The following is a 230686-nucleotide window of genomic DNA, read 5'->3' as shown; positions in this document are numbered from 1 at the left end:
GCGCTTGGCGCACGTACACACCATTTTGCACCTGGTCAAAATAAGCGGCACGCGGGTCGTCATCCACATCCATGGAAATCTCATTGACGCGCGGCAGCGGATGCAGTACATACAGATTCGGCTTCGCCGCTTTGAGCTTTTCCGCGGTCAAAATGTAGCTGTCCTTCAGGCGGACATAATCCGCCTCGTTGAAGAAGCGCTCCTTCTGCACACGCGTCATATACAAAATATCCAAGCGAGGCAGATTTGCCTCCAGATCCGTTGTTTCCTCATACGGAATTCCGTTTGGCGTGAGCGCTTCCTCCAAAATGTAGCTCGGCACACGCAGCTCTTCCGGAGAAATCAGCACAAACTGAATCCCTGTGTAGCGCGCCAACGACTTAATCAGCGAATGTACGGTACGGCCGAATTTCAGGTCGCCGCACAGACCGATGGTCAGGTGGTCCAAACGCCCGCGCTTGCTGCGGATGGTCATTAAATCCGTGAGTGTCTGCGTGGGGTGCTGGTGGCCTCCGTCCCCGGCGTTGATCACCGGAATCTTAGAGAAATGGGCGGCACGGCGCGGCGCACCCTCCTTCGGATGCCGCATGGCACAGACATCCGCAAAGCAGGACACCACACGGATGGTATCCGCCACGCTTTCTCCCTTGGTTGCGGAAGACGTGCTGGCGGAGTGGAACCCCATCACGCTGCCGCCCATGTTGAGCATGGCTGTTTCAAAGCTCAGGCGTGTGCGGGTACTGGGCTCATAAAAAAGGGTTGCCAGTTTTTTGCCGTCGCAGGCGTGCGCGTATTTCTGCGGATGTGCCGCGATATCATCCGCAAGGTTCAGCATAGCGTCAATCTCTGCAACCGAAAGGTCCAGTGGGTCAATCAAGTGTTTTATCATGGATGCCTCCTGCGTGTTTTCAGCTTGAATGGGCGCGTGCGGTTCTTACTTTTCCAGCGGTGCGCAGGCGTTTTTCAGCCAAGCGCGCTCATCCGCTGTCAGTTCCGGCGCCAACTTGGTGTAAACGTGCTGATGGTAATGATTAAGGTAGGCCATTTCTTCCGGAGACAGCAGTTCCGGCAGAATGGCGGCGCGGTCAATCGGGAACAGCGTTAGCGGACGGAACGCATAGAATTGGCCGTATTCGGTTTTTTCGTCTTCCACAATTTCCAGTGTGTTTTCCGTACGGATGCCGAAGCGACCTTCCATATACAGCCCCGGCTCATCGGTAATGGACATTCCGGGTACCAGCGCAACGGTGTCGCGGAATCCCTGCGGACCCTCATGCACCGCGCCCATATACCCGACGCCGTGGCCGGTACCGCAGCGGTAATCCAAGCCATGCTTCCACACCTGCACGCGTGAAATCGCGTCCAAGTCCTTGCCAGTTGTGCCCTGCGGGAATTTCGCGTCCGCAAGGTCAATATGCGCTTTCAGCACCCAGGTGAAGCACTCCTTTTCCTCCTGTGTCAGCGGCCCCATTGCAAAGGTGCGGGTCACATCCGTCGTACCGGTCAGGTACTGACCGCCGGAGTCCACCAAAAGGAATCCTTTCGGCTGCAGGGAAGCGTGCACTTCCGCGGTAGGGCCGTAGTGCATCATCGCAGCGTTCGGGCCGTAAGCCGCAATGGTTTCAAAACTGTCGCCGCGGTTGTCTGGCATCTGTGTGCGGTACTTATGGGCAATTTCAGAAGCATCCCACTCGGTCAGGGTTTCGCCTGCCGCCATGCGGCGCTCCAGCTCCCTCTTAAAGCGCACCAGCGCCACGCCGTCATATACATGGCAAATCCGCATATTTTCGCATTCGGTCGGGTTTTTGACTGCTTTAAGCGCGGTGATAATATCGGTTCCTTCCAGAATCTCAACTTCTGCATTTTCGGTCAGGCTGGTGTAAAGCGCAAAGCTGACGTCCAACTTGCTAACCAGAATTTTGTGCGCGCCAAACCCGTTTTTCAAATCCTTTTCAAGCTGGCTGTATGGGCGCACCTCAACACCGGACTGCTTCATATAGGCAGCCGCAGGCGCTTCCAAACGCTTTGCGTCCAGATAAAGGTATGCGACAGATGCCGTAACCAGCAAAAACGCAATGGCAAAGGGATTGCAGGCAATGTCGGAAGCGCGCAGGTTTGTTGCCCACGCAACGTCATCCAGTCGGCTGTAAAGCTGTGCATCCGCACCGGTCTCCTGCAATTTGGCGCGCACCTGTGCCAGCTTGTCCGCGCAAGATTTTCCGGCATACCGTTCTTCCAACAGATAGACCGGCGTTTCGGGCAGTGCGGGGCGGTCTGCTGTCCACAGATCCTTGACCAAATCCATGCTGACCAGAGTGGTTCCGGCCCGCTGCAAGGCATTCAGCAGGTTCTCCGCTGCTTTTGCCGCGTAAAGACGTCCGTCCACAGCTACTTTGCCATGTGAAATATGTTCTGCAAGATATGCCTCAATGGTCGGTACGCCCGGCTCGCGCATACGCATCAGCTGAATCGGCGTACCCGCAAGCTGCTGTTCCGCCTGAATGAAAAACCGCCCGTCTGTCCAAAGCAGGCTTTTCTGCTTGGTTACCACCAATGTACCGGCATCTCCGGTAAAGCCGGAAAACCAGCGGCGCGACTCCCAGTGAGCAGGGATGTACTCGCTCATATGTGGGTCGCTGGTCGGCAGGATGACCGCATCCACCCCATACTGAACCATTTTTTTTCGTAACGCTTCGATTTTTTCCGCTACCGTCATAAAAAGTTTCTCCTTCCCCGCTGCAAAAAAGCGCTGCCTGCGCGCAGAGAAAAAGCCCGCCCAGAGAAGAAACCTGCTCCCCGGATGAGCTTGTGTCTGCAAGCGGCGTTTCGAGCCGCGGATATGTGAATTTTTTCGGAATGAATCCTGTGGATTGCTCCTGAAAATCAGGTTTCATTCAGTATACGAGTTTTAAGCTTCCCTGTCAAGCGGCGGGGAGCCCCCGCTGGCGGTGTGCTGAAGCACACGGAGCGCGCCTGCACTTCTTTTTACAATCTGCGTCAACAAAAAGTTGGCACTTCGACAGGTTGCTTTCCGCCGCTTTCTCAGAAAGCGGCTGGTGGGGAGCCCCCGCCGGCGGTGTGCTGAAGCTCACGGAGCGCGCCTGCACTTCTTTTTACAATCTGCATCAACAGGAAGTTGGCATTTCGACAGGTTGCTTTCCGCCAGCTCTTTTTACAATCTGCGTCAGGGGCGCGTCCGTTCTGTCATGGGGATATATGGGCGGTGCGGTGCAACCGTCTTGTATGCCGGACGAATAATCTTGCCCGCGTTGATGCGTTCCTCCAACAAATGCGCGCTCCAGCCCGCAACACGCGCCATGGCAAACACCGGCGTAAACAGTTCAAGCGGCAGCCCCAACATATTGTACACAAAGCCGGAATAAAAATCGATATTGGCACTGACGCCCTTGTACGTTCGGCGCTCCTGCCCAATAATCTTCGGCGCCAGTCGCTCAACTGTGGCATACAGGGCATATTCCTTCTGCATCCCTTTTTCTTCTGACAGGCGCTGCACAAATTTACGGAAAATCATGGCGCGCGGATCGCTGACGCTGTAAACCGCATGGCCGATTCCGTAAATTAAGCCCTTATGGTCAAAAGCTTTGCCGCGCAACAGATTGCTCAGGTAACAGCCGACTTCCTCTTCGTCCTCCCAATTGCGCACGTGTTCCTTCATATCCGAAAACATCTGCACCACTTTGATGTTTGCACCGCCGTGTTTCGGCCCTTTCAGAGAACTTAGTGCTGCCGCAATGACCGAGTACGCATCCGTTCCGGAGGAAGCAACCACATGTGTGGTAAAGGTCGAGTTGTTGCCACCGCCATGCTCTGCGTGCAGAACCAGGGCAAGATCCAGAATCCGCGCTTCCAGCTTGGAGTAGTGATTATCAAGCCGCAGCATGTACAAAATGTTTTCCGCAGTTGAAAGGTCGTTTCGCGGCGTATGAATGAAAAAAGGCTGGCTTGGGTCCACATCGTGCGCATAGGCTTGGTAGCCATACACCGCAAGCTGCGGAAACAGCGCAATCATTTCAATACACTGGCGCAGGGTGTTTTCCAGGCTGGTATCATTTGCTTTTTCATCATAGGCATACAGCGTCAGCACACTGCGCGCAAGCGTATTCATCATGTCACTGCTCGGCGCCTTCATGATGATGTCCCGTACAAAATTCGTCGGCAGCGTGCGGTACTTGCTGAGCAGGCCGCAAAACTCCTGCAGCTGCGGCTGCGTGGGCAGGTCTCCGAACAGCAGCAGATAAGCCGATTCTTCAAACCCGAACCGCTTTTCATTCAAAAAGCCGCGGGTCAGGTCGTTCACAGAAATGCCGCGGTAATAAAGCTCTCCCGGAATGGGTACCTTTTTGCCGCCAATTTCCTTTTTGGCTTTTACCTCACTGATTTCCGACAGGCCGCACAGCACACCTTCTCCGTTTAAATCACGCAGACCCCGCTTTACGTCATATTCCACATAAAGGGAGGGGTCAATGGTGTCTCTGTGTATGCATAGCTGTGTCAGGTTTGTAATTTCAGGTGTAATCTCAAAAAAATCGTCCCGTTCGTTTTTTTTGACCAAATAAATCACTCGCTTTCTTTCGTCAGGTTTTTCAGTAGGATGAACTTTGCTTCAAGGGACTTCCCCGGCACTTCGGCAGACTCAGCTTTGGCGCTCTGCTGCTGTAAAGTTATATTTAGTTTAACATAATTCATTTTTGAAGTCAAACTGCCCCAATTCCGCAAAATGGCCGCCGAATATTTAGGAACAAAGCATAACCGCCCTTGCCCTACCGGCACAAACCGCGCAAAACCGCCCTGCAAAAGCCCGCTGCGCCGACGCACAGTCTTGTTTTCAAGGCCCAATTCTGCTATACTGAATGTAACTTTTTTGACACGGGCAAAGGAGGTGCCATATGCAATATAAAGCCATTCACTGCCCTTACTGCGGGCTGGAACTGCAAGTACCGGTTGGTGTACAGCAGATTGTCTGTATGTACTGCGCAAAACCGATTGATCTGGCCGCTTTGGAAGCACCTGTTTCCACGCAGCCGGACAGCGCCGAGCGCCTGCGGCAGGCGCTCGCCCTGCTGGATGACAGTCTGTTTCAATTCGAAGTAGAAGAGTCTTCCTTTACCCAAAAAGCCTATCCGGCGTGCTTTTCTGCCTATCGGACACGGTTTGACGATGCTGTCAAGGCATTGCACGGAGTTCGGGAGGAGGACTGCAGCGCCTTTGCCGAAGCCCTGCTGAAGCACATTTCCGAAGTCCTGCACAGCAGGCGGGTACGCAGCCCGAAAAGCAGCGCTTTCTTTCGCTACCGCATGATGGTAGAGGTCTATCTGGTGCCGGCTCTGCACGACAATCCAGCAGCAGAAACAGACACAGTGCTGGCTTCCTTCCTGCAGCTTTGGAACACACAGTACCCTGGAGAGCCGCTGAATCCGGTCAGCTACGAAACCATTAACAGCGGCTGGCGCAAAAAGGGCTGCTACATCACCACTGCTGTCTGCCAAAGCCTGCAGAAACCGGACAGCTGCGCGGAACTGCAGACCCTGCGCCGGTTTCGCGACGACTGGATGCGGCAGCAGCCGGGCGGTTCGCTGCTGATTCAGGAATACTACACCTTTGCCCCTTCCATTGTTGCGGCGATTGACACTGCGCCGAACGCCGCGGAGATTTACCGAAAACTCTGGAACGCCTACCTGCTTCCCTGCGTGCGGGACGCCAAACACCGCCGCAGCGCCCGCTGCCTGCGGCGCTACACACAGATGGTACTGCGTCTGGAAAAGCTGTACCTTTCATCCACAACAACAGGAGGTCTGTCATGAATCAGGAACGTCTGGAACAGCAACTCGCTTTCTCCATGGAATGCGATAAGATGAAGTCCATTTATCGCAACACCCTGCTGGCGGATGGCAGCCGCCGTGAAACCGACGCGGAGCACAGCTGGCACATTGCGCTGATGGCATCCCTGCTGTGCGAGTATGCGCCGAAAGGCGCTTCCTGCAGCCGTACCGCGCAGCTGTGCCTGATCCACGACCTCGTGGAAATTTACGCCGGCGATACTTTTGCCTACGACACAGAGGGCTACAAAGACAAGGCAGCGCGCGAAACTGCCGCGGCAGACAAACTCTTTGCCCTGCTGCCGCCCGACCAATGCGCTGCTTACCGCGCACAGTGGGAGGAATTTGAGGCCTGCCAAACGCCGGACGCTGTTTTCGCAAACTGCTGCGACCGCTTTCAGCCGGTGCTGAACAACATGGCAACCGACGGGCACACCTGGAAGCTGCACCACGTCAGCCGCAGCCAGGTGGAAGCGCGGCTCCGTCTGGTTCGAGAGCAGATGCCCGCCCTGTGGCCGCGCTGCACCGCCATGCTGGACACCGCCGTACAAAACGGCTGGCTGACCGCATAACCCTAAAAATGCGCCGAATCCCTGCAATCGCATGGACGGCGCATTTTTGATTTCTATTCGATTATTCAGCGGCACCGCTTGGCTTGGCGGTGGGTATGTACAGCGTGATTTTGTTTTTCGTGCCAAGTTTGGACTGGTAAAGCGCTTCATCTGCGCGGCGCAGAATCTCTTCTGACAGCATCCCTGTGTGCCACTTGGCAAGGCCGATGCTGAGTGTCGGGTGCAGCCCCTTCACATGGTATTTCTCAAAGTCCAGCTGCACACTTTGCAGGGCGGCAAAGGCTTTCTCTTTCCCGGAACTTTGGAACAGGACAACAAACTCGTCACCGCCAAAGCGAATGGGCGCCGCGCCCGGGCAGTCTTGCTTCAGCACAGTACCCAGGTAGCGCAAGACCGCATCCCCTTCGATATGTCCATACAGGTCATTGATGGACTTAAAATTATCCACATCCATCATGGCAAGAAAAGATTCTTCTTCGGAGGCACTGCGCAGACTTTTTAAGGCATTGTCCAGCGCCAGGCGGTTGTATACACCCGTAAGGTTATCCTTCAGCAGTTCCTGCTGCAGGCGGCAGCGCTCCTGCTCGCTGTGCGCAATGATTCGCTGCTTTTCCCGTTCAAAGCGGATGATGACTGTGCAAGCCACAAAAACACCCGCCAGCAAAAACTGCGACAGCATCAGGTCGGCTGTCAGAGCGGCTCCGGTCGGCTTATCGGCATCCCAATGGGTAAAAAGCGCGCTGACCAAGTCCAGCGCCGAGCAAACCAGCGCAATCACGCCGGTCAGATGGATTTTTCCGTAAATGGTCGTCATGATAATTGGAACCAAAAAGACGGCGTAAATGCTGGGAAAAATGCAGTGGACAACCGAAACCACAAACGCCATGCCTGTCATGGTCAAGTTGACCAAAAGGGTTTTCGCTGTTTCAGACAGCGGCAGTTTTACGGCAGCCAGCCAGCTGACAAAGGTCAGAAGCGAATTGCACGCAAGCGGAAACAGCATGTATTTCAGCATATATCCCTGTATGCTTGTTTCAACCAAACCCATGGCATTTAATATTGAATAACCGGCCAGCTCACAAAGGGCAATCAAAATGGTGTAACCCAGCATGGACTGAACCTGAAACTTCCGCCACCGGCGGTCAATCATCCGCAGACTGTTTTGCGCAGAGTCCGCATTTTTCACTTTCTATCACTTCCAAAGATTGTGCATCTGTTTCATTCGGTTCGGCACGGTCTTATATTTACACGAAATAAATAAGAATCACTACTACTTGCATTTTTGTTACATACGAATTTTACCACATAGAAAGAGATTTGTCACGCAAATTATATAAAGAAAAACAGGCGGTTTTTATGCCGCCTGTTCTAACCCAAGAAGGGAATGATTCTTACTTCAGTGCAGCCGTAATGACCGCCATTTTGTAGACCTCTTCCGCATTGCAGCCGCGGGACAAGTCGTTGATGGGGGCGTTGAGTCCAGCCATAATCGGGCCGACGGCCTCAAAGCCGCCCAAGCGCTGAGCAATCTTGTAGCCGATGTTGCCGGCGTTGATGTCCGGGAAAATGAACACATTGGCTTTGCCCGCAACCTTGGAGCCCGGCGCCTTGAGGGACGCGACTGCCGGTGCGACCGCAGAGTCAAACTGCAGCTCGCCGTCGACGTCGTAATCCGGATGCTGCGCAATCAGCTTTTCTGCCGCGCTGCGCATTTTGTCAACGCTGTCGCCCTTGCCGGAGCCTTTGGTGCTGTAGGAAAGGAACGCCACCTTTGGCTCCATGCCAAAGGTACGCGCGGTTTCCGCGGTGCCCTGCGCCACTTCGACCAGCTCGTCCTCATTCGGGTCAATGTTGATGGCGCAGTCGCCCATGGCGTACATCTCGGAGCCGCCCTTGCCGTCCGGACGGTGCAGCAGGAAGCAGCTGGTGACAATCTTGTGGCCGGGCTTGCACTTGACCAGCTGCAGCGCCGGACGCACGGTGTCGGCTGTGGAGTACGTTGCGCCGCCCAGCAGGGCGTCCGCGTAACCCATCTTCACGTACATGGTGCCGAAGTAATTGGACTTCTGCAGGCTTGCGCGGCAGGCAGCCTCGTCCATCTTGCCGTGGCGCAGCTCGACCATGGTTGCGACCATCTTTTCAAAGTCGGGGAATGCAGCAATATCGACAATTTCAATGCCGGTAATGTCCTGTCCTGCCTTTGCCGCAGCGGCTTTGACCGCATCCTGCGCGCCGATAAGCACCGGCGTGAGGAAGCCCTCTTTTTTCAGGCGGGCAGCCGCCTCCAGAATACGGGGGTCTGTGCCCTCCGGAAATACAATTTTACGGGGATTCTTTTTGAGAATCTCGATCATTTTTTCAAGCATGGATCTTTACGTCCTTCCCTATGTGAAATTCTGCCTGCCCGCACGGCGCGGACCGGCAGGAGCTTTGCTCTTTTATTATACACCCGATTTCAAAGAAAACAAACGGAAAAGACACCGAACTTTGCAAAAATCCGGCATGATTTTCTATGGAGAAGCAAAGAATGCTGTTAAAAATGTATCACTCGACAAAAAACGCCCGCGCCGCAGAAAAAATAAAAATTTGTAAAAAGGCATTGACAAATCGAGTCGTCTGTGATAACATTATATTCGCACTTGTGAGTTATCATTTGCCTCTGGAGAGGTGTCCGAGTGGTTTATGGAGCTGGTCTTGAAAACCAGTGATCCCGCAAGGGACCAAGAGTTCGAATCTCTTCCTCTCCGCCACTGCATACAACATATACATTTTATATTTCAGATATTTTTTACCCGTGGAGAAATACCCAAGTGGTGAAGGGGCTCCCCTGCTAAGGGAGTAGGTCGGGAAACTGGCGCAAGGGTTCAAATCCCTTTTTCTCCGCCAAGATATAAAACCGCATGGTTAAGCCGTTTTGGCTGCCATGCGGTTTTTTTAACGCCCAACTCTTGCCCTGCCTTTGTTTTGCAGGGCATTTTTGCGCACAAAAAGAGCCGCCCTTGCGGGCGGCCCTCTTTTTTGAAACAAGAAACCTTGCGACAGAACGCCAAACTTATTTCAGGAGCTGCAGTACCTGAGACGGAGCCTGGTTTGCCTGTGCCAGCATAGCCTGTGCGGCCTGAGTCAGCACGTTGTTCTGTGTGTAGGACATCATTTCCTTTGCCATGTCTGTATCGCGGATACGGCTGTTCGCAGAGGTCAGGTTCTCACTGGTAGTGTTCAGATTGTTGATGGTGTGATCCAGACGGTTCTGGATAGCACCGAGCTGAGAACGCTGCTTGGAAACCTTGTCGATTGCACTATTGATGACTGAAATTGCCTTGCCAGCACTTGCTTGATCAGAAATGCTGATACTGTTTGCATCAACGCCCAGTGCACTTGCATGCATATCACTAATAGAAACCTTCAGCTTATTGTAAGAATCATTGGTATCACCAATCTGCAAGGACATACCGCCAATATTCTGAGAGGAGGCTGCTAATGCCGCCGTTCCAGCAGTCTTATCACTTGTAGAAACAGTAACCACCGAACCTGAAGCAGCTGAAGCAGTAGAAGCTGCACCAGTGGGCGCACCACCATTCAACGCAGTACTAAATGCTGAAGCGATAGCCTCATCATCTGCATTATCAGCAACTTCAACCTTAGTATTGGTTCCCGTAGCAGTTCCGCCGGTTTTTACAAATTCATAGGTCTTATCGCCTACAGTCACAGTGCCACCAATTGCGTTAGCGCCTGTCAAACCTTTAAAGTCGATTGCAGTAGTTGCAGCATTAGTACCATCAGCCGCCGTTGTAGTAACTGCAGGTCCAGCCTGTGTACCATCCAACAGCTTAATGCCGTTAAAGTTGGTGGAGTCCGCAACACGGTCAATTTCAGACTGCAACTGTGTAACTTCATCGCTGTAGTTGCTGCGCTGGCTGTCAGTGTAAACGCCGTTCGCTGCCTTTGTAGCAAGTTCGGACATACGGTTCAGCATATCATGCACTTCGTTCAGTGCACCCTCAGCGGTCTGTGCAACAGAAATACCGTCGTTGGAGTTGTCTGCTGCTGCATCCAAATCCTTAATCTGCGCCTTCATGTGCTCGCTGATTGCCAGACCTGCGGCGTCGTCGGCTGCGGAGTTGATTTTGTAGCCGGAAGACAGTTTCTGCAGAGAAGATGCCACCTTGTTGTTGTTGATGTTCATCATCCGCTGCGCGTTCATAGCCATTGTGTTGGTTCTTACTACCATGCCCATAATTGTACCTCCATGTTTTGGCGGGGTGCTTCCGTGCACCCGTGTGCCAGTTTTTTAAAATATATATTTCAAACCCAAGCGCCCGCGCGCCAGCCGCTCGGGAATGAAATCGAAAGGAATGCAACCGCGCCGACCACGAAAGAAAATTTATTTTGCAGACGGTTATTTTTGATTGCTAACACTATTATCGGCTTTTTTCGACAAACTGCAATGCATATTCTGCACAAACAATTTGGAATTTTATTGTACAAATTTAAGTGATTTTTTAGAAAGTCCGCCCTGCCGCCGCGCGGAATCGATTGACAGTGCTTCCGTCCGCGCATTATAATGGTACGGAAGAATGTGTGCGGCACAGCCGCCTGAATGGAGGAGAAACAATGGAACAGCCGGAAGACGCTTACGTCAATTCGCCCTGCGAGGTGAAGTCCGAGGAAAACGAACTGCTCGCCACCGGCATTCTGGCGGGCCGGTATGCACAGGAGCTGGTCATCCGCGACCCGCGCGGCGCACTGTCACTGGAGCACTACAACCGCCCGGTGAAAATTTACCTGCACAGCGCCACGTGCGGCGGGCGTGAATACATGGGCAAAGTGTACATTTCCACAAACGCTTTCATGCGCGTGAAGGACATCCGCCTGCTCACCGAGCGTGAGCGGCGGGGCTGCTTTCGCCTGTCAATAAGCCTGCCCGCCGCCGCGTACCGCGCAGCGGAAATCACCCGTGCCGAAAGCGCAAACCGCCTGCGCCGGTTAAGCTATGCGGAACGCCTGCGCGTGGAGCAGCAGCTGGCAGGCGGCACGCTGACCGAAGCGGAGCTGGCGGCGCGCGTGCCGGAACCGGCGCCGATTTTGCCGCGGGGCACGCAGGTTCGCCTGCTCGACCTGAGCGCGGGCGGCGCGCAGTTTCGCGGCAAAGAAGCGTTTCGCGCACAGGAACGGCTGGTGCTGCACCTGACCCTGCAGGACAAGCCCGCAGATCTGACGTGCCTGGTGGTGCGGGACTCTGCCGCGTGCGGTGATGGCAAGGCGTTTTGCACTGGCTGCCGCTTTGTGGAGGTCACCTCCGCGCAGAACAACCTGATTTGCACCTACCTGCTGCGTGAGCAGAGCAAACAAATTCGCAAATCAAAGCGGGTGTAACGCACCTAACATAGAAAAAACCGACTGTGCAAGCTGCACAGCCGGTTTTTTTACGGGACTCAGTTGTTATTGAACAGGGCAGTGGTTTCACGAAGCTGAAACTGCCCGACCATCGTTTTGAGCATCTGCGCCTGCCCGGAAAGCTCCTCGCTGGCGGCGGCGCTCTCCTCGGCGGTGGCGGAGTTGGTCTGCACCACGCTGGAAATCTCTTCGACGCTCTGCGTCACCTGATGCACCGAACTCGACTGTTCGGAAGAAGCGGCGGAAATCCGGCCGATGGTGTCCTCAACGGCTTTCGCGCCCTCCACGGCGGCGCCGAGGGACTTCGCGGTGCTGTTCACCAAGGAGGTGCCGCGCTCCACGGCGCCGATGGCTTCTTCAATCAGTTTGGCAGTGTTCTGCGAAGCCTCCTGGCTCTTGTTTGCCAGATTGCGAACCTCATCCGCAACCACGGCAAAGCCCTTGCCTGCGGTGCCGGCACGTGCCGCTTCTACGGAAGCGTTCAGCGCAAGGATATTGGTCTGGAACGCGATGTCCTGAATGGTTTTGACAATGGTGCTGATTTTGTTGGAAGTTTCGCTGATGTGATTCATTGCCTGAATCATTTCTTCCATCTGCTGGTTGCTTTCCGCCATGCTGTCGCCGACTTCTTTTGCCTGCTGGTTGGCTTCCATGGCATTCTTAGCGTTTTCCTCAATTTTCGCGGAAATCTCGTCAATGGTCGCGGCCAGTTCCTGCACAGAGCTTGCCTGCTGAGTGGAACCTTCGGAAAGCGCCTGCGCGCCGGAAGAAACCTGCCCCGCGCCGGCGGCGACTTCGTCTGCCGCCTGCGTAATCTGGTTCATGGTGTTGCTGATGCCCTGCTTGATGATGCCAAGCTGGCGGCGCACCTGCATAAACTCCCCGACGTAATGCTCGTCTCCAATTTTGGAGTGCACCTTGAAGTTGCCGTTGGACATTTCGTGCAGGTTGTAGGTCAGGTCGGTGATAATCTCCTGCAGGTTTGCGGTGGTTTTGCGCAGCGCTTCGGTCAATTCGCCGATTTCATCGTTGCCCTCGTACTCAACTCTGGTGTCCAGCTTGCCGGCGGCGAGATCCTCCGCAACATCCTTTAAGGAATTGATTGGCGCGGAAATTTTCTTTGCCATGCGGAACGCCAGCACTGCAGAAAGCACTAAGTACACAACAATGAAAATTCCAATTGCAACCATCCATACTTGAATCTGCGTCTGCATTGCATCGTGATCTTTTGCCTGGCTGATGCTGTTCATGCCCGCCATGGAAACAATCAGCATGACAATGCCCAGTATGGTAATAAAGCCGGTGCTGTACAGCAGTTTTCGTGAGATTTTTTGATTCCGATTCATTCTGTAAACCTTCCTTTGACGTATGTAATTCGTAAATATAAGTAACCCAGTCCGCCTCAGTTTAAGAGGTTCTTCCCAGCTCCAAATCAGTGCCGGAGCGGAAAATCAGACAGTTTGTGGCTTCCTTGTTAAAGATGTGAGAAACGCCGTTGATACGCGCCGCGACCGTGGGATACATGGTCACAACGCGAATCTGTGCCATGTCGAGCTTCTCCTCTTTTTCCTCTATCTCATTCATCAGCTTCTTCAGCTTCTCCTGCTTTACCAAAAAAATGGACAGACGGAAATGGATATCCTTAAGCGCCGCCTGAATTTTCGGGTCTTTCTCCCCTTTTTTCAGCACATCGGTCTGCTGCTGTGCGGTTTCAATTTTAGACTGGATTTCCTGAAACTCTTTTGTAACTGATTTCCTCAATTCTAAAAATTCGGGTGTGCACTCCAAGCTGAGCCGCGTGACCTGCCCGCGCTCGTTGCCGACTTCCTTGGCACGGATGCCCTCCATCGCGGTAATGCTGCCGCCGATGATAACACCGTGGCCGGACTCCGCCAGCACAGAACTGCCGCACACCACCGTGGAGTTTGCAATGCTGTCGGCGTAAAGATTGCCCGCGGCATAAACCTTGGCGCTTTCAATGTAACGGCACTTGATTTCGCCGCCGGCACGGAGCGTGCCCTGCTCGTTGCCATTGATGCCGTTGCGCACAAAAATGTTGCCCCCGGCCTCCACGGTTGCCATACCGACGCTTCCGGCGATGTTGATATCGCCAGTGGCACGAACGATAAAGCTGTCGCGCACATTGCCCTGCACAAAGACGTTGCCTTTCACGTTGATGTTGCCGGTAGAAAGGTCGACGTCGCCCTGAATCTGGATGACATCCATGACTTTGTAGCGGTTGTTTTCGTAGAAAATCTGGCCTTCCACCTTTGCCGTGATTTCCGTACCATCTTCAGATAGCTGCGTGTTCGCGCCAATGGGCAAGTCGGGCTTTTTGCCAGGCGTGCAGGAAATTTCTTTTCCCTGCACCGAAAGGCCGGACTTGCCGGGCGTGGGCAAAACCACGCGGCAGATCAGCTGCTTCTCCTCCACGTGCACCAGCCAGTTCAGGTTTTTGTAGTCGATCACATCCTTGTCAGACTGCATATACGGCGTGCCGACAGTGTGCGGAATGACCTCTTCTATGCGGCCGTCTTCCCCATTGACCGGCGGCGTACCGGCAGCTGCCAGAAACAAACGCATATACGCGCGTTCCTGCACAGCCTGCGCGACTGTTTCCTCATCCACACCAGTGGTAACCCCTGCCGCCTTCAGCGCTGCAGAAGCTGCTTCGGCGCTTGCCGGCGTACCGCCGAACAGTGGCGGAAACACAAAAATCCACGCCCGCAGCCCATCTTTGGAAACCGCAACTTCCACGCGACCGTCAATTTTAGGACGAGGTGTCACATTTTCGGTGGATTCAGTAGCTTTAAGGATTCCTTCTGCCTCGGTATCCAGTTTTTTTAGCAAATCTGTTGTTTCATCGTCCCAAGGTGGGGGCAGATTGCCAATATACCTACCACAGCTCGGATCGCGCACAGGGGTGCTGTTTTCCTGCGCCCAAAGACCATAGAACTTCTGCAGAGATAGAAGCGTAACCGTCATCTGACTGGCATCGTAAGTGGGGATTTCCGCCGTCTGCTTTGTTTCGGAATCTGCCGGCGGCTCTCCCAAGTCCGGAGGCTGTGCCCGTTCCTGGGCGGATTGCTCCTCGGGTTGGTCGGTTTCTTCCGTTTTTGCAGAGTCCCTGCGCTTCACAAACTTCTGATACAGGGAAAGCAGCAGGCTCTCGCTTTTTTCTTCCTTGTCCCGTTCTGTTTTTTGCTTCATGATGCTTTTCACCTCCGGCTTGTTTATACAGACTTCAAGCTGTACGTTTCACGTATAAAAAGCATTCAGCTGGATGAATGTTTGTTTTGCATTTCCAACATTAGCTTATTATACATCAGATTTTTTTCTTCGTCTATAGATTATTGTGAAAATCAGTTAAAATTCCGGTAATTGTTTTCATTGAACTTCAAAATTATGCTGGATGCAAAAAGATATTCAGTTTTCCTTAGCAATCTCCTACAAAAATTCAGTTTTTGCTTTGTACGAAAAAACGGCAGCCCCGCCGGAGCGGAAACTGTCGTTTTTGATTGTTTTCCTTTATGCAAGCAAATTCATTGCCACAGCCGTCGTTTGAACCTGCGGCGACACATTGCTTTGAATCTGCAGGTAGCGCTGCATCCCCTTGGAAAGCACATTCTGCTCTTTTTCATTTGCCTGAAGCTGCGCGCTCTGTAACTTTCCCTCAAAGGTTGTGCCACTGTCCGCCTGAACCGCCTGATTCGACGACGTGCCTGTGCTGCGGTTCTGGCGGGCGGCAGTCCGGCGCACCGCAGAAACAGCGGAAACGTCAGTTGGCAGCTCTGTCTGTTCTTTCAGAATCTGCCCCCGGTGCGGAACTGCTCCGGCAAGCGTATCTGCCGAAGCCAGCGCTGTTCCGTACGTTGTCGAGGTAGAGCTGCTCTGCGCAAGCACCTGCTGCGCACGCTGGCTGAACTGCACCTGATCGGCTGTCAGCACAGAGGATGTGCGCGACACGCGGGAAGTTTCCGTAGAGGTTGCCGCCCGCGATACCGACTGCACAGCTTCAACCGGTGTATCCTGTGCATGGCGCGTTTGTGTCTGCAGGCGCGTCTGATAAAGGCGCGCCGCGTAATCATTTCCCAATCCATTGACCTGCAGGCTCATACAAACCCCTCCTTTGGTTCTTTTTCTGCCTTTATCTTACCACTTTTCCCTGCACGATAATGCAATAAACGAAAAATAAAAAATTTCTTTTTTGCGGCGTCTCTGTACCGCACACAGCCCGTCTCCCCTGCACTTCCCTTTGTTCCGTTCCGCACAGAGCGTTGTATCCACAGAAACCGACGCATAGATATGATAAAAGGAAATCAGGGAGGTGCGCATCTTGAGGAAAAAGCGGCGGTCAATTTTCTGGGAATACTTTTTTCTATTTTTGTTTGGCGGCACAGCTTACTGTTTGCTGGAACTGGGCTGGCGTCACTGGACACACTGGTCGATGTTTCTGGCAGGCGGTCTGCTTTTCTGTATTATCGGTCTGGAAAACCAAAAAATCCGCTGGGAGTGGTCCCTGCTCAGTCAGGCACTCGTGGCAGGTTTGACCATTACGGGGCTCGAATTTCTTTTCGGGTGTATCTTTAATTTATGGCTGCGTCTGCAGGTGTGGGATTACAGCAAGCAGCCATACAATCTTCTGGGACAGATCTGCCTGATCTGGGCCTTAGCTTGGTGTGTCGTTGGTTGGGCGGCTGTCATTCTAGATGATTTCCTGCGTTGGAAATTGTTTGGAGATGAGAAGCCACACTATCGATTCCTGTAGTCCCATCGCAAATTAAAAACTACGAAACCTCTGAAAAAGCAAAAACGAAGTATAGGAAGCACGCAGAAGCAGGAACTCCTTGCAAGCCACTTTTTCCCGCTATATTTTGGTTCCTGCATCACCGAACGATATTCGGATTTCATGGAGACTTTACCCTACCATCGCTGGTATATAAAGATTTGCATATGCAAACACGGCATACAGCTTGGTTCTGCTTTCAGAAAAAGGCAGCCTTCACAGGCTGCCTTTTTCATACCAATTTGCCCTCCTGCCGGGCTTAAAATGCAGGAACCGCTTTTCGCAGAGTGACTGCGTGCTTACAAATAAAGTCAATGCGGCGTGGAGTTAGCAAGCAAAAGCATCCCACCACATTTTTCCTCACGAACCGCGGTCCATTACCAATTTAAAACTATTCATACTATTACGAACCGTTTTTCTTAAAAAGTCTATAGATTTTCTGTTTAGTTCTTTTTTTGTGTTTATATTATGCTGTTCGGACTTATCTGGCTGTGATTTGCAAAAGTAAGTATACGATACCTATATCCAGGCACCTTCCTTTGTTGAAAATTCGGGTAGAAATTATCAAAATTGAGTGGTATTCTTAGTTTACTGAGTTAATAGTGCCACAACAGTTTGGAAATCTTTTACATATAATTTCTAATCGTTATGCATTGACTATGTATTAGCAATCTAAGTCATGCCTATACTCTAGATTTCTAAGGCAACACCGCACAGAAAAAAAGCTGCGGTAAGAAGCGAGATATGATAAAATAGGTATATGGATAAGCAGATGAGTATGTCAGCTCTGTGCGATGAACTGGCACAGGTGCGTACGAAGAAAAAAGAATTTCTCGAGCAGATTGAGCGCATCGTTCCATGGGGGAAATGGGTGGCCATGATCAAGCCGTGCTACTACAAAGGAGAGCACGGAAACAAGCCCTATGATTTGGAACTGATGCTGCGGCTGTATCTGCTGCAAAACCTATATAATCTATCCGACGAAGCAACGGTGGCTGAAACGATCGACAGTCGTGCCTTTTCGGATTTCTGCGGCGTGGAATCAAGCAATCAGGTGCCGGACGGGGATACGCTGGGAAGATTTCGTAATATTCTCATACAAAACGGTTTGCAGGAGCAGTTGTTTGCGCAGGTGGCAAATTTGCTGCAACAAAAGGGACTGCTTCTGAAAAAGGGTACCATTGTGGATTCCACCATCATAGCCGCTCCGTCCTCCACGAAAAATCAGGAGAAGCAGCGAGACCCGGATGCACATCAGGTGAAGAAGGGCAATGCGTGGCACTTTGGCTACAAGGCACATGTTGGGGTGGATAAGGATAGCGGGCTTGTTCACACGGTTGAGGTAACGGCCGCCAATGTCCATGATGTCGCCATGACCTCCAAACTGCTGACCGGAGAGGAAAGCGTTGTATACGGAGACAGCGGATATTTGGGAGCGGAAAAGCGCGAGGATGCCATTATAAAGAACAATGCTGGCAAGCGTATCCGTTACAAGTTCAATCGTCGCCCATCGCAAATCAAAAAGGGTTCCAACAGGTCGCAAGCCCAACTCAAGCGCAGAGAGCACGAAAAGTCATCGGTTCGTGCCAAAGTAGAACATGTTTTTGCCGTTGTGAAAGGTCTGTTACGGTACCGAAAGACGCGATACCGAGGTCTGCAAAAGCAGACCGCCAAACTGAATATGATGTTTGCGTTGGCGAATCTGATTCTGGCTGACAGGCCCTGCCTGTCAGTCTGATTGCGTTTGCCTTCGCAGATATAATTGGGAGAGTTCCTCGCTGTTTGCCGCCTTTGGCAGATGGCGTGGATTTTTTATACCATTGTGCGGTGTTGCCCTAATACAGTCAATAGCGTAATATGAGAGATTTCTAAGCTTGCAAATTATGTATAGAACGGGGAATTTATTTTGGATGTAATTGACAAAATCGATCTCTTAATGAAGCAAAAAGGCGTAAGTGCATATCGAGTAGCAAAAGACATTGGCTTTTCTAATGGACTTTTTACCCAATGGAGAAAGCACTTGCAGACCCCATCAGCGGATAAACTGTCTAAGATTGCGAACTATTTTGGTGTCACGGTTGACTATCTAATGGGCAACGAGCACAGCCGCCCTGAATTTGAAGTTGAAACGTTCGATGACTTTTCATACGCAATGCATAATGAGTCTGGTAACCTGTCTGACTCTGACAAGGAAATTCTATTGAATCTTGCCAAGGACATGGCAAAGCACCGTAAAGAAAAAGATAACAATTCCAGAAAGTAAGCTTTCGGAGGGGAAATTACGGAACTTTCAGAAGTTTATGCGGAAGTTGATTCCCGCGACATTGACTTGATGGTAAAAAAATAGACTTCAAAGAAGCCTATACCGGAGCAATCACTTTCAAATTTCCAGATGGAACATATTCAATAGCTATAGACACAACAAAAATTGACCGCGTATCGCAAATCAAATCTGTGCTGGCACACGAACTAGGGCATTGTGCCACAGGTTACACGCATCAGTCAGACAGAGCCCCCTTGACCTTGTGTGCCAGCACGAGTACAAAGCAAACAAGTGGGCTGTGGAACGTTTTCTTCCTTTTTCAGACTCGCAAGCCGCTGTTAAGGACGGTTACACGGAAATATGGGAACTGGCAGAATATTTCAGCGTATCAGAGGAATTTATCCGCTGGGCGCTGTACTATTACATAGAGTGCAAAGGCTGTCGCTTTTAAAAAACCTGCAAATTATTCATTGTTCCATCCTTTCTATCCCCTGTAATTTCAGAAATTGCGTTCAAATTTTTTTGGTTATGCAATGTTCCACGCAAGCATTTAGAAATTTGTTCGTCATAGCAAGTAATACTTTTTGCTCGTACTTTGTCTCCAAGGCTTGTCATGGTTTAATCATTGACCGCTAATTTACTTTTTACCGCTTTTCCAAACGACGTGAGTTTGTGTTGCTTTGATAATGCAGAACATTTGAAAGTTGTACTTCTTGCATTGTGATAATCTCCTTTTTGATGTAAAATATTGGTGAATGATTAAAGAAAGGTGAGAAAGCTATGAAAACCTACTGGCAGAAGATGAAAGAACGCCGTGATGCCGAAGAAGATGGACCAGTAGAAGAATCGAAAAAGCGTCCTCAAAGAGTCGGCTGTTTGTCCATCATTGGAGCAATCGTTGTTGCACTGATTCTGATTCAATTCATCCCCGGATTCGTCATTGGTTTCAAAAATGGATTTGAAAAGGAAACAGCGCCTTCATCTACTTCTTCATCCAGTGAAATAACATACAAAAAATGCCAGAAGCTTCATGAAGGAATGACTTATGAAAAGTGCTGTGAAATTTTGGGAAGTAAAGGAACTGCAACTTTCAATAATAAGTCTGATGGAGTTGAAACCAAAACTTATAACTGGTTTGGAATCGGAAAAAGCGTATATGCTGTTTTTCAAAATAACAAGCTGATTTCATCCGGCCAATATGGACTTGAATAAAAGGAGTGATTTTATTATGGGCGCATACGGTTCACCAGAACATTTGCCGCCAAATAACCAAAACTTTTCTTATACCGCAGGAAACCCACCTCCAAAGAAGCACACCGGGCAAAAGGTCGCCTATGCTGTGTTATTTTTCTTATCAGCTGTATTTACGCTCTGCACGGTTTCACTTCTCTGCGGCGGGTACATCTCCACTGGAATACTCATGGCAGTTGAAACGCTGGGGCTGATGGCTGCTACGCACATGGTTCATACCAACATTGATGCGACAAACGTTGCAAACGGCATACCCACCGGAAGAATTTACAGAAAAGCGCTGAACGGGTATCGTAGCAATGGAGCAGTTGTGAATCATTTGAATCCAGAATCTGCAATTTCATATTTCAGATACCACCCAATCAAGATGAAAAGTTCTGGAAAAATCATAGCAGCTGTCGTTGCCCCCTTCATTGTATGTTTGCTGATTTCAGGGATACTTCCCTATTCCTCTGACACAACGCAGCAGGTTCAGGCTGGCATTCACCTCTACAGCAGTACCTCTCCTGTCAGTAAAACATCCACAGAAGCAGAATACAAGGCTTCTTGCAAGACAATTGCGTTTCAGCAAATTGCTAGAAACCCAAATAAGTACAAAGGACAAAACGTAAAGCTAACTGCAACCGTTCAGCAGATTCAGGACACTGGCGACGGAACGCAAATGCTTTTGTTGGAAGCAGACTCGGACTCTGAACATACGTCTGACAGCTCCTTGTATGCTCTGTACACCCCTGAAAGCGAAAATGAAGACAGGATACTTGAAAACGATAAAATTACCGTATACGGCGTTTTGAATGGTCTGCAAACGTACACCACTGTAATGGGCGATTCCAGAAGCGTTCCTAAAATCAATATACGTTATCGTGACATTCTCGCTTCGTCTGATTCCCTTGATTCTTAATTTTCTCTCTGTGAGGCTCTCCTAATTGAGGGTGAAGGGCTTTTTCGAGTATACGGATTGCTAAATCGTTTGTAATCCAATTGCCAGTTTCACTGGCAACCACACCGCAGCCAAGAATTCCACTGAATTTAGGTGTGCTTGTTTGCATAGCATTCTCCCTTTCTAAAAGATCGTATACTTCATCAGGCAGGGACGTTATAAACTTTCTATACTGCACTGCGGTTCGACTCAAGGGGCAGGAATCTGCTTTGAAAGATTTCACGCACCAAACCGGGCTGCTACGGCAGCGGGAACACGAACAGGTTGTCGCCACAAAGGCGGCTGGTAAAACCGTGTCCTTTGGCCGCAGCCCAGCGCAGAAAGCGGCTTAGAGTGTGCGAAAACGCAGCAGCGGTTTGACGCCGCAATAAGGCGTTGGACAGTCTGTGGGAGAGTGGTACAATCAGAGTAAAAGGAACGCTTGTGAAAGCCCCCGCCATACCAGGTACTTTAACTTTCAGCGGTCATGCATTAGACCGGCTGTCCGAGCGTGGAATGACTTCGCAGGATGTGGAAACATATCATAAAATCACCGAAATTTGCAATCCAGCAGCGCAACGGCACGCAACACGTTTATTATTCAGGAGCCGGCTTCATCGCAATTAAATCAGATGGCACAGTGTCTTCCATCGGGCAGCTGGACGATGGTGGAAAAGCTGTATTGGAGGCGGCAAAGAAATATGGATTTTATCATGAAGCCCAAAAGTGAAGACGAACAGGCTTTCTGCCCTATTTGGAATAAAAAAATTTCCGCAGGACTTTGCTTTGATATCTCCAACATTGGCAATGATAGTTTAAATCTGCCGCAAAAGCTCCGGCCACCTTGTGGATGGCGAACAGCACATGAGATATGCGATACCTGTGAAAACTACAATTAAGCCGCCGGCACAAACCCGGCGGTATTTTTGTACCCGATTTCATACGGCGGCGAATTCTGGTATGGGTTTTGTGCCAGGTTTCTCACCAACGCTTTTGCTTTTGGCAGCAGGCAGGCGGCTTTCAGCTTTTCAAAGTCCTTGACTGCCTGTTTGGTGAAGATCGCTTTATACATTCCAGTTTAGGTCCACCGCGTTGGTGCCCACTTCCAGTGACTCTTTTGCTCCGGCAAGGATGCTGTCCGTCATGCCGGAAATGTTGGAAAGATACAGCGTTCCAGTCTTTTTCGGAAAGCAGAACGACATTGGCAGTTTTGCCGGTGATTTTCACCGGCTCGTGTATTTCCTGTACGCGGTTGATGAGGCGGTACAAGTCTTTTCGTGCGTTTGTCACATTGATGTTTTCCATATCATTCCTCCTTTGCAAGCTGACTATAACGTACGCATTTGCGTATGTCAAGAAGAATTTGCAATTCCGTACGGTATAGTCTATACGCTCCTATCTAAGTGAAGTGTAAGGAGTAAACTCCAAATAATACCATTTGCTGCTTGCGGCACTGCTTGCCTGTAATCATGCATTCGCTCAACGTGCCAAACCAATACATTATGCAGTTGGGAGGGTGGAAAAGCGCTTTGTTTTAAGACGTGTTTACCGATACGCACTCGAAGAAAAGACTGCAGAAGTGAAAAACGATGCGAACGTTCACTTCTCAAAAATAACGGCAAAAACAAATCAGACAACAAATTAGACAACAAATTTAAAACGGCAAAAAAGAAACCGTATAGGGATGTACCCTACACGGTTCAAAAGTTGGTGCGAGGGGAGGGACTTGAACCCTCATGAAATTGCTTTCACATGGACCTGAACCATGCGCGTCTGCCAATTCCGCCACTCTCGCAATTCAATTACCTGCTGTCGTACTGTTTACTGCCGACGACTTATATATAATATCACACTCTTTTTAATCTGTCAACAACTTTCTTTTGCTTTTTTAAAAAAATGTCGAAATGTTTTTCAAGTTTTTTTGTAAAAATGCTTTACAAACACCCGAACGAGTGCTATAGTATGGATAGTATTTTAAAGCACGATTTGATTCACATGGTATTGTAGATCAAAGATCGTTTTTGATTTACGGTCCATGTGTTTTTTTCTTTGCAGTAAAATACAGAGAAGATCATGTTCAATTTTTTCAAGGAGGTACCTAACATGGGTGCAAACACTGGTACGGTAAAATGGTTCAATGAGGCAAAAGGCTACGGCTTCATCTCTAATGATGACGGCAGCGGTGACGTGTTCGTGCATTTCTCCAGCATCCTGGGCGAAGGCTTCAAGACTCTGGCAGAAGGCCAGAAGGTCACCTATGATGTAGAGCCCGATCCGAAGAACAGCAGCAAGTTCCGTGCTGCAAACGTTCAGGGCATCTAAATTATTCCTGAGCTTCTCGGTGGAAAGCTTCGTGCTTTCCACCGTTTTTTTGTGCCTGCAGAAAATCTGCGCTTCTCTCTTCCCTTTTTCTGCAAAATCCAGTATACTAGAGATGTAAAGAATTGAACAGATTTTTTACACGAATTCTCTGAAATTTGCTTAATCACGGAGGGAGCAGCCATGCTTGGCTCCATTCTAGGCGACATTGCCGGTTCTCGATTTGAGTTCAGCCGGCCCACCGGCTTTAATTGGCGAACCGAACCGCTTTTCACCACAGGCTGCCGCTACACCGACGACAGCGTCATGTCCATCGCCAGCAAGTACGCCATCTTGACTGGCCGCAGCTTTGAAAGCGCCTACCGCCTGTTTGGTCGGCGCTACCCACACGCCGGATATGGTGCCATGTTTCAAGACTGGCTCGCCACCGGCAGCCGACCCTACCGCAGCTGCGGCAACGGTTCTGCCATGCGGGCAGGTGTCATTGGAGAATACTTTGACACGCTGGAAGCTGTCGAAGAAAAAGCAGCGGAAAGCGCAGTCTGCACGCACAACCACCCGCAGGGTATTTTAGGCGCGCAGGCCGCCGCCGCCGGAGTATTTCTTGCGCGCAGCGGATTTGACAAAAAGGAAATCCGCAAAACGGTGCAGAAACGCTACGGCTACAATTTACGCCTTCCTTTAGCTCTGCGCAGGCCGCGCAGCCAGATTTCCCTGACCTGTCAGGGCACCATGCCGCTCGCATTCACCTGCTTTTTGGAAAGCACCGATTTTGAAAGCTGCATTCGCAACGTATTCAGCTGTCTATGTGACACCGATACTGTGGGCTGCATCGCGGGCGCCATTGCCGAAGCCTATTACCACAAAACTGGATTTGACAACGATCAAATTCTGCGCCAGTACCTGATAAAGCCCGTTGCAGTCGGGCAGACGGACACATTTTTATACGACTGGGCCACCGCATCTGCAGACAGCATCCAGCCGCTGAAGGAGGAACTCTCTTGATCGTAAAAACCTATCAGTCGCGCGCTGTTTTGGAAATTCTGCAGCAAGGTCAAACTTATCGTGCCCGCCGCAATCTTGGTTTTGACGTTGCCTATCAAGGGCTGATCCGCTTGTTGGGTCTGCACTGTGATGCACCAATTTTTGGGTACTTAAAAGGGCACCGCCGCTGTACCAATGGAAAAATCAGCAGCAGTGTTCTGCTGACGCTGGATGTCCCTGCAGAGTATGTCTATTTGACGGAGTATAGCGTCTGGGCTGACTATATGTACTGCGTGATGCACTACACCCTGCCGACCAATCGGGAAAGTGTGACTGCCAATGAAGAAGTTACGCAGCGGCAGTTTTCGCTCATCATGAACGACTTAAAAACGCAGCGCAGTCCCTCCTACTATGCAGTACCGCAGGCCGTCATGGAAAAGATTAAGCCCGAATGGCTGATTCAAGTTACCGACCACACCCATTCCCCGTTTTACCGCTTTTGGCAGGCACTGCGTGGAAACTAAGCAGTCTTTGCTTCAAATACGCGAAAAAGCATCTCCCCTTAAAAAGGCAAGATGCTTTTTCTTCCTATATCACCTATCCGTCCGTAAGCTGCAGACAGACGATTTTATTTTACCAAACCGGCAATTTCTTCAGCAAAGTTGTCCTGCCGTTTCTCAAGTCCTTCGCCCTTTACAAAACGAACGAAGCCGGTAATCTTGATTTCACCGCCCAAGGCCTTAGCAACCGATGCGACATACTGTGCAACGGACTGCTTGCCTTCTTTGACATACTCCTGATCAACCAAGCAGATTTCCTTCAAGGTTTTTTTCACCTTGCCGGCAACCATTTTTTCAACCACATTAGCCGGTTTACCGGAAGCAGCAGCCTGCTCCTCAGCAATCTTCTTCTCACGCTCAATCACGTCTGCCGGTACATGTGCGTCATCCAGATACTCCGGGTTCATCGCCGCAATCTGCATCCCGATGTTTTTGCCCATTTCGTCAAACTCCGGTTTTGCCGCAATCGCATCTGTCGTGTCAAAATTGACCAACACGCAGATTTTTCCGCCTGCATGAATGTAAGAAGCCACATGACCTTCCACACGCTCAAAACGGCGCACCTTAATGTTTTCGCCAATGGTCAGAATTTTTTCTTTCAGAATGGCGTCAACAGTCTTGTCACTACCTACAGCCTGGCACTGCAGCAATGCTTCCACATCTGCCGGATTCTTCTCCAGAACAGTATCGGCGCAAGCCGTTACAAATTCTTGGAAAGAAGCGTTTTTTGCCACGAAGTCGGTTTCCGCATTTACTTCCACGGCAACGCCGACTTTGCCATCTGCACTGGTTTTTGCAAAGGCAACACCTTCAGCGGCAATACGACCCGCCTTTTTGGTTGCGGCAGCCAAGCCCTTTTCACGCAGGAAATCCAGCGCTTTTTCCATATCTCCGTCGGAAGCGGTAAGTGCCTTTTTGCAGTCCATCATGCCGCAGCCGGTCTTTTCACGCAGTTCCTTCACGTCTTTCGCTGTAAAAGCCATTTGATTCATCCTCCGATTATTCTAATATTCTGACAGCAAACGAAAAATTACGCTTTGGTTTCTTCTTCCGTTTTCTCCGCTTCTTCTGCAGCGCCCTGCTGGCCCTCGTGACCCTCCAGGATTGCGTTCGCCATGGTAGCGGAAATCAGCCGCACTGCGCGGATGGCGTCATCATTGCCCGGAATCACATAATCAATTTCATCCGGGTCGCAGTTGGTATCAACAATTGCGATAATCGGGATATGGAGCTTGCGAGCCTCTGTAACAGCAATATGCTCTTTGCGCGGGTCAACAATAAACAGAGCGCCCGGCAGAGTTTTCATCTCTTTAATACCGCCCAGGAATTTCTCCAGCTTTTCGATTTCGAGGTTCAGCTTGACAACTTCCTTTTTCGGCAGTAGGTCAAACGTACCGTCCTCTTTCATGGTCTGCAGCTGCTTGAGGCGGTCAATACGGCGGCGGATGGTACGGAAGTTGGTGAGCATACCGCCCAACCAGCGGGCATTCACAAAGTAAGCACCTGCGCGCTCCGCTTCCTCACGAATGGAGTCCTGTGCCTGTTTCTTGGTGCCGACAAACAAGACGCTCTTGCCGTCTGCAGAAAGATTGCGCACAAAGTTGTACGCTTCCTCCAGCTTGCGGACGGTCTTCTGCAGGTCGATGATGTAAATCCCGTTGCGTTCCGTGAAGATGTACTGTTTCATCTTCGGGTTCCAGCGGCGGGTCTGATGACCGAAATGGACGCCGGCTTCGAGCAGCTGTTTCATAGATACGACTGACATATTGTTTTCCTCCTTGGTTTTTCCGCCACCGTGCTTTCCGCGCGAAAGATTCGGCAGACGCCGAACACCTTTTCACGCAAGCACCGTGTGTGAAATACAAACAATTTTTGCGTAACAAAACGCAAGTTATATTATAACAGAGCAGTGGACAAAATACAAGTGGAAACTGGATAATTTTCTCCTGAAGCCTGTGGTTGAATGATTGTCAAATTTCCCTTTTACAAATCTATATCTTGAATTTTATTGGTTTTATAGATTTTTGCAGTCAAATGGTGATGATTATTCACAATGTAATGTCATTTAAACGAGTTAACGCTACAATTGATTACAATTATGAGCAATCATGATGAATTTGTATAAAAGTAAATGTTCGATTGCAGATAGGAGTAGTGACGGCATTATGAAAACACCGATTCATCTTGGGCAGCAGCTCCGCACCCTGCGGACCAAAAACGGGTACACCCAGCAGCAAGTTAGTGAACTGCTAAACCTGGACCGCTCTACATATGCCTACTACGAAACCAACCGCACCACCCCACCGCTGAGCACCTTAAAGCAGATTGCGGCAATTTTCAATGTATCGGTTGCCACACTGCTGGAAAACGACGACAATATGCCGCTGGTCTCTGACCCGGAGGGGCTGACTTTCACCGAATTTGACCACAATATGTCCCATATTTACGAGCTGCGCCCGGAGGAGCGACGGCTGGTAGCGCTTTTCCGCCTTTCTGATACCGAAACCAAATCCGAAGTGCTCACGGAGCTTTCCGACCAGGTTCAGGAAAGTATAACGCAGAAGAAACGCTGACAGAATTTTGTATTTTTTCGGTTGCGAAAACACCGCCGCTTGTGCTAAAATGAAGCAAAGGGAGGTGTCTGACGGATATGGCTTACGACGCTTTTACAGCCGGTGTGGAGTTGGGCGGTCTGCGGAACAAGGATGAAATTCGCATTCTGCTGTGCTACCTGCTTTCCAGTGTAAACGCCCCGCTTTCCCGCGATGATATTCTGCAAAGCGTGCAGGGACTGGGACTTGCCAATTATTTTGAGCTGACCGATGCACTGGAGGAACTAACAGAAAACGGCAACCTGCTTTTGCAGGACAACTGCTACACCGCCAGTGCCCAGGCGCGCGCCATTGCACAGCAGCTTGACACAGCGCTGCCGCTCTCCGTACGGGACAAGGCGGTGCGCGCAGCGCTGGGGCTTCTAGCGCAGGCACGCCGAGAGCGTGAAAACGCGGTAGATATTACAAAATGCCCGTGCGGCTACCGGGTGCAGTGTCACATATCCGGTGGCAAGGAGGAAATGATGTCCCTTTCTCTGACCGTACCGGATGTTCTGCAGGCACAGCTGATTAAGCACAACTTTCAGGAATCGCCGCAGCGGGTTTACCAAATGCTGCTTGCACTGCTGACCGATGACCGTGAAATGGCGGAAAGCCTCTTAAAAGAATAAACGCAAAAATTTGAAAAGGCCGGCGCACCCCGCGTCAGCCTTTTCATTTTTTATGCAAAAATCAGATTGAGCAGCAGCAGTACCGTCACCCCCGGAATTCCCAGAAACGCAGAGACACCCATAGAAATCGGACTAATGGGCAGCGAAACACCTGTAAAACTGCTCGTCAGGCTGACGGCAAACAGCGCCGCAAGTCCGGTCACCACGCTCCCGGCGGCAGTGACAAAAGGACGTGGGCTTTTTCCGGCGGCAAGAAGCGCCGCACTGAATAAAAAAGCCCCAAAAAGAATGACAGCAAAAAGGATGTCCCTCACCCCCCTGCTGCCAGTATATGGGCTGTTTCTGAAAATTATAACTTCGCGTTTTCCAGTTCATAGCCGGCAGGTGCAAAGTCAATGCGGCCGCTGGAAACATCCGCCGCTACACTTACCACACGAAGCGTATCGCCAATCGTCAGGCGCTCTCTGGTGCCCTCGTCAACCTGTGAAACCTGCCCGTCAAATTCAAAGTGCTTGTCTGTAAACAGCGCAACCGGAACAAAGCCCTCCACCGTATTTTGCAGCTGCACAAACACGCCGCGCATGGTCACACCGCTGATGATTCCCTCATACGTTTCGCCAAGATGCTGCGCCATATATTCGGCAGCGTAGCAGTCATCGGCACTGCGCTCGGTGTTCATCGCTTTGATTTCCCGCTCACTGGAATGTTTGGCGGATTCCTCCGCAAACTCCGCATACTTGCGGTCAATTTCCGCTTTCGGTTCGCCTGCTAAGAATGCGCCCATAATGCGGTGAATGGATGTGTCCGGATACCGGCGAATTGGTGACGTAAAGTGGCAGTAGTCCTCCAGTGCCAGCCCGAAATGCCCCAGCGGCTTTGTATCGTAACGTGCCTTTGCCATGGTGCGCAGCAGCTGATGGGACACCACCTTTTCTTTCGGGGTTCCGGCGGCCTGCTCCATCACCTGTGCGAAATTCTTCGTAGTCACATCGGCAGTGTGCGCCAGACAGGCGGGGTTCAACCCGATGGCCACCAGCAGTTCCTTCAGCGAATCGACGCGGTCGGGGTCCGGATTCTCATGCACACGGTAGACAAACGGCAATTTCTTCTCTTTGCCCAGTTTCGCCGCCGCCTGGTTTGCCGCAATCATCAGCTGCTCAATCATCTGCTCAGAGGCGCCGGTATGGCGCGGAATCACATCAATACATTTTCCGTTTTCATCCAGTACGAAATCCGACTCAGAACTGTCAATGTCAAAATTGCCAGCTTTGCGCGCGTTCTCTTTCAGAATGCCCGCCAACTCGCGCGCCGCGGCAAGGCTCTCCAGCACCGGCGCATATTTTTGCAGCAGCGTTTCTGAAGCTGTGCCGCCGAAAATCGCATTGACTTCGTCGTAAACGCCGCGCACCTTGCTGCTAATTACCGATTTATGAAATTCATAGTGCGTCATGATACCGGCTTTGTCAAACTCCATGACCGCGGAAAACGTGAGCTTGTCCGTCCCCGCATTCAGCGAACAGACACCGTTGCTGATTTCTTCCGGCAGCATCGGCACCACGCGATCCGGCAGATAAACGGAGGTTGCCCGCCGGCGGGCTTCTTCGTCAAGGGCTGTGCCGGGACGCACATAGTATGAAACGTCCGCGATATGCACGCCAAGGCGATAACCGCTTTCGGTGCGCACCACGCTGATGGCATCATCCAAATCTTTTGCGCTGGCGCTGTCAATGGTACAAATCGGCCAGTCGCGGAAGTCCGCACGGCCGCGCAAGTCCGCTTCCGTAATTGCGCGGGAACCAATGCGCTTAGCTTCCTCTTTCGCTTCTTCCGGAAAAACCGTCCGAATCGCGTTAGAGTCAATGATTGCATCGGCACAGATACGCGCGCAGTCCGACGGACCGTAAGTTTTAATCACCTGCGCGGCAAAGTGCGAGGAGCGCGGCAGGCGGTGCACATTGGTCTGCACTTTGTCGCCGATTTTAGCCCCGCAGTGGGTGAACTCCTCGATGGGAATATTAAAGCGGATGGCGGCGTCCGGGTGCAGCTCTGGGCCGTAGCCCTCATCGACAATGGAACCGTTGATGATGGTACCAGCCTGCTCAGTGATTTCCATCACTTCGCAGGTTGGGCCTTTTAAGCCTTGACGGATGTTTCCCAATAAGACCGAATCCCCCAGAAAGGCACCGTGTAAGTCCGCGCCGCGCAGAAAGAGATCCTCGCCCCCGTCGTCCGGGCGTGCAAATGCGAATGTGCGGGAAAGGGAGATGATAACGGCGGGCACACGCTGGCTGTTGTCCGCATGCAAATGCACCAGATGGCGGCTGTCCACACTCACCTTTTTCTCACTGCGCAGCTGATTCAGCGCAAGGTAAAACGTATTTTTGTATTTTTCCGGGATGTTCAGCTTGCGCATTAGAAACCGTGAGGAAAGATCCTCACCGGCACTCTGCAGTGCCTCCAGTATCCCTTTTTTGATGTCTTCGACCATATAAGACCTCCATCTGTCATTTACGGCAAGTTCGGCCGCACACATAACGTAAAAAAGCCCCGCTGCTTTGCGGGGCTTCCTACCACTGCTTACTTGCTGACTGTGAACATAAAAATATTCGTAGCAATGACTAAAATAAAGAAAGCAATGGCAATAATCTTCGTCCACCGAGCCAGAAACGTGTCAATAGAACGTGCGCTGTTCTGGCTGAGAAATGTATCCGCACCGCCGGTGACGACACCCACATCGCGGTCGTGGCCTTCCTGCAGAAGGACAACCACAATGATGGCCAAGGCAGCAAGGATCAGAACGATTCCAAGAACAATCTCAGGAACTGTCATGAATGGTACCTCCGAAGCAATTACGGGACGCTGCACGGCCTGCCTGCGCAGGAAGCCACGCATCCCTTTATAAACTCTGTTTATTTTAGCACGGAAGTCATAAAAAAGCAAGTTTTTTTTACAGTGCACGGCATAACCGCGCGTTTTCCGTACAGACTAGCTTTTGGAACCTTCCGCGTTTCAGCGTTTGCACGCCGGGGGAACCCACCCCGGCGCAAAAGCTTCGGGGTGTTTTTTTGCTCTACTCCGTCAGTTTCAGCTGCTCGCCCTCCATTTCCTCTGCTGTGGGCAGCGCGCCGATAGCCGGAATCTTCTTGCGATAACGGGAGGGATTTTCCACATCGCCGTCGTGATAAACCGCCGCAGCCTGCAGCACCGCACTGCGCCGCAGCGTCATCACCTGCACGCCCTGTGTGTTCCGCGTGGACTTCGGCGGAATCTCGGCAGTGTTTACCAGCAGTTTGCGACCTTGGCTGGAGGTAAGCACTACCTCGGTGTCCTCTGGAAGCACCAACAGCGACACCAGCGGGCTTTTGTCACAGTAGGCATTGACCAGTTTTTTGCGGTTTGTCTTGGTTTCATAAGCGGCAAGCGGAACTTTGGCTGCCTTGCCGTTTTCAAAGCAAAACAGCAGGAAGCCGCTGTAATCTGCCGTGACGGTCATCTGCAGAATGTTTTCTTCCGCATCCATCTGCAGCTTCGCCGGTACATAATCGCCCAGTACACTGGCTTTGGAATCGTCAAAATCGCAGGCTTTTGCCTTGTAAACCTGGCAGTGCTCCGTAAAAAACAGCAGGTCAGCGGCATTGGTCGCCTCAAGGTGCTCCGTAACCACATCGCCTTCTTTGAGCTTTTGCTCTCCGCTCATGCGCAGCGACTGCGGCGTAATTTTTTTAAAATACCCTTCACGCGTAAAGAAGAGATTGACCGGATAGTCCGGCACCTCATCCAATGCTTCTTCAACTTCTGCTAACTCATCCTGATACAGCAGAATACTGCGGCGCGGTTGCCCGTAGCGCTCCGCGACTTCCTTCAGCTCCTGCACGATGATTTTTTTAATTTTCTTCGGGTCGTCCAGAATGGCATTCAGCTCGGCAATTTCTTTCTGCAGCTGTGTGATATCCTGCGTACGTTTCAAAATATATTCACGGTTCAGGTGGCGCAGCTTAATCTCCGCCACATATTCCGCTTGCGGCTCATCAATGCCAAAACCAACCATCAGGTTCGGCACCACTGCCGTTTCCTCTTCGGTTTTGCGGATGATGGCAATGGCTTTATCCATGTCCAGCAGAATGGCTTCCAACCCCTTGAGCAGGTGCAGCCGGTCCATCTTTTTCTGCAGGTCAAACTCCGTGCGGCGGCGCACACATTCAGTGCGGAACGCCGTCCACTCGTCCAGAATCTCCCCAACCCCCATGACGCGCGGCACGCCGCGCACCAAAATATTAAAGTTGCAGGAAAAGGTATCCTCCAGCGGTGTCAGACGGAACAGCTTGGCCATCAGCTTGTGCGGATCCGCGCCGCGCTTGAGGTCAATGGTAATCTTTAAGCCTGCCAAACCGGTTTCATCACGGATATCGGAAATTTCCCGCACTTTCCCCTGCTTGACCAAGTCAACCACTTTTTCGACAATCGCTTCGACCGTGGTGCTTGGCGGAATCTGCGTAATGTCAATGCAGTTTGCGGAGGCATCATACGCATACCGGCTGCGCACCCGAATACTGCCGCGCCCGGTGCGGTAGATCTGCTCCATCTGTCGGCGGTCATACAGAATCTGCCCGCCGCCCGGAAAGTCCGGTGCCTGCAGTGTGGAAAGCAGGTCGTGGTCGTGGTGCTGAATCCGCGCGGCGGTTGTTTCACAAACTTCTTTTAAATTAAAGGAACAAACGCTGCTGGCCATGCCAACCGCGATACCAGTGTTGGCGTTTACCAGAACGCTGGGAAAAGTCGCCGGCAGAAGTGTCGGCTCTTTCATGGTGCTGTCGTAGTTGTCCACAAAGTCGACGGTGTCTTTATCAATGTCCCGAAACAGTTCGCTGCAGATCGGGTCCAGCTTTGCCTCAGTGTAACGGGAAGCTGCCCACGCCATGTCACGACTGTAAAACTTACCGAAGTTTCCCTTGCTGTCCACATAGGGATGCAACAGTGCCTCATAGCCACGGGATAGACGTACCATGGTATCGTAAATTGCCGCGTCGCCGTGGGGATTCAGACGCATGGTCTGCCCCACGATATTGGCGCTTTTCGTGCGCGCGCCGGTCAGCAGCCCCATTTTGTACATGGTGTACAGCAGCTTTCGGTGACTGGGCTTAAACCCGTCGATTTCCGGAATGGCGCGGCTCATAATCACGCTCATGGCATAAGGCATATAGTTTTTTTCCAGGGTGGAAACAATCGGCTGTGTCACAACCTGTCCGGCGCCTTCGATCACGCCGTGCGCTTTCGGCATTGGTGCCGTATGTTCTGTTTTTCTTCGTTTTGGCATTCCCTTACCTGCCTTTCTTGTACCAAGGAATCAAATCTGCCTGCGGGAAAGGACACATCAGCTGACGTCCAGTTCGTCAACATACTCCCTGCCGTGTTCCGCAATGTAAGCTTTGCGGCCGTTGAGGTTGTCCCCCAGAAGCAGGTCAAAGACATCGCCGGTTGCCGCCGCATCCGAGGGCATCACCTGAATCAGCCTGCGCGTTGCGGGATTCATGGTGGTCAAGTTCATCATATCCGGTTCGTTTTCACCCAGTCCTTTGCTGCGCTGAATGGTGAATTTCTGACCGTTCAGCTGCTTCATAAAGCGCTCTTTCTCCACTTCATCGTAAGCAAAGTAGATTTCGTCCTTGCTGCGGATTTCATACAGCGGCGACTCCGCAATAAAAACCTTACCCTGCTGAATAAGCTCCGGTGTCAGGCGGTACAGCATGGTCAGCAGCAGCGTGCGAATTTGAAAACCGTCCACATCCGCATCGGTACAGAGAATAATCTTGTTCCAGCGCAGGTTTTCTATATCAAAAGAGCTGAGGTCTTTATTTGCCTTGCTTTTCACCTGCACGCCGCAGCCGAGCACCTTAATAAGATCTGTGATAATGTCGCTTTTAAAAATACGGTCATAATCTGCTTTCAGGCAGTTCAGGATTTTGCCGCGAATGGGCATAATTGCTTGGAAGTCGGGATCGCGTGCCTGCTTGCACGCGCCAAGCGCCGAGTCACCTTCCACGATAAAGATTTCGCGCTTGGTGTTGTCTTTGCTGCGGCAGTCCACAAACTTTGCCACGCGGCTGGTAATGTCCATATTGGAAGTCAGCTTTTTTTTGAGATTCAGCCGCGTTTTTTCGGCATCCTCACGGCTGCGCTTGTTAATGAGCACCTGCGCAGCAATTTTATCCGCTTCCATCGGGTTTTCAATGAAGTAAATCTCCAGCTGGTGGCGGAGCATTTCGGTCATGGCCTCCTGAATGCCCTTGTTGGTAATTGCCTTTTTGGTCTGGTTTTCATAAGAGGTTCGGTTACTGAACGAAGAAATAACAAGGATCAGGCAATCTTCTACATCTGCAAAAGTAATGCGGCTTTCGTTTTTGTTGTACTTGCTGTTCTGCTTGAGGTAAGAATCAATCTGATACACAAAAGCGTTGCGCGCAGCCTTGTCCGGTGCGCCACCGTGTTCCAACCAACTGGAATTGTGGTAGTATTCAATCAAGTGCTTTTTGTTGGAAAAAGCCAGCGCCACATTGATTTTTACCTTATATTCCGGTTTGTCCGCCCGGTCGCGCACCTTGCGCTCCGCCTGCCAGAACTGTGCAGTCGTCAGTGCGTCCTCGCCGGCTTCCTCACGCACATGGTCTGAAATGCCGTTTTCGTAAAGGAACTCCTGCGTGTCGAAACTGTTTCCGTTTTGGCTGCGGAATACAAACTTTAAGCCGTCATTGACAATCGCCTGCCGTTGCAGCGTGTCCATATAGTATTCTGCCGGAACCTGAATGTCCGTAAAGACCTGCAAATCCGGCTTCCAGCGGATTTTTGTGCCGCTTTTTGCTGTGCTCGGCTCGCTGTGCAGACCGCCAACGTTCTTTCCATGCTCAAAGTGCAGCGTATACTTAGTTTCGCCTGTGTGGATTTCCACATCCATATATTCCGAAGAATACTGCGTTGCGCAAAGGCCGAGTCCGTTTAAGCCAAGGCTGTACTCATAGCTGCCGTTTTCATCATTGTGGTACTTGCCGCCGGCGTACATTTCACAGAACACCAATTCCCAGTTGTAGCGTTTTTCCTTCGGATTGTAATCCACCGGACAGCCGCGGCCGTGGTCTTCCACCTGTACAGAGCAGTCACTGTACCGTGTAATCGTGATTTCCTTTCCGTAGCCCTCGCGTGCTTCATCGATGGCATTGGAAAGAATCTCAAAAATTGAGTGCTCGCAGCCCTCAATCCCGTCCGAACCGAAAATGACCGCCGGACGCAGCCGGACACGGTCGGCACCTTTCAGCATCGAAATACTTTCATTATCATAACTTTGATTTTTTTTAGGCATATCCGTCTCCTGCAATGTAAACTGTGTTGTTACCCATTCATTATACCAGGTCGTGCAAGTTATGGGAATTTGAGTGGGAGGAACTCCCCCCAAAAGCAAGAAATCAGGGGAACTGCTGCACTCCCCTGATTCCGGCTGACTATTCGGTTAAGCGGGAAACTCAACTACGCTTCCGGCAGCGGCTCTGCAGCGGGCGGCTGCGGCAGCTCCCGCCCCTCGCCGTCCATGCGGTTCTGCATGACTTTCTGGAACTCCTCGCCGCTCATCTTTTCATGCAGGAACAGGTAGCGTGCCACTTCGTGCAGCTTATCCATATGCTCCCGCAGAATGCTCTCTGTGCGGTCATAAGCAGCGGTCATGATATTCTTAATTTCCTTGTCGATTGCCGCGGCGGTTTCCTCGGAGTAATCGCGCACATGACCCATATCGCGGCCAAGGAATGGTTCGCTTTCATCGCGCCCGTACGTAATCGGCCCAAGCGCCGACGACATTCCGTATTTCGTCACCATGGAACGCGCCAATTTGGTGGCACGCTCAATATCATTGCTGGCGCCAGTGGAAATATCGTCCATGGTCAGGGATTCGGACACCCGCCCGCCAAGCATAACAACCAAGTCCTCTTCCATTTCCTTTTTGGATTTGTAAGAGCGATCCTCCGTGGGAATCTGCATGGTAAATCCGCCCGCCATGCCGCGCGGAATAATACTGATTTGGTGCACGGGGTCCTGTGTCGGGCAGAAGTACGTTGCCACGGCGTGACCGCCCTCGTGATAGGCAGTGAGTTTCTTTTCACGGTCGCTCATCACATGGCTCTTTTTTTCTGTGCCGACTACAACCTTGATGGTTGCTTCCTCGATTTCCTGCATGGTAATCGCTTTTTTGCTTCTGCGCGCTGTGAGCAGCGCCGCTTCGTTCAGCAGGTTTTCCAAATCCGCGCCGGTAAAGCCCGCCGTAGAGCCGGCAATCGTTTTCAGGTTCACATCCGGCGCAAGCGGTTTCCCGCGCGCGTGCACGTGCAGGATTGCCTCGCGGCCCTGAATGTCCGGATAGCCCACCATGACCTGGCGGTCAAAACGACCGGGACGCATCAGCGCCGGGTCCAGAATATCCGGCCGGTTAGTCGCAGCAATCATGATGACGCCTTCGTTGGCGCCGAAACCGTCCATCTCAACCAGCAACTGGTTCAGCGTCTGCTCGCGCTCATCATGCCCGCCGCCCAAACCGGCGCCGCGCTGACGGCCCACCGCGTCGATCTCATCAATGAAAACGATGCAGGGACTGTTCTTTTTGGCCTGCTCGAACAGGTCACGCACACGGGAAGCGCCCACACCGACGAACATCTCCACAAAATCCGAACCGGAAATGGAGAAAAACGGTACGCCTGCTTCCCCGGCGACTGCACGCGCCAGCAGGGTTTTACCGGTGCCGGGAGGGCCGACAAGCAGTACGCCCTTGGGAATACGCGCACCCAATTCATTGTATTTTCTGGGGTTCTTTAAAAATTCTACAATTTCCTGCAGTTCTTCCTTTTCTTCGTCCGCGCCGGCCACATCTGCAAAGGTTGTTTTGCGCTTTTCATCTTCCAGATTTTTAACCTTGGCTTTGCCGAAATTCATCTGCTTGCCGGCATCGCCAAGCCCGGTGTTGACCTTGCGCATCATCAGATATGCAATCAGCAGCATAACCGCCAATGTGCCGATAAACGGCAGCATGGAAATCAGCCAGTTGGTTTCGCGCGGCCGCTGCAGTTTCTGAACCATGTGGCTTGAAGAATGGTCTTTGTTGTACTGCGCTACATAAGGATCCAGCCGCTCCTGCATATACTGAGAATTCGGCGCAACAAAGGAAATGGCGTCCGTTTCCCCTTTCAGCTTGATGGTCATTTCCCCGGTACCGAAGTCCAGGGAATATTCCGATACCTGTTCCTGCTCAAAATAATTGATGATATCCGAAAAGTTATAGGATTTTGTGGGTGTTGCCGTACCACCAAACAGTACCGTCAGCAGAATCATCAGGAAAGACGGAATTGCGATGGCTAAAATCAGGTTGCGTATCGATTTTTTGTTATCCAAGCCACTATCACTCCTTAACCGCCGTAAACTTCCGGCTTGAGGACCCCCACAAAGGGCAGGTTGCGGTACTTCTGGGCATAATCCAAGCCGTAGCCGACAATAAAATCATCCGGCACAACCGCGCCGACATAGTCTGCCTTTACATTCACTGTGCGCCGCTCGGGTTTGTCAAACAGCGTGCACAGGCGGATGCTCTTCGGATTGCGTGCCTGCATCATTTCCAGTATGTAGCTTAACGTCAGGCCGCTGTCCAAAATATCTTCCACAACCAAAAGGTCGTATCCCTCTAAGTTGATGTCCAAATCTTTGGTGATTTTGACGATGCCGGAAGTTTTCGTGCCGTTTCCGTAGCTGGAAACAGACATAAAGTCCACTTCGCAGGGAACCTTGATGGCACGCATCAAATCGGCCATAAAAACCACAGAGCCTTTCAGCACGCTGACCAGCAGCAAGTTTTTGCCCTGATAATCCTCACTGATCTGCTCTCCGATGCGCTCCACAATTTCCGCGAGCTGCTCCTCGCTGAACAATACTTTCTCGATATCACCGAGCATCTGGTTCTCCATTTTTTAAGCACTCCTTCATTGTAACCACCGCGATCTGCTGCGCCGCCGGTGTCACTTTTGCCTTTTCGCTGGGGCCGCAGCCCTCAATCCACAAAATTCCGCTGCTGTCTGCCAACATGGCAAGCCGACCCCGCAGGGAAGCAGGAATGTGCTGCTCATTCAGCAGTTTTTTCAACGATTTTGTGCCGTTTCTGCCTGCCGGATGAAAAAAGTCCCCGCTTTTGCGTGTTCTAACAACGGTATCAGAAGTTATTGTACCATAATTCAAACAATTAGAAAAGGATAATTTGCGTTTTTCCTGTTCATAGGCAGTGCGGCTGAGCACCGAAACACACAGCACACGACCGTCTGGCAGTGCCGTCTGGGGCACCTGCAAGGGCAGCCGATACCCCTGCGCTGCCTGCGGAAAAAGCAGAACCCCCTGCTCCACACGGGCGCAGCACGCCCCTGGCAGCGTGCAACCGCCACCGTGCCGCAGAAGCGTGTCCAGTGCGTCCAAATGCTTACAGGAAAGTCTGCCCGCTCCTGCCGCCTCTGCCGCAAGACTGAGCGCGCGCATCCGCACAGCACGAGGCTGCTTTGCGAGCACCTCTGCTCGCCAACCGCCATGGCACGCAGCCTGTTCCAGTGCCTGCCGCGCAAATTCGCGCAGGCACGCCTCGTCTTCCCGCAGGGTTTCTGCGGCACGACCAGCCGCGCGCTCAAAGGCGGGATTTACCTGCCGCAGCTGTGGTACCACCAACGCACGCACCCGATTGCGTGCAAAGGTCAGGTCAGCATTGCTGCTGTCCGTCACAAACGCAAGGCCGTTTTCCCGGCAGTAAGCCTCTGTTTGCGCGCGGCTGACAGCGAGCAGCGGCCGGATGATTTTTCCGCGCACCGGCGGAATCCCTGCAAGCCCCGCCGCCCCCGCGCCACGCGCCAGATTGAGCAGAACCGTTTCCGCACAGTCGGAAAGCGTGTGTGCAGTCGCAATGCACGCATTCGGATATTGTCTGCAAATCTCATAAAAAAATGCGTACCGCAGACGGCGGCCGCACTCTTCGAGTCCTTCTCCCGTTTTCCGCGCTTCGGCACGCACGTCCGCGCGCAGCACCCGCAGCGGAATCTGTCGCTCGGCGCAAAAATGGCGCACAGCCTGCTCGTCACGCACCGCCTCCGCGCCGCGCAGACCGTGGTTAACATGGGCTGCCAGCACCTGCACTTCCAGCTTTTCCGCATGCGCCGCCAACCAGTGCAGCAGCGCGGTTGAGTCCGCGCCGCCGGAAAATCCGGTCACCACAACCATACCCGGCCGCAGCATCCGGTGCTGCGACAGGGTGTGAAAAACCAGGCTGTCCATGCTCTGCTGTTCCATACAGCTCCTCCTTTTTCGCTGTCGGTTACGGCTCCTGCCGCACCAGTTCCTGCGCGGTAAAACGCATGAACTCTCCCTGCCAGTGCAGCGGCACCGTGCGTGTTTCGCCATGACGGTTTTTGGCAACGATACACTCACCGCTGTTTTGATCTTCATCCGGCGCCGGCCCCGCATTGTCACCGGTATTGGCGTAGTACCCTTCGCGGTACAGAAACAGCACGATATCCGCATCCTGTTCAATAGAACCGGAGTCACGCAAGTCGCTCAGCATTGGGCGGTGGGTGTTACGCTTCTCACTTTCACGGGAAAGCTGTGATAGACACAGCACCGGCACATTCAGTTCCTTTGCCATGATTTTCAGGTTTCGTGTAATCGCGGAAATCTCCTGCACACGGTTCTCAATTTTTCCGCCGGACATCAGCTGCAGGTAGTCAATGACGACCAAATCCACATTCCGCAGGCGGCGCAGCTTGGCCTTCATTTCCGGCACCGTAATTGCGGAGTTGTCGTCAAAGTACATATCCGCTTTGCTCAGCACATCGCCTGCCTCAACTAGCCGTTCCCACTCATCGTCCACCAGTTTGCCTGTGCGCAGCTTCACGCCGCCCACCTGTGCTTCTGTGGAAAGCAAACGGGAAGCAAGCTGCTCCCGCGTCATTTCCAAGGAGAAAAAAGCCACTCGTTTGTGGCAGGTGACCGCCGCGTGGCGGGCAATGTTCAGCGCAAAGCTGGTTTTGCCCATGCCAGGACGCGCCGCCAGCAGAACCAGATCCGTTCGGTTCAGGCCAGTGATTGTGTCATCCAGTGCGCGAATGCCCGTTGGAATGCCGCGATACTGCTCGCCTTCTTGGGAAGTAATGTTGTCCAGACGGTCAAAAGTTTCAATCAGCGTCTGGTCAATGCGCTGCAGCCCCTGCATATTCTGCCCGCGGCGGATGTCAAATATTTTCTGCTCCGCAGCATCCAGAAGCACCGGCGCCTCCTGTGCACCTTCCGATGCCGTTTCCAAAATCTCGCGTGCTGTGACAATTAGTGTGCGGATATCGTATTTATCGCGCACAATCCGCGCGTATGTTTCCACGTTCGAAATGGACGGCACAATCTGTGCCAGCTCGACCAAGTAGCTTTTGCCGTCATTTTCATCGAAACCGGGTGTCCGGCGCAAACGGCTGAGCAGTGTGACAAAGTCAATAGGCAGCCCCTCGCTGGACATTTCCAGCATTGCATCATAAATAACCGCGTGGTTGCTTTGATAAAAGTACGCCGAAGCCGGCAAAACTTCCATCACGGTATCTAAACAGGATGCGTCCAGCAGAATAGCCCCTAAAACTGCCTGCTCCGCCTCTAAATCAAACGGCAGGCTGGCGCCGCTGTAAGCGGAAAGCGCATCAGCCACACGAATCCCTCCTTCTTTTTGCCCGCAGGAATTAAAAAGCAACCCTTCCGTGCCGTGTGGCACGGGTTTGGGTTGCCCCTTTCCCGCTGAACCTGCGTGCAGGTTAAGCTTCTGTTACAACAGCTGTTATGTGCGCGGAAATTCCATTGTAAAGCTTGACTTCACAACGGTAAGAACCAAACGCCTTGATTTCTGTATCAAGGACAATCTTGCGTTTATCGACCAAAACACCGAACTGCCGCTGAACGGCGGCCGCAATCTCTTTCGGTGTGACAGAACCGAAAAGCTTGCCGCCCTGACCGGCCTTCGCCGTCATATTCACGCTTTTTCCTTCCAGCTTGGCAGCTGCGGCCTGCGCCGCTTCGGTTTCCATTTTTATCTTATAAGCCTTGGATTCTTCCGCATTTTTCAGTTCATTCATTGCCTGTGCGTTTGCTTCTTTTGCCAGACCGCGCGGCAGCAGGAAGTTGCGGGCGTACCCCTCGCTGACTGTTACCAGTTCCCCTTTTTTGCCGTGCGCCTTTACGTCCTGCAGTAATACGACTTTCATGAAAAATCCTCCTTGCTCCACAAACAGGCTTTCTGTGCCCGCTGTTCTCATTTCTTTTCCGGCTGCCCGACACCGGTGGAAAGCACTTGCATCAGCTTGTCGCGCACCTGCTCCACTGTCATACCGGAAAGCTGTGCCCCTGCCATAGAAAGGTGACCGCCGCCGCCCATTTTCTCCATGACCAGCTGCACATTCATATCCCCCATGCTGCGGGCGGAGATATTTACCATGCCACTGGCGGGGAAAACCACATAGGAAGCCTTAACGCCCTGAATCGACAGCAACTCATCTGCCGCCTGCGCGCAGCTCAACCGGATATCCGGAAATTCTTTTTCCACATAGGTGACGGCGCAGCCGTTGTGAATCTGCGCACTGGAAACAATACGGTACTTTGCTTTGTACGTTTCGATGTTATCGGCAAACAGGCGTTTGACCTCCACCGTGTCCGCACCGCGTCGGCGCAGATAAGCGGCAGCCTCAAATGTGCGCACGCCGGTTTTGAGCACAAAGTTCTTCGTATCCAGCATAATGCCTGCCAGCAGTGCTTCCGCATCCGGCCGGGTCAGCGCGGCATCCCCTATGTATTGTACCAGTTCCGCCACCAACTCCGAAGCGGAACTTGCATAGGGTTCGTGATAAAACACCAGCGCGTTTTCAATGTGCCGCACCATCATGCGGTGGTGGTCGATGACCACCGTGCGCTGCGACTGTGCAAGCAGCTCGCGGCTTTCCACCACATCCGGATTATGCGTATCTACCACCACCAGAAGGGAATGGGAAGTCATCAGTGGCAGCGCCTCTTCCGGAGAAATAAAAATTTCCTTTTCGCCGTTGCGCTCCATATGCTCAATCAACGCGCGCGCCATGCACTGGTCGCGGTTCACGACTACCCGCGCCGGGCGGTGCAGAGCATTTGTGACAGCGCTCCACATTCCCACGGCAGCACCGATGCAATCTAAATCCCCGAATTTGTGCCCCATAATCAGCACGCCGTCGCTCTGACGGATATGGTCGGAAAGTGTGGCGGCAATTACGCGGGTACGCACCTTGTCGTGCTTTTCCACACCTTTGGAAAGACCGCCGAAAAACTCATAGGTTTCATCTTTCTGTTTGAGTGCAACCTGGTCGCCGCCGCGCCCCAGCGCCATGTCCAGCGCCTTGCGCGCCCAATCCTCCGCTTCTTGCAGGGAACCGGCTCCGCGTGCAATGCCCATCGAGAGTGTGGCACTGCGGTTGTCTGCAGTTTTGATCTCCCGCACTTTATCCAACACCTCAAACCGGCGCTCCATCGCTTCGCGCACATGGTGCTCATCTGACATAATCAGATAGCGCCCACCGGAAAGCCGTTTGGAAAATCCATCCATTTGCTGTGCCCATTTGCAGAGCACGTCCTCCACTTCGGAAGCAATGCGGCTGTCTTCGCTGCTGCTTGCGTCGCGGGCAAGCTCCTCCCGGTTATCAAAGAAGGCAAGACACACGACCGGCCGACTTTCTGTGTACTCCCGATTGACTTCCTTATAGTACGTATCATCCACGAAGTACAGGATGGTGCCGCTTTCCACTGCCGCGCCGAACACGGAATACTGGCGGCCGTCCACCGTAATGTCCGTTCCGGCGGCGGCAACAATCTGCTCGATGGTGCGGGGGTAAATCAGCCGCTGCACATTTTCGCCGCGCACTTCATGTTCTGACGAAACCCGCTGTAAAAATGACCGGTTGACCCAGATGATTTCCCCCGAGGCTCCCACCAGGACGACCGGCATGGTAAAGTCCTGCAGCGCTTCCGTATCTTCTGCGGAAAGCACCCTGCTGGCCGCTTTGACCGACACCGCAACGTAACTTTTGAACTGTGCCACCGCAATGGAAACCGTCAGAACAGAAACACCGGTAAGCCCCAGCTCCACAAAAAAGAGAATATGATTGTACTGCCAGGAGAGGCAGGCCATCAGGAGCATGGCTCCCGATAGAATGAAAAACACCGGCGAAGCGGACCAGATTCTTTTTCTCACAGCAGGTTACCTCATTCTTGCCAAACAAAATGTCTGTTCCTTTTGAATTTCAAAAGCACAGAATACAGCCGCCGCAAAACGCTGTGCGAACCGGCTTGGAAAATATTATACACGCTTTTTCGGGTTTCTGCAAATGCCTCCCCTGCTTTTTCCAGAAATTCTATACTTCCATAATAATCGGCAGAATCATCGGGCTGCGGCGTGTGCGGTCATACAGCATCCGGGAAAGGGAGTCTTTGATATTCGTTTTCAAGGTGCCCCAGTCGTGAATGCCATTGTCCGCGCACTGTTCCAGCACTGTAAAGACCAGGTCTTTAGCGTCATCCATCAGGTTCTCGCTTTCGCGCACATACACAAACCCGCGGGAAACCACGTCCGGTCCGGACACCACGTGCCCGCTGTCGCCGGCAATCGTGCAGACCACAACGATCAGGCCGTCTTCCGCCAAATGCTTGCGGTCGCGCAGCACAATGCTGCCCACATCGCCGACACCCAAACCGTCCACCAGCACATTGCCGGCAGGCACCGCGCCGGGCAGGCGCTTCATGTGATCCTCCGAAAGTTCAATCACGTCCCCGATATCCGCAATGCAGACATCCTGCGGGCGCTTGCCCATGGAGTAGGCAAGCCGCGCGTGCTGGTGCAGCATTTTCTGCTCTCCGTGCACCGGAATGAAATACTTCGGCTTGACAATGCCCTGCATCAGCTTCAGCTCTTCCTGGCAGGCATGACCGGAAACGTGCACTTCGTACATGGAGCCGTACTCCACTTCGCAGCCGCGCTTCATCAGCTCGTCAATGACATTGCCGACACTTTTTTCGTTGCCGGGAATCGGGCGGGCGGAAATGATGATAAAATCATCCGGCCCGACTTCCACTTTCCGGTGGTCGGCAAACGCCATGCGGGACAGCGCGCTCATCGGTTCGCCCTGGCTGCCGGTGGTAATCAGTACAATCTGCTCTTTCGGGTACTTTTTAATCAGGTCAATGTCAATCAGCACGCCTTCCGGCACGTGCAGGTAGCCCATTTCCACGCCGATGGACATTACGTTGACCATGCTGCGGCCGGAAAGCGCCACTTTACGTCCGTACTTGACCGCGCAGTCCACAATCTGCTGCACACGGCTGATATTACTTGCAAAGGATGCGACAATGATACGTTTCTTTTCCGCACGGCGGAACATACTTTCAAAGGAATTCTGAATCATCTGCTCCGTTTTGGTGAAACCAGGGCGCTCCGCATTGGTGGAGTCCGCCATCAGCGCAAGCACGCCTTCTTTGCCGAGCTGTGCAAAGCGGCCGAGGTCAATCATTTCGCCCCAAACCGGCGTGCAGTCAATTTTAAAGTCACCGGTATGCACAATCGTACCCGCTGGGGAGTGAATCGCCACGCCGACCGCGTCCGGGATGGAATGGTTCACATGAATCATTTCCACGCTGATACAGCCAAAGCGCACCGTGTCCCCCGGATTGGTCACATACATTTTTACTTTATTCAGTAAACCGTGTTCTTTCAGCTTGCCTTTGACCAGACCGAGTGTCAATGGCGTGCCATACAGCGGCAGGTTCACCTTTTTGAGCAAGTACGGCAGGGCGCCGATGTGATCTTCGTGTCCGTGCGTCAGCACAATGCCCTTGATGCGGTCTGCGTTCTTTTCCACATAGGTAAAGTCCGGCAGCACCAAATCGACACCCAGCATATCGTCATCCGGAAACGCCATGCCGCAGTCCAGCAGGAACATATCGCCCTGGCACTCAAACAGCGTCATGTTTTTGCCGACCTCATTGAGTCCGCCGAGGAACGCGATGTGAATCGGCGGCTTCTGAGAGCCTTCCCGCTTCTGACGCGGACGGCGCGGACGGCGGCGCGGCTGCTCCTGCTGCAAAGCCGGCGCCGCGGCCGCCGTGCTGCTTTGCTCCTGTTTTTGCTCCTGCACAACCGGTTCTTGCTTTGCCGACTGCTGTTCCGCAGCCGCAGACGGATTCTTTGCCGGTGAGCGCCGCGGATGGCGCGGGCGGCGCGGCTGCTGGGAAACCGGCGCTGCTGGAACCACACCGCCGCCGATGACTTGGTCAGCCGGTTTTCTGCGCGGCGGCTGGCTTTCAGAAACCACCGGTTCCGCAGACTGTACGGCTGTACGCTTATTTTCTTCTGTCACGAAAAAACCTCCATTTACAGAGAGACGGCTGCTTTTCGCACACCGCTCCCAATATTTATTTTTCGACATCTCCCGCTGCGAAACGCTGCCGCAGACCGGAATATCAAATTTCTATTATACATACGCACGAATACGCACGAAGCAGGGCTCTGCCTGCCCTTATCCCGATGAAAAAGTGCTGCACCAATTCTCTGTGTTCGACGGTGCAGACCTGCTGAACCGCAAAGCCGCAGGGGCCGCAGTTGCATTAGTTTATCTATTTTTGCTTGATTATCCCGTATTTAGAACGATTTTTGACAAAAGAAGTCATATTCCTCAATATTTTGCATGAAACAATTCCATACAGGCATAAAGAAACACAGGAGTTTGCTCCTGCCATTCTATTTTTTCCGTTCAACTGAAAAAAGCAGACAAAGCGGCCGCCGCCGTCTGCAGCCGCCTTTCGAAAGCAGGCGGTTCCTCTACCTAAAAAGCGCAAATTGCGCTGTCATCCAAAAAATCTCCGTTTCCTGCCCGGCAAGCATCCGAAAAGCGGTTCTTTGCCGCAGCAGGCTCTTCTGCTTTGCTTATTGTAGCGTGAATTTTGCCCTGTGTCAAGAGAGCCGACGTGCCGGCGGGCTTTGCCGCAAAAACAAATTGTGCTATACTGAGCATACAGTACGCAACGCCGTCTTGCAAAACGGCAGTTTACATTCCGCAGAAAGTATTTTGTGCTTCTGACAACGCTTTAATCAGACAGGAAGGGAAACCATGAAACAACTTGCAATCTTTACGGACGGTGCCTGCTCCGGCAACCCCGGCCCAGGCGGCTGGGGCGCGGTGCTGCGCTATGGAAAGGCAGAAAAGGAGCTTGCCGGCGGAGAGGCAGAAACCACCAACAATCGCATGGAACTGACCGCCGTAATTGAATCACTCGTGTGCCTGAAAGAGCCCTGCGCCGTCACGCTGACCACAGACAGCCGCTATGTCTGCGATGCGGTGAACAAAGGCTGGGTGCGTTCGTGGCAGCGCCGCGGCTGGAAAAAGGCAGACGGCAAGCCCGCCCTGAACCGTGACCTTTGGGAGCGCCTGCTGGTACAGCTGGAGCGTCATCAAGTGACCTTCGTTTGGGTCAAAGGCCATGCCGGCCACCCGGAAAACGAACGCTGTGACCAGCTGGCCGTGGCGCAGTGGACACGCCTGAAAAGCAAGAAAAACGAATGAGGAGGACGTGCGTTATGCAAAAACTTGTGTATGCAGACAATGCTGCCACCACCCCGCTTTCCGCGGCGGCGCGAAAGGCTATGCTGCCTTGGCTGGAAAACGCGTTCGGAAATCCGTCTGCGCTTTACGCGCCCGGCCACGCCGCGCGTAAAGCTGTAGAGCAGGCGCGCGACGCCATTGCCGACTGCCTTGGCTGCAGCTCGGAAGAAATCTACTTTACATCCTGCGGCACCGAAAGCGACAACTGGGCAGTCAAGGGAATGGCGCTGCAACAGGCGAAAATCGGCAAAAAGCACCTTGTAACTTCCGCCTTTGAGCACCATGCAGTGCTGCACGCCTGTAAAGCCTTGGAACCTTACGGATTTTCCGTCACCTGCCTGCCGGTCAGCACTACCGGATTCATAACACCCGAAGCACTGGAAGCTGCCCTTACTCCCGACACCGCACTGGTAAGTATCATGACTGCCAACAACGAACTAGGCACCGTTCAGCCGGTATCGGAATTGGCGGCAGTCTGCAGGAAACACGGCGTTCTGTTTCATACCGACGCTGTCCAAGCGGTGGGGCACCTGCCGCTTTCCGTTCACCGACAAGGAATTGACCTGCTCTCCCTTTCTGCACACAAATTCGGTGGGCCGAAAGGCACCGGCGTACTTTATGTGCGCCGCGGGCTGCACCCCGTACCGCTGCTAGACGGCGGTGCACAGGAGCAGGGCAGCCGCGGCGGTACGGAAAACGTCGCCGGCATTGTCGGCATGGCCGCCGCTCTGCAGGAGCGTACCGCTTCCCTGCAAGCTGACGCCGCCCGGATTCGTACCCTGCGCGACCGTTTGGAAGCCGGTCTGTGCAGTGCCATCCCCGACTGCCGCCGCAACGGCGGTGCGGAGCGCCTGCCGGGACACTTGAATCTGCTGTTTAAGGGCATTGAGGGAGAGTCGCTGCTGCTGTTGCTGGACCGCGAGGGCATCTGCGCCTCTTCCGGCTCCGCCTGCACCGCCGGCAGTACAGACCCCAGCCATGTTCTGCTGGCGATTGGACTAACCCGAGAGCAGGCACGCAGTTCTGTGCGCTTTTCGCTCGGTGTGGAAACCACAGATGCAGACGTAGAACGAATGCTGCAGGTCGTTACGGACGCGGTAAAGCGGCTGCGCAATTTTCAGCCGTTCTAATACACAAAAGCACAAAAAACCGGCGCCGTTTTTGAGGCGTCGGTTTTTTAATACTTCCGTGTAAAATTAGTAAATGACGACTTTGGTATTCGTTGGGATATGCTGGTTGATCCATTTTGCGTTTGCAAGCTGCAGCCGCACACAGCCGTGTGACAAAGCAACGCCGACACGGCCGTCCGCAAGCGCTGTCGGTGTAGGGGTCTGTTGATACAGCACAGAGTGGAACAGATAACCGTTATGGAACTGTGTGTAATAGAAGCACCGGACAACCCCGGAATCAAAGTAGTATCCGCGTGCCTGTACAGCAAACTCGCCTTTTACGGTCGGCGTTCCCGCCGCGCCGTCCGCGCACTGCCAGCTGTACAGCTGCTTCCAGTGGCTCTGCCGTCCGGTATAAACCCCGACGCGGTGATCTTTGGTATCCACCAGCAGCAGGTAACCGGTGCGGCTGCTGTAACGCTGCGCCCGCTGCAGCATCAATGACTGCACCGGATAAACAACCGAAACACTGACGTTTTTGCTGGTGGCACCCGCAATTTTCGCTGTGACAGCGGCGGAGCCTTCCCCCGTTGCGGTAACCCGGCACTGATACCCCTGTACGGAAGCGTTCCAGCCAAGATTCTGCACCGCCGCCACATAGCTGTTAGAAGTGCTGAACTGCGGGGCAAGGTTGTAGGAAGTATAGAACGTGACCACCCGACTCTGCCCGACGGCGGTAAAGCTGCAGCTTGCCGGATCCGAACGAATGCTGATGGGCTGAAAGTCCACGGAAGCGTGCATTTTAGCTTCTGTACTGCCCGCACGCACCAGAACATCCGCCTCGCCGTTTGCTTTCGCTGTCAGCACATACAGGTACGTGTCGGCGCCTGCCGAACGCACCTGCAGCGACACCGCCGCCGGATTGGAAACCGTCACGACCGGAACCGCTCCGGCAGAGAACTGCGCTAGCATTTGGTAGGACTGATTCCGGTAATGAAACTGGTAGCTGGAAGTGTCCAGATGCACCGTTTCCGCATTCAGCGTCACGGTCACCGGAACAGTCACCGTTGTGCTGCCCGCCGTAATGGAAACCGTTGCTTTGCCGGCATTTTCAGCTGCCTGCATGGTGCAGAAGTAGCCCTTGCGCTTTGCGTCCCAAACCATGTTGGTAACCTTGACGATTTTTTCATTGGAAGACAGCACCTGTGGGCGTACGTTGGTCGCGGTTGCGACAAACATGGTGTACTGCTGTCCGACCGTGCGGAAAGTATAGGAATATGTATCGCGCGTAATCATGACCGGCTTGTAGGCAACCTGAACCGGAATCGTCTTTACGGTTTTCCCGGCTGTCACCGTGACAGAGGCGCTTCCCTCCCCGCCGGCTGTCAGCTGGCAGAGATAGCCGCCGACACTCGCGTTCCAAACCGGCTCTGCCGCGGTTACCACTGCAGCGTCGCTGACGGCGACTGTGGGTTTGGTCTGCGGTGTCGTACGCAGCAGCAGCGTATACGACTGTCCGGGGGAATAGAATTGGTAGGAGGCGGTGTCTGACCACACCTTCACTGGCGGAATCACCACGGAGGTTTGCAGCACCTTCTTGGTACCACCTGCCTGCACAGTCAGTGCCGCTTCTCCCTCACCGGCAGAAGTCAGCGTACAGAGGTAGCCGTTCTGTGCGGCGCTCCAAACCGGCTGCGAAGCAGTCATCACGGAAGTATCCGTGCTGGCACACTGCGGCACCACATTCGGTGCTGTTTGAATCAGCACCTTGTACTGCTTGCCGATTCCCTGAAACGTGTAGGGAGCAGTTGTATCCAGGGCCACAGAAACCGCATCGCCCACTGCCCTTGTCTGCACAGTAACGGCGATTTCCTGCTTCTCCGCGCCGGACGTGACAGTAAGGACGGTTTGCCCGGCAGCCTTTGCCGTGACCGTGCAGACAAAGCCGCCAATCTGAGCGTCCCACTCTCCCTGCTGCACCTGCGCAACAGAGGAATCCGCAGCAGCAACGGAAACTGCCGTACTCTGCGCAGCTTTTACGATAAAGGTCTCCTGCACGCCGGGCTCACCGAAAAACAGCGTGCTGCGGCTCAGCGTAAACGCAGCGGTTTGGTCCTCCGTAACAGTCGCGGCAGAAGTGCCTTTGCCCGCCGCAGTCTGGCTCTGCATAAGGTAAGTCTGCGGCACAACAGCTGGATTTTCTGCCGCATATGCGGGCAGGGCGGCTGCAGACGCAGCGCCGACTGCTGCCAAGGAAGCAACCAGACAGACTGCGCGGTATCTTTTCTTCTTTTTCGTCATCTTCGATTTCTCCTTTCTGCTCTGAACTGCCCAGAGCAGGCGCGCCGGTTCGGGCACGGTTTGCGCACACCGAACCGATCAACAGGAAGCCCACCTAAACCTTTCGGCAGACCTCCAAAGTATGTTTCCCCCTTTCGGTTTGACACTATATCCTCCGTCACAAAAGAAAACTTGCAGCCTTTCCCACGCCGCTTTATAATAAACTTACCAAACAAACCTTTATGAACAGAAAGGAATCAACAGGTATGCGGTATGCAATTGAGGCAGCCGGGCTGGTGCAGGGCGTCGGCTTTCGATATTATGTAAGCCAGTCCGCAGCGAAACTGGGGCTGACCGGATGGGTCAAAAACGAGTGGGACGGCAGCGTTACGGTACAGGCACAGGGCAGTGCCCGCACGCTCAAACGCTTTTTGCAGGACATCCAAAGCGGAAACCGCTGGGCGCAGGTCGACCGGCTGGAGTACCGGAGCATTCCTGAACGCGCCAATGAGCGCACGTTTGAGATTCTGCACTGAGTGGCATTCATGCTTCCGGATTTTCTGCCGCCCGCTCCTGCAGCGAAGCAAGAAATTCCGTCGGCGTCATATTGGAAGCTTTGATGAATTCAGAAATATTCTGCATGGCCTCCTCATCGCGGGCGCTTTCCAATTCTTTTTTCTGGTGCTTCAAGGCAGACAGCGTTTCCTTGCACTCTGCAATGCGCGTGTCCACCTGCTCGATTCGCTCCTCATAGCTCATATTTTCTACTTTTTTTCTGCGTGGCATTTTTGATAACCGCCTTTCCGTTTTTATATCTTTTTATTTTTTCTAGTATACAAAATTTTCTACTTTTTTACAACAGGAATTTTGTCAAAGGGCGGTGCACCGCACACAAACGATAATCGTAATTGCTGAAAACCCCAAACCGCGCGTATTTTTCTGCCCGACTGCGGAAAGCTGAAAGGGAGCAACAGTTTTCGTTTGGGGGGAAAAAACGTGCTGGGATTTCTCTGCAGTTTGCTGGCAGGCATTGCCATGAGCGTACAGGGCGTTTTAAACACGCGGCTTGGTGACCGAGTGGGACTTTACGAGACCAACATGGTGGTGCAAGGAATCGCCTTTCTGCTTTCGATTCTTGCCGTGCTGTTTCTGGGCAGCGGCAATCTTTCCGCACTGATGAATGTAAAAAAAGTTTACTTGCTGGGCGGTTTTTTCGGCATTCTCATTACCATCACTGTCATGCTGGCCATCAAGGGGCTTGGACCCACCGTTGCGATTTCCGTGATTTTGATTGCACAGCTGGTGGCTGCCGCGCTGATTGACGCATTTGGCTGGTTTGACACAGACAAAGTGCCTTTCTGTTGGGAAAAGTTCCTCGGTGTCGCCCTGATGGTCGGCGGTGTTGTCCTATTTAAATGGAAAGCTTGCTGACCTACCGCCAAGCTTCCACCCGCGCAAGCAGCGCGGCTTTTTCTTTTTCCGGCAGAAACGCCGCTTTGGCAGCGTTACAATTAAAGCGGAGCAGGTCATTTTTCCGGAAGCCGAGTCGCATAATGGTTTCATACTCCCGGTCGAGCGTTGTGCCGGAGCAGGTACGGTCGTCTGTATTGACCGTCACCGGAATACCGTATTCCGCAAAACGGCGAATGGGGTGCTCCTCTAGAGAAGCAACCGCGCCAGTCTGCAGGTTACTGGTCGGACACATCTCCAGGGTAATCTGCTCGCGTTTGAGCAAATCCATCACTGCGGGTGAGCGAATCGCGCTGCACCCATGACCAATCCGCCGCGCGCCAAACTCCACGGCCAGCCGGACATTTTCCGGGCCGCCGGCTTCCCCGGCATGAATGGTGAACGGCAGACCCAGACTCTGCGCAATGCGGAACAAACCGCGAAAGTCCTCCATGGGGCGCGCGGTTTCCGCACCCGCCAAATCCACGCCGGCAATCCCCTCGCTGCGGTATTCCGCAGCAATACGGAACGTCCGTTCATTCTGCCGGTCGACGTCCGGCTGTCCGGTTATAACCATGGCGCACAGCAGCACCCGCGCCAAAATGTCCGTTTCTTTTTCCGCTTTCTTTACCCCGCGCAGAACCGCCTGCACCGCCTGCTCCATAGTAAGGCCGTTTTGGCAGTGCAGCTGCGGCGCAAAACGGATTTCCGCATAAGCGGTTCCTTCTCTGGAAAGCTGCAGAAGCAGGCGGTACGCCGCACGCTCCAGCGCCGGCGCAGTCTGCAGCATGGCATCCGCAAGCGTAAAGCACTGCAGATACGCCGAAAGGCTGCGGCAGTCGGACGGTACCTGCATACGCCGCCGAAAGCTTTCAAACCCGTCTTCCTGTCGCACCAAGCCCTGCTGCAGCGCCATTTGCCAGGCATCCTCCAGAACCAGTGAACCGTCCAGATGCAGATGCAGCTCTACTTTTGGAAACGAAATCGTCATGGTACTCCTCCTTTTCTCCGTTTGCCTATGGATTTCCTGCAGACTGCAGGAGAATTTTCTCTTTTTTCGTGTCATACTCTGGCGAACGTGGGACAAACATCCTACCATTTGATTATATCCTTTCAGCTGGCACCGTGTCAATGAACGGAATTGTAACCAAATGCCCATATTTCCGTCCCCGTGCTGCAGATTTTGTAACTTTTTTGTTCTTTTCGTTGAAAAAAAGAAAAAGGCCCCCTTCCTTCGCGCACACCTGCGCCAAAAAAGAGAGCTTTTCCGCTGTGCGGAACTTTTTAAATCGAACAGGCGGCCGCCGGCTGTGCCGGAAGTGCACGGTAAGATATATGCATCAAGCTGCGCAGATGCCGAATCTTTTCGGATAAATCCGCAGAACCGACAATCTCGCTGACCAGGCAGATACAGCCTGCACCGCGCCGCGCCACCTGTGCCAGATTGGCTTCCTTGATTCCGCCGATTGCGACAAAGGGCAGCGGAATCTCCCGTACAACATACTCCAAATAAGCCAAACCCACTGGCGCACAGACATCCGCCTTGGTATGCGTTTCAAACAGCGGCCCCACGCCGATATAGTCTGCGCCGCGGCGCACAGCATCCTGCGCCTGCCGTGGGGAATGTGTGGAAAGACCGATGATTTTATCGCCAACCATCTGCCGCACCTGTTCAATGGGCAGGTCGTCCTGCCCGATATGCACGCCATCCGCATTGCACGCAAGCGCCAGCGCGGGGTCATCGTCAATGAGGAAGCAGGCGCCCGCCCGCGCGGTCATTTCGCGCAGCACCCGGCACTGTTCATACTTTTCCCTGCCGCTTTTTTTCTTTTCGCGGTACTGGATGACACGGATACCTGCCGCCAGCATTTGCCGCACCACTTCCGGGTTGCTGCGGCCGCCGGAAAGGGCCTCCGCGGTAATACCATACAAACCGGCATTCCGCAGAAACTCCGCTCTGCTTCGCGTTTTATCCTGCATGGGCACTTCCCTCCAGTGTCAGCTGTAAGACTAAGTCCGCTTCCTTTGCAGCCGCAACCATGACGCGCGGTGCCAGCGGCGGGCTGTTTTCAATGCTAGTATAGCCGTCCCCAACGGCAAAAATGCGGGAACCGACTTTTCGCACGCGAATCTGGTCGGTGTTGCCGTAGCCCGCCAGACCGGCGGCGCAGACCACCGGTTTCCCGGTTGCCGCGGCAGCCCGGACGAAAGCCGCCTTGCTTTCCGGTCCGTCAAACGCTTCTGCCAAAATATCACATTTCTCAGCAAGAGCTGCCGTCTCCGCGCCAGTCAACCTGCATGGCAGCAGGCGCAGCTTTAAGTCTGGCTCCAGCCGCAGCAGGTTTTCCGCAAGCGCCTGCGTTTTGGCTTTGCCAAGCTGGTCGGGAAAGAAAAACTGCCGGTTCAGGTTGCTGTTGTCCACCACATCGAAATCAATCAGCGTCAGATTCTGAAAGCCGCTGCGCACCAACATCTGCGCCATGTTGGAGCCAAGGCCGCCGCAGCCCGCAATCAGCACACGGGTTCGGCGGATACGGCCAAGCTGCTCTTCGGTAAAGCAGCGCGACAGTCCCTGCCGCAGGGGGCTAAGCGTCACGGCTGAGCGGCTCCCAATCCTTATAAACCGGCTGGCAGCCGTGTGCGCGGATTGCCGCACTCATTTCCGCGACACCGCGCGAATCGCTGATTTCAAACTGTCCGTCTGTTTTCGGCGGGTGCGCATGACCGCCGACTTCGGTGATGGAACCGGCGGACAGTTTGGTAACGCCCAGCCCCATCAAATGGTCACGGAAATCCGGCGTTTCACGGGTGGACATTGTGATTGCAAGGCGTGGGAAACAGCAGCGGTAAGCTACGACCGCTTGTACAATATCCGCATCCTGCACATCGCAGGCAGGGCGATAGCAGCCCTCCCCCACGCAGGGGCGGATGCGCGGCAGAGAAACCGCGCAATCGGTGCCGGGGTAGCGATTCATTAAGTACAGGGCGTGCATACCCGTCAGAAACGTTTCTTTCCGCCAGTCATCCAAACCCAGCAGCGCGCCAAGGTTCACCGTATGGTAGCCCGCCCTGCAGGCAAGTTCCGGGCTGTCGATGCGGGTGCGGTAATCGTGCTTCGGGCCGGAGGGATGCAGCGTGGGGTAAAGGTCTTCATTGTAGGTTTCTTGAAACATGGTGAAACCGTCCACACCGGCTTCAAACAGCATTTGGTATTCCTCCTGCGTCAAGGAGTACACCTCAATGCAGATAGAGTCTACGTATTTCTTTAAAATCCGAACGCAGTCCGCCATATATGTGGGCGGCGTGGCAGCGCGGCTTTCGCCGGTCAGGATGATGATGTGCCGAATGCCCTCTTCCCGAATGGCGCGGCCCTCTTCCTCCACTTCCGCCAGCGTCAGCTTGCTGCGGTGAATGGTGTTGTGCCGGTTAAAGCCGCAGTAAACGCACGCATTTTCGCAGAAATTGGCAAGGTAAAGCGGCGTAAAAAGGGTAATGGTGCGCCCGAAATTCTGCTCGGTCAGGCGGTGCGCCTGCTGTGCCATGGCTTCCAGCACCTGCGGCTCCTGCGCGGCAGGCGACAGCAGCGTCAGAAAGTCCCGCGGACTTTTGTGCCCTTTCTGCAAGGCTCGCAGAACGTCCGCAGCCGTTGTCTGCTGAAAGAACGTCTGAAACGGAAATGTTTTGTATTTCCGGTACACTTCATAGTAGCTCAATTTGATTTCCTTTCTGCAAAAATGCCGTTACGCCTGCCGCAGGAAACCGGTCAGCGGTGAGGATGCCTGTGCATACTGCCGCACCGCGCCGGGCTGTGCCAAAAACGCACCGCGTCCGGCTTCCACCGCTTTACCAAAAGCTTCTGCCATGCGCACCGGGTCTCCTGCCGTTGCAACCGCTGTGTTCACCAAAACAGCCGCCGCGCCGATTTCCATGCACTCCGCCGCTTCGCTCGGCTTGCCGATACCCGCATCGACAATGACCGGCACATCCAGTTCTTCCACCATAATCTGCACCACTTCGCGGGTACGCAGCCCCTTGTTGGTGCCAATCGGCGCGCCAAACGGCATGACCGCAGCAGCACCGGCGTCACGCATACGGCGCGCGGCATACAGGTCTGGCGTCATGTACGGCAGTACGGTAAAGCCCTCTTTCACAAGGATTTCCGTTGCTTTCAATGTTTCGTCGTTGTCCGGCAGCAAATATTTATTGTCAGACACCACTTCAATTTTAATCCAGTCCCCGCAACCGGCGGCACGCGACAGCCGTGCGATGCGCACCGCCTCCTCCGCAGTTCTGGCGCCGGAAGTGTTGGGCATCAGGATGCAGTCCTTGGGAATGTACTGCATCATGTTTTCCTGCGGTGTGTGAAAATCGATTCGCCGCATCGCCGTGGTGATCACCTGCGCGCCGGAAGCGGCAATGCAGTTCGGAATAAGCGCATCTTCGCCAAACTTTCCGGTACCCAGAAACAGGCGGCTTCTCAGTTCTCTGCCGCCGATTATCAATGCATCATCCATATGAATTCTCCTTATTTTCATATTTTAGGGTACCATGCGCTTAGCCGCCGCCAACAAAGCGCAGCAGCTCCAGCGTATCCCCTTCGTGCAGAACGGTTTCGGCAAAGCATTCCGCCTTGATGATCTGTCCGCTCAACTCTGCCACCACTGCCTGCGGCGGCATCTGCAGCTGCTCCAGCAGGGTAAGCAGCGTTGCGTTCTGCTCACAGGGATACAGCTTTCCATTCAGTAAAATCTGCATACAAAAAACACCTCCTTGCTTGCTGGCTTTGTCCTGTGCGCAAACAAAAAGAGACACAGCTGCGAAACAGACCGCAAAACTGTGCCTCAAATAAAATTCAGTACGATTTGCTTCCTACGACAGCGTTAACTGACAGGTTCAAAGGGTTAAGCGTATGACCGCTCTCTCAGCTCCGAAGAGCACCCCTGCAAAGCCAATAATATGACGGGTTTCCCCGTATTTGTCATCGGAGTGGTTGCCTCCGATTGTTTTTAGTATTGCACACAGCAGACATTTTGTCAAGCCCTTCATGCAGCGGAATGCACTGCCGACCGAAAAATGTGAATCGACGCAAATTTATGCTTGCAAAAAGGGAAGATTTGTAGTAAAATAAATAAGTATTCGCCGGTGTGTTGGAATTGGCAGACGAGACAGACTCAAAATCTGTTGTCCGCAAGGGCGTGTGGGTTCAAATCCCACCACCGGCACCACAAATGCTCCATGTGTCAGGGTTTGAACCTGTGCATGGAGCTTTTTTTGACAACATTTTTATCTTTCATCAGCCGAAAGGAGACTAAGCATGGAACTCAGAAGAGTATTCGACTCCATTCCAGAAAAATTCGATAAGTGGAGACCTCGTTATTGTGATGAGGCTTTTTCGAATATCATCGAATCTTGCAAACTTGATTTTAAAAACCGGCTGCAATTATTTAGCCATAGAACGCTGACTATACCAAAAATAAATTTCAAGCATATGCCAATTTTCATATTGTAAATGATGACTTTGAAACATATAATTTTGGGCATCAAAAATTTGATTTGGTGTATTCCGCCGCAACCATTCAGTAGATTCCTGAAAAAATTGCTTTTTCAAAGGCATTTCAGCTTTTGAACAATGGCGGTACTCTCGCCATGATGCTGACCAAAAGCGACTGCAAAACAGCAAATGAAGCTCTATATTACAAAATTGAAGAAATATATGAAGCGTTCTTTCATCCGGAAACTTCTTATACACAGCATCTGACTTATGAAAATGTTGCAAATTACGGATTTGTTGATTTTGAACGCCGGGAATACTCCAGCCAAAGGGAATTTAACGCAGACGACTATGTTTCTTATCTCGGAACGCACTGTGACCATATCGTGCTAAAAGAGCCGGATAAATCTGCGTTTTTTTCGGGCATCAAAGCTGCTATTTTGGAAGCTGGGAATCACATCACACTGTATGATACCATCGTTCTATACTTAGCCAAAAAGCCATCCTAAAAAAATTCCTTTTTTAACTGTACAATTGCATTTTCATGTGTTCAGTCTTTATGATATGCTTCCCTCACAAAAAAGAAATGGAGGGCGACACAATGACGCCGCAAAAGCCAAAAATCAAGCTGCTGGAATTCATGCTGGACTGCAAAGAGCCGCACCGCCTGGCAGCGTTTTACGCCGCACTGCTCGACTGGGAAATTGTATTTGAAACCGAAGCGTACGCAGGGGTCAGTAAGCCGGGCGCTGTACAGGGAGTCTCCCCTTGTATCGCCTTTCAGCGAAACGCGGCATATCTGCCGCCTGTCTGGCCGGAAGAACCGGACGCGCAGCAGCAAATGGCGCACCTTGACTTTGCCGTGGCAGATTTGCAGGAAGCCGTCCGGCACGCCGTTCATTGCGGCGCGGTTCCTGCAGAAAAGCAATTTTCAGACAGCTGGACGGTCATGCTTGACCCCGCCGGACATCCGTTCTGCCTGTGCCTGGACGATGCTGCTTTTGCTGCAGATGAAACTGCTCCCGACTGAAAACCGGCTGCTCCTTACCTAACAAAAAGAAGGAATCTTATATAGAAGCCAAACGTTCCGCACCTTCTTTAGCAGAATTCGAAAAACTGGAGCGTTACCGAAATCTGCCTGCACTGCACACAAACCATTGACTACGCAATGACCGGCTATCACCAACTGAAGCCCGCTTGGATTCGCGCCACAATCGGCAAGCTTGCCATCCGCAGTTTTTGCGACAGGGGTACATGAGCCGATTTGACTGCCCCTGTTCCGGGCGGCGCGAAAATCGACGCCGGTATGGATGTGGAATCCAGCGTTGACGAATTGCTCGCAGAGATTCAGAAATTCTGCACCTGCTGTTTGGAACCCTCAGCAAGCAAGACTACGATACTTACTTTGCGATGCATATTGAAGACCACCTGCACGAACTTTCGTTTTAAGCAGATGTGCAGAAAGCCGCACAGCATCTAATCAATGCCTGTGCGGCTTTTTTTGCGCATAATCCGCCGTTTACCCTTTTGGCGGCACTGCCTGCTGCTTGGTACCAGTACGCTGCGACAGCGTACTCTGCGTGTAATAACCGGACTCCACCAGCACTTTTTCGTAGTTTTCTTTGGTAACCACCACAGGTGTCAGCAGATATGCGGGAACTGTCTTTTTTCCGTTATAGTAGGATTGCGTGTCATTCAGCGGCGGCTTTTTTCCCCGCAAAACCGCGTCTGCCATTTTTGCCGCCAACTTCGCAAGCTCACGGGTATCCTTAAAAACCGTCATGGCCTGCTCGCCGTTCATAATGGACTTTACGGAAGCGACTTCGGCGTCCTGTCCGGTCACAATGGGCCAGTCCGGCTGGGAGGAACGGTACCCCGCATTGTGCAGAGCAGAAAGGATTCCGATGCTGATGCCGTCGTAAGGGGACAGCACCGCATGAATCTTCTTTTTTTCGTAGTTTTCACTCAGCAGGCTGCCCATGCGGGACTGCGCGGTTGCGCCGTCCCACCGCAGGGTGCAGATCTGGCTCATTTTTGTCTGCCCGCTCCGCACCACCAGCCTGCCGGACTTGATGTACGGATTCAATACAGACATGGAGCCGCTGTAAAACAGATAGGCGTTGTTGTCATCCGGCGAACCGCTGAAAAGTTCGATGTTGAATGGGCCTTTCCCCTGCTTTAAGCCCAGCCGGTCAACCAGATAGTTTCCCTGCAGCACGCCAACCTGATAGTTGTCAAAGGAGGCATAATAGTCCACATAGGGCGTATTCATAATCAGCCGGTCATATGCAAGCACCGGAATCTTCGCTTCATGCGCTTCGTTGAGCACCTCGGTCAGCGCACCGGAGTCAATGGAAGAAATAATCAGGCAGTTCACCTTCTGGGCAACCATGCGCTGAATTTGAGAAATCTGCGTTTTGACATCGTTTTCGGCATACTCCAGATTGGTGCTGTACCCCAGTGCCTGACACTGCTTCACGATGTACCCGCCGTCACTGACCCAGCGCTCGGAAAGTTTGGTGGGCATTAAGATGCCGATGGTCGGTTTGGGCGTTTCCGTTTTGCGGGCAGCGCAGGCGGTGCTGCTGCAGACAAGGAGCAGCGCCAGACACACCGCTAAGATTCGTTTTTGCAGTTGTTTCATGATTTTTCACCCGCATTCATCCTGTTGAAACCGTTTCGCTTCTTTCTCAATTTAGCAGTCTGACACATCTATGTCAACAATTTTCAAAAGCAAAATAAGAAAAAGGCGGCATTCGGTGCAGAAGCAGTCCGAAAGCCAGCCTTTTCCTTTTTATCCTGCAACATTCCGTGAAGTTCGGAACCAGCTTCCGCGGACGGTGTACGCAAAATTATTTAATGACCTGAATGGACTTGCGGTCGCTGAAAATGGCAACCACAATTAGAAAGACAATACCCTCAATCAGTTGCTGCATTTCCGTTGTCAGCCCCAGCATGACCAGGCCGGTTGCCAGAATGTAGTACGTCAGAACGCCGACAATGATGTTCAGAAAGCTCACTTTCGCGCCGCCGGAAATCGGCATCCCGCCCAGCACCAGTGCAATCAGAATCTGGGTTTCCATCATGTTGCCGCCGGTAGATGTGACAGAACCGACTTTAAACACGTTAATCAGCGAGGCAAAGCCGGTGATGGCGCCCGCCGCCACAAACACCAGCATCTTGGTTTTGCCGACTTTCACGCCGGCAAAGCGCGCGCCGGTTTCCCCTGCGCCGATGGCTTTGAGGTTGCTGCCCAGCGGCGTGAAGCGGAACAGTGCAAACCCAACTGCCAGCGCAAGGATGGTCAGTGTCAGCTCCACCTGCGGCGTGTTGTAAAGGTAAATGTCATTGGCCGCATATACCGGAGAATTGGTCGTCAGGTAGGCGCACAATCCCCGAAACAGGAACATGGTGCAGATGGTCACAATAAACGATGCAATCTTCGACTTCACCAGAAAGAAGCCGTTGATGGCACCAATGGCCGCACCGGTCAGAATGCCGCCGACAACGGCAAGCGGCAGGCTGATTTTTGAGAGATAGCAGATGACAATGGACGCAATCGCCATCATTGATCCCTGCGAAAAGTCCAGGCACCCCATGGTCATAATCATAAACACACCGATGGAGGAAATCATCAGCACATAGGTCTGGCTCAGAAGCAGCTGCAAATTAAATGGTTGAATCAGCCGCCCCTGTGTCAAAATGGAGAACAGAGCCACCACAATGACCAACCCCAGTACCGGAAGAATCGTCCGGAAAAACGGTGTGTCTGTAAAACTGCGAAGCGCAGACCGGGCATCCGCGCCCGTGCCGACTTTCGCTGTTTGATCTTTTGTTTCCAATCCCTTTCACCTCTTATACCATCTTCGCAATAAACTGCTGTTCGGTCAGCTCCGGCGAACGCAGGAATTCACCGCTGATTTCTCCGTCTTTCATCACCAGGATGCGGTCGCTCATGCCCAGCAGCTCCAAAATCTCTTCGGAAATCAGAATCATGGACTTCCCCTGCTTTTTCATATCGCTCATCAGCGCATAAATATCTGCTTTGACGCCGATGTCAATGCCGCGTGTGGGGCCATCAAGGACGATGATATCGGAATCTCTGCCAATCCACCGCGCCAAAACCACCTTCTGTTTGTTTCCGCCGGAAAGGCTGGCAACAAACTGGTCGGTATTGACCATCTTGACTCGAATCATATTGGCGAAACGGTCTGCAAACGCAGCCATTTTTTTGCCCGACAACAGCCCGTGAGACTTCAGCCGGGGCATCGACGGCAGGCAGATATTGTCCCGAATGGAGTCGTTGACCACCAGAGATTCGTTATCTCGGTCTTTGGACGCATACGCGATGCTGTGCTGAATCGCGGTGGAAATCGAGTTGACCAGTGTGCCGTCCGCGAGTGTCACATTGCCCTCGCGGTCGTAGGAAGCGCCGAACACCGCCTTTCCGATTTCGTGCATCCCGCATTCACTCAGCCCGCCGAACCCGAGAATTTCACCGCGGTGCAGGTCAAAACTGATGTCCTTGAGCTGCCCCGGCACCGACACATGGCTCACCGAAAGAACCACTTCCTCGGAAACCGCTTCGCCGTAATCCGTGCGGTAGTAGTGATCGCCCAGTTCGCGGCCGACCATCCGTTTTTTAAGGTCATCTTCCGTTGCCTCGCCGGTATTCAGCGTATCAATGTAATTGCCGTCGCGTAAAATCGTAATGCGGTCTGTGTGCTTCAATACTTCGTCCAAATCGTGTGAAATAAAAATCACCGTATTGCCAAGTTCCCGCAGGCGGTTCATCTGTTTGAACAGTTCCTCGCGTCCCTCCCTGCTGAGTGCGGTGGTGGTTTCATCCACCACCAGCACTTTGGGGTCAAAGTAAGTGGACTTGACGATTTCAATCAGCTTGCGGTCCTCAAAATTGTAACGGTCAATCATGGCCGCGGCAGAGATGTGATGAAACCCGTATTGCTCCAGCAGCCGCTGTGCCTCATTGTTCATTGCCTGCGTGTTTTTGATGCCGAACTTTGTAAATCGGTCCTCATTGCCCAGAAAAATATTTTCGGCAACCGTCAGGCCGGACAGCGTGCCCATTTCCTGCACAATGATGGCCACGCCGTGGTTGTTGGCATCCACCTGGTTTTTCACGTGCAGTTCTTCGCCCTGCAGCAGAAAGCGCCCGCTGTCAATCGGATAGATGCCGGTGAGCATGGAGCTCAGCGTTGATTTACCGGAGCCGTTTTCTCCAATCAGCCCGTGAATTTCGCCTTGGTAGAATGTCACGGAAACATCCTTGAGCGCGTGCGTCGGCCCGAAAAACTTATTCAGTTTTTCCGCCTGCAGCATTACTTCCGCCATTGTCAATCCCCTCACTTTACAACTGCGCCTTTAACCGGTTTGGTGGTTGCCATGACAATCAGCAGCAGCGCCGCGCCGGTGACCACATTTTGAATGGTGCTTGGCGCGCCGATTGCCACAAACCCGTTAAAGATCAGTGAAATAATAAACTCGCCCACCACGATGGCCAGCACCGGATGCCCGTACTTTTTAAAGGCCAAGCCGAAGAATGTACCCATCAGCGGGGTAAAATTGCGAACCATTGAGGACATATTGGAAGCCGCCGTCATGGAGGAACCATAGCTGATGGTCAAAACGCTCATGATGCCCACGAAGAAGCCGCACAGCACAAACGCAACCACTTTGTACCGGTTTACGTTTACCCCCATGTTTTTGGCAACAAACTCGTTGCTGCCGATGGCATATGTGTAAGTACCAACCTTGGTATACTGAATGATAAAGCTGCACAGGAAAAACGCCAGCAGCGCCAGAATCAGATTTGCCGGATAAGACCCGAACACCGCGTATTGCGCGTTGAGAATCTGCTCCTGCCCCTGCGTTGCGAAAACGCTCAGGCTTTCGTAAATCAGCGCAAGGCCGACGGTTACAATCATGGAGGGAATGTGCAGCTTCACATAAACGACGCCGTTCAAAAGACCAATCAGCGTTCCGCAGATGACCGGTGCGACAATCAGCCCGATGTAACCGAACTGCGAAGCAAACACGCACGCCAGTATGGAGGAAAGCACCACATTGGCGCCAATACTGAAATCAAAAAGCCCCATCACCACGATATAATACAAGCCGCAGCCGCCAACCGCATAAATCAGGCTGGACTGCAGGTAAGAAACCAGCTGTCCCGGCGCACCGAACTTGTTTGGCACCAGAATCTTAAAAACTCCCCAGCAGAGCAGCACCAGCAGCAACAAAATCAGGATTCCCTCATACTTGACAAAGGTCTTGCTGCGCTTGAGCTTCTGCATGGATGCTACCACCGAATGCATAATCATTATCACCTACTTGATTTCAATAGAGCCAGCGGAAAGCTGCCGCCGGCTCGTTTATTTCCGGGTTCCTTTGCCGCAAAACTCAGTCTTTGTGGCGGGACTTGACGTCCTTCACCGAAATGGCGGCAGCTGTTTTCTGCAGCTCCTCAAACGACTGTTTGCTCATGGCTTTCAATTCTTCTGTATTGTAGGGAAGTTGGTCAACAAAGTACTTGGAGTACTCCTGATATTCCTGTGCGGAAGAAACGTAAATGTACGGATTGATAATCTCATCAAAGCTGTTTGCCGGTTTTTTGTAATTTCCCTGCACCGCGTTGTACACCATCATGAAGGCATACAGGGGGTCGCAGTAGTGCCCGCCGGACTCCGCAGTCATGCCGCCGGTTTCCAGCTGCTTGCCGAGATCCGGCAGAAAGTCAGTGGAAACGACTGAAATTTTTCCGGTTTTGCCCGCGCTCTTGATGGCGCCGATGGAACCCACCAGCGGATCGCCGCCGCCGCCCGCCGGAATGATGGCGTCCATGTTCGGGTCTGCGTTCATAAAGGACTTGGTAACGGATGCGCCGCCCTCTGCCGTTGTACCGGCATACTGCGGATCTGAAAGCTTTACCTTATCATTCGGATGCGCCGTGTTCCATTCGTCCACGGCTTTTTTGTAGCCCTCCCAGCGGTTCAGGAATGTTGCATCACCGGCCACCCAGCCTTCCAGTGCAATATCGCGGCACTTTTTCTTGATTAAAATATTAGCGAGGTTGTAGCCGTTCTCGACTTCGTCCTCATGCACAGTGCCGATGTAGTACGGTGCCGACTGCGCAAGCGAATACACCTGCGGGCTTTTGGTTTTGTTGATAGCGCGGAAAAACTGTGCCAGATAAACATGCGCCTGGTTGCAGGTATTGATGGCAGCAGTCATTTCAGAATCTGCGGAATTGCACACAATGATGCCGCTGCACCCTGCGGAAACCAGCGTGTTGATGCTGTTGGTCACGGCGGCGGACTCATGCCCCTGGTTTACATACACCAGCTGCACGCCGAGTGCGGAGCCGGCAGCGTCCAGCATTTTTTTGCAGGCACTGCCCAAAACGTCGGTGGAACTCCAGATGGAAACCCCGATTTTCATGTTCTTCGTCGCACCGCCGCCGCTGCCGCCCGCTGTTGATGCCGCCGTCTGGCTGGCCGGTGTGCCGCACGCGCCCATGCTCAAAGCCATGGCGCCTGCCAAAACTGCACTGATGATTTTTTTCATTTTTTTCCTGCCTTTCTTTCCTCATTTTGTGGTTTAATACCGTTGTAAGCCGTGCCCGCCTACCGGCAGTCTGCCGTATCTGTGCGGGTGCAAGCTTCTGAACGCTTCTTATCATACCAACCATGAGTGGGAAAGTAAGTAGAGAAATTTACGATTTCGTTCACAAATTTATTGAATTTGCTGTACTCGACTTGTGGAATGCGAAAAAATTATGTATGATATTCTACGGAGCTGCACAAGGTGGATTGCTTGTACCGTTCTAAAAAGAGACTGCAAAGGACATTTTTAAATATGCTGCGTTTTTTTATGAACCGTCCGTTAAAAACAAAAATTCTGATTTTGAGTCTGCTGTCCTCCGTCATCCTCATCACCGTACTTTCCGTTTTCATTTATGTGGTGTATTCCCGCAACGTGGTAGAAGAAGCGCAGGTGTACCAGTCTCAGAACATGACCTTTGTCAAAAAGGGGATCGAGGATATTCAGGACAACATTGTCAACCTCTCTACCAACCTGCTGTACAGCCCCTCGTTTCAGATGCAGATCAGCCCGGAAAAAGACCACCTGACCGTAAAGCAGGCTGCCGACGAAATGAACACCGTCAATTTTCTGACCAACTCCATCATCACTAACAACTACGTCAGCTACCTTTCCATTCACGCGGCAAACGGCTATCAGTTCTACTATGCACGCAACGGACTGACGATGCCCCAGGAATTTTCAAAAACGCAGCGTGACGCTGCCTACATGGATGCCATGAATATGCTCGGCGAACCGAAGTGGATTGCCACGCCGCAGGATGGCGGCAGCTTTCTGGTTGATAACAACACCGGCAAGCTGACCATGCTGCGCGGACTGGTGGACATCGACAACCGAAAAACACAGGGACTGCTGGTGGTCTGTATCGACTGGCACTCCATCTGGTCATCGCTGAGCAAAACCCAGGGATACGGCTACTTCATCGTAGACGGCAAAGGCAGCGTGGTGTCCGGCTCCACCGACCTTGCGGCACTTAAAAAATACGAGCAGGGCGGTCGCCTTGCGCTGCCGGGGCATTCCGACGAAGGCACCATCGTCACCTTGGACAGCAGCCGCTATTTAAGCTGCAGCAGCATGATCTACCAGAGCGGTCTGTACGTGGTCTGCCTGCGGCCCATGTCTGTCATTTTAAAAGATATTGACCATTTCAATATCGTTCTCGCGATTGCAATCGGCGTCAGCCTTCTGCTCTCGCTGCTGCTTGCGGCGCTGCTTTCCACCGCCGTGACCACGCCGCTCAAGCAGTTGGTACGCGCCATTCAGCAGGCCGGCAAGGGGGATTTGAAGCAGCAGGTCAACTTCGTTTATCAGGATGAAATTGGCATTCTCGGCAAGGCATTCAACCAAATGGTGACACAACTCAACACACTGTTTAACCGGGTCATGAAATTGGAAATCAAGAATCGCGAAGCGGAACTGAAGTCCCTGCAGGCACAGATTAACCCGCACTTTCTGTACAACACCCTGGATTCTATTTACTTAAAGGCAATGCGTGCCAAAGATACCGGCGCCGCCGAAATGGTGTATGCCCTCTCCCGCATTTTCCGGCTGACGCTGAACCACGGCAGCTCCATGACCACCGTCAAAAACGAAAAAGAATTCATCGAAAGCTACATTCTGCTGCAGAAAATGCGGCTGAAAGAACGCCTCGCGTTTCAGATTTCCATTGCGGATGCACTGCTGCCGCACACCATGCTGAAGCTCACGCTGCAGCCCTTTGTGGAAAATGCCATTGTTCACGCAGCGGAGCAAAGCACCGGCACAACCTGCATTTCCGTCAGCGGCACGCTTGCGGAAGGTTTTATGGAGTTTACCGTTGCCGACAACGGCTGCGGCATTACGCCGGAGCTTTTGCAGAAGCTCAACAGCAAAACCGGCGGCACCCAGGGATATGCAATCGGCAATATCCGCGAACGCCTGGAACTTTGCTACGGCAGCCGCTGCCGCCTGACCATTCAAAGCACACCCGGAGAGGGCACTGCCGTACACATCCGCATACCCGCCGAACCATGAGAACAGGGAGGAATTTCTATGTACACGCTCATTACAGCAGATGACGAAACGGATAAGTTGGAAGCGCTGCGGGATTTGTTTGACTGGGCAGCTTACGGCATTCAAATTGTCGGGGAAGCATCTGATGGGCAGGAAGCTCTCGATTTGCTGCTCCGCCTGCGCCCGGACCTCTGCATTATCGACATCCGTATGCCAAAGCTCAGCGGTCTGGACGCCATCCGGAATGCCTCGGCGCAGGGGGTCAAGACAAAGTTTATTGTCTTCAGCGGATATGACGACTTTGACTACGCCCGCCAGGCGGTGCAGCTACAAATTGTGGAATATTTGCTAAAGCCCTGCCGCTGTGAAGAGGTTGTGCAGGCGGTGCAGAAAGCGATTACCCTGGTGCGGGAAGAGCAGCAGCAGGAAGCCCTGCAGACACAGTACCAGTTTCTGTGCGCGCAGAATCAGGAACGCGCAAAAGAGCAGTTTCTGCAGGAACTGCTTGCCGGACAAAAAGCAGCGGATACCGCGCAACCCCGATGCCTGCAGACCTTCGGTCTGGAGCCGCTTCTTTCCTGCTACGCTGTGTGCTGTCTGGACTTTGTCGGACAGCAGGCGGAAGACAGCCCGCCCGCACAGGCTTTTTTAGCAGCGGCGAAAAAAGCAGTCTGCAAAATGGCACACAGCGAAGCAGTCCTTTGGAAAGAGCGAGTGGTTCTGCTGCTTTTCCTCGACCCCATTACCGAAAAATTCACGTCGTTTCAAAACTTGCTGTTTCACCTGCTGGAAAGTGCCGGAAGCGACTGCCACACACCCTGTGTCATCGGCGTTTCGGACTTAAAAAGCAGTTCGGGTGCCCTGCACGAGGCATACACCGAAGCCGAAAAGGCGGCAGGACTGGCCGCCTTTGACGAAATCCACGGCATCCGCTACTATGCGGAGCTGCAGAACAGCAACAAAAAAACCGCTGACACCGGCAAGCGGGAGCAGGAGGTCATTGACGCTGTCCTGAACCGCGCCGAAAAGCTTCCCTCCGCTGTGGACCACTTTTTCAGCTGCTGCACCCTGCGCTCGCCGGCATCCAAGCAGGTTGTGCAGGAAACAGCCTCCACGCTTGTCTGCAGTATTTTCAAAACCTGTCTGGAGCATAATATGGTTTTTAATCTCTTTTCCAAAATGCTCAGCGACACCATCGAAACCATATCCGGCGCTTCGACCATGCGGGAAATTAAGGATGCCGTACTCTGCTTTGCCCGCAGTGTTTCACAGTCCTTTACCGGCAACAAACAAATTTCCGCGTTCGCCTCTGCCGCTGTGGCGTACATCCGCAAAAACTACGCTCAAAAAATCACGCTGAAGCAAACAGCCGAAGACCTACATATCTCCCCTGCGTACCTGAGTATGCTGTTTAAACAGCAAACCGGCATGAATTTCATCGAATATCTGAATCGATACCGCATTCAAAAAGCAAAGGAATACCTGCACAACGTTGACAGCAAGATTTATGAAGTCGCTGACAAAATCGGGATTCAGGACGAAAAGTATTTCCACTCCTTGTTTAAGCGCTACACCGGACAGACCGCCACGCAGTACCGCGACAGTCTGCTGTGCAGCCGCACCGGCACGCCTGCCGTACCGGAGGAGTTTTCAGCCCGGCTGTAAAAACACAAAAAGGCGCGGACCCGTTTGCATGAAGCGGTCCGCGCCTTTTAGAGTATAATTTTCTGTTTTTCCTGTTCGGTATTGCGATTATGAAGGATTTTCCACGGTCTGCCCGGCAGCAGTCAGCAGGCTGCTTTCCAACAGATACGCATCCGGCTGGAAACTGTCACTGCCCTCAAAACGCACAGCGCCGCAGGGGAACTGGGCTGCAGTAGGCTCCGCAAGGCAACCGTTGGTGATGAACTCCACCCACTTGCTGTGCATCACGTCCGCCAGCGGTTCGGAGGGAGCTTTCCCCAGCTCCTGCGCCACGCCCGGTGCGTCCAACAGGTGGAAAAAGTACGGGATGTCCTCGCAATGGAAAGAGCCCATCTTCTCAGAGGAAAGCTGCGCAAAGTCATAAAGCCACGTTTTGCCGCCGCATCCTGCCGCGCACCGGCACTGCGCCAGGTGGGCAATGCCAATGCGGAACATATAAACCGTCATCAGCTGCCCCAGCACGCAGTCCTCCCCGACCCGGTAAATATCATCGGCAAACTGCGACACTGCCGCTGCGGGCAGACCGGCTTTTTGCAGGGCGCAAACTGCCGCCTGCAAAGGAAGGCTGTGTTCCGGCGGCGATGAAAACGTAAATTCGTTCCGCGTACTGCCCATCAGCAGCGCGACCTGCGCCCCCTGCCCCGCCAGTACAGCCTGGGGAGTCTGCTGTAGCAGGACTTCGCCGTCGAGCACCGGTGCAAACGCCAGATTAGAAGTGCCGAGAAAGCCCTCTGCCAAAGCAGACAGCAGCTCTTCCGGCTTGGAAAAACCCGCTGGGATTCCCGCAATGCTATTGACCTGCCGCTCGGAATCTAGAATCCGGCTTTCGGGAACTTCCCGCCACGCGGCGGCTTCTGGCTTTACCCCGACCTGCTGCGCCAACGCGCGGCCAACCGTTTCTGCCTGCTGCGCTGTGGGTGCACCGAACGCGCCGGATTCACTGATGGCGCCGTGAAACAGCCCGGCCGCCTTGGGCGACGCAAGCAGCGCCAGCACACAGCCGCCGCCTGCAGACTGTCCCGCAATCGTCACGCGGTGCGGGTCACCGCCAAAAGCTTCAATATTTTCCTGCACCCAAGTCAAGGCCGCTATCTGGTCCAAAAGGCCACGGTTCAGCGGGGCGCCCTCCATCCAGCCAAAGCCGTCAAACCCCAAACGGTAAGAAAGCGTCACCGTCACCACGCCGCGGCTGTTAAATGCGCGCCCGTTGTACCACGGCGATGCAGGCGAACCCGCAAAGTACCCGCCGCCGTGAATCCAGACCAACACCGGCAGATGTGCGCGGTGGTCGCGCGGCGCCGGCGTAAAGACATTGACATTCAGTGTTTCATCCCCCGGAATGCAGGGTTCGGGAACGGTTGTGACCGGCCCAAAAGGGCGGCGCTGCGGTGTCGGTCCATACTCCACGGCAGGGCGCACCCCCTGCCAAGGCGCCGGCCTGACCGGCGCGGCAAAGCGCCTGTCACCTACCGGCGCCGCGGCAAACGGGATGCCCAAATAGGCAGCGGAACAGCCGGTCTGCCACCTGCCGCGTACTTTACCGGAAGTCGTTTGAATCACAGGTGCATCTGCACAGTTATCTAATCGATAGGCAGTCACAATTCTCTATCTCCTTTATGAAATCCTCAGGTTATTTTACAGACTTAATCGGCAGAACAAATGCGGACGAAAGCAGTGCCGCAACCGCGGAATATATAAAAATCGCCGCATAATTGTTGTTAAATGCACCCAGCAGCGCCGCCGCAATGACCGGTGTGAGCGCCTGCGGCACATTGGAGGCGATATTGAGAATACCGAGATCCTTTGCGGCGTCTTCACCTGCCGGCAATACATCGATCATCAGCGCCATGTCAACGGACGAGTAAGCGCCGTAACCAAAACCAACAATGCTTCCGTAAATAATCATGCCAGCCACGGACGGGGCAAGCAGCGGAATCAGAATACCGCCGGCAATCAACAGCGTAGAGGTAAACACAAAGATTTTTCTGCGCCCAATTTTATCGGACAGCCGCCCAAAAACCAGCGTGGAAACCGATGTAGTCACCAAGGAGCAAACGTTCATCAGCCCAATCACGCCGCCCGCCTGCGCAGTGGACAAATGAATATAATCCGTCAAAATGTAAAGCTGATACGCAGAAACCGCCTGATAGCCCAGCACCATGAAGAACCGCCCGCCGAAAGCCCATGCAAAGTCAGGATGCTCCCGTGGATTTACCAGAAATGAACGGAAAAACGCGCCCCAGTCCATCTTCGGCATTTCCACTTCTGTAGAGGGTTTGTCGGGATTCAGCAGAACAAACAGCACGCAGACCACAATGACGAGAATCCCGAAAATATCATAGCCGATACCAATGCGGTTCAGCAGCTGCCCTGCCAGAATCACACCGACCGTTCCGCCGACCGCACCGCCCACACCTGTCAGGGCAGAAGCCGTGCCGCGGTCTGCAGAGTCCACACGGTCCGAAACAATCGCGGAAAGCGGCCCTTGAAAGGCATTCAGCAAGACCTGTGTCAAGACCCACAGCAGTGCAATCCAAAACAGGGAATTGGCAAACTGCATCGCGATGGTGCACAGCGCACCGCCAAGGCCGCCAATTAAAAGCCACGGCGCACGCCGACCCAGCCGGGAACGCGTCCGGTCGGAAATTGCTCCGATAATCGGCTGTACGAAAATGGTTGCCACAGAGGAAATGCTGGTTACCAGCGCCAGGTTCCCTACCTTATGTGCCGCGTCCAAATTGGTCATCTGCTGCGGTAGCAGCACTGCCACAAGACCCGCGTACGTCATAAACAGACCAAGGTACGAAGTCCCCAGGGATGTAAAAAGCAACTTTTTGCGCCGGGCAACCGCCGGATCCTGCGCCGGTTTCACTGCCGCGCGCGTGTTTGAAGAACTGCTCATCATGTTCATCCTTTCCAATCTTCTATTTCAGAAAAGGTTTTTGCGTTCTGCATAAAATTTCTCTATTTTTATCGCCTTTTCCGAGGAATCTTCCATTAGTATAGAATGAAGAAATGTGATTTGCTATCTATATTCTTTCAAACTTATCCTCCGATTTTGTGCAGTTTTTGCTCCTTGCATTTGAAGTCTTTACGAAAGGACAAAAAAGCAGGATAAAAACAGCAAGCTTCTGACATTGTGAAGCATCTGTCAAGTCAGTCTTGTCCTTTTCGCTGTTTTACTCCTGCAGAGTAAGCGTGATTAAACGGATTTCGTACGGCTGCAGCACCTCCTGCAGAGGAAACGACGGGCCTGTCTCCACGGTTTCCATCTGCAGAACCGGATACGACCGGCTTTCGAGAAAACGCCGGACTTCCTCTGTCACACGTTCTGGTGCGCCCATCTCTACCCACGCATCAAAAACGCTGCCGCCGGTACGGCCAACCGCATAGCGCCGCAGAAGATACCGCCCTGGCTGCAGCCCGTTTAGTCCAATTTGAAAGCACTGCGGATTTCGTTTATTGAACACGCCGTACCGCTTGGTCAGCGTCAAATGAGCTGTGTGGCGAAAGCGGTACAGCAAGTCATAGTAAGCAGCATTATATAGAAAAACCTGCACCTCTCCCGGTGAGGATGTGATAAAACAGCCCTCCTGCCGCGCCAGAAGCTTCTCCCCTGCCTTACACAAAAGCTGCAAGGCACGATAGCCGCTTTTGGCAAGCCCGTTTCGCGTAAAAAGTCCAAAACCGCCGTGAAACAAGTCCTGCGACGGGGAAAGCTCCTCCATAAAGTCGCTGACAGTCCAATAACCCATGGCACAGTAGGCATCATAATTTTCCAGAATATTTTTAAAGAGACTCGCTGACTTCGCGCAGGTGTCATTGCAAAGGTCCCGCTGCCAAAAGCTGCTGTTCCATTCATCCAGCATGACCGGTACATCCGCCAGCCCCCGCTTGCGCAGCGTTTTCCGGATGCGCTCCAGCAGATGCTTCAGGTAGTCCTCGTCACCGGTAACCGCCAGCGGGAATGTTTCTTCTGAATTAAGCAGCTGAACCTGCTTGGCGTCCGTTTCGTCCGGTGAAGCTGTAAAGAAAGCGTGCGCTGCAATGCAGTCCGGCACGCAGTTCTCTGCCAAACACCGCTCCAAAAATTCGGGAAAAGAAAGGTCGCCGGGCCCGCAGAGAAGCGCGTGCGGCAGCAAAGCGCGCACCGCGCGGTAACTTTCCCGATAAAAAGAAAAGTATTCCTCCAGATGGTCAGCACGCACATCATAAAAAAACGGGTTAAAACAAGGGGTGAAAATCCACTGCTCCACGCGCCGGACGCCGTAGCGGCACTGGAAATGCCGCAGCAGCACCGTAAGCAGTGCCGTCCACTGCCGCATATCCTTTGGCGTGGAAAGAATGCTCTGTCGCTTAAAAACCGTAAACTGATTTTTCGCAAGCTGTGAGGGCATAGCGCCCAGTTCCAGAAACGGTGTCAACCCGACAGACAGCAGAAAATCAATCGCCTCATCTGCATATGCAAAGTGGCACACCGGCTCCTGCCCGTCTGCCGCCGCATAAAACAACACATCATCATCCAGGATTCCCTTTACGCGCGCGTACCGGAATCCGATTTCCGCCTGCACCTGCCGCACCTGCTTTTGTACCGAGCCGTTGAGCAGGTCATACGCATAGCCGACGTTGATAAGCTGCCTCCAACTATGCCGGAGCGTGCGCAGCGGCATGGAAAGATTTGCTGAAACGGCACATTCATCGCGGACTTCCGCCGGCTTTGACTGCTCTGACGCAGACGGGGTCTGCAGGTACCGGCTCAAAACAGAAAATTTATTTTCTGCGCCCTGCGGTTCTGTATAAAGCTCCCGTTTCAGTCGCTCCCCCAGTTCGCGTTTGTACTGCCCCGGTGTTTTTTGATACGTCTGCTTAAATGCCTGAATAAACGAATTGGTGCTGCGAAAGCCGGCTTTCGAGGCGGTTTCCGTCACACGCTGCCCGCTGCGCAGCAACAGCGCGGCATAATCCAGCCGCACCTGCGTCAGATACTCCGTAAAGGTCAGCCCCAGTGTTCGCTTAAACAGACGGGAAAGGTACGATTCACTCAGGTAAACCCGGTCGGCGGTTTCTTTCAGAGTAATATCCTCGGTGTAATGCTGGTCAATCCAGCCGGCCGCCGCGCGCAAATGGCTGCGGCCTTTGTCAAACGCCGGCGCCGCCTTAGGTGCCGGACAGGAAAAATAGCGGATCAAGTCGTCCAGCAGCAGAATCAGCTTGCTGCGCAGATGCAGGGCGGCATGGTGCGCCTCATTTTGGTAGAAGGTTTGAAACGCAGCAGCAAAATCCGCACGGAGGATATCGTACTTCTTTTGCTCCTCCGCATCGGCCGCATAGGATTTGCAGGCAAAGGCAAGCTGCTGCGCTTCAGGAAAGTAAAAGGAAAGGAACGACGATGAAAGCAGCAGCGACAGGGTCAGTCCGCCGGATTCCATGTGAATCTCATGCATTTCATACCCGCTGACCGTAAATAAATCCGCTTCGTGCAGGGAATACGGCACGGTGCGGTCTTCGCGCCAAAGGGTGCCTCTGCCCCGCAGAACAAATACAAGTTCCAACTCCTGGTGCCAGCCGGGGTGGGAATTTTCCCGGCTGCTGATTTCAAAGGAATAACCCGCGCGATTTTCTGCTGATGCGTTCATAGCTTTCCTCTTTTCCTAAAAAGCAGCCCTGTCTGCAGTGTGCGGACAGTTTCCATACTTTTTTTCATTTCTGTATATTGATTATAGCATTTTTTGTAGAATCAGCAAGCTTTCGGCAAACTGCTTCATAATACAAAAAACCGCCTGCGCCAGTCGGCACAAACGGTTTGGAAGTTTTTATTTTCAGTTTTGCGGTTCCTGCGGCTCACGCGCAGCAGACGTACCCGGCAGGTGCAGCCCCAGAAAGGAGCAGAGAAAGCTGACCAGAAGCAGGCAGGCAAAGATGCCCAGCATGGTTTGACCGCCCAGCATCGTACCGGACCGGTAACCGCCGCTCTGCTGGAACAGGGAAATGACAAACGCCGAAGTGGCCGTACCCATGGCACCGATGAACTGCTGCAGAGTGTTCAGCACCGCGTTGCCGTCAGAAAGCTGTGCCTGTGGCAGCCGCGCTAAACTGCAGGTCATCAGATTGCTGTAGGAAAGCCCCAGCCCTGTCATGAAAATGCAGTGTGCCGCCACCAGAAGCGCCACCTGCGCAGTATGCAGCAGAAGCGCCAGCAGGACCATGCCCCCCGCGGCAACTGCCAAACCGATTAAAATCGGTTTCTTTGCGCCCAGCCGGTCAAGCACCCAGCCAGACACCGGTGCCAGCACAGCGCCCAGCATCGCCCCCGGAAACATAAACAGCCCCGCAGCGGAGGCGTTCAGCCCGCCGGCAATCTGCAAAACGTTTGGCAGCACAAAGGAATTGCCGAGCAGCAGAGCCTGATAAAGCAGGAAGCTGACCATCAGCAATGTAAACGAACGGTTTCGCAGCGGCGCCAGCCCCAGCAGCGAATGCCGCCGATTTGCACGCAGAAACAGCGCGCCTGCCGCAAGCCCAGCCAAAAGCCACACGGCAGTCAGCAGTCCTTTCGCGGTAAAAGCCGTCAGAAAGCAGGTAAAGAAAACTGCCAAGAAAGCAATGGCGGCCCCATGCAGCGGCTCCCGCTTCGGCTGCTCGGTTTTCGGGATGGAATGCAGACCCAGCAGCAGCGACCCCACTAAAATCGGCAGGATAAACACGAAAATTGACCGCCAGTTCAGCAGGTGCGCCAGCATCCCGCCGTAAGTCGGGCCAATGGCCGGCGCAATGGAGGTGGTCAGCGTTCCGAATCCCATCATCCTGCCACGGATTTCGAGCGGTGACTTGGTCAGAATCATGTAAAACATCAGCGGCAGCGCCAGACCGGTGCCCACCCCCTGCAGCACCCGCCCCAACAGCAGCGCGGCAAAGCCGGGCGAAAAACAGTCGAGCACCGCACCTCCCAGAAAGAGCAGATTTGCCGCCAAAAACAGCGCCCGTGCGGAAAAGCTTCGGTTCAGGTAGGATGACAGCGGTGCAATGATAGAAATTGCCAGCAGACAAATCGTTGTCACCCACTGCACCGCTGTGGTGGAAATCCCGAACTCGCCAATCAGCGTCGGGAACGTCACATTCATGGCCGTTTCAATCAGGACACCGGTAAAGGACAGCAGCCCGGTGGCCGCAACCGCTCCGTAAAAATGAAAAGTTTGTTTTTGTTTCATTCAATCACCTCAAGTTGCACAAAAAAAGAAGCCAAAATGATGATTCACAGGGAATCCTCACTTTCGCCTCTGTATCGACACGCAGCCGTGTTATCTGTACGAATTGTTTTTATTGTAACACGCAGTGCAAAACGTGTCAAGTTCCGTCCGGCGGCAGAACAGCTGCATTTGAACGCAAATTTCCGCTTCGGCGCGCATACAATTCTGTGAGGTGAGGCGGGATGGAACCATGCTCTTCAGGTGATGAACTTGTTTTGCTTGCAGCCGCGGCTGCCATTTCAATTTCTAAAAAATTGAGTCTGGATGAGCTCAACATCCTCTCCAGCTTTTTTAATGCGCTGGGCGACAATCTGGGTGTCCTCGCCGCAAAGCAGGCGTCCTGCCAGAAAAGCTGACCCAACCGCGCGCGGCTGTGCTACTTCCATGATTTTCTTTAACAAATTTGCCATAAATATTGCATTGATGTAAGGAATAAAGCGTGTTAGGATAGAGTTGTTCCAAGAGGAACAGGAAAAAGCAAAAGGAGGTTTCTGTGATGACTTGTCAGGAATTGCTCCAACTGCTTGAGCAGCTTCTCAGTAAGAACAGCAGCTCCAGCTGCAATCAGTAAAAAAATTTACATCCTTGTTTTGCGTACAGGCTCCATCCCTTTGGGATGGGGCCGCTTTTTTTACCGGCACAAAAAAATCGCCGAAGGCGTTTTTCCTGCGCCTACAGCGGTTTTCTTTTGGTTTTACCGAACGGTTGCCACCGAAACCTTCACGCCGTTCACATAAATGCCAGCCTTTGCGCCGGACTTGCCGACTGTAAAAATTTTGATGAAGTAGTCACTGCCGCTCTTTTTGACAAGCTGTGTGCGGAACACACCGGCGGTTCCCACGACAAAGTTCGGGTACGCTCCGTTTTTCACGGTAATCCGGAACTGATATGCACTCTTTACCGTAATATCCTTTGTGGTATCGCTGACAAACTGGGAGCTTGCCGGGCCGCCAACCAACTCCAGATTGCCGAAGTGCGAAGTATCCGTATAGCTTTTGCCGGTGGAATCACTCCAAGTGACAACGCCGGTTCTCGCACCGGAAGCATCCGCGTCGTTGACCTGCGCGTCAAAACCAAGCATTGTGCCGTTAGCGGGTGTAATGGAGGTCAGCGGAATCGCCATTTCCACCAGATAGCCGGTATCGGTTTTACTGGTGGCAGAGGTCCATGCATTTAGGTCAGCAGAGGCAGCCCCGCCGCCACTTTTCGCATTTTTGTAACTGACGCGGTACTGACCGTCATCCGACTCGTAAGCCGGCGATTTGTGGTTGTTGACATCTAAAAATGTTTCAATGGAATCCTGCTCCCAAGCATTCGCATTGGAACTGTTCAGCACGGAGTCGGTCACATGGTACAGAACATACAGGTTTTTCTGATCCCACATGGTTTGCACTTTTGCGGTTGCGCCGCTTTTTCCGGTCACCCAGGTTGCGGTGTCAAACGCGGGGGCTTTCTGCCACGCCGCATCTTCCTTGCCGTCGACAACCGGTGTGCCGTACACGGCTTTCGCCAGGTTTGCGGATGCGCTTAACTCCAGTTTGCCGTAATTTGCGGTGCTTTTGCTTTGGGTGTTTTGGAAGTCGCTCCAAGTTGCGATGGAGGTCAATGCATTCTTTGCGTTATAATCCAAAACTTGAACGTCAAACTGCAGCTGGCCGCCGACTGCCGGCTTCAAATTCTGAATCGGAATGGCCGCCGACACGGTATATCCGGTGTCGGTTTTTTGAACCGCGGCTTTCAGCTTGCCGCCGGAATTGCTGAGCGTAATAGGATAAGCCTTTACGCCATTGTTGTTCAGATACAGCGTAATGCCGTCCTTTGCACTGCGTGTGCTGTCGGTAACATCCGCCTGCACATACAGGTTTTTGCTGTCCCACATCGTTTTGACCGCAGCAGTTGCGCCGCCGGTGCCCTTGATAAAGGTATCAGTTGACCATGCGGAAACAGTGGACCACAGGGCGCTGTCCGCCGTAGGATTGCCCTGACAGCTTTTTGCGGAGGTCGGCACAACCGGTGTGCCCGCTGCCTGAACCAGCGCATTAAATGCGGGTTTTGCCTGCAGAGCGGTGTCAAACAGCATCGGGCTGTTGTTTGCGCCCAGCCAGGAACCGTCATCCGCGGAACCCCAGACCGTTACAACTTTGATGTATTTCTTTTCACTTTCAAACAAATCAAACAGTTGCTTATATCTTCTGGCTGCTTTCGCCAAGGTAACCGCGTCTGTTTTCCCGCCGGTGCTGACGTCCAACTCCGTCACCTGTACTTCCAGACCCAGAGAGCCGAACTTTTCAATGGCGTCTTTGATACTGGAGATGGAGGGACTGTCCACATCAATGTGCATCTGCAGACCAATGCCGTCCAACGGAACCCCTGCCTGCAGCAGTTTTTTGGCTTCATTGTAAAGGTCGGTTGTTTTCTGCCCATCGTTCACAATGCCGTAATCGTTGATGAACAGCTTCATGTCCGGATCGGCTTCGTGTGCGTAGCGCAGCGCATAGTCGATGTATTCGGGACCGATGATGGCTTCCCACTTGCTGCCCTCATCCAGACCTTTGATGCCGTTGTTCTGGTGGCTGTTGGAAATCGGTTCGTTGACCACATCCCAGCAGTAAAACGGACTCTTGCTGCCGTACTTCTGCTTAAAATGCTGCAGCACGCTGGTGATGTGCGTTTTCATGGTTTTAAGCAGCTGCTCCTTGGAAACGAAGTATTTCGGATTGTCCGGATCAGACAAGTTGGTGGTAAACCACCAATCCGGCACCTGAGACTGCCAAACCAGATTGTGCCCGCGCAGCTTCATGTTGTTTGCAATGGCAAAGTCAACAAACTTGTCTGCCGTTGTAAAGTCCAGCTCATGCTTGCTATTGTACAGCGAGGACGCCTTCATCTCATTGCCCGCGGTCAGGCTGTCAAAGTGGTGGGTCAGCAGCTGCGCGTGGTCGTCAATCAAGTCCGAATAAACCGCAGCGCAGCCCATGGTGAAGTCATACTTGCTTTTCAGCGGTGTCAGGTTGGTCTGCACGCCGTTGGTCTGTGAAATTTCCTTGATAGAAATATCATCGACATAGTAGTTTTTGGAAGCGTCCTTGCTGCGGAACATCAGCCCCAGCGTTGTGACCTCTTCCTTCTTTTCCGTCAGGGTAAACTGACCGGTCACCTTTGTCCACTCTTTCGCGGAAATGGAAACGTCCTGCGCAATCGACATATCGTACCCCACACCGTTTTTGTCCACACGGTGCACCAGAACCGACTCTGTGGTGGCGGCGCTCTGCGCGCCTTTCAGGTACAGGCTGACCTGATAAGTATGATGGTACTGCACCGGCGTCAGCAGATTGTAAAGCGGTCCCATCCAGGTGGAGCCGATTTTTTCCACCTTTAAAGAACGGCTGCCGCTGTGCGACGCTTCCGTTGTGCTGGAAAGCGTGCTGATTCCATTGTTGTTCCAGCCGGAAAGGTCACTCGACTCAAAACCGCTGTTTGTAACCAGTTCTCCTGTAGTTGCGTTTGATTCGTTTCCGCCTGCCGCATATGCCGGGCCAACGCTTATCAGCGAAAAACCCATTACGGCAGCAAGCAGAAAACCGGCAGCCCGAACACCGGGTCTCCTCTTGTTTCTCATTGCAATTCCTCCCAGAATTTTTTCAGGATATTATCAATGGAAAAGTTCCATGATCCTGCAAACCTGCAGCAAGCCCAAGTGACTTGTTGTGAAAGTTTCACGAAAGTTCTCAATCTAATTGAAATATTTTCACAAAACGTACCATGATTTTACCATAATCTTTAATAAAAAAACAAACCGTAAACTATGAAAGATTTCCGGTCAAACTATGAAATTTATAAAAGTTTCAGTGTGGTAGCTGCAAATACCGGCAAAATGAAACAAAAAATCCGCCGAAGTTTCCTCGGCGGATTTCAAAAGCGAAATTGCATCACCCGGTCTATTATGAAAACAGATTTTCGTAATAGCCAAAGAGATTAAACAGCATTAAAATTCCCATCACAATCAGCAGACAGCCGGAAATGATTTTGATGATGCCTGCGTGCTTTTTCAGGAACGAAACCGTCCCCTCCAATCGGTTCCACAGCAACCCGGTCAGCAAAAACGGGATTCCCAGCCCCATGGAAAACAGGAACAAAAGGAGAACGCCCTCATAAAGTGTGGAGGTACCGGAAGCAAGCAGCAACGCCGAGCCGAGGAACGGCCCCAAACACGGAGTCCACCCCAGAGAAAAAGCCGCACCGAACAGCAGGCTGGAAAAAAATTTGAGCCGGTCTGTGTGTGCGTGCAGTGCGCGGGTGCGGTTGAGCACCGCAAGGTTCAGCACACCGCAATACTGCAGCCCCAAAACGATCAGCACCGCACCGCCCAGACGCATCAGCAGCACACGGTGTGCTTTCAACAGTGCGCCCACACCGGACGCCGTTGCGCCCAACAGCACAAACACGACCGTGAAGCCGGCAATGAAGCCCAGCAGATTCTGCAGCATCCGCCTGCGGGTGGTCTGCTGCTCCCGGCTGCCGCCGAGGTACATCAGGTAAATCGGCAGCATCGGCAAAATACAGGGAGAAAGGAACGCAAGCAGCCCTTCGGAAAAGACAAGGCCGACAAGCGCCAGGGTGAATTCGGGCGCAGCCTGTTGCAGCATTACATGGCCTCCGCAATCATGCTTTTGACTTTCTCATAAGATGTCATGCCGGATACATAGCTGGAAAAGCGCCCCTGCTTGTCGATGACCACCGTGGTCGGGTACCCTGTCACGCCAAAAATATCGCTGCTAACGGTACCGGAGTCGTACAGATTCAGAAAGGAATAGCCGTTGTCTTTCAAAAAGGCGTCCCCCTTCTGCTTGGTTTCTGTCTGTCCATCGGTTTGATCCAGAAGCAGCAGCACCACGTCTTTGGAGTTCTGCAGCTCACGGTTTAGCTTCTGAAAATCCGGCAGTTCTTTTTTGCAATATACGCACCAACTCGCCCAAAAATTCAGTACCACCACTTTGCCGGAATAATCCGAGAGGGAAACTTTTTTTCCGCTGCTGGATTCCAGGGTGAAGTCCGGCACCACCGGCTTGTCCGCACTCTGCGCGGACGCAGGCTGGCTGGCGGCGGAGCTGCTGTCGGCAGACTGGCTGCTCGTCTGACTTGCTGCGGCAGAGGACTGCGGCTGTGCAGGAACAGAAGACGGCGTAGTAGTACCGCCGCATCCAGACAATGCGGTCACCAGTGCCAGTGTCAGTGCCAAAATGGAACCTGTCTTTTTCAAGGGATTTGCTCCTTTCCGTCTTCTCAATCTTCAATCAACTGTTTGATAAAAGGTTTCAGCTTTTCACAATCCACATGATACGTAATCTGTGCACCGCAGCGCTCGCCATTCACAATTCCCGCATTTTTTAAAATCAACAGGTGATGGGAAATGGTGGGCTGTGGAATCTGCAGCTTAGTGCACAGAGCCGTCACATTGGTTTTGTTAACACAAAGCTCCCGCAAAATCCGCAGACGGACTGGGTTTGCAAGTGCCTTGAGAAGCTCCGCGCGCTTTTCGAGTTTTTCCTCTATCGGGTCCATGCGTCTGCTCCTTTATATTCGTATATTCACATATTATAATCTATGAATGGAAATCCGTCAACCACAAACTGCAAACCATAAAAAAGCAGACAGACAGCGCTGTGTCTCCGCCGCTGCCTGTCTGCTTTCGAAAAAGGAAAAACCGCTACTGCTGCAGCTCATAGCGGTAATGGTTGACTTCCCGCAGCAGGTGGTCCGTGTACAGTGCGGTCATAACGCCTTTGAGCGAACAGTCCATGGTGTGCTTGGTGACATCTTCCGCATAGGTCTGGAACTTGCGCGTATATTCCAGCGCCGCTTTCTGGTCCGGTCGCGCCGCCGCCAATTCATCGTAAATATTGGCAAACGAATTGGCGGTATCCATAGACTTTACTTCCACCCAATCCAGCTCGCCGCGTAAAGACTTCGCGTGCTCGGACATTCCCTGATTCCAGAAGGCGATGTAGCTGCCCGGTTTGGTATCCCCACAGGACTGCAGAAAGTTCAATTCTTCCCGATACCGCTTTGCTTCATTCATCAAATGGTTCAGCGCCGACGGATACAGCGAAAAGTACAACCGGCACTGCGCACGCTGCTGCAGCATAGCAGTTTGGTAGGCAATGAATGCATCCAGCTGCGGCTGAATCCGTTTGTTCAGCGCGGCAACCCGCGCCTGCAGTTGCGGATGCAGCACTGTGCCGGAACCCGCAGGCATCAGGTGACACTCCAGAACGGTTAAGGCACTGTTTGTTTCCACACCGATCTGCCGCTGAAAAAGTCGCTCAATCTGCTCGGTGTACGCTGTGCAGAACTGCTCGGATGCCAGCATGGCTTCGGGCACCACCCCGTTGGCAAGAAGGAGGAATTCCCGAAAAAAATTTGTAAACCGGCGGCGGTACATTTCTCCCTGCGCGGCAAGCTGCCTTTCCACCGGCGGCAGCGAGCTGATGATGAAAATCGCGTGTTCCTTCATGATTCGTGTCCAAAACAGAGAGGTTTCCACAGAAGCGCGCACATATTCTTCAGAATTCAAAACAAACCATCGCTCCCTCTTTTATCATTTTGCAAATGCATATGAAAAATAGGCAGCGATTATGAATTTTCACGCGCGGATACGCATAAAAAACCAGCACTTTCTGCTTGCAAAAAACAGAAAATGCTGGTTTTTTATAACGTTGAACAGGAAGGAGAAACTTATAACTGCCTTTCAAAGGGGCTATCTCTGAAAACACAGCGAATCAAAGGAAGCATTGAAGATACAACAATACATACCTTCTCTGAAACGATAGATTTATCTTACCATGCGCTGTTTAAAAATTCGATACTTTGACCGTAATCCGTTAAATTCTGCACTTCACTCCACTGCACTTCTGAACATTTCTAACGCATATAGGCAAAGCCGCCGAATTCAGGGAATTCACATGAAAAAACCCCGGCCAGCGGCTGACCGGAGCTCTTTCATTTCCTGTTAGTCAGCGTCCTTTTCACGCAGGCAGGCCGGAGTTTTCGGCTGGTAACCGAAAGACGCCGAAGTGGCCCCTGCGCCGAACTTTGCGGCTGCTTTGACAAGCTTAGAAATGATGTCAGCTGCTTTTTTCATTCTGTTTTCCTCCTTTCCTCTGCCTGCACCATGCTGCCGCTGTCAAAGCAATGGAAAGCACGGTGGAAACAACAGCGTAGCTGCAGTCCCGCAGATTCCACTGCTCTGCGGCGCACAGCAGGCAGGCGGTGATTATTGCAAACGCTTGAACCAGAATCACACATCTGGCCATTCGCTTGTTGCGAAGATGTTTTTGGCGCGAGAGCGGTTGATTTTCGTTTTGAACCGGAGCCAGCAGAAACACGGCCACGCTGCACAAAAGCAGCAGAACCGCATCCACTGCAGCGGCTGCCCCGCTCGGTATTTTCTGCATCATGGTCCCCAGCAGCAGGGACAGTACAAACAGGCCGTTGCTGAACAGGAAACATCCCCCGTATGTCCTACAGTGAACACCGCCTGCAAACACCCGAACCGGCACAAAGCACAGAATAAACAGAAACGCATACAGCACATGACCAACCGCAGCCGCCATCAAAAAGATGGTGACTGCAATGGCTGCTGTGGAGAGAATCTGCTCAAAGCCGTAACAGTACAGTTCGGTTTGCGTGGCGTCCAGTTCTGCCGCCCGGCCAAGCAGCCGCGCGCATTTTTCAGAGAGTCTGTGCAGCATTTCCGTCCTTTCTGTAAGAAATAATCACCATGGAAATAAACTCGCCGTCCTGATAATTCTGCAGAAGCCTTCCGTTGTACCGCTTAACGGAAGACTGCACGCTCTGCAGACCAAAACCGTGCAGCTGGGAATTTTTTTTCGTCGTTTTCAACTGGCAGTTATGCTGCAGCGGATTTTCTGCCACCGTGTTGGCAATGCGGAGAATCAAAAAATCGTTGCGCGGATGAACGCGAACATCAATTTTCCGCTCTCTTCCTTCCGGCAGCTTTCCGCACGCCTCCAGTGCATTATCCAGCAGATTTGCCAAAATCACGCACATATCCGGCCCCGCAACGCGGTTGCTGGTTTTCAGGGGCAATGAAGCATCAACTGTCATGGTGATTCCGCTGCTCTGCGCCTGTTCCTGTTTTTCATTTAATATAGCATCCACCACCGAAATGCCGGTATAGGTTTTCTCGTAACCTTGCTGCGGCACATTGGTAATATGATGAATGTACTCCCGCGCTTCCTGATACTTTTCCTGCTGAATCAGGCAGTCAATAGCCACGAGATGATTTTTGAAGTCGTGAAAATTCTTGGAATTGATATGGTACCGCTGGTTGAGCTGCTTATACTTTTGCTCAATCAGCTGCGCGTCAAGCTGCAACTTCTGATTTTCCAACTGTTCCTGCCGGTAATTCTGCGCTTTATTGAAATACTGCACCAGTGTAAACAGGCAAATTAAAACAATCACGCCGCAAATGCCTGTAACATATTGATAACTCTGCAGTGCCTTATCGCTGACCGTTTTCACAAAAACAGACATCAGCGCAAGCCCGAGCAAAACGATTAAAAAATAGCTGAACGCCGGTGCCAGCTTGAAGCTGGTCTTTTTCAGTGCCAGTTTGTACAGCAGGAACAGGCAGCACTGAATCAGTTTGTCCAGCACCAAATACACCGAGCGAATATAACCGGTTTGATAAATGAGCGAGGAGATGGTAACGTCATTGAGAAAACTCATGACGGCAATCAGGAACCCCTCCAGCAGTGACAGCGAAACAATATACATGGCGGAAACAAACAGAGCCTTAGGCGGCGTCACACTGCTAATCAAAAAGCCACCCGCTGCAATCAGCAGAATCGCCAGCAGCACCGTTGCCCAGGAAAAAAGCCCCATTTGGTTCATTAGGGTAACCAGTACGGCATAAGCCACAACCGCAGCCCATTTGAATGCGGTCTGTTCCTTATCATAAAAGCGCTTGTCCCCAAGCGTTTCAATGACAGAAATGCCAAGGTACCCTTCGAGCAGCGTTGCCAAAAACTCAACGCCCCAGTAAATTTCACTCATAAATTTGAACTCCAGTACTTGCAGAGCTGCTCCTGAATGACCGGCAGATTCGGTCGGCTGATCTTGATGCGCGTGCCATCACGGCAAACTGCGTTGCCGTTTTCCAGGCGCATGATGTGCAGGATATTTACAATGTACCCGCGGTCAATCAGCAGAAAATCCTCACTGCACAGTTCCTCATAAACATCCTTAAGCGGCTTGCGCTGTGCGTACACTTTCTGCGACAGCAGATGAAAGTAACTGTTCCGGTTGGACTTGTTGATATATACGATTTCCCGATACGGAACGCGGAGAAGCCCATGATTAATTCCTTTAAATATGTAAGACTGGTTCTCCTCAATCTGCAGGATGCGCAGCGCATCCGTCAGTGCCGGCTCCAGGCGCCGGTCCAGCTCACACTTGGGAATATAACGGAAAACAGACAGTTCGTACGCATCAATCGCGTATTCGCTGTGCGACGTTAAAAAAGCGATCAGGCAGTTTGGCAGCTTTTCGTGCACTGCCTTGGCAATGTCCAAACCGCTGTGCCCCGGCATTTCAATATCAAGCAGAACCAAATCATAGCGCTTGCCGTAAGTAACCTCTCGCAAAAGGTCTCTGCTTTGTGAAAAATAAGTATCTTCGATGGCAATCTGCGCCGCTTTAAAAAAGTGACGAATCTTCTGGCAAACAATTTGCAGGAAGGGCTGATCGTCATCGCACACCGCAATTGCTAACACGTCTTTCTCTCTCCCAGGTCATACAATGGTTTACAAAATTACTTGAAAATCATAGATATTTTCTATGTGAATTATAACACATCCGCAGAAAAAAGAAAATATGTGTCCGCGAACTGCAAAAATATGCACGTTAATTGAAAAAGGCACTTGCTTTCTTTCCAAACTAGGGCTATAATATGTAGGAACAGGAATATTTCAACAGGAACGCATTTGTAAGCGCGAGTGGCTCTCGCGGACAAGGCACCTCCGGCTTCCCCGCAAAGGGTTGCCGGAGGTGCCTTGCTATCTTTTCCGTTCGTTTTTGGGAGCTGCCTTGTGCTGCCGAAAAATTCTGCATTCTGCACAAATCATGATGTATTTTTTTGCCGCTCGAAACAAGCGTCTATTCTGCAATGGGGAAAGCAGATAAAATGCGTCTTCCTTCTCAGTGCTTTATATTAGCATTCTACAATATAAATTCCCATTTTATTAAATGTGATGTTATATCACGCCTTTATCTTCATCTATTACCCTTTAGATGGATATTTATTTCTTGACTTTCATTTCAGCATTCGATAGAATAGGCGCATCACTTTTTGAGAATGGAGAAAAAACATGAAAAAACTGGTTAAAAGCATCACTCTGACCGCGCTTGCAGCCGCTCTGATGCTCTCTGTTACGGCCTGCGGAGGCGCCGCATCCCAAACAGACAGTTCCACATCCGCCGTCAGCAGTCAGACCTCCTCTGCTGCTGCAGAAAATTCCTCTGCCGCGACGTCCGCAAAGGACAACGCAGCTGCCGATGATGCAAAAGCGGAATTTGATTCCATTGAAGCGTATGTCAATTCCGATGAGATGCAGAGCCAGATTTCCGAGATGGTCACCAAAATGTCCAAACAGGGGATGGACATTAAAATTACCGGTAAAGACAACAAACTCATTTATACCTACACTTTCCAGAAAGGTCTGGATATCAGCAAAGAAGACCTCGCTCCTGCCATTGACGAACAGAAGTCCACATTCACTTCGGTCGCGGCCGCGCTCAAAATGGCGGTTCATGTAGACAATCCCGTGGTTGTGGTCAGCTACCGAAACGCGGACGGTTCAGAAATCATCAGCCGCGAGTTTCAGGCATCCTAACCGCCCGCATAAGGCAGTATTTCCGCAGGACTTCGTTCCTGCGGTTTTTTATGCCAAATTTACAAATGATAAATTATAATTAACTATCCAGAATGCAAACTGATTTTTGCAGCATTTTGCAGCATTTTGTCATGATTCATCTGCTTATGTTCCATTTTTTTTTGCTTTTTACGTTTTTCAGGCGGAAAAATATTGCTTAAAATTGCACACTCTTGATTTGAAACAGTAAATTCCCACAAATATAGTGTTAACTTTTAATTTAATTTGATATGATAATAATTCGTCAAACTCATTGACTTTATTCGGTCAGAAAGATATAATTATAGAAAATGTATAAATCAATTTGTTAACTTGGGTAAATCAAATGCGGCGTGCGGCAGATATGACAAAACTTCTGCCAAACCACTGCAAATCTGAAAATGATGAAGGGAAAAGTGCTTTATGAAAAAACGGAGCAATATGAGTATTCGCCAACGGCTGATTGCGGGTTTTTCCGCTATGATTGTAATTTCCATAGTTTTAGGTTTTGCGGGTATTTTCGCCGTACAGAAGAGCTCAGAATTGGAAACGGACATGGAGGAGCGCATTAACTCACTACCACAGATTTCGGATGCTATGATGGACACCCGCTCCATCCAGTCCTTAAGTGAAGCTGCGCTGGTTGCGGCATTTGCCAACGATGATGCCAGCCAGCAGATTGCGACCTTAACCAAAACAATTAAAGCAAAAGATGCAGATTACCGCAGCAAGAGTGCTGCAGTGATTGCATCTACGCTGACAAGCGAGTGGAACACCAAACTGACGAATGCACAAAAGCTTTATGAAGATACATATTATCCAAAGTTGCAGGAAGTTCTGGAAGCTGCGCAAACCAAAGGCGGCGCACAGAATGCCTCCAGTATGCTGCAGGAGGTCAATAAAACCGGTAACCAAATTCTAGAGGTTTATGACCAATACATGGCTACTCGCCAAAAGAATGCACAGGTAAGCTATGAAGCCGGTCACCAAGACAGCACCATCGTTTTTTATTCCTTAATCGCAATCATGGCAGTCGGTCTGATTCTCTCCATAATCTTGACGCTTCGGATTACAAAATCCATCAGCAAGCCGATGACCGAACTTTCCCAGTGTGCGGTACAGTTTTCCGAGGGTGACCTGCAGGTTCGGGTACAATACGAATCCAGCGATGAAATCGGCGTGACCGCCACGGCGCTGAACGGTGCGTTTGCTGCTCTGCAGAAGGTAGTCGGTGAAGTGTCACAGGTTCTGACCGATATTGCAAAGGGAAAGTGCGACCATAACGAAATCCGCGCTTATAAAGGGGACTTCCAGCCGATTTCCACCGCGCTGAATATCATTCTCAAAAACCTGAATGACATCTTCTCCTCCATTCACGAAGCGGCAGACCAAGTGGAAAGCGGCTCCAGTGAAGTGGCAAACGGTGCGCAGGCTCTGGCACAGGGCGCAACCGAGCAAGCCAGTTCCGTTGAGGAACTGTCCTCGCAGATTGACGAGGTTTCCGGAAAAATTCAGGAAACCTCTGCAAATATCACAGAGATCAGCAATAAGGTTGGAACCACTGCTGACAACGCCACAACCGGCAACGAACAGATGACCCAGATGCTCACCGCCATGCAGAATATTGCTTCCGCTTCCGAGGAAATCGGAAAAATCATCAAGGTTATCGACGACATTGCCTTCCAGACCAATATCCTCGCGCTGAACGCTTCGGTGGAAGCTGCCCGCGCAGGGGAAGCCGGCAAGGGATTTGCCGTTGTTGCTGAGGAAGTCCGCAACCTTGCAAGCCGTTCCGCAGACGCCGCCAAGCAGACCTCCGGGCTGATTGAAAACTCCGTTTCCAAGGTGCAGGATGGTTTGACACTGGCAGACAGCACCGCAAAGGCTCTGTCTGAAATCACGGAAAACATTGGCAAAATCAACGATAAACTCGGTGAAATTGAAAATGCCTCTACCGCGCAGGCAACCGCCATCTCGCAAATTACCCAAGGCGTGGATCAGGTTTCTGCAGTCGTACAGACCAACTCCGCCACCGCAGAGGAAAGCGCCGCCGCCAGCGAGGAACTCTCCAAACAGGCCGAAAAGCTGAAAGAACAGATTAACTGGATTCAGCTTCGCAAATAAGACTTTGCCAAACAGCCGCCGCAGAATCGACTTTCTGCGACGGCTGTTTTTTCTGCCTTTGCTTGCAAAAACGTATAAGGGAGAGTATGCTGTTAAAGATAGGAATTTGTAATCTTTGCCCGCAAAACTTTACAAAATACAACGGAGGTGCTTTCCTTGAACGACCAGAAAGTAAGAACCCGAGCGGAAATTCCAGCCGAGGACAAGTGGACGATTGAAAACGTGTATCCGGACACGCAGGCGTGGCAGGCAGACTTTGAAAAGCTGCAGAAAGAAGCTGAGGCGCTGCCCACGTTCAGCGGCAAGCTGAATCACGCCGACCAACTTCTCGCATTTTTTAAAGCAGACGAAAAGGTTTCCCGTACGGCAGGCAAACTGGCAGAATACGCCAACCGCCGCGCCGACGAAGATACCACCAACACCGAATTTATTGCACTGCGTGCAAAAATCAACGCCTATCTCTCTGAGTTGGCTGCCAAAGAAGCGTTTTTTGAGCCGGAGATTCTCTCGTATCCGGAGGGAACCGTAGAGAAAGAGCTGCAGGAGCAGCCTGCGCTAGAGGTGTACCGTTTCGTTCTGGAGCAGATTCTGCGCAAAAAGCCGCATACGCTGGACAGCCGCAGCGAGCAGTTGCTGGCGGCAGTTTCCGACTGCCTGGAGGCCCCCTCTACTGCGTATGACTTTTTGACAGACGCAGACCTGACCTTCCCGGAAATTCACAACGAACAGGGAGAGCCTGCGGAACTGACTGAAAGCACCTATCACCGCTTTCTAATTTCCAAAAACCGCGATGTGCGCCGCGAGGCGTTTCTGGCGCTGTTTCAGACCTACGGAAAGTACCAGAACACCTTTGCCTCTCTGCTGACCTCTTCGATAAAAAACTTTGTATTTCTGGCAAAGCAGCATCACTACGCTTCCGCATTGGAGTGCTCCTTAGCGCCAAACAACATTCCAACGAAAGTGTATCACACGGCCATTCAGACCGCCCACACGCATCTGGACTCTCTGCACCGCTACGTCCGCCTGAAAAAGCGGCTGCTGCATCTGCCAGATTTGCATATGTACGATTTGTATGTTCCGGTCATTGACGTACCCGACAAGCACTATACGTTTGAGGAAGCCGTGCAGACAGTTCTGGAGGGACTTTCGCCGCTGGGCAGCGAGTACCTTGACTTGTTCCGTAAGGGCATTGCCAGCGGCTGGGTAGACCGCTATCCCAACAAAGGCAAATGCTCCGGCGCTTACTCTTCCGGGTGCTACGATGTTCCGCCGTATATTCTGCTGAACTTTAACGGCGACTTGAACAGCGTTTCCACGCTGGCGCATGAGATGGGCCATTCGCTGCACACCTATTACTCCACAAAAAATCAGCCGTACATTTACTCGGACTACTCCCTGTTCTGCGCGGAGACCGCCTCGACCACCAATGAAGCGCTGTTAATTCATCACCTGATTGCACAGGAAACCGACCGTGACCGCAAGCTGTATCTCATTAACTCGCAGCTGGAGCAAATCCGCACCACCGTGTTCCGCCAGCTTCTGTTCGCTGAGTTTGAGCTGTACACCCATGAAAAGGCAGAGCAGGGCATTCATCTGACCGCCAAAGACCTGTGCGCTTTCTGGCACGACTTAAACAAGCAGTATTACGGTTCGGACATGACCGTCGATGCGGAAAACGATATGGAATGGGCCAGAATCCCGCACTTTTATCGTGATTTTTACGTGTACCAGTATGCAACCGGCTACGCTGCCGCCAATTCTTTCAGCCGCATGATTCTGCAGGACGGCAAGGACACTGTGGAGCGCTACAAAGGCTTCCTCAAAAGCGGCAGCAGCAACTATCCCATCGAAATCCTGCGCAGAGCCGGTGTGGATATGGAAACGGCAAAGCCGATGGAAGACGTGATTCATACGTTTGACGACTTGCTGGATATGCTTGAAAGTGCCCTGTAAAAGCGGCGAAAGACAAAAACAAAGGGGTATCAGGTTCATGTCAAATTTGCCGAGTGAGCTTCGCTTTTACTACGGTGTAGTCGGTTCTTCCAAAACGGCGAATGCACTGATGACGCAGTACAATTTTCAGGAACGCGGGTACACGGTGCTGCTGATGAAGCCCAGTGTTGACACGCGCGACGGCCTGCACGTGGTCAAGTCACGAATCGGCCTGCAGGCGGAAGCGGTGATTGTTCGCCCTGAGGATTCGCTGCTGGCGTATTTTCAGTCACACCAACTGCCGGATATGATTATCGCGGACGAAGCGCAGTTCTTTTCCAACCGCCAGACGGAAGAATTTAAAGAACTCAGCGTGTCGATTCCCGTGTACTGCTACGGGCTGAAAGTCGACTTTCAATCTCATTTATTTGAGGGCAGCAAACGGCTGCTGGAGCTTGCCGATACGATTATTGAAATCGAGGCGCTGTGCCGCTGCGGCAGAAAAGCCACGGTCAACGCCCGCTTGGACAGCAGCGGCAATATTATCCGCGAAGGCAGCCAAATCTTTCTGGGCGGAAACGACGCTTACCTGCCGATGTGCTACCACTGCTGGAAGCATACGAATAATATCTATGAAAATCCGTAAAAAAACGGACGCACGGCGAGAATACACCGCCTGCGTCCGTTTTCTTTTGTTTCATAAAAATTAGAAACTGCCTGACGCACCGCCGCCGTCAGAGGAACCGCCCCCGCCGCTGAAACCGCCAAAGCTTCCGCCACCGTCACCGCCGCCAAAACCGCCAAAGTTTCCGCCGCCGAAACCGCCGAAAAAGCCGCCTGGCATACCCCCGAAGGGTCCGCGCGGACCACGTCCGCGGCGCGAAAATGCACTGAACAGGCAGACCAGTGCAATCACTACAAAGGCAACCGCTGAGCCCGAGTCAACGCCGGACTCCCTGTCGTCCTCTGCCGCAGACGCCGGTTCCATGCCGTCCGACACCGTCATTCCCAATTCGTTCAGCGCAGCCGAATAAATGGCGCGGATTCCCGCATCAAAGTCATTCTTTTTCAGATATGGCTTTCCGCTTTCCAGCAGGTCATCGGTCTGCACATCTGTAAGATCTCCCTGCAGCCCGTTGCCGACTTCTATCCGGTCCCGGCGATCCTCTTTTGAAACCAACAGCAACAGCCCTTGGTCGGTATCCTTGCTGCCGATTCCCCACTGATTAAAAAGGGCATTGGCATAGTCCTCAATGCTTTCGCCGCTTAAGCTTTGCACCGTAACCACAACAAACTGAATTCCTTTTTCTTTCTCCAGCTGCCGGCTCTCCTCGTTAATCTGCTCTTTAGTGCTGTCAGACAGAATCCCCGCAAAATCATTGGCAAAGTCAGAAGTCGGCTTCGGCACCTGAATTTCCTGCGCAAAAACTGCCGAAGCAGACCATATGGCTGCCACAGCACACAGAAGCAGGCACGCCATCCGCTTCCCAAATTTTTTCATCATAAGCTTCCCTTACTTCGTGGAAGCCGCGCTGCTGGAAAAATCCACAGTCGGCACTTTGGACGCAGACGAATCCGCCTGGAAAAGTTCTGCCTGCTGAAAACCGGTCAGATTGGCAACCAGATTGGACGGAAACCGTTCGATAGCGGCATTGTAATCTCCTGCCGCGGTATTGTATTTTCCCCGCGTCTGCCGAATTCGGTTTTCCGTTCCCTCCAGTTCAACCGTCAGGTCGTGAAACTGGCTGTTTGACTGTACGGTCGGGTACTGCTCCGCGACCACCAGCAGGCGACTGACCGCGCTGTCCAGAGCGGAATTTGCCTCGTCTTTCTCTTTCACAGTGCCGGCCCCTGCCAGTTTGGTGCGTGCATTGGCAATATCGTCATAGATGCTTTTTTCCACATTTGCGGCACCTTTGACCGTGTTTACCAGATTGGGAATCAGGTCGTTACGGCGCTGCAGTTCCGTGTCAACCTGTGCAAGCTGGGTGCGTACCGACTGCCGCTGTGTGACCAGGCTGTTGTACGTACCGATGGATGCAATCACCGCAATGAGCAGCACCACCAGCACCCCAATGCCGATCATGCCGCCCACACCGATTTTCCTGCGCGGGCGTGCGGCATACACCGGCGCACCATTTTGTCCGTTTGAAAAATTCTCCTGCATCATAAATCCCTCCAAATACAAAAAACAAGCGTTGTGAAACCACCTCGCTGCCGCGAAACACACGAATCTTTTTACAGTCTTTTTCCAAGTTCATCATAGCATAAAGCGATTCCGCGGGCAAGGCTGCGCCGTAAAATTTACGGTTTGCTCATATTGTGCGCAGATTGCACCGCACGATTCGCGCCGAAACCGCTAAAAAAGCTGCCACAGAAACAGCGTTCCGCAGCAGCTTTTGACTTCTTTTTATGTATGTGCCAACCTGTTCTGTGCCTTAAACAGTGCCATGCAGACCGGAACAGTAATCAGTACGCCCGCCGCCATTTCAATCAACCCATTCACGGTCAGAATGGAACCGATGAGGAAGGCAAACGCCGAGCGACCCGTGTGCTCCTCCAGAACACTGTGGTACAGCAGTACGAGCGTCAGCAGCGTCAAAAACGTGCTGCACAGCTTGCTGACCGCCGCCGCCAGACCGATGCTAAGCGACTTCCGCTTTCCTTTGAACAGAAAATTGAACAGAAAGAAGAACAGTGCCGCCAACAGCCCCAGCGCCATGCGGGACGGAATGGCAACCAGCGGATTTTGGAACAGGGTGTCAATCCATCCGCCGGGCGCGATGAACGCCTCAATCATACTGAAGACACCCATGACACCGCCGAGAATCAGTCCGGCCTGCCACCCCAGCAGCACCGCGCCGATTAGTACCGGAATGTGCACCAGCGTGATGGAGACCACGCCTGTGCGGATGTAGCCAACTGGCGTCAGACTCATGAGAATTACCAGCGCGCTGAAAAGCCCCAGCATTGCCAGTTGAACTGTTTTCTGCTTTTTCATTTAGAATCCCTCCCTGCTGCCGCTCCGCTTTGGCGGATGCAGCGCATTTGTTTTTATTGGCATGGGAAAGCAGATTCCCCCGTGTCCGAAAAAAACGGGAAGCCACAAAACCGCATCTGTGGTTTCCCATTGATTATACCACAACCCGCCAAAAAGGCAAGCAAAAAGGCTTTTTGCAGTCACGTCAGCCGCACAGGGATCCCGCGCCCCTGCAGGTACGCTTTCAGCTGTGGAACCGTCAGCTCCCCAAAGTGAAACAGTGAAGCCGCCAGCACCGCATCCGCTTTTCCCTGCGTAAAAGCATCGTAAAAATGCTCTGCTTTTCCAGCGCCGCCGGAGGCAATCACCGGCACACCCACACGCTCGCTGACCGCGGCAGTCAGCACAAGGTCATACCCCTGCTTCACGCCATCCTCATCCATGCTGGTCAGCAGAATTTCACCGGCACCGAGGGCAGCGGCTTTCTGCGCCCACTCCAGCGCGTCCAAGCCCGTGTCGGTTCTGCCACCGTGGATATACACGCTCCAGCCGCCCTGCGCACGACGCTTCGCGTCAATCGCACAGACCACGCACTGGCTGCCGAATTTCTGCGCCGCCTCCGTAATCAGCTCCGGATGCTGCACGGCGGCACTGTTGACAGAAACCTTGTCCGCACCCGCGCGCAGCAGCACTTGAAAATCCTCCGCAGTACGGATGCCGCCGCCAACGGTAAACGGAATAAAAATCTTTTCCGCAACGCCGCTGACGTAGTCCAACTGCGTGCCGCGTGCTTCTGCAGAAGCCGTGATGTCCAGCAGCACCAGTTCATCCGCACCCTGCCGGTCGTACTCCGCCGCGCACGCCACCGGATCTCCCGCATCGCGCAGGTGCACAAAGGAAGTGCCCTTCACCACACGGCCGTTTTTCACATCCAAACAGGGAATAATCCGCTTTGCATACATCCGTTACCCCTCCTTGCCGGTCAGCGCCGCAAAATTACGAAGAATCTGCAGACCGACCCTGCCGCTTTTTTCGGGGTGGAACTGCATGGCATACAGGCTGCCGCGGTGCACCGCCGCATCGATTTCCACCCCATACTGCGTCGTTGCAGACACCTCTTTCGGATAAGCCGCTTTTAGATAATAGGAATGCACAAAATAGACATACGGCTGCGGCGGAAGCCCCTGAAACAAACCGGAGGAATCCCGAATCGTCAGGCTGTTCCAGCCCATGTGCGGAATCTTCAGCCCCGGCTGCGCCGGAATCCGGCAGATTTTGCCCCGAAAAATGCCCAGCCCGGGCACACCCGGCGCTTCTTCGCTGCTTTCAAACAGCAGCTGCAGCCCCAGGCAAATACCCAGAAACGGCTTTTCCGACTCCGCCAAGTCATACACCGCATTGACCAGACCGGCCGCTTTCAGGTGCGCCATGGCATCCCCAAACGCCCCCACGCCCGGCAGCACCACGCCATCCGCCGCGCGCAGCACCGCCGGGTCTGCTGTAACCTGCACGCTGCAGCCGATAAATTCCAGCGCCTTCCGAACACTCTGCAGATTTCCCGCACCATAGTCGATGACCGCAATCATGGTAACACCCCGTTCCGCTTTTGTAAGATAGTTTAGCATAGTCCATTGCTAAAGTCAATGATGTCCGAATGAAAATTCTGACCGGCAGGCAGAAACAATACCGCTTCAAAAATTTGACAGTGGCGCTGCCTTGTGCTAGCATATAGAGAATCTGTGTTTCGGAGGAAGGGATTCGAATGGATGGTTTTGCATTGGTCAGCATCGCCGTAGGGCTGAGCATGGACGCTTTTGCGGTCAGTCTGGCAAACGGCGCTGTGACGTGCCGTGTCCGCCCGGCGTTTGCCTTAAAGCTCGCCGCCGTGTTCGGCGGTTTTCAGGCAGCCATGCCCATGCTAGGTTGGCTGATTGGCAAAGCAGGCGCCGGTTTCATCAATGCGGTTGACCACTGGGTCGCGCTGATCCTGCTCTCTTTCATTGGCGTGCAAATGCTGCTGGAGGCCCGCAAGGCTCCCGACTGCGGCTGCCTGCAGGAAGATCTGCCGCTGAAAACGCTGCTGACGCTTGCCGTGGCGACCAGCATTGACGCGCTTGCCACCGGCATCATCCTGCCCAATGCCGTGGGCGCCGCCTCGCTGCAACAAATGCTGCTTTCTGTGGGAATCATCGGTGCGGTCACCTTTGTGCTATGTCTGGGCGGCGTGTTCCTCGGCAAAAAGTGCGGCGACCTTCTGCGTGCAAAGGCGCAGATTGTCGGCGGTCTGGTCTTAATCGCCATCGGCGTGAAAATATTTATCGAGCATATGTGGTTCTCGTAAATTCGGCAGACAGCCTCCCGTTTCGGGCGGCTGTTTTTCGTCTTCGGGCAGGCGGTACACTGCCTCCAGCTCCCACAAGCGACGGCGCATTTCGTCCCGCACATAGGTCGGCGCCATAACCGCCAGGCGCGCGCCGTACTGCAGCAGCCAGCCGTACAGTCCCTCGCTGACGCGCGCACAGACGTGCGCTGTAAACACCTCCCGATCCCACTCCAGAATCTCCATTTCCTCACCGAACCGGTCTGCCAACACATCCATCAGGCTGCAGTCGCAGCGCAGAAGCAGCTGCTCTTCCCTGCCGCCAAACAAAAAAAATGCGTGCCGCAGGTAATCTGCCGTGTCAAACCGCCCAGTGTAAGGCGTGACCTCTGTAAAGGGACGCACCGGCTCCGGCTCCATGCAGACGTCGTACATCCGGTCCAGCCGGTACTTGCTCACCGTATCATATTTTTCGTAATTGCCCGCCAGATAATAATGGTCATCCCGCCAGAACAGCGCGTAAGGGCTTAGAAGAAACAGCCGACCGCCGTCCTGCTGCATTTGCCCGGCACAAAGCGTGCGGTGGTGGTAGGTAAAGGAAATCTTCTGTTTGCGCGCAATGGCCTGCTGAATCACCGAAACCGTATGTACCACTTCATTATTCTCCAGTTTGCGTGCCGGATCATAATAAATCTGTTTCTGCAGGGCCTCCTGCTCCCCGCTGGGCAGCATCCGCTTCAGCTTTTCCGTAAGGCGGATGGTGGCCTCCTCCGTCAAAAACGGCGCCGCGCTGACCGCATCCAGCAGCATACGCACCTCTGCCGTTTCCAGAATCCGCTGCGACAGATAGTATCCGGGATATGGCGTACGCGTAAAAACAATGTTGTATCCCACACGGCGCAGTGCGGCAATGTCGCGCCCGATCGCCCTGCGCTTGGAGTAAATGCCCCGCTTTTCCAAACCCGCCGCAATCTCACACATCTGCAGCGGATGTTCTTTAGATGCCTCCTGATGCAGCATCTGCATCACTGCCAAAACCCGCAGCTTGGATACCTCGCTTTCTGCCATGCCTGCTCACCCTCTTTTGAAAATCTGACAGTATCTTAACATATTTCAGAAGATTTTGCAGAATTTTTTGATAATTTGCAAATGTTTCTGTCCGGCATACTTGTCGCTGAACAGAAAAAATGCTATAATAAGATATTGTTAAGGCATTAACAATATCGACTTTTATGCTTTCAGCATTGAAATATTAGTAGAAAGGCAGCTGTTCTTGAATGGACTACACAAAAGAGTATGCGCAAAAACTGACGACCGCCGAAAAAGCCGTCAGCGTAATCAAATCCGGTGACTGGGTGGATTACGGTTGGAACATGGCAACCGTACATGATCTGGATTCCGCCCTGGCGGCGCGCGTCGAAGACCTGCACGATGTTAAAGTGCGCGGCGGCGTTTTAATGGATGTACCGGAAATTTTCAAGGTGAAAAATCCCGGCGAGCACTTTTCGTTTTATTCCTGGCATTATTCCGGTGTAGAGCGCAAGTTTGCCAAAGAGGGCTTCATCACCTATGTGCCGGTTCGCTACTCCGAAATTCCGCGTTACTGTCGCGAAGACATTCCGCCGATTGATGTTGCCATGCTGCAGGTCGCACCGATGGACAAACACGGCTACTTTAACTTCGGGCCGTCCGGCTCTATGGAAGCCGCCATCTGTGAGCGCGCCAAGCACATCATTGTGGAAGTCAATGACAAAATGCCGCACTGCTTGGGCGGGTTTCAGACAGAGGTGCACATCTCCAAAGTCGATGCCATTGTGGAAATGAAGGAACCCTATGCCCGTTGTATGCCGCCTGCACGCGCGGCAACCGAAGTGGACGAGATTGTGGCCAAAACCATTGTCAACGAAATTCCAAACGGCGCCTGCCTGCAGCTGGGTATCGGCAGTATGCCAAACGCCGTTGGCTCGCTGCTGGCGCAGTCTGACCTGAAAGACCTCGGTGTACATACGGAAATGTACGTGGATGCCTTTGTGGATATGGCGGAAAAAGGCATTATCAACGGCACCAAAAAGCAGCTGAACCCCGGTCGGCAAGTCTACGCCTTTGCCTGCGGCTCGCAGAAGCTGTACGACTATCTGGACGACAACCCGGCGTGCATGGCGGCGCCGGTCAACTACGTGAATGACGTCCGTGTAATCTCCGCGCATGACAACATGATTTCCATCAACAACATCGTCAATATGGATCTGTACGGGCAGGTCAATGCGGAATCCAACGGCTTGCGGCAAATCACCGGCGCAGGCGGTCAGCTGGACTATGTGATGGGCGCATACCTTTCCCGCGGCGGCAAAAGCTTCATCTGCTGCTCCTCAACCTTTACGGACAAATCCGGTGAGCTGCAATCGCGTATTCTGCCGATTCTCCACTCCGGCTCGACTGTGACGGATACCCGCGCCAATATTCAATACGTTGTTACCGAATACGGCATGGTCAATTTGAAGGGTGCTTCCCTCTGGGAGCGCGCAGAAAAGCTCATTAGTATATCCCACCCGAAGTTCCGCGAACAGCTGATTGCCGCGGCGGAACAGCAGGGAATTTGGCATCATAGCAATAAAATCTAACGACGAACATAAAAAAAACAGGACTGCGGTGAAATGCTTTTTTCACAACAGTCCTGTTTTTTATGATTTAAAACGCAGTCATCTTGGTGAATATTACCTGATTTCCATCCGCAATGCCGCCATAAACCAAGTTATCCTGTACTGCAAAATTCAGATAATGTTTAATTACAAATTTTGCAGTAAACGGCATTTCCAATGTATTTAGTTCGGACAGCTTGAACCATTTTGAAATTCCTTCGTTGGATATCAAGGCGGTACTGACACCTTCTTTTAAATCTGAAAAAAATAATAATTCTGTCGGATTTCTTCTTTCGTCCGTCGCAATGTAATATAACGCTTCTGCAGATCTTCAATCTGACTTTCCGTGACAGAAAGTTCTTCGTAAAGTTCTCTCAGAACACAAGCTTTTGCATCATTTAACTCGAAATTTTCAAAATGTCCGCCCGCAGATCCCACCCAGACGTTATTAACTACTCTAGATCCCTGGCGATACAGCAACAACATCTGATTCCCTTTTGTAAGATAAATAGATGCCATGTTGCGCAGTTTACCATCCATAACAAACCTTCCTCGGCTGTAATTTTTCACATTATGCAGGCAAGGTAATGTTAAACCGGTGAATCATGTCCTGCAGACCTTCTTCGATTTCCGAACGGTCAAAGTCCGCTTCGTCCAGTTCCTCGTCGGTTTTATGGTTCAACTTGACGTAAAAGTCAATGGCAAGCTCCAGATACCGGAAGTTCTGCGTTTCCACCTTTTCGTACAGCAGGTCTTCCGCCTCGTTCAGCTGGTTCTTCTGCAAAAGCGAATCCAACTGCGCGTAAAGCTCATTTACCTGCGTGTCCTTTTCGTGCTCCAGCGGCAGGTAATTTGGCGTTTCCTTATTGAAAATAATTTTTGCAAGCATTTTCGCATCCACATCAATTTGCTTTTCCGACCAATCGTTTTTCAGCATCGTTGTTCACCTCTTGACTGCGTGTAAAAGTGATTAAAAATCTATTTAAGTATAACAGCAAAAAAGCCTGGCTGCAAGCTTTCCGCTCACAGTCAGGCTTAAAAAGCAAAAATTTAAACCGCTTCTTTCGCAGCCATCGCTTCTTTCAATTTTGCAGTCAGTTCCGGTACAATCTTCAGCGCATCGCCGATAATTCCGTAATCAGCGACTTCAAAAATCGGCGCGTAAGAATCCTTATTGATTGCTACAATCACGTCGGACTCTTCCATACCTGCAAGGTGCTGAATGGCGCCGGAAATACCACAGGCGATATACAGGTTCGGGCGAACTGTTTTGCCAGTCTGTCCAACCTGAATATCCTTTTCCACCCAGCCCGCGTCAACACAGGCACGGGAAGAGGCGACTTCGCCGCCGAGAACGTCTGCCAGCTCACGCAGCATCTTGAAGTTTTCGCCGTTGCCCATGCCGCGGCCGCCAGCAACCAGAATCTTTGCGTCCTGAATGTCGATTTTGTCGGAAATTTTCTTGATAACTTCTACAACATCGACATTCTTCTGCTCTGCGCCCAGCTGCAGGTCAACGGTTTCCACCGGAACCTTACGGCCAGCCTGCGGCTTTGCTTTCTGCATCACACCGGGGCGCACAGTTGCCATCTGCGGGCGGTGCTCCGGGCAGAGAATGGTTGCCATGATGTTTCCGCCGAATGCCGGGCGGGTCATGCGCAGGCCCTTGGTTTCGGGGTCTACTTCCAGCTTGGTGCAGTCAGCGGTCAAGCCGGTTTTCACACGGGCAGACACACGCGGCGCCAGGTCGCGGCCGATTGCCGTTGCGCCGTACAGAACAGCCGCTGGTTTGTAGGTTTTGATAATATGGTTCATGCAGAACGCATACGGCTCTGTTGTGTAAGGCTCCAGTACCGGATTGTCCACAACCAGAATCTTGTCCGCACCCCACTTTGCCAACTCGTCATACAGATTGGAAACCTTGTAGCCGAGCAGCACGGCGGTTACTTCGGTGCCCATGTCGTTTGCAAGCTCTTTTGCCTTGCCGAGCAGTTCAAAAGAAACGCCGCTGATTTTGTTGTCTACCTGCTGTACGAAAACGTACACGCCTTTGTAATCTTCAAAACTCATATTGCTCACCACTTTCAACTATATAATGAATTTCTCTTTGAGACGGTCGACAATGTACTCCGCTGCGCTTTCCGCGTCGTCCGGAGTCACCACGGTGCCGCTGCCCTTCAGCTGCTTCGGGAAGGACTGCGCAACGCGGGTAGGTGAGCCTTTCAGACCGATTTCCGTATCTTCAACAGTAAGATCTTTACGGGTAATGATCTTAACTTCCTTCTGGTAGGCATCAAAAATGCCACCGGGGGTCATGTAGCGGGGTTTGTTCATATCGCCCAGCGCTGTAATCAGGCAGGGCAGCTTGGCCTTGACAACATGGTAGCGGTCTTCATACTGACGCTTGACCGTTACTGTATCGCCTGCAACCTTAATTTCTTCCGCATAGCTGATGTTGGCAATGCCAAGATGCTCCGCAATCTGCGGGCCGACCTGTGCGGTGTCGCCATCGATTGCCTGGCGCCCAGTGATGATGAGGTCAAACGGAATCTTTTTGAGTGCCGCAGCAATGGTAGTGGAAGTTGCCAGTGTATCTGCGCCGCCGAATGCACGGTCAGTAATCAGGTAAGCGTCGTCCGCTCCCATCGCCATGGCTTCACGCAGAACCGCGTCCGCCTGCGGTGGACCCATGGAAACAACCGTCACGTGCGCGCCGGTGTTGTCCTTTAATTGCAGTGCAGCCTCCAGACCAGCTTTGTCATCCGGGTTCATGATGCTCGGCACGCCCTCACGAATCAAGGTGCCAGTTTTGGGGTCCAGTTTTACTTCATTGGTATTTGGAACTTGCTTTACGCAAACGACAATATTCAACGAATTTCCCTCCTTCGAGTTTTAGCCCAGGGCATATTTGGAAATTACCATCTTCTGTACTTCACTTGTGCCCTCGTAGATTTCCGTGATCTTGGCATCACGCATCATACGCTCAATCGGGTACTCGCGGGTAAAGCCGTAGCCGCCGAACAGCTGCAGGCAGCGGGTAGTAACATCCATTGCCGTGGAGGCGCAGAACAACTTCGCCATGGCAGCTTCTTCCGAGTAACGCTTCTGGGTAGAAGCGGCAACCGCAGCGCGGTACAGCAGCAGCTGTGCTGCCTTGGTCTTCGTAACCATGTCGGCGATTTCAAACTGTGTGTTCTGGAACTTTGCCAGCGGGCGGCCAAACTGCTTTCTTTCATTGACGTACTTCGCAGTTTCATCCAAAGCGCCTTCCGCAATACCCAGTGCCTGGGAAGCGATGCCGATACGGCCGTTGTCCAAAGTCGCCATGGCAATAGAGAAGCCTTTGCCCTCTTTGCCCAGCAGATTTTCCTTCGGCACAATGCAGTTTTCAAAAATCAGCTCGCAGGTAGCGGAACCGCGAATGCCCATCTTCTTCTCTTTCTTACCGACAGAGAAGCCGGGGAACGTCTTCTCAACGATGAAAGCGGAAATACCGTGATTGCCCTTGCTCTTATCGGTCATGGCAAAAACGATGTAAGTGTCCGCATAGCCGGCATTGGTGATAAAAATCTTGCTGCCGTTAAGGACATAATGGTCGCCGTCCAGCACAGCCTTGGTCTGTTGACCGGAAGCGTCTGTGCCGGCGCCCGGCTCTGTCAGGGCAAAAGCACCCAGATACTCGCCGCTGCAAAGCTTCGGCAGGTACTTTGCCTTCTGCTCCGGTGTACCGAACTTGACAATCGGCCAAGTGCCGAGGGAAATATGTGCGGAAAGCATGGTGCCTGTGGTTGCACAGACCTTGCAGATTTCCTCCAGGGCAATTTCGTAAGTCAGCGTATCGCAGCCCGCGCCGCCATACTCTTTCGGGTAAGGAATACCCATCATTTTATATTTGCGGAAAAGCTCCAGCGCCTCTTTCGGGAAGCGCTCCTCTTCATCAATTTCCGCGGCAAGCGGCTTAATTTCGTTTTCCGCCATCTCTCTGAAGAGCGTGCGGGCCATTTCCTGTTCTTTGCTTAACGTGAAGTCCATACTCGTTCCTCCAAATCTGTCATTTACGGACGATTCTTATTTGGAATAATCATAGAAGCCCTTGCCGGTTTTTCTGCCGAGCAGACCGCCGCGCACCATTTTACGCAGCAGCGGAGCAGGGCGGTACTTCGGGTCGCCGGTTTCGCTGTAAAGCACTTCCATAACATCGAGAACAATGTCGTTGCCAATCAGGTCAGACAGAGCCAGCGGCCCCATCGGATGGTTAGCGCCGAGCTTCATGGCGGTGTCGATATCTTCCGCAGCGGCAGTGCCCTCAGAAAGGACCACGACGGCTTCGTTGATCATCGGAACCAGAATCCGATTTACGACAAAACCGGGAGCTTCCTTCACCTGCACCGGCGTTTTGCCGATTTCTGTGGAAATTGCCTTAATCTTTTCGACAACTTCCGCTGGCGTGTTGATACCGGCAATGACTTCAACCAGCTTCATGACAGGCGCCGGATTGAAGAAGTGCATACCAACAACCGGATGCTTTACACCATTCGCAATTTCCGTAATGGACAGAGAGGATGTGTTGGAGGCGAAAATGCACGACGGTTTGCAGCACTCGTCAAGCTTCTGAAAGATACCCTGCTTGATGTCCATTTTTTCCAGAGCAGCTTCAACAATCAGGTCGCAGTCGGCAGCAATTTCATTTGTGCCGGTTGTAATCTTTGCCAAAATCGCATCCGCAGCGGACTGCTCCATTTTGCCTTTCTTTACCAGCCGGTCAAGGCTCTTCTGAATCTTTGCCTTGCCGCCTTCCGCCCACTCAGGCTTTACGTCGCAAAGACGAACTTCATAACCATTTGTCTGTGCAAAAGCCTGCGCAATTCCGGAGCCCATGGTTCCTGCGCCGATAACACCAACGATCATGAGAAAATCCTCCTGTTAATCATAATTATAGTATTTACTTGCCGAGCAGCTTACCGATTGATAAACGGCTCATGCTTACGCTTTTCGCAGAAAGCGGTCATGGCGTTTTTCTGGTCTGCTGTGCCGCAGCAGGCCGCGAAAAGCTCCGGCTCAAACGCAACTGCCGAATCGATATCCATCTGCAGACCCATGTTGATTGCTTTCTTGCACTGCCGTACGGCAATGGGTGCATTACCGGCAATCCGCTCGGCCAGCTTCATGGCTTCCTCCAGCATCTGTTCCGCCGGATACACCGCATTGACCAGACCAACCCGCAGCGCTTCTTCCGCTTTGATATTGCGCGCCGCGTAAATCATTTCCTTCGCCTTGCCGACGCCGATGGTGCGTGCCAGCCGCTGGGTACCGCCGAAACCGGGCGTAATGCCCAGACCGGCTTCCGGCTGACCGAACACAGCGTTATCCGCAGCAATACGGATGTCACAGCTCAGAGAAAGCTCGCAGCCGCCGCCAAGTGCAAAGCCGTTGACCGCCGCGATAACTGGCATCGGCAGCTTTTCAATTTTCCGGAACACCGCGTTGCCTTTTGCGCTAAACGCACGACCCTCATCCGGTGTCATGGTGCTCATAGCGCCAATGTCAGCGCCAGCAACAAAGGCCTTCTGCCCGGCGCCGGTAATGACGACGCAGCGGGTTTTGTCTGCGTCAATGGCGTCGACAACTGCTTCCAAATCTGCAAGGACTTCCGGATTCAGCGCGTTCAGGGCTTTCTCGCGGTCAATGGTAATGACACCGACAAAGTCTTTCTGCTCATAGTTTACAAAGCTCATGTTTCCGCCTGCTTTCTTCGGTTTTCCGCGCAATTAGTATTTCTTTACGATGGTTGCAACACCCATGCCGCCGCCGACGCACAGGGTAGCAAGGCCGTACTCGCTGTCGCGCTTCTGCATTTCGTACATCAGCGTTGTGAGGATACGGGTGCCGGAGCAGCCGACCGGATGACCCAGTGCAATGGCGCCGCCGTTGACATTGACCTTGCTCATGTCAAACTGCAGGTCGTGGCAAACTGCGAGGGACTGGGAAGCGAACGCTTCGTTTGCTTCAATCAAGTCCATCTGCGCAACGCTCATGCCGCTCTTCTTCATAACCTTTTTGGTGGCTTCAATCGGGCCAAGACCCATGTAAGCCGGGTCAACGCCTGCGGAAGCGCCGGCAACCCAGTAAGCCATCGGCTTGACACCGAGTTCCTTTGCCTTCTCCTCTGTCATCACAACAACTGCGGAAGCAGCGTCGTTAATGCCGGAAGCGTTGCCTGCGGTGACTGTGCCGTTCTCTTTGAATGCCGGACGCAGACCAGCCAGGGATTCGGCGGTCACGCCTGCACGGGGGCCTTCATCCTGGTCAAAAATCACGGTCTTTTTCTTCTGCTTAACTTCAATCGGCACAATTTCGTCTTTGAACTTGCCTGCCGCGATGGCAGCCTGTGCTTTCTGCTGGCTAGCAGCTGCAAATTCGTCCTGCATCTGGCGGGTAATACCGTATTTTTCCGCAACGTTTTCTGCGGTGATACCCATGTGATAGTGATGGAAGGTATCTTCCAGGCCATCATGAATCATAGAGTCAATGAGCTTGCCATCGTTCATACGGTAACCGAAACGTGCCTTTTTGAGCAGATACGGCGCATTGGACATACTTTCCGCACCGCCGGCAACAATCACGTCTGCCTCGCCGGCAGCAATCAGCGCAGCGGCAACATTGACGCTCTTCAGGCCGGAGCCACAGAGGTTGTTCAGTGTAAATGCTGGAGTTTCGATCGGAATGCCGGCATAAATAGCAGCCTGGCGGGCAACATTCTGACCAATGCCTGCCTGGAACACACAGCCAAGGATAACTTCATCCACCACATTCGGCTGCACACCGGCACGCTTCATGGCCTCCTTAACAACAATGGTTGCCAACTCCGGTGTTTCTTTGCCCACAAGGGCTCCACCCATTTTACCGATTGCCGTACGGCACGCACCAGCCAAAACGATTCTTCTTGACATATTTGTTTCCTCCATTCATTTGATAACACTGTTTTCTCGCTGCACCCTGGCACGAAAAAGACCAGTTATTCGCATAAGTTAAATATATCACAATCTCGCATCGTTTGCAACAATTTCGTTAAAGTTTTAGCAAAGTTCCCGCTTTCGCATGGGTGCAGCAGCAAAATGCCTAATATCATCAACTCTGACTCCCTGATTATACCATATTCCGCATTAAGAAATCATTTAATTTCGACAAAAATCGAAGAATTCAAAGAAATTTAATAACTAAAAAGAACTTTTCAAGGAATGCGTCCCCTGAAAAGTCCTTTTACGAAGTCCGGCAGATATTTTGCCGCACCGAACCCGCTTTTTGTTATTTATTCGGCTTAAAGCCATCCTTCAAAGAAACGGAACGGTTAAAAACCAGATGTGCCGGTGTGGAATCCTTGTCCAGACAGAAGTACCCCTCCCGCATGAACTGGAACGGCATTGCAGCGTCTGCCTCCCGCAGGGATGGCTCCACCTTGCAGTGCTGCAGCACCTGCAGGGAATCGGGGTTCAAAACCGTGAGGAAGTCCTCCTCCTGCTCCGGTTCCGGCACCGTAAACAGACTGCCATACAAGCGTACCTCCGCTTCCGTGCAGTCAGCGGCATTCACCCAGTGGATGGTACCACGCACCTTGCGGCCGTCCGGCGTATTGCCGCCGCGCGTTTCGGGGTCATACTCAGCGTAAACCGTTTTGACGCTGCCGTCCTCGTTTTTGTCGCAGCCGGTGCAGCGGACAATATACGCCGTTTTCAGGCGCACCTCATTGCCCGGGAAAAGTCGGCGGTAGCCCTTAACCGGCTCCTCCAGAAAATCCCCCGCCTCAATCCAAAGCTCGCGGGAAAAGGTCACCTCGCGGGTGCCGTCTTCCGGGCGCTCCGGATTGTTTTCTACTGTAAAGGTTTCCGTCTGACCTTGCGGATAGTTGGTCAGCACCAGCTTGACCGGATGCAGCACTGCCATGGTGCGGCGCGCTTTCAGGTTTAAGTCCTCCCGCAGGCAATGCTCTAAAAAGCCGTACTCCACCGTGGAATCAACCTTAGAAACGCCGATGCGGCTGCAGAAGTTCCGGATGGAGGCCGGCGTAAAGCCACGGCGGCGCAGACCGCAGAGCGTAGGCATACGCGGGTCGTCCCAGCCGGAAACGAAGCCGCCCTCCACCAGTTTGCGCAGCTTGCGCTTGCTCATAACAGTGTTATTGATACCCAGACGGGCAAACTCAATCTGCCGCGGTTTTGCAGGCAGGTCAATGTGCTCGATTACCCAGTCGTAAAGCGGCCGATGCTCCTCAAACTCCAGGGTACAGAGCGAATGGGTAATTCCCTCCATGGCGTCCTCAATCGGATGCGCGAAGTCGTACATGGGGTAAACACACCATTTGTCGCCGGTGCGGTGGTGATGCATATGGTTGATTCGGTAAATAACCGGGTCGCGCAGATTGAAGTTACCGGAAGCAAGATCCATTTTCGCACGCAGCGTCATGCGGCCGTCCGCAAACTCCCCTGCTTTCATGCGGGCAAACAGGGCAAGGCTTTCTGCAATGGGGCGGTCCCGATACGGACTGACCGCCGGATGCGTCAGGTCACCGCGATTGTCGTGCATCTGCTCCGGCGTCAGCTCGCAGACGTAGGCAAGACCTTTTTCAATCAGCTTGACCGCCAGCTCATACATGGTGTCAAAATAATCGGATGCATAATGAAAGCGGTCGTCCCACGAAAAGCCGAGCCAGCGAATATCCTCTTTGATGGCGTCCACGTACTCGGTGTCTTCCTTGGTGGGGTTGGTGTCATCCATGCGCAGATTGCACAGACCACCGAATTTTTCCGCTGTGCCGAAATCCACGCAGATGGCCTTGGCGTGGCCGATGTGCAGATAGCCGTTGGGTTCGGGCGGAAAGCGGGTGTGCACGCGCTGCCCTGCAAAACGACCGTTTTCCGCAATATCCTCTGCAATAAAGGTATGAATAAAATTGCCACTGCCCTCTTCGGGAGCAGTCAGGTTTTTGTTTGTTTCACTCATGGTGTCCTCCTGCTGTATCCGTTCTTAATTTCTGAGCATTTCCAGACCGGCACGCAGCCGACGCAGGGACTCGTCTTTGCCGAGCACGGAAAGGATTTCCATCGCACCGCCGGGCGTAACCGTTTGCCCGGCTGCCGCCACGCGCACCGGCCAAAGCAAAACGCCGTTTTTCACTTCCAGTTTTTTGGCAAGCGCCAGCAGGTCTTCGTGCAGGGCATCCACGCTCCAGTCATCGAGTGCCTGCAGATCCGCAATGGCCGCTTCCAGCATGACCGGAGCATTCTCCAGATTTGCTTTGCTCTTTTTGTTAACAAAAATCTCTGTGGTGTACGGCGGCACTTTCTTAAAGAATGCCAGCATATCCGGCAGGTCGGTCAGCTTCAGCACGCGGGGCTGCAGCACTTCCGCCAGAACCTTCCAGTTTTTCTGCGCGTCGCCGAACACCTCACGGAAGTACGGCATGGCTTTTTCAATAAACGTTTCCTGCGGCATTTTTTTTAGATACTCGCCGTTCATCCAGGTCAGCTTGTCGTAATCAAAAACTGCCGGGCTTTTGCTGATGCCGTGAATCCGAAATTGCTGTGCCAATTCGTCCAGTGTAAACAGTTCCTCGGTGCCCTGCGGCGCCCAGCCCAACAGCGCAATATAATTGATAATCGCTTCGGGCAGGTACCCCTCCCGAAGCAAGTCTGCAAAGCCGGTGGAACCGTGGCGCTTGGAAAGCTTGCTGGTGCTGCCGTCCGCGTTGCGGCCCATAATCAGCGGCAGGTGAACATATGTGGGAAGCTGCCAACCAAAGGCTTCGTAAAGCAGGTTGTACTTCGGCGTGCTGGTCAGGTACTCGCAGCCGCGCACGACGTGCGTAATGTGCATCAGGTGGTCGTCGATGACATTGGCAAAGTTGTAAGTCGGGTAGCCGTCTGATTTGATTAAAATCTGATCTTCCAGTTCGCTGTTTTCAATGGTAATCTCACCGAACACGCTGTCGGTAAACGTGGTGCTGCCGGTCAGCGGCATTTTCTGGCGGATCACCCACGGCGTACCGGACTGCAGGAGCCTGTCCACTTCCTCCTGCGGCAGGTCGCGGCAGTGGCGGTCGTAACCGCCAAGCCCATTTTCATCATGCAGGGACGCCAAACGCTCCTTGGAGCAGAAGCAGTAGTATGCCTTGCCCTCTTTCACCAGCTGCTGGGCATACGGCAGATAAAGCGCCTTTCGCTTGCTCTGCACATACGGGCCGTATGGGCCGCCGATATCCGGCCCCTCGTCATGCTTTAAACCCACTTGCTGCAAGGTATGGTAAATCACGTCGGTGGCACCTTCCACCAGGCGCTCCTGGTCGGTGTCTTCGATTCGCAGGACAAATGTGCCGCCCTGAGATTTCGCGATGAGATATTCATATAAAGCTGTGCGCAGGTTGCCAACATGCATAAATCCCGTTGGACTGGGTGCAAAGCGGGTCCTGACTGTCTGGTTCTCCAATGTAATAACCCCTTTTCGTTGACGTTCCTATTATTATACCGAAAAATCGGGGAAGACGCAATAAATTTTCCAGTGTATTTTTGCACGCGGCCGCAAACCCTATAGCAGGAGGTGAAGGAACCATGCAGGAACCAGAGAAAACAGCACCGGGCAGCGGCACAGAAAGGCTTTCCGCCTATATGAAAGAAACCATCCACAGTCTGGCGCTCAGCCAAAATTCTGCCGAAGACATCGCGCGGTTTGCAGAAAACTACACCCGGCTGGAGCAGCCGAAAAAGACTTCGTAAGCACACCACACCTTTTGGAAGCGCCCCTGCGGCTGCTTCCTTTTCATTTTCCTGTTTTCCGCGCCCGCCGTTTATGGTATACTAAACAACAAGAAAACATACAGGGAAGTGGAGCAATTGGCGTTTCAGGACATTTATCAAACCATTCACGACAAAGCCGCCCGCAAAGCGGCAAACACAGACTTACACAAAGTCGGAGACTTGACTGTTGAGGTCACCCTGACCGGCGAGGGCGGCGGCGTTTTTTATGCGGCCGTCAGGGACGGTGTGTTTCAGATGGAACCGGTCGCCTGCATCAAAAAGGATCTCAGCGTGCAGATTTCCGCCCATGATTTTCTGGATATTCTAAGCCGGAAGCTGAACCCGATGTCCGCACTTGCACACGGCAAAATCAAGACCAAAGGAAACCTGGCAAAAGTTCTGCAGCTGAAAAAGCTGTTGTAAATGTTCTATCACATCCAAAAACCGCACAGAGGCGCTGCCCGCAGCAGCGTTTCTCCGTGCGGCTTTCTTTTTACTGCGTCCTTTGGCAAGCGTCACAACCGCGTGCCGCGCCGCGCACCGCCAGCACACATTCCGGGTTCACGGAAAATGCGTCAACGCCCATGCGCAGGAAGGTCTGCGTCAGCGATAAATCCGCCCCCAGTTCCCCGCAAATGCTCACCCGGCAGCCGTGGCGGTGCCCCGCCTCAACCGTCATTTGAATCTCGCGCAGGACAGCGGGATGGTGTGGGTCAAAGAACGGCTCCAGATTCGGGTTCTGCCGGTCCAGTGCACAGGTGTACTGCAGCAGGTCATTCGTGCCGATGGAAAAGAAATCACATTCCTGCGCAAGTTCCTCCGCGCAAAGCACCGCAGCGGGGGTTTCCACCATAATGCCCACTTCCACCTGACCGGTGCGTATCCCCTGCTGTTCCAGTTCCGTGCGGCACTCCTGCAGCACTTCCCTACACGCCCGCAGTTCCCGCACGCTGGTAATCAGGGGAAACATGACTGCAAGGTTGCCAAACACCGACGCCCGCAGCAGCGCGCGCAGTTGTGTTTGAAAAAGCGTGCGGTTCGTCAGGCAAAGGCGCACCGCACGCCGCCCCAACGCTGGATTGGGTTCTGCGGCAAGGTGCATATAGGCTGCGGTTTTGTCCGCACCGAGGTCGCAGGTGCGCACCACCACTTTTTTAGGCGCCATCGCCTGCAGCACCTCCCGGTACGCCGCAAACTGTTCCTCTTCCGCAGGGTAAGTTTCCCGGTTCAGATACAAAAATTCCGAGCGGAACAGGCCAATGCCGCAGGCATCGTTTTCCAGAACCGCCGGCAAATCTGCCGGGCCGCCGATGTTCGCGCAGACAGCGACCATCTTGCCGTCGCGCGTCACGTCCGGCTTTCCTTTAAGTGCAAATAACTGCTCCTTTTGCCGCTGTGCGGTTTCGCGGCGCTTTTCGAGTTCTGCCAAAACTGCCGGCTCCGGATCCAGATAAATGCGGTCGCTGCCAGCATCCAGTGCCGCCGGTCTGCCATTCCAGCTTTCCTCCACCTCGCCGCACTGCACAAGCGCCGGCAGATTCCGGCTGCGCGCCAAAATGGCAGTGTGACTGCTGAGGCTGCCGCCGCGTGTCACAAGCCCCAGCAGCAGACGTCTGTCAAACCGCATGGTTTCCGAAGGTGTCAGGTCATCTGCCGCCAGCAAAAACGGTTCCTCCGGTGGTAAAGCAGGTTCACCGCCCAGTAAAAAACCCAGCACTGCCTGCCCAATATCCCGCACATCGGCGCTGCGTGCCTGCATATACGGATTGTCCGTCAGCGCGGCAAACGCCGCCGCCTGCTCCTGCACCGCTTTTTCAACCGCATAGGCGGCTGTCCGGCGTTCGCTGCAAATCAGTTCCCGCACACGGCCGACAAAATCCGCATCCTCCAGCATCATGGCATGGATTTCAAAGACAGCGGCCGCCTCCCCGCCGGCTTCCGCCTTTGCCTTTTCCAAAAGGGTTCGCTGCTGCTGCACCGCCTGCCGTTGTGCCTGCACAAAGCGGCGCAGCTCGACTTCCGGGTTTTCTGCTTCTGCCCTGCTCACCGCGGCGCGCCTGCGTTTCAGAAAATAAATGTTTCCGATTGCAATGCCGCCGCACACACATTTTCCTTTTGCAGTCTGCATGGCGCTCCTCCTGTCCAACAAAAAAGCCGGCTGCCTTTCACGGCTGTACTTTCGCTCCGGCGTTTTCCCGCCGCCCTGCCAGCCGCTTTTCAAAGCAAACCGCCAGCGGCAGGCGGTCATAGGGCGGGTAGTTGGAAATCCGGCAGTATCCCATGGATTCGTAAAGATGCACCGCGGCTGTGCAGGCTTCGCGCGTCTGCAAAACCAAACGCAAAAAGCCCTGTCGCGCCGCCGCTTGCTCTAGTTTTTGCATGATTTGTCTGGAAATTCCCTTCCCGCGAAACGGTTCAGAAACATAAAGCCGCTTGATTTCCGCAGTGTCTTCGCTTTTGCGTTTGAAACTTCCGCAAGCAGCGGCTTGCCCCTGCACATAAACAAGCAGCACATCGTGAATCTCCCGCAGGGAGTTGTATGGGATAAATCCGCCTCGATTTTCCTTCCCGCCAACCAACCGGTCAAAGTACGATTCCAGACACGCGCTGAAACGCACGAAGTCCGGATGCGTACCGTCCGCCCACTGAAAGCGCAGCTGCAGTTTTTCCTCCAACGATAAAGACCTCTCTTCCTCATCTGTATCCAATCTATACAGGCAGCGAAAGCCTTTTCTGCAAAAAACCGCACAGCAAGCCGAAAAAGCGGCTTTACCATGCGGTTTTCTAAGATAAACTTTGGAGCAGAAGACGGGAATCGAACCCGCATTCTCAGCTTGGGAAGCTGATGTTCTACCACTGAACTACTTCTGCAGAATACGCAGATTATTATAACACAAAAGTGCCCACCCCGCAAGACTATTTCAACAATTTATAGAAAAGTTCTTTTTCAACAGTAGAATCTGCGGAAACCGCCACCAGCACATACTGCCCCTGCTGCACCACCACAGCATTCTGCACCATGCGATACTGCGCGACGTTCACCGCCCGCAGAGCCTGCGCCTTGCTGCTCAATCGCTCGGCAACCGCCTTTTTTACCGCTGGCGCATCTGCCGCCCGGCGCAGCTGAAAGCAGCAAAGCTCCCCTGCTTTGTCGCTTCCTTTGGCAAGCCACATTCCCGCGCCCGCAAGCAGGTCAGCGTCAACCGGATAATACTTCTGCACAGAAGCGGCCGGTACCTGCGTGTATGCTTCGCTGTAACCCAGTTCTCTGACCATTTTGACCGCCAGTGCATCCGCCTGCGGAGCAGATTTCTCCTTTTCAAAGCTGTGCAGCGTGCGTACGCCTGCAGCAACCACGCAAACCGCCAGTGCAACCGCTAAGATTGAAAGAAGAATCCACCGTGGCTGCACGCGGCTTTTCATAAGCGAGTTCCCTCCCCGGCAATTTTTTCTATATTCTAATGCTTTTTCAATGAAAAATAGTTCTAAAATCGAAATAATATAAGCAGAATTTAAAGTTCCGTCTGCTTGCATCCACTGCGCCGTTTACATAAAATATTCATTTTTGTTCAGTAAAAATCTTCCGGTGAAAAAGTCTTCCACATTTTCAACCGTGTTTTCCACAGTGAGAAGGCATTTTCACGCCATTTTCCGGGATTCCGAAAAAGTTTTCGCCTGTTTCAACTTTTCAGCTGTGCAAAACTTTTATGTTCAGACTTTCGATATTTCGGATTTTTGCAGAAAGGTGTCCGGAGCATTTTCCATACCCGCCATGTTCCGGAAGCGCTCCGCAAAAAAAGACTGCCGCAGGGAATCATCCTGCAGGCAGTCTCTTTTTCACCGGTTCAGGCTTCTGCCCTCCCCACAAACTGACTGTTGTACAAATTGGCGTAAAATCCGCCTTTGGCAAGCAGGGCTTCGTGCGTGCCCTGCTCCACAATATCGCCGTGGTCCATGACCAAAATCAAGTCTGCGTCGCGAATCGTTGACAGACGGTGCGCGATGATAAACGAGGTGCGCCCTTTCAGCAGATTATCCATCGCCTTTTGAATCAAAATTTCCGTGCGTGTATCCACACTGGAGGTTGCTTCATCCAAAATCAGAATCTGCGGATCCGCCAAAAACGCGCGCGCGATGGTCAGCAGCTGCTTCTGCCCCTGGCTGACATTGGTTGCCTCCTCGTTCAGAAGCATTTCATACCCGCCCGGCAGGGTACGCACAAAATGGTCTACCTGCGCGCTTCTGGCAGCCTCCAGAATCTGCTCTTCCGTGGCGTCCTGCCTGCCGTAGCGGATATTGTCCCGAATGGAGGCATTGTACAGCCAAGTGTCCTGCAGCACCATGCCGAACAGTCTGCGCAGTTCATTGCGCTGGAAGCTGCGGATGTCATAGCCGTCCACCAAAATCGCACCCTCGCTTACATCATAAAAGCGCATCAGCAGCTTCACCATGGTGGTTTTACCGGCGCCGGTCGGGCCGACAATGGCAACCCGCTGCCCCGGCTGCACCACCGCGCAGAAATCATGGATGATGGTTTTTTCCGGCGTGTAGCCAAAGTGTACGTGTGCAAACTGCACGCTGCCCGCCACGTGAATGTTCAGTTCCGTATCCGGTTTGTCTGTGCAGTTAATGGTCATAGCGTTTTCGCTGTCCGCCGGCTCCTCCGCTTCGCTTAGGAAGGCGAAAACCCGCTCGGCGGCAGCGGTCGTCGACTGCAGCACATTGGAGATATTCGCAACCTGCTGAATCGGCTGGGTAAACTGGCGTACATACTGCGTAAATGCCTGAATGTCACCGACGGTAATGGCACCGTGCACGGCAAACCAAGCCCCCAAAATGCAGGTTACTACAAAGCCGATATTGCCAATGAGCATCATTACCGGCTGCATAAGTCCCGACAAGAACTGGCTCTTCCAAGCAGAATGGTACAGCTTCTCATTATATTCGGAAAAAGCCGCTTCATTGCGCGCTTCGCCGTTAAAGGCGCGCACCACCACATGGCTGCCGTACATTTCCTCAATGTGCCCGTTGACGTGGCCCAGATAATCCTGCTGCTGCTTAAAGTATTTCTGCGAATGTTTTACCACCAGCAAAATGACCACCGCAGACAGCGGCACAATACACAGCGCGGCAAGCGACATCTGCCAGTTGATAGAAAACATCATCACGAGGATTCCCACCAGCTGCGCCGCACTGGTGATAATCTGCGTCAGCGATTGGTTTAAGCTCTGGGAAATCGTATCCACATCATTAGTCAGACGTGAAAGAACCTCGCCGTTCGTTGTTGTATCATAGTAGGAAAACGGCAGGCACTGAATTTTTTGTGCAATCTCGCGGCGCATCCGGTATGCCGTTTCCATGGTGACGCCCGTCATCATCCAGCCCTGCAGATAGTTGAACGCGGCGCTGATGATGTAAATCGTCAGCAGAAACAGCAGAGTCTGCCCCACGTGTGCAAAGTCAATTCCCTGACCGGTACCGGAAACCTTTTTCAGCAGTCCATTGAAAATTTCCGTGGTGGCATTGCCCAGAATCTTCGGCCCCAAAATCATAAAAACGGTGGAGGCAACCGCAAACACAAGCACCAGAAAAATACGGAATTTGTACTTGCCAAGGTACTGCAGCAGTTTTTTCAGCGTACCGGAAAAATCTTTCGGCTTTTCGCCGGGCATATGCATTGGTCCGTGCATCGGCCCGCCCATGGGCCCGCGGCGTTTGGGCGGTGCGGAAGTTTTCGGCTCGCTCATGCTAACTCCTCCTTTGAAAGCTGACTGGAAGCAATCTCATAGTAGGTCGGGCAGGTGCGCAGCAACTCACGGTGCGTTCCGCAGCCGACAATCCGCCCCTCATCCAGCACAATAATCTGTTCCGCGTTCCGTATGGTTGACACACGCTGTGCCACCAGCAGCACCGTGGCCTGTCCGGTTGTCCGCTTCAGTTCGGCACGCAGCGCGGCGTCTGTCTTGAAGTCTAAAGCCGAAAAGCTGTCGTCAAAAATATAGATTTCCGCATGGGTAGCCAGCGCACGCGCGATGGAAAGGCGCTGTTTCTGCCCACCGGAAACATTGTCGCCGCCCTGTGCAATGGGGGTTTCCAATCCCTCTGGACTGCTGTCAACAAACTCCGCCGCCTGCGCGGTTTCTACGGCGGTGCGAATGGCCGCCGCGTCCGCATCCGGCACACCGTAGCGCAGATTGGAAGCAATCGTCCCCGAAAGCAGAACCGCCTTCTGCGGTACATAGCCGATACGCGCGCGCAGGTCGCTCTGGGTAACTTGGCACACATCCTGCCCGTCCACACAAACGCTGCCGGCTGTCGCGTCGTAAAAGCGCGGAACCATATTGACTAAGGTACTCTTTCCGGAACCGGTGGAACCGATAAACGCCGTGGTCTGGCCCGGCTTTGCAGTAAACGTAATGTTGTGTAAAACGTCCTCTTCTGCGCCGTCATAGCGAAAACATACGTTTTTAAACTCGACCCAGCCCTTTTTGGCATTGTCAAACGGCTTGGGCTGCTCGGGATCGCGAATGCTCGGCTCGGTTTCCAGCACATCTGCAATGCGACCCGCTGAAACCGATGCCCGCGGAATGAAAATAAAAATTGCAGAAATGAACAGGAAACTGGTGATGATCTGCATAGCATACTGCATATAAGCCATCATGTCGCCCACCTGCATGGTGCTCTGCGCGACTTGATGCGCCCCCACCCAGACAATCAGCAGGGACACGCTGTTCATAATCAGCATCATAGCCGGCATCATGACCGTCATCAGCCGGTTGACAAACAACTGGTTATCCGTTAGGTTCCGGTTTGCCGTATCAAAGCGTTTTTCTTCAAAGTCCTGGTTGCTGAACGCGCGGGTGACCATCAGGCCGGTCAAGTTCTCACGGGCAACCAGATTCATCCGGTCAATCAGGCTCTGCATCCGCTTAAAGCGTGGCAGCGCAATTGAGAAAATGACGCCGACCAAGCCCACCAAAACAATCACTGCCAACGCAATAATCCAGGTCATGGAGACACTCTTGCGCACTGCCATGGTGATACCGCCGATTGCCATAATCGGCGCGTAAGCCAGCATACGGATACCCATCATGATTACCATCTGCACCTGCGTAACGTCGTTGGTCGTGCGTGTAATGAGGGAAGCTGTGCTAAAGCGGTCAAACTCCGTGTGGGAAAAATAATTGACCCGGTGAAATACATCGCGGCGCAAATCCCGGCCAAGACCGGAAGACGCGCGCGACGCCAGCAGCCCCACCAAAATGGCGGCCAGCGCACTGGCGACCGTCAGCGCCAGCATTTTGAAGCCCTCCAGCAGGATATAGTGCTGCTCTAAAGCGCTGGTATCCACACCCAATTCCTCATAAAGGGACTTCACCAGCACTGTGCCGCTCTGCAGTTTCACAGAATCCTGCACTTTCTGTGCTTTCTGTTGCGCATCGGAAAGCGTTTTCTGCGGCAGCTTTGCCAGCATCGGCGCCATCTGATACAGCTTGGTAAGGTTGATTTCCGTCAAATCGGTTTTATCTGACGAGGTGGTTTTAGAACCCGACTGTGCCTGCAGGCTTTCCATAGTATAAAGGAAGCTCCAGGTCGTTTCGCCGAAAATCTCGCTGACCTGCGTGCGGTCGGCATCTGCTTTCAGCGTATACACCGCTTCCTTCGCATTTTTAGGATACTGCCCACTGACCGTTCCCTTGGCTGCCTGCTGATAGTTCCGGTCAATCTGCTGTTTCTGCTTCTGCGTCATGAAGCTTTGAAAAAACTGCATTCCCTGCTCACTGACCGCGTCCGGCGCAGCATCGGTAATGCCGTTCTGCTGAATGCCGACATTGACAATGTCGCTCATATAGTTCGGCAGGGACAAATCACACAGTGCCTGACCGAACAGCAGCAGGACCGCCAGCAGGATGGGGCCAATGTAGGCTTTAAAGTAACGAGCAATTCTACTCATGGTCTGCTTCCTTTCAAAATACGGATTTATTTGGGTGCAAAGCTGGCTTCAATTTCTTCCTGCATGATATCCGCCAGCTCATTCAGCAGCACCGTCAGTTGCAGCACCTGCTCGTGCCCCATGCGCAGCATTACACGGTCCACGCAGGCTGTCAGTTCGGCATTCATGCTTTGGTAGCGTTCCAGCCCACAGGCGGACAGGCGAACATACACCGCGCGGCGGTCGGTACGGCTGTTGACACGCTCAATCAGCCCCTTTTCTTCTAAAGTAGTCAGCAGATGGCTGATGCCCGACCGGCTGATGCCTAAACGCTGACCCAGTTCGCTTGCACGCACACCCTCACCGTTCTGGCGGTGCTTCACATGGTGAAATACCATCATCTCGCTTGGTGTAAGGTCTGCCTGGTGGTGCAGTTTGCCCGAAATTTTGCCGACACGGCGCGCTGCGGCAAATAAACGCTCCCGATCACTTTCCGGCATTACAAAACTCCTTTCTTTCTGCTGTGCCAAGGATTTGTATGAAGCAATAGTTGATGCAGCAGAATTGTTTATATTAATCAACTGTTTGTCATTATAAACTTTTGCGCAAAAATGTCAATCTTTTTTGGCAGGAGGCATCGCCAAGCCTAACAAAAAGTGCTATGATAATCGAGAGGTGAAACCATGGGCAATTCCCTGTGCTTAAACGGCGGCCGCAGGATTTTTTACGAAATCGTGCGCAAACCTGTCAAAAATATCAATCTGCGCGTCACGGAAGCGGGGCTGGTGCGCGTTTCAGCAAACCGCCGGGTATCCGTTCGCCAAGTGGAAGCGATTTTGCGACAGCAGGAGCGCTTCCTTCTGCGTGCTCTGGAAAAACAGACGCAGCGGCAGGCGCTGTCCCCTCCGGCGCATCGGTACCATTCCGGTGAAACGTTCCGCGTCTTGGGGCAGCTGCAAACGCTGCAGACCTCCGCCGGCACAAAAACAGCCGCTGCTCTGACAAAGCGTGGGCTGCTCTTGCAGACAGCACCGGAAACTTCAGCGGAAGACTGTCGCCGCTGCATTGAACGCCTGCTCACTAAACAATGCCGCATCATTTTCACAGAAGCGGCCGCAGGCGCCAAAACGCTGCTGCAGGGACGACCGCTTCCCGAAACCGTAACGCTGCGCATCCGCCGCATGACATCACGCTGGGGCAGCTGTATTCCTGCCAAAAACATCATAACACTCAGTACCCGTCTGCTGGAACTCCCTCTGCCCTGCATACAAGCAGTTGTCCTGCATGAGTATGTGCATTTTTTGCACGCAGACCATTCCAAAGACTTCTACGCCGAACTGGAACGTGTCATGCCGGACTACCGGCAGCGTGTGGCTCCGCTTTCCTCTCTCCCTTATTCTTTCTTTTACAATGAATAATTTCAAAAATTCGCAAAAAGCTATTGACAAATCTTTTTCAAAATGCTATTCTATTAGGGCTGGTTCACGAGAGTGTCTTGCGAATCCGTTCAAATGAATCATTAGCTCAGTCGGTAGAGCACCTGACTTTTAATCAGGGTGTCCGGGGTTCGAATCCCCGATGGTTCACCAAAACAATATAATTCGAACTGTTCCATGTGTATTTTTCTTGCATGGTATGTTTGGATTATTCGTCCGAAAATATTGAGTAATATTTGTAATGAAGATGAAATTGACTTTACTTAAGTTCATTTTAATTATAAATATTACTCTTTTTTATTTGTTTTTAGAAAGGCAGCAGGTTAGCTCATAATCACACTTTGTATTTCAATTCTAAACAATAACTTTGAAATGGTTCGTCTGTGTGTGTTTTGCTGATTCGACTACTCTGTTCGTGCATTGAACCTTTGGCGTGTAGGTATTCAAAAAGCCCCCGAAACCGCATTTGTATGCCGTTTCGAGGGCTTCTTTCAGCAGAAAAGCTAGTTTTTAAAATACGTCCGAAAAAGCATCCAGCGTTCTGTAATACGAAGCTTTCGGATAATACAGGGATGAAAAGAGCAGCGGCTGATCGCCTTTTCTCCAAGATACATCATCGGAAAGCCCCCACCAGGTGATTCCTGTGATTTTTCCGCCTGCTTTTTTCACTTCACAAACGGCTTTCATAATATTGTACAGGTACGATGCCTGCTGTGTTTCCGTACTTGCTCCCGCGTCCAACTCGGTGATTTGAATCTCCAGCCCTGCCTTCTGAAAAGCATGCAGAGCCTCCTTGTAATACGATGCACTTGGGAAAGATGTACTTAAATGTGACTGACAGCCGACCCCGCTGCAGTAGCGCGTACCCGCATTGATATAATTGATCATTTTGATGATATCGGAAGATTCCATGTAGGTATTATAATCGTTGTAAAACAAACTTACTTTATTTGTTAGTCCGAAATACTGGATCGTTTCATAGGCATAACGGAACGCATTCTTTACAAACTGCGGATAATCCGTAACACTGCCGTAAATTTGATTCCAGCCGGAAGTCGATGACGAATGCAAGTATTCATTCACAACATCCCACGCATAAACAGCGCTTCCGTACTTGCTTAAGCAAACATGATTCATAACCGTTTTGATATAAAATTCCATGCGCGCGTCCATCACCGTGGAACTTACATTGCTGCCGCTCGCGTTATAATTCGATTTAAATAACCAGGATGGTGTTTGAGAATGCCATATGAGCGTATGAGCGCGAATCCCCAAACCGTTGTTGTAACAAATCTGAAGCACCTTGTCGACCGTGGCAAAGTTTATTTTCGGTACGGTGGACTCTTTGTAGTTGCTGGGAATGTAGTATCCCAGCGCTTTTGCCTGCGAAACGGTCAGCAAGGATGGTGCAGACCCCAGCAGCGCATCCGGCTTCATTTCATTTTCAAGCGTAATGCTGTTGTACCTTTCTTTGATAACCTTTAGCGTGGATGCATTCTGCAGCTGCGACAGGGATACGCAGGTGCCAACCCTTCCGAATTTAGAGCCATAAGTGTTTTGCAATGTCTGGTCGGCTGTTGCGGCCTGTGCTTTTGACAGACCAAGCGGTGAAATAAAGACCGCGCACACCAGCACTGCCGTGCAGATCTGCCTGAATACCTTTTTCACGATATGACCTCCCATTTTTTATATGATATTTTTTCTATTATTTTACTATATACTTTAAACAGCGTCAATCTAAAATAGTAAAAATTTCAAAATTTTGTTCCTTTATTTTTGGCTTCTGCAGGAGCCTTCCCTCTTTGCCCAAGAAAACCCGTTTCTGCGCTGGAAGATACCCGAACACAGAAAAAGGCACCCACACATCGTGGATGCCTTCGAATATTTTAGTCCCGTGTAACGCCCGGGTAATCGACTGCTATACCTGCTTTTGCTGATAAGTCTTCGGAACAGTTCAAAAAGGACCTCAACGCCGAATTTAAAGCCTTCGGTTTGGCATGAAAAGATAGGCTTGCTGGATATTTCCAACATATATAGTGTAGCACGCACGCCGCTGTTTGTCAAATACAAAGCCTTGCCCGCCATATACTTTTGCACCGACGGTACTTTCGCGCTCTTACTAGCTGAGAACGCTCCCCTCTGTCGAAAGCGTGACAACCTGCCACGGAATCACTTTTTCGCTGTTTTTCAAGGCAGTCCTCACAGCATACTCCAAACCGCCGCAGCATGGCACCTCCATGCGCACAACGGTAACGGAGCGAACTGCGTTCTGCTGCAAAATGGCAGTCAGCTTTTCGCTGTAATCGACCGCATCCAGCTTGGGGCAGCCAATCAACGTAATTCTGTCTTTCATAAATTGCTCATGAAAATTGCCGCAAGCATAAGCTGCACAATCCGCAGAAACCAGCAGATCCGCGCCGTCAAAATAGGGCGCGTGCACTGGCGCAAGCCGAATCTGCACCGGCCACTGCATCAGCCGGCTGGGAGCTTTGACCTGCGCCTGCCGCTGTGCCACAGCAGGCGCAGACGCTCTGTGAATCATCTGCGCGCGGGAGCCAGGGCAGCCGACAAAGGGTGCTGCAGCCGGTGGCTCGGACGCAAAATGTGCCTTCACCGCTGCCGCATTATAAGCAGCCGCCTCACGCTCCTCAAATGTAATGGCGCCAGCGGGGCACGCAGGCAAGCAATCTCCCAGCCCGTCACAGTAATCTTCCCGCAGCAAATGTGCCTTGCCATTTACCATGCCGATGGCTCCCTCATGGCACGCAGCCGCGCAAAGGCCACAGCCGTTACACTTCTCTTCATCAATCTGAATGATTTTTCTAAGCATTGCTGAATCCTCCATTTCTCTTGACTTTGCAACTTTATCTTACTATACTAAGCAAAAAAAGTACGTTGTATTTGCAACGTAAAGGAGTTTTTATGATACGAAACCCATTGGCGGGCTGTCCGCTGTTTTCCGGCATTGCGCCGCAGGAAGCGGCGTCGCTGCTGCACTGCCTTTCAGCCAGACAGCGGCAGTACGCGAAAGACACATTTCTTTTTCGTGCGGAAGAGCCGGCGCGGTCGGTCGGCGTTTTACTTTCGGGCAGCGTTCATATTATTCAGGAAGATTACTGGGGGAACCGAACGATTTTGGCACACGCCGGCCCGGGCGAACTGTTTGGGGAAGCATTCTCCTGCGCGCAAGTTTCACATCTGCCGGTCAGCGTGGTGGCTGCCGAAAATGCCGTGGTTTTGCTTTTGAACTGCCGCAAGCTGCTCACGGTCTGCCCCTCTGCCTGTACGTTTCACACGCGGGTACTAACCAATCTGCTGCAGATTCTGGCGCAGAAAAATATTTTACTAACACAGAAAATCGGGTACCTTTCCAAACGAACCACACGCGAAAAGGTCACCGCTTTTCTTTCCGCACAGGCACTGCAGTGCAAAAGCAGCCGAGTCACCATTCCTTTTAACCGGCAGGAACTGGCTGACTATCTCTGCGTAGAGCGCAGCGCGCTGTCGCGGGAACTGAGCGCCATGAAGAAAGACGGCTTGCTGGATTACCGCCGCAATCAATTTATTCTGCGTGGCCAGCCCTGACAAAAGCAGCCCCTCCGCGGTTGGCGGAAAGGCTGCTTTTAAACGGACTTCTTCGGCTACTTGAGGTTCTTTGTTTTTCCGGCATCCGCATCAATAAAGTAATTGTCCGGAAGTTTGTACTGCGCGAGAATCTTTTTGATGGTGCCGTCTGCTTTCAGGTCGTTGAGTGCCTTGTTAAAATCGGTCAGGAAGCTCTCGTCAGAGAAGCGCACGGCAGAACCAATCTGACCGCTGGCCTCCGGCTCATAGGGCGACAGCAATTTCAGGCTCAGCGCAGTGCTTTTGGAAATGGTGTAGCTTGCCACAATGCCGTCTGTCACCACCGCGTCCACTTTGCCCATATTGACAGCTGACATCAGGGTTGCCTGGTTGTCAAATGATACAAGATTCTTGATTTTTCCCGCTTTCAGCCAGCTCTGCGCCGTTTCGTAAAACGTGGTACCGGGCTGCGCGCCAACAGTTTTATCCTTTAAGTCCGCTTTGGACTGAATCGAAGAATTTTTCGGAATGACCACTGCTTCACCTTCCTGGTACCATTTGTCACTGAAAGCAGCTTGCCGCATACGGTCTTCTTTCACATACATGGCGTCTGTCACCATGTCGATATTGCCGTTGTTCAGTTCGACCAGCAGGTTTTCAAAGGCAACCACTTTCATCTTGATGTCGGGAATGCCCAGCTTTTTGCAGACGGCCCGCAGAATGTCGATATCCAAACCAGCCAGCTTGCCGGTGGAAGCATCCTGATACGCAAACGGCGCATCATTCGAGGAGCCAACTAAAATATATCCGCGCTGTTTGATCTTTGCCAAAAGGGAATCAGTGGAACCGCTCTGTGTGGAAGTGCCGGAAGCTTCTGCCGAGCCGGTACTGCCGGCGGAACCTGTACCTGAAGCGGTGCCGCAGGCTGCCGCGCCGGTGAGCAGCAGAACCGCCGCCAAACCCGCCGCAATTGTTTTTCTGAGTTTCATTGTTCATTCTCCTTTCGTCTTTCCGATTTGATTTCAGTGAACTTGTTTGAGCCTGCGCTCCAACAGTTTGCAAAGTTGGGACAGCGGAATGCTGATAATCAGGTAAACAAGTGCCAAAATAGTGTAAGATTCCACGGTCAAAAATGTTTGGGACGCAAAAGTCTTGGTGCGCAGCAACAGCTCCTGCACAGATATCATGGCGAGCAGAGAGGTATCCTTAATCATCATTACCAGGTAATTGCCAAACACCGGAACCGAATTGCGCAGTGCCGGTGGGATGATGAAGTGGAACAGTACCTGCTTTTCACTGAAGCCGAGCGCAAGCCCCGCCTCCCGCTGGCCCAGGTCAATGGACTGAATCGAAGCGCGGATTACTTCGGACATATAGCAGCCATAGTTAATGGCAAACCCAATGATGCCGCAGATATCCGCCGGAAACTGAACGTTGGCTGTCACACCGAACAGCGAGGCCAAACCGGAGCACAGCATCGGTATGACATAATAGATATAAAAGAACTGTACCAGCAACGGCGTGCCGCGAATGATTTCAATAAAAACGGCAATGATGCGCCGCGGCACCGCGTGCCGCGAAAGACTGCCAATCGCCAGCAGCAGGGCCAGCAGCAGAGCAAACAGAAAACCGACCAGCGTGATGTAAACCACCACTTGGATACCCTGCAGCAGATCCGGTCCCAGCTGCGAAAAAGCCTCTCCCCAATGAAACTGCATATGACCGCCCCCTTACTTCTGCAGCACGCGAGACAGGAACGTCCGCGTTCGTTCGTTTTTCGGATTTGAAAAGATTTCCTGCGGCGTATCCGCTTCCACCACATAGCCGCCGTCCATAAAGATGACACGATCTGCCACTTCGCGTGCAAACCCCATTTCGTGCGTAACCACCATCATGGTCATGCCCTCTTTGGCAAGCTGCTTCATAACCGCCAGCACATCGCCCACCAGCTCCGGGTCCAGTGCAGAGGTTGGTTCGTCAAACAGCAGCATTTCCGGCTGCATCGCAAGTGCGCGCGCAATCGCAACCCGCTGCTGCTGCCCACCGGAAAGCGCGTGCGGGTAAACCTCCGCTTTGCTTTCCAGCCCAACTTTTTTGAGCAGCTCCATGGCCTCTTCCCTAGCTTCTTTCGGGTCTGTTTTATTCAGCTTCACCGGTGCGTACATCACATTCTGCACCACTGTTTTGAGTGGAAACAGATTGAACTTTTGGAACACCATGCCCACGTGCTTGCGGTACTCCATAATTGCCTTGCCCAGCTGGGTAATGTCTTTGTCCTGATAAAGGATTTTCCCGCCGGACGGCTGTTCCAATAAATTGATGCAGCGCAGCATGGTGCTTTTGCCGGAACCGGACGGGCCGATGACTACCACAACCTCACCTTGCTCCACGGCGATGTTCACGTCGCGCAGAACCTCCAGGTCCCCGAAAGATTTGGAAAGGTTTTGAATGTCCAACATCCGCATTGTGCTCACCCTCCTGTTCAAATATCAAAAAGCGGGGCAAATTCCGGTTTGGAATTTGCCCCGTTGCAAATGGTTTTCCGCGGCGCCCTGCCGCTGAAACAAATTTATAAATGGAACCGCCTGCGAATCAGCTCTGTCAGGACATCACAGGTTTCTTCAATCCCCAGAAAGCTGGAGTCAATCATGATGTGCTTGGTGTCTTTGTCTGCCATGCTGTGGCCGGAGTAATGCTTATGGTAGGATTCCCTTGCTTTATCCACCTGCGCAATCATCCGTTTTGCCTCTGCAGGCTGCATATTCAGCCGCTCCACACAGTTGCGCAGGCGCGCGGCATACGGTGCATAAATAAAAATATTGAGCAGTTCTTTTTTATCACGCAGAATGTAATCCGCACACCGCCCCACAATGAGGCAGTTTTCTTTTTCCGCCAAATTCATGATAATCTTACTCTGCGCCAGAAAAATCTGATCCTGCATTTCCGTCGTACCCATACCAAGCGGATAGCCCATGTTGAAAAAGGCGGACTTCGCGTGCTCCTCCGCATCACTGATGGTAGAAACCGGCAGACTCATCTGCTTTGCGGTCATATCCACAATATCGCGGTCATAGTACTCAATCCCCAGGTTTTCACTGATTTGTTTTGCAATCGGACGTCCCAGACTGCCGAACTGTCGTGTAATGGTCACAACAAATTTTTCATTCATTTTGGCTGCCCCCTTTGTATGTGCTTTTTCTTGTACAAGTTTTTACTGAAAAATCAAATGCAGGCGGCAATCGCCTGTTCAAAGATTTGCAAACCTGCCTCCAGCTGCGCATCCGTAATGACCAGCGGCGCTAAGAAACGGATGACGTTACCGTACACGCCCGCGCTCTCTACCATTAGGCCGTGCTGCGCGGTTTCTGCCACCAGCTTGGAGACCAGCTCCGGATACGGCTCCTTGCTTTCCCGATTCTTAACGAATTCGATGCCGACCATGGCGCCCAACCCGCGCACATCCCCGATGACCGGATATTTCTGCTGCCAAGTGCGGTAACGCTCCATGACGGTTTTCCCGATGGCGAGTGCCCGCTCCGCCAGATGGTCGCGCTCCAGGATTTCCAGAACTTTCAGCCCCGCTGCGCAAGCCAGCGGGTTGCCACAGTAGGTGCCGCCGATGACGCCCGCGGGCACCGACTCCATAATTTCTTCCCGCGCCACAATCGCGCTCAGCGGCAGACCGGCGGCAATCGACTTTGCTGTTGCCAGAATATCTGGCTGCACGCCGCTTTCCTGCCAGTATTCGCTGGCAAACAGCCGTCCGGTACGGCAGAAGCCGCACTGCACTTCGTCTGCAATCAGCAGGATACCGTGCTGGTCGCACAGCTTGCGTACCGCTTTGACCCACTCCAGCGGCGCAGGGATGAAACCACCCTCGCCCTGCACTGGCTCCACCACAATAGCCGCAATGTACTGTGCCGGAGAACACTGGTCAAAAACTTCCTGCAGTTTCTGCAGATAGTACGCGATTGCTTTCTCTTCCGGCATTCCTTCGGGTCGGCGGTACAGATACGGAAATTCTGCCCGATAAACGCCATCCGGAAACGGCCCCATGCCGACTGCGTAAGACTTTTTCGAGGTCATCGCCATGGTCAGCAGCGTGCGCCCGTGAAAAGCCCCCGAAAACACAAGAATATTCGGTCGGCCGGTAAAGGCTTTGGCAATCTTCACGGCGTTTTCGTCCGCCTCCGCGCCGCTGTTTGCAAAGTACGCCTTTTTGTGTGCGCCCTTTACAGGCGCCAGTTCGCTGAGCTTTTCTGAAAGCGCCACATAACCGGGATGTGTGACCACATTGGCCATACCGTGAAAGTAGCGGTCTGCCTGCTCTTTGACCGCGGCGACAATTTCCGGCTGCGAATAGCCGACGTTGAGCACACCAACGCCGCCGATCCAGTCTACAAAGCGGTTTCCGTCCACATCCTCAACCATTGCACCCTCTCCGCGCTGAATCACAACCGGATACGGGCAGCGGATTGCGCTGGGTACGGTTTTCTTTCTCCGCTCCAGAATTTCCGCGGCTTTCGGGCCGGGCAAACTTGGAGTAACAATCTTCGGCAATGCATCACGCAGCATGGAAATCCCCTCCATCACTTTTGTATTTCTGTAGTTCCTGCTTTTTATTATAAACTTTCTGCAGATACATACAATGGAATACGCGCACAGAAATTGCGCTGCAATTTGTATTGCAAATACAAAAAAAATCTGTTATGCTGAAGAGAATCACAGGAAAGGAGCGTTTTTATGCAGACACAAATTGCAGAACTGTACCAACTGACCAAAGAGAAATACCAACTGCGGCTGCTGGGCGGCAAAAGCGGTCTTTGCAACACTGCGTCCTGGCTGTATCTGGCGGAGGATGCACAGAATTTTTCCTTTTTAAAGGGCGGCGAGCTGATCATCACAACCGGACTGTTCACCCAGAGTGGAACCACCCTGCAGGAGTTTCTGCGGCTGCTGGTACTGGAAAACTGCAGCGGCGCCATCCTCAACACCGGCAAATACCTGCAGGAAACCGACGTTGGGCCGGACATCCTTGCGTTTTGCGAGATGAACCGCTTTCCTCTGTTTGTCATGCCATGGGAAATGCATCTGGCAGACATCATGCAGGATCTCTGCCGGCTGTTTTTAAACGAAAACCGTCGGGAAGATCAGATTGACACAGCTTTTCAAGCCCTGCTGGATGGCGCCGCCACCCCGGAAAAGCCGCTGCGTCTGCTCAACCAAACCGGCTTCCCCACCGACTGCGCCTATCAGGTACTGGCTGTCAGCGGGCTGCCTGCGCCCATGCAGATTACCTCTGCGCTGAACGCTTACGGCTACTACTACCATCTGCTGCAAAAAGACAATCTGCACATACTCATTCTGCGCCTGCCGGTTCCCAAAACCTTTCTGCACGACTGCAGCGACACCATCTGCTACTGTGACAGCATCTCTCTGGGCATTGGCGTCACGGCGGAAAGCCTTGCAAATCTGGCGCTGTCTTACAAATGCGCGCGGTTTGCGCTTGCGGCAGCGCAGTTCTGGAAGCAGCCCCTGCTGCAATTTGCGCAGTTGGGGCCGCTCCGCCTGCTGTTTCATATAGATAACCCCGCCTTTTTGCAGACCTACGCACAGGAGCACCTGGGCGTGCTGGAGCAGTACGACCAGAAGCGAAACACCACCTACCTCGAAACACTGAAAGTGTACCTGCAGGCAGACTGCAGCCTGCTGCGCGCTTCCGCACAGCTGCATATGCACCGCAACACACTGGTTTACCGGATTCAAAAAATCAAAGAACTGCTGCACACGGATTTTTCGGACGCAACAGAAAAGCTGGAACTGCTGCTTTCCTTTTATATTCGGGAGTACCTTTCCATTTAACAGAAGCTGGCAAGGCACATTCCGGCTGCCCGCGCAGCGGCAACCGTTTCGTGCACCGTACGAAAGATACAAAAAGAAAGGCGGCGCCCACCCCAAAGGACGGTACCGCCGCTTTTTTTAGTTTCAGACGCTGCCTTACGGCCAGATTTGTGCCGCGACCTTTTTTACGAAACGCACTTTTTCCCACTGCTGCTCCTCGGTCATCAGATTGCCCTCTTCGGTGGAAGAAAAGCCGCACTGCGGGCTGAGGCAAAGCTGATCCAGCTTCACATACTGGGATGCTTCTTCCACACGCCGGCGCACATCCGCTTCCTTTTCCAGCTGCGGATACTTAGAAGTAATCAAGCCAAGCACGACTTTTTGATTTTGGATAAAGCGCAGCGGTTCAAAACTGCCTGCACGGTCGGAATCATATTCCAGGAAAAACCCATCGACATGGCAGCCGCCAAACAGAATCTCCGCAACCGGCTCATATCCGCCGGAAGAAAACCAGGTGGAGCGGAAATTGCCCCGGCAGATATGCATAGTAATGACCATGTCATCTGGTTTCGCTTCCAATATCTGATTGATGACCCGCACATACGCACGCGCAATTTCATCAAGGTTCAGTCCGCGCGCCGCATACGCTTTCCGTTTCTCCTGGTCACAAAATTCTCCCCATGACGTGTCATCCAGCTGCAGATACCGGCAGCCAGCGTCATAGAACGCGCGAACTGCTTTCTGATATGCAGTCGCGATGTCCTGAAACAGCGCCTGCTGGTCCTGATACAAGGAAATCGGCTGATAATGCTCCTCGCGCACACAGCAAATCAAGTGCAGCATGGAGGGCGACGGAATGGTCATCTTGCAGAGCGTTCCCTCTGCAATGCTCTGCAGAAAGCGGAAATGCTCCAAAAACGGATGGCTGCCAAAGTCAACCTTTCCGGTGATTTTCAGGGTTGCCGCTTTCGGTTGGCGGTCTTTAAAAGCAACGGACCAATGCTCCGCCTTGACCTCTTCCACGCCATCCAGTGCCGCAAGAAAATCCAAGTGCCAGTAGCGGCGGCGGAACTCTCCGTCTGTAACGGCCTGCAGACCCACTTCCTTTTCCTTTTGAACCAGATCGCGAATGGCCGCGTCCTCCGCCGCCCGCAGCTGCTGCAGGCTGATTTTGTTCTGCGCATAATCCGCGCGCGCTTGTTTTAACGACGCCGGACGCAAAAAGCTCCCGACAATATCCGCACGAAATGGTGCTGTATCTGTTTTTGCCATTTTCTTCTGTCCTTTCCGAATGCACAGGGCATTTTCAATTTACCTTTCTTATAAGTATACGGGGAAAACGCAGCCCTGTAAAATTCAGAATTCCTATAGTTTGTTATCACTTTATCCGATAACGCAGCAGTCGGCACTTACACAGCTATTTCTTTCAGGATTCTTAAAAAGGCAGATTCGCTGATTTTTCCCGGCACGCCGAACCGCCATGCACTGCTCCGCTGCTTGCGAAAAGATTTTTTTCATGCTGCATCCAACCGCATTTCCGTCTTGTGGTTGAATACGACTTTCAGCAGAACCGGTGTCAGAACAGTGGTGAGCAGCACCACTAAAATGGTGGGAATGAAGACCTCCTGCGTGATAATGTGATTCTGCAGCCCAATATTGGCCGTAATAATTGCCACCTCGCCACGCGAAATCATGCCGATACCGATTTGCACCGACTCACTGCGGCGCAAGTGAAAAAGCCGCGCCGCACCACTGCAGCCAATGACTTTTCCGATGACGGCAACAACAAACATTACAGCCGTAATGAGCACCACCTTGCTGTTGAAACCGGTGAAAGTTGCCTCCAGTCCCACGCTTGCGAAGAAAATGGGAGAAAGAAATCCGGAAGAAAGGACTTTCACATTCCGCTCCAGATATTCCTTATGCTTCAGCTGCGAAAACAACAGCCCGCAAAGGTATGCGCCGGTGATCGAGGCAATGCCAAGACTTTCGGCGGCAAAAGCAACCAGCAGAACAGCAGCAAGTGAAAACGTGAAAAATGCATACCCCGGCTGCGCGTCTTTGAGCAATCGATTGAGAAAGTTCGGCAAAAAAACAATTGCCAGAACCCCAGCCAAACAGAACAGAACAATTTTCAGTCCGGTAAAAATCAGCGAACTGCCGCTGCCGTTCTTGACGGAAAGCAAGACGGAAATGAGCACAAGTCCCAGAATATCATCAATCACCGCGGCGCCAAGGATATGGATGCCCGGTTTTGAGTTTAACTTGCCGAGCTCCGTCAGCGTTTCTACTGTAATGCTGACACTGGTAGCGGACAGAATGATGCCAAGGAAAATGTCTTCTGTGGTATCCTGAAAGAACAGATAAGCACTCAGCGCGCCCAAAACCAGCGGGATAAGGACACCGGACAGTGCAATAACAGCAGAGGACTTGCCGGCTTTTTTGAACTGTTCCCAGTTGGTTTCAAGCCCCGCAAGGAACATCAGCATGATAACGCCTAAGTCCGAAAGAAGCTTGATGCTGTCGTCATACTGCACCACATGAAGCAGCATAGGGCCAAGAACCACACCTGCCAGCAGCGCACCAAGCACTTCCGGCATTTTCAGCTTGCGGCTGATAAGCCCGCCGATTTTAGTGGCTGTTAAAAGCAATACAAGATCCAGTAACGTTTTCTCCATATTCACACATCCAATCCTTTTTTGATAGAAAAAAAGTGGGAAGCCCAAACAGGACTTCCCACCCAAGAAGCTGATTCTTGAAAGCGGCAACCAGCCGCCCAACCGTATACCATCATTTTGTTGTATGTAAATAGTATAGCAGATTTTACAGCGGCTCCGCAAGGGCAAAATCGCAGAGAATCAGACCCTCCACATTCCTTTTACCGGTACAATTGCTGTATTCATAAGAGCTCAATTCCCATAAAGGAAACATAAATCCGCAGTTTTTCACAAAATTCTGCTTGCAGCAGTTCCTTTTCCTTCCGAATTCCTTTACAATTTAAGTAACAATACAATATTGGTCCGTCCGGAGCCAATGGTCCAAATAACCACATAATCCCCTTTTTTGACCATACCCTGCTGAATAGATTTCCACAGGACAATGAACGGACTGGTTGTGCCGGTATAGCCGTACTCATCGCCGACATACAAACTTTGGCTTTCCTCCATCGAAAGCAGTGCGCGAAGTTTTTGCAGAAACAGATAAACCGACTGTGAGCAGCAGAACATTTTAACATCATCGACAGACAAATGGTTTTTCTGAAGCAGCTGCAGGATGTGTTCCGAAGCATCCTCAAGATTCACGGTGGCGTCCGGATTCCAGCGCAGGAGCAGTTCGCTTCGGTCCTCTACCTGAAACAGCTTGGAAAAACCGCAGCCCGGAAAAACAATGTCCGCGTGTTCATCCGAATTTACCCAAAGCTTTGAATCCTGCAGACCGCAGTCTTCTTCTGTTTTCTCCAGAATCAGTGCACAGGCGGCATCCCCGTAAATCCCGTAGCTGTACTCGCACTCCGGGTCAGCAATCATGCTGATGAGGTCGCAGCCCACAAGCATAACTTTGTTGACATTTTCGCTGACTGACATATACTTTGCCGCAGATTCCAGTGCAGTTGACAAACCGGTGCAATCCACGTTGATATCATAACAGATGCAGTCGGTTTTGCCACCCACCGCATAGTGAACCAGAACCGAACTCGGCGGCGCAACGTATTCGGGAAGCTGACTGGAAAAAAGGATCATATCCAACGCACTGCCGGTTATGCCGGTGTTCTTTAAAACTTTTTTTGCAGCAGCCGTTGCCAGCGTCAGACTGCTTTCCTTGGTCAGGTCAATGCGGTACCGCTTGTCCCGCCCGTAAACATCGCGAAAAAAATGCTCGACATCTTTCCCGCGTTCCTTAAAGTGTGCGATATATTTTTCGTTGTCCTCCACAAGATCTCCGTGTTGAACCTCGATTCCGCAAATTTTAAAATGAAAAATGGGATACACCTTCTTTGCAGATTTTAAAAAAGGATATTCTTTTCTTAATGCTATAAGAAAAGAATATCCTGTGCGCAAAAATCACAAGTCAGGCAATGGAAAAGTTGCTCAAACCTGCCGCTGCCGCAATTCTCTTAACCTGCATACTCAGAATGCTGTTGGATTTGTCCATGTGCATAATAATCTGCTTAAACCCGGTTTTTTGGTACAGAGCCAGACAGGATTTCAGGGATTCCTGCATATCCGAAGTCACAATGCTTAATTCTTTTGCGTCAATTTCCAATATTGTCTGTGCAGGAGCAATGGTGCTGATCGTCTGCTTATACTCCTGGAAAAACTTTGCCGCAGTTGCTTCATCCATATGACCAGACACACGGATGACCAAATGATTTGCCTTCTTTACAATACTGTACTTTTCCATTTTGCTATCTCCTTATAAAGTCGAATTTTGTAAGTAGGAAGATGCTTGCAGGCACTCTCTGCCCAACACCCTTGCCCGCTGCAAAGCGAAAAAAACAAATACGGAAAACTTGCGGTTTTCAGCGACGCATTTCTGGCAGCGGACGCAGCTGGATAAACACAGCATTTTCAAATCTGCATTTTGGCAACCCAGCCGTCGTTGCTGACCGCATTAGACCTGTGGCTTTGCGTCCCCACCTTTTGATGGGTTTGCTATTTTCATCTTTGTGAATCTTATTATAGCATTGATGACTCGTGAATTTCATCCACTTTTTATAATTTCAATGAATAAAATAAAATTTATAAACAATTATTTTAGATACTAGTCATAAAAATCACACAAAAACTGGGTCGTAGAGGAAAAACGCACAATCTTATCCCGCAATATGAGATTCTTTGTAAAATAAAGTTTTTTGCATTTTGTAAAAATCTGTGAGTCTATTTATTCACCTATGAAACTTCCGTCTTGCAGCAGGAGCATGAAAAGCTCTCCCATAGATTCCTCTCTAGCAAGAAAAGGCGACCGGGGATTTTCGAAGCAAGGAAGGACTTTCTGTACACCTTACAACATTTTGCAAAATACAAAAAAACCGGCTCAGGAAAAAATCCTGAGCCGGTTTTCCACGCTTACCAATCTATTCTCGGCGAAACCGCCGGGAAAGAAGTGGTATTGCATGATTTCTGCTGTGTTCGTCTTTGGGACATTTGGTGGTGGAGGAGGATGGATTCGAACCATCGAAGCCGAAGCAACAGATTTACAGTCTGCCCCATTTGACCACTCTGGAACTCCTCCAATTTGCAGCCCGCAGGCCGCTTTTATCAGCCAGATTGGAGCTGGCAGAGAGACTCGAACTCACGACCTGCTGATTACAAATCAGCTGCTCTACCAACTGAGCTATGCCAGCGTATCTCCGGCTGACAAGAATATATTATACAGGGCAATCTGCGTTTTGTCAAGGGTTTTCTACAATTTTTTTGCTTTCATTTTCCTGCCCAAAAAGTTGCATCGCTTTTTGTGCAATCCGCATTCCAAACGTGACGTACAGGGGTCTGCTCTGCTCCCTTGTATCACGCGTGCACACTGGGCCCAAATGAATGTACGGCTGCCCGAGTGCAGAACCGCCGGAATACACCAGCATCCCTTTCACCAGCATATGGCAGAGGAGCGTCTGCAAGGCAAGGTCTGCCCCGCCCTGCGCATAATCAGCCGTGGCAAACGCCGCGCCAACTTTCCCCGCGAGAACAATGCTGTGCGATTCGTCAAACCATTTCTTCATCTGCCAGCAGGTACTGGCATAATACGTCGGCGTTCCGAACACCACCGCACAGCTTTCCTGCAAATATGCCGGGTCTGCTTCTTCCAATGAAAAAATTTCCGCCTGCACACCGGGAACAGACCGCATTCCCTGCGCAACCGCCTCTGCCATCTGCTGGGTATAACCGGTTTTACTGAAATACAAGACCGCAGTTTTCATACAGCCAACCTCCTTACAGCATCGCGCAGTCCAGTGAGTCACTGCACAGGGAATTTAAGTCAAACGGGGTGGTCTGATAGACAAAGTAGTTGAGCCAGTTGGTATACAGCAGCTGACCAGTGGCACGCCAGTTGTTGACCGGCGCACGTGACGGGTCATTTCCCGGATAATAATGCTTCGGCATCAGAATTGGCAGACCCTTTTCCAAATCCCTGCGGTATTCGGTGCCCAAAGTATCCACATCATACTCGGAGTGTCCCATCACAAAATACTGCCGCCCCTCCTGATCCCCGACGATGTGCACACCGACCTCCGGAGAAACAGACATCAGCCGCAGCTGCGGCACTTTTTCGATATCTTCCACGCGCACCTCTGTCTGGCGCGAATGCGGCACCCAGTAGATATCGTCAAAACCACGGAACAGACGCGACTTTTTCGTCAGCGCGCGGTGCGGATACACGCCGAAAACTTTCTGCGGCAGGCGGTACTTGGGTATCCCGTAGTGATAGTACAGTCCCGCCTGCGCCGCCCAGCAGATATGGAAAGTTGAATGCACGTTGGTTTTCGTCCACTCGAAAATACGGCAAAGCTCCGGCCAGTAATCCACCTCTTCAAAGTCCAGCAGTTCCACCGGCGCACCGGTGATGATGCAGCCATCGTACACGCGGTCCTGAATTTCGTCAAAGGTTTCGTAAAAATGAAGCAAGTGGTCTTCCGGCGTATTCTTGGATTTGTGAGACACCATCTGCACCAAATCCACTTCAATCTGCAGCGGTGTATTGGCAAGGCAGCGCAAAATCTGCGTTTCGGTTGTGATTTTCGTTGGCATTAAATTCACCAGCGCGATGCGCAGCGGGCGAATGTCCTGGTGCAGAGCGCGCCGGTGCGTCATTACAAAGATATGTTCTTTCTCCAGCACAGCGCGTGCCGGCAGAGAATCCGGTATTTTAATCGGCAAAGAAACCGCCTCCTGACAAAATTTCCGGCAGGACAAAGCGTCAGCGCAGCTGCAGAAGCTTGCTTTTCAGGTCATTTTCCAGCTTGCCTAACTCACGTTCTGCCTGCGCACGCTTCTCGCGTCCTTCCTGCTGAATCTGCATCACTTCATCCAGTGTGGAAATCAACGTTTCATTGGTATGCTGCAGCGTTTCCAAATCCACAATGCCGCGCTCCGACTCACGCTGCGTGTCAATGGTCGCCATTTTCAGCGTATCCGCATTCTTGCGCAGCAGCGCATTGGTCATATCGGTCACCTCGCGCTGCGCTTTGGCAGCCTGCGCCGAGTGCTCCACACCGAGTGCCAGCACCATCTGGCTCTTCCAAAGCGGAATGGTATTGACAATGGTCGACTGAATCTTATCACTCATCAGCAGGTCATTGTTCTGCACCAGCCGCAGCTGCGGCGCCATCTGAATGGACACCATGCGCGTCAGCTCCAAGTCATGCAGCTTTTTTTCAAAACGGTCGCACATACTGGAAAGGTCATTGGCCGCCTGCGCGTCTTCCGGCAAAGCAGACTGCTGTGCTTTTTGTTTCAGTGCCGGAAGTTCCTCTGCACGCACCAACTCCAGCTTCTGCTTGCCTGCCAGCAGGTACATGGAAAGTTCCTTAAAATAGGTCTTGTTTACCTCATACATTTTATCCAGAGTGGAAATATCCTTCAGCAGCTGCACCTGATGGGCTTCCAACGCTTCGCAGATTTTATCTACATTTGCTTCTGCGGTCGCGTAGCGGGCTTTCATCGCGGTCAGCTTATTAGCGGAACGTTTAAAGCGCGCAAAAAAGCCTTTATCCTCCTCACCGACATCAAAACTTTTCAGTTCTGTAACAACGTCGGTAAGCATTTTCCCAACTTCACCGAGGTCTTTGGTGCGCACATTTTCCAGAGCACTTTCCGAAAAATCAGCCATTTTTTTCTGTGCACCGGCACCGTACTGCAAAACCTGTGCGCTGTTGGTCAGATCGATTTTCGCGGCAAAGTCGCTCACCATTTTCTGCTCCGCAGGCGTCAGCTTCGGTTCCTGCGCAGGGCTGACCGCCGGTTTCGGCTGTGCGAACTGCACATCGGGCGCCGCTGGCGCGGGCACCGGATTTAGAGTCAGCTCCAGTTCGGGCATTTCTTTTTCCTTCATAAGGAGTCCTCCTTCTTTATAATCCCATTAAAATCTGCGGCCTGCGCTCACTCTGCTTCGCGGTCTTCCGGCTGCTGAAAGTCACTGCCGGTCAGTCCCTCCTGCTTGAGCATTGCTTCCAGAGTCGAAATATCGGTGGAAATATCAAAGGCATCATCCGCAAACAAGCTGTCCAGCAAATTGGCAAAGGCCGTATTGATGGTATCCAGCGCGTGGGCAATCTCGCTTTTGGCTTTCCGAATATTTTCGCCCTGCACAGACTGCTTGTCAAACTCCCGGTAGGATTTGACAAGTTTTAAAGTAGTCGGCAAGTAGTAGCGCATAAACTTGCGGATTTCCGGCAGCTTCTGCGGATGCTGCTCTACGCAGTGAAAAATTCGGCCGGTGATATTCTCCAGCTGATACAGTTGGTTAGAAACTGCCTCGTCTGGAATCTCATCGTTGGCGGCGCGAATTTCCAGCAGATAATCATTGCCCTCCCGGCGGACTGTCTCCAATTCGGCGTTCTTCGGGTCGGCTTCTTTCTGCTGCTGTGCGGCGCGGGCTTTCTGCTCTTTGCGTTTGCGCGCTTTTTCCGCGTCCAGATATTCCATGTAAGTTTCATCGTCAATGATAAAGCAGGAACTGTCCGGAGTAATATGTCCGCTGGGATACAGCCCCGCCGCAATCATTTTTTTGAGGTCTTTCACAGTGCGCTCCGGTGTTTCCCCGGCGGTGGCGGCAAGCTCCGCAACCTGACCGAACGCTGCGCCGCCCAACGCCGCCTGATACCGTGCAAAGCGGCGGGCGCGGTGACGCAGACGGCCACCGTACCCCGCACAGCCAAAGGATACCGCTGTCAGTGGCAGCAGTACCGAAGCCGTAACCAGTGCGGCAGACGCGGTCATCTGGCTGGCAGCAAAAACACCCAGCACCGCAATGTCCGCAATCAAAAGCGGCACACCAATGATGGTTCCTAAAATGGAACAGAACATACCGGACAAACTGCCGGGCACACCACGAACAGACGCCCGTTGGTGCCGCCGGTGCCTGCGCGGTTCAGGGGCTGCTTGGTTTGGCCCATAATAAACCGGCGGTTCCTGCCCCTGCGGCGGTGTTTGTGCGGTGTAGCCGTAATCGCCGCCTTCGGGCTGCCCGTTCGGTGCGTAAGGATGGGGCGCGCGGCGATGGTCCGGGTTGCTCTGAAACGTTTCATTGACTTCATCCGCCACATCCCGCACCGTGTCCCCCACCACGCGGCCGATATCTTCAAAATTGCCGGAACGCATGGCGTCCCGCAACGCTCTGCTCACTCTTCTGCCAAAATGAGAATAATCCGATTTCCCCATGATATCCTCCAAAGGGTTCTTACTGAATTTCCTGCAGATATTTTTTTCATTATACCGCAAACCTATCAAAATAACAACTTCCGCCTTTTCTCTATTTTATATGAAATTTTTAAAAAACGCCGCGGCGCATTTCTCTTCACAAACCGGTCACTTAAGCTTTACTGAATCTTCGGATGGTATTAAAACTTCGTACATAAACTTTCTTTATACTAAAATCATTCCAAGCGGAAGTGCAAAGTGCTTCCGAACAAATCGCTTATAAGTTCCTGCGGTGCAGGATTTTATCATTCAACTCCTCCCTTTTCGCCGTGCCTTTCGCACGGCAAACGCTTACAAGCCCCCCGAACCGGGGATTTTCATAAAACTCTTTTTCATAATTTTTTCCTCTCTCTTTTTTCGCCGTGCCTTTCGCACGGCAAACGCTTACAAGCCCCCCCGAACCGGGGATTTTCATAAAACTCTTTTTCATAATTTTTTCCTCTCTCTTTTTTCGCCGTGCCTTTCGCACGGCAAACGCTTACAAGCCCCCCGAACCGGGGATTTTCATAAAACTCTTTTTCATAATTTTTTCCTCTCTCTTTTCGCCGTGCCTTTCGCACGGCAAACGCTTACAAGCCCCCCGAATCGGGGATTTTCATAAACACTTTTTTTCATAATTTTTTCCTCTCTCTTTTTTCGCCGTGCCTTTTGCACGGCAAACGCTTACAAGCTCCCCGAATCGGGGATTTTCATAAAACTCTTTTTTTCATTATCTTTCTCCTCCTTTCGCCGTGCTTTTTGCACGGCAAACGCCCACAACGCCCCGCCAACGGGGATTTTCATAAACACTTTTTTTCATAAAACTCTCCTTTCAAAAAACAGCCTTCCGCGAAGAAGGCTGTTTTTTCTATATTTTTGTCATTTATATCGTGCATTTTATGCAAATATATAGTATAATCAATCTGATGAAATCCTAAACTTGTTTCAAAAGCAGAAAGGGGCCTTTTTCCTATGTCACATCGTATTATTTCCATCAGCAGACAGTTCGGCAGCGGAGGGCATGAAATCAGTCAAAAGCTTGCGCAGGCACTCTGCCTGCCGGCATACGACAAAGATCTGATTACCCGTGCGGCACAGGAAAGTGGCCTGAGCACAGACGTTCTGGCTCCGGTGGACGAGCAGTACGACCACATCTTGGATGATGGAAGGGCAACACCGAGCGTAGGGCTTTCCACCAGCGACACGCTTTTTCTGGCGCAGACAAAAATCATCCGTCGGCTGGCGCGGCAGGAAGACTGCATCATTGTGGGCCGCTGCTCCGATGTGATTCTGCTGGAAGAGGATGTGCAGCTGCTGCGCGTCTTTATTCATGCACCGCTTCAGGAACGCATTGCGCGTATTCAGCGCGTGCGCCAACTGACCACGCAGGAGGCGGAGCGGCTCATCCGCAGCAGCGACAAGCAGCGCCGTACATATTACAGCTATTACACAGATACACAATGGGGCATTCAGGACAACTACGACGTTTCTCTGAACAGCGCCTACTGGGGCATCGAAAAGTGCGTGGATCTGCTGACGGAAGCCATACAGATTCTGTAACAAAACGTAAAACAGCGCCAAGAGCAGTCCCATTTCTGCTCTTGGCGCTGTTTTTATGGGTTTTCCAGTGCCAGCAAGGCAGCACCCAGAGCGCCGCACAGCTGGTGCTCCGGCACCACACGCAGCGGTGCGCCCAGCTTCTCTGAGATTGCCTTCACCACGCCGCGGTTGGCCGCAACGCCGCCGGTCATCATGAAGCGTTCCTGCGGATTCACCCGCGCCGCCAGCGACACCGCCTTCGCCGCCACCGCGTTGTTTAAGCCATGCACAATATCTGCCGTTGACTTGCTCTGCGCGACCAGAGAAACGACCTCGCTCTCCGCGAAAACCGTGCACATACTGCTGATGGAAATTTCCTCTTTCCAGTGCAGCCCGCAGTTGCTCATTTCCTCCATAGAAAGCTCCAGCACACGCGCCATCATCTCCAGAAAACGACCGGTACCCGCAGCGCACTTATCATTCATCACAAAGGTTTTGACCGCGCCGGTATCGTCCAGTCGAATCGCCTTGCTGTCCTGTCCACCGATATCAATAATCGTTCGTACGGAAGAATCCAGATAAAAAGCGCCCTTGGCATGGCAGGTGATTTCGGTCACATCGCGCCCGCCGGTGCCCAGGTAAGCTCGTCCGTAACCGGTGGCAACCACTTCATCCAGTTGGCCGCGCTCCAAATTTGCCTGGCGCAGAGCCTGCTCCAGCGCATTGTGCGCGCTGACTGCGGCACGTGCGCCGGTCGGCACAATGGAGCTGCCGGCAATCTTTCCCGAAGCATCCAAAATGACAACGTTCGTCGTGGTAGAACCGCTGTCAATGCCTGCCGTACAGCGGCCTTGCGATGCAAAGGAAATCGGCGCCCGATGCTGCTTTTGCTGCGGCAGACTTTCCGCGAAAGCCTGCACGCGCGTGCGCAGCTGTCCCTCCGCGCCGCTGGTGCCGTCTGTTTCCAGCTTCAGCATGGGCAGACGGGCGTGCGCCTGCAGCTGCGCATACTCAAAGCCGTAGTAATCGCAGAATTTGACCGTGTGGTACAGGATTCCCCGCAGCTGCGGGTCCTCTGTCAGGGAACGCCGCTGTGCCGTTTCCGTCATACGCATACAGGGAATTTGTTCCAGCAGCGCACCGGCGTACCACTCTAAAAATGCATTCAGATTGTCAGTCTGCGGCGGCTGCGGCAAAAGGCGGCTGCCCACACACGTCAGATCCCGCACCGGAAAGGGCAGCTCTTTTTGCAGCATCTGCAGCAGCGCATCATGGGAGCGTGCCCCCAGCAGCGCAAGGTACGGTTCCTGCGGCAGTGCTTCCCTGTCGGCAAAAGCCGCGCGGCAGGCTTCCAAATCAAATGCCTTGCCAAAATGTGCAGCCAGCGCATCCACCAGCCGGTGCAGCTCCGCTGCGTAACGGCTGCGCGCGCAGGGACCGTCCGCGTGCGGCAGATCCAGCACAAATAGAAAGGCATCCTCCCCCTGCGCCGCCGCCAGCACATCGCCCGTGCGCCGCATGGCATCACAGCAAGTGGTCAGAACCAGATTTTTGACGTGTTGCTCCCGGCAGGTCTGCAGCAGCGCACGGGCATAGCTGCACAGGTTCCGGTGGCTCAGCCGGTCTGCTTCCTCAAAATTTTCCACAGTGGGATTCAGCTTGACCGCTGTTTCCCCGAAACCGGCAAAAAGCTCCGCCGGTACATATTTACAGGTGTACGCTATCATGTTTTCCCTCCAGCAGTTCCAAAAACGCCTGCATCCGCGTGGTCATCTGCCCCGGCGGGCAGTTGGAGCGGTCACAGCCGTCGCCGTCCAGCACCAATGTCGGAAAGCCCGCCGCCTCCAGCTGCGCGCGCGCCAGCTGTGCCGCCCCGCCAGTGTGGTGGCAGCCCCAGTGACAGAACCAGACAACGCCGTCCGGATGCAGTTCTTTCGCCTTTGTCAGCACCGCGTCAATGCGCCGCTGCGCAGGGCCGTTGAGGTTGTTTTCTACCAGCCGCCGCGCCATCGCCCGCCATGGGTCGCTGAAATCGGTAACCGCCGGCGCGTCAAAGCAAACATCGTTTGCAAGAATCTGGCACTGCGGATTAAAGTCCAGCAGGTCGATCATCGCGGTGTCCAGATGCGGCAGTGTGTGCACCCACAGAAGCCGGACTTCCTTGCCCCTTGCGGGCGCGTCCTCTGCCCCCTGTAAAATGCCCTGCGCAAACCGCAGCGCTTCCGGCGAACCGAGCAGAACGTGCAGGGCAAAAACTGCGTACATTTCCGACGTCATTTCATCCGGCATTGATTTTTGAGCACGTACTTTCAGGTACGCCTGATACGCAGCAAGCGTCTGCCCGCTGCGCTGCACCGCCTGCCGCAGGGCAGTTTCGTCCAGCGGTTTTCCCAGCAGGCTGCTCATTTTCGCGCCGCAGTCCCGCAGCTGCTCCGCCACATAGGTAACCGCCGCTTCGTCCTGCCCATTCGGTACATCCAGCACAAAATGCGGCACCCCGTAAAATTTCGCCAGCCTGCGGAACGACAGCGTGTTTGCATCGCAGACAAAGGTTGTATTGAAAATGAACCGCGGTTTCGGCAGCACGCCGGTTTCGGCAGCACCCAGCAAAATTTTGTGGTACGAGCAGAAGGTCTCGGGAATCCCGCGCTTTTCCACCGCGTCAATGAAGCCGCGCTCCGCACCCGCACCGGAAAGGTAAGCGGAAAGCGCCTCTGGAAACATTGGCGCCATGCCGAACGTTTGCAACAGCTCACACGGCGTAAACAGACTGACCATCACGCTCTGCTGCGGATGTACAAACGGACGGATAATCACGTCGTTGCACACGGAAGCAAGTTCCAAACGCGCCGGCGTTGTTTTCTTAAAAACGTGCCTGCCTGCCCAACCGTTCAGACGATAAGCGGTGGTAAGCAGACCGCGCGCAAGCTTCGGTCGCTGTTCCAACTGACGGTCTACGATGCGGCCAAACTTTTCAACTGCTGCATTCATTTCGGTTTCCTTCTCTTTCCAATCAGAATCATCCGCCATCTGCCTATCAAACAGGATGGGTATTCTTCACATCTTTAGACAATCCGCAGGCATAGCGGTACATTTTTCGGCGCATTACGGCATTTCCCGCAGAAAATCCGCATAGGAGGCGGCTATCATCTGCAAATCGCGCACGCTGGCTTCCGCATCTCCCGGAATCTCCAACGAATGATTAGCACCCGGAAACAGACCAAACCGCACGCCGGAAATTCCCAGGAACTGCCTGCGCACAGAATCCGGCACCCACGGGTCGGCGGTGCCGCAGGAAGCATAGCAGGGGTGCGCCGCCAGGTACGGCAGGGATGCCTCCAGCGGCGTCAGAAAGAACTGGTGTACCCGCAGGCGCAGCGCACGCTCCACCGCACCTGCTGCCACCGTACCGAAACTTTTGCTAAAGAAGAAAAGCTCCCGATATGCGTGTCGGCACAGCACTTCTCCCAGTGTATCCTGCACCATTGGCAAAACCTGCGTCAGCGTCTGCCGAACCGCTTTGTTCAGGTCCGATTCCCCGCGCTTGAGTGAAACGGAATAGGAAAGCGGCAGCACATCGCAGCCATTCTGCTCCGCCATGCGGCGGGCATAATACAGCAGCGGCCGGTCGCAGGTATAGCCGGTGCCCGGAAACAGCACCGCCAGCTTTTCCCCTCCCTTTTCCGGCACAGGGTGCAGCGCTTCGCGCACAGCGAGCTGCTTGTGCAGGACACAGACCGCCTCAGAAGCCGCGTATTCCTTGTTCCTAATTGTGGACATCCGTTCATTCCTCTCTTCCACCCTGTAAAATCTGCATATTCTATGGCAGTATTATAGCACAGTTCCTGCCGAAAAGGAAACTGCCCTGCAGCGCTGCACAAACAGCAGCCGCAGGGCAGTTGTCAGAAAGTATCCGGCAAAGCCGGCTTCTGTTTTATTTTTTCAGTTTCCAAATCAGGTCATTCCAAGTGAGCTCCTTGCGCAGCTCTTCAATCTTGGTTTCCGCGCCGATGTGGATGAACTCGATGTCCATGATTTCCGCAAAATCGCGCAGGTCTTCCGCCGTCAGATCATAGCTGATGACGCTGTGATGCGCGCCACCGGCGTAAATCCACGCTTCCGCGCTGGTTTCAAGGCTCGGCAGAGGCTTCCAAAGCACGCCGGCAACCGGCAGCTTCGGCATTTCGTGCTCCTGTGTCTGGCACTCGACGTCATTGACAATCATGCGGAAACGGTCGCCCATGTCCACAATGGTTGCCAGAACCGCCGAGCCGCTTTTCGCCTTAAAGGTCAGGCGGGCGGGGTCCTCCCGGTCGCCGATGCCCAGCGGATGCACTTCGATTTTCGGCTTGGTGGCCGCAACCGAGGGGCAGACCTCCAGCATATGGCTGCCCATATTCATGCCACAGGCCGGGTCAAAGTTGTAAGTATAGTCTTCCATAAAGGCAGTGCCGCCCTTGCAGTCCGCCGTCATCTTCTTCATCACACGGCACAGGGCAGCGGTTTTCCAATCGCCCTCGCCTGCAAAGCCGTAGCCCTGGCGCATAAGATCCTGCGCAGCCAGACCCGGCAGCTGGCGCAGCTGCTGCAGATCTTCAAAATTGGTGTGGAACGCATTGTAGCCGCGCTGCTCCATAAACTTTTTGAGTGCTGCTTCCTCGCGTGCCTGATACCGAACAGAATCCAGATTCTCAGTTGCCATGTCGTACAGCTCGCCGTAAGACGCCATCTGTGCGTTAATTTCATCCTCGGTGACAGCTTCGACCTCGCGGATAATGTCCCCCACGCCATAGTAATCCACCGTCCACCCCAAGCGGATGGCTGCCTCGATTTTGTCGCCGTCTGTCACTGCGACATTGCGCATATTGTCGCCGATGCGCAGAACGCGGACGCGGCGGCTTTCAAAGGCGCCGACCGCGGCGCGCATCCAGCCTGCCATGCGCCGCCGGGTTTTTTCCTCTTTCCACCAGCCGGAAATGACTTTCTGCTGCAGGCGCATCCGTGCGGTGATGTAGCCGTGCTCGCGGTCGCCGTGGGCGGACTGGTTCAGGTTCATAAAGTCCATGTCAATGTCGTTCCACGGAATGTCGCGGTTGTACTGGGTGTTCAGGTGCAAAAGCGGCTTCTGCAGTGCTTCAAAGCCGGGAATCCACATTTTGCTTGGGGAGAAGGTGTGCATCCAGGTGATAACACCGGCGCACTTAGGGTCGTTGTTTGCCGCGGTGAGCGTATCCAGAATCTCCTTTGCATTGCGCACCACCGGCTTCCAAACCAGTGTGCAGGGAATGGCCGCATCCTGATTCCATGCATCGACCATCTCGCGGCTGTGCGCGTCAACGGTTTTCAGCACTTCCGGCCCATAAAGGTCCTGACTGCCAACCACGAACCAAAACTCATATTGCTTTAAATCTGCCATAAAGAACACTCCTTTTTTGCTTTTTCGCACAAAATCTGACCGTACAACAACACAAAACCGACCGAAATTCATGCCGCTGTGCCGTGCTGTAGAAAAAATTTCCGCGCTTAAAAAGTCAAATTGTTTATGATTTGATTGCCCCTATTTATTTTTCTATGCACAATATAGCATTCCCGCAAAGAGATGTCAATACAAATTTTCATAAATTTCTTGATTCGTCTGTACATCATGTGCTAGAGCTGCCGGTGTGTGTCCGTTTCTTCCCCTGTTTTCGCTTGCGTAAATTTGGATTTTGTGGCATATTATAAGGGCAGAGAGAAAAGAGAGAGCAGAATCCGCAAGGAGGATGAAATTGATGAACAGAAAGTCCCAGCCGCTTCGCTTTCGCAAAGACGGCACATTCCGTATCATGCAGGTAGCTGACATACAGGAAAGCCCCTTGGTGTGCGGAGATTCCATTGCCTTTCTGCGCGCTGCGCTGCGCCGGGCGCAGCCAGATCTGGTTATCTTTACCGGTGACCAGTTAAAAGGCTACAGCCCTTACTTCCATATGCCCGGCGGAAAACTAAAAATCGGCGCCACTCTGCATAAAATTCTGGCGCCGCTGACCCAGCAGCACGTGCCGTTCGTGGTCACATTCGGCAATCATGACGCCCAGGCGGGTCTTTCCAACCGCCAGCAGATGTACTACTACCTGCAGTATCCGGAATGCCTGAATCCGGTGCACGACCCGGAAAACTGCGGGACAAGCTGCCTGACCGTTTCCGGGCAGGACGGCAGTCCCGTCTTTGCGCTTTATGTGATTGACTCCAACCCCGAACGGTTTGCGCCGGTGAAACCTGAACAGCTCGCGTGCTACCGCAGCACACGCGACCGGCTGAAAGCAGAAAACGGCGGTGTCTGCCTGCCGGCACTGGTGTTTCAACACATTCCCGTACCGGAATTCTATGAACTGCTGAAAGAAGTGCCCAAAGGCACCCCGCACGCTGTGCCTGCCTTCGGCAGCCGCAGGGGGCGCTTCTACGCACTGGATGAAGCCAAAGTGCTGGGCGGTACGCTGGGCGAAGCCCCCTGTGTGCCCGCATTCAACTCTGGCGAACTGAGCGTGCTGACCGAAGCCGGTGACGTGCTGGGGCTGTACGTCGGGCACGACCACCGCAATTCTTTCCGTGGCCGCCTGCACGGCATCGACGTCGGCTACTCCCCCTGCTGTGGGTTTAACACTTACGGTCCCGGCCCCGACCGGGCAGTCCGCCTCTTTACCCTGCATGAGGCAGAACCGCGCCGGTATGAAACCCATCTACTGCGGTATCATGAGCTGTTCGGGCACAAGGTTTCGCACCCCGCCCGCGACCTGCTGCTGGACCGCTTCCCTGCTACGCCGGAAGAAATGCTGCCGATTCTCCTCAAAACCGCAGCCGTCACAGGCAGTCTGGCATACCTGCTGCATAAGGATAAAAACCGGCGCAGCTGATAAACCGCAAATAAAAAGTTCCGTCTGCTTTTTAACAAAACAGACGGAACTTTTTCTAATTCATTTTGCTTTATGCAGATTGAAAAGAGAATCGGCCATCAAAAATCGACTTTTTCCTGCAGCCACGCATCCAGCTCCTCAATCTTTAAGCGCTCCTGCGCCATGGTGTCGCGGTCGCGCACGGTCACGCAGCCGTCTTCTGAGCTGTCAAAATCATAGGTAATGCAGAACGGCGTGCCGATTTCATCCTGACGGCGGTAACGCTTGCCGATTGAGCCGGTTTCATCGTAATCGATCATGAAGTGCTTGGAAAGCTTCGCGTAAATTTCTTTGGCAGGCTCCCCCAGTTTTTTAGAAAGCGGCAGCACGGCAGCTTTATACGGCGCCAGTGCCGGGTGCAGATGCAGCACCACACGAGTGTCCTTCTTCGCCTCATCCACAATTTCCTCATCATAGGCATCGCACAGGAACGCCAGCGTCACACGGTCTGCGCCCAGCGACGGTTCAATGACATAAGGAATGTAGTGCTCGTTGGCTTCCTGGTCAAAGTACGTCAGATCCTTGCCGCTGTGCTCCTGATGGCGCGAAAGGTCGTAATTGGTGCGGTCTGCAATGCCCCAAAGCTCGCCCCAGCCGAACGGGAACAGATACTCAATGTCCGTGGTGGCTTTGGAGTAGAAAGACAGTTCCTCCGGACGGTGGTCGCGCAGCCGCAGGTTCTCTTTGGTCAGCCCAAGTTCATACAGCCAGTTTTCGCAGAAGTCCTTCCAGTATTTAAACCATTCCAGATCGGTATCCGGCTTGCAGAAAAACTCGCACTCCATCTGCTCAAATTCGCGGGTACGGAACGTGAAGTTGCCAGGCGTAATCTCATTGCGGAAGCTTTTGCCGACCTGACAGATACCGAACGGCAGCTTTCTGCGGGTGGTGCGCTGCACATTCTGGAAGTTGACAAAAATACCCTGTGCGGTTTCCGGACGCAGATACACGGTATTTTTTGCATCCTCGGTCACACCCTGAAAGGTTTTAAACATCAGGTTAAACTGGCGGATATCCGTGAAGTTTTCGCTGCCGCAGTTCGGGCACTTGATGTGGTGCTCCTTGATGAACGCCATCATTTTCTCGTTGCTCCAGCCGTCTGCGCTTTCGCCGGTAAAGTCCTCAATGAGCTTGTCCGCGCGGTGACGGGTCTTGCAATCCTTGCAGTCCATCAGTGGGTCGGAAAAGCCGCCGACGTGACCGGTTGCCACCCAGACTTCCGGATTCATCAGAATGGCAGAGTCCAGCCCTACATTATAGGTGCTTTCCTGCACAAATTTCTTCATCCATGCTTTTTTGACGTTGTTCTTCAATTCCACACCCAAAGGGCCGTAATCCCAAGTGTTGGAAAGTCCCCCGTAAATCTCACTGCCGCTGTAAATGAACCCGCGGTTCTTGCACAGGGAAACAATCGTATCCATCGTTTTTTCAGTTGCTTTCATCATTTTTTCCTCCAGCTCGGACGCTAGTCCGCTTTCTTACGAAATGTAATCAGTTTGCTGACCATCCAGTTCAGCACAATCTCAACGACGTTGGAAATCAGCTTCCACAGCACATTGGACTGGCCCAGTGTTTTGACAAATACCTTAATCAGGATTTCCCCGATCACCAGTGTCAGCACTCTGCCCCCTGTAAATGTGCCCAGTTCATACAGAACCGCCGTCCATGTTTTCGTTTTACTTTCAAAGACATACTTTTTGTTTGTAACAAATGCAAACAGCATCCCCACAACCCATGCAAGGAAATACGCCAGGTTGACATCCATGCGCAGTGCTTCGGTCAAAAGAAAATAAACGGCAAGGTTCAGACCCGTTGTCAGCGCGCCAAACACGATGTACAGAATCATTTCTTTAGAGGTACAGTAAGTCCACAGGGCTTTGCATTTTTCTTTCATGCTGCTTCCTTTCCCGATTTCGTGGTATGTATATTAGTTTACCATTCCAGTGGACACCTTTCAAGAAAAGTTTCTAAAATTTTCTCTGAAATCTGTGTGAACATCCATCTTGACTTTACCGCCGAAATTTTATATAATACTAAGTATTGTAATTTCGAGGTGTAGCGCAGTTGGTAGCGCGCATGGTTTGGGACCATGATGTCGCAGGTTCAAGTCCTGTCACCTCGACCAACAAGCAGAGTCCGGACGCAATCGCGTTCAGACTCTTTTTTCTTTATATCGCTCCCGCAACGCGCGCTTAAAGCCGCATCTATTTTGACCGCATGACACATGGAAAAGGCCGCCGACTTTCTGCCGGCAGCCTTTTGTGATGCCAAAAGCATACACCAGGTGGTGCTCAAATCATCATTTTCCCCTCCTCTTTTAGCAGCTTATTCTTTACAAACCCGGCGCACAAAAAAACGGACCGCTGCAGCAGAAAATGTCTGCGGCGGTCCGTTTTTGATACAGGATTCAGTTCAGCAGCTGCCGGACGGCTTTTTCTAAAGCGGCGTTCTGACAGTCCGCAAAGAAATACGACGCAAAGCGCGAGCCAGCCAAAGCCCCGCGCACCAAGTTCCGGTCCAGATTCGATAGAATCTGCGTGAAGTCGGCATAGGTAACCGCCTGCACCTGATCCAAAATCTTTTTATTCCGCTGCTCCGGCTCTGCACGCTCCCGTGGGTAGCCCTGACCGCCCTGCTCGCGGAAAAGCTCTTGGAAAATATATTGCAGGTTCAGCTCGCCGCCCCAACCAAACCCTTTGGCAAACGGAATGGCAACGGCATTGCCATCGTTGATCTGTGCAAAGGTATAAGCGTCCAGCGGGTCTTCGATATGCCCGCAGATGACACCCGGAAAGGCATTGCAGGCAAGCATGGCTCCCTCCCCGGTACCACAGCCGGTGACCACATAATCCGCCGCACCGGCGTTCAGCAGCACCGCCGCCAGAATGCCCGCCTGCACATAAGTCAGCTGCGCCGAATCTTCTGCCGTGTACATTCCGTAATTCCGCACCGTGTGCCCCAGCGGCTCCACCGCTGTGCGCAGAGCCACTTCGATAATCGGATTTTTTGCTGCCTGGCTGTTTTCGTTAATCAATGCAATTCTCATGAAACGCGCCCCTTTCCCATCGTTTCCGTTACTTCGGCTGGCGGCCGAGATACGCAAGAATGCCGCCGTCCACATATAAAATCTGTCCATTCACAAAGTCTGAAGCGGAAGACGCCAGAAACACCGCCGGTCCAATCAAATCTTCCGGTGTGCCCCAGCGTCCCTCCGGTGTCTTGGCGCAGATAAAGGCATCAAACGGATGCGGGCTGCCGTCCGGCTGGCGCTCCCGCAGCGGCGCCGTCTGCGGTGTGGCAATGTACCCCGGCCCAATGCCGTTGCACTGAATGTGGTACGGGCCGTACTCCGATGCAATGTTCTTCGTCAGCATCTTCAGCCCGCCTTTCGCCGCCGCATATGCAGACACCGTTTCCCGTCCCAGCTCACTCATCATCGAGCAGAGATTGATAATCTTTCCGTGCTGCCGCTGCATCATGCTGGGCAGCACCGCTTTAGAAACCAGAAACGGCGCCGTCAGGTCAATGTCCACGACCTCGCGAAATTCCTCCGCCGTCATCTGCGTCATGGGAATCCGCTTGATGATGCCGGCATTGTTCACCAGAATCTCCACCGGCCCCAGTTCCTGTTCCACCGTGTGCACCAGCTTCTGCACCTGCGCCTCATCGGTCACGTCGCACAAATAGCCGCAGGCATCAATCCCCTTGGCGTGATACGCCGCCAGCGCCTTGTCCAGATGTGCCTGACTGCGGCAATTAAACGCAATTTTTGCACCCGCCGCCGCGAACCCCTCCGCAATAGCGAAACCGATGCCGTAAGCCGCACCGGTGACCAACGCTACCTTTCCCTGCAGAGAGAAGCTTGCTGAAATTTCCATTTTTTACACTCCTTTCACCACAAAAAGATTTCCCGATTCAAAATGCGCAGAATCCCCTCCAAAAAGAAGTAATCCGCATAAATCAGCTTTTGCTGCGCAGGATCCCCGTGATACTCCACTTTCCCGTACCCGACAATGCCGTCGCTTTCCAGGTTCCAGTCACAGCAGCGCTCCGCCGCGGCGTGCAGCAGTCGCAGCGCGCCCTGCCGGTAAAGTGTGGATTCCTCAGGCGGCACCTGCTGCGCAAGCTCCAACAGACCGCACGCGGCGCAGGCACCTGCGGACGCATCAAACAGCTGCGGCTTTTCCGGTGCGCGAAAATCACACAAGGGCAGGTAATCCGTTCGTGCCGCATTGGCAAGGAAATAATGGGCGGCGCGCTTGGCAGCGTCCAAATATCGCACCCGATGCGTATGCAGATAGCTGATGACAAAGCCGTAAACCGCCCACGCCTGCCCGCGCGACCACGCGGAGCCTGCGGCAAAGCCCTGCCCGCCCGGCGTTTCCAGCAAACTGCCGTCAGCAGGGTTTAAAACGGCAATGTGGCAGCAGGAACCATCCGGACGCATCAGCTTTTCCAAGGCCGTGTCCGCGTGTGCGCACGCCGCCGCGGCGAAGCGCGGGTCATCCTGCTCACTGCCTGCCCAATACAGCAGCGAAAGATTCATCAGGCAGTCGATAATCATCCACCCGGGGCGATGCCCGTTCCACGCGCAAAGGTACCTGCCCTGCGCGTTGTAGCGGCTCAGCAGCAGGCTGGCAGCGTGCTCCCCGCGCACCAACGAACGGGGGCTGCCGGTCATTCGGTAATCCGCCACTGCGGTCGGCATCCACAAGAAGCCGACATCATGATCCAAATTCCGGTATTCGCAGAGTGCGCGATCCAACTGCTCCTCCACCGCTTCTGCCGAAGCACGATAGCACGCTTCGCCGGTGGCGTGATACATCTGCCAGAGGATGCCGCCCCAAAAGCCATTGGTCCACCAAGCAATGTTTTCCTGCGCCAAATCCGCTGCATACCGCCCGCCGACTGCCTCATAGGGAATGCGCCCCTGCAGCCGTTCGCACTCCGCACGCAGCTTGGGCGCCGTCTTTTGAAAAATCTGCTCTGCCCAGTCCCTTTCCTCCTGTGTAAAAATATTTTGCATTGCTGCTCCCCCTTAAAAATAGGACACCTGCGTGCGCAGTTCCTGACTGCCTGTTTTTATGGTGTACACCGCCATGGGAATCACGGTCTTCGGCGCGGTCAGGTTGGTATTCGGGTCCGGCACCAGCACTTCGCCGGTGCCGCCGCTGAGCGATTCAACCCGGCAAAAACCATCCGGGCAGCAAGCCTCTGCCGCACTGTTTTTTGCAGAGCGAGTGCAGGGCAACCGGTCATCCGCTGAAACGGCAAAGCCGCAATCGTAGGCTTTGCAGGCAAAGCGGCTGTTGATTCGGTGCACCCGCAGGTGGCCGGTTTCATTCGGTATCAGCGTTGTTTCCACATCAATGCCCGCAAAGGGCGACCAACGCACAGTAATGCCGCTTTCTGTCACGGAAGCGCCGGGCAGGCTGATTTCCCGCACGAAAATATGGCCGAACACCTCAAAAGCCAGCATACTGTCCGGCGCTGCCTCATGCAGGGTTACAGAGGAGCGGGAAATGCTGAAGGAGCGTTTTGCCGAATAGGCAAACTTCGCGTACTTTTCAACGGTGTGGCTGTGTCCGTCCGATTTGGTTCGTCCGGGCACCAGCGCAACCGCGTCCCCGCCGCCGTGCTGCAGGATCATGTTGGCATTCGCCAAAAACTTCTGCTGCTCCAGTTGTGGGAAAGGCGCGGCTTCTGCCTGCCAGAACGGGTGGTCATCCGGCAGCGCCAAAAACGCCAGTCCTTTGAGCGCCCAGTACGGGGAGCCGGGAGCATTGTAGCTTTCCGACATCTGCAGGTTCGGGTAAGCGTACCCAATGGAGAGTACGCCCGCATTGTCAAAAATCGGCTGTGAGAACCACCACGCCAGATGCCGCACCAGAATCCCCTTGACCACCGTCAGCGGCAGAACTTCCACACCGGCGAGCAGGCTGACGGAAAAGAACGCCGCCTGCGCGAACCGGTAGGTCATGGAGCGCCCAAAGCAGATGGAGGGGCCGTCTGCAGAAAACCAATAAAGATAGTCCTTTCCAAACGCCATGGCGCGCTCGCGGAAGCGGCGGCAGCGCGCCGGTTCCTCCGCTTCCATAAACATGGCGTACAGCATTCCGTACGTCACCATGACAAACGGATTGTAGTAATCCTTATCGCCACCGTTGCCGTCCCGGTACCAGCCGCCACGGTCGTAGTAATCCTCCAACATGGCAAGGCCGGACTCCATGCGCTCCTTGCTGTAAGGGCGGCCGCATTTGTACAGCGCCAGGTTGGTAAGGATTGCAAACCACTGCCAGTTGCAAGCACAGCATTCGTGGCGGTTAATCTCCCACAGCCACGCAGTCAGGTTCTGCTTTTCCTGCTCGGAAAGCGGATTCCAGACCTGCTCCGGCGCCAGCAGCATCCCATACGCAACCGCCGCCATCTCGCAAAATTTTTGGTCATAATCCCGGCAGGTATGCCAGTAATCCGGGTGTGCCGGATCTGCCCCTGCTGCAAGGCCGCGCCGGTAAATATTTGCAAATTCCGGTTCCTCTCCGCCGCCCGCCCAAAAGGGCACCAGCCCCCACAGCGGCCGCGCAAACGACTCCATGGGAATGCTGTCATTTTCATAGTGTGTACTGGTAACCCCCAGGTACAGGCGCGCGCCGCTTTCGCTGTAAAACGGTTTAAGCGGCTCCAGAATATCCAGCAGCGCCTGCTGCGCGCGGGCTTTGCCGGAAAAATCCGCTTCCGTAAAGGTTCGCTGTTTCCACATGATAAACTCCTCCTTCAGGCCGCAGGTGCGGCTCACGTTTCCTGTGCGAAGAACTGCACAGACGGCGTACTAAGAATGCCGGTGCGGCGGAACTGCCACGTATCGCTCCATTGCCCGCCGCGCGTGCGCCATGAATCCGGCCCCATGTAGCGGTACGCGCGGTCAAACAAATGCAGCGGGCCAAACTGATTGAAACGGTTGCCAAACAGCGTCAGCAGCAACTGGTGCTGTCCTGCGCAAAGGGTGCTGCTTTCCCAGTGGTAAGGCGGCAAAAACACCTGTGCCGCGCTTCCGCCGTCCATGGAAACGGTCACCAGGTGACCGCGATAATGCGGAACCTCCACCAGAATTCGTCCGGCGGCAGGCAGTGTCAGCGGCACACGGTACGTCACATTTCCGCCGTAAAAAGGCAGTCCCTGCGGCACAAAGTCACCGAATGCCAGCTTGGAAACCGGCGCGGTCACCACCGCCTGCGCACCGGCCGCACGCACTCCGAAACCGCCGAGCAGGTACAGCCACTCCAGGTCGGTCTGCCGCCCAAACGGAAGCTCGACCTCCAGTACAGTCTTCCCCGGCGGCAGCGGCGGCAGCGGTACGGTGCGAATGGCGTGATCCACCCACCAGCCGTTCGGCAGCACCGGCTGCTCCTGTCCGTTCCAGAAAATGCGCGCGCCCTCCGGCTGCTCCAGGGTCAGCAGCGGATGCGGCACCTGCACCTCGCTGTGCAGGAAAAACCGCAGCCGCACCCGGTGCACAGCCGATTCCTTTGGCACAGTCCACGGCTGCGGGCTGGAATCTGTGCGCTGCGGCAGGGAAAGCCGGCGGCGCAGGCAGGCGTCAATCCGCAGAATCTCCGTCGATTCTTGGTAATCGCTGCCGTCCAACGCATATGCGGCTGTATCCAAAAGCAGACAGTTTGGTTCTTCCAAATGCACCGGAACGCTCTGCGGAATCCGCAGGGTTATCCCCTGCGCTTGCACAGCCTGCTGCTGCCCGGTAGCTTTTTGCAAAGGTTTCTCCGCAGGAAGCAGGCGCAGCAGCAGGCTGTCGTACGCATAGGCGTTCCATTCCCAAGTGGTAGTTTGCTCGCTCGAACGACAAATGGGCATCGGGCTGACCGCGCCGGTCATGGTATCCCAACGCTGTGCACGCCACCGCCCCTGCAGCGTAATCTGCACAGTCTGCGGCTGTGTGGTATCAAGATTTTCGGGTTCCCGCCCATGTGCCAAAAACAGCCACCGCTGTGCGCCGTCCTGCCGCAGCTGATACAGCAGGTTTTCTGTCAGGCGTCCGTCCGCTCCGCGCAAAGTGACCTCGCGCACCGGCGACACCGCCTCCAGTACGTGCTGCCGGTCAAGCGGCAGCACCGAACAGCCCGCAGCCAATGCAGCCGGGCGCGCATCCGGCCGGGCATCCACACAAGCAGGCACCTGCCCCAAAAAGCAAAGCGTACCGCCGGCGTGCTGAAACGCCTCCAGGCGCTCCAGTGTGGTGTGCCGCAGCGTCAAGCAGGCAGGTACCAGCACCAAGTCGTACTGCATCTTTCCCACCTGCAGCGGCGCACCCCCGTGCGGACAAAGTTCCGGCAGCAAGGCTTCGTCCAAAAAATCGAAGTCGATACCGCCGAACAGCAGCCATTGGGTCAGCTGCTGAAAGTTCCAGTCCATCTGCTCGCGCAGCAGCGCGGTCTGCTGCTGCGGGCCGTACAGCATCCAGAAGCTTTCCAGCGGATGCACCACCGCCACACGCACCACCGGACGGCCGCGGGTCAGCGCCTGCGCCACCCGTGCAAAGTGTTCCTCCAAACCGCGGTACTCGCGCCACCACGGCGACTGGTAGTTGATGCTGGCGGGATAGTCCCGCTTGCTCTCCCCCGCCATGCCCGCCCACGCGAGGTGCAGCACCCGCCGGGTGACGCCCAGCGCCGCCTGCCAGTCGCCGTGCAGCTTATGCTTGCGAAAATCAAAGTCCCAGCCGGTTGCCCCATACGTTTCACTGACCATGCCCGGTTTGCCCGCTTGGTTTTTGACCGAAGCGCACTGTTTGGCGGTGGTAAACTCAAAGTTTCCGCACAGCATATCAATGCCCGGCAGGCCGAAATGCGGGTAGCACCGCATCGCGTCACCGGTTGCGGCAGTCTGGCTTTGCAGGGTCGGTTCCTCCATCAGATGGCCGGTCAGCAACAGGCTGTGCGCCCTGCACCAGCTGCCATAGGGCTGCAGAAAGCCTCTGGCAAAACGGTCTGCCAAATGGTTGTGCCAACGCCAGCGCGCCGCCGCAGAAGCGCCCTCCGGCGCTTCCCAAAGCAACAGCGGCAGATCCTCCCAAAGGTCGGCGCCGTATGCCTGCCGGTAGGTTTCCGGTAAATCGTCCGTCCACGGCAGGGTCACGTCCTCCTTTGCAAACGGCCCGGAAAGGCTCAGGCAGCGCGGCATCTGCGGTTCGTCACAGAAAATGGCAGGCACCGCTTTGCCAAACCGCGTGCCAAGCAGCGCTTCATAGTACGGATGGGTTGCGGTGAGGAATGCCTGCACCGCCTTCGGATTCAGGGTATCAATATATGTATTGCCGTTGTACCACCCCTCCGGCGCCTGCGTTTCCAAATATGCATACCAGACGGTGCCGCCCTGCGCGGACTCCCCCGTTTTCATGCGGCGCGCGCGTTTCAGCAAACCGTCCGGTGTCAGGAAAATCTCATACCGGCACAGAAGGCTGCCGTTTTCTGTACGGGCATTGCCGGCGCGCGAATACGGCAGCGGCGGCAGGGGTGCGGTATCCCCCCCATAGGGCATCTGCGTCAGCAGCAAATGCCGGCTGCGCAGCGCGGGATCCGCCGTCACCCGGCCGCCCGCCGCACCGGAGGGCCAGCGGTCTTCGTCATAAAGCCAGGTTTCCATGCCCAGCGACTCCCCCAGCTGCTCGCACCGGTGCACATCCTCCAGAAATTCCGGTCCCAGATAAGGGGTGTCCAGCCCGGTGCGCACATGAATACAGAACCCGCCGAAGCCCATCTGGTCAAAATCGCGCACCTGCTCCAGCAGAATCGGCAGGTTCAGCCTGCAGTTCCATGCAAAAAACGGAACACTGCGACAGGCAGACGGCGGCGTCTGGAATGCTTCCGCGGTCAATGCCTCCTGTTTTTCCTCTGCATTCATGTTGCTGCTCCTCCCGCAGGTACCGCGGATTTGTCAAAGAAGTCCGGAAAGCTGTGCCAGCGCTCGCGGAAGTAATACGCCGCCATCTTGGGTCGGCGGTCCCGCGTGAAAATGCCCTTGCGGTTGCCGCCAACGCGCATGGGTCCCTGAATGGTTGCAAAATCCGCAAAGTTCCACGCCTGCTCCCCGATGACAAACGGGAAGCGGTCCAGTACGGCGTTTTGTCTGCGGTAAAACTCCACTTGAAATTCTTCCGTAAACATTTCCGGTACGACACCATGCAGACCCGCCATGGTGTCCGCACCATATTCCGTAAGCATCACCGGCTTGCCCTGCTTCGCCCAAAACTGCATTTCCATATCTAAGGCGTAGCAGGCAGCGTCCAGATCGCCGGGCAGGTTGTACCAACCGTAGTAGCGGTTCAGGCAGACCACGTCCATGGTTCGGGTCGTCAAATCTTTTTCATAATGATTCTGGCAGCACACCATGGTCACCGGCCGATTCTGGGGGTCACAGCTGTGCGCCAAGTCATACAGCTGTGTCCAGTAAGCGCGCGCTGCCTCCGGAAAATGCTCGGTGTCCGGCTCATTGCCAAGCGACCACAGTACCACACAGGGGTGGTTTTTGTCACGCGCAATCATTTGCTGCAGCATTTCCCGGTGATGCTCCGCAATCTGCAAATGCGTATACGGGTTTTGCCCCCCGCCCATGCCGATGCCGACCGCCGGCGTTTCGTCAATCACCACAATCCCCTCGCGGTCACAGAGCGCATACATTTCCTCCGCATAGGGATAGTGGCTGGTGCGGAAAGAATTGGCGCCAATCCAGTGCAGCAGGTTCACATCCTTCACGTTCAGGCACTCATCCAGACCGCGTCCGTGAAAAGCCGAGTCCTCATGCTTGCCGAAGCCTTTCCAGTAAAACGGCTTGCCGTTAATCAGGAAGCGGGTTCCGTCCACCTGCACGGTGCGCACGCCGAACGTCTGCTCGTAACGGTCCTCACCGAAACGTATACACGCCGTGTAAAGATACGCCTTGCCGGGCCACCACAGGTGCGGCTGCATAATGTGCAGCGTTCCCTCTGCACCCTGCGCCTGCGCAACGGTTTTGCCCTGTTCATCCAGAACGGTCACTTCTATGGAACCGGTTCCAACCGTGGCAACACGATACGCGACCTCTGCCTGACCATCCCGCAGTTCCGGCACCAGCGTCACATCAGAAATGTACGCAGGCGGTGTGCTGTACAGCACCACTGGGCGGTGCAAACCGGCGTAATTGAAGAAATCGAAATTCGGCAGATTCTGCTCGGCGCGGTGTGCCTTGGCTGCCTCCACACTCGGAATGCCCGGGTTGTCAGAGCCAAAAAACGCGGTGCCGCCTTCGTTGCCGACCGGCAGCGTCGTGGAATCCACGCGGTTGTTGACCGCCACCGTCAGCAGCGCCGGTCTGCCGCAAGTAAGCCGGTCGGTCACCTCGGCTTCAAACGGCAGAAAGCCGCCGCGGTGCTCGCAGAGCAGCCTGCCGTCCAGCCAAACCTTTGCCGCGTGCGCCGCCGCGCCAAAGCGCAGTACCAGCCGCTGCCCCTGCCAGAAAGCAGGCACGCAGATGCTGCGCTGATACACCGCCCAACCGCAATGGCTGCGGTACGCGGCCAAATCCTTCTGGTCATTGTAAGAAGCCGGCACGGCAATCGGCTCTGCCGCCTGCAGCGGCTTGTCCCGCCAGGCTTCCGGGGACTCTTCCGAAGCCAGCAAACGGAAATTCCAGACGCCGGACAGCTCCAACCGGCCGCGCGCCCCATTTTCTTGCGGATACAGCAAAAAGAAAACCTCCTTTTTTAAACACAGAAAGGCGATGCCGGCCGCAAAAAGCCGCGCCGTATCGCCATTTCGGGTCAGCCTTTCAGGCCGCTCGTCGCAATTCCCTGTACAAAATACTTTTGCAGGGATAAAAATACAATCAGCACCGGAATTAATACTACCACAGATCCGGCCATAATCAAGCCGTACTCGGTAGAATATTGCGAAATAAACATCCGCAGACCAATCTGAATGGTTTTTTTGCTCTCGGTGGTCAGATAAATGAGTGGGCCGAGAAAATCATTCCAGGTATTCACAAAGGTAAAAATCGTCAGTGTGGAAAGTGCGGACTTGGAAAGCGGAAGCATCACCTTTGCCCAGATGCCGTACTCCGAAAGCCCGTCAATCCGCGCCGCTTCGCACAGCTCATCCGGCACGCCGTCGTAAAACTGCCGCATCAGGAACACCCCGAACGCCGTAAACGCCTGCAGCAGAATGATGGCCCATGGGCTGTCGTTCAGGCGCCACGAGCGCAGCATGATGAACTGCGGAACCATGTAGCTCTGCCACGGAACGGCAATGGTCGCGATATACATGACGAACAGTGCGTCGCGTCCGGGAAAGCGCAGCTTTGCAAACGCATATGCCGCAAAGCTGGATGTGAACAGCTGCAGCAGGGTAACAATCACGGTAATGAACGCTGTGTTGCCGATAAAGCGAAGCAACGGAATCTGCTTCCAAATATTGATATAATTTTCCGGATGCGGGTCCTGCGGAATCCACTGAATCGGAAACGTAAACACATCTTTATTCAGCTTAAAGGAAGCGCTGAGCATCCAGGCGAAAGGAACCAGCATGACCAGTGCCAAAAGCACCAGCACCACATACATCATGATTTTTCCAACTGTGACCCTGCGGTGCACTGCGCCCGCCAGGGCCGCCTCACTGGGAACTGCCATTTGTCAATCGTCTCCTTTCCTCAATTCTGCCGGCGTTTTTCAACGCGGAACTGCACAATGGTAATCGCGAGCACCAGCACAAAGAGCACCATGGAAATCGCGCTGGCATAGCCGTAGCGCAGGTCGCGGAACGCAACCTGGTAAATGTCGTAAACCAGCACATATGTGGCTGTGCCCGGCCCGCCCTGCGTAATCATGTACACAATGTCGTACACCTTGAAGCACTGGATAATCACCATCATCAACACAAAGAAGGTGGTGCTGGAAAGCTGCGGCAGCGTGACAAAGCGGAAGCGCTGCCAGCCGTTGGCGCCGTCCAGACTGGCCGCCTCGTAAAGTTCGGGATTGATTCCCTGCAGACCGGCCAGATAGATAATCATGTAGTAGCCCATCATCTTCCAAACGCTGAACAGAATCAAGTCCACCATGGCCCAGTGCGGGTCGGCAATCCAACGCGGCGGGTTCTGCACGCCAAGTGCGGAAAGGGTTTCGTTAATCATGCCTTTGTTAGGGTCAAACAGTGCGTTCCAGACCGCTGCCACCGCCACCATGGAGGCAACGTATGGAAAGAAGCTGACCGTACGGAAAAAGTTGCGGGCAAACAGCTTGCGGTTCAGCAGCACTGCCAGCGCAAGCGACGCGACAATCGTAAGCGGCACCGTTGCCACGGAATAAATAATGGTGTTAAGAAAGCTCTGCTTAAAAATGCGGTCGCCAAACAGTTTCGCGTAATTTCCAAGCCCCACCCACTGAATCTGTGTGGTGCCGTTCCAGTTTGCAAAGCTCAGCACCACTGCAGACAGAATTGGCACCAGCGTCAGAACGGCAAAGCCAATAAAATTCGGTGCAATAAAACTGTAAGCAATCAAATTATTCCGCATTTTTCTCTGCTTGGCGCTGACTGTTTTAATCGGGCGCTCTTTTGCCGGAACAACCATTGCACATTCCTCCTTCATGTTCAAGCTATGTTACAAAAATGCGGATCCGGAAGGGACGGCAGCCGTCCTGACCAGTCCGCATTTTCAGCTTAGCAAAGCAACTTTAAGATTTCAACGCTTCCGCATCACTCTTCATCTGTGCCAGCCCCTGGTCGACACTCACGGATTTGGTCATGATAGCATCGTGAGAATCATTCAGGCGGCTTTCCAGTTCGGAGGCATTGGTGGTGACCGGGAACTCCAAATAAGCCTTTTCCACGTTCAGTGCATCCGCACTGGTTTTGTCATCTGCCGGGAAACCGCTCATTTTCTTAAGGGTGGCAGTCACGGTGTCATTCTGGTACGCCGGGAACGAACCGTTTTCCGCCAGAACCTGCGCACCGTCCGCACCGGCGGCAAATGCGACAAAGTCCTCTGCAACTGCCTTGTTTGGCGCACTGGTGGGCACTGCCATGCTGGTCAGCGTGCCGATGGTCGTGCCGGCTTTGACTCCTGCGGGATGCGGATACTTCATAATGCCCCAGTTATCCTTCACCGCATCTGCCTTGCCGTTTTTCGCATCGTTAATCAGAGTCGGAATAAACCAAGCGCCAATGTTAATCATGGCCGCCTGCCCGTTTTCAAAAATGTCGCTGTAATGAATGGAGGAAGACTTTGCTGTTGCATAGTCCATGCAGGTGCCGTCCTCCTGCTGCTTCAAAACTGCCTCATAGTACGGCTTGAGGAAGGTATAATCCTTTCCCTCCAAGCCATTCAGGATGGTGTTCTTACCGTCCAGAATGCCGAACATCTGTACTGTGGAACGCCAGGTGTGGAAGTAATCCCCGTAAACCTTGCTGCTGCCGGAACCAGAAGTCAGCTTTTTCGCCATCTCATTGTACTGGTCAAAGGTCAAGTCGTTGCTGGGCTGCACGCCTTTGCTGGAGAAGATTTTCTTGTTATAAAAAATCACCCAAAAATCATTGCGGAACGGAATGGCGTAGGTTTTCCCGTCTGTGTACTTCATCTGGCTGAGCACGCCGCCGAAATCGTCATCTTTGAGATTGTTTTTCTGAATGGTATCCGTCAAATCCTCCAGCTGTCCGGCCTTTGCCATACTGCAGTAGCTGGGGATATCCTTAACAGAAACCACATCGAAATCACTGGAACCGCCGGCAAGCTGCGTGGAAAGCGCTGTGTTGTAATCCGACGCGCCCAAATCCACCGCATTGAAGCTGACATTCGGGTGCTTCTTGGTGTATGCATTCAGCAGCGGCTGGATGTATGTGGTTTTGTCTTTGTCCCACAGGGCAAGTTTGATTGTAACTTTTTCGGCGCTGCTGCCGGAGCTGGACGCCGCGGCGCCGGATGCGCTGGCTGCGCCTGTGCTGGAACTGGAACCGGAACCGGAGCAGCCGGCAAGCGAGCCGACGGCAAGCGCGGCTGTCAATGCCAAAGCGGTCATGCGATTCCATTTGCTTTGTTTCATAGTTTGTTACCTCCCACACAAAAATCTTTATCTGCCGGACTGCTTCCGGCCTTGTTTACGAGTACCAGTGTACCGCAAGCTGCCGCCGGATGGAATGTAAGATTGCCGGAAAATCATGTGTTTTTTCACGAGTTTCTGTTTTACCTCTCCAAATCCCTATACTATTTTTAGATAACCTGCACTATTTTTTGCTTTTTCGTTTTCTGTTCTTGTCCGCTATTTTGCTTCCGCAAAATCTATGCTACAATGGTAAGCAACAGAAAGGAAGCGCTGTGTTTATGCATCTGCTCGCAGGTTCGCGAAAATCATTTCAAACCATCAAATCCAGGATTCAGCTCATCTGTGTCGCTTTCAGCCTGCTGATTGCGCTGGTGACGTCTGCCATCAGCGTTTCCTTCTTTCAAACCTACGCCCGGCAGAACGTGGTGCAGAGCACCGAGTTTAACCTGCAGCTGGTGTCCAGCTTAATCGGTGAGGACCTTTCAGACGCAGAAATGCTTGAAAAGCGCTGTGCGCTGCTGGGGCAGATGGAGCAGTGGCTGCAAAGCCCAGAGCAGAATCCGCAGGAAACCCTGCAGATGTACTATGCCCTGCAGAATGAATACAACAGCAGCCGCGTGCGGCAGTACGTGCTGCGTCTGGTCGTGGTCAACCGGCAGCGAACCAAGCTGATTCAGATTTCCAGCTCCACCGTGGGCACCCCGCTGACGGTTTATAATGTAGACAAGCTGGTCGACTTTCACACCACCGAAGCGCAGGCTTGGCAAAGCGTTTCGCCGGACCCGCTGCTGCCGAGCCTTTCCACGCTGACCGCCTGCCGGCCGGTTTACAGTTCCGCCGGACACACGCTGCTCGGCTACGTCTACCTTTCTGTGCGCTCCAATATCATCACCGACCAGCTGCAGGGCTACGTTGTCACACAGGACAACCGCCTGTTTGTACAACTGCCGTCTGAAAAGGTCTGGGAGCTGCAGAACCACACACTGCTGCGCCGCAACCGCCCCGCCGGAACCCCCGCCCTGCTGTCTGACCCGACCATGGGCACAGACACCAAGGTCATGCGCTGGTATGCTGACGGTGCCGCCACCGACTTCGTGGTGCATCCTGTCAGCGCCATCAGCAAGATGTACCTTGCCAATGAACTTTCCCAGCAGCTGGTTCGGCAGCAGCTGTTGCTGTATGCCCGGCTGCTGCTGCTTGTCTGCGCTGCCATCCTGTTAATGGGGTTTCTCATCGGCTTTGTTCTGGACCGCCTCATCAACCCACCGGTTGCCAGCCTGCGCAGCCAGCTGGATCGTGTTGCGAAAGGGGACTTTTCCCCTGCACCGGAGCTGGAGTGGAATAACGAATTTGGCGACATCGGTCGCGGCATCAATCACCTGTCCCAAAGTGTTGACCAGCTGCTGCACGAACAGGTGGAAATTGAGAAAAAGAAAAAAGATTTGGAGTACCGTATGCTGCAAAGCCAGATTAGCCCTCACTTCCTGTACAACACGCTGAACTCCATCAAATGGATGGCAACCATTCAAGGTGCTTCCGGTATTGCGGAAATGACCACCGCCTTGGCGCGGCTGTTGAAAAGCATTGCCAAAGGCACCCGCGAGCTCATCCCCCTGCGGGAAGAAACTGCCCTGCTGGACGACTATTATGTCATTCAAAAATACCGCTATGGCGGTGCTATCACGTTCCGCAAAGAACTGGACCCTGCGGTTTTGGACACGCCGATTCCGCGCTTTACCCTGCAGCCGCTGATGGAAAACGCGATTTTTCACGGCATTGAGCCGAAAGGCGGCGCCGGCACCCTGCTGCTGAAAGCCATGCGCCTACAGTCCGGCGATATTGCGGTTCTGCTGATGGACGACGGCGTCGGCATGACTCCGCAGGAGGCAAGGCAGGTTCTGCAGGAAAACACCGCGCAGCCCACCGGTATGTTTGCAAAGCTCGGTCTGCACAATGTCAATCAGCGGCTCCGTTATGACTTTGGCGAGCCATACGGGCTTTCCATTGAAAGCCGAAAAGGAGAATATACCAAAATGGTGGTTCTGCTGCCCGGAACAGCCGGCAACAGCCCGGAACCAGCCAAAAGGGAGGAATAATATGCACACGAAATTATTGCTGGCAGATGATGAGCCTTTGGTTTTAGTTGGCCTGCAGTCTATCTTAAACTGGGAAGCTTATGACATGGAAATTGTCGGTGTCGCACACAACGGGGAGGAAGCGCTGCAGCTGATTGACGAAAAGAAACCTGACCTTGCCATTGTGGACATCAAAATGCCGGTCAAAAATGGTCTGGAGGTTATGCAGGCGTGCCGGGAAAAGGGCGGCAGCCTGCCGCTGTTCATTCTGCTGACCAGCTATGAGGAATTTGGCTACGCAAAGGAAGCCCTGCATCTGCAGGCAGTGGATTACTTAGTGAAGCTGGAACTGACACCCGACTCGCTGCTGCACGCCGTACAGCGTGCCCGGCAGCGCCTGGATGCCATGCAGACTGCCGAACAGAAAGCGGAGCCGCCTGCGGCGGACGACCTTTCCACGTTTTACGAACGTTTTTTTATGAAGCTGTACCACAATTTATTTGAAAGCCGAGAGCAGTACGCCCTGCAGCGGCGAGAACTTGGCATTGACTTTTCCTTTGCCGCCTACACGGTCTGTTACTGCGAAATTCTGACCGACGACACCCGGCGCAGCTGGGAAAAGAAAACCCAGCTGTACTCCAGTACCATCCGCATGGTGCAGGAAACCATTCATCGGTACATGGCCTGCTACATTACCAGCCTGGATCTGCAGCATTTCAACATCACCTTCTGCCTGAGTGAGCAGGAAGTGCCGGCATACCGCGAACACCTTGCCAAGATTCTGCAGAAAGCCACAGAAGTGGTACAGTCTTATTTCAATGTTGGTCTGTCCTGCCGCATCGGCTGTTTGGTAAAAGATCCGTTTGCCATCTGCGAATCCTATGCAACTGCACGGCGGATATCGCTTGCCGGAGAAAGCGGCGGCGTTTCCTTTTACAATCCCCACACAGACAGTGCTGTGGAATCCTTTGACTTTTCCAGCTGCCGCAGCGAAATCCGCAGCGCGTTTGAGCAGCTCGACCTTGACACGCTTTCCACCCTGCTCACGCAGATTGCGGACAGTCTTGACCTGCACCCCATCCAGTATGCAGGTGCGCTGGACACCGCAAGCAACCTGCTGTATATGTCCATCAGTCTGCTGCCGGAAGGTGAAGCGATGCTAAACCGCATTTTCCCCGGCGAGGAGGGCTGCCGCTGTCTGTATGCCTGCCGCACGGTTCCCGATGTCACAGACTGGATTCGCACGCTGCGCGCGGGGCTTTCGCTGCAGCTGCGCCAGAACCGCCAAAACTACAAAGCCATGACCGTGCAGAAAGTCATGCAGTACATCCGGGCACATCTGGACCGCAAGCTTTCCCTCAACGAAGTTTCCGCTGTCTTTGGCTTCAGCGCCAACTACCTCAGCCAGCTTTTCACTAAGGAAACCGGTCACAGCTTTGTGGAATTTATCACGCACGAAAAAATTGCCGCCGCCAAAGAAATGATGCGGCATGGCACCTACAAAATCTATGAGATTGCCTCCAAGCTCGGCTTTGAAAGCGCTTTTTATTTTAGCAAAGTCTTCAAAAAAGTGGAGGGCTGCTCGCCACGGGAGTATATGCAGACCAAGCTTTGTGCCCTGTCCGAACCGGCGGAAGCACCGAAAAACGATTAGCCGCGCACAAACCGTTTATACTAAGCATAGAATTTTCCGGTGAAAGGAACAGGTCTATGCAAAGTATACAGAACAGCAGCTATCAAAACACCGCGTCCTCCCGCAGGCTGAACGCCTTTACGCTCGCCGGACTGGGCATTGGCAGCATCATCGGTTCCGGTTTTTTTCTGGGGTGCGCTCTGCCGATTCAGCAGGCCGGCCCTTCGGTTGTACTGACCTTTTTAATCTGTGGATTTCTATTTTCACAGGTGCTGGCTGCCATGACCGGCATCAGCATGAATCGACCCATTACCGGTTCTTTCAAGGTTTACGCGGAGCAGTTTCTGGGCAAGTACATCGGATTTGTCACCGGTTGGGTCATTTTTTTCGCCAACGTTCTGGCGATAGCCTCCGAAGCGGTGGCTGCCGCTATTTTTCTGCAGTACTGGCTGCCACAGGTACCCTTAGCCCCGCTCGCCTGCCTGATTCTGCTGCTGGTCATCGGCATTAACAGTCTGAACACTGAAAAGTTTGGTTTGGTGGAGTCTGTGATGGCGGTCATAAAGATTGCCGTACTGCTGCTGTTTCTGGTCATTTGCTTCCGCTTTCTGACCGCCCGCGGCATAACCGCGCGGCCCTCTCCGTTTCAGAGCGTCAAAACGTTCTTTCCACACGGCATTTCCGGGCTGCTGCAGTCCATGCTGGTAGTCGTGTTTACCTTTGCCGGTGTCAGTACGGTGGCTATGGCCACGGCAAATGTGCAGAATCCCGCAAAGGATGTGCCCAAAGCCTCCATCGCCATGACAGGCGGAACCGTCACCCTGTACACCCTGACCATTCTGTGCATCATCTGTATTCTGGACTGGCACACCATTCAGACTGACCGCTCACCGCTGGTACTGGTGCTGCAAAAAATCGGTATTTCGTGGGCACCTGCTGCCATGAACGCGGTTGTGCTGATTGCCGCCCTTTCCGTCATGGTGGGAAACTACTTTGGCAGCGTGCAGGTTCTGGCTTCCCTCGCAGAAGCCGGTGAAGCACCCGCCTCCCTTAGCAAGACGACTGCCTCCGGGTTTTACCGCCATGCGTGGCTGACCACCGGCTTGCTGATTTTTGCGGTGGTGGCGCTTTCCTTTTTCGTCAGCGCCAAACTGTTTAATTACTTGATTTCCGCCTCGTCCTACTTCACGTTTTTCAACTGGAGCATCAATCTGGTGATTTTTCTGCTGTGGCAAAAGGAAAAGCGACCGGAGGAATCCCTCTCCTCCCCTCTCAGCCTTGGCAGGCCGGGCGCGTGGGTCACCCTGCTTCTGCTGGCGATTTTGGCTGTTTTCAGCCTGCTGGTGCCCGACTTCCGCGTTGGATTTTACGCAGCTGCCCTATTGTTTCTGCTCATCAGCGCAGCCTATCTGGTGCGCGGACACCGCCGAAAGAACTAACTGCCGGACAAAAAGACAGAACCGATGCAAAAACCGGTTCTGTCTTTTTATGCCCTATGCTGCCACACAAAAAAGCCGCTTCCGAATACACCGGAAACGGTTTTTGCAAATGAACTTATTCTTCGGCTGCAGCAGGAGCCTTTGTATCGTGCTCCCCTTTGCCTTTTTTCTCGGCGTGCTGGGTCCACGCAACATACAGTGGGCCGGCAATGCACACGGAAGAGTAGCAGCCGGAAACAACGCCGATCATCATCGGCAGCGACAGGGTGATGACGCTGTCAAGCTGGAAGTGCACAGAAACCACCAGCAGGCACGCAATGACCAGCACCGTGCAGAACGCGGTGTAAATGGAACGTGTCAGTGTCTGGTTGATGCTAAGATCCACCAAATCGCCAATCGGTGTCTTTGCTGGCAGTTCACGGCGGTTTTCACGCACACGGTCAAAGACAATAATCGTATCGTTCAGGGAGTAACCCAGAATCAACAGAACCACCGCAATGAAGTTGTCATCAATCGGCAGCCGGAAAATCACGAAGGTGAAGTAGACCATGATCAAGTCATGAATCAGCGCCACAATCGCCATGAGGCCGGCAGCGAAACCACCGATTTTCTTAAATCGCATGGCAACATAAAGCACCAGCAAGACAATGGTAATGGCAACAGCCACAATGCACTTAATCAGGAAGTTAATGCCCATGGTCGGGTTAATGGAACTGGACTCGTCCAGCTTAAAGGTACAGTTGGGAAATTTGGTGTTCAAATTTTTTGCCAGCTTCTGCTGAGCGTCCACTGTAATCGCTTCGGTTCCGGAAAGCTCCACCGTAATTTTATTGCTGGCGGTAGCACCCGCGGAATTTTTCACATTGTTGTTCAAAACCACGGAGGATTCCCGATTGACAGTATCCTTGACAACCTGCTCCACACCCGCCTGATTGACCTTGCCGGATGTGTCAGTGTAAGAATACTTCAGCTGCGTGCCGCCGCGGAACTCGATGCTCAACTTTGCGCCGAACGCAATGTTGAAAATCAAGCCAAAAATCATGATGCCGATGGAAATGCCGTAATAAATCTTGCTGTTTTTACTGAAATGAATCTTAAACTGCTTCATGCATTGCACCTCCATACATCCACTTCTTGCGCAGGGGCTTGAATGCGGAAAGCGACCTTGTCATGACACGGCTGGTAAAGACGCCGAAGATGAAGTTGCCGATGTTGCCCAGAAGCAGGGTATAACCAAAGGAATAAATCGAACCGGTCGTGCTCGCTCCGAACAGCATGGAAAGGATATTGGTCGGGCCGAAAACCAGCATCAGGACAATGGAAACCAGAATGGTGGTGACGTTGCCGTCAAAGATGGCCCAGAAGCTGTTGTCGTCGCCTGCCTTAATAGCTGCGTCGATGGTCTTGCCGGCATAAATTTCCTCTTTAATACGCGTTGCCGTAATAATGTTTGCATCCACGCCCATGCCGATGGAAAGGATGATGCCCGCAATGCCGGGCAGTGTCATGGTAAAGCTCTTCATAAACGGGAAGAAACCGGAAACCGCGGCAAAGCACAGCGCCATCTGTCCGCAAAGGGAGATGACAGCCACCACGCCAGGCAGCCGGAACATGAAAATCATGAACAGACAAACCAGAATAAAGCCAATGACACCTGCCATGGCCATTGCCTGCAGCGAAGAAGAACCCAGCGTCGGGCTAATGCTGCTGAAGCTGGTCACAGACAGCTTAAACGGCAGCGCGCCGGAGTTAATCTGGTTGGCAAGCTGTGCCGCAGACTCCGCTGTAAAGTTGCCGCTGATTTCTGCTTTGCCGCCGGTAATGCCGGTGGAGCCGAACTTGTCCTTATCCACAGTGGCGGAAGAAATCATGGTGTCGTCCATCCAGATGGAAAGGGTGCTGCCTTCGTTGGCAACCTTTTTCGTTGCCGTGGCAAATTTCTTTGCGCCGTCACTGGTCAGTTCCAGCTCGACAACATACTCTGTTGCGCCTGTGGAAGAGTCCTGTGTCACACCGGAGCTTGCAGACTTTACATCACTGCCCTTTAAGAATATGTTACTGGCTGTGGTGCCCTTGGGCGTTGTGTGTATTTCCTGCCCGTCGCTTCCGACGCTGGTATTGGTGTACTCGCTTCCCTCACGGAAAGTCAGCACGGAAGTTGCGGCCAGCTCTTTAATCGCCGATTCCGGGTCAAAGTCGGTTTCGCCGCTCTGCCACGGAAAACGGGTGATGATTTTATGCTGGTTGTAATCCGCGTAAAGTTCATAGTCGGTAATATTGTTCTGTACCAGACGTGTTTCAATTACGGATTTCGCAGAATCCATCTGCTCCTTGGTCACTTTTGTCCCGTTTGATTCGGGAGAAAAAGTTGCCTCCACACCGCCTTTAATGTCAATACCCCATCTAATATCCCCGACACCCTTCACGCAGGTCGTCTTGGTATCGCCTTTGTAGTAATAAACGCCCGAAATGGAAACGAACGTAAAGGCCAAGATGAGGATTGCAACGATGAAAAAGAGTGGTTTTCGTGCTCGCTTCATGCGCAAGTCCTCCAATGTGTTTTGTTTTCCGCGAAAGTAAGCATATTCGCAGACGTAACACACACTATTATAGTTTTTTTGTACAGGAAAGTCAATGATTCCATTCCGTTTTTCCGCGGAATTACAAAAGGACAGCCGCGGCATACGGCTGTCCTTTTGTTCTCGGTTCAGCGGCAGAAACAGACGTTTATCTTCAGGCGTTCTGCAGCAGCTTTTCGCACGCAGCCAACTGCGCGCACAGGCAGAACAGTTCTGCGGCAGCCTTCACTTCTGTTTTGGGCGGATACGTTGGTGCCACGCGGATGTTGCGGTCATTCGGGTCCTTCTTATAAGGATAAGTCGCGCCCGCGCCGGTCAGCGTAACACCGGCCTCCTTGCACAGAGCCACTGTGCGTTTGGCACAGCCATCCAGCACATCAACGCTGATAAAGTACCCGCCATTCGGTTTAGACCACGCGGCAACGCCTTTGCCGGTCAGCTGTTCCGCAAAAGTTTCTTCCACCACTTCAAACTTCGGTGCAATCAACGCGCGGTGCTTCTGCATCTGCGCGTGTACGCCATTCATGTCCTTCAAAAATGCCAGATGGCGCATCTGGTTCAGCTTATCCGGTCCGATGGTCTGATAGCGGAAATGGTTGCGCAGCACCGCCAGATTCTTTTCGCTTGCGCCCAGTGCAGCAATGCCCGCCCCGGGAAACGTAATTTTACTGGTAGAGGCAAAGAACAGCGGCAGATCCTCCGTCCCGTTTTTGCGGCATTCGTCCCACAGGTTCAGCAGCACATCCGGTGTGTCCGTCAGGTCATGCACACAGTAAGCATTATCCCAGAAAATGCGGAAATCCGGAGCCGCCGGCTTCAGCGCGGCGAACCGCCGTACAGTTTCATCCGAATAGGTGATCCCGGTCGGGTTGGAATACTTCGGTACGCACCAGATTCCTTTTATAGAAGCGTCGCTGCGCACCAAACGTTCCACCATATCCATATCCGGGCCGGTGGGCAGCATCGGTACGGTAATCAGTTCAAAACCAAAATATTCGGTCACAGAAAAATGCCGGTCATACCCCGGCGCAGGGCACAGGAACTTCCGGTCTGCCTGCAGACACCACGGCTTGCCGCCGGGCAGACCGTGCGTCATGGCGCAGGAAACCGTGTCAAACATCAAATTCAGGCTGGAGTTACCGCCGACCAGCACATTCTCCGCTTGCAGCCCCATCATCTGCGCCAGCAGCTCCCGCATTTCCGGCAAACCGTCCGGTCCGCCATAGTTGCGGCAGTCCAACCCATCGGAAGTCTGCATATCCGACTGGGAATTTAAAACGTCCAGCATTTTCATGGAAAGGGCAAGCTGCTCCGCGCCGGGTTTTCCGCGCGCCATGTTCAGTTTCAGCCCCTGTGCTTTATAAGCCTCAAATTTTTCTGCCAGCTCCGCTTTCAAATCCCGCAGCTCTTTCTCGGACATTTTCTGAAATTCCAACAACCACGCATCTCCCTATTCTCAATCTCAAAAGCCTATCCTATTGTACACACCACGCGGCAAAAATGCAAGTAGTAAAATGAAATCTTGCATATTTACAAATGTGTCGCGGCGAATTTGTAGGATTTTTAGTGAAAGCGACACGGAGAATTGCATAAAGAAGCGGGGTGCTGCGCGAAAGCAGCAACCCCGCAAAACGAATGCGCCCGCTTAAAACTCTGCGCTTCCGGTGGTGCGCGGAAAGGGCAGAACGTCGCGGATATTCTGGATTCCGGTCAGATACATAATCAGACGCTCAAAGCCCAAGCCGTAACCGCCGTGGCGGGTGCTGCCGTAGCGGCGCAGGTCAAGGTACCACCAGTAGTCCTCCGGGTTCATGCCAAGCTTCTGCATTTTTGCTTCCAGTACCTCCAAGCGCTCCTCGCGCTGGCTGCCGCCGATGATTTCCCCGATGCCGGGCACCAGCAGATCCACCGCCGCAACGGTTTTGCCATCTTCATTGGCGCGCATATAAAATGCTTTGATGGCTGCCGGATAATTGGTGACGAACACCGGCCGTTTGTACACCTGCTCGGTCAGATACTTCTCGTGTTCTGTCTGCAGGTCAGTGCCCCAATCTACTTTGTATGCAAATTTGTCATTCTGCTTCTTGAGAATTTCGACTGCTTCCGTATAGGTAACGCGGGCGAAGTCATTGTCAACCACATTCTGCAGGCGTTCCAGCAACCCCTTGTCCACAAACTGGTTGCAGAAGGCAAGATCCTGCGGGCAGGTTTCCATGACATAACGGATTACATCCTTCATCATGGCTTCGGCAAGCTGCATGACGTCCTCCAGCTCTGCAAACGCAATTTCCGGCTCAATCATCCAAAACTCAGCCGCGTGGCGCTGGGTGTAAGATTTTTCCGCACGGAATGTCGGGCCGAAAGTGTAAACCTGCCCGAACGCCATGGTCATGCACTCCGCTTCCAGCTGACCGGAAACCGTCAGAGAGGCGGGTTTCTGGAAGAAATCCTCGCTGAAATCCACGCTGCCGTCCTCTTTGCGCGGCGGGTTGGCGGGGTCCAGCGTGGTGACACGGAACATCTCCCCTGCACCCTCGCAGTCGCTTGCGGTAATCAGCGGTGTGTGCGCGTAAATAAAGCCGCGCTCCTGAAAGAACTTATGAATCCCGTAAGCGGCGGCAGAACGCACACGAAATGCAGCGGAAAACAAATTGGTGCGCGGACGCAGGTGCGCAATGCTGCGCAGATACTCGACACTGTGGCGCTTTTTCTGCAAGGGATACTCCGGCGTCGAAGCGCCCTCCAGCACCACCGAAACCGCGTGCAGCTCAAATGGCTGTTTCGCCTGCGGTGTCAGCAGCAGTTCGCCCGTCACGCAAACCGCAGCGCCAACATTGTACTTGGACACTTCTGCGAAATTGGAAATTTTCCCCGCTTCAAAAACAATCTGCAACCCCTTAAAGCAGCTGCCGTCATTCAAATCCATAAAGCCCAGCGTCTTGCTGTCGCGCACAGAGCGCACCCAGCCGCAGACGGTCATGGTCTTTGCGCGGAACGCTTCGCTGTTTTGATAGAGCTCCGCAATTTTTACACGTTCCAAACTATATTTCCTCCTAAGTTCAGCTTTGCAAAGCGCGCCCTCGGTTCGAGGCTGCCGTCCTGGTAATTTTGCACTTTATTTAGCTGAAATATGATAATTTATCGGCAATTTCAGTGTACCGCAACTGGCGCGTGCGCGCAAGGAAATCCTGCAAAAAGAAAATATTTTCGCAGAATCGGGAAAAAAGGGGTTGCTTTTTCTGCAAAGTGTGCTATAATAGTGAGTGTCGCTGATGAAATGCAGCGCAGCAATTACCAATTTGGAGAGGTATTCTAATTGGTAAGGAGCCACATTGGAAATGTGGTGTGCCGCAAGGCATTGTGCGTTCGAGTCGCATCCTCTCCGCCACAAAAGACCAAAAGCAGTGCTTCTGCTTTTGGTCTTTTTTCTGCACTGGCGCGCAAAAATTCCCGAAAATGCTTGTCACACAAAAAAGATTGTGTTATAATAAGAGCGCTGTTTTGAAGAAAACAGTTTTTCTGCGCTCGTAGCTCAGCTGGATAGAGCGTTGGACTCCGACTCCAAAGGCCAGAGGTTCGAATCCTCCCGGGCGCACCAAGCAGAAAGGACCGCACAGGCAAAGCCGCTTTCCGGCTCCCTGTGTGGTCCTTTTTCGTTTTTTCTCCACCCTGCTTTTTCAAATCAAGTCCAGGGCATCGCAGTGCAGGGCGGCGGCCAGCTTTCCCAGCACCGCGCTGCCGGGCTCTACCTCATGATTTTCAATTTGATACAATTCATACAGCGTCAGTCCCGCCGCATCCGCCAGCTGCTGACGGGTCATTTCGGCGGCTTCCCTGCGCTGTGTGACTTTTTTCTCCTGCTCCAGCAAAAAAGCCAGCTCATGCTCCGCATCAATCAGAAGCGGAGCACCGTTGTGCATTTTTAACTGGCAGGTTCCGCAGGCGGAACGCAGCGCCCCATTCTCAAAGGTGTAACCCTTTGGCAGTACATAATCTCTGCCGCCGTCATCGTTTCCATCCGGCTCCGGCGCAAGGGCGCAATGCTGCTCCTCGCCGCCGTGCGTATCATATATATATATTTTCACTGTCATGCCGTATCCTCCCGCAAAATGGTATGTTCCCTTCTCTATATTATATAAGAAATCCATACGGATTGCAAAGCAATTGTGTTCTTGACAACCAGCTATGATATGTGTACAATGTGTTAATAAACTTCAAGAGGTTGAAGCTTTAAATCATAAACACAGAAAAACAGCAGCACGGCCTGCTGCAGCCAATTCAGGAGGGAATCAGCAATGAAAAAAATAGCAAAAGCGATGGCCGCGGTTATGGCGGCGGCTGTACTGGCCGGCACCACCGCCTGCGGCTCGGGCAGCAGCTCTTCCACAGGCGCTTCGGAAAACTCCGGCGCCAAAAAATACACCATCGGCGTGGCGCAGTACATGACGCACCCCGCAATGGATGCCTCCTTGAAGGGATTTAAAGAAGGCATGACAGCAGCCGGCTTTGAAGAAGGAAAAAACGTCACGTATGACGTGCAGAACGCGCAGGGCGACCAGTCCAACTGTGTGACGGTTGCCAACACCATGGCAAGCAAAAAGCCGGATTTGATTCTGGCAATTGCCACGCCGATTGCGCAATCCGTTGCCAAGGTGGTCACTGATACACCGGTAGTCATAACCGCAGTCACCGACCCGGCGGATGCCAAACTGGTGGACAGCAACGAAAAGCCCGGTGGCAATGTGACCGGCACCAGCGACAAAACGCCGGTGGAAGAACAGATTAAGCTGATTAAGCAGGTCGTACCAAAGGCCACCACCATTGGCATCATGTACTGCTCCAGCGAGACCAATTCCAAGCTGCAGGCCGACTGGGCCAAGGCCGCCTGCGAAGCAAACGGATTGAAATACCAGGAATTCACGGTTTCTGCCGCCAATGAAATCCAGCAGGTTGCACAGTCCATGGTCGGTAAGGTGCAGGCAGTTTATATCCCGACTGACAATATGCTGGCAACCGGCATGAAGGTGGTCACCGGTGTCACAACGCAGGCAAAGCTGCCTGTGTTTGTCGGGGAAAGCGGCATGGTGGAAAACGGCGGTCTGCTGACCGTCGGCATCAACTACGAAGAACTGGGCAAACAAACCGGCGCCATGGCCGCAAAGATTCTGAAAGGCGAAGCAAAACCGGCGGATATGCCGATTGAGTACCAGAAGCAATACGACGTTTCCTACAACAGCGCCGTGGCAAAGCAGCTGGGTGTCACCCTTCCGGAAAGCATCACAGAAAAGGGCAAGGATGTAAGTGCATCCTAAACCGTGCAGGAACGAATCGCCCCGCGGCGCCGCTGTGGGGTGATTCCTTATTTTCAGGCAATTCACAGAAAAGAGGATGAGAACTTCATACGATGGACATTTTAAATTTGCTGGACGCGATGCACGGCGCACTGGCGCAGGGCATTATCTGGAGCATTATGACGCTCGGCGTGTACATGACTTTCCGCATTCTGGATTTTCCCGACATGACCGTCGACGGCAGCTTTGCCACCGGTGGTGCTGTGGCCGCTATGCTGGTGGGTAACTGCGGTGCCAATCCATTTCTTGCACTACTGGCTTCGATGGGGGCCGGTATGCTGTGCGGTTTTGTAACCGGTTTTCTGACCACGAAAATGCGGATTCCCGGCATTCTTGCCGGCATTCTGACCATGACCGCGCTGTACTCCATCAACATCCGCATCATGGGTTCGCAGGCCATGATTCCCCTGAACGGCGTGGATACGGTAGACACCATCATCAAACACAGCATTCCCGGCATTTCCGCAAAGAACAGCCAGATTCTTCTGGGTGGTATTGTCGCCGCCGCCGTCATTGCTTTCCTCTACTGGTTCTTCGGTACAGAGCTTGGCAGTGCAATCCGCGCAACCGGCAACAACCCGTACATGGTTCGCTCGCTGGGGGTCAATACAGACACCACCACCATCCTGGCACTGGTGCTGAGCAATGGTCTGGTTTCCCTTTCCGGCGGAATTTACGCGCAAGTGCAGGGCAACTCTTCTGTGGATATGGGTGTCGGCACCATCGTCATCGGGCTTGCCTCGGTGATTATCGGCGAAGTCATTCTGGGCAAGCACGTCGGCTTCCTGCCGCGGCTCATCTGCATGGTAGCCGGTTCCGTAATTTACCGTGCAGTCATTGCGCTGGTTCTGTTCCTCGGGTTGAAGAGCACCGACATGAAGCTGATTACCGCCATCATCATCGCCATTGCGCTGTTTTTCCCGACCCTCAAGAAAAACGCAGTGCAGCGCAGCACTAGGCGCAGCATGGCCGGCATGGGCGTGCCGGCGGTGGAGCCGCAGGCAGAAAACGGCATCGATGCTTCTGACGAAGACCCGGATGAAGCGAATCAAAAGGAGTGAGCGAATATGCTGGAACTAAACCATGTTTACAAAACCTTTAACAAAGGCACCGTGAATGAAAAGCAGGCGCTCACAGACATTACCCTGCACCTGCAGCCGGGCGATTTCATCACCGTCATCGGCGGCAACGGCGCCGGAAAAAGCACCCTGCTCAACCTGATTGCCGGCGTGTATGCCTGTGACGGCGGCAGCATTGTGCTGGATGGCACCGATGTGACCCGCCTGCCGGAGTACAAGCGCGCGCATTATTTAGGTCGTGTTTTTCAGGATCCCATGCGCGGCACCGCCGGCGACATGAACATCGAAGAAAACTTGGCAATGGCGTACCGACGCGGCAGACGGCGCACTCTGCGCTGGGGCATTACCAAGGAGGAACGCGAGCTTTACAAAGAAAAGCTGCAAGTTCTGGGGCTAGGCCTGGAAGACCGCATGACCGGTAAAGTCGGTCTGCTTTCCGGCGGTCAGCGCCAAGCACTGACCCTGCTGATGGCAACCCTGCAGAAGCCCAAGCTGCTGCTGCTGGACGAACACACAGCGGCGCTGGACCCCAAAACAGCCGACACCGTTTTGCGGCAAACCAACGATATCATCTCTGGTCAAAGCCTAACTGCGCTGATGGTCACGCACAATATGCGCCACGCCATTCAGTTCGGCAACCGCATTATCATGATGAGCGGCGGCAGAATCTTATTTGATATTTCAGGCGAAGAAAAGAAAAATCTGAAAGTAGAGGATCTGCTGGAGCGCTTTCAGATTGCCGAGGGCAAAGAATTGGATAACGACCGGATGCTGCTTTCCTAAACATACAAACAAAAAAGGCTGTACGGAAAACCCTCTCCGTACAGCCTTTTTTGCGAAAATCAGGCTTACAAGTTCTGCTGAAAGAACTGCTGCAGGGAAACTTCCGCCTCTGCTTCCCGTTCTCCGCTGCAGGTTACCGTCACTTCTTCCCCACACTTGACTGCCATGCGCATCAAGCCTAAAATCCCTTTTGCATTAGCAAGCTTTCCGTCCTTTTCCACCGTAACGGAACAGGGAAAATCACCGGCTGCTTTGGCAAGCAGACCGGCCGGGCGGGCATGGAGTCCCTCGCGGTCTGTAATTCTGTAAGTGAATTTCTTCATATTCCGATTCTCCTTCTGAGGACAGCTTTTGCATTTGATTGCCGCTGCACATCGCCGCTTTTCAGTCTTTATTATACTCAATATAACAAGTTCTACTATAAATTGCAATAGCCAAATCCAAAAAATTGTCTAAATTATCTCTAATCTACATCCTTTCGACGGCTAGTTTTAGAAAATCATCCAATTTTATAACTTTTCAAAAGCTGTTCCCCTGTTTTCTGTCTGCAGCGCACTGGGTTTAGTATAGCAAAACCAAGCGAAGGAAAAGCGGAAATTTTGCAGGCACTTTTCCGGCGTTCTGTGCCGTACTGTGCCCGTCGCAAGCAGAAAAAGTCCCCGCAAGACGCACCTTGCAGGGACTTCTGTGAAAAATTCAATTTTACTTCTGCAGCTGTTCCAGCGACTGTTGCTGCTGAAACTTGACAAGATACACCGCCAGCAGGTCGGCAATCTGTCGAAAAGCATAGCGCTGCTCCTGCGGCCACTTTCCGGTTCTGCGGTGGTTCTCACAGCTGAGCAGCCCCACGCGCCTGCCGCCGTCGGTCATCATACACTCCAGAAAACTGCAAACGCCGCGCTGCCGGAGGCGGCATCCCTGCTCGGTTTCCAGTTCCTCGGTATCCTCGCAGCAAAGCAGCGTGTCCGGGCCAGCCGCGCATAAAGCAGGCTCCATCTCGCAAAAGCGCAGGGCGGCTTGCTGCTGCGGGTCCGGCAGCGCGCGCTCATCCCACGCAAACGCCGCGCGGTAAGCCTGCAGCTGCGGCTGATACTCCCAAACGCAGATGTGCGTACCGTGAAACCACTTGCTCAAAAATTCCAGCAGGCGGCCGCACGCTGCCGGCAAATCCGGCGTGCTGCTCAACAGACGGAACGCCTCCTGCAGCATTTGGCTGCTGTCCGCATACAAATGCTCCGCGTGCCAGGTATGCCGCTCCTCCCGCTCCGCCAGCAGCTCTGCAGTTTTCCGGCAACTCTCCGGTGTATACAGTGCGGCATCCGCACGGCCGCTGCGCTTGACTTGATACAGCGCGCGGTCTGCAAAGCGGTACAGGTCGGAAAAGTTCTCCGCGTCCTCCGGATAGCAGGAAATGCCGATGCTGCAGGAGATGTGCTGCCCGCCATCGTCCAAACAGATATGCTCCATTTTCTGCAGCATCTGGTGTGCTTTTTGCATGGCGGCAGCGCGGTCAATCCCCGGAATAAAGACCATGAATTCATCGCCGCCGATGCGGCCCACAATGTCTGACGTGCGGAACAGATGCCGGATGGCCTCAGAAGCATCCGTCAGCACCGCATCGCCGCAGAGGTGCCCAAAGCGGTCATTGACCGACTTGAAGTGATCCAAGTCCACAATCATCAGGGCACATGGTTCCTCCCCCGCCGCTGCCAAAAACGCACGAATCTGCTTTTCCGTTGCCGCTTTGTTCAGCAGGCCGGTCAAAGCATCCCGCTGTGCCCGCTCCAAAAGCTGCTGTCGCTGTGCTTTCTCCTTGGAAATGTCCGTAACCATGCCGACCGCGCGAATCGGCGCACCGTTCTCATCATACTGTGTGGAAGCGCGCAGCCGGCACCAAAGGTACACACCGTCTGCGCTGCGAATGCGGATTTCCGTCTGCAGAAAAGAAGTGCCCTCCCGCATCTTTTTCATCGCCAGCTGCAGCCGGATTCGGTCCTGCGCAAAGACGTGCCCCTGCACTGGCAGATTCCGCGAAAAGTGCGTCTGAATCGGTGTATAGCCGAATTTTTTTTTCCAATTTGGGGAAAAGTAAATGCTGTCCTGTGCAAAGTCCCACTCAAAAATGATATCGTTGGATTGGTCGGTGATAATTTTGTAGCGTTCCAGATTCAGACGCAGCTGCTCGTCCTCCTCTTTCCGTGCAGTGATATCCACCAATACGCAAAGGCACAAGCGGGTGCCATCCACCCCTTGAAAAACGCGGCGCCGCTCCAGCACCCAGCAGCACTTTCCGTCTGCTTTCTGCAGGCGGTATTCCAATGTAAGCGGTTCGGCCTCCTGCAGCTTTGCCGACACAGCCGCCACATAGCTGCGGTCCTGCGGGTGAACCATCTGCAGCAGGCTGCTCTGAAATCCATCTTGCAGTGTTTCCTCGGTAAAACCGGTCATATTCCGAAACTCCGGATTCACACATTCCATACGAAGCTCCGGTGTTCTGTCGCAAATCAGCACACCGCACGGCAGCTGTTCGAACAGATCGCTTTCGATTTTCATCTCATTGTCTTTCAACATCGCTCCACGCCGTCTCCTTCATCTCCGTCATTAAAATCTGTGACACGTTGTTCTGCAAAACTGCCTGGGAGCTCACTTGACCGGAGGAAAAGCCAAACGCCTTCATGGTTAGAAAAGCCGCTCCACAGACTAGCAATATTTTTACATTATATCAAAGTTTATGAAAATTACCTATCCATAATACCATTATTTTGCTTCCGTTTCAACTACTTTTCTAAAATAATTTTACAAAATTTATTGCTTTCATGTATAAATACTCTTGCAAAAAGGAAAAATCTTTTTGTGCAAAAGAAAAAGCAGCGATTTTCCGAAGAAAACGCTGCTTTTATTTCTTTTTTGATGAATTGATTATTCGGGCGTGCCCATCGTTACCTGCACATAGCAATCCGCTTTGCCGGGAACAAAGGAAATCAAACTGTCCGTCTGCGGTTTACCGTCCACTTCCATGCGGACGACCCCTTTCTGCACGCCATCGGGATTCCGCACCGCAATGTGATACCTGGTACCGCGGAACAGGCGCTCCACCGTGAACGCTTTCCACGTGTGCGGAATGCAGGGATTCACACGCAGGCCATCCAACTCCGGCTGCATACCGAGCAGATACTGGCTGACATCCGCAAATGTCCACGCAGCGGTGCCAGTCAGCCAGCTGTTTTTTGCCTCACCGAAAGAGGGGGCGTCCTTACCGGCGACCATCTGGCTGTATACATACGGCTCCGTACGGTGAATCTCGCTGATTTCCTCGACATACGCCGGACAGGTACGGCGGTACACTGTAAAGGCACGGTCGCCGTGGCCAACCACCGCCTCCGCGCAACTAATCCACGGGTTGTTATGACAGAAAATGCCCGCATTCTCTTTGTAGCCGGGCGGATAGCTGGAAATTTCGCCAAGGTTCAGCCGGTAGCTGGTGTACGCCGGCTGCAGCAGAACAATGCCGTACTTGGTGTCTAACCGTTCCTGCACACTCTGCAGGGCTTTCTGCGCGAGGCCCTCCTGCACGCCGATGCCAGCCATCACACACATTCCCTGCGGTTCAATGAAGATTTGCCCCTCGTCGCACACATGGCTGCCGACCGGCTTGCTGAACGCATCGTATGCCCGTACAAACCACGCGCCGTCCCATCCGGCGTCCAGTACCGCCGCCCGCATGGTTTCCACCTGTGCACGCACCTGCGCGGCTTCTTCCGTCAAACCGCAGTGCGCACAAATATCCGCGTACTCCGCGCCGTACTTCACGAACATTCCGCCAATAAAAACGCTTTCCGCCTTGCCGCTTTCCAGGTTGGAGCAGGTCTGAAAACTCTCGCCCGGTTCATCGGAGAAGCAGTTCAGGTTCAGGCAGTCGTTCCAGTCTGCACGCCCAATCAGCGGCAGCCCATGCGGGCCTTTGTGAGAACAGGAATACTGAAAACTGCGGCGCAGGTGCTCCAGCAGCGGCTGCGCCTTGGTTTCGTCATTGTCAAACGCAGCCTGCTCCTGCAGAATGGAGAAATCCCCCGTTTCGCGCAGATACGCGCCGACACCCGCAATCAGCCAGAGCGGGTCATCGTTAAAGCCGCTGCCGATGTCAGCGTTGCCCTTTTTCGTGAGCGGCTGATACTGATGGTAAGAGCTGCCGTCTTCAAACTGCGTAGCGGCAATATCCAGAATCCGCTGGCGGGAACGCTCCGGCACCAGATGCACAATGCCCAGCAGGTCTTGGCAGGAATCGCGGAACCCCATGCCGCGCCCAGTGCCGCTTTCAAAATAGCTGGCGCTTCTGCTGAGGTTAAACGTAACCATGCACTGATACTGGTTCCAGATATTCACCATGCGGTCCAGCTTTTCATCTTCCGAGTGAACAGAGAAGCGGGAAAGCAGCGTTTCCCAGTACATATGCAGTTCCTGCAGGGCAGCATCCACCTGCGCATCCGTGCGGTACTTTTCCATCAAAGCGCGGGCGCGGTCCTTTTTCAGTACGCCGGGTGCTTCCCATTTATCGTCTTTCGGGTTTTCCACATACCCCAACACGAAAATACAGCTGGTGCTTTCTCCCGGCTGCAGGGCAAGGTGCAGGTGGTGGCTGCCGACCGGCGCCCAGCCATGTGCGATGCTGTCGCGGGAGCTGCCCGCCAGCACTGTCTGCGGTGCGTCCAGGTCGCGATCCGCGCCGCAGAAGCTGTCGCGGTCTGTATCGAAGCCACACACCGGGCGGTTGACCGTATAGAACGCAAAGTGCGTGCGGCGCTCCCGATACTCGGTTTTATGGTAGATGGTGCTTCCGTCCACTTCCACTTCGCCGGTGCTAAAATTGCGCTGAAAATTATTCGCATCGTCCACAGCGTTCCAAAGACAGAACTCTGCGTAGCTGAACAGCTCCGCTTCCTTAACAGCATCGGTGCGGTTGGTCAGCGTCAGCCGGTGCACCTCGCAGTTGTCCGCAACCGGAACAAAGCACTCCAAAGACGCCGCAAGTCCGTTTTTTTCGCTCTCCAAAACCGTATAGCCCAGCCCATGGCGGCAGCGATAGCGGTCCAGCTCTGTTTTAACCGGTTTCCAGCCGGGGTTCCAGACGGTGCTGCCGTCCTTTATGTAGTAATACCGCCCGACACTGTCACGCGGGCAGTCATTGTAACGATAGCGCGTAATGCGACGCAGCTTGGCATCCCGATAGAAGCAGTATCCGCCGGCGGTATTGGAAATCAGAGAAAAGAAATCCCTGCTGCCCAGATAGTTAATCCAGGGCAGCGGCGTGTGCGGCGTGGTAATCACATATTCCTTGTTTTGGTCATCAAAATGTCCGAACTGCATGATGACGCTCCTTTCCGGTTGTCCGATAGAATAAAGAAAACGTTTAAACAAGCAGGCAGGCTGCGCTGCTTTCTTTTAACCATACTGCATTTCCAGCAGATGTGCAATATTTTTTTGAAAATTCATAGATTTGCACAATACATTGAAAGTAAAATTAGATAAATCCCCCTTTACCAAAGAAGTGCTCAGATATGTGTATAAAGTAAACGTTTTCGTATTTTTTCCTAATTTTTCGTCTCATGCAAAAATGAAAAACGGATTATTTGCCTTTCTAAAAAATACGTGTTCTATATATTACAGCTAATTTCATAGATTATTAGAAGATATTTCGATTTTTTTGAAAATAACTATTGCATTTTTCAATGCAAGGTGTTATATTATGCTTGTGAAAACGTTTAAAACAATTTTCGCCCTCCTTTCAGGCAGTGTGGTACAATATCTGTACGAAAACTTTTTCACATTGGCTGGGAGGTAAAAATCATGGTATCACTCAAAGACATTGCGGCTGCGTGCGGCGTTTCTGTTGCTACTGTCAGCAAAGCCTTGAATGGACATAAAGAAATCAGCGGCCCGACAACCGGCAGAATCCTTGCCGCGGCGGCAAAGCTCGGCTATATGCCAAACAGCGCGGCGCGGGCACTGAAAACAAACCGTACTTATAATCTGGGGGTTCTTTTCGTAGACGAAACCCACCGTGGCCTGACGCATGAGTACTTTTCTCTGGTATTGGAAAGCTTTAAGGTTGAAGCGGAAGCAAACGGCTACGACATCACCTTTATTAACCACAACATCGGCAACCGTACTGCTACGTATCTGGAGCACTGCCGCTACCGCGGCGTGGACGGCGTGGTCATCGCCTGCGTCGATTTCTTTGACCCGCAGGTGGTAGAACTGGTGCAGAGCGACATTCCGGTGGTCACCATCGACTACACCTTTGACAACCACGTTTCCGTTCTGTCTGATAACATCTGCGGTATGCGGGACTTAGTCACCTATGTCGCCTCCATGGGGCACCGCCGCATCGCGTTTATCCATGGCGAAAAGACCAGCGTCACCACCAACCGCCTGACCAGTTTTTACCGTACGGCACTGGAACTGGGCTTGAAAATCCCAGACGAATACGTCTGTGAGGCATCCTACCACAATCCGCAAAAAACCGCCGCGTGCACGCGTGCCCTGCTGGCGCTGCCGCAGCCGCCCACCTGCATCCTGTTTCCCGACGACTTTTCCTATATTGGCGGCATGAACGTGCTGCAGGAAGCCGGGCTGCGGGTTCCGCAGGACATCTCCGTTGCCGGATACGACGGCATTTATCTTTCCCAGGTGCTCAGCCCCCGGCTGACCACCCTGCAGCAAGACACCGCCGCGCTGGGCAGAATGGCTGCCCAGCAGTTAATCGACCTGATTGAACGCCCAAAAACCACGCTGCCCGGCAGCACCGTAGTGCCCGGCAGGCTGCTGAAAGGCGCCACAGTTCAGCGTATCGGCAAATCATTTATTTGCTGTACAAATATTGATTTTTAAACCTGTAAAAATCAAAGGAGGAACTTGTAATGAAAGGTATGAAACGATCCGCAAGGTGGACTGCCGCCGCTTTGGCTGCAGCAATCACCGTTTCCATGGCAGGGTGCGGCGGCGGCGCCAGTTCGCAGTCTGCCAGCTCCAAAAACACCGGCTCTGCCGCCCAAAGCACCACGGCCAAAGCCGCCGAAGGTAAGGTGCTGAACATCTGGTGCTGGAACGATGAATTTCAGGGGCAGTTCAACAAATTCTATCCCAATGTCAAAGAGATTGCCAAAGACAAATCCACCACCACCCTGAAAGACGGCACCGTGGTCAAATGGACGATTAACCCGAATGACAACAACAACTACCAGAACAAGCTGGACCAGGCGCTGCTTGCACAGGACGCCGCATCTGCCGACGACAAAATTGATATGTTTCTGGTTGAAGCCGACTATGCCCTGAAATACGTGGACAGCGACTACACGCTGGATGTGAAAAAAGACGTTGGTCTGACCGACGAAGACCTTTCCAACCAGTACCAGTACACCAAAGACATTGTTTCCAAGGACGGTGTGCAGAAGGGTACCTCCTGGCAGGCAACACCGGGGCTTTTCGCATACCGCCGTTCCATTGCCAAAGCGGTGCTGGGCACCGACGACCCCGACAAAGTACAGGAGCAGCTCTCCGACTGGGATAAGTTTAACAGCATCGCTGCCAAAGCCCACGACAAAGGCTATAAAATGCTTTCCGGCTACGATGACAGCTACCGCGTGTTCTCCAATAATGTGTCTGCCCCGTGGGTAACCGGCACCACCGTGACCGTGGACTCGAACCTGATGAACTGGATTAAGCAGACCAAGAATTACACCGACAAAGGTTACAACAACAAAACCTCCCTGTGGGATGACCAGTGGCAGGCTGACCAAGGCCCCAGCGGCAAGGTGTTCGGCTTCTTCTACTCGACTTGGGGCATCAACTTCACCCTGGTGGGCAATTCCCTGAAAACCCCCACCAAAGAGGGCGGCAAAGAAGAAGTCGGTAACGGCATTTACGGAGACTACGCCGTGTGCAAAGGGCCGCAGAGCTACTACTGGGGCGGCACCTGGATGTGCGCGGCCAAAGGCAGCGACAATCTGGGAACCATCAAGGATATTATGAAATCCCTGACCTGTGACAAGGAAATCATGAAATCTATCACAGAAAAAACGCAAGACTACACCAACAATCAGGCCGCCATGCAGGAAATTGCAGACAGCGACTTTAAGTCCACATTCTTAGGCGGGCAGAACCACATCAAACTGTTTGCAGAGGTTGCGCCGAAAATCGACATGAGCAAAGCCGGCCCCTATGACCAGGGCATGAACGAAGGAATGCAGACTGCCTTCAAAGATTACTTCACCGGAAACGCCACTTTGGAAAAAGCAAAAGAAAACTTCAAGAAAATCGTGACGGAAAAATATCCGGAACTGACAGAAATCAAGTGGCCTTCTTAACCGTTTCACCAATTCATTAAGACGTAATCATCTATTACATAGCAAAACGCACGGTCGCGGGTCTGGGTGGATTTTCCCGGCCGGACCGTGCGTTTTATTTCCGGACGAGAGGGGTTTTTCAAATGCATACCGGAAATCCGCCAAAAGCGAAAAAGCGAAGTTCCTACGCAAAGTGGGGCTATTTCTTCATCGCGCCATTTTTCATTGCGTTTGCTGTCTTTCAGCTCATCCCGCTGGCTTCCACAATATACTACAGCTTCTTTCAGTACTTCCGGCAGGGGCTGCGCATTATCGGGCCAAACTTTGTGGGGCTTGCAAATTACGCCAGCCTGTTTCAAACAGACCTGCCCAAATATTTCGGCAATACCATGCTGATGTGGCTGGTAGGGTTCGTGCCGCAGATTGCGGTTTCGCTGCTGCTGGCCGCCTGGTTTACCAATCAGCGGCTGAGCCTGCGTGCGCAGGGCTTCTTCAAAACTGTAATCTATATGCCGAACCTGATTATGGCCGCAGCGTTTGCCATGCTGTTCTTCACGCTGTTTTCCGACAACGGGCCGGTCAACGCGACGCTGCTTTCCATGGGCGCTATTTCCCAACCGTTTCAGTTCCTCTCCACCGTGGTAGGCGCACGCGGGCTGGTTGCCTTTATGAACTTCCTCATGTGGTTCGGCAACACCACCATCGTGCTGATGGCAGCCATCATGGGGGTGGATCCGGGGCTTTACGAGGCCGCGGAAATCGACGGTGCCTCATCCCAACAGATGTTCTGGCGCATTACCATTCCGCTGATTCGTCCGATTTTGGTTTACACCTTTATCACTTCGCTCATCGGGGGTCTGCAGATGTTTGACGTTCCGCAGATTCTGACCAACGGCAAGGGCGAGCCGGATCGCTGCACCACCACCATGATCATGTACCTGAACAACCATATGTACAGCAAAAACTACGGGATGGCGGGCGCCATTTCCACAGTGCTGTTTGTTCTGTGCGCGGTACTGTGCCTGTTCATTTACTTCTCGCTGACACAGGATAACGCCTCCGCCCAGAGGGCACGGAAAGGGGGTGCACGCAAATGAGCAAACCTGCCAAAGCAATCCGCTTGAAAAGCAGCAAAGGCAAGCTGACCGCGGCGCGCATCGGCTGCTACCTATTTCTGGGGTTTCTATGCTTCCTGTGTCTTTTCTTCTTTTATATGCTGCTCATTAACGCCTCGCGCAACACGTTTCAGATTCAGCAGGGCTTTTCCTTCCTACCGGGCGAATCGTTTCTGACCAACCTGAAAAACACGCTGAATGACGCCAACATTCCGGTTATGAGCGGCATTGGCAACAGCCTGCTGGTTTCCGCGCTGAGCGCGGCGCTCGCTACCTATTTTTCGGCAATGACCGCATATGGCATTCACGCCTATGATTTTAAGTTCCGGCGTGCCGCCTTTACGCTGATTCTGCTGATCATGACCATGCCCACGCAGATTTCGGCTGTGGGCTTTGTGGATGAGATGCAGAAAATGGGATTAAAGGATTCTCTGGTGCCGCTGTTTCTGCCCGCGATTGCCTCCCCCATCGTTTTCTTCTTTATGAAGCAGTACATGGACGGCAACCTGCCCATGGAAATTGTCGAGGCTGCGCGTATTGACGGCAGCAGCGAGTTCCATACCTTCAACCGCATTGTCCTGCCAATTGTCAAGCCAGCCGTGGCAGTGCAGGCAATTTTCACCTTTGTCAGTGCATGGAACAACTACTTTATTCCCGCCCTGCTGCTGGACAGCGCCAAGAAGAAGACGCTTCCGATTCTGATTGCGCAGCTGCGCAGTGCGGACTTCTTAAAATTTGACATGGGAAAAGTTTATATGCTTATCACCATCGCCATCATTCCGGTCATCATCGTTTACCTGCTGCTTTCCAAATTCATCGTGCGCGGTGTCGCACTGGGCGGCGTAAAGGGCTGACCTTTCAATAAACAGAAACAACAAAAAGGCTTTGACAGAGGAAAACCACTTCTGCCAAAGTCCTTTTTGTAAGCTTATCAATACCGCGATAGGCTGCCTGCCAAGTGGTGCAGTGAACAAAGCCCACTGCACCTGCATCCTGCGGGTCTGCCTTTCGAAACACTTTCTCCTTTCCCTATATGCCAAAAACGAATAAAAAAATGCTTTGCGTTCATACGCAAAGCACTGCTGTTGCTTATTTGGAAGATGCAGAGGAAGACGTGCCTGCCGTTGATGAGGCATCTGCGTAAGGCGACGTTGCAGAACCGGTCTGAGAGGATGCAGCAGACGCTGTTGACGCTGTTTTTTTCTGCACACGGGAAGCCGTTTTCTGCGCCGCCTGAGAGGCCACATCCAAAGACGGACTCTTATAAATCGTGATTTCCACCCGGCGGTTTTTGGCGCGGTTGGACTCCGTGTCATTCGGCGCCACCGGTACGTAATGCGCATAGCCCTGAATGGAAAGCTTCTTTCCGGAAAGACCGTAGTCCAGCATCCGGTTCAGCACCGTGACCGCACGCTCTGTGGAAAGCTGCCACGAGATCTCATCACTCTTTGACCCATTTTCCACAACATCCGCTGTGTGGCCGCTGATGGTAATATGATCCACCTGGCCATATACTTTGGCGATTGCCTGCTCGATTTCCTTGACAATCGGCTCGCTCGCCGGCAACATGGTAGCTGTATCCGGCTGGAACATAACCATATCCACTACCCGAATCTGCACGTATTCACTGGACTTGGTGATTTGAACCTGATTTTGCAGATGGTTCGACGTTACAAAAGCGTTTAAAATGGAGTAAATCTCCCCCAGGGCGTCGTTCTGCAAACTTGGAACCTGCTGTGTTTTGGAGGAGGATGCTTTGGACGACTGGCTTGCCGCAATAATCGCATTGCCAATACCGTTGCCGGCGCCGCCGCCGGATGTGGATTCCGTTGTTTTAAACGCGGAATGCATCGCCTGTGAAACCTGCTGATACTTCTTTGCATTTATGGTACTCATGGAGTACAGAACAATAAACAGAGCCAGCAGCAGCGTAATCATATCAGAGTAGGTCAGCATCCAGCGCCCGCTGTTGTCTCCCTTGGCCTCCTCGGCCGGTTTCTTTTTCATTTATCCGTTCACCCCGATCAGTTATCGATACCGGCTTTGTACTTATCCTCGCAGTTCGGAAAAGCGTGATAGTAAAGCGACAGTTTGTTTTGAATGTTGCGCGTACTCTCGCCGCTGACCATCATGCAGATACCGTCCACCATCATCTCACGGAAGATGACCTGCCGCTTCATAAAGCTGCGCAGGTGGTTTGCAAACGGCAGGTAAAGCAGGTTTGCAAACACAATGCCGTACAAAGTTGCGATAAATGCAACTGCAATGGAAGCTGTCAGCTTTGAAGCGTCTGAAATATTGGAAAGCACCTGCACCAGCCCCATAACCGTACCGATAATGCCCAGTGTCGGCGAAAAGCCGCCGGCACCCTCCAGCACGCTGATGTCCTGCTGCATTGCCGCCGAGTAGGATTCAATATCCGCGCTCAAGGTATCCTGCAGCACTTCCACACTTTTGGCATCGGTTGCAAGCACCATGGCTTCTTTGAGCATCAGGTAATTCTCGGTTTCCAGCTCCGGGTCACTCAGCATAGACTGCAGAACCAGCAGACCGTCTGAGCGGCATTTGTTGGTCATCTCGCTGATTTTTTCAATCAAATGCTCCGGGTTCGGCTCATTTTTCTTGTTGTAGCTGAAAAAGACACGCTTAAAAGCCTTTAAGGTGCCGCTGATACCAAAAGAAATGATGGTTGCACCCATGGTGCCGCCCACCACAATTAAAAACGAGCTGCCCACAACCAAAGAAGTTGCCTTGCCGCCATCAAGCAAAAATCCGCCAATCGCAGAGCCAAACGCTACCACCAAACCGATAATCAGTGAAATGTCCATGAAAAACTCCCTTTCCGTTCTGCCGGCAAATGGTGCTGCACCGCACGGCAATGCTATCGAATCCTTTCGATACTTTCTGCATTCGATGAATAGAAAATCGCAGGTAGGAACAAGCAAATGCATATATTCTTTCTTTTATATATTAGATAGTATCATAAAAAAAGATACTGTCAATCGAATTTGGAATAATTAGGAATATTTCATGATATAATCTTGTACAAACTTAGGAATTAAAAATTGTGCATATTTAGAATTTTCTATTATTTATGAGCCATCATTCTTTAAAATTTCGCATATTTTGAGGAGGAATTTCAAGTTTCCGTGACAAAACAGAATTATACAAATTTCTAAGTTTTCTCTGATAAACAAAAGCAGTGGAAACAGAGCTTGGAAATGTGCTATACTGTACTTATACTTTACTCGGAAACGGAGGAATCACCCTGATGGCTGAAAATTTTGCTGCTGTCTTTTCTAAGCGTCTTTCTTTCTGGAAGCATCTTTCCGGCAGTGAAAAGGAACTACTGTGCGGCAGCACTTCCGTAAAAATCTATCCCAAAGGAGAGGTCATCCACAGCGGCGGCAGCGATTGCATCGGTGTTCTGCTGATTCAGTCCGGACAGCTGCGCACCTACATCCTTTCCGAAGATGGACGTGACATCACCCTGTTCCGGCAGTATGCGGACGATGTCTGCATTTTGTCCGCCTCCTGCGTGCTGCAGGCGATTACCTTCGATGTTTTTATTGAAGCCGAAGAAGATACAAAAGTCCTGCTCATCAGCTCCGCAGCCTTTCGCAGCCTGACGGAAAGCTGCATTTATGTAAAAAACTTTGCAAACGAACTGACCGCCGACCGCTTTTCTGAGGTCATGTGGGCCATGCAGCAGATTCTTTTCATGAGCTTTGACCGGCGTCTTGCCATTTTCCTCACAGATGAGCTTGCCAAAACCGGCGGAAGTGAAATTTTTTTGACACACGAACAAATCGCCAAATATATGGGCAGTGCCAGAGAAGTTGTTTCCCGAATGCTCAAGTATTTTTCAGAGGAAGGTCTGGTCAAGCTGTCCCGCGGCAGTGTCAAAGTTTTGGATAAAGCCCAGCTGCTGCGGCTGGCAAGCGGCACAAACCGCAAAAAAGCATCCGGCTGAGTTTTAGCCGACAAAAAGCCCTGCCGCACAAAAAAAGCGGCAGGGCTTTTGGGGTCTATCCGGTGCTTTACGGTGTAAATGCGAAATCTGTGTATGTGAGCTGCGGAACTCCATCTGCTGTAAAAGTAAGCGGCAGAACCACATAGCGGGAGCCGTTGTAGTCTTCCGCGTTCCAGCGATCTCCCACATAGTAACAGGTGTCGGCTGTCTGCAGCAGGAACGCCGGCTGAGAACGGAACGTTGTTGCATCGCCAATATCCGTCAAGGTGCTCCAGCGGCCGTCCATGCTGTCAGCAACTGCATAGCGGCACTGGTTCGGTGCCCATCCCGTGCAGAACGAGGTGAAAAGATAGTAGCGTCCGTTCCGTTTCATGACGGCAGGCGCTTCGCGGTACTCGCCCGGCCACAACCGATTGACCAGCGCATCCACGTTCAGGTAGTCGTCTGCCAAACGGTAAATGTGCAGGTCGGCGTTGTCCCGCGCGGTGGACAGAAAGTATGCAGTGCCGTCCGACTCCGCAAACAGCGTACAGTCGCGCGACATACAGCCAAAAGGCGCAAAGCTGCCAAGATATGTAAATGTACCGTCCGGCGTATCGCTCACGGCAATGCCGCAGGCGGCTTCCCGGTAATCCTTTCCGTTTTCCACGTGCATCCACATCACATACTGCCGCGTACGCGGATTGTAAAGCACCTTGGGACGCTCGATGTTCTTTTTCGTGCCATCATCGTTCCGCAGGCGGCACTCTGTACGGACGCGGTGCGCCGCTGTGGGAGAGTCCGCTGTGAGGACATCCCCACGAAACCGCCAGTTTTGCAAATCTTCTGAACTGTAAAGGCTGACATACCGGTTTCCTGTACGATTTTCACCGTACCAGTAGAAGGTACCCGCCGCTTTCAGCATACAGCCGCCGTGCGCGTGCAGCGGATTTCCGTCCGTGTCGTACCACGGCTGACCGTTGAGAAGTTTCTGTGCCATCGGTATTCCCTTCTTTGCGCTTTATGGTTTTACGCTGACCTTGATAATCGTATCCGGACGTTCGTCCTGCGCCACTGCTTCCGGCAGCTGCAGGCGCACGCCGTTTGCGTCCTGTGTAAACGGCACCTCTGTGCCGTCCAGCAAGCACGCGTGGCACACGGTTTTTTCCACTGGCGGCAGAACCTGCCCGGCAAACGCATGGCAGTCCAACACGTGCACATACACCGTATGGTCTTTCCAAGTGGTACCGTACACATGATCCACCGGCTGCCAAATGCCGCCGCGGGTGCCGTAGACTGCTTCTCCGTTTTCCTGCAGCCACGCGCCCAGCTGCGCCAGCACCTGCTGTTCCTCCTGTGGAATCTCTCCTTCGGCATCCGGCCCCACATTCAGCAGCAGGTTGCCATCCCGACAAATAACATTGGCCAGCATCCGAATCAGTTGCGGAAATGAGCAGTACGTATCGTTCGGCTGATACCCCCAGGCAGACGCCAGCGTCATGCACTTTTCCCACGGAATCGGCACAATGCCGCCAATTACCTCCTGCGGGCCCTCGTCGCACTCAAAATCGCCCTTGTAACCCGAACGCGGCGTGACCATGATTCCCGGCTGCAGGGCGCGTATCATTTTGTTCATACGAATTGGGTCCCAAAACCACGCAGCATCTGCATCCGTTCCCTGATGTGCCAACCAACCGCCGTCATACCACAGAATCCGCACATCCCCAAACTGCGTGCAAAGCTCGCACAGCTGCTGGTATGCCTGTTCCTTCATCTTCTGTGCGCTCTCCGGCTTTCCCTTGGGGTCAAAGTAACCCGGAAAGCGCCAGTCCATAGGGGAATAGTACAGTCCAGTGTACAGACCCGCCTGCGCGCAGGACTTCGTAAAAGCTTTGACGTAGTCTGCCTTGGGTCCGCAGGCAGCGGACGTAAACTGCTTCCAGCTTGCCTTGCTGTCCCACAAAGCGAAACCGTCGTGGTGGCGTGTGACCATGACCGCGTACCGCATTCCGGCATTTTTTGCGGTCTGTGTCCAGCCGCTGGTAATTTCTTCTGCGGAGCGTGCCGGATGAAAGTCCTGCTCCGCAATTTTGCGGTAATCTTTTTCCGTATAGCCCTCTTTGAAGTACGCCCACTCACCCTTGCCGATTACGGAAAAAACACCCCAGTGGACAAACAGGCCGATTTTTGCATCCCGCCACCAGCGGATCTGTTCTTCCGTTAAGTGCAGGGACGGATCGTCAACGCCAATAATGCCGTTAAAAAGCATATTGCTTTTCAGCTGACCCTTCAGCATAGATGCCAGCTCCGCCCCCGTCATTTTGTACTCTGCCATGTTCCTGTAACCCCCGTTTTTTCTGTACTTTCTGTGGTTTTTCACCTGCCGCAGAAACGCCGTTTGGAGCATTTTCAGCGCCGCTCCGGTCAAGATTTTTCTCTAGTATACACCTCATTATACAGATTTGCCAGCTTATCCGCACCTTTTGTTTTGCACTGTGAAACAAAGGCGTCCCACTGGCTCAGCGGGGTTTTTCCCATGATGAATTCGTCGGTCATCTGCGACACATAATCGGACAGCGCCGTGGAGTACAGGGATTCGGTGTCTTTGTCGTCCGTGGTCAAAGAAAGCTTGGGCTGACGCTTTGCAAAGTTGTTGTTTTTCAGTTCAGAATCCACTAGGCTGCGTGCACTTTTTGAAAGCGTTGCCTCCAGAAAGTCCTTCGGATAGATGAAACTCAGGGAGTTGTTTTCGACACCGTATTTTTTGCTCAATTCGTTTCCGTCCCCGGAATAAACACCTTTGAGAAACTGATTTTTTCCGTCTTTGGTTTCATAAGTAGTCCCCTTGACACCCCAGGAGAACAGGTTGCCGCCACCCTCCGGTTTGTACATCCAGTCAATCCATTTCAGAAGCACATCAAAGTACGGCTTATCCTTTACACTTGCAGGAGAAACCATCCAAGAAGAGCACTGGGATGGTGCAATCAATGCGGCGGTACCATCCGGCCCCGCAAAAGGCGCAACCGGCACCCAGTTCATGTTGGAGTCCGTTTTTTTGCCAACGGCGTTCCAAGTGGATTCGCTGCCAAACCATGCAGGCGCAATAAAGCCTTTGTTGGTTTCGCAGTTCTGCTCCGTAACACTGGAATCCATCGTCGAAAACTCTTTGTCCAGAATGCCTTCGTCATATAGTTTGTGCAGGAACGTCACGAAGGATTTGTAGTTGTTCGTTGCCGGTGCAAACACCCATTTTTTTGACGAATCGTCATACATAAAATTGGAGGGACCGGCACCCCAGCCCGCCTGCGTGCCAAAGCTTGGGGCAACCATGTTGTAGAAGTTTCCGGTACCGAATTCATTTTGAATGGGGTACGCATCCGGATACTTCTGTTTGATTTTCAGGCAGTCCTGATACAATTCCTCCCAAGTTTTCGGTAAAGACAATCCCAGACTGTCAAATACATCTTTTCGGACGAACCACTGTTCGCTTGAATACTTGATGGCATTCACATCCTGCGGCATTTCGTAGAGTTTTCCGTCCGACAGCCGGTTTCCGTCCAGTTCCTCCTGAATGTTGTTCTGCTTCATAAAGGCTTGAAAATTCGGCATCTTGTCAAAGTAATCGCTGTACGCCAGCAGCTTGCCGTTCAGCGCAAGTTGCTGCGCTGTGCCGCTGCCTGTATTGGTTTTCACAATAATGTCCGGCATCGTACCGGAATTCATCATCAACTGTGCCTTGGTTGTGAAGTCACTGTCCGGCACCACCTGAATGTCCAGATGGACGTTGGTTTCCTCCTCCATCTTTTTCAGGGTTGGCCAGTCCGGATTGTAAGGGTATGCAGCGTTATCCGCATACAGCATGGAAATCGTTACTTTCTGGTCAGAAAGTTTTCCGTTTGTCGGCGATGCGGAGGATTTCTGCGTACCGGAAGAACTGGCCGTTCCGGTTCCGCAGCCAATCAGCGTTCCGGAAATCATCGCAGCGGACAGCATGCAACAAAGGACGGTTTTCATACAACTTTTTTTCTTCATGTTCAAGCTCCTTCTTTCAACTGATAAGATAATGATTCGCTGCCTTACAAAAACTACGGCTTCGCGAATGACTCACTCTTTGATAGAACCAATCATAACGCCTTTGACAAAGTATTTCTGCACAAAGGGATAGACACAAAGAATCGGAATGGTCACGAGCATAATGGTGGCAGCCTGCAGGGTCTGCGGCATCGTCTGCATACTGGAAGAGGAGGTAATCTGCTGCCCTGATTTTACGGACAGCGTAGCCCCCATCACCACATTGCGCAAAAACAGTGTCACCGGATATTTGGATGTGTTGTTAAGATAAATCATCGGATTGAACCAGTCGTTCCAGTATCCCACCGCATTAAAAAGCGCAATGGTAGCAATTACCGGCTTGGAAAGCGGCAAAATGATTTTTGTGAAAATCCCCAGATAACCCAGACCGTCAATCTGCGCGGCTTCCTCCAGGCTGTCCGGAATGCCCATAAAGAAGGTGCGCATGACCAGCATATTGTAGGTGCTGATTGCACCGGGCAGGATAATCGCCCACATCGTGTTTATCATGTGCAAACCAGTTATCAGCAAGTAATACGGAACCAGTCCCCCGCCAAAATACATGGTAAAAACCATGAACATCAAAATGCCCTTTTTCCCCGGCAATTTTTTCTTGGAAAGTGGGTAAGCACAAATGGCCGTGAGCAGGACTCCTATCACCGTACCGAAAACGGTGTACAGAATCGTGTTTTTATACCCGCTCCAGAACTGCTGCTGCTGCAAAATCGCCGCATATGAATTCACTGTAAAGTCAACCGGCCAAAAGGTAACCTCTCCCTTCACAATGGCCTCCGTGCTGCTGAAAGAGGTTGCAAACATATACAAAAACGGAAAAAGCGTTACCGTCACCACAAACAGCATAATGACCGCGTTAATTCCCAAAAACACCCGTCGGCCAATCGACCGCTGCTTTCTTTTCTGCACCATTTTCTCTCACCTCACCACAAACTGGAGTCTGTAAATTTTTTGGACATCGCATTAACGCCCCAAATCAGGATGAGGCTGATGACCGCCTGAAACAGCCCGACTGCCGTACTGTAGCTGTAATTGTTGTCCACAATGCCAATCCGGTAAACGTACGTCTGAATAACATCCGCAACCTGATAGGTGCTCGGAGAATACATGAGCAGCACCTTTTCAAAGCCGACGGACAAAATGGAGCCCACGCTCAAAATCAACGTCAAAACGATGGTCGGCATAATCCCCGGAATGGTCACGTGAAAGGTTTTCTGCAGATAACCGGCACCGTCAATTTCGGCAGCTTCGTAAAGCTGTGGATCTACATTAGTCAGCGCCGCGATGTACAAAATCGAATTCCAGCCGACGTACTGCCACAGATCTGACAGAATGTACAGTGGACGAAACCATTCGTTACTGTTCATAAAGTAAATTGACGCAATGCCGAACTTCGCTAACATTTGATTTATAAGCCCGTTGGTTGGCGAAAGCAGCACGGACATCATGCCCACAACCACCACAGTCGAAAAAAACTTTGGCAGGTAAGATACCGTCTGCACAAACTTTTTGCACCAGCTGTTTTGCACTTCGTTGAGCAGCAGGGAAAAAAGGATGGGAATCGGAAAACCAATGAGAAAATTGAGAACACTCAGCACCAGTGTATTTTTGAAAACATTCCAAAAATACGGGTCTGTGATGAACAGCTCAAAATACTTTAGCCCCACCCACTTGGAGCCGAAAATAGAACCGCCGGCGTCATATTTCCGGAATGCAAGAATATTGCCGGCCATAGGTACGTATTTAAAAATGATGAAGTACAGAATGGGAACCGCGAGCATCAGGTAAAGCTGATGATATTTTCGGAACAGAAACACCCCTTTTCGTTTGTGATGCGCCGATGTGCTGTGGATTGCGCGTGTCATGAGATTGTCATCCTCCTCGAATTTGGATTTGAAGCTAAGTCGTATTATAAAACACACGCACAGATTTCTCTAGGCAAACTAAATAATTTCAGTATAAATTTCTCCGTTTTTTAAGGTATTTTTAAGAATTTCTTTTTTCTACAGTTATAAAATTCTATACAGCATTCCCGCTCCGACAAAAATCGCTTTCGTGTAGCAAAAACCGAACGCTGCGGAAATGATGTAGAATTTTATAGCTTTGCGATTTTTTGTGTATTTACAAGCGCTGCAATTTTCGCTAAGCTAGTAACAGATCAAATAGAGAACAGAAAGCAGGGATTTCTTGTTGAAAATATCCAAATTGCAGGCGTGCAAACGTTTTTTGAAAAGCTACTGTTCAAAAATTCTGTTGTTTGTCTTGGTCCCGGCAATTTCCGTGCTCATTTACGCCGCCCTGCAAAACCAGCTTTTTCTGCTGTTTTTTGAGAAGGAAATATCCAACCACTATGAAACAATCATTCAAAATATCTCCGGAACGGTAGATGACAATATGAAAGAAATTTTAGAGTCTACCATTCTATTCAATTCCTCCGATGATTTCAATGAAGTCTACTACAGTTCCCAGCCCTACCAAAAAGAAAATCAATCTCAAATCGGCAACGTCATCAATCTGTTCGGCAGATATCAGGCATCTCAGAGCTATGTGGACAGCGTTTTTATTCTGCAGAAATCCTACCGCATGATCATCAACTCCAGCGGTACTTTTCCCTATGACGACTTTTTCAACAAAATGTATGCCTATCAAAACTATCCGCAAGACTTCTGGATGCATTACAAAAACCAGTTTGACTACAATATTCTTTCCAATACAGTTGTACACAGAGGAAGCGATGCCGCCTTTGAAATCATCCCAATTATTGACAACAGCTTAGAAAAAAGCCACTCTCACAATCTGCTAGTCATCAACCTAAAAGTCAGCGAAATTGAAAAACTGCTGAGTCACAGCAAGCCAACCACCCACAGCAGTTTGTTCATTTTAAATGCACAAAAGCAAACAATCGCCAAAACCGATGATTCGGCCTCCGCTCAAGAAATGCAAAAGCTGCTGGCCTCTCTGTCCGGAAAAAGCACCGTGGAAACACGCACATTTTCCGGAAAAAATTATCTGCTGATTGCTGTAAACAACCCCCATAGCACTTCGACTGCTTTTACTTATATCGCAATGATTCCGGTGGCAGATATTCATCAAAATTCCGCACGAGTTCGAATGATCTCCATTCTAGGCATCCTTATTTGTATGGTAATCAGCGTATGCTTTTCTGTGTTCGGTGTACGGAAGCTGTACCATCCTATCAAGCAGCTAACCGTTTTATTTAAGGTGAAACAGCAAAAACCGGAGGGGTGGCGTGCCGGCCCTCCGGTTGATGAAATTCAGTTTCTCGGTAATCATATTTTAGATATTTTGGAAGACAACGAAGAACTGTCAAAATCCATGGTACTGGCCGTTCCGTACATCAATGAACATCTCCTGTTTCACTTGCTCAATCATAATCTTTCGGTAAAAGAGGGAAGCACAGAATTTCCATTTTTGCCACAGATCAACGCCTTGTTTCCCAATCCATTTTTTGAAGTTGCGGTCATTCGTTATTCTTTCAAAGATGATTTCTACCAGCATTATACAGATGAGCAGCGCGTCAAAATTGACCGGCAATTGTGCAATATCATTAAGAAAAACCTTCCTTTACCCTATCCCTACTTTACTGTTAAGCTGAAGCAAACCGTTTTTGCCGCCGTAATTAATGTGCTGACTCCGGGTTGTGAGGAAGAAATGGCGCACTGCCTCTCTCAGTTTGCAGCGTTGTTTCAAAAAGATGAAGCGTTCATCAGCATTCGCATTGCTCTTGGCCGCACCTATGCTGATATCATAAATATCAGCCAATCCTATAACGAGGCTTTGCGGGCTTTTCCGTTCCTTTCGGAATTCAACCCGGAAAAAGTCGCTCTTTTCAGACCGGAAGGCCACAAAGCTTCCTATCAGTACTCTTCAGAAGAGGAAAACCGACTGTACAATTATTTATTCTCCAATCAGTTTGACAAAGTTACTTCTCTGGTTGAAACCATCGTCACTCGCAATCTGCAGAACCACGTTTCTGAAAATGCTTTAAAGCAGATTTATATTCAGATTTACAACACCATCAGCCGCGTACTCGCCGAAAAGAACCTGGACATTCAAACCGTCATGCGAAAAAAGTATGTGGACCTTTTGCAGGAATTTCCGCAGCTGCGTGCCGATGAAATCAGTGACTACCTAAACGCAGTGATGCAGCGCTTGAAATCTCGTGCAGACTCTTGTGAAAACAAACTGGATATTTCACAAATCAAAGCATACATCGACCACAACTACACAAAGGATCTGTACTTAGACAGCCTTGCCGAAAAATTTATGACAAATCCGAAGTATATTTCTAAATGGCTAAAAAAAGCACTCGGCATTCCGTTTAAGCAGTATGTAACCAACCTGCGGATTCAAAAAGCAAAAGAACTGCTCACCGAAACGTCCAAAACAATTGATCAAATTGCAGAGGAAGTCGGATTCAACAACAGAAATCCCTTTGTTCGCGCTTTCAAACTCAGCGAAGGAATTACGCCCACGGAGTACCGCAAAGAGCGGCACAGCCGCACCAACCAGAGAATCTGAACTTCGCGTATTTGCCATCATATCACGAAAGCCCAACCAATCTCTGCAACTGGGTGACCACTCAAAAAAGGCACGTCCAAATTCGGACGTGCCTTTTTTGAATTACGCTTCCGCAGCACTGGTCAGCACACCGGCATCCATTTCGTGCACCGTGTCGCACAGCACCGCGATATCCTCTGCGCTGTGACTGGCAATCAGGATGGTTTTGCCCTCTTCCTTTAAACTCAGCAGCAGGGCGCGGATGTCCTCCACTCCGTGGTTGTCCAGACCGTTCATTGGCTCGTCCAAAATCAGGAGGTCCGGGTCCTCCATGATTGCCTGCGCAATGCCCAGCCGCTGGCGCATACCCAAGCTGTACTTGCTCACGTGCTTTTTGCTCGCCGGATCAAGCCCCACGCGCTCCATGACTTCTGTGATTCTGGCGGCGTCCGCCTTTTTTTGAATGTCCGCCAAGAACTTGAGATTTTTAAAGCCGGAGTACCCCGGCAAAAATCCCGGTGCCTCGATAATCACACCCAGATTTTGCGGAATGTCCACGTCCTTTCCCACACGTTTCCCAGCCACAGTGATGCTGCCTGCCGTTGGCTTCATAAAACCACAAATGCACTTCATCAGCACAGTTTTGCCGGAACCATTGCGGCCAATCAAGCCGTGAATTTTCCCTCTTTCAAGGCAAACGTTGATATCCTTTAAAACTTTAACCTCTTTAAACTGCTTCTCTACGTGCTCAACTTTTATCATCATTTCTTCCATTCTTTTCACCTCATATCTCTGGGAGCACTTCAATTTCCCGGTTTTTCATCTGCCAGACTGACAAAAGAATCAGCAAAACATCTAACACAAGCAGAACAATCAACGCGTACGGCAAAGTCGGCCGCACCTCAATGCCGTTTTTAAAATTACTTAAATTGCACCAAGACACCGGCGAAATGAAGTAAACAGCACTTCCCAGCGGTCCCTGTATTTCTTCAAACCAAGCGGCAAAAAAGTCTAAAAACACAAAGCAGGACGCTGCCGCCAGCCCAACCACTCTGCGAAAGCACAGATTCAGCGCCAAAATCAACAGACCCAAAAACACGCTGACCAACATCACCAGCAGAAGCGTCAAAAGTGTCGCCTGCACCGGCGTATAGGCATCCATAACCGTTCCACTCATCATGAAAGTTGCCTTATATCGTTCTCCAAATTCCTTTGTAAATGTTGTAGAATACATTTTGAGGATATGCCCCCATTTTGTTGAAAAACTCAAATTTGGAAGGCAAAAAATCAAGCTGGCTGCATAGATAATGAGCGGATACAGCATAGATGCAAAAACGACATAAAGGCACTGTCCAAGAACCCACCGGTGCCGGCCGCTGCGTATGACGCTGTAAGGTGACTGGATATCCAAAAACGGCGCATCACAGAACAGTAAAACCGGCAGCATCAGCAGCAATGTCAGATTGTCCTGATGGGTAAATATACCCGACAAAATCCACGGTGTCACCGCAATATCTTGATCTCGACAAAGCAGCCGCACACCGCTGAATATGTAGAAAATATAAACCAGCAGAACCGCAAAAACAGCCCCGACCCGCAGGTTGCTGTTCCACTTTCGCAGGCCGATCAAACCAATGCGCAGCGGTTGACTCTGTTTATCCATTTTCAAGCCTCCTTTTTACACCGTAAAAGAACAAGCAGCCGAACAACAGACAACTGGCCAGCGAAATCAGGACCGGGCGCAAAAGCCCCTGAAAAACGCTGAGGCTGCAGTACGAATCTTCGAACAAATTGCTCATAGTCAATGCTGCCGGAATGAATCCTCCAATCGTTGCACATTGATAAAGCATACGGACAATCAGTGGAACCACCAAAACCACAAATTTATTGGTCAAAACAGTGGAAACAGCAAGCGCCAAAACAGAAAAGACAGTTCCCTCTAACGCAAAGCGAACCAAATTCACCAGAACCCAGCCGCCAAAATTTCCGGTGTAAGCTAACGCATCCACAGAACCGGCAGGGGACTGCATTCCGTCAAATACATCTGGATTAAATAAGACCGGTGAAACAGCCAGCTGTGAAAGTACCAGGAGCAGTTTCCCGATAAACAATACCGTAAAGGAAGCAAGAAAGCACGAAGCCACCTTTGACGCGGCGTACTTTTTCGCGCCCGCACGGACAAACAGGTTTCGAATGTTGCGGTTGTCCCAGTCCTCACAAAACGAAACCCCGTAAGCAGCCGTACTGAAAACCAACATGATGTCTATAAAAATCGGCAGCTCGGCAAGCTTGATGCGATAGCAAAAATCTTCTCCGCCCAAAAAATAATAATGACTCAGACTCAGCAAAAAGAGCGCGGTTACACCCAGACACAGCAGCCACAGGCGAACGCCAAAGGCACGCCGCAGGTCCGTTTTAAAAAGATTCCAAAAGCGTTTCAAATTTTTTACACCCCCTACTTACAAAAGTTTTCCGGTTTCCGCATCCACATAAACTTTTGAACTGTATTTTCCCGATTCATCATAAATCGTTGCTTCCCAAATCGGTTTCAGGCTGAACTTCCATTGCGTTATGGAGGTCTCCCGCTCCGCATACTTCAGGGCAATCTCGTTCAGCGTCTGCTTTCCGGACAGCTGTGTATCCTTGAAGTTTTCCGTTATGGCCTGCATAGCTGTCTGCACGCTGCAAACTTTTGTGGTAGTTGGCTTGTCACTGCCTTTTTGCAGTGCTGTGATATATAAATCCACCAGCCCCTGTTTGCCATACAGAATTCGGATATTCGAACAAACGCATCCCGCTTCTGCATGAGAGACATGACGATTGACCACCGGCAGCCCACTTACACTCTGCTGAAAATAAATGGCGTAGCATTCGTCATTCTCTGTCCAAGTACCCTTCTTTTTCTCGTTCGTTGATTTTACACTCACTTTTTGTGGGTCTCTTTCTAACTTTTGCAGAGTTTCGTGGTCCAATGCAACAACCCGCACCGCGTCGCCGCAGTCCACTTTCAAATCTGTCACCAGTTGTTTTGCGGCACGCACCGCTTTCTGTTTGGGATAAGACGCAAGTTCTGTTTTCGTGTAACTGCGGGCGTCACTTTCTTCCGCACTGCCGTCATACAGTGGATCCTCATAGGCATACGATATACTCTCACCCAAAGGCGTCGTGACAGCCACGTTTCCTTGATTGTCAGCATTTATCTGTGCACCGTTTTTTAAGTTCAATTGTATACTCTGCATGTAGGTTCCGTCTACCATCGCAACCGAATCGGTAAATTCCTGCTTCTTAGACACAGTTTGCCCGGGCATCAGCAAATTCAGCAATTTGTCCTCTGCAAGCAAAAAATTTTGCGGAACCACGGGCTGCACCGGCATGGCATTAAAATCCACACCCTTCGGTTTTTGATAGGTCGCGTCTACCTGAAATCCGTTTTGAAACGTCTGCTGAAATTTCTGCACGGCATCTTCTCCTGCCGTACTCTGCAGTGTTTGCATACTGGCGGACGATTCCTCCACCTCTGTTGGCTTGCAGCCCAAAAGCATTCCTGCCAACAGCGAAGCGGCGCAGACCAGTGAAAGACATTTCTGACATTTCATTTTCCTCTCCTCCTTTTATCCATAAAGAAAGCAAAGAAAAAGCGGCGGAAATTTTTCGCCGCTTTTTCCGACTGCTTTTTGTTGCTTACGGGCACCAATGCCCGCTCATCCAATAGCCGTGTGGACTTTCTTCCTTTATTTCGCACTGAAGAGACGTACCGCCTGCTGGAGTATACTGATAATTCCACGCATGACGACCATACTCTCTTACATTGTGATATCCGGAGGGTGTCCCGGGATGATTCGCATACTCAGTATAAGCCCATGTTTTGCATACGCTTCCGTTCCAACTGCCCGATTCCGGTGTGAAATACCATTGGGAATCCCCATCATACGATTTTGTCTGTGGCGCAGTCGTATCAAACCGAGCGCCACTGCCTGCGGCAATTGTAAAGTAGAAAGGATAGCCTGCTGCAAACGCCGGGGCGGCGGTTGCGGTGACCATGAGTGCTGCTGCCGTAATAGCAACAACACGCCTGCGTAAATTTTTCAACATTTCTCGTTCCTCCTTTTTTGGTCGTCTGTTTACGAACACTTTTTTATGTAGAACTGTCTGCATTTTTTGGGCGCCTACAAAAAGCACTGGCAGCTTACAAGCTAGGTCTGGAAACATAAAAAGTTTCTAATAAAAATTTTATATTTTCCCTTTATTCATGTTTCTTTTATACGCTATTTTCCTAAAAAAGTCAATATAAAATCGATAAGTGATGGTGAATCGGCGATAAGTGATAGTGGTTTTGCCATTTTAATTATATAGATTGATTATTTTTACAAATTATTCAGTGGAATTTTTTGCTCCCTTTCTGCATAAAAAAGCCCCCAAACACAGAAAAATTTCTGCATTTGGGGACATTTTCGGTTCTTTGTTAAAAATTACGCTTCCGGCTCAAATTGGGATTTGTCTACGCCGCAAAGCGGGCACGCCCAGTCTTCCGGCAAATCTTCAAATGCCGTGCCGGGTGCAATGCCGTTGTCGGGATCGCCGACTTCCGGGTCGTAAACATAGCCGCAAACTTGACAGACATATTTTTTCATACCTGAATCCCATCCTTCCTAAAACCATAATCGCATTTTAGCATTAAAGTGACTCAATATCAAGTTATTTATCGAAAGTTCATATTTTATACACGAAATTCTAAGAAAGGCATCCATGATTCTGTGCATCTGCAAACAAAGTACAGCAGAGTTCCGCAAAGGTTTCATAGTCTGTGATCACATTCAGCACCTCGACCAGCGCATTGGCAGAAAGATGCTCCGGCAGATTCAGCGCCTTCTGCACAGCCCGGCGGTGTGCCGCGCTTTCGGGCGCACCGGAAAGGCCGAGCGCATACAAATCACCCTTTGTAATGCGGCGGCCCGCAGGAACAGCCCCGCCATCGCTGACCACGCCTGCTTTCTCCAAGCAGTCACGCAGCACCTGCAGGGAAATTCCCTCGACTCCCAGCTTGCCCTCCTTGCCGGGTGCGGACTTGCGCTTTTCCTTGCCAAACACATCCGGAATATACGCGTGCTTGATTTTTTCCGGCGGAATAGCCCCTTTCAGGAAATTGCGAATCAGAAAACCGGCAGAGTCACTGTCGGTTAAAATCAGCAGGCCGCGTTTGTCCGCCAAACGGCGCAGCAGCGCAAGCTGTTCTGCATCCCGAAAAATTCGGAAGCCGTGTGTTTCCAAAATCAGGCCGTCAATCAGCGCAGAAAGCTTAATCTTGTCGTACTTGCCCTCGACCACAATGGCTTCTTTGATGGTCAGTTTCTTCACGCGCGCTCCTCCTCTTTTGCAATCACCAGCAGGCGCGCCAGTGTGCGCTCCAAAATCAGGCGGCTGTCTGTGCGGGAACCTTTCAAATCCAAATCCGCCCGCAGCAGCACTTCCAGACTGGCGCGCAGCATTTGTGTGGAAAGGTCGTGCGTGTCGCGCTCCGCATTGGTCAGGCGGAACTCCCGGTTGCGGTACTCCGGAAAGTGCCGCGCCGGCTCCAATGCAGATTCACCGCTCTGCAGCGCCGTGCGCACCCGATATAAGTCCACATACGCACCGGACAGCACCGCCAAAATCCGCACCGGCTCTTCATTCTGATCCAAAAGCTGCCCTAAGACCTGATAAGCACGCTCATAGCGCCCAGCCAGCAGTGCCTTGCTCAGGTCATACACACGCGTTTCCAAATTGCGCGTTACCAGCCGGTCAACCGTATCTTCCCGAATTTCCCCTTCGCCGGTAAAGGCGCAGACCTTCTCCAACTCATTCAGCAGGGCAGTCAAATCATTGCCGACATAGCGGTACATCCGCGCGGCAAGCGTACGGGAAAGCACGCAGCCGCGCTTTTTTGCGGCTGCCACAAGCAGTTTTTCCAAGTCTGACTGGGTGCGGCGCGTACACTCGACACACACGCCCTTTTCTTGACAGAGTGCAAACAGATCTTTCCACTTTTTTTCTTTTTTCAGCGGCGGGTCACTCGCCGCAAAGGAAAGCACCAGCACCGTGGTTTCCGGCACATCTCCCAAAAGCTCCGCCAGCTTTTTCAGCTCCGACGGCGCCCGCCCGTCCAAAGAAAGGTCCGCCACAGCGACACACTTGCGCGGCGCCATAAACGGCAGCGCCTGCACCGCATCGTCCAAGGCGTCCGCAGACACTTCACCGGAAAAGCGCTGCAGGTTAAAGTCCAGAAACTCTTTGCCTGCCGCCCGGCGAATCAGCCGCTGCGCCCACACCGATACCATGTACTTTTCCTCGCCGTAAAGGAAGTACACGCCGGAAAGGGTGTCAGCCTCCATCTGTTTTTTCAGTTCGGCTTCTTTGAAGTGTGCCATCAGTCGTTCCTCCTTATGCGCACCGCGCCGCTTTGGGGCTGCAGAACCAAATCCTGCCCGCCGCCCAGCACACTCGGCAGGCCGCGCCGGCTTTCTGCGTAAGATTTTAAAGAATTCGGATACCGGCACAGAACCGTCAGAGCAGTCTGAAGCATCTCTTCCCGCTTGGGCAGATCGCCGCACACCAACACCTGCGCGTTCAGTAACCCCGCCGGCGCGTCTGCCAGGTCGGCATCCTCCCCACAGAACAGAACCGAAAGCCCCTCTGCCTGCAGATGGGCCGCACCGTTTGCAAAGGTCAGCAACACACTGCGCTGCCACAAAGACACCTGTGCCTGTGTGCCTGCAACCGTGCAGCTGCCCACATGGGAAAGCGCCTGCTCCAAGGCACCGTCCAACACTGTACCACCGGGCAGAATCACATGGTCTGCATGCCAATCCGTCAAAACAGCAGCCGCCTGTTGGCACTCGCGGTTCGATAAGCTCAGCACCACAGCGGTGTCCAATTTTGCAACCCCGCAGCGGCGCAGAATCCGTTCGGTCTGCCAGCTGTCCGCACCAAAGCCGATGACTACCCCGCGCCCGGCGTAGCTTACCACCGCACTGACACCCTCTCCGCTCGCAGCAACCGTAATTTTGAGGGCATTGGCACCCGTTTCATACACCAGCAGATTCAGCAGGAACAGCACGGCGGAAAGCGCTGCCGTCAGGCGCAGCGGCAGCCGCCGATGCCGGCGGCAGAGCAGGCAGCCCACCCCCAGAAGCAACAGCGTGCAGGCAAGCCAAAGCTGCACGAAGCGATAGCCGGTCGGCACACTTGCAAAAGGCAGGGACGCACACCACGCGGCGCTGTCAATGAGCCAGCGTGCCAATGCCGCTGTCACCTGCCACAGCAACGTGGAAACATTGTGCAGAACCGGAAACGGCCCTGTAAAAGCTGCACCGAACCCCGCGTAAATCATCCAGCCGGAGGGTGTCAGCACCAGCAAATTTGCCAGTGGAGAAACCAGTGACAGCTCATCAAACACCAGCAGTGACACCGGCAGGGTAAACAATGTTGCTGACAAAGAGGTTGCCGCTGTACCAAACAGCAGATGCAGCAGCCTGCGGCGCACGCCGCGCACACCCACACGCTGCCGAAACCAACGCTCCAAGGGGCCGGTACAGAGCAGCAGCCCCAGCGTCGCGGCAAAACTCAGCTGCAAACTCAAATCCGCTGCTGCATAAGGATTCGCAAGGCAGAGCAGCAGCATAGAAAGTCCCAGCAAATTCAAGCCATCCGCTTTCCGGTAAAAACAGTTTCCGCACAAAAGCACCAGATACATAATGCCGCTGCGCAGCACAGACGGCACAAAACAGGTGATGCCCATAAACAGCAGCACGCCCCCGCACGCCAGCAGATGCCGGACTCTGCGTGGCAAGGGCAGCAGTGCTAAAAGCAGCAGCAGCATCTGTGCCACCGTTGCCATGTGCAAACCGGAAACGGACAGCAGGTGAGAAATGCCGGCACTGCGAAACGCCTGATTGACCGCGTCCGGAATCGCCTGCCGCTCACCAACCAAAACACCACTCACCAGGGAATCTTCCGGTGACGGCAGGTGCAGCGAAAACTGTTCCAGCAGACTCTGACGGATGCGGTACGGAACCTCCTGCCAAAGCGACGGCTGCGCCGCCTCTGCCGTAAACGGACGAAAATCGTACAGATACCCCTCCAGTACCACTCCTTCTGCAAGCAGACGGTTCTTCTTGGAAAAGAATCCCGCAGCAGTCGGTGCAAAGAGGCGCACCGTTCCTGTGACACGGTCAAACTGCTCTGCAGAAAAGTCCTCTCCCGCCGTAAAACGGATTTTTTTGCCGCAGAGCGTGCTGTCTGTTTTTCCGCCGCAGGTTTCCACACGCAGCGTGTACTGTGCCTTTCCGGTGGAAAAATCCGGTTCTTCCGTCACCACGCCGGTCAGCGTAACGGTTTTTCCGACATTCTGCTGCGCCGCCTGCGTCAGTGGAAGACGCGCCAAGCCGCCCAACAGGCAGGCAGCTGCCGCGGTAAAAGCCGCCGCTGCCAGCACACGGCTTTTGCCGGCCGCCGAACAGCGCGGCAGCAAAAGCAGAAGCCCCAGCAGCAAGCAGGCGGCACCGAGCAGGAACCCTGCGGTACCGCCGAGAAATACAGAAACCGCCTGTGTCAGCAGATATGTAAAACCTACCAACGCAAGCGGTCTTTTCATTCCGTAATCCCCAACATGACTCGATTATTCCCGGCTAAACAGCGGCAGCGGCTCCAAGAAGAGAATATCCTTTCGGTTCTGGGCGTCGCCCTCCGCAAGCACAGCCGCGCGGCCGACGATGTCTCCACCAAATTGGTTCACGAGTTTCTCCATGGCTTCCAGGGATTCTCCGGTACTGATGACATCATCCACAATCAGCACACGCTTGCCCTTTAAGCCCTTGTAGTCATCCTCAGCCAAATACAGCTGCTGCAAGTGATCCGTTGTGATGGACTTGACCTCCACATGAATCGGGTTGCGCATATAGGCTTTCAGCCCTTTGCGGGCAACAATGTACCGGCCGCAGCCCTGCCGCGCCATTTCGTAGCAAAGCGGAATGCCCTTGGTTTCCGCAGTGACCACCACATCATGCGCCGGGCAGCGCTTCAGCAGTTCGGCGGCGCTTGCCTCCGTAATTTCCACATCGCCCAGCATGACAAAGCCTGCAATGTCCATGGTGTCGCTGATGGGGCAAATCGGCAGGTCGCGCTCGCAGCCTGCTATGGTCATATGATAATACTTTCTGCCATCAATCGTTTTGATTTGATTCACGAAAAACCGGCCTTTCTGTAGTCAATATGTTTCAGGAAAACCCAACCTTGCCCGGTTTTCCTGCCTGCTCCTGCATCAGCCGGGAGGCCATGCCATGGCACGTCCGCCCAAAAGGTGAAAGTGCATATGCTTCACAGACTGACCGCCGTCCTCGCCGACATTGCTGACAATGCGCCAGCCGTTTTCCAGATGATTTTCCTTTGCAAGCTTTGCGGCCACTTCAAAGATGTGCGCGACAATCGCGCTGTTTTCCGGCGTAATCTCTGCCACAGAGGCAATGTGTGCGCGCGGGATAATCAGAAGATGCACCGGCGCCTGCGGTTCCAGATCCTTAAACGCAACGCAGAGGTCATCCTCATACACCCGTGTGCTGGGGATTTCTCCGGATGCGATTTTACAGAATACACAGTCCATGCTTTTCCCTCCTTTTGCTTTTTACAAGACAGCAGTTTTCCGTACAAAAGGCTTTGCCAGACACTCCCACAATTTTACAGAGCGCCGCAGCAAAGCCTGCACCTGTTTTATTATAATCGCTTTGAAACGAATATGCAAGTGCCGATTCCTTATTTTGCAAATTCCGCTGTAATGCCGCGGGCCGCCTGCAGAGCGGTGTCGAGTTTTGCCAGATCTTTCGCACCTGCCATGGCAAAGTCCGGCTTGCCGCCGCCATTGCCGCCCGCAAGCTGCGCGACTGCTTTTGCAATTTTTCCGGCGTGCGCACCCTTGGCAAGGGCATCTTTGCCGACAGCAACCGCAATGTTCGCCTTGGCGCCGTTCACACCGGCAAAAACCGCAACCATGTCCGGCGCTTGGTCACGCACCTTGTCGCACATGGTGCGCAGGACGCCGGCGTCTGCACCGTTCAGCTTGGCGGTGCAAACACGCACGCTGCCCGCCTGCTCTGCAGCTGCCAGAAGCTGCTCCACCTGCCGGCCTGCCAGCTTGGCGTTCAACTTTTCCAGTTCACTTTCTGCCTGTTTCAGCTGTGCCGCAGTCTGCTCCGCATGCGCAACCAAATCCGCAGAAGTATTCGATTTCAGCGCCGCAGCAGTCTGGTCAATTGTTTGCAGGCTGTCGTTCAGCAGACGGTAAACACCGTATCCGGTCACGGCTTCGATGCGCCGCACGCCGGCCGCCACGCTGCTTTCCGCAACAATTTTAAACAAGCCGAGCTTTGCGGTATTGTCCATATGCGTGCCGCCGCAGAATTCCTTACTGAAATCATCCACAGAAACCACCCGCACGATTTTTCCGTATTTTTCACCGAACAGCGCCATGGCGCCCAGCTTTTTGGCTTCCTCAATCGGCATTTCGCTGCTTTCGACCGGCACTGCAGAGAGGATTTTCTCATTGACCATTTCCTCTACTTTCCGCAGTTCCTCCGGTGTCAGCGCAGCAAAATGTGTAAAGTCAAAGCGCACGTGGCGGTCATTGACCAGCTGACCCGCCTGCTCCACATGGGTACCCAACACACGGCGCAGCGCCGCCTGCAGCAGATGTGCCGCCGTGTGGTTGCGCATGATGGCCTGCCGGCGCTTCCAGTCCGGCTGCGTGGTGACGCTGTCGCCAATGCGAATGGTGCCCGCCTGCACGGTACAGTGGTGAATGAAGTTTTTGGCATGGTTCTTGGTGGTGTCGCTGACCGCCAGAACCGCGTCATCCGCACTGAGCGTTCCGGTGTCGCCAACCTGACCGCCGCTTTCTCCGTAAAAAGTTGTGCGGTCCAAAATCAGCCCAATCTCGTCCCCGGCGTCGGCGGACTCTGCGCGCGCATCCCCGGCGATAATGGCAAGCACTTTCGCCTGCGCGGTCTGCTCCCGGTAACCGAGAAATTCCGTTTCCGGCACACCCTTGAGCAGGTCGCTTTCGCCTGCCCAGGACTCTGCACCCGCGTTTTTCCGCGCGGCGCGTGCGGTTTGGCGCTGCTCCTGCATCCGCTGGTGATAGGTTTCCTCGTCAACGGTCATGCCGTTTTCCGCAGCGATTTCCTTGGTCAGGTCAATCGGAAAGCCGTAGGTATCGCTCAGCTTAAATGCATCCTCACCGGAAATCACAGTTCCCTCGTGGTGCTCCATAATCTCATTGAGCATTGCGGTGCCCTGGTCAATGGTTTTGGCGAAGCTTTCTTCTTCTACAGAAATAACCTTCTGAATCATTTCCTTCTTTTCCGTCAGCTCCGGATACGCACCGCAGCTTTCGTGAATCACAGACTCCGCCACTTCTGTGAGGAAGGAACGGTCGATACCGAGCAAACGCCCGTGCCGCGCAGCGCGGCGCAGCAGGCGGCGCAGTACATAGCCGCGCCCGTTGTTGGAGGGCATAATGCCGTCCGCAATCATAAACGTAACCGAACGCACATGGTCGGTAATCACGCGGATAGAAATATCCTTCTTTTTATCTTTGCCGTATTCCGTACCCGCAATCGTGCAGACTTTTTTGATAATGTTCTGCATGGTATCCACCAGAAACAGGTTGTCCACATTCTGCATGACGCAGGCAAGGCGCTCCAGCCCCATGCCGGTGTCGATGTTCGGGTGCTCCATCGGCGGGTAATTGCCGTGGCCGTCACTGTTAAACTGTGAGAACACAACATTCCAGAATTCCACATACCGGTCACAGTCGCAGCCAACCCCGCAGGTCGGCTTGCCGCAGCCGTGCTCCGGGCCGCGGTCAAAGTAAATTTCTGAGCAAGGGCCGCAGGGGCCGGGGCCGTGCTCCCAGAAGTTATCCTCTTTGCCCAGACGAACAATGTGGTCTGCCGCAACGCCGACTTCCTTGGTCCAGACTTCAAACGCCTCATCGTCGTCCTGATAAATCGTGACCCAAAGTTTGTCGACTGGCATTTCCATGACCTTGGTGCAGAACTCCCACGCCCAGGCGGTTGCCTCATGCTTAAAGTAGTCCCCAAACGAGAAATTGCCCAGCATTTCAAAGAACGTTCCGTGGCGGTCGGTAATGCCGACATTTTCAATATCACCGGTGCGGATGCACTTCTGGCAGGTGGTCACGCGCTTGCGCGGCGGTGTCACCTCACCGGTAAAATATTTTTTCATCGGCGCCATGCCGCTGTTAATCAGCAGCAGGGAATTGTCATCTTTCGGAATCAAGGGAAAACTGGGCAGGCGCAGGTGCCCCTTTCCCTCAAAGAACTCCAGGTATTTTTCCCGTATCTCATTTAAACCCATCCACTGCATTTCGCTGCTCTCCATCCTTTATTCAAATGAATTTCTGCAAAAAAAGAAAGCGCTCCCGTCCGCTATGGGACGGGAACACCCGTGGTACCACCCAAATTGCGCTGCAAAGCGCCACTCTGCTCCCTTAACGCGGGAAACGCCGCCGCTCATCGCGGGGAACTCCGGGCCGGCCGACCCCCCTTGGAAAGACCGGCTTTCACCAGTTGCCGGCTCTCTGTGCAGTCCTGCGGGGGCTTGTACCCTTCACTGTTTTTTTACATTCTTTATGGGATTATTATAAACGCAATCTTCCGTATTGTCAATCTCATGCGGATACAGCGCATCCGCAATTTTCTGAAAGACAGGGCCGCAGGTTTTGCCGCCGCTTTCGCCCCCTTCTGACAGCACCGTTACCACATATTTAGGGGTATCAACCGGAAAAAAACCGGTGTACCAGCAAATGAGCTCCTCCTTGCCGTCGGTAAAATGGCCGGTCTGCGCGGTGCCCGTTTTTGCGGCAGCCTTCACGTGCACCGGGCGGCCGGGGCGGCTGGTTCCGCTCGCCATGCTTTCCTGCATAAAGGAACACAGCAGCTGCGCGCTTCTGTGCGAAAAGACCGGCACCCCTTTCTGCAGGGAAGCCTGCACGGAAAGGTGGCCGGTGCCGTCCGCCTGCCCGGCATACACTGTGGGCTGTGTGTAAATTCCCTGGGAAGCGACCGCGTTGACCATGGCGGCAATCTGCAGCGGCGTTGCCAGCAGCGTTCCCTGCCCGATTGAAAAATTCGCCAGCGCCCGCCGGTTTGCAAGCTCCGACAAGGCTGGCAGAGTACCCGCGCTGCCGGACAGCCCCGGCGCAATTTCTGTGCTCTGCCCAAAGCCGAGCGAACGCGCCATGGTCAAAAACTGTGCCTGCGGAACCGCCTGCATCAGCTTGATGAAATAGCAGTTGCAGGAATTGGCAAGCGCGCTGCACATGGTTTCTGTACCGTGTGCTTCCCCGCCTGCACAGTGAAACGTCAGCCCCTCCACGGTTTCGCTGCCCGTGCAGGTATACTTGGCATTGGGATCCGCACCGTGTTCCAGTGCCGCCGCGGCAGCCGCCAGCTTAAAAACAGAGCCAACGCTGTATGGCTGCAGAACCCGATTGACCAAAGCCCCGTCATCGCTTTTCAGCGCTTTCGTAATATCCGTGGGGTCATAGTTTGGGAAACTTGCAGACGCTAGAATCCGTCCTGTGCCGGCCTCCAGAACCACCACAGCGCCCTTTTTCAGCACTGGCGCGGCGCTGTCCTCTACAATTTTCTGCAAATCTTTGTCAATGGTAAGCACCACACCGGCCGCTGCACCAGAAACACTGGAAAGAACCTGCGGCGACTCCCCCGGCAGCAAGTGCCGCAGCGCATCCACCTGATACGTGATTTTCGTTGTCTTGCTGCCGGCTGTCAGCAGACTGTTGAACGCCTTTTCCACGCCGCTGATACCGCAGCCGCCGCTGTCCAGATACCCAATCAAATGCGCCGCGGGCATCTGCTCCGGGTAACGCTCCTGTTCCGGAAAGCACAGGATGCCGTCTGTTTCCACCAGTGCGTCCAGCTTGGTCAGAAACGGCGCACCCGCTTTAAGCCGGTCATAGACGCTGCTCATCTGCTGGGCGGTAAGCACTTTGCTAAGGGCAGCGGCGGTTTCTTTTCCGGGCACAACCGCCGCCAGATAGGAAGTTTTGCCACCGGTCAGCGGCTGCAGGTTCCGGTCATAAATGCTGCCCCGCCCCGAGGTGAACGTCAAAGTCAGGGTTTGCTGCATAACCGCTGTTTTCGCCAGCGAATCATTCCAGACAGCAATGCGAAGTACCTCGGTCGCACAGAATGTCAGCAGTAGGAAAACTGCGGTCATGAGAATCAAAATACGTTTCGCTGGTTTTGGCATAAAAATGCACCTCCACTTAGAAAGTTTTTCCAAACAGAAGTGCATTTATACACAATTTTTCAGTTTTCGCGCTGCGGCAGCCGCTCTTGCTGTAAATGTATTTCCTTTACGCACAATGCAATTGGGAAAGGATATAGCCTGTCAAGTTATGTCCGCGCAACCGGCTCGGCAGTTTGCTTCTTTTGCACACGCAGCAGCGCGCCGGAAGCAATCGGCGTTTCCGTATAAAGCAGCACCCGCATAACCGCGTGGTTGGCTGACTCGATTTCCTCCCCATCACCGTTCTGGATGTGATCCATCCGCACCAGATACGGCGCTTTGCCCGGTTCCAGAACATCCGCAACGTCACCGCGAAAAAAGCGGTTGCGCTGTGACAGCACCGCCACACCATTTCTGTAAGACTCGCAGACCGCCACCACTTCGTAGTCGCGCACATAACTGCCCAAATCCATATTCTGGTCCGGACGTCCAAAGTAAAAGCCGGTGCTGTACTGCCGGTGGCTGATTTTCATCAGTTCCTCTTTCACCCACGGTGTGAGAGGCTCGCCCGCCAGCGCGTCATCCAGTGCGCGGCGGTACGCGTTTGTCGCTGCCGCCGTATAGTAAGCAGACTTGGCGCGACCCTCAATTTTCAGACTGTCCGCACCGGCGTGCAGCAGCTCCGGCAAATGCTCCGACATATTCATATCCTTCGCATTCAAAATGTATGTGCCGTCCTGATCCTCCATAATGGGCAGGTACTGTCCGGGACGGGTTTCCTCACAGAGCGCATACTTCCACCGGCAGGGCTGTGCGCAGTCGCCGTGGTTGCCGTCCCGCCCGGTAAAGTAATTGGAAAGCAGGCATCGCCCGGAAAAGGACACGCACATCGCCCCATGCACAAAGCACTCAATTTCCAACTGTTTCGGCGTTTTGGCGCGCACTTCCGCCACTTCCTCCAGCGAAAGCTCGCGCGCAAGCACCACGCGCTTTGCACCCATTTCGTAAAGCTGGCGTGCTGCCGCATAGTTTGCCACGCCGGTTTGTGTGGAAATGTGGATTTCCACACCCGGCGCCACGCGCTGTGCCGCCGCCATCACCCCCAGGTCGGTGACAATAAACGCATCCACACCCGCATCCCGCGCCATGCGCAGAAACGGCTCCAGCCCCTCAATGTCGCGGTTGCGCGGGATAATGTTGGTAGTCAGGTAAATGCGGACACCCCGGCTGTGCGCGTACTCCACCGCTTGGACAAGCTGCTCCGGCGTAAAATTGGAGGGTGCACTGCGCATACCAAACGCGGTGCCTGCCAAATAAACGGCGTCCGCCCCAAACTGAATGGCCGCTTTCAGTCGTTCCATGTCCCCTGCCGGTGCTAAAAGCTCCGGCAGACGGGGTGCTGGTCTTGTTGCTTTCATGAAGTCAGTCCTGCCTCTTCTAGATTATCGGCGTGTTCCTGCGCATTGCTTGCGTAGTACGCCTGCTTGGTTTTCGGATTGTGACAGAAGTACAGATAATCCGTTTCATTCGGGTGAAGCGCCGCGTCAATGGCCGCCATGCCAGGGTTACAAATAGCACCGGCAGGCAAACCTTTCACCGTGTAGGTATCGTACTTACTCTTATAGTTCTTTCCCTTAGCTGTGGGCACCGCGCTTTTGGAGCGGTACGGATAGTAGGTGGTGGAGTCGCAGTCCAGGGTATAGATCTGATACTTGCTCCCGTATTTTAGGCGGTTGTGCAGAACCGAAGAAACGTTGCGCATATCGGCGGTGTCTGCAGACTCTGCCTGAATGATGGACGCCATGGTTAGAAGCTGATCCAGTGTCATGTTGTTCTTCTTTGCCTCGTCCCGAATCTGCTTGGTCAAATGGTCATTAGCGTCATCCAGCATTTTCTGCAGTACATTCTGCGGGTCCTCATCCTGATAGAATTCATACGTATCTGGGAACAGGTACCCCTCAAATTTGTAGTACCGCCCAGTAAGGCTCTTCAGGGCGGACACCATGGTGTAGGTGTTGTCAAAAGCATCTGTGTTCAGCACGTCCAAAAACTTCTGTGCGGAGGACACAACCCCATTTTTCTGCAGCAGCTGCGCGATTTCCAGTGCATTCTGTCCCTCTGGAATCGTCACCTTGACGATGTCCTTTCGTCCCTCGTTAGACTCAAACGTGTTAATCAGCTGCTCATAATCCGTCTTGGTATCAATCTGCCAGGTACCGTTGTGAAAGCAGCCGTCCGCCTTGCGCAGGCGCGCGTACAGGCAGAAGAAATCAGGATTATCCACCGCACCTGCTTTTTGCAGGATTTCCGCTACTTTCTTTGTAACCTCGCGGTTGGTGGCCTGTGCTTCCCGCAGCTTGGCGCCGCTGAGCTTTCTGAGCGCAGATGGTTTGACTGAAGCTTCTGTCACGGAAGAGGGAATTTCCACCGTCACATTGACACTGCTCCGGTCAACTGCTAAAACATCGTTCAGACCGGTAATCAGGAACTGCCCCAGAATAATCGCAACCAGCACCACCATGAACCACCAAATCAGGCGGAAAAAGCGGCGATTTCTCCTGCGTTTTTCTTTATTGCGCCGCTTGTGGTTGCGCCGCGCGCGCTTTTCATCCGCTGCTTCTCTGGCGGCCTCTGCCTTCATCGCTTCACTTCCGCTGAAACTGTTGAGCGACTGTGGGTGTTCATTTTCAGTCATGGCGTTCCTCCTGATGGCCGGCAGGACGGCTGCCCGTCTTTCTGATGTAAGTTTCTGTAACCAAAAGATCTACCGGCCGGTCATAGTACCCGTGCGGCAGGTTCCACGGCACACACGCACGGTAGCAGATGCCCACTGTCTGACCGCCAAAATTAGAAAGGAACCGATCGTAGTACCCCTTACCGTAACCCAGACGGTACCCCTGTGTATCAAAGCTGAGCCCAGGCACCACGCACAGCCCGTGCCGCAGGTCAGAAACCGGGCGGCAGCGCTCCACAGACGGCTCCAGCACGCCGAAGGTCCCGGGTTCCAAATCCTCCAGCGAACGAATAAAATAAAACTGCATCTGATACGTATTCGGAATGCAGCGCGGAACCGCCACGTGCTTGCCGTGCGCCAATGCGCTTTGGATAATGCGCACCGTGTCCACCTCAATCGGTTTACTGACATAAATGAAAAGCACCCGACAGTTCTGATAAACGGGTAAACGAAACAGACGCCGCCTGACAGCCGCATCCAGCTTCTCTTTTTCCGCGGGTTGCAAAGACTCCCGGTACGCCCGGTAGCGTTTGCGCAGCGCCTGTTTGATTTCCCGAATGTTTCTTTTTACCTGCATTGAATCGATTTCCTGATCTCCTCAGATTTCTGCGCGCCGCACAGGGCGCTGATCAGCGCCAAACCAAACTCCACAGCAACGCCCGCGCCGCGCGCGGTGATAATCTTTCCGCTCTGCACAACCGGTTTCTTGCCCAGTGTGCAGCCAAGCTCTGACTCATAGCCGGGGTAGCAGACTGCCTCATGCCCCTTCAACACGCCCCAATGCCCCAGCACCGAAGGCGCCGCACAGATGGCACCGATATAGCGGTTCTGCTCCACGCACCACTGCACCGCATTCCGCACGCTGGCAGAAGCCTCCAGATTTTTGGTACCGGGCATACCGCCCGGCAGTACCACCAAATCAGCGGGCTGCACATCAAAGTTCAAATCCCACTCGGCAATATCCGGCGTGACATCAATGCCGTGCGCACCGGTGATCTCATTGTCACCGATGCCGACAGTCAGAACCTCCAGACCGGCGCGGCGAAGCAAATCAACCGGCGCCAGCGCTTCGATTTCCTCAAAACCGTTTGCTAAAAACACATAGACCATTTTTTGAAAACTCCTTTCCCCGTTCGGGTCATTTCACAGCAGAGCCTGCCCCCGCACAATCTGCAGAATCTCCGCCTGAATTTCCGCAGGCGTGCGCAGGTGCCCAGCCGTGTCACAGGAAACCACCTGCCACTGCAGTTTCTGCGCGGCATAAAGCGCTGCCTGCCGACCTGCCTGCTGAAACGTCCTGCTTTTCTCGTGAATATCCTTTTTTTCCGCATTACCGCGGTAACGTTTTTCCAACAGCGACTCTGCGGCTTCCGGCGACATATCCAAAAAAATCGTTAAATTCGGTATTGGCAGTTCAAAACGGGTGTATTCAAAGTCCAGCAGCCAGTCCGTAAAAGCGTCCCACTCCCCACGGGGCAGCTTGGGCAGCTGATACACCAGATTAGAAGTGGTGTAGCGGTCCGCCACAATCACTTTGCCCGCCTCGTAGTCTTTCTGCCAGAACTGTCGGTAAGACGCGAAGCGGTCCACGGTAAAAAAAGAAGAAGCGGCGTAGGGATTCACGTCCTGCGGCGAAGTGCCGAACGCCCCCTGCAGGTACAGTTTCACCAAAGCAGAAGAGGGCTGGGCATAGTCTGGAAACGACACCCGGCGGTACGGCGTGCCCGCCTGCTCAAAAGCCCCGCACAGGCGCGTGGTCTGCGTCTGCTTTCCGCAGCCGTCCAGACCCTCCAGCACCAGCAGCTTTCCCATCAGGCTTCCCCGCTTTCCCGCTTGTAATGTGCACGAACCTCTGCCATTTTGCCGCAGCACATCTTTCCCTCCGGGCAAGGCCCGTACAGGCACGCCGGACCTGCCTTGGCAAACAAATGCGGTGCCGCGTCCTTCGCCAGCCAAAGCATCTGCTCCGCGACTGCGCGGATTTCCCACTGGGCACGGTTGCAGCAACGCAGGGCGAAGAAATGCAGCAGGCTGCGTGCGTCCATGGTGCAGATCATCTTGGTGGTACAGGCATTGGGCAGCACGAACCGTGCATCTTCAATCGCCTTTTTCTGTGCGCGGCTTTCCGCGGCCTTTGGCGAAAGTCCTTCTGCCAGAAATGCCTGTTTGTGCTTTTCTTTCAGCAGGGCGGTCAAACGCTCATAGTGGCGCTGGTCCTCCTCCATGGCGCGCAGGTACTCTTCCTTTGCCTGCGGAATCGCCTCGATTTCCGGCGGCACCACATAGGAAAACTGCATTTCCGCCACATAGCGCTGGCTCTGCACGCTGAAGCTCGCGATACGGTGACGAGTAATCTGTGCCAGCAAAGAGCGCGAAACGCCCTCGATACCAAAGGTAAAGGAAGCGTGCTCAATCGGCGTTTCATGCCCGTTTTCCGTCAGCATATCCATAAAATGTGAAACACGTTCCTCGGTCATGCCCTGCTGAATGGTGGAAATCTCAGCGGGCGAGTAACACAGCCGTGCGGCGGAAGCAACCGTTTTCTCCGGAAGCTGCGTGTAAGTGAGCAGTTCAACGTGCGCCATAAGATTAGAAGACCTCCAAAACTGCCGCCGAAGCGGTTTTTGTCTGTATGGATGTTATTATAGCAAAATTTCTGTACGGATTCAACCTTATTATCCGCAGTCGGGCGGAACGCGAAATACGCGGCAGTCCCGTAACGTTTTTCTTTCTTCGCCATAAGATGGTACTAAGCAAGAAACATTTTGCCTGATAGGAGGATTACCATATGGATGAAATGAACGATACGATGCGTTCCGGCCGCTTTAAAGAAGCGGTCTGCATCGACGCGCAGCGGGTTTACGACTCCTGCAGTGCCAAAGATTGTCTGGAGGATCTGCAGGTGTGCTTTACCCAAGCAAAGCGCCCGGTTATCGAGCGCGCGGTCAGTGTTCGCCTGCGGGATGTAGAAGTGCTCACTGTTTACCTGAATATGGAGCCGGTGCCCTTTAACAAAGGTTTTTACTCCATTGATATGACCTTTGTGTTTGACGTGTCTCTGGATGTTTACACAGCCCCCGCTTCCTGCCCGATTGTGGTGGACGGCATTGCGCTGTTCACCAAAAAAGCAATTCTGTACGGCAGCGACGGCAACGTCAAGGTCTTTACCAGTGACGGCAGCTGCGACCCCACCGAGTCCGGCAGCGGTAGCCGTGTTACACCAAAAGCCGTGTGTCAGGTGGCGCAGCCGGTAGGGCTTTCCGCACGCATCTGCGACACCCGCCCCGGCTGCTGCCCGAGCTTTAAGATTCCGGACGATATCTGCGAGCGTTTCGGCGGCGACTTCGACTTTGAGTGCAGCCGCAGTGTCTATGTGACCATCGGCCTGTTCTCCATTGTGCAGATTGTGCGCAATGTACAGATGCTGATTCCTGCATATGACTTCTGTGTCCCCACCAAAGAGTGCACGCCGGTCAGCGACAATCCCTGCGAGATGTTTAAGCGTATTGACTTCCCCACCGATTCTTTCTTCCCGCCCAAGGTGAGTGACGCAGGCGGGTGCGGCTGTGGCTGCAGTCAGTCACAGGAAAGCGCCGAGTAAAACAGAAACGGCAGATGCCCGCCGAAAAAGCATCTGCCGTTTTTGCTGCGGCACTGAGGGACAAGCCGCGTTTGTATGGTCAGGCGCGCTTCAAATGCGCGAAGTTCGCCATAATTTTTTTGGTACCCTTGCTGTCAAAGGCAATTTCCAGCAGCGTATCATTTCCCATCGGCGTTGCCGACAACACCATGCCCTTGCCGAATGCACGATGCAAGACGGCATCGCCGGGTTTAAAGTTGGGGGCCTTCTGTGCCTGCACAGATTCCGGCGCCCCAAAATGCAGCGCAGACTCCATGGCGGCCGCGCGCACTTCCTTGGCGGAAACCGGAAGTGCCACGCCGGGCTTCGGCTGCTTCCAGCTGCGCGCCGCGGTGTGCTCCGTCAGTTCCTCCGGAATCTCTTCTAAAAAGCGACTGGGGCGGTTGCGGTTGGTCGAGCCAAACAGTGTGCGGCTCTGTGCATTTGTCACACACAGTTCCTCACGCGCACGGGTGATTGCCACGTACGCAAGGCGACGCTCTTCCTCAATCTGCACCGGATCATAAATTGCCTGCACACCCGGAAAAATGCCGTCTTCAAAGCCCGGCAGGAACACAACCGGAAATTCCAGTCCCTTTGCGGAGTGCATGGTCATCATCACAACCGTGTCCGCGTCACCGTCGTAATTGTCGATATCGGTCATCAGCGCCACTTCCTCCAGGAAGCCGTCCAGACTGGCCGCCTCATCGTTTTCTTCCTCGTACTGCTGAATGTTGGTGCCCAGCTGCGTCAGGTTGGCGACACGGTCTTTCACTTCATCACTCTGCGCGTTGCCGAGGCTAGCAATATAGCCGGTTTTAGAGAGGATTTCATCATACAGTTCCTTGACGCTGCGGTCTTCATTTTCATTGATTTCCATAAAGCCCTGCATAATTTCCGCAAACTGCAGCAATTTTGGCGCTGTGCGTTTAAGCGGCTCAAACTCATCCGCATGGGCAATCACATAAAACACGCTTTCACCAATCTGCCCGGCAATTTCAGACGCAACCGCCAGCGTTTTGTCGCCGATGCTGCGCTTTGGCTGGTTGATAATGCGGCGCAAGCGCACTTCATCACTCGGGTTGTTGATAACACTCAGATACGCAATCAGGTCACGGATCTCCTTGCGCTCATAGAAGCGCAGGCCGCCGATGATGCGGTATGGGATGCCGGACTTTACGAAATTCTTTTCCAGAGCACTGGACTGTGTGTTCATCCGGTAAAGAATCGCATAATCGCTGAACTTCCGCCCTTTTCCGACGCCCTCCAGAATCTGCTTACCGATAAAGTCGGCCTCGTCCTGCTCGTTGAGCGCCGTATGCGTCTGGATTTTCTCTCCCTGCGGATTCTGTGTCCACAAGGTTTTGCCCTTTCGCTCCGTGTTGTTGGAAATCACCGCATTGGCAGCATCCAAAATGGTTTTGGTCGAGCGGTAATTCTGCTCCAACCGAATGACCTTGGCATGGGGGAATGTTTTTTCAAAGCTCATAATATTTTCAATGGTTGCGCCGCGGAACTTGTAGATACTCTGGTCATCATCGCCGACCACACAGAGGTTTTGACTTTTCTGCGCCAGCAGTTTCACCAGCACATACTGCGCGTGGTTGGTATCCTGATATTCGTCCACCATGATATACCGAAATTTCCGCTGGTAATATGCCAGCACGTCGCTGTTCTGCTCCAGCAGGCGCACCGTGTTGAAAATCAGGTCGTCAAAGTCCATCGCGTCCGCTTCCATCAGGCGCTGCTGATACATTTGGTAAGCCTTTGCAATCGTAACCAGGCGGTTGTCGGTTCCGGCAGCCTGTGCGTATGCCTTGGCATCCGTCAGCGAATCCTTTGCGTGCGAAATCTCGCTGAGTACTGCCCTGCAGGCAAGAAATTTCTCATCAACGTCCAGTTCTTTCAGGCAGCCCTTCATCAGCCGCTTGGAATCATCTGTGTCATAAATTGTAAAGTGCGTGCTGTACCCCAGGCGGTCGCCGTACTTGCGCAGCATCCGTGCGCAGGTGGAGTGGAAGGTGCTGGCCCAAACATCATTGCCGCTGTTACCCAGCAGATTGACCAGCCGCTGCTTCAGCTCTCCGGCGGCTTTGTTGGTAAATGTAATGGCTAAAATCTGCCACGGCGCGCAGGGGGTCACTGCCATGTGCTGCTGGACACTGTCCGGCAGCGGTGCGCCGCCCTCCAGAAATGCCTGCGCAGCCTGCATATCTGTATTGTTTAATTCTGCCGTTCCGTCTGTATACGCGCTGCCATATCGGATGATATTGGCAATTCGGTTTACCAGAACGGTCGTTTTTCCACTGCCTGCACCTGCCAGTACCAGCAGAGGGCCGTTTACAGAAAAAACGGCTTCCCGCTGCCGTTCGTTCATGCGGGAAAACTCCTTTTCCAGGACCCGCTGTCTTATTTGCAGTGCGGATTCACTCAATAATCTCACCAGCTAACATAAAATTTTAAAACAACTTACTGCAAACGCCCGCACCGAAAACTGTGTGCGAGCGTCTGCAGAATGGGAATCGACATCATTATCCGAGAATACTTAAAAGGACACCGGCCGCAACCGCGGAGCCGATGACGCCGGCCACATTGGGCCCCATTGCGTGCATCAGCAGGAAGTTGCCCGGATTTGCTTCCTGTCCAACTTTCTGGGAAACGCGCGCCGCCATGGGCACAGCCGAAACACCTGCGGAACCAATCAGAGGGTTGACCTTCCCATGTGTGGCCTTACACATCAGCTTACCGAATAGCACCCCGCCTGCAGTGCCAACGCAGAACGCCAAAAGACCCATCACAATGATCTTCAGCGTCTGTACACTTAGAAAGACCGTCCCGGTTGCCGTTGCGCCGACTGTAACCCCCAGAAAAATGGTGATGATATTCATCAGTTCGTTCTGCGCGGTGTTGGACAGCCGGGAAACCACACCGCTTTCGCGCATCAGATTGCCAAGCATCAGCATACCGACCAGCGGCGCCGCGTCCGGCAGCAGCAGCGAAATCAACACGGTAATGATAACGGGAAACAAAATCTTTTCCAATTTGGAAACCGGCCTCAGCTGTTCCATTACAATGGAACGCTCTTCTTTTGTGGTCAGTGCTTTCATAATCGGCGGCTGAATCACCGGAACCAGCGCCATGTAAGAGTACGCCGCGACCGCAATCGGCCCCAGCAGCTGCGGAGAAAGCTTGCTGGTCACATAAATGGCCGTCGGGCCGTCCGCGCCGCCGATAATACCGATTGCGCCAGCCGCCTTCGGGTCAAAGCCCAACGCAAGCGCACCGATGAATGTCAAAAAAATACCAAGCTGCGCCGCCGCGCCCAGCAAAAGGCTGGAGGGGCGCGCAATCAGCGGGCCAAAGTCCGTCATCGCCCCCACGCCGAGGAAAATCAGCGGTGGATAGATGCCGAGCTTCACGCCGCGGTATAAATAATAAAACAAACCGCCGTTGGCGTTTGCCGTGGGGTCTGCCATAATGCCCGGAAAAACATTTACCAAAAGCATACCAAAAGCGATTGGCAGCAGGAGCAGTGGCTCAAACTGCCTTTTGATGGCGAGGTACAGCAGAACACAGGCAATTCCGATCATCACATAGTTACGCCAGTCATTCGTAGCAAAACCGGAACTTTGTAAAATGCCGGAAAACGCATTGAGAAATTCCTGAAACACGTTGATACCGCCTCTCTCGTAAAGTCAATGCAGGCAGCGCCTGCGGCTTAAAACGGATGCGTGCCGCGCAGCACGCCGGCCTGTCCCCAAACGGAGCGAACGCCGGTGCGCCGGCAGCGCCGTACAGAGAGGATTGGCGTTTCCGTACCGTACAGCGCATAAACCGCCGCACTGATAGCGGCAATGATTTCAGGCGAAATCTCCCCCTGTGCCGCGGGCTGCACAGAAAGTGCAGGCTGTGGCTCCTCCAGCGGCAAGGCAGCGTTCGGCTGCGGGGCGGCCGGCTCTTCTTTCTTCCGCCTGCCCTTTTGCGCCGACTGAATCACACTGCCATACAGCCTGATAATTAGAATCAGGCAGATCAGCACTGCAAAAACGATGACCAGCCCTGCCGTCAAAACAATCAGCGCAATCTGGCCCGTACTCAGTCCTTCCATAAATGATTCCTCCTGACTGTAATGTGCGAAAAAGCGCCGCCTGCCGCACAAAACGCAAATGCAAAGAACGGCATTCTTATTATAGCTGATTTTTCGCCGGATTTCAAACTATTTTTATTTGTTTTGGTGCCAGCACCTTTTCTGACCGCATTTTTCGGTTGAAACCCAATATAAAAAGCGTTATAATAAGCTTTACAATACGAGTGTAAGTGGTGATGAATATGACAGATGATGGTTTTCGTCGTTCTTACAAAGGAGAAAGCTACAACCTCGGGCTGGCAGTTTACAGCTGCGGGCTGCAGCGCTGCCGCTCAGGTCATTCCTGGGGGCCGGCGGTGCGCGACCACTATTTGATTCACTACATTGTGCGCGGAAAGGGCTGCTTTTCCACTGCCGGACAGCAGTGGGAGCTAAAGGCGGGCGATGCCTTTCTGATTCAGCCGAACCGCATTGTCAGTTACCAGGCAGACCGCAATTTTCCTTGGGAGTATGACTGGGTCGGCTTTAACGGCAGCGACGCCAAGCACCTGCTGCGTCAGACCGGTCTGCTGGACATGGAGCCTGCCTTTCACTGCCCGTCAGACAACCGCTTCCACCTGCTGCTGGCAGACATTATCGCGGTTTCTGGCAGCTCGCGCAGTGCGGAAGCGCGCATGGAAAGCGGTCTGCTCCGCTTTCTGGCGGAGCTGATGGACACCTTCGGCACGCACATGGCCAGCAGTGACAGCAGCTACGGCTATGTGCAGAAAGCCATTCGCTTCATTGACCGAAATTACGCCGGCAGCATTGACATCGAAAAAATCGCGCAAAGTGCCGGTGTTTCCCGCAGCCACCTGTACCGACTTTTTATGACATATATCAGTATGCCGCCGAACGAATACCTCACACGCTACCGCATTAACAAGGCGGCGGCTTTTCTGAAGGAAGGCGGGCTGACCGTCGGCGAAGCCGCCTACTCTGCCGGCTTTGCCGACCAACTCTACTTTTCGCGCGTATTTAAAAAATACATGGGTATGCCGCCCAGCAAGTTCTGCAGTGAATCTGCAAAGGAAGGGTTATAAAGATGGAAAAAGACGAGCAGCCTCTGCACAGGGAACTAACCGAGTGGACCCGCCAGGTCACAGACGGACAGCTGACACCGTGGGATCGTTTTCCGGAAATTTACCTTTATATGGATCAAATCCTCACGTTTATGGAAACACAGCTGCACCTGTTTGAGCAGCGGAACAATCCGCTGCTCACCTCCAGCATGGTTAACAATTACGTCAAAGACGGCGTGCTGCCGCGCCCGGAAAAGAAAAAATACAGCCGCGACCATCTGGTACAGCTGACTATCCTGTGCCTGCTCAAGCAGGTGCTCTCCATTCCCGACATTCACATTCTGCTCGACCAGCTGGAGCAGCGTGGCGATATGCACACGCTGTACGATGCCTTCTGCACCGCGCAGGAAAAAGCGCTGCAGGATGTTTGCGGTCGCATTGATACCGCCGCCGCGGATGGGCAGGAGGCGCTGGTGCAGCTTGCCCTGCAGCTTTCTGTGGAAGCCGGCGCCCGCCGCACAGCATCCGAGCGAATTCTGAGTGCCCTGCAGGTACATGAGCAACAGAAAGAGGAACAAGCCAAGTGCGCCAAAGAGGAAACAGACACCAAGGAAAACACAGCGGCAGAGTCCTGACCGCTGTGCAAAATCCCGCAGCAGCCGGCAGCAACTGCCCGGCTGCTTTTTGATGCAACAGGGTGCCTGCCATTTATTACAATTTTTCAGTTCTGTCATGTTTTCTTACAAAAAAGCATTGTTGTCTAAGGACAAATTTAAAAATTCTTTCTAAGATTTTCTTGTACGCACATACAGGTTAGCAGAAGCTATGAAATGCGCGCAAGCAAAGCATACTGGAGGAATCATATATGGCAGAGAGCGGTTTAAAAGAAAAACTTGAAAAATTCGGCATCAAAACGGCCATCGGCTACCTTCGCAAGGATCCTGAAAAGAATCTACCGAAACTTATGGACATGATTGACAAAGCGGACAAAGACAACACCTTTGCGGCGGCTCGCTACTCCTTCCATCAAGCCATTGATGACCCGGCAAGCAACTGGAACCATTTGATTTACCGTGTGGTAAAAAACATCAATCCGCACGTACTGGAAACCTTCTTCACAAACTTTTTCTTAAACTCCACCTTTATCGGCGGCAAAAAGCAGATGGAGTACCGGAAAAAGTACGGCTGCAACGTGCCGTGGGCCATTCTGTTGGACCCGACCAGTGCCTGCAACCTGCACTGTACCGGCTGCTGGGCGGCAGACTACGGCCACCAGCTGAACCTCACGTTTGACGAAATCGACGACATCATCAACCAAGGCGTGAAGATGGGTACCTATATGTACATTTACACCGGCGGCGAACCGCTGGTGCGCAAAGATGACCTGATAAAACTCTGTGAAAAGCACTCCGACTGCATTTTCCTGTGCTTTACAAACTCTACGCTCATCGATGACAAGTTTGCAGAAGACCTGCAGCGTGTCGGCAACTTTGTGCCCGCCATCAGCGTTGAAGGCTTTGAAGAAGCAACCGATGCCCGCCGTGGCAAGGGAACTTTCCAGAAAATCTGCAAAGCCATTGATATTTTAAACGCCCATCAGCTGCCTTATGGCATTTCCTGCTGCTACACCAGTCAAAATGTGGATTCCATCGGCAGTGAGGAATTCTTTGACTGGATGGTTGACCAGGGCGCCATCTTTACTTGGTTCTTTACCTATATGCCCATTGGCAAAAACGCGCCGACAGACTTGATGGCGACCGCCGAGCAGCGTGAAATGATGTATTATCGGATTCGGGATTTCCGCAACAGCAAGGCGCTGTTTACCATGGACTTCTGGAACGATGCGGAGTACGTTTACGGCTGCATTGCAGGCGGACGCTCCTATCTGCACATCAACGCAAACGGCGACATCGAGCCTTGCGTATTTATCCACTATTCGGATGCCAACATTCGGGAAAAGACCCTGCTGGAAGCTTACCGCTCTCCTTTGTTTATGCAGTACCATTTGAACCAGCCATTCAATACGAATATGCTGCGGCCGTGCCCGGTGCTGGATAATCCGTACAAACTGGAGGAAATGGTCAGCAAAACGAATGCGCACGGCACCGATCTGGTTGATCAGGAAAGCCCGCATGAATACTGCGCAAAATGTGAAAAAATCGCCCAGCGCTGGGCACCGGTTGCCGAGCGCCTGTGGAAAAGCAGCGGTGCCAACGGCCGCCACTGCCTGAACTGTGACGACACCATTCTGCCGGAAAATCTGGTGCCGGAAGACGAGCGCATTTCCTTTGAAGAAATGGTCAAGTTCGAGCAAGCACAAAAGAAGCAGCACGCCTGACGCTTCCTTTTAAGAAACTGCGGCATTCATGCGTTTTTGCGTTGCTGATAAATTCTCGTTTCTGCTGCGGAATGGTTGATTTCGCCGATGATGTATGCTATAATAATTGCTGTTCTCTGCCGCTGTGGCGGAATTGGCAGACGCAAGGGACTTAAAATCCCTCGATGGCAGCATCGTACCGGTTCAACCCCGGTCAGCGGCACCACATTATCCGAAATTATTTTCACTTGAAAATGGCTTCGGAATCACATTTTTGCTCCAAGTCTGTATTAATTAAAAATGCCCTCAGTAGACGGCCCGCATGGCTGCCTGCTGAGGGCATAAATTTATTCTTTCTTCACTTCATCAAGTATCCGTTCCAGCAGCAGATACATTTCCTGCTGGTCGCGCGCCATTATAATTTATGATATGACGCAAAAATGCCCCGACCTACCGTAATGGTAAGCCGGGGCATTGCTGTGTCTGTATGTAATTTATGCGGTCGCTTTTGCAGTACCCACAACGGCCTCTTTTGCGCCAGTCTTCGGCAGCGCCTTGACCGCGGCTTCAATTGCCGAGTCGCCAAGACTTGCCACATCACCTTCATAGGCAACGCCGTCCAAACCGAGAGCCGTTTTAAGCACCTTTTCAGCTTCGGCCTTGCGCTGATCTGCCGTAATGCTGCCGTTCAGGTAAAGCTGTTCGGCGCTGTTGACACCAACTTTAGCCGCATCCACAATCTTTTGCAGCGCGGATGTCACCGGGCTGGGCACGATTGCAGCCGCAGCGTCTGTCACGGTATCGGCAACGTCCAGCACTCGTTGCGCGGTATCCACGCCGCTTTGGACGTTGACGCCCTTAGACCGCAGCAGCGTCACCATCCAACCGCAGGCGGTAATTGCAAAGCCCACACCAAACACGATAATCACCATAGTCAAATCCATAATATGTACCTCCAATTATTTAAATAGCAGCGACAGGATTGCCGCTGCAACGCCTGTCCCTATTGCTCCAATGATTCCGGCAATGAGTTTATCCCACCATTGCACCGGACGAGCCGATATACTTTTTACATCCGTTTTGATTTCCCGCACGTCCGATTCCAGCCCATCCACTTTTGTATTCACGGTTGCCATCGCAGCAGTCAATCCGCGAATATCCTTAACTTCCGCTTCCAATTCATCAATCCTGTGGTGGGCGGATTTCGAGCTTTCCCATGCCTGCACAGCAATATCATCATGATCCACAATTACACCACCTTGAACTCGAATCGTTTCACCGGACTTCCCTCTTCTTTAATTTCCGTATAGATTCCAGTGACACCCGACCGAACTGCCACAATCGGACACAGCCACTTGCCGTTGCCATTGGGGTACACACCTGCAATCGTTACAATACCACCGGTGCCAGCCGTGACGGTTGGCTTTGTGGAGCAGGTAAGCCCGACCGTGTAGCACTCCCCCACCTTGCGGGACAGGTTAACAGTCGTATCGCTGCTGCAGGCGGTAACAATTCGCACCACCATAGTAGATGGCTTGTGACCGTTAATGTAGATGCCGGTTTCCGTGCCTACCTTGCCGATCGCGGTCAGCTTGTAGTAATAGCTGCTGCCGTTGCAACTCTGGTAAGTAATGTCTACCGTGCCGCCGGTGCCGGCAGCCAGCGAAGGCCGACCGACCGGACAGGTTACTTTGACCGTGTAGGATTGCCCGTGTTTTAGCGATACGGTGGTAGTGGTGTCACTGACAAATGCTGCCCCGGTCGGTGCAAGTGCTGGCAGCGTCCGGACAGCGGGTGTGCCATTGCTGTTTACACCATAATTGGTATAGCACACGTTCGTGTCGCAACCCTTGCCCGGGATATTTGCTCCCGGCCATTTACCGGAGTCCTCACCAAACTCCGATTGCCAAATATCACAATACTTGTCCGGTGCAGACACACCCGGCCGTGCATACCAAAATTCATACGCTGACAGTTGCGCCGCGTCAATGCGGTTGTCGTACCAATCCTTATTGACGTAATATCCTGCCTTGTACCCGGCCTGCTGCAGACCGCTGCACACAGCTTTGATGATTGCTGTATTGGTTGCTCTGTCTGGGATGCCGCCGTGCTTTGCCTTGTATCCGTCTGCGTCCTCCATGTCGATAAACACCGGGTACTGCGGATGGTGTCCGCGCAGCAGCCGTAGCATATGCTGCAGCTCGCTCTGCGCTCCTGCCACCGTTTGTGCGTAACTATATAAATAAGCGCCCCAGGGAATCCCAAGGCGCTCACACTCACTTACATTACGCGCAAACTGCGCATCATCCTGTGATGCGCAGTCGCTGCCATACCCCAGTTGGAGGATAGCAAACTGCAGGCCGGCAGATTTAGCTTTCAGCCAGTCCACCTTACCATTGCAGTAACTGACATCAATGCCTTTATAACTCATATTCTCACCCCTCCCTTACTTAGACAGCGATACACTGTACAGCAGCCCGCAGGCGCGCACTGTTGCCGTAATGCTGAGGACAGATTTGTAAGCACCACCAACAAAGATTTTATTTGTGCACTCCTTGTCAGCAAAAATGTTGACATCCGCAAGACCAGCAGCTGTGATTTCTGCTACCAATTCATTAACCTTGTTTTCAATGCTGTCAGTGTCGATTTGAATAAGCAGTACCTCCATTTTTCTTCCACTGCTGTCCTGCTGCATACTTTCAGACACCTGAGTCGCCTCGATAACTGTTGCATCTGCAAACTTCACATACTTGATTTCCGCCATAATAATCAGTTCTCCTTTGCAAGTATATTGAGCATATCAAGCTCATTTTTATCGATAATCCGCAGCGCCCATGTTTCAGGTACGTTGTTGCGAAATACCTTGTTTTCTTTGTGCTTTTGATATTTTTTGTTCCAGAAGTACACATTTGCCAGCACACGGGCTTTGTGCATCTCGCAAATGTACGTTGCCCTGTGGTTTGCTGTACCGAACTCCTGATAATTGTAAGCACTGCACCATGCGCACCCCTGCCCGATTGGGCAATTAAAACAATCTTCTGTACTCTGGCTGCGGCGGGTAATGCACCGCAAACAATTTACACAGTCCTTCTGCTTTTGCGTTGCCATGATGCCATCCTGAACAGTCCCAATAACCATTGGCGGTTGTGCATTGCCCAAGCTACTCTCCATGTAGCGTAAACATGGAAAAATATCGCCCTTATAGTCTGCCGCAATCATACAGCCAGTGCCACCGCACCAGTTGTCGTTGTCAGTTTCAGCCATTTTGTGTCCTAAGTTCTCTTCGAAAATTGACAGGTAAATATCATTTTCAAGATTATTGCCCAATAAAAAATCAGCAAGCTTTTTTAGTTGCTGATATAGGATTTTGGCGTGTTCTGCTGTCCAGCCTTTTTCAAAAACGCAATTCAAAAAGATTTGAGAATAACCTAAATTGACAAGATTTTCGGCGGCCATCGCTGTGTACTTGATATTTGCGGGGGCAAGTGTCATTTTGCTGCCCATCTCTCCGTGAAAATGAGAGCGAAAATGATTTACAGCTTTGATTGCCATATCATAGCTACCTGAACCATCCGGAAATACCCGACAGGCATCATGCAGTTCCTTACATCCATCAACAGAAATCGAAAAAGAGAGATGATTAAGGTGCTTCTTTATGTATCCCTGAACACGTGGGTCAAAATATAGCGTACCGTTTGAGCAAATCGAAAACATAAATTTAGTTGCCCACGGATGATGTTGCTTTACCACTTGTTCAATAAAGTAGTCTGAAATTTTTGAAATCAGGTCAATAGCAAGAAACGGTTCGCCGCCAATAAATTCGATGATAATGCCAGGAGAATTCTTGGTGTTGATGTATGCGTACCGGTCGGAAAGCAACATATCAATGAATTCTTTTGCCGTATTAAAATCCATCACATGGTGCTGCTTGTGCGTTTGATAACAGTAGGTACAGCACAAGTTACAGGCATCAGTTACCTGTAAAGTAACCGTCCGCGACAGCACCCTGCCATTACCTGACTTGATTTTCGCAGTTGGTGGAAATAGTCGTGCGATATAGTCTTGATACTGCTCAATTCTGTGGTACATTTACTACCACTTCCTTATTATAAAAATCGACTTCCCACTGAAAAGGCTTTCCTTTAATTTCTGGCAAGAGCTTAGGGATGACTTCTTTTGTCATTGTTTCTTTTGCGTGAGAATATTCAATGTATGCTTTTTGATTGTCTTTTTCCCACTGTTTGAAGGAATCAGATGTGGTATCAAAATTGTTGCCAAGCATATAAGCCACAATTTCTTTTGTTCTGCCGCACTCATACATGAGCGCTTCAAGATAGTTTAACAGGCTTTCTTCAACTTTCAACTTATATTGCATATTGGTTTTCCTTTCCAATTTAGGCCATTCCACCGCCATAACATCCGCCAGAACAACTTGTACAGCCTCGGGCACATCCCATACTGCATCCTGAATTGCAACCT

At 52.8% G+C, this 230686-nt stretch carries 200 protein-coding genes, 12 tRNA genes, 2 pseudogenes, 2 riboswitches and 2 other annotated features (2 of these 218 running past the window's edge); of the genes and pseudogenes, 61 read left to right on the top strand and 153 right to left on the bottom strand.

Annotated features, from left to right (window positions below; translation table 11 throughout):
- From pyrB to PXC00_RS05145, 4 genes are all read right to left on the bottom strand, one after another.
- On the bottom strand, window positions 1–886 hold the 5' portion of the coding sequence (pyrB, locus tag PXC00_RS05160) for an aspartate carbamoyltransferase (RefSeq protein WP_275845673.1). 38 nt of this gene lie to the left of the window's left edge; 886 of the gene's 924 nt are visible here — the first part of the coding sequence; its start codon is at window positions 884–886; its stop codon lies off the left edge, out of view.
- Between the two features lie 48 nt (window positions 887–934).
- A complete protein-coding gene (locus PXC00_RS05155) occupies window positions 935–2716 on the bottom strand; it encodes an aminopeptidase P family protein (RefSeq protein WP_275845530.1) in 1782 nt (593 codons plus the stop codon).
- A 468-nt stretch (window positions 2717–3184) separates the two neighbouring features.
- Complete coding sequence (locus PXC00_RS05150; RefSeq protein ID WP_275845528.1) at window positions 3185–4573, bottom strand: citrate/2-methylcitrate synthase; 1389 nt, start codon at window positions 4571–4573, stop codon at window positions 3185–3187.
- A gap of 5 nt (window positions 4574–4578) precedes the next feature.
- A complete protein-coding gene (locus PXC00_RS05145) occupies window positions 4579–4857 on the bottom strand; it encodes a hypothetical protein (RefSeq protein WP_275845527.1) in 279 nt (92 codons plus the stop codon).
- A 50-nt stretch (window positions 4858–4907) separates the two neighbouring features.
- Between PXC00_RS05145 and PXC00_RS05140 the strand changes: the two genes are divergently transcribed.
- Both PXC00_RS05140 and PXC00_RS05135 read left to right on the top strand, forming a co-directional pair.
- Entirely contained in the window at window positions 4908–5822 is a 915-nt protein-coding gene (locus PXC00_RS05140) for a CFI-box-CTERM domain-containing protein (protein WP_275845526.1), read from the top strand.
- Window positions 5819–6409 carry an HD domain-containing protein gene (locus PXC00_RS05135; RefSeq protein ID WP_275845524.1) on the top strand — a complete coding sequence of 197 codons (591 nt, stop codon included), beginning with the start codon at window positions 5819–5821 and terminating at the stop codon, window positions 6407–6409. The genes PXC00_RS05140 and PXC00_RS05135 overlap by 4 nt, the downstream gene beginning before the upstream one ends.
- 61 nt (window positions 6410–6470) lie before the next feature.
- On the opposite strand, the gene PXC00_RS05130 is transcribed toward PXC00_RS05135, so the two are convergent.
- Together PXC00_RS05130 and pta are read right to left on the bottom strand one after the other, a co-directional pair.
- Window positions 6471–7595: a GGDEF domain-containing protein gene (locus PXC00_RS05130; RefSeq protein WP_275845523.1), complete on the bottom strand. Its 1125-nt coding sequence runs from the start codon at window positions 7593–7595 to the stop codon at window positions 6471–6473.
- A 205-nt stretch (window positions 7596–7800) separates the two neighbouring features.
- Window positions 7801–8775, bottom strand: a complete 975-nt coding sequence (gene pta, locus PXC00_RS05125; RefSeq protein WP_275845521.1) for a phosphate acetyltransferase — start codon at window positions 8773–8775, stop codon at window positions 7801–7803.
- 295 nt (window positions 8776–9070) lie between these two features.
- On the opposite strand from pta, the gene PXC00_RS05120 reads away from it, so the two are divergent.
- Both PXC00_RS05120 and PXC00_RS05115 read left to right on the top strand, forming a co-directional pair.
- A tRNA-Ser gene (locus PXC00_RS05120) sits at window positions 9071–9159 on the top strand.
- Window positions 9160–9205: 46 nt separating this feature from the next.
- Window positions 9206–9295, top strand: a tRNA-Ser gene (locus tag PXC00_RS05115).
- A 166-nt stretch (window positions 9296–9461) separates the two neighbouring features.
- Here the strand turns inward: PXC00_RS05115 and PXC00_RS05110 are convergent.
- Window positions 9462–10646, bottom strand: coding sequence for a flagellin N-terminal helical domain-containing protein (locus PXC00_RS05110; RefSeq protein WP_316935120.1), 1185 nt, complete (start codon window positions 10644–10646; stop codon window positions 9462–9464).
- Window positions 10647–11023: 377 nt separating this feature from the next.
- Here PXC00_RS05110 and PXC00_RS05105 point away from each other — a divergent pair, with 377 nt between their 5' ends.
- Entirely contained in the window at window positions 11024–11785 is a 762-nt protein-coding gene (locus PXC00_RS05105; protein ID WP_275845520.1) for a PilZ domain-containing protein, read from the top strand.
- A gap of 59 nt (window positions 11786–11844) precedes the next feature.
- Here the strand turns inward: PXC00_RS05105 and PXC00_RS05100 are convergent, their stop codons facing one another.
- From PXC00_RS05100 to PXC00_RS05090, 3 genes are all read right to left on the bottom strand, one after another.
- Window positions 11845–13152, bottom strand: a complete 1308-nt coding sequence (locus PXC00_RS05100; RefSeq protein WP_275845518.1) for a methyl-accepting chemotaxis protein — start codon at window positions 13150–13152, stop codon at window positions 11845–11847.
- 61 nt (window positions 13153–13213) lie between these two features.
- The gene (locus PXC00_RS05095; RefSeq protein ID WP_275845516.1) at window positions 13214–15016 is read right to left on the bottom strand and encodes a DUF342 domain-containing protein; all 1803 of its coding nucleotides are present in this window, start codon (window positions 15014–15016) and stop codon (window positions 13214–13216) included.
- A 318-nt stretch (window positions 15017–15334) separates the two neighbouring features.
- Window positions 15335–15922 carry a hypothetical protein gene (locus tag PXC00_RS05090; RefSeq protein WP_275845514.1) on the bottom strand — a complete coding sequence of 196 codons (588 nt, stop codon included), beginning with the start codon at window positions 15920–15922 and terminating at the stop codon, window positions 15335–15337.
- Window positions 15923–16142: 220 nt separating this feature from the next.
- On the opposite strand from PXC00_RS05090, the gene PXC00_RS05085 reads away from it, so the two are divergent.
- From PXC00_RS05085 to PXC00_RS05060, 6 genes are all read left to right on the top strand, one after another.
- Window positions 16143–16574 carry a putative ABC transporter permease gene (locus tag PXC00_RS05085; protein ID WP_275845512.1) on the top strand — a complete coding sequence of 144 codons (432 nt, stop codon included), beginning with the start codon at window positions 16143–16145 and terminating at the stop codon, window positions 16572–16574.
- A gap of 790 nt (window positions 16575–17364) precedes the next feature.
- On the top strand, window positions 17365–18330 hold the full coding sequence (locus PXC00_RS05080) for an IS5 family transposase (protein WP_316935204.1): 966 nt from the start codon (window positions 17365–17367) through the stop codon (window positions 18328–18330).
- A gap of 168 nt (window positions 18331–18498) precedes the next feature.
- On the top strand, window positions 18499–18855 hold the full coding sequence (locus PXC00_RS05075; protein WP_275844467.1) for a helix-turn-helix domain-containing protein: 357 nt from the start codon (window positions 18499–18501) through the stop codon (window positions 18853–18855).
- A gap of 780 nt (window positions 18856–19635) precedes the next feature.
- Window positions 19636–20067, top strand: coding sequence for a hypothetical protein (locus PXC00_RS05070; RefSeq protein WP_275844465.1), 432 nt, complete (start codon window positions 19636–19638; stop codon window positions 20065–20067).
- Between the two features lie 16 nt (window positions 20068–20083).
- Window positions 20084–21007, top strand: coding sequence for an OB-fold protein (locus PXC00_RS05065; RefSeq protein WP_275844464.1), 924 nt, complete (start codon window positions 20084–20086; stop codon window positions 21005–21007).
- A gap of 719 nt (window positions 21008–21726) precedes the next feature.
- The gene (locus tag PXC00_RS05060; protein ID WP_275844462.1) at window positions 21727–21924 is read left to right on the top strand and encodes a hypothetical protein; all 198 of its coding nucleotides are present in this window, start codon (window positions 21727–21729) and stop codon (window positions 21922–21924) included.
- On the opposite strand, the gene PXC00_RS05055 is transcribed toward PXC00_RS05060, so the two are convergent.
- The 4 genes and pseudogenes from PXC00_RS05055 to PXC00_RS05040 form a co-directional block, all read right to left on the bottom strand.
- Window positions 21921–22097 (bottom strand): type II toxin-antitoxin system RelE/ParE family toxin, encoded by a 177-nt coding sequence (locus PXC00_RS05055; protein ID WP_275844479.1) that lies wholly within the window; start codon window positions 22095–22097, stop codon window positions 21921–21923. The genes PXC00_RS05060 and PXC00_RS05055 overlap by 4 nt on opposite strands.
- Window positions 22090–22227, bottom strand: coding sequence for a hypothetical protein (locus PXC00_RS05050; protein ID WP_275844478.1), 138 nt, complete (start codon window positions 22225–22227; stop codon window positions 22090–22092). The genes PXC00_RS05055 and PXC00_RS05050 overlap by 8 nt, the downstream gene beginning before the upstream one ends.
- 25 nt (window positions 22228–22252) lie before the next feature.
- A pseudogene (locus tag PXC00_RS05045) lies at window positions 22253–22330 on the bottom strand (hypothetical protein); the annotation flags it as partial.
- Window positions 22331–22733: 403 nt separating this feature from the next.
- Window positions 22734–22820: transfer RNA gene (locus PXC00_RS05040), tRNA-Leu, on the bottom strand.
- 308 nt (window positions 22821–23128) lie between these two features.
- Here PXC00_RS05040 and PXC00_RS05035 point away from each other — a divergent pair.
- From PXC00_RS05035 to PXC00_RS05025, 3 genes are all read left to right on the top strand, one after another.
- On the top strand, window positions 23129–23347 hold the full coding sequence (locus PXC00_RS05035; RefSeq protein WP_212507759.1) for a cold-shock protein: 219 nt from the start codon (window positions 23129–23131) through the stop codon (window positions 23345–23347).
- A gap of 180 nt (window positions 23348–23527) precedes the next feature.
- Entirely contained in the window at window positions 23528–24349 is an 822-nt protein-coding gene (locus PXC00_RS05030; protein WP_275844461.1) for an ADP-ribosylglycohydrolase family protein, read from the top strand.
- Entirely contained in the window at window positions 24346–24852 is a 507-nt protein-coding gene (locus tag PXC00_RS05025; RefSeq protein ID WP_275844460.1) for a hypothetical protein, read from the top strand. The genes PXC00_RS05030 and PXC00_RS05025 overlap by 4 nt, the downstream gene beginning before the upstream one ends.
- A 104-nt stretch (window positions 24853–24956) precedes the next feature.
- On the opposite strand, the gene tsf is transcribed toward PXC00_RS05025, so the two are convergent.
- Together tsf and rpsB are read right to left on the bottom strand one after the other, a co-directional pair.
- Window positions 24957–25871 (bottom strand): translation elongation factor Ts, encoded by a 915-nt coding sequence (tsf, locus tag PXC00_RS05020; RefSeq protein ID WP_275844459.1) that lies wholly within the window; start codon window positions 25869–25871, stop codon window positions 24957–24959.
- A 47-nt stretch (window positions 25872–25918) separates the two neighbouring features.
- Window positions 25919–26653 carry a 30S ribosomal protein S2 gene (rpsB, locus tag PXC00_RS05015; protein WP_275844458.1) on the bottom strand — a complete coding sequence of 245 codons (735 nt, stop codon included), beginning with the start codon at window positions 26651–26653 and terminating at the stop codon, window positions 25919–25921.
- 400 nt (window positions 26654–27053) lie between these two features.
- Here rpsB and PXC00_RS05010 point away from each other — a divergent pair, with 400 nt between their 5' ends.
- Window positions 27054–27461 (top strand): helix-turn-helix domain-containing protein, encoded by a 408-nt coding sequence (locus PXC00_RS05010; protein ID WP_275844457.1) that lies wholly within the window; start codon window positions 27054–27056, stop codon window positions 27459–27461.
- Window positions 27462–27538: 77 nt separating this feature from the next.
- The gene (locus PXC00_RS05005; RefSeq protein WP_275844456.1) at window positions 27539–28111 is read left to right on the top strand and encodes a DUF4364 family protein; all 573 of its coding nucleotides are present in this window, start codon (window positions 27539–27541) and stop codon (window positions 28109–28111) included.
- Between the two features lie 50 nt (window positions 28112–28161).
- Here the strand turns inward: PXC00_RS05005 and PXC00_RS05000 are convergent, their stop codons facing one another.
- From PXC00_RS05000 to PXC00_RS04945, 12 genes are all read right to left on the bottom strand, one after another.
- Complete coding sequence (locus PXC00_RS05000) at window positions 28162–28425, bottom strand: pro-sigmaK processing inhibitor BofA family protein (protein WP_275844455.1); 264 nt, start codon at window positions 28423–28425, stop codon at window positions 28162–28164.
- A 35-nt stretch (window positions 28426–28460) separates the two neighbouring features.
- A complete protein-coding gene (rnr, locus tag PXC00_RS04995; RefSeq protein WP_275844454.1) occupies window positions 28461–30599 on the bottom strand; it encodes a ribonuclease R in 2139 nt (712 codons plus the stop codon).
- 89 nt (window positions 30600–30688) lie between these two features.
- A complete protein-coding gene (secG, locus tag PXC00_RS04990) occupies window positions 30689–30940 on the bottom strand; it encodes a preprotein translocase subunit SecG (RefSeq protein WP_275844453.1) in 252 nt (83 codons plus the stop codon).
- A 241-nt stretch (window positions 30941–31181) separates the two neighbouring features.
- Window positions 31182–33425, bottom strand: coding sequence for a DNA gyrase/topoisomerase IV subunit A (locus PXC00_RS04985; protein ID WP_275844452.1), 2244 nt, complete (start codon window positions 33423–33425; stop codon window positions 31182–31184).
- A 57-nt stretch (window positions 33426–33482) separates the two neighbouring features.
- A complete protein-coding gene (locus tag PXC00_RS04980) occupies window positions 33483–35462 on the bottom strand; it encodes a DNA gyrase/topoisomerase IV subunit B (RefSeq protein WP_275844451.1) in 1980 nt (659 codons plus the stop codon).
- A gap of 164 nt (window positions 35463–35626) precedes the next feature.
- Complete coding sequence (gene ftsH / locus PXC00_RS04975) at window positions 35627–37534, bottom strand: ATP-dependent zinc metalloprotease FtsH (protein ID WP_407654309.1); 1908 nt, start codon at window positions 37532–37534, stop codon at window positions 35627–35629.
- Between the two features lie 14 nt (window positions 37535–37548).
- The gene (hpt, locus tag PXC00_RS04970; protein WP_407654326.1) at window positions 37549–38088 is read right to left on the bottom strand and encodes a hypoxanthine phosphoribosyltransferase; all 540 of its coding nucleotides are present in this window, start codon (window positions 38086–38088) and stop codon (window positions 37549–37551) included.
- Window positions 38078–39457 carry a tRNA lysidine(34) synthetase TilS gene (tilS, locus tag PXC00_RS04965; RefSeq protein ID WP_316935119.1) on the bottom strand — a complete coding sequence of 460 codons (1380 nt, stop codon included), beginning with the start codon at window positions 39455–39457 and terminating at the stop codon, window positions 38078–38080. Before tilS ends, hpt begins: the two co-directional genes overlap by 11 nt.
- A gap of 25 nt (window positions 39458–39482) precedes the next feature.
- Window positions 39483–40853 carry a replicative DNA helicase gene (gene dnaB, locus PXC00_RS04960; RefSeq protein ID WP_275844448.1) on the bottom strand — a complete coding sequence of 457 codons (1371 nt, stop codon included), beginning with the start codon at window positions 40851–40853 and terminating at the stop codon, window positions 39483–39485.
- Between the two features lie 103 nt (window positions 40854–40956).
- Window positions 40957–41403: a 50S ribosomal protein L9 gene (gene rplI / locus PXC00_RS04955; RefSeq protein WP_275844447.1), complete on the bottom strand. Its 447-nt coding sequence runs from the start codon at window positions 41401–41403 to the stop codon at window positions 40957–40959.
- Between the two features lie 47 nt (window positions 41404–41450).
- On the bottom strand, window positions 41451–43412 hold the full coding sequence (locus tag PXC00_RS04950; protein WP_275844446.1) for a DHH family phosphoesterase: 1962 nt from the start codon (window positions 43410–43412) through the stop codon (window positions 41451–41453).
- Window positions 43413–43572: 160 nt separating this feature from the next.
- Entirely contained in the window at window positions 43573–45570 is a 1998-nt protein-coding gene (locus PXC00_RS04945; protein ID WP_316935118.1) for a ribonuclease J, read from the bottom strand.
- A gap of 750 nt (window positions 45571–46320) precedes the next feature.
- On the opposite strand from PXC00_RS04945, the gene rnhA reads away from it, so the two are divergent.
- Together rnhA and PXC00_RS04935 are read left to right on the top strand one after the other, a co-directional pair.
- Window positions 46321–46773, top strand: a complete 453-nt coding sequence (gene rnhA / locus PXC00_RS04940; protein ID WP_275844444.1) for a ribonuclease HI — start codon at window positions 46321–46323, stop codon at window positions 46771–46773.
- A gap of 14 nt (window positions 46774–46787) precedes the next feature.
- Complete coding sequence (locus PXC00_RS04935; RefSeq protein ID WP_316935117.1) at window positions 46788–47942, top strand: cysteine desulfurase family protein; 1155 nt, start codon at window positions 46788–46790, stop codon at window positions 47940–47942.
- A 66-nt stretch (window positions 47943–48008) separates the two neighbouring features.
- On the opposite strand, the gene PXC00_RS04930 is transcribed toward PXC00_RS04935, so the two are convergent.
- Window positions 48009–50222, bottom strand: coding sequence for a L,D-transpeptidase (locus tag PXC00_RS04930; RefSeq protein WP_316935116.1), 2214 nt, complete (start codon window positions 50220–50222; stop codon window positions 48009–48011).
- Window positions 50223–50467: 245 nt separating this feature from the next.
- On the opposite strand from PXC00_RS04930, the gene PXC00_RS04925 reads away from it, so the two are divergent.
- On the top strand, window positions 50468–50737 hold the full coding sequence (locus tag PXC00_RS04925; RefSeq protein WP_275844441.1) for an acylphosphatase: 270 nt from the start codon (window positions 50468–50470) through the stop codon (window positions 50735–50737).
- A gap of 7 nt (window positions 50738–50744) precedes the next feature.
- Here the strand turns inward: PXC00_RS04925 and PXC00_RS04920 are convergent, their stop codons facing one another.
- Window positions 50745–50987 (bottom strand): hypothetical protein, encoded by a 243-nt coding sequence (locus PXC00_RS04920; protein ID WP_275844440.1) that lies wholly within the window; start codon window positions 50985–50987, stop codon window positions 50745–50747.
- A gap of 210 nt (window positions 50988–51197) precedes the next feature.
- Between PXC00_RS04920 and PXC00_RS04915 the strand changes: the two genes are divergently transcribed.
- Entirely contained in the window at window positions 51198–51632 is a 435-nt protein-coding gene (locus tag PXC00_RS04915) for a DMT family transporter (RefSeq protein WP_275844476.1), read from the top strand.
- Between the two features lies 1 nt (window position 51633).
- On the opposite strand, the gene add is transcribed toward PXC00_RS04915, so the two are convergent.
- The 6 genes from add to thiS all read right to left on the bottom strand — a co-directional run bounded on the left by add (window position 51634) and on the right by thiS (window position 56405).
- Window positions 51634–52641 (bottom strand): adenosine deaminase, encoded by a 1008-nt coding sequence (add, locus tag PXC00_RS04910; RefSeq protein ID WP_275844439.1) that lies wholly within the window; start codon window positions 52639–52641, stop codon window positions 51634–51636.
- A gap of 293 nt (window positions 52642–52934) precedes the next feature.
- Window positions 52935–53630: a thiamine phosphate synthase gene (thiE, locus tag PXC00_RS04905; RefSeq protein ID WP_275844438.1), complete on the bottom strand. Its 696-nt coding sequence runs from the start codon at window positions 53628–53630 to the stop codon at window positions 52935–52937.
- Entirely contained in the window at window positions 53620–54246 is a 627-nt protein-coding gene (gene thiF / locus PXC00_RS04900; RefSeq protein ID WP_275844437.1) for a sulfur carrier protein ThiS adenylyltransferase ThiF, read from the bottom strand. Before thiF ends, thiE begins: the two co-directional genes overlap by 11 nt.
- Entirely contained in the window at window positions 54236–55363 is a 1128-nt protein-coding gene (gene thiH, locus PXC00_RS04895) for a 2-iminoacetate synthase ThiH (protein ID WP_275844436.1), read from the bottom strand. The genes thiF and thiH overlap by 11 nt, the downstream gene beginning before the upstream one ends.
- Window positions 55364–55390: 27 nt before the next feature.
- Window positions 55391–56164: a thiazole synthase gene (locus PXC00_RS04890; RefSeq protein ID WP_275844435.1), complete on the bottom strand. Its 774-nt coding sequence runs from the start codon at window positions 56162–56164 to the stop codon at window positions 55391–55393.
- 40 nt (window positions 56165–56204) lie between these two features.
- Window positions 56205–56405 (bottom strand): sulfur carrier protein ThiS, encoded by a 201-nt coding sequence (gene thiS, locus PXC00_RS04885; RefSeq protein WP_275844434.1) that lies wholly within the window; start codon window positions 56403–56405, stop codon window positions 56205–56207.
- A gap of 94 nt (window positions 56406–56499) precedes the next feature.
- Window positions 56500–56602, bottom strand: a riboswitch (TPP riboswitch).
- Between the two features lie 186 nt (window positions 56603–56788).
- Between thiS and PXC00_RS04880 the strand changes: the two genes are divergently transcribed.
- The 4 genes and pseudogenes from PXC00_RS04880 to PXC00_RS14120 form a co-directional block, all read left to right on the top strand.
- A tRNA-Leu gene (locus PXC00_RS04880) sits at window positions 56789–56875 on the top strand.
- A 421-nt stretch (window positions 56876–57296) separates the two neighbouring features.
- A complete protein-coding gene (locus PXC00_RS04875) occupies window positions 57297–57650 on the top strand; it encodes a hypothetical protein (protein ID WP_316935115.1) in 354 nt (117 codons plus the stop codon).
- Window positions 57651–57742: 92 nt separating this feature from the next.
- Window positions 57743–58171 (top strand): VOC family protein, encoded by a 429-nt coding sequence (locus PXC00_RS04870; RefSeq protein ID WP_275844432.1) that lies wholly within the window; start codon window positions 57743–57745, stop codon window positions 58169–58171.
- An 87-nt stretch (window positions 58172–58258) separates the two neighbouring features.
- A pseudogene (locus PXC00_RS14120) lies at window positions 58259–58399 on the top strand (DUF1569 domain-containing protein); the annotation flags it as partial.
- A 261-nt stretch (window positions 58400–58660) separates the two neighbouring features.
- Here the strand turns inward: PXC00_RS14120 and chvE are convergent.
- The 5 genes from chvE to PXC00_RS04845 all read right to left on the bottom strand — a co-directional run bounded on the left by chvE (window position 58661) and on the right by PXC00_RS04845 (window position 64725).
- A complete protein-coding gene (gene chvE / locus PXC00_RS04865) occupies window positions 58661–59785 on the bottom strand; it encodes a multiple monosaccharide ABC transporter substrate-binding protein (protein WP_275844431.1) in 1125 nt (374 codons plus the stop codon).
- 208 nt (window positions 59786–59993) lie between these two features.
- Window positions 59994–60983, bottom strand: a complete 990-nt coding sequence (locus tag PXC00_RS04860) for an ABC transporter permease (RefSeq protein ID WP_275844430.1) — start codon at window positions 60981–60983, stop codon at window positions 59994–59996.
- Between the two features lie 13 nt (window positions 60984–60996).
- Entirely contained in the window at window positions 60997–62493 is a 1497-nt protein-coding gene (locus tag PXC00_RS04855; protein ID WP_275844429.1) for a sugar ABC transporter ATP-binding protein, read from the bottom strand.
- Window positions 62494–62504: 11 nt separating this feature from the next.
- Entirely contained in the window at window positions 62505–63476 is a 972-nt protein-coding gene (locus PXC00_RS04850; protein WP_275844428.1) for an ABC transporter permease, read from the bottom strand.
- Between the two features lie 85 nt (window positions 63477–63561).
- The gene (locus tag PXC00_RS04845; protein ID WP_275844427.1) at window positions 63562–64725 is read right to left on the bottom strand and encodes a sugar ABC transporter substrate-binding protein; all 1164 of its coding nucleotides are present in this window, start codon (window positions 64723–64725) and stop codon (window positions 63562–63564) included.
- A gap of 291 nt (window positions 64726–65016) precedes the next feature.
- Here PXC00_RS04845 and PXC00_RS04840 point away from each other — a divergent pair, with 291 nt between their 5' ends.
- Together PXC00_RS04840 and PXC00_RS04835 are read left to right on the top strand one after the other, a co-directional pair.
- The gene (locus tag PXC00_RS04840) at window positions 65017–66774 is read left to right on the top strand and encodes a cache domain-containing sensor histidine kinase (RefSeq protein WP_316935114.1); all 1758 of its coding nucleotides are present in this window, start codon (window positions 65017–65019) and stop codon (window positions 66772–66774) included.
- 18 nt (window positions 66775–66792) lie between these two features.
- Complete coding sequence (locus PXC00_RS04835) at window positions 66793–68418, top strand: response regulator transcription factor (RefSeq protein ID WP_275844425.1); 1626 nt, start codon at window positions 66793–66795, stop codon at window positions 68416–68418.
- 87 nt (window positions 68419–68505) lie between these two features.
- Here the strand turns inward: PXC00_RS04835 and PXC00_RS04830 are convergent, their stop codons facing one another.
- The 4 genes from PXC00_RS04830 to PXC00_RS04815 form a co-directional block, all read right to left on the bottom strand.
- A complete protein-coding gene (locus tag PXC00_RS04830; RefSeq protein WP_275844424.1) occupies window positions 68506–70056 on the bottom strand; it encodes a carboxylesterase/lipase family protein in 1551 nt (516 codons plus the stop codon).
- 31 nt (window positions 70057–70087) lie between these two features.
- Window positions 70088–71368, bottom strand: a complete 1281-nt coding sequence (locus tag PXC00_RS04825; RefSeq protein WP_275844475.1) for an MFS transporter — start codon at window positions 71366–71368, stop codon at window positions 70088–70090.
- A 268-nt stretch (window positions 71369–71636) separates the two neighbouring features.
- The gene (locus PXC00_RS04820) at window positions 71637–74093 is read right to left on the bottom strand and encodes a GH39 family glycosyl hydrolase (RefSeq protein WP_275844423.1); all 2457 of its coding nucleotides are present in this window, start codon (window positions 74091–74093) and stop codon (window positions 71637–71639) included.
- A 183-nt stretch (window positions 74094–74276) separates the two neighbouring features.
- Complete coding sequence (locus tag PXC00_RS04815; protein ID WP_275844422.1) at window positions 74277–75665, bottom strand: MFS transporter; 1389 nt, start codon at window positions 75663–75665, stop codon at window positions 74277–74279.
- Between the two features lie 221 nt (window positions 75666–75886).
- On the opposite strand from PXC00_RS04815, the gene PXC00_RS04810 reads away from it, so the two are divergent.
- Window positions 75887–76060 (top strand): DUF6774 domain-containing protein, encoded by a 174-nt coding sequence (locus PXC00_RS04810; RefSeq protein ID WP_275844421.1) that lies wholly within the window; start codon window positions 75887–75889, stop codon window positions 76058–76060.
- A gap of 338 nt (window positions 76061–76398) precedes the next feature.
- Here PXC00_RS04810 and PXC00_RS04805 read toward each other — a convergent pair whose 3' ends face one another.
- From PXC00_RS04805 to PXC00_RS04765, 9 genes are all read right to left on the bottom strand, one after another.
- Window positions 76399–79323 carry an endo-1,4-beta-xylanase gene (locus PXC00_RS04805; protein WP_275844420.1) on the bottom strand — a complete coding sequence of 975 codons (2925 nt, stop codon included), beginning with the start codon at window positions 79321–79323 and terminating at the stop codon, window positions 76399–76401.
- A gap of 322 nt (window positions 79324–79645) precedes the next feature.
- On the bottom strand, window positions 79646–80350 hold the full coding sequence (locus tag PXC00_RS04800) for a cytochrome c biogenesis CcdA family protein (protein ID WP_275844419.1): 705 nt from the start codon (window positions 80348–80350) through the stop codon (window positions 79646–79648).
- Complete coding sequence (locus PXC00_RS04795) at window positions 80350–80964, bottom strand: TlpA family protein disulfide reductase (protein WP_275844418.1); 615 nt, start codon at window positions 80962–80964, stop codon at window positions 80350–80352. Before PXC00_RS04795 ends, PXC00_RS04800 begins: the two co-directional genes overlap by 1 nt.
- A gap of 23 nt (window positions 80965–80987) precedes the next feature.
- Window positions 80988–81266: an ArsR/SmtB family transcription factor gene (locus PXC00_RS04790; RefSeq protein WP_275844417.1), complete on the bottom strand. Its 279-nt coding sequence runs from the start codon at window positions 81264–81266 to the stop codon at window positions 80988–80990.
- A gap of 145 nt (window positions 81267–81411) precedes the next feature.
- Window positions 81412–82278: a DUF2935 domain-containing protein gene (locus tag PXC00_RS04785; RefSeq protein ID WP_275844416.1), complete on the bottom strand. Its 867-nt coding sequence runs from the start codon at window positions 82276–82278 to the stop codon at window positions 81412–81414.
- A gap of 435 nt (window positions 82279–82713) precedes the next feature.
- Window positions 82714–82845, bottom strand: coding sequence for an AgrD family cyclic lactone autoinducer peptide (locus tag PXC00_RS04780; RefSeq protein ID WP_275844415.1), 132 nt, complete (start codon window positions 82843–82845; stop codon window positions 82714–82716).
- Window positions 82829–83455, bottom strand: a complete 627-nt coding sequence (locus PXC00_RS04775) for an accessory gene regulator B family protein (RefSeq protein ID WP_275844414.1) — start codon at window positions 83453–83455, stop codon at window positions 82829–82831. The genes PXC00_RS04780 and PXC00_RS04775 overlap by 17 nt, the downstream gene beginning before the upstream one ends.
- Entirely contained in the window at window positions 83436–84782 is a 1347-nt protein-coding gene (locus PXC00_RS04770; protein ID WP_275844413.1) for a sensor histidine kinase, read from the bottom strand. The genes PXC00_RS04775 and PXC00_RS04770 overlap by 20 nt, the downstream gene beginning before the upstream one ends.
- Window positions 84779–85501 (bottom strand): LytR/AlgR family response regulator transcription factor, encoded by a 723-nt coding sequence (locus PXC00_RS04765; protein ID WP_275844412.1) that lies wholly within the window; start codon window positions 85499–85501, stop codon window positions 84779–84781. The genes PXC00_RS04770 and PXC00_RS04765 overlap by 4 nt, the downstream gene beginning before the upstream one ends.
- A gap of 594 nt (window positions 85502–86095) precedes the next feature.
- On the opposite strand from PXC00_RS04765, the gene PXC00_RS04760 reads away from it, so the two are divergent.
- The 4 genes from PXC00_RS04760 to PXC00_RS04745 all read left to right on the top strand — a co-directional run bounded on the left by PXC00_RS04760 (window position 86096) and on the right by PXC00_RS04745 (window position 91340).
- On the top strand, window positions 86096–86620 hold the full coding sequence (locus PXC00_RS04760; RefSeq protein ID WP_275844411.1) for a DUF4854 domain-containing protein: 525 nt from the start codon (window positions 86096–86098) through the stop codon (window positions 86618–86620).
- A 441-nt stretch (window positions 86621–87061) separates the two neighbouring features.
- Window positions 87062–88762 (top strand): methyl-accepting chemotaxis protein, encoded by a 1701-nt coding sequence (locus tag PXC00_RS04755; protein ID WP_275844410.1) that lies wholly within the window; start codon window positions 87062–87064, stop codon window positions 88760–88762.
- A 156-nt stretch (window positions 88763–88918) separates the two neighbouring features.
- On the top strand, window positions 88919–90715 hold the full coding sequence (gene pepF / locus PXC00_RS04750) for an oligoendopeptidase F (protein WP_275844409.1): 1797 nt from the start codon (window positions 88919–88921) through the stop codon (window positions 90713–90715).
- 37 nt (window positions 90716–90752) lie between these two features.
- Window positions 90753–91340, top strand: coding sequence for a thymidine kinase (locus tag PXC00_RS04745; protein ID WP_275844408.1), 588 nt, complete (start codon window positions 90753–90755; stop codon window positions 91338–91340).
- A gap of 60 nt (window positions 91341–91400) precedes the next feature.
- On the opposite strand, the gene PXC00_RS04740 is transcribed toward PXC00_RS04745, so the two are convergent.
- The 5 genes from PXC00_RS04740 to hisH all read right to left on the bottom strand — a co-directional run bounded on the left by PXC00_RS04740 (window position 91401) and on the right by hisH (window position 95299).
- Window positions 91401–92198, bottom strand: coding sequence for a TPM domain-containing protein (locus tag PXC00_RS04740; RefSeq protein ID WP_275844407.1), 798 nt, complete (start codon window positions 92196–92198; stop codon window positions 91401–91403).
- 9 nt (window positions 92199–92207) lie between these two features.
- On the bottom strand, window positions 92208–92780 hold the full coding sequence (locus tag PXC00_RS04735; RefSeq protein WP_275844474.1) for a LemA family protein: 573 nt from the start codon (window positions 92778–92780) through the stop codon (window positions 92208–92210).
- Between the two features lie 324 nt (window positions 92781–93104).
- On the bottom strand, window positions 93105–93695 hold the full coding sequence (locus PXC00_RS04730) for an ECF transporter S component (RefSeq protein ID WP_275844406.1): 591 nt from the start codon (window positions 93693–93695) through the stop codon (window positions 93105–93107).
- 179 nt (window positions 93696–93874) lie between these two features.
- Complete coding sequence (gene hisF, locus PXC00_RS04725; protein WP_275844405.1) at window positions 93875–94636, bottom strand: imidazole glycerol phosphate synthase subunit HisF; 762 nt, start codon at window positions 94634–94636, stop codon at window positions 93875–93877.
- Between the two features lie 3 nt (window positions 94637–94639).
- A complete protein-coding gene (hisH, locus tag PXC00_RS04720; protein WP_316935112.1) occupies window positions 94640–95299 on the bottom strand; it encodes an imidazole glycerol phosphate synthase subunit HisH in 660 nt (219 codons plus the stop codon).
- 137 nt (window positions 95300–95436) lie between these two features.
- Here hisH and PXC00_RS04715 point away from each other — a divergent pair, with 137 nt between their 5' ends.
- Window positions 95437–96015, top strand: coding sequence for a manganese efflux pump MntP (locus tag PXC00_RS04715; protein ID WP_275844404.1), 579 nt, complete (start codon window positions 95437–95439; stop codon window positions 96013–96015).
- On the opposite strand, the gene PXC00_RS04710 is transcribed toward PXC00_RS04715, so the two are convergent.
- A complete protein-coding gene (locus tag PXC00_RS04710) occupies window positions 95965–97062 on the bottom strand; it encodes a helix-turn-helix transcriptional regulator (protein ID WP_275844403.1) in 1098 nt (365 codons plus the stop codon). The genes PXC00_RS04715 and PXC00_RS04710 overlap by 51 nt on opposite strands.
- A 209-nt stretch (window positions 97063–97271) precedes the next feature.
- On the opposite strand from PXC00_RS04710, the gene PXC00_RS04705 reads away from it, so the two are divergent.
- Window positions 97272–98615, top strand: coding sequence for a butyryl-CoA:acetate CoA-transferase (locus PXC00_RS04705; RefSeq protein ID WP_275844402.1), 1344 nt, complete (start codon window positions 97272–97274; stop codon window positions 98613–98615).
- 270 nt (window positions 98616–98885) lie between these two features.
- On the opposite strand, the gene PXC00_RS04700 is transcribed toward PXC00_RS04705, so the two are convergent.
- The 10 genes from PXC00_RS04700 to gltX form a co-directional block, all read right to left on the bottom strand.
- Complete coding sequence (locus PXC00_RS04700) at window positions 98886–99173, bottom strand: NUDIX domain-containing protein (protein WP_275844401.1); 288 nt, start codon at window positions 99171–99173, stop codon at window positions 98886–98888.
- 31 nt (window positions 99174–99204) lie between these two features.
- Complete coding sequence (locus PXC00_RS04695; RefSeq protein WP_275844400.1) at window positions 99205–99570, bottom strand: DUF6483 family protein; 366 nt, start codon at window positions 99568–99570, stop codon at window positions 99205–99207.
- Between the two features lie 113 nt (window positions 99571–99683).
- Window positions 99684–100703 carry an electron transfer flavoprotein subunit alpha/FixB family protein gene (locus tag PXC00_RS04690; protein WP_275844399.1) on the bottom strand — a complete coding sequence of 340 codons (1020 nt, stop codon included), beginning with the start codon at window positions 100701–100703 and terminating at the stop codon, window positions 99684–99686.
- Window positions 100704–100721: 18 nt separating this feature from the next.
- Window positions 100722–101504: an electron transfer flavoprotein subunit beta/FixA family protein gene (locus PXC00_RS04685; RefSeq protein ID WP_275844398.1), complete on the bottom strand. Its 783-nt coding sequence runs from the start codon at window positions 101502–101504 to the stop codon at window positions 100722–100724.
- Window positions 101505–101525: 21 nt separating this feature from the next.
- On the bottom strand, window positions 101526–102665 hold the full coding sequence (locus PXC00_RS04680; protein WP_275844397.1) for an acyl-CoA dehydrogenase: 1140 nt from the start codon (window positions 102663–102665) through the stop codon (window positions 101526–101528).
- A gap of 36 nt (window positions 102666–102701) precedes the next feature.
- On the bottom strand, window positions 102702–103541 hold the full coding sequence (locus tag PXC00_RS04675; RefSeq protein ID WP_275844396.1) for a 3-hydroxybutyryl-CoA dehydrogenase: 840 nt from the start codon (window positions 103539–103541) through the stop codon (window positions 102702–102704).
- 50 nt (window positions 103542–103591) lie between these two features.
- The gene (locus tag PXC00_RS04670; RefSeq protein ID WP_275844395.1) at window positions 103592–104368 is read right to left on the bottom strand and encodes an enoyl-CoA hydratase-related protein; all 777 of its coding nucleotides are present in this window, start codon (window positions 104366–104368) and stop codon (window positions 103592–103594) included.
- Between the two features lie 33 nt (window positions 104369–104401).
- Entirely contained in the window at window positions 104402–105583 is a 1182-nt protein-coding gene (locus PXC00_RS04665) for an acetyl-CoA C-acetyltransferase (protein WP_275844394.1), read from the bottom strand.
- A gap of 355 nt (window positions 105584–105938) precedes the next feature.
- Entirely contained in the window at window positions 105939–107630 is a 1692-nt protein-coding gene (locus tag PXC00_RS04660; protein ID WP_275844393.1) for a glutamine--tRNA ligase/YqeY domain fusion protein, read from the bottom strand.
- Window positions 107631–107654: 24 nt separating this feature from the next.
- On the bottom strand, window positions 107655–109112 hold the full coding sequence (gene gltX, locus PXC00_RS04655; RefSeq protein WP_275844392.1) for a glutamate--tRNA ligase: 1458 nt from the start codon (window positions 109110–109112) through the stop codon (window positions 107655–107657).
- 122 nt (window positions 109113–109234) lie between these two features.
- On the opposite strand from gltX, the gene PXC00_RS04650 reads away from it, so the two are divergent.
- Complete coding sequence (locus PXC00_RS04650) at window positions 109235–109399, top strand: hypothetical protein (protein ID WP_275844391.1); 165 nt, start codon at window positions 109235–109237, stop codon at window positions 109397–109399.
- A 117-nt stretch (window positions 109400–109516) separates the two neighbouring features.
- A complete protein-coding gene (locus tag PXC00_RS04645; RefSeq protein ID WP_275844390.1) occupies window positions 109517–109843 on the top strand; it encodes an SCP2 sterol-binding domain-containing protein in 327 nt (108 codons plus the stop codon).
- A gap of 70 nt (window positions 109844–109913) precedes the next feature.
- Here PXC00_RS04645 and ptsP read toward each other — a convergent pair whose 3' ends face one another.
- The 7 genes from ptsP to PXC00_RS04610 all read right to left on the bottom strand — a co-directional run bounded on the left by ptsP (window position 109914) and on the right by PXC00_RS04610 (window position 117853).
- Window positions 109914–111548 (bottom strand): phosphoenolpyruvate--protein phosphotransferase, encoded by a 1635-nt coding sequence (gene ptsP / locus PXC00_RS04640; protein WP_275844389.1) that lies wholly within the window; start codon window positions 111546–111548, stop codon window positions 109914–109916.
- A 37-nt stretch (window positions 111549–111585) separates the two neighbouring features.
- Window positions 111586–112095: a GNAT family N-acetyltransferase gene (locus tag PXC00_RS04635; RefSeq protein ID WP_316935111.1), complete on the bottom strand. Its 510-nt coding sequence runs from the start codon at window positions 112093–112095 to the stop codon at window positions 111586–111588.
- Window positions 112096–112217: 122 nt separating this feature from the next.
- Window positions 112218–112291, bottom strand: a tRNA-Gly gene (locus PXC00_RS04630).
- A 45-nt stretch (window positions 112292–112336) separates the two neighbouring features.
- Window positions 112337–112843, bottom strand: coding sequence for a DUF4358 domain-containing protein (locus PXC00_RS04625; RefSeq protein WP_275844387.1), 507 nt, complete (start codon window positions 112841–112843; stop codon window positions 112337–112339).
- 422 nt (window positions 112844–113265) lie between these two features.
- Complete coding sequence (locus tag PXC00_RS04620) at window positions 113266–115167, bottom strand: ABC transporter ATP-binding protein (protein WP_275844386.1); 1902 nt, start codon at window positions 115165–115167, stop codon at window positions 113266–113268.
- Window positions 115164–117374 (bottom strand): ABC transporter ATP-binding protein, encoded by a 2211-nt coding sequence (locus tag PXC00_RS04615; protein ID WP_275844385.1) that lies wholly within the window; start codon window positions 117372–117374, stop codon window positions 115164–115166. The genes PXC00_RS04620 and PXC00_RS04615 overlap by 4 nt, the downstream gene beginning before the upstream one ends.
- A 26-nt stretch (window positions 117375–117400) precedes the next feature.
- Window positions 117401–117853 (bottom strand): MarR family winged helix-turn-helix transcriptional regulator, encoded by a 453-nt coding sequence (locus PXC00_RS04610; RefSeq protein WP_275844384.1) that lies wholly within the window; start codon window positions 117851–117853, stop codon window positions 117401–117403.
- A 183-nt stretch (window positions 117854–118036) separates the two neighbouring features.
- Between PXC00_RS04610 and PXC00_RS04605 the strand changes: the two genes are divergently transcribed.
- Together PXC00_RS04605 and PXC00_RS04600 are read left to right on the top strand one after the other, a co-directional pair.
- The gene (locus PXC00_RS04605; protein ID WP_275844383.1) at window positions 118037–118771 is read left to right on the top strand and encodes a M48 family metallopeptidase; all 735 of its coding nucleotides are present in this window, start codon (window positions 118037–118039) and stop codon (window positions 118769–118771) included.
- Between the two features lie 95 nt (window positions 118772–118866).
- A tRNA-Lys gene (locus tag PXC00_RS04600) sits at window positions 118867–118942 on the top strand.
- 357 nt (window positions 118943–119299) lie between these two features.
- On the opposite strand, the gene PXC00_RS04595 is transcribed toward PXC00_RS04600, so the two are convergent.
- Complete coding sequence (locus PXC00_RS04595; RefSeq protein WP_275844382.1) at window positions 119300–120457, bottom strand: endo-1,4-beta-xylanase; 1158 nt, start codon at window positions 120455–120457, stop codon at window positions 119300–119302.
- Window positions 120458–120908: 451 nt separating this feature from the next.
- A complete protein-coding gene (locus PXC00_RS04590) occupies window positions 120909–121619 on the bottom strand; it encodes an ATP-binding protein (RefSeq protein WP_275844381.1) in 711 nt (236 codons plus the stop codon).
- Window positions 121620–121711: 92 nt separating this feature from the next.
- Here PXC00_RS04590 and PXC00_RS04585 point away from each other — a divergent pair, with 92 nt between their 5' ends.
- Complete coding sequence (locus PXC00_RS04585; protein WP_275844380.1) at window positions 121712–122374, top strand: Crp/Fnr family transcriptional regulator; 663 nt, start codon at window positions 121712–121714, stop codon at window positions 122372–122374.
- Window positions 122375–122430: 56 nt separating this feature from the next.
- Here PXC00_RS04585 and PXC00_RS04580 read toward each other — a convergent pair whose 3' ends face one another.
- The 5 genes from PXC00_RS04580 to PXC00_RS04560 all read right to left on the bottom strand — a co-directional run bounded on the left by PXC00_RS04580 (window position 122431) and on the right by PXC00_RS04560 (window position 126928).
- Window positions 122431–123342 (bottom strand): substrate-binding periplasmic protein, encoded by a 912-nt coding sequence (locus PXC00_RS04580; protein WP_275844379.1) that lies wholly within the window; start codon window positions 123340–123342, stop codon window positions 122431–122433.
- Window positions 123343–123375: 33 nt separating this feature from the next.
- Window positions 123376–124071, bottom strand: coding sequence for an amino acid ABC transporter permease (locus PXC00_RS04575; protein ID WP_275844378.1), 696 nt, complete (start codon window positions 124069–124071; stop codon window positions 123376–123378).
- 12 nt (window positions 124072–124083) lie between these two features.
- Entirely contained in the window at window positions 124084–124812 is a 729-nt protein-coding gene (locus PXC00_RS04570; protein WP_275844472.1) for an amino acid ABC transporter ATP-binding protein, read from the bottom strand.
- Window positions 124813–124922: 110 nt separating this feature from the next.
- Window positions 124923–125522 (bottom strand): cytidylate kinase-like family protein, encoded by a 600-nt coding sequence (locus PXC00_RS04565; protein WP_275844377.1) that lies wholly within the window; start codon window positions 125520–125522, stop codon window positions 124923–124925.
- Between the two features lie 53 nt (window positions 125523–125575).
- Window positions 125576–126928, bottom strand: a complete 1353-nt coding sequence (locus tag PXC00_RS04560; protein WP_275844376.1) for an aspartate aminotransferase family protein — start codon at window positions 126926–126928, stop codon at window positions 125576–125578.
- A gap of 168 nt (window positions 126929–127096) precedes the next feature.
- Between PXC00_RS04560 and PXC00_RS04555 the strand changes: the two genes are divergently transcribed.
- Window positions 127097–128215 (top strand): PucR family transcriptional regulator, encoded by a 1119-nt coding sequence (locus PXC00_RS04555; protein WP_275844375.1) that lies wholly within the window; start codon window positions 127097–127099, stop codon window positions 128213–128215.
- A gap of 135 nt (window positions 128216–128350) precedes the next feature.
- Here the strand turns inward: PXC00_RS04555 and PXC00_RS04550 are convergent, their stop codons facing one another.
- The 11 genes from PXC00_RS04550 to PXC00_RS04500 form a co-directional block, all read right to left on the bottom strand.
- Complete coding sequence (locus PXC00_RS04550) at window positions 128351–129466, bottom strand: 5-methyltetrahydropteroyltriglutamate--homocysteine S-methyltransferase (RefSeq protein ID WP_275844374.1); 1116 nt, start codon at window positions 129464–129466, stop codon at window positions 128351–128353.
- 242 nt (window positions 129467–129708) lie between these two features.
- Window positions 129709–130872, bottom strand: coding sequence for a cation:proton antiporter (locus PXC00_RS04545; protein ID WP_275844373.1), 1164 nt, complete (start codon window positions 130870–130872; stop codon window positions 129709–129711).
- A 52-nt stretch (window positions 130873–130924) separates the two neighbouring features.
- Window positions 130925–130976 (bottom strand) — a sequence feature (sodium ion sensor (DUF1646 type); this cis-regulatory element may regulate processes involved in with the transportation of sodium ions).
- Between the two features lie 208 nt (window positions 130977–131184).
- Entirely contained in the window at window positions 131185–132126 is a 942-nt protein-coding gene (locus tag PXC00_RS04540) for a 3-oxoacyl-[acyl-carrier-protein] synthase III C-terminal domain-containing protein (protein WP_275844372.1), read from the bottom strand.
- Between the two features lie 136 nt (window positions 132127–132262).
- Window positions 132263–132595 (bottom strand): hypothetical protein, encoded by a 333-nt coding sequence (locus tag PXC00_RS04535; protein WP_275844371.1) that lies wholly within the window; start codon window positions 132593–132595, stop codon window positions 132263–132265.
- 179 nt (window positions 132596–132774) lie between these two features.
- Window positions 132775–132858, bottom strand: a riboswitch (cyclic di-GMP riboswitch).
- Window positions 132859–133342: 484 nt separating this feature from the next.
- A tRNA-Tyr gene (locus tag PXC00_RS04530) sits at window positions 133343–133426 on the bottom strand.
- Window positions 133427–133462: 36 nt separating this feature from the next.
- A tRNA-Thr gene (locus PXC00_RS04525) sits at window positions 133463–133538 on the bottom strand.
- A 48-nt stretch (window positions 133539–133586) separates the two neighbouring features.
- A complete protein-coding gene (locus tag PXC00_RS04520; protein WP_275844370.1) occupies window positions 133587–134108 on the bottom strand; it encodes a flavodoxin family protein in 522 nt (173 codons plus the stop codon).
- Window positions 134109–134121: 13 nt separating this feature from the next.
- Window positions 134122–135066, bottom strand: coding sequence for a homoserine O-acetyltransferase MetA (metA, locus tag PXC00_RS04515; protein WP_275844369.1), 945 nt, complete (start codon window positions 135064–135066; stop codon window positions 134122–134124).
- A gap of 40 nt (window positions 135067–135106) precedes the next feature.
- Window positions 135107–136240, bottom strand: a complete 1134-nt coding sequence (locus PXC00_RS04510) for a toxic anion resistance protein (protein ID WP_275844368.1) — start codon at window positions 136238–136240, stop codon at window positions 135107–135109.
- Window positions 136241–136287: 47 nt separating this feature from the next.
- A complete protein-coding gene (locus PXC00_RS04505) occupies window positions 136288–137568 on the bottom strand; it encodes a 5-bromo-4-chloroindolyl phosphate hydrolysis family protein (RefSeq protein ID WP_316935110.1) in 1281 nt (426 codons plus the stop codon).
- Between the two features lie 256 nt (window positions 137569–137824).
- Entirely contained in the window at window positions 137825–138037 is a 213-nt protein-coding gene (locus tag PXC00_RS04500; RefSeq protein WP_316935109.1) for a hypothetical protein, read from the bottom strand.
- 521 nt (window positions 138038–138558) lie between these two features.
- On the opposite strand from PXC00_RS04500, the gene PXC00_RS04495 reads away from it, so the two are divergent.
- Complete coding sequence (locus tag PXC00_RS04495) at window positions 138559–139146, top strand: cytidylate kinase-like family protein (RefSeq protein WP_275844366.1); 588 nt, start codon at window positions 138559–138561, stop codon at window positions 139144–139146.
- Between the two features lie 53 nt (window positions 139147–139199).
- On the opposite strand, the gene PXC00_RS04490 is transcribed toward PXC00_RS04495, so the two are convergent.
- The 4 genes from PXC00_RS04490 to araA all read right to left on the bottom strand — a co-directional run bounded on the left by PXC00_RS04490 (window position 139200) and on the right by araA (window position 144541).
- Window positions 139200–140852, bottom strand: coding sequence for an acyl-CoA dehydratase activase (locus PXC00_RS04490; protein WP_275844365.1), 1653 nt, complete (start codon window positions 140850–140852; stop codon window positions 139200–139202).
- Window positions 140833–142116: a 2-hydroxyacyl-CoA dehydratase subunit D gene (locus tag PXC00_RS04485; RefSeq protein ID WP_316935108.1), complete on the bottom strand. Its 1284-nt coding sequence runs from the start codon at window positions 142114–142116 to the stop codon at window positions 140833–140835. Before PXC00_RS04485 ends, PXC00_RS04490 begins: the two co-directional genes overlap by 20 nt.
- Window positions 142117–142230: 114 nt before the next feature.
- Window positions 142231–142905 carry a hypothetical protein gene (locus PXC00_RS04480; protein WP_275844363.1) on the bottom strand — a complete coding sequence of 225 codons (675 nt, stop codon included), beginning with the start codon at window positions 142903–142905 and terminating at the stop codon, window positions 142231–142233.
- 154 nt (window positions 142906–143059) lie between these two features.
- The gene (gene araA / locus PXC00_RS04475) at window positions 143060–144541 is read right to left on the bottom strand and encodes an L-arabinose isomerase (RefSeq protein ID WP_275844362.1); all 1482 of its coding nucleotides are present in this window, start codon (window positions 144539–144541) and stop codon (window positions 143060–143062) included.
- Window positions 144542–144896: 355 nt separating this feature from the next.
- Between araA and PXC00_RS04470 the strand changes: the two genes are divergently transcribed.
- Window positions 144897–146015 carry a metallophosphoesterase family protein gene (locus tag PXC00_RS04470; protein WP_275844361.1) on the top strand — a complete coding sequence of 373 codons (1119 nt, stop codon included), beginning with the start codon at window positions 144897–144899 and terminating at the stop codon, window positions 146013–146015.
- Window positions 146016–146113: 98 nt separating this feature from the next.
- Here the strand turns inward: PXC00_RS04470 and PXC00_RS04465 are convergent, their stop codons facing one another.
- Entirely contained in the window at window positions 146114–147496 is a 1383-nt protein-coding gene (locus tag PXC00_RS04465; RefSeq protein WP_275844471.1) for a glycine--tRNA ligase, read from the bottom strand.
- 23 nt (window positions 147497–147519) lie between these two features.
- On the bottom strand, window positions 147520–147948 hold the full coding sequence (locus PXC00_RS04460; protein ID WP_275844360.1) for a GtrA family protein: 429 nt from the start codon (window positions 147946–147948) through the stop codon (window positions 147520–147522).
- 155 nt (window positions 147949–148103) lie between these two features.
- Between PXC00_RS04460 and PXC00_RS04455 the strand changes: the two genes are divergently transcribed.
- Window positions 148104–148179: transfer RNA gene (locus tag PXC00_RS04455), tRNA-Pro, on the top strand.
- Between the two features lie 282 nt (window positions 148180–148461).
- Here the strand turns inward: PXC00_RS04455 and PXC00_RS04450 are convergent.
- The 9 genes from PXC00_RS04450 to PXC00_RS04410 all read right to left on the bottom strand — a co-directional run bounded on the left by PXC00_RS04450 (window position 148462) and on the right by PXC00_RS04410 (window position 161133).
- Window positions 148462–149100 carry an RpiB/LacA/LacB family sugar-phosphate isomerase gene (locus tag PXC00_RS04450; RefSeq protein ID WP_275844358.1) on the bottom strand — a complete coding sequence of 213 codons (639 nt, stop codon included), beginning with the start codon at window positions 149098–149100 and terminating at the stop codon, window positions 148462–148464.
- 28 nt (window positions 149101–149128) lie between these two features.
- Entirely contained in the window at window positions 149129–149932 is an 804-nt protein-coding gene (locus tag PXC00_RS04445) for a gluconate 5-dehydrogenase (RefSeq protein WP_275844357.1), read from the bottom strand.
- A 14-nt stretch (window positions 149933–149946) separates the two neighbouring features.
- Window positions 149947–151080 carry a glycoside hydrolase family 88 protein gene (locus PXC00_RS04440; protein ID WP_275844356.1) on the bottom strand — a complete coding sequence of 378 codons (1134 nt, stop codon included), beginning with the start codon at window positions 151078–151080 and terminating at the stop codon, window positions 149947–149949.
- Window positions 151081–151092: 12 nt separating this feature from the next.
- Complete coding sequence (locus PXC00_RS04435; RefSeq protein ID WP_275844355.1) at window positions 151093–152814, bottom strand: DUF2264 domain-containing protein; 1722 nt, start codon at window positions 152812–152814, stop codon at window positions 151093–151095.
- A 32-nt stretch (window positions 152815–152846) separates the two neighbouring features.
- Window positions 152847–155969, bottom strand: coding sequence for a glycosyl hydrolase family 2 protein (locus tag PXC00_RS04430; protein ID WP_275844354.1), 3123 nt, complete (start codon window positions 155967–155969; stop codon window positions 152847–152849).
- A complete protein-coding gene (uidA, locus tag PXC00_RS04425; protein WP_275844353.1) occupies window positions 155966–157789 on the bottom strand; it encodes a beta-glucuronidase in 1824 nt (607 codons plus the stop codon). Before uidA ends, PXC00_RS04430 begins: the two co-directional genes overlap by 4 nt.
- A gap of 74 nt (window positions 157790–157863) precedes the next feature.
- Window positions 157864–158727 carry a carbohydrate ABC transporter permease gene (locus PXC00_RS04420; RefSeq protein WP_275844352.1) on the bottom strand — a complete coding sequence of 288 codons (864 nt, stop codon included), beginning with the start codon at window positions 158725–158727 and terminating at the stop codon, window positions 157864–157866.
- A 20-nt stretch (window positions 158728–158747) separates the two neighbouring features.
- Window positions 158748–159665, bottom strand: a complete 918-nt coding sequence (locus PXC00_RS04415; RefSeq protein WP_275844351.1) for a carbohydrate ABC transporter permease — start codon at window positions 159663–159665, stop codon at window positions 158748–158750.
- Between the two features lie 103 nt (window positions 159666–159768).
- Window positions 159769–161133, bottom strand: a complete 1365-nt coding sequence (locus tag PXC00_RS04410; RefSeq protein ID WP_275844350.1) for an extracellular solute-binding protein — start codon at window positions 161131–161133, stop codon at window positions 159769–159771.
- A gap of 278 nt (window positions 161134–161411) precedes the next feature.
- Between PXC00_RS04410 and PXC00_RS04405 the strand changes: the two genes are divergently transcribed.
- Genes PXC00_RS04405 through PXC00_RS04395 form a run of 3 tightly spaced genes read left to right on the top strand, consistent with a single transcriptional unit; the run spans window position 161412 to window position 166280 of the window.
- On the top strand, window positions 161412–163229 hold the full coding sequence (locus tag PXC00_RS04405; protein WP_275844349.1) for a sensor histidine kinase: 1818 nt from the start codon (window positions 161412–161414) through the stop codon (window positions 163227–163229).
- Window position 163230: 1 nt separating this feature from the next.
- Window positions 163231–164862 (top strand): response regulator transcription factor, encoded by a 1632-nt coding sequence (locus tag PXC00_RS04400; RefSeq protein WP_275844348.1) that lies wholly within the window; start codon window positions 163231–163233, stop codon window positions 164860–164862.
- Between the two features lie 56 nt (window positions 164863–164918).
- Complete coding sequence (locus PXC00_RS04395; RefSeq protein WP_275844347.1) at window positions 164919–166280, top strand: amino acid permease; 1362 nt, start codon at window positions 164919–164921, stop codon at window positions 166278–166280.
- A gap of 115 nt (window positions 166281–166395) precedes the next feature.
- Here PXC00_RS04395 and secF read toward each other — a convergent pair whose 3' ends face one another.
- The 4 genes from secF to asnS form a co-directional block, all read right to left on the bottom strand.
- Window positions 166396–167388, bottom strand: coding sequence for a protein translocase subunit SecF (gene secF / locus PXC00_RS04390; protein WP_275844346.1), 993 nt, complete (start codon window positions 167386–167388; stop codon window positions 166396–166398).
- The gene (locus PXC00_RS04385) at window positions 167375–168820 is read right to left on the bottom strand and encodes a preprotein translocase subunit SecD (RefSeq protein ID WP_275844345.1); all 1446 of its coding nucleotides are present in this window, start codon (window positions 168818–168820) and stop codon (window positions 167375–167377) included. The genes secF and PXC00_RS04385 overlap by 14 nt, the downstream gene beginning before the upstream one ends.
- Window positions 168821–169013: 193 nt before the next feature.
- Entirely contained in the window at window positions 169014–170294 is a 1281-nt protein-coding gene (locus PXC00_RS04380) for an aminotransferase class I/II-fold pyridoxal phosphate-dependent enzyme (protein WP_456064456.1), read from the bottom strand.
- 210 nt (window positions 170295–170504) lie between these two features.
- Window positions 170505–171899 (bottom strand): asparagine--tRNA ligase, encoded by a 1395-nt coding sequence (gene asnS, locus PXC00_RS04375; RefSeq protein WP_275844343.1) that lies wholly within the window; start codon window positions 171897–171899, stop codon window positions 170505–170507.
- 261 nt (window positions 171900–172160) lie between these two features.
- Here asnS and PXC00_RS04370 point away from each other — a divergent pair.
- Together PXC00_RS04370 and PXC00_RS04365 are read left to right on the top strand one after the other, a co-directional pair.
- A tRNA-Ser gene (locus PXC00_RS04370) sits at window positions 172161–172247 on the top strand.
- Window positions 172248–172380: 133 nt separating this feature from the next.
- Window positions 172381–172457 (top strand) — tRNA-Arg (locus tag PXC00_RS04365).
- A gap of 79 nt (window positions 172458–172536) precedes the next feature.
- Here the strand turns inward: PXC00_RS04365 and PXC00_RS04360 are convergent.
- Window positions 172537–172950, bottom strand: coding sequence for a helix-turn-helix domain-containing protein (locus PXC00_RS04360; RefSeq protein ID WP_275844342.1), 414 nt, complete (start codon window positions 172948–172950; stop codon window positions 172537–172539).
- A gap of 204 nt (window positions 172951–173154) precedes the next feature.
- Between PXC00_RS04360 and PXC00_RS04355 the strand changes: the two genes are divergently transcribed.
- The 3 genes from PXC00_RS04355 (at window position 173155) to PXC00_RS04345 (ending at window position 176072) form a co-directional block, all read left to right on the top strand.
- Window positions 173155–174171, top strand: a complete 1017-nt coding sequence (locus PXC00_RS04355) for an ABC transporter substrate-binding protein (protein WP_275844341.1) — start codon at window positions 173155–173157, stop codon at window positions 174169–174171.
- Window positions 174172–174263: 92 nt separating this feature from the next.
- Complete coding sequence (locus tag PXC00_RS04350) at window positions 174264–175271, top strand: ABC transporter permease (RefSeq protein ID WP_275844340.1); 1008 nt, start codon at window positions 174264–174266, stop codon at window positions 175269–175271.
- Window positions 175272–175277: 6 nt separating this feature from the next.
- A complete protein-coding gene (locus PXC00_RS04345) occupies window positions 175278–176072 on the top strand; it encodes an ABC transporter ATP-binding protein (RefSeq protein WP_275844339.1) in 795 nt (264 codons plus the stop codon).
- 65 nt (window positions 176073–176137) lie between these two features.
- Here the strand turns inward: PXC00_RS04345 and PXC00_RS04340 are convergent, their stop codons facing one another.
- The 3 genes from PXC00_RS04340 to PXC00_RS04330 form a co-directional block, all read right to left on the bottom strand.
- Complete coding sequence (locus PXC00_RS04340) at window positions 176138–176395, bottom strand: HPr family phosphocarrier protein (RefSeq protein WP_275844338.1); 258 nt, start codon at window positions 176393–176395, stop codon at window positions 176138–176140.
- 379 nt (window positions 176396–176774) lie between these two features.
- Window positions 176775–178643, bottom strand: a complete 1869-nt coding sequence (locus PXC00_RS04335; RefSeq protein WP_275844337.1) for a sensor domain-containing diguanylate cyclase — start codon at window positions 178641–178643, stop codon at window positions 176775–176777.
- A gap of 348 nt (window positions 178644–178991) precedes the next feature.
- Window positions 178992–181436, bottom strand: coding sequence for a GH36-type glycosyl hydrolase domain-containing protein (locus PXC00_RS04330; RefSeq protein ID WP_275844336.1), 2445 nt, complete (start codon window positions 181434–181436; stop codon window positions 178992–178994).
- Window positions 181437–181916: 480 nt separating this feature from the next.
- On the opposite strand from PXC00_RS04330, the gene PXC00_RS04325 reads away from it, so the two are divergent.
- The 4 genes from PXC00_RS04325 to PXC00_RS04310 all read left to right on the top strand — a co-directional run bounded on the left by PXC00_RS04325 (window position 181917) and on the right by PXC00_RS04310 (window position 186383).
- Window positions 181917–182960, top strand: coding sequence for a LacI family DNA-binding transcriptional regulator (locus PXC00_RS04325; RefSeq protein WP_275844335.1), 1044 nt, complete (start codon window positions 181917–181919; stop codon window positions 182958–182960).
- Window positions 182961–182998: 38 nt separating this feature from the next.
- A complete protein-coding gene (locus PXC00_RS04320) occupies window positions 182999–184435 on the top strand; it encodes a carbohydrate ABC transporter substrate-binding protein (protein ID WP_275844470.1) in 1437 nt (478 codons plus the stop codon).
- Window positions 184436–184557: 122 nt separating this feature from the next.
- The gene (locus PXC00_RS04315) at window positions 184558–185511 is read left to right on the top strand and encodes a carbohydrate ABC transporter permease (RefSeq protein WP_275844334.1); all 954 of its coding nucleotides are present in this window, start codon (window positions 184558–184560) and stop codon (window positions 185509–185511) included.
- Window positions 185508–186383 carry a carbohydrate ABC transporter permease gene (locus PXC00_RS04310; RefSeq protein ID WP_275844333.1) on the top strand — a complete coding sequence of 292 codons (876 nt, stop codon included), beginning with the start codon at window positions 185508–185510 and terminating at the stop codon, window positions 186381–186383. Before PXC00_RS04315 ends, PXC00_RS04310 begins: the two co-directional genes overlap by 4 nt.
- Window positions 186384–186618: 235 nt before the next feature.
- On the opposite strand, the gene PXC00_RS04305 is transcribed toward PXC00_RS04310, so the two are convergent.
- Window positions 186619–187536 carry an OmpA/MotB family protein gene (locus tag PXC00_RS04305; protein WP_275844332.1) on the bottom strand — a complete coding sequence of 306 codons (918 nt, stop codon included), beginning with the start codon at window positions 187534–187536 and terminating at the stop codon, window positions 186619–186621.
- Between the two features lie 17 nt (window positions 187537–187553).
- Window positions 187554–188357 carry a motility protein A gene (locus PXC00_RS04300; RefSeq protein WP_275844331.1) on the bottom strand — a complete coding sequence of 268 codons (804 nt, stop codon included), beginning with the start codon at window positions 188355–188357 and terminating at the stop codon, window positions 187554–187556.
- 443 nt (window positions 188358–188800) lie between these two features.
- Between PXC00_RS04300 and PXC00_RS04295 the strand changes: the two genes are divergently transcribed.
- Entirely contained in the window at window positions 188801–189502 is a 702-nt protein-coding gene (locus PXC00_RS04295) for a Crp/Fnr family transcriptional regulator (protein ID WP_316935107.1), read from the top strand.
- Window positions 189503–189569: 67 nt separating this feature from the next.
- Here the strand turns inward: PXC00_RS04295 and PXC00_RS04290 are convergent, their stop codons facing one another.
- The 5 genes from PXC00_RS04290 to PXC00_RS04270 form a co-directional block, all read right to left on the bottom strand.
- The gene (locus tag PXC00_RS04290) at window positions 189570–190481 is read right to left on the bottom strand and encodes a family 43 glycosylhydrolase (RefSeq protein WP_316935106.1); all 912 of its coding nucleotides are present in this window, start codon (window positions 190479–190481) and stop codon (window positions 189570–189572) included.
- Between the two features lie 21 nt (window positions 190482–190502).
- Window positions 190503–191816 (bottom strand): alpha-L-fucosidase, encoded by a 1314-nt coding sequence (locus tag PXC00_RS04285; RefSeq protein WP_275844328.1) that lies wholly within the window; start codon window positions 191814–191816, stop codon window positions 190503–190505.
- An 89-nt stretch (window positions 191817–191905) separates the two neighbouring features.
- Window positions 191906–193513 carry an extracellular solute-binding protein gene (locus tag PXC00_RS04280; protein ID WP_275844327.1) on the bottom strand — a complete coding sequence of 536 codons (1608 nt, stop codon included), beginning with the start codon at window positions 193511–193513 and terminating at the stop codon, window positions 191906–191908.
- Window positions 193514–193585: 72 nt separating this feature from the next.
- The gene (locus tag PXC00_RS04275; protein ID WP_316935105.1) at window positions 193586–194479 is read right to left on the bottom strand and encodes a carbohydrate ABC transporter permease; all 894 of its coding nucleotides are present in this window, start codon (window positions 194477–194479) and stop codon (window positions 193586–193588) included.
- A gap of 11 nt (window positions 194480–194490) precedes the next feature.
- Complete coding sequence (locus tag PXC00_RS04270) at window positions 194491–195432, bottom strand: ABC transporter permease (RefSeq protein WP_275844325.1); 942 nt, start codon at window positions 195430–195432, stop codon at window positions 194491–194493.
- Window positions 195433–195757: 325 nt separating this feature from the next.
- Between PXC00_RS04270 and PXC00_RS04265 the strand changes: the two genes are divergently transcribed.
- Window positions 195758–198109 (top strand): helix-turn-helix domain-containing protein, encoded by a 2352-nt coding sequence (locus tag PXC00_RS04265; RefSeq protein ID WP_316935104.1) that lies wholly within the window; start codon window positions 195758–195760, stop codon window positions 198107–198109.
- A 102-nt stretch (window positions 198110–198211) separates the two neighbouring features.
- Here the strand turns inward: PXC00_RS04265 and PXC00_RS04260 are convergent, their stop codons facing one another.
- The 19 genes from PXC00_RS04260 to thyX form a co-directional block, all read right to left on the bottom strand.
- Window positions 198212–198862, bottom strand: coding sequence for an ABC transporter ATP-binding protein (locus PXC00_RS04260; protein ID WP_275844323.1), 651 nt, complete (start codon window positions 198860–198862; stop codon window positions 198212–198214).
- A gap of 10 nt (window positions 198863–198872) precedes the next feature.
- Entirely contained in the window at window positions 198873–199751 is an 879-nt protein-coding gene (locus tag PXC00_RS04255) for a hypothetical protein (RefSeq protein WP_275844322.1), read from the bottom strand.
- A complete protein-coding gene (locus tag PXC00_RS04250) occupies window positions 199744–200529 on the bottom strand; it encodes a hypothetical protein (RefSeq protein ID WP_275844321.1) in 786 nt (261 codons plus the stop codon). The genes PXC00_RS04255 and PXC00_RS04250 overlap by 8 nt, the downstream gene beginning before the upstream one ends.
- Window positions 200530–200547: 18 nt before the next feature.
- Window positions 200548–201684 (bottom strand): hypothetical protein, encoded by a 1137-nt coding sequence (locus PXC00_RS04245; protein ID WP_275844320.1) that lies wholly within the window; start codon window positions 201682–201684, stop codon window positions 200548–200550.
- 85 nt (window positions 201685–201769) lie between these two features.
- Complete coding sequence (locus tag PXC00_RS04240; RefSeq protein ID WP_275844319.1) at window positions 201770–202180, bottom strand: hypothetical protein; 411 nt, start codon at window positions 202178–202180, stop codon at window positions 201770–201772.
- Window positions 202181–202557: 377 nt separating this feature from the next.
- Window positions 202558–202719, bottom strand: a complete 162-nt coding sequence (rd, locus tag PXC00_RS04235) for a rubredoxin (RefSeq protein WP_275844318.1) — start codon at window positions 202717–202719, stop codon at window positions 202558–202560.
- A gap of 100 nt (window positions 202720–202819) precedes the next feature.
- Window positions 202820–203443, bottom strand: a complete 624-nt coding sequence (locus PXC00_RS04230) for a toprim domain-containing protein (protein ID WP_275844317.1) — start codon at window positions 203441–203443, stop codon at window positions 202820–202822.
- Window positions 203440–204492 carry a DNA polymerase III subunit delta gene (gene holA, locus PXC00_RS04225; RefSeq protein ID WP_275844316.1) on the bottom strand — a complete coding sequence of 351 codons (1053 nt, stop codon included), beginning with the start codon at window positions 204490–204492 and terminating at the stop codon, window positions 203440–203442. Before holA ends, PXC00_RS04230 begins: the two co-directional genes overlap by 4 nt.
- Window positions 204492–206717: a ComEC/Rec2 family competence protein gene (locus PXC00_RS04220; RefSeq protein WP_275844315.1), complete on the bottom strand. Its 2226-nt coding sequence runs from the start codon at window positions 206715–206717 to the stop codon at window positions 204492–204494. Before PXC00_RS04220 ends, holA begins: the two co-directional genes overlap by 1 nt.
- 24 nt (window positions 206718–206741) lie before the next feature.
- Window positions 206742–207266, bottom strand: a complete 525-nt coding sequence (locus tag PXC00_RS04215) for a phosphoribosyltransferase family protein (RefSeq protein ID WP_275844469.1) — start codon at window positions 207264–207266, stop codon at window positions 206742–206744.
- Between the two features lie 117 nt (window positions 207267–207383).
- Entirely contained in the window at window positions 207384–207722 is a 339-nt protein-coding gene (locus tag PXC00_RS04210; RefSeq protein WP_275844314.1) for a histidine triad nucleotide-binding protein, read from the bottom strand.
- A gap of 149 nt (window positions 207723–207871) precedes the next feature.
- Complete coding sequence (gene alaS, locus PXC00_RS04205; RefSeq protein WP_275844468.1) at window positions 207872–210502, bottom strand: alanine--tRNA ligase; 2631 nt, start codon at window positions 210500–210502, stop codon at window positions 207872–207874.
- 62 nt (window positions 210503–210564) lie between these two features.
- Window positions 210565–210758, bottom strand: a binding site (T-box leader).
- Window positions 210746–212410, bottom strand: coding sequence for a peptidoglycan D,D-transpeptidase FtsI family protein (locus PXC00_RS04200; RefSeq protein ID WP_275844313.1), 1665 nt, complete (start codon window positions 212408–212410; stop codon window positions 210746–210748). (Overlaps the previous feature by 13 nt.)
- Window positions 212411–212556: 146 nt before the next feature.
- A complete protein-coding gene (locus PXC00_RS04195; RefSeq protein WP_275844312.1) occupies window positions 212557–213807 on the bottom strand; it encodes a peptidase U32 family protein in 1251 nt (416 codons plus the stop codon).
- The gene (mltG, locus tag PXC00_RS04190; RefSeq protein WP_275844311.1) at window positions 213804–215084 is read right to left on the bottom strand and encodes an endolytic transglycosylase MltG; all 1281 of its coding nucleotides are present in this window, start codon (window positions 215082–215084) and stop codon (window positions 213804–213806) included. Before mltG ends, PXC00_RS04195 begins: the two co-directional genes overlap by 4 nt.
- Entirely contained in the window at window positions 215077–215700 is a 624-nt protein-coding gene (locus PXC00_RS04185) for a 5-formyltetrahydrofolate cyclo-ligase (protein WP_275844310.1), read from the bottom strand. Before PXC00_RS04185 ends, mltG begins: the two co-directional genes overlap by 8 nt.
- Window positions 215691–216233 (bottom strand): DJ-1 family glyoxalase III, encoded by a 543-nt coding sequence (locus tag PXC00_RS04180; protein ID WP_275844309.1) that lies wholly within the window; start codon window positions 216231–216233, stop codon window positions 215691–215693. Before PXC00_RS04180 ends, PXC00_RS04185 begins: the two co-directional genes overlap by 10 nt.
- A 33-nt stretch (window positions 216234–216266) precedes the next feature.
- Window positions 216267–216935, bottom strand: coding sequence for a dTMP kinase (locus tag PXC00_RS04175; protein WP_275844308.1), 669 nt, complete (start codon window positions 216933–216935; stop codon window positions 216267–216269).
- On the bottom strand, window positions 216935–217708 hold the full coding sequence (gene thyX / locus PXC00_RS04170; RefSeq protein WP_275844307.1) for an FAD-dependent thymidylate synthase: 774 nt from the start codon (window positions 217706–217708) through the stop codon (window positions 216935–216937). Before thyX ends, PXC00_RS04175 begins: the two co-directional genes overlap by 1 nt.
- Before the next feature lie 203 nt (window positions 217709–217911).
- Here thyX and PXC00_RS04165 point away from each other — a divergent pair, with 203 nt between their 5' ends.
- Window positions 217912–218724, top strand: a complete 813-nt coding sequence (locus PXC00_RS04165; protein ID WP_275844306.1) for a hypothetical protein — start codon at window positions 217912–217914, stop codon at window positions 218722–218724.
- Between the two features lie 79 nt (window positions 218725–218803).
- On the opposite strand, the gene PXC00_RS04160 is transcribed toward PXC00_RS04165, so the two are convergent.
- The 3 genes from PXC00_RS04160 to PXC00_RS04150 all read right to left on the bottom strand — a co-directional run bounded on the left by PXC00_RS04160 (window position 218804) and on the right by PXC00_RS04150 (window position 222850).
- Window positions 218804–221119 (bottom strand): ATP-dependent helicase, encoded by a 2316-nt coding sequence (locus tag PXC00_RS04160; RefSeq protein ID WP_275844305.1) that lies wholly within the window; start codon window positions 221117–221119, stop codon window positions 218804–218806.
- A 154-nt stretch (window positions 221120–221273) separates the two neighbouring features.
- Window positions 221274–222419, bottom strand: coding sequence for a sodium ion-translocating decarboxylase subunit beta (locus tag PXC00_RS04155; protein ID WP_407654325.1), 1146 nt, complete (start codon window positions 222417–222419; stop codon window positions 221274–221276).
- Window positions 222420–222460: 41 nt separating this feature from the next.
- Window positions 222461–222850: an OadG family protein gene (locus PXC00_RS04150; RefSeq protein ID WP_275844303.1), complete on the bottom strand. Its 390-nt coding sequence runs from the start codon at window positions 222848–222850 to the stop codon at window positions 222461–222463.
- A 221-nt stretch (window positions 222851–223071) separates the two neighbouring features.
- Between PXC00_RS04150 and PXC00_RS04145 the strand changes: the two genes are divergently transcribed.
- From PXC00_RS04145 to PXC00_RS04130, 4 genes are all read left to right on the top strand, one after another.
- On the top strand, window positions 223072–223911 hold the full coding sequence (locus tag PXC00_RS04145; protein WP_275844302.1) for an AraC family transcriptional regulator: 840 nt from the start codon (window positions 223072–223074) through the stop codon (window positions 223909–223911).
- 2 nt (window positions 223912–223913) lie between these two features.
- Complete coding sequence (locus tag PXC00_RS04140) at window positions 223914–224525, top strand: DUF1836 domain-containing protein (protein ID WP_275844301.1); 612 nt, start codon at window positions 223914–223916, stop codon at window positions 224523–224525.
- Between the two features lie 230 nt (window positions 224526–224755).
- Window positions 224756–226228, top strand: a complete 1473-nt coding sequence (locus tag PXC00_RS04135; protein ID WP_275844300.1) for a radical SAM protein — start codon at window positions 224756–224758, stop codon at window positions 226226–226228.
- 118 nt (window positions 226229–226346) lie between these two features.
- A tRNA-Leu gene (locus PXC00_RS04130) sits at window positions 226347–226433 on the top strand.
- 268 nt (window positions 226434–226701) lie between these two features.
- Here PXC00_RS04130 and PXC00_RS04125 read toward each other — a convergent pair.
- The 6 genes in view from PXC00_RS04125 to PXC00_RS04100 are tightly spaced (at most 15 nt apart) and all read right to left on the bottom strand, a layout consistent with a single transcriptional unit that may run on beyond the window.
- Window positions 226702–227151 (bottom strand): hypothetical protein, encoded by a 450-nt coding sequence (locus tag PXC00_RS04125; RefSeq protein ID WP_316935074.1) that lies wholly within the window; start codon window positions 227149–227151, stop codon window positions 226702–226704.
- 15 nt (window positions 227152–227166) lie between these two features.
- On the bottom strand, window positions 227167–227454 hold the full coding sequence (locus PXC00_RS04120; RefSeq protein ID WP_275847164.1) for a hypothetical protein: 288 nt from the start codon (window positions 227452–227454) through the stop codon (window positions 227167–227169).
- Window positions 227455–227456: 2 nt separating this feature from the next.
- Window positions 227457–228638: a glycoside hydrolase family 25 protein gene (locus tag PXC00_RS04115; protein ID WP_316935103.1), complete on the bottom strand. Its 1182-nt coding sequence runs from the start codon at window positions 228636–228638 to the stop codon at window positions 227457–227459.
- 15 nt (window positions 228639–228653) lie between these two features.
- Complete coding sequence (locus tag PXC00_RS04110; RefSeq protein WP_275846598.1) at window positions 228654–228971, bottom strand: hypothetical protein; 318 nt, start codon at window positions 228969–228971, stop codon at window positions 228654–228656.
- 5 nt (window positions 228972–228976) lie between these two features.
- A complete protein-coding gene (locus tag PXC00_RS04105) occupies window positions 228977–230296 on the bottom strand; it encodes a radical SAM peptide maturase, CXXX-repeat target family (protein WP_275846596.1) in 1320 nt (439 codons plus the stop codon).
- Window positions 230280–230686, bottom strand: partial view of a hypothetical protein gene (locus PXC00_RS04100; protein ID WP_316935102.1) — the 3' portion only. Its footprint extends 175 nt past the window's final position; only the last 407 of its 582 coding nucleotides appear in the window; the start codon falls outside the window, past its right edge; its stop codon occupies window positions 230280–230282. Before PXC00_RS04100 ends, PXC00_RS04105 begins: the two co-directional genes overlap by 17 nt.

The sequence above is a fragment of the Caproicibacterium argilliputei genome, from assembly GCF_029211325.2.
GTDB lineage: Bacteria > Bacillota > Clostridia > Oscillospirales > Acutalibacteraceae > Caproicibacterium > Caproicibacterium argilliputei.
Note: the sequence above shows the minus strand (reverse complement) of the source record. Positions and strands in the feature narration are given on the sequence as shown.

Excerpts from the sequence above, each read along its gene's own strand:
- PXC00_RS04245 (WP_275844320.1), bottom strand. The coding sequence starts at position 201,684 with ATGAAATGTCAGAAATGTCTTTCACTGGTCTGCGCCGCTTCGCTGTTG.
- PXC00_RS04770 (WP_275844413.1), bottom strand. The coding sequence starts at position 84,782 with ATGAGTGAAATTTACTGGGGCGTTGAGTTTTTGGCAACGCTGCTCGAA.
- PXC00_RS04135 (WP_275844300.1), top strand. The coding sequence starts at position 224,756 with ATGGCAGAGAGCGGTTTAAAAGAAAAACTTGAAAAATTCGGCATCAAA.
- PXC00_RS04605 (WP_275844383.1), top strand. The coding sequence starts at position 118,037 with ATGGGCAATTCCCTGTGCTTAAACGGCGGCCGCAGGATTTTTTACGAA.
- PXC00_RS05060 (WP_275844462.1), top strand. The coding sequence starts at position 21,727 with ATGGATTTTATCATGAAGCCCAAAAGTGAAGACGAACAGGCTTTCTGC.
- PXC00_RS05135 (WP_275845524.1), top strand. The coding sequence starts at position 5,819 with ATGAATCAGGAACGTCTGGAACAGCAACTCGCTTTCTCCATGGAATGC.
- PXC00_RS04400 (WP_275844348.1), top strand. The coding sequence starts at position 163,231 with ATGCACACGAAATTATTGCTGGCAGATGATGAGCCTTTGGTTTTAGTT.
- PXC00_RS04735 (WP_275844474.1), bottom strand. The coding sequence starts at position 92,780 with ATGATCGGCATTGGGGTGCTGGTGGTGCTGCTCATTGCGGTGATTGCA.
- rpsB (WP_275844458.1), bottom strand. The coding sequence starts at position 26,653 with ATGTCAGTCGTATCTATGAAACAGCTGCTCGAAGCCGGCGTCCATTTC.
- PXC00_RS04160 (WP_275844305.1), bottom strand. The coding sequence starts at position 221,119 with ATGAACGAACGGCAGCGGGAAGCCGTTTTTTCTGTAAACGGCCCTCTG.
- PXC00_RS04240 (WP_275844319.1), bottom strand. The coding sequence starts at position 202,180 with ATGTTGAAAAATTTACGCAGGCGTGTTGTTGCTATTACGGCAGCAGCA.
- PXC00_RS04680 (WP_275844397.1), bottom strand. The coding sequence starts at position 102,665 with ATGGACTTCACGTTAAGCAAAGAACAGGAAATGGCCCGCACGCTCTTC.
- PXC00_RS04465 (WP_275844471.1), bottom strand. The coding sequence starts at position 147,496 with ATGAAAGCAACTGAAAAAACGATGGATACGATTGTTTCCCTGTGCAAG.
- PXC00_RS04710 (WP_275844403.1), bottom strand. The coding sequence starts at position 97,062 with ATGGCAGAAAGCGAGGTATCCAAGCTGCGGGTTTTGGCAGTGATGCAG.
- PXC00_RS04415 (WP_275844351.1), bottom strand. The coding sequence starts at position 159,665 with ATGGTTGTTCCGGCAAAAGAGCGCCCGATTAAAACAGTCAGCGCCAAG.
- PXC00_RS05105 (WP_275845520.1), top strand. The coding sequence starts at position 11,024 with ATGGAACAGCCGGAAGACGCTTACGTCAATTCGCCCTGCGAGGTGAAG.
- PXC00_RS04485 (WP_316935108.1), bottom strand. The coding sequence starts at position 142,116 with ATGAATGCAGCAGTTGAAAAGTTTGGCCGCATCGTAGACCGTCAGTTG.
- PXC00_RS04320 (WP_275844470.1), top strand. The coding sequence starts at position 182,999 with ATGAAACGATCCGCAAGGTGGACTGCCGCCGCTTTGGCTGCAGCAATC.
- PXC00_RS05080 (WP_316935204.1), top strand. The coding sequence starts at position 17,365 with ATGAGTATGTCAGCTCTGTGCGATGAACTGGCACAGGTGCGTACGAAG.
- rnr (WP_275844454.1), bottom strand. The coding sequence starts at position 30,599 with ATGGTCGAAGACATCAAAAAAGGGATACTGGAGGCACTGCAGAGTGCC.
- PXC00_RS04835 (WP_275844425.1), top strand. The coding sequence starts at position 66,793 with ATGTACACGCTCATTACAGCAGATGACGAAACGGATAAGTTGGAAGCG.
- PXC00_RS04305 (WP_275844332.1), bottom strand. The coding sequence starts at position 187,536 with ATGAAAAAGAAACCGGCCGAGGAGGCCAAGGGAGACAACAGCGGGCGC.
- PXC00_RS04850 (WP_275844428.1), bottom strand. The coding sequence starts at position 63,476 with ATGCATTCGGTGGTAGCATCCATGCAGAAGCTCAAGCGCAGCAAGACC.
- PXC00_RS04625 (WP_275844387.1), bottom strand. The coding sequence starts at position 112,843 with ATGAAAAGCCGCGTGCAGCCACGGTGGATTCTTCTTTCAATCTTAGCG.
- PXC00_RS04695 (WP_275844400.1), bottom strand. The coding sequence starts at position 99,570 with ATGCTGAAAAACGATTGGTCGGAAAAGCAAATTGATGTGGATGCGAAA.
- PXC00_RS04575 (WP_275844378.1), bottom strand. The coding sequence starts at position 124,071 with ATGCAGTTTCATTGGGGAGAGGCTTTTTCGCAGCTGGGACCGGATCTG.
- PXC00_RS04755 (WP_275844410.1), top strand. The coding sequence starts at position 87,062 with ATGAAAAAACGGAGCAATATGAGTATTCGCCAACGGCTGATTGCGGGT.
- PXC00_RS04330 (WP_275844336.1), bottom strand. The coding sequence starts at position 181,436 with ATGCAGTTCGGACATTTTGATGACCAAAACAAGGAATATGTGATTACC.
- rd (WP_275844318.1), bottom strand. The coding sequence starts at position 202,719 with ATGAAAAAATATGTCTGTCAAGTTTGCGGCTATGTTTACGACCCGGAA.
- PXC00_RS05090 (WP_275845514.1), bottom strand. The coding sequence starts at position 15,922 with ATGAGCCTGCAGGTCAATGGATTGGGAAATGATTACGCGGCGCGCCTT.
- PXC00_RS04270 (WP_275844325.1), bottom strand. The coding sequence starts at position 195,432 with ATGACACGCGCAATCCACAGCACATCGGCGCATCACAAACGAAAAGGG.
- rplI (WP_275844447.1), bottom strand. The coding sequence starts at position 41,403 with ATGAAAGTCGTATTACTGCAGGACGTAAAGGCGCACGGCAAAAAAGGG.
- PXC00_RS05035 (WP_212507759.1), top strand. The coding sequence starts at position 23,129 with ATGGGTGCAAACACTGGTACGGTAAAATGGTTCAATGAGGCAAAAGGC.
- PXC00_RS05005 (WP_275844456.1), top strand. The coding sequence starts at position 27,539 with ATGGCTTACGACGCTTTTACAGCCGGTGTGGAGTTGGGCGGTCTGCGG.
- PXC00_RS04665 (WP_275844394.1), bottom strand. The coding sequence starts at position 105,583 with ATGTCAAGAAGAATCGTTTTGGCTGGTGCGTGCCGTACGGCAATCGGT.
- PXC00_RS04840 (WP_316935114.1), top strand. The coding sequence starts at position 65,017 with ATGCTGCGTTTTTTTATGAACCGTCCGTTAAAAACAAAAATTCTGATT.
- thiS (WP_275844434.1), bottom strand. The coding sequence starts at position 56,405 with ATGCAGATTTTACTGAATGGAAAGCTGTATCCCTGTGAGCAGAACGCA.
- thyX (WP_275844307.1), bottom strand. The coding sequence starts at position 217,708 with ATGGCGCACGTTGAACTGCTCACTTACACGCAGCTTCCGGAGAAAACG.
- PXC00_RS04295 (WP_316935107.1), top strand. The coding sequence starts at position 188,801 with ATGGCTGAAAATTTTGCTGCTGTCTTTTCTAAGCGTCTTTCTTTCTGG.
- PXC00_RS04890 (WP_275844435.1), bottom strand. The coding sequence starts at position 56,164 with ATGGATGATGCATTGATAATCGGCGGCAGAGAACTGAGAAGCCGCCTG.
- PXC00_RS04620 (WP_275844386.1), bottom strand. The coding sequence starts at position 115,167 with ATGAGCGAGCCGAAAACTTCCGCACCGCCCAAACGCCGCGGGCCCATG.
- PXC00_RS04185 (WP_275844310.1), bottom strand. The coding sequence starts at position 215,700 with ATGCAGGTAAAAAGAAACATTCGGGAAATCAAACAGGCGCTGCGCAAA.
- PXC00_RS04980 (WP_275844451.1), bottom strand. The coding sequence starts at position 35,462 with ATGCCTAAAAAAAATCAAAGTTATGATAATGAAAGTATTTCGATGCTG.
- tsf (WP_275844459.1), bottom strand. The coding sequence starts at position 25,871 with ATGGCTTTTACAGCGAAAGACGTGAAGGAACTGCGTGAAAAGACCGGC.
- tilS (WP_316935119.1), bottom strand. The coding sequence starts at position 39,457 with ATGGAACAGCAGAGCATGGACAGCCTGGTTTTTCACACCCTGTCGCAG.
- hisF (WP_275844405.1), bottom strand. The coding sequence starts at position 94,636 with ATGTATGCAAAGCGGATTATTCCCTGTTTGGATGTGAAAAACGGCCGT.
- PXC00_RS05100 (WP_275845518.1), bottom strand. The coding sequence starts at position 13,152 with ATGAATCGGAATCAAAAAATCTCACGAAAACTGCTGTACAGCACCGGC.
- PXC00_RS04650 (WP_275844391.1), top strand. The coding sequence starts at position 109,235 with ATGCAGGAACCAGAGAAAACAGCACCGGGCAGCGGCACAGAAAGGCTT.
- PXC00_RS04820 (WP_275844423.1), bottom strand. The coding sequence starts at position 74,093 with ATGAACGCATCAGCAGAAAATCGCGCGGGTTATTCCTTTGAAATCAGC.
- PXC00_RS04460 (WP_275844360.1), bottom strand. The coding sequence starts at position 147,948 with ATGAAAGAAAAATGCAAAGCCCTGTGGACTTACTGTACCTCTAAAGAA.
- PXC00_RS04395 (WP_275844347.1), top strand. The coding sequence starts at position 164,919 with ATGCAAAGTATACAGAACAGCAGCTATCAAAACACCGCGTCCTCCCGC.
- PXC00_RS04140 (WP_275844301.1), top strand. The coding sequence starts at position 223,914 with ATGGAAAAAGACGAGCAGCCTCTGCACAGGGAACTAACCGAGTGGACC.
- PXC00_RS04500 (WP_316935109.1), bottom strand. The coding sequence starts at position 138,037 with ATGAAAAAGAGTTTTATGAAAATCCCCGGTTCGGGGGGGCTTGTAAGC.
- secG (WP_275844453.1), bottom strand. The coding sequence starts at position 30,940 with ATGACAGTTCCTGAGATTGTTCTTGGAATCGTTCTGATCCTTGCTGCC.
- PXC00_RS04730 (WP_275844406.1), bottom strand. The coding sequence starts at position 93,695 with ATGAAAAAGCAGAAAACAGTTCAACTGGCAATGCTGGGGCTTTTCAGC.
- hisH (WP_316935112.1), bottom strand. The coding sequence starts at position 95,299 with ATGCTAAACTATCTTACAAAAGCGGAACGGGGTGTTACCATGATTGCG.
- PXC00_RS04470 (WP_275844361.1), top strand. The coding sequence starts at position 144,897 with ATGAACAGAAAGTCCCAGCCGCTTCGCTTTCGCAAAGACGGCACATTC.
- PXC00_RS04510 (WP_275844368.1), bottom strand. The coding sequence starts at position 136,240 with ATGAAGGAAAAAGAAATGCCCGAACTGGAGCTGACTCTAAATCCGGTG.
- PXC00_RS04505 (WP_316935110.1), bottom strand. The coding sequence starts at position 137,568 with ATGGGGAAATCGGATTATTCTCATTTTGGCAGAAGAGTGAGCAGAGCG.
- PXC00_RS04660 (WP_275844393.1), bottom strand. The coding sequence starts at position 107,630 with ATGAGTGAAACAAACAAAAACCTGACTGCTCCCGAAGAGGGCAGTGGC.
- PXC00_RS05050 (WP_275844478.1), bottom strand. The coding sequence starts at position 22,227 with ATGTCGTTCTGCTTTCCGAAAAAGACTGGAACGCTGTATCTTTCCAAC.
- PXC00_RS04550 (WP_275844374.1), bottom strand. The coding sequence starts at position 129,466 with ATGGCAAAAACAGATACAGCACCATTTCGTGCGGATATTGTCGGGAGC.
- PXC00_RS04125 (WP_316935074.1), bottom strand. The coding sequence starts at position 227,151 with ATGGATTTGACTATGGTGATTATCGTGTTTGGTGTGGGCTTTGCAATT.
- PXC00_RS05010 (WP_275844457.1), top strand. The coding sequence starts at position 27,054 with ATGAAAACACCGATTCATCTTGGGCAGCAGCTCCGCACCCTGCGGACC.
- PXC00_RS05030 (WP_275844461.1), top strand. The coding sequence starts at position 23,528 with ATGCTTGGCTCCATTCTAGGCGACATTGCCGGTTCTCGATTTGAGTTC.
- PXC00_RS04210 (WP_275844314.1), bottom strand. The coding sequence starts at position 207,722 with ATGGACTGTGTATTCTGTAAAATCGCATCCGGAGAAATCCCCAGCACA.
- PXC00_RS04285 (WP_275844328.1), bottom strand. The coding sequence starts at position 191,816 with ATGGCAGAGTACAAAATGACGGGGGCGGAGCTGGCATCTATGCTGAAG.
- PXC00_RS04430 (WP_275844354.1), bottom strand. The coding sequence starts at position 155,969 with ATGAATGCAGAGGAAAAACAGGAGGCATTGACCGCGGAAGCATTCCAG.
- add (WP_275844439.1), bottom strand. The coding sequence starts at position 52,641 with ATGACGATTTCGTTTCCAAAAGTAGAGCTGCATCTGCATCTGGACGGT.
- PXC00_RS04815 (WP_275844422.1), bottom strand. The coding sequence starts at position 75,665 with ATGAAACAAAAACAAACTTTTCATTTTTACGGAGCGGTTGCGGCCACC.
- PXC00_RS04930 (WP_316935116.1), bottom strand. The coding sequence starts at position 50,222 with ATGACGAAAAAGAAGAAAAGATACCGCGCAGTCTGTCTGGTTGCTTCC.
- PXC00_RS04275 (WP_316935105.1), bottom strand. The coding sequence starts at position 194,479 with ATGGTGCAGAAAAGAAAGCAGCGGTCGATTGGCCGACGGGTGTTTTTG.
- PXC00_RS04110 (WP_275846598.1), bottom strand. The coding sequence starts at position 228,971 with ATGGCGGAAATCAAGTATGTGAAGTTTGCAGATGCAACAGTTATCGAG.
- PXC00_RS04355 (WP_275844341.1), top strand. The coding sequence starts at position 173,155 with ATGAAAAAAATAGCAAAAGCGATGGCCGCGGTTATGGCGGCGGCTGTA.
- PXC00_RS04585 (WP_275844380.1), top strand. The coding sequence starts at position 121,712 with ATGATACGAAACCCATTGGCGGGCTGTCCGCTGTTTTCCGGCATTGCG.
- PXC00_RS04870 (WP_275844432.1), top strand. The coding sequence starts at position 57,743 with ATGACGCCGCAAAAGCCAAAAATCAAGCTGCTGGAATTCATGCTGGAC.
- PXC00_RS04405 (WP_275844349.1), top strand. The coding sequence starts at position 161,412 with ATGCATCTGCTCGCAGGTTCGCGAAAATCATTTCAAACCATCAAATCC.
- PXC00_RS04435 (WP_275844355.1), bottom strand. The coding sequence starts at position 152,814 with ATGTGGAAACAGCGAACCTTTACGGAAGCGGATTTTTCCGGCAAAGCC.
- PXC00_RS05095 (WP_275845516.1), bottom strand. The coding sequence starts at position 15,016 with ATGAAGCAAAAAACAGAACGGGACAAGGAAGAAAAAAGCGAGAGCCTG.
- rnhA (WP_275844444.1), top strand. The coding sequence starts at position 46,321 with ATGAAACAACTTGCAATCTTTACGGACGGTGCCTGCTCCGGCAACCCC.
- PXC00_RS04220 (WP_275844315.1), bottom strand. The coding sequence starts at position 206,717 with ATGAAAAGACCGCTTGCGTTGGTAGGTTTTACATATCTGCTGACACAG.
- mltG (WP_275844311.1), bottom strand. The coding sequence starts at position 215,084 with ATGACTGAAAATGAACACCCACAGTCGCTCAACAGTTTCAGCGGAAGT.
- PXC00_RS04875 (WP_316935115.1), top strand. The coding sequence starts at position 57,297 with ATGATGCTGACCAAAAGCGACTGCAAAACAGCAAATGAAGCTCTATAT.
- PXC00_RS04760 (WP_275844411.1), top strand. The coding sequence starts at position 86,096 with ATGAAAAAACTGGTTAAAAGCATCACTCTGACCGCGCTTGCAGCCGCT.
- PXC00_RS04290 (WP_316935106.1), bottom strand. The coding sequence starts at position 190,481 with ATGGCACAGAAACTTCTCAACGGTCAGCCGTGGTACGACACGGACGGA.
- PXC00_RS04420 (WP_275844352.1), bottom strand. The coding sequence starts at position 158,727 with ATGGCAGTTCCCAGTGAGGCGGCCCTGGCGGGCGCAGTGCACCGCAGG.
- PXC00_RS04145 (WP_275844302.1), top strand. The coding sequence starts at position 223,072 with ATGACAGATGATGGTTTTCGTCGTTCTTACAAAGGAGAAAGCTACAAC.
- PXC00_RS04200 (WP_275844313.1), bottom strand. The coding sequence starts at position 212,410 with ATGCCAAAACCAGCGAAACGTATTTTGATTCTCATGACCGCAGTTTTC.
- PXC00_RS04300 (WP_275844331.1), bottom strand. The coding sequence starts at position 188,357 with ATGGACATTTCACTGATTATCGGTTTGGTGGTAGCGTTTGGCTCTGCG.
- PXC00_RS04260 (WP_275844323.1), bottom strand. The coding sequence starts at position 198,862 with ATGGAAGAAATGATGATAAAAGTTGAGCACGTAGAGAAGCAGTTTAAA.
- PXC00_RS04985 (WP_275844452.1), bottom strand. The coding sequence starts at position 33,425 with ATGCCAAAACGAAGAAAAACAGAACATACGGCACCAATGCCGAAAGCG.
- PXC00_RS04715 (WP_275844404.1), top strand. The coding sequence starts at position 95,437 with ATGGATGGTTTTGCATTGGTCAGCATCGCCGTAGGGCTGAGCATGGAC.
- PXC00_RS04150 (WP_275844303.1), bottom strand. The coding sequence starts at position 222,850 with ATGGAAGGACTGAGTACGGGCCAGATTGCGCTGATTGTTTTGACGGCA.
- PXC00_RS04920 (WP_275844440.1), bottom strand. The coding sequence starts at position 50,987 with ATGCCACGCAGAAAAAAAGTAGAAAATATGAGCTATGAGGAGCGAATC.
- PXC00_RS04335 (WP_275844337.1), bottom strand. The coding sequence starts at position 178,643 with ATGTTGAAAGACAATGAGATGAAAATCGAAAGCGATCTGTTCGAACAG.
- PXC00_RS04520 (WP_275844370.1), bottom strand. The coding sequence starts at position 134,108 with ATGAAAACTGCGGTCTTGTATTTCAGTAAAACCGGTTATACCCAGCAG.
- PXC00_RS04560 (WP_275844376.1), bottom strand. The coding sequence starts at position 126,928 with ATGCTGCGTGATGCATTGCCGAAGATTGTTACTCCAAGTTTGCCCGGC.
- PXC00_RS04580 (WP_275844379.1), bottom strand. The coding sequence starts at position 123,342 with ATGAAACTCAGAAAAACAATTGCGGCGGGTTTGGCGGCGGTTCTGCTG.
- PXC00_RS04740 (WP_275844407.1), bottom strand. The coding sequence starts at position 92,198 with ATGATGAAAAAATTTGGGAAGCGGATGGCGTGCCTGCTTCTGTGTGCT.
- araA (WP_275844362.1), bottom strand. The coding sequence starts at position 144,541 with ATGGCAGATTTAAAGCAATATGAGTTTTGGTTCGTGGTTGGCAGTCAG.
- PXC00_RS04935 (WP_316935117.1), top strand. The coding sequence starts at position 46,788 with ATGCAAAAACTTGTGTATGCAGACAATGCTGCCACCACCCCGCTTTCC.
- PXC00_RS04255 (WP_275844322.1), bottom strand. The coding sequence starts at position 199,751 with ATGGATAAACAGAGTCAACCGCTGCGCATTGGTTTGATCGGCCTGCGA.
- PXC00_RS04385 (WP_275844345.1), bottom strand. The coding sequence starts at position 168,820 with ATGAAGCGAGCACGAAAACCACTCTTTTTCATCGTTGCAATCCTCATC.
- chvE (WP_275844431.1), bottom strand. The coding sequence starts at position 59,785 with ATGAAACAACTGCAAAAACGAATCTTAGCGGTGTGTCTGGCGCTGCTC.
- PXC00_RS04745 (WP_275844408.1), top strand. The coding sequence starts at position 90,753 with ATGTCAAATTTGCCGAGTGAGCTTCGCTTTTACTACGGTGTAGTCGGT.
- PXC00_RS04490 (WP_275844365.1), bottom strand. The coding sequence starts at position 140,852 with ATGATAGCGTACACCTGTAAATATGTACCGGCGGAGCTTTTTGCCGGT.
- PXC00_RS04350 (WP_275844340.1), top strand. The coding sequence starts at position 174,264 with ATGGACATTTTAAATTTGCTGGACGCGATGCACGGCGCACTGGCGCAG.
- PXC00_RS04670 (WP_275844395.1), bottom strand. The coding sequence starts at position 104,368 with ATGAGCTTTGTAAACTATGAGCAGAAAGACTTTGTCGGTGTCATTACC.
- PXC00_RS04570 (WP_275844472.1), bottom strand. The coding sequence starts at position 124,812 with ATGTTGGACATTCAAAACCTTTCCAAATCTTTCGGGGACCTGGAGGTT.
- PXC00_RS04590 (WP_275844381.1), bottom strand. The coding sequence starts at position 121,619 with ATGCTTAGAAAAATCATTCAGATTGATGAAGAGAAGTGTAACGGCTGT.
- PXC00_RS04315 (WP_275844334.1), top strand. The coding sequence starts at position 184,558 with ATGCATACCGGAAATCCGCCAAAAGCGAAAAAGCGAAGTTCCTACGCA.
- PXC00_RS05140 (WP_275845526.1), top strand. The coding sequence starts at position 4,908 with ATGCAATATAAAGCCATTCACTGCCCTTACTGCGGGCTGGAACTGCAA.
- PXC00_RS04775 (WP_275844414.1), bottom strand. The coding sequence starts at position 83,455 with ATGCTGCACAGACTCTCTGAAAAATGCGCGCGGCTGCTTGGCCGGGCG.
- hpt (WP_407654326.1), bottom strand. The coding sequence starts at position 38,088 with ATGCTCGGTGATATCGAGAAAGTATTGTTCAGCGAGGAGCAGCTCGCG.
- PXC00_RS04340 (WP_275844338.1), bottom strand. The coding sequence starts at position 176,395 with ATGAAGAAATTCACTTACAGAATTACAGACCGCGAGGGACTCCATGCC.
- PXC00_RS04180 (WP_275844309.1), bottom strand. The coding sequence starts at position 216,233 with ATGGTCTATGTGTTTTTAGCAAACGGTTTTGAGGAAATCGAAGCGCTG.
- PXC00_RS04705 (WP_275844402.1), top strand. The coding sequence starts at position 97,272 with ATGGACTACACAAAAGAGTATGCGCAAAAACTGACGACCGCCGAAAAA.
- PXC00_RS04610 (WP_275844384.1), bottom strand. The coding sequence starts at position 117,853 with ATGCCGGAAAGTGATCGGGAGCGTTTATTTGCCGCAGCGCGCCGTGTC.
- PXC00_RS04115 (WP_316935103.1), bottom strand. The coding sequence starts at position 228,638 with ATGAGTTATAAAGGCATTGATGTCAGTTACTGCAATGGTAAGGTGGAC.
- PXC00_RS04345 (WP_275844339.1), top strand. The coding sequence starts at position 175,278 with ATGCTGGAACTAAACCATGTTTACAAAACCTTTAACAAAGGCACCGTG.
- PXC00_RS04310 (WP_275844333.1), top strand. The coding sequence starts at position 185,508 with ATGAGCAAACCTGCCAAAGCAATCCGCTTGAAAAGCAGCAAAGGCAAG.
- PXC00_RS04535 (WP_275844371.1), bottom strand. The coding sequence starts at position 132,595 with ATGGAAAAGTACAGTATTGTAAAGAAGGCAAATCATTTGGTCATCCGT.
- PXC00_RS04165 (WP_275844306.1), top strand. The coding sequence starts at position 217,912 with ATGGATGAAATGAACGATACGATGCGTTCCGGCCGCTTTAAAGAAGCG.
- holA (WP_275844316.1), bottom strand. The coding sequence starts at position 204,492 with ATGGCACACTTCAAAGAAGCCGAACTGAAAAAACAGATGGAGGCTGAC.
- PXC00_RS04410 (WP_275844350.1), bottom strand. The coding sequence starts at position 161,133 with ATGAAACAAAGCAAATGGAATCGCATGACCGCTTTGGCATTGACAGCC.
- PXC00_RS04280 (WP_275844327.1), bottom strand. The coding sequence starts at position 193,513 with ATGAAGAAAAAAAGTTGTATGAAAACCGTCCTTTGTTGCATGCTGTCC.
- PXC00_RS04555 (WP_275844375.1), top strand. The coding sequence starts at position 127,097 with ATGCAGACACAAATTGCAGAACTGTACCAACTGACCAAAGAGAAATAC.
- ptsP (WP_275844389.1), bottom strand. The coding sequence starts at position 111,548 with ATGCAGACTGCAAAAGGAAAATGTGTGTGCGGCGGCATTGCAATCGGA.
- PXC00_RS04175 (WP_275844308.1), bottom strand. The coding sequence starts at position 216,935 with ATGGGAAAGCTGCTGGTGCTGGAGGGTCTGGACGGCTGCGGAAAGCAG.
- PXC00_RS04780 (WP_275844415.1), bottom strand. The coding sequence starts at position 82,845 with ATGAAAAAAGCAGCTGACATCATTTCTAAGCTTGTCAAAGCAGCCGCA.
- PXC00_RS05155 (WP_275845530.1), bottom strand. The coding sequence starts at position 2,716 with ATGACGGTAGCGGAAAAAATCGAAGCGTTACGAAAAAAAATGGTTCAG.
- PXC00_RS04805 (WP_275844420.1), bottom strand. The coding sequence starts at position 79,323 with ATGAGAAACAAGAGGAGACCCGGTGTTCGGGCTGCCGGTTTTCTGCTT.
- PXC00_RS04565 (WP_275844377.1), bottom strand. The coding sequence starts at position 125,522 with ATGAATGAAAAATTTGTTGTGACCATTACACGACAGTTCGGCAGTCTG.
- PXC00_RS04545 (WP_275844373.1), bottom strand. The coding sequence starts at position 130,872 with ATGGAGAAAACGTTACTGGATCTTGTATTGCTTTTAACAGCCACTAAA.
- PXC00_RS04675 (WP_275844396.1), bottom strand. The coding sequence starts at position 103,541 with ATGATCGTTGGTGTTATCGGCGCAGGAACCATGGGCTCCGGAATTGCG.
- alaS (WP_275844468.1), bottom strand. The coding sequence starts at position 210,502 with ATGCAGTGGATGGGTTTAAATGAGATACGGGAAAAATACCTGGAGTTC.
- PXC00_RS04690 (WP_275844399.1), bottom strand. The coding sequence starts at position 100,703 with ATGAGTTTTGAAGATTACAAAGGCGTGTACGTTTTCGTACAGCAGGTA.
- PXC00_RS05070 (WP_275844465.1), top strand. The coding sequence starts at position 19,636 with ATGAAAACCTACTGGCAGAAGATGAAAGAACGCCGTGATGCCGAAGAA.
- PXC00_RS04105 (WP_275846596.1), bottom strand. The coding sequence starts at position 230,296 with ATGTACCACAGAATTGAGCAGTATCAAGACTATATCGCACGACTATTT.
- pta (WP_275845521.1), bottom strand. The coding sequence starts at position 8,775 with ATGCTTGAAAAAATGATCGAGATTCTCAAAAAGAATCCCCGTAAAATT.
- thiE (WP_275844438.1), bottom strand. The coding sequence starts at position 53,630 with ATGCAGGATAAAACGCGAAGCAGAGCGGAGTTTCTGCGGAATGCCGGT.
- PXC00_RS04450 (WP_275844358.1), bottom strand. The coding sequence starts at position 149,100 with ATGAGAATTGCATTGATTAACGAAAACAGCCAGGCAGCAAAAAATCCG.
- PXC00_RS05065 (WP_275844464.1), top strand. The coding sequence starts at position 20,084 with ATGGGCGCATACGGTTCACCAGAACATTTGCCGCCAAATAACCAAAAC.
- PXC00_RS04810 (WP_275844421.1), top strand. The coding sequence starts at position 75,887 with ATGGAACCATGCTCTTCAGGTGATGAACTTGTTTTGCTTGCAGCCGCG.
- PXC00_RS04360 (WP_275844342.1), bottom strand. The coding sequence starts at position 172,950 with ATGACAGTGAAAATATATATATATGATACGCACGGCGGCGAGGAGCAG.
- PXC00_RS04615 (WP_275844385.1), bottom strand. The coding sequence starts at position 117,374 with ATGAGTAGAATTGCTCGTTACTTTAAAGCCTACATTGGCCCCATCCTG.
- PXC00_RS04855 (WP_275844429.1), bottom strand. The coding sequence starts at position 62,493 with ATGGCGGAAGTAATGCTGCAGGCGGAAAAACTGAATAAGTTTTTCGGG.
- PXC00_RS05110 (WP_316935120.1), bottom strand. The coding sequence starts at position 10,646 with ATGGGCATGGTAGTAAGAACCAACACAATGGCTATGAACGCGCAGCGG.
- PXC00_RS04445 (WP_275844357.1), bottom strand. The coding sequence starts at position 149,932 with ATGGAAATTTCAGCAAGCTTCTCTCTGCAGGGAAAGGTAGCGTTGGTC.
- PXC00_RS04825 (WP_275844475.1), bottom strand. The coding sequence starts at position 71,368 with ATGAACATGATGAGCAGTTCTTCAAACACGCGCGCGGCAGTGAAACCG.
- PXC00_RS04325 (WP_275844335.1), top strand. The coding sequence starts at position 181,917 with ATGGTATCACTCAAAGACATTGCGGCTGCGTGCGGCGTTTCTGTTGCT.
- PXC00_RS04700 (WP_275844401.1), bottom strand. The coding sequence starts at position 99,173 with ATGGATGGTAAACTGCGCAACATGGCATCTATTTATCTTACAAAAGGG.
- PXC00_RS04195 (WP_275844312.1), bottom strand. The coding sequence starts at position 213,807 with ATGAAAGCAACAAGACCAGCACCCCGTCTGCCGGAGCTTTTAGCACCG.
- PXC00_RS04215 (WP_275844469.1), bottom strand. The coding sequence starts at position 207,266 with ATGACCATAGCAGGCTGCGAGCGCGACCTGCCGATTTGCCCCATCAGC.
- PXC00_RS04495 (WP_275844366.1), top strand. The coding sequence starts at position 138,559 with ATGTCACATCGTATTATTTCCATCAGCAGACAGTTCGGCAGCGGAGGG.
- PXC00_RS04800 (WP_275844419.1), bottom strand. The coding sequence starts at position 80,350 with ATGCTGCAACAGGCTGCGCCCGAATTCACCCTGGCGCTTGTCGGCCTT.
- PXC00_RS05055 (WP_275844479.1), bottom strand. The coding sequence starts at position 22,097 with ATGTATAAAGCGATCTTCACCAAACAGGCAGTCAAGGACTTTGAAAAG.
- PXC00_RS04925 (WP_275844441.1), top strand. The coding sequence starts at position 50,468 with ATGCGGTATGCAATTGAGGCAGCCGGGCTGGTGCAGGGCGTCGGCTTT.
- PXC00_RS04440 (WP_275844356.1), bottom strand. The coding sequence starts at position 151,080 with ATGCAAAATATTTTTACACAGGAGGAAAGGGACTGGGCAGAGCAGATT.
- PXC00_RS04480 (WP_275844363.1), bottom strand. The coding sequence starts at position 142,905 with ATGTCCACAATTAGGAACAAGGAATACGCGGCTTCTGAGGCGGTCTGT.
- PXC00_RS04845 (WP_275844427.1), bottom strand. The coding sequence starts at position 64,725 with ATGAAAAAAATCATCAGTGCAGTTTTGGCAGGCGCCATGGCTTTGAGC.
- secF (WP_275844346.1), bottom strand. The coding sequence starts at position 167,388 with ATGAAGCAGTTTAAGATTCATTTCAGTAAAAACAGCAAGATTTATTAC.
- PXC00_RS04790 (WP_275844417.1), bottom strand. The coding sequence starts at position 81,266 with ATGGACCCGATAGAGGAAAAACTCGAAAAGCGCGCGGAGCTTCTCAAG.